General features: G+C 39.1%; 217 protein-coding genes, 1 tRNA gene, 2 other RNA genes and 4 other annotated features (2 of these 224 cut by a window edge). Of the genes, 41 read left to right on the top strand and 179 right to left on the bottom strand.

The features are described from left to right. Positions 1-764, top strand: partial view of a nuclease-related domain-containing protein gene (locus MHB51_RS02110; RefSeq protein ID WP_342558868.1) — the 3' portion only. 163 nt of this gene lie to the left of the window's left edge; only the last 764 of its 927 coding nucleotides appear in the window; its start codon lies off the left edge, out of view; its stop codon occupies positions 762-764. 114 nt (positions 765-878) lie between these two features. Here MHB51_RS02110 and argH read toward each other — a convergent pair whose 3' ends face one another. From argH to MHB51_RS02090, 4 genes are all read right to left on the bottom strand, one after another. Continuing rightward, a complete protein-coding gene (argH, locus tag MHB51_RS02105) occupies positions 879-2252 on the bottom strand; it encodes an argininosuccinate lyase (protein ID WP_342472337.1) in 1374 nt (457 codons plus the stop codon). A gap of 144 nt (positions 2253-2396) precedes the next feature. Further along, complete coding sequence (locus tag MHB51_RS02100) at positions 2397-3590, bottom strand: argininosuccinate synthase (RefSeq protein WP_066162806.1); 1194 nt, start codon at positions 3588-3590, stop codon at positions 2397-2399. A 108-nt stretch (positions 3591-3698) separates the two neighbouring features. Then, the gene (locus MHB51_RS02095; RefSeq protein WP_342558867.1) at positions 3699-4448 is read right to left on the bottom strand and encodes an SDR family NAD(P)-dependent oxidoreductase; all 750 of its coding nucleotides are present in this window, start codon (positions 4446-4448) and stop codon (positions 3699-3701) included. Positions 4449-4548: 100 nt separating this feature from the next. Then, positions 4549-4995 carry an Rrf2 family transcriptional regulator gene (locus MHB51_RS02090; RefSeq protein ID WP_107943099.1) on the bottom strand — a complete coding sequence of 149 codons (447 nt, stop codon included), beginning with the start codon at positions 4993-4995 and terminating at the stop codon, positions 4549-4551. Positions 4996-5186: 191 nt separating this feature from the next. Between MHB51_RS02090 and hmpA the strand changes: the two genes are divergently transcribed. Continuing rightward, positions 5187-6329 carry an NO-inducible flavohemoprotein gene (hmpA, locus tag MHB51_RS02085; protein WP_066162798.1) on the top strand — a complete coding sequence of 381 codons (1143 nt, stop codon included), beginning with the start codon at positions 5187-5189 and terminating at the stop codon, positions 6327-6329. A gap of 235 nt (positions 6330-6564) precedes the next feature. Here the strand turns inward: hmpA and MHB51_RS02080 are convergent, their stop codons facing one another. Then, positions 6565-7506, bottom strand: coding sequence for an MBL fold metallo-hydrolase (locus tag MHB51_RS02080; RefSeq protein ID WP_342558866.1), 942 nt, complete (start codon positions 7504-7506; stop codon positions 6565-6567). A gap of 118 nt (positions 7507-7624) precedes the next feature. After that, positions 7625-7838, top strand: a binding site (T-box leader). 59 nt (positions 7839-7897) lie between these two features. Here MHB51_RS02080 and proC point away from each other — a divergent pair. From proC to MHB51_RS02065, 3 genes are read left to right on the top strand one after another with little or no spacing between them, the layout of a single operon-like run. Beyond that, positions 7898-8704, top strand: coding sequence for a pyrroline-5-carboxylate reductase (proC, locus tag MHB51_RS02075; RefSeq protein WP_066162795.1), 807 nt, complete (start codon positions 7898-7900; stop codon positions 8702-8704). 11 nt (positions 8705-8715) lie between these two features. Then, complete coding sequence (namA, locus tag MHB51_RS02070; RefSeq protein WP_342558865.1) at positions 8716-9729, top strand: NADPH dehydrogenase NamA; 1014 nt, start codon at positions 8716-8718, stop codon at positions 9727-9729. Further along, positions 9723-10610, top strand: a complete 888-nt coding sequence (locus MHB51_RS02065; RefSeq protein ID WP_066162789.1) for a transglutaminase-like domain-containing protein — start codon at positions 9723-9725, stop codon at positions 10608-10610. Before namA ends, MHB51_RS02065 begins: the two co-directional genes overlap by 7 nt. Before the next feature lie 145 nt (positions 10611-10755). Here MHB51_RS02065 and MHB51_RS02060 read toward each other — a convergent pair whose 3' ends face one another. From MHB51_RS02060 to mce, 11 genes are all read right to left on the bottom strand, one after another. Beyond that, the gene (locus tag MHB51_RS02060; protein ID WP_066162786.1) at positions 10756-10986 is read right to left on the bottom strand and encodes an acyl-phosphate glycerol 3-phosphate acyltransferase; all 231 of its coding nucleotides are present in this window, start codon (positions 10984-10986) and stop codon (positions 10756-10758) included. A 23-nt stretch (positions 10987-11009) separates the two neighbouring features. Continuing rightward, on the bottom strand, positions 11010-11942 hold the full coding sequence (gene rnz / locus MHB51_RS02055) for a ribonuclease Z (protein WP_342472333.1): 933 nt from the start codon (positions 11940-11942) through the stop codon (positions 11010-11012). A gap of 28 nt (positions 11943-11970) precedes the next feature. After that, complete coding sequence (locus tag MHB51_RS02050; protein WP_066162780.1) at positions 11971-13239, bottom strand: DNA polymerase IV; 1269 nt, start codon at positions 13237-13239, stop codon at positions 11971-11973. Between the two features lie 175 nt (positions 13240-13414). Next, entirely contained in the window at positions 13415-14368 is a 954-nt protein-coding gene (locus tag MHB51_RS02045; protein ID WP_342472332.1) for a DUF4003 family protein, read from the bottom strand. A 51-nt stretch (positions 14369-14419) separates the two neighbouring features. Next, a complete protein-coding gene (locus tag MHB51_RS02040) occupies positions 14420-14929 on the bottom strand; it encodes a cupin domain-containing protein (protein WP_342472331.1) in 510 nt (169 codons plus the stop codon). A 365-nt stretch (positions 14930-15294) separates the two neighbouring features. Then, positions 15295-15801, bottom strand: coding sequence for a DUF1648 domain-containing protein (locus MHB51_RS02035; RefSeq protein ID WP_342472330.1), 507 nt, complete (start codon positions 15799-15801; stop codon positions 15295-15297). A gap of 182 nt (positions 15802-15983) precedes the next feature. After that, entirely contained in the window at positions 15984-16463 is a 480-nt protein-coding gene (locus MHB51_RS02030; protein WP_066162771.1) for a chemotaxis protein CheW, read from the bottom strand. Between the two features lie 13 nt (positions 16464-16476). Beyond that, on the bottom strand, positions 16477-17589 hold the full coding sequence (locus tag MHB51_RS02025) for a M20/M25/M40 family metallo-hydrolase (RefSeq protein WP_342472329.1): 1113 nt from the start codon (positions 17587-17589) through the stop codon (positions 16477-16479). 69 nt (positions 17590-17658) lie between these two features. After that, complete coding sequence (locus MHB51_RS02020; RefSeq protein WP_342558864.1) at positions 17659-18633, bottom strand: hypothetical protein; 975 nt, start codon at positions 18631-18633, stop codon at positions 17659-17661. A gap of 188 nt (positions 18634-18821) precedes the next feature. Beyond that, on the bottom strand, positions 18822-20381 hold the full coding sequence (locus tag MHB51_RS02015) for an acyl-CoA carboxylase subunit beta (protein WP_201261901.1): 1560 nt from the start codon (positions 20379-20381) through the stop codon (positions 18822-18824). 5 nt (positions 20382-20386) lie between these two features. Beyond that, on the bottom strand, positions 20387-20797 hold the full coding sequence (gene mce / locus MHB51_RS02010; protein ID WP_066162762.1) for a methylmalonyl-CoA epimerase: 411 nt from the start codon (positions 20795-20797) through the stop codon (positions 20387-20389). A 90-nt stretch (positions 20798-20887) separates the two neighbouring features. Between mce and prli42 the strand changes: the two genes are divergently transcribed. Next, positions 20888-20983: a stressosome-associated protein Prli42 gene (gene prli42 / locus MHB51_RS02005; protein WP_153061598.1), complete on the top strand. Its 96-nt coding sequence runs from the start codon at positions 20888-20890 to the stop codon at positions 20981-20983. A 27-nt stretch (positions 20984-21010) separates the two neighbouring features. Here prli42 and MHB51_RS02000 read toward each other — a convergent pair whose 3' ends face one another. From MHB51_RS02000 to MHB51_RS01955, 10 genes are all read right to left on the bottom strand, one after another. Next, the gene (locus tag MHB51_RS02000; RefSeq protein WP_066162760.1) at positions 21011-21970 is read right to left on the bottom strand and encodes an aromatic acid exporter family protein; all 960 of its coding nucleotides are present in this window, start codon (positions 21968-21970) and stop codon (positions 21011-21013) included. Between the two features lie 276 nt (positions 21971-22246). Then, positions 22247-22687 (bottom strand): BrxA/BrxB family bacilliredoxin, encoded by a 441-nt coding sequence (locus MHB51_RS01995; protein ID WP_066164369.1) that lies wholly within the window; start codon positions 22685-22687, stop codon positions 22247-22249. Positions 22688-22769: 82 nt separating this feature from the next. Next, positions 22770-23849, bottom strand: a complete 1080-nt coding sequence (meaB, locus tag MHB51_RS01990) for a methylmalonyl Co-A mutase-associated GTPase MeaB (RefSeq protein ID WP_066162756.1) — start codon at positions 23847-23849, stop codon at positions 22770-22772. Further along, positions 23849-25996, bottom strand: a complete 2148-nt coding sequence (gene scpA / locus MHB51_RS01985) for a methylmalonyl-CoA mutase (RefSeq protein ID WP_107942827.1) — start codon at positions 25994-25996, stop codon at positions 23849-23851. Before scpA ends, meaB begins: the two co-directional genes overlap by 1 nt. After that, positions 25993-27681 carry a methylmalonyl-CoA mutase family protein gene (locus tag MHB51_RS01980; protein WP_342472326.1) on the bottom strand — a complete coding sequence of 563 codons (1689 nt, stop codon included), beginning with the start codon at positions 27679-27681 and terminating at the stop codon, positions 25993-25995. The genes scpA and MHB51_RS01980 overlap by 4 nt, the downstream gene beginning before the upstream one ends. Positions 27682-27800: 119 nt before the next feature. Beyond that, a complete protein-coding gene (locus MHB51_RS01975; protein ID WP_342558863.1) occupies positions 27801-29123 on the bottom strand; it encodes a dihydrolipoamide acetyltransferase family protein in 1323 nt (440 codons plus the stop codon). Positions 29124-29135: 12 nt separating this feature from the next. Continuing rightward, positions 29136-30119, bottom strand: a complete 984-nt coding sequence (locus tag MHB51_RS01970) for an alpha-ketoacid dehydrogenase subunit beta (RefSeq protein ID WP_066162743.1) — start codon at positions 30117-30119, stop codon at positions 29136-29138. Continuing rightward, positions 30119-31117, bottom strand: a complete 999-nt coding sequence (locus MHB51_RS01965) for a thiamine pyrophosphate-dependent dehydrogenase E1 component subunit alpha (RefSeq protein WP_066164366.1) — start codon at positions 31115-31117, stop codon at positions 30119-30121. The genes MHB51_RS01970 and MHB51_RS01965 overlap by 1 nt, the downstream gene beginning before the upstream one ends. Positions 31118-31223: 106 nt before the next feature. Next, on the bottom strand, positions 31224-32645 hold the full coding sequence (gene lpdA, locus MHB51_RS01960) for a dihydrolipoyl dehydrogenase (protein WP_107942830.1): 1422 nt from the start codon (positions 32643-32645) through the stop codon (positions 31224-31226). Between the two features lie 69 nt (positions 32646-32714). Beyond that, entirely contained in the window at positions 32715-33809 is a 1095-nt protein-coding gene (locus tag MHB51_RS01955) for a Glu/Leu/Phe/Val dehydrogenase (RefSeq protein ID WP_066162737.1), read from the bottom strand. Positions 33810-34101: 292 nt separating this feature from the next. On the opposite strand from MHB51_RS01955, the gene MHB51_RS01950 reads away from it, so the two are divergent. After that, positions 34102-34335 carry a DUF2627 domain-containing protein gene (locus tag MHB51_RS01950; RefSeq protein WP_066162735.1) on the top strand — a complete coding sequence of 78 codons (234 nt, stop codon included), beginning with the start codon at positions 34102-34104 and terminating at the stop codon, positions 34333-34335. A 163-nt stretch (positions 34336-34498) separates the two neighbouring features. On the opposite strand, the gene MHB51_RS01945 is transcribed toward MHB51_RS01950, so the two are convergent. The 13 genes from MHB51_RS01945 to nusB form a co-directional block, all read right to left on the bottom strand. Further along, a complete protein-coding gene (locus MHB51_RS01945) occupies positions 34499-35209 on the bottom strand; it encodes a glycerophosphodiester phosphodiesterase family protein (protein WP_066162732.1) in 711 nt (236 codons plus the stop codon). Then, positions 35210-36781 (bottom strand): FapA family protein, encoded by a 1572-nt coding sequence (locus tag MHB51_RS01940; RefSeq protein WP_342558862.1) that lies wholly within the window; start codon positions 36779-36781, stop codon positions 35210-35212. A 479-nt stretch (positions 36782-37260) separates the two neighbouring features. After that, positions 37261-38058 (bottom strand): sporulation transcription factor Spo0A, encoded by a 798-nt coding sequence (spo0A, locus tag MHB51_RS01935; RefSeq protein WP_342558861.1) that lies wholly within the window; start codon positions 38056-38058, stop codon positions 37261-37263. Positions 38059-38374: 316 nt separating this feature from the next. Further along, positions 38375-39301 carry a SpoIVB peptidase S55 domain-containing protein gene (locus tag MHB51_RS01930; protein WP_342558860.1) on the bottom strand — a complete coding sequence of 309 codons (927 nt, stop codon included), beginning with the start codon at positions 39299-39301 and terminating at the stop codon, positions 38375-38377. 277 nt (positions 39302-39578) lie between these two features. Continuing rightward, complete coding sequence (recN, locus tag MHB51_RS01925) at positions 39579-41270, bottom strand: DNA repair protein RecN (protein ID WP_107942833.1); 1692 nt, start codon at positions 41268-41270, stop codon at positions 39579-39581. A 13-nt stretch (positions 41271-41283) separates the two neighbouring features. Continuing rightward, the gene (argR, locus tag MHB51_RS01920) at positions 41284-41733 is read right to left on the bottom strand and encodes a transcriptional regulator ArgR (protein WP_066162719.1); all 450 of its coding nucleotides are present in this window, start codon (positions 41731-41733) and stop codon (positions 41284-41286) included. 169 nt (positions 41734-41902) lie between these two features. Next, a complete protein-coding gene (locus MHB51_RS01915) occupies positions 41903-42727 on the bottom strand; it encodes a TlyA family RNA methyltransferase (protein WP_342558859.1) in 825 nt (274 codons plus the stop codon). Further along, complete coding sequence (gene dxs / locus MHB51_RS01910; protein ID WP_342558858.1) at positions 42724-44625, bottom strand: 1-deoxy-D-xylulose-5-phosphate synthase; 1902 nt, start codon at positions 44623-44625, stop codon at positions 42724-42726. Before dxs ends, MHB51_RS01915 begins: the two co-directional genes overlap by 4 nt. A gap of 341 nt (positions 44626-44966) precedes the next feature. Continuing rightward, entirely contained in the window at positions 44967-45842 is an 876-nt protein-coding gene (locus MHB51_RS01905; RefSeq protein WP_342559455.1) for a polyprenyl synthetase family protein, read from the bottom strand. Positions 45843-45845: 3 nt separating this feature from the next. Continuing rightward, positions 45846-46073 (bottom strand): exodeoxyribonuclease VII small subunit, encoded by a 228-nt coding sequence (xseB, locus tag MHB51_RS01900; RefSeq protein WP_066162712.1) that lies wholly within the window; start codon positions 46071-46073, stop codon positions 45846-45848. After that, positions 46066-47427: an exodeoxyribonuclease VII large subunit gene (xseA, locus tag MHB51_RS01895; protein WP_342558857.1), complete on the bottom strand. Its 1362-nt coding sequence runs from the start codon at positions 47425-47427 to the stop codon at positions 46066-46068. Before xseA ends, xseB begins: the two co-directional genes overlap by 8 nt. Positions 47428-47673: 246 nt before the next feature. Continuing rightward, a complete protein-coding gene (gene folD, locus MHB51_RS01890) occupies positions 47674-48522 on the bottom strand; it encodes a bifunctional methylenetetrahydrofolate dehydrogenase/methenyltetrahydrofolate cyclohydrolase FolD (protein WP_342558856.1) in 849 nt (282 codons plus the stop codon). Between the two features lie 21 nt (positions 48523-48543). Then, positions 48544-48930 (bottom strand): transcription antitermination factor NusB, encoded by a 387-nt coding sequence (gene nusB / locus MHB51_RS01885; protein ID WP_066162702.1) that lies wholly within the window; start codon positions 48928-48930, stop codon positions 48544-48546. A 212-nt stretch (positions 48931-49142) separates the two neighbouring features. Between nusB and MHB51_RS01880 the strand changes: the two genes are divergently transcribed. Next, positions 49143-49766: a hypothetical protein gene (locus MHB51_RS01880; RefSeq protein WP_107942836.1), complete on the top strand. Its 624-nt coding sequence runs from the start codon at positions 49143-49145 to the stop codon at positions 49764-49766. A gap of 317 nt (positions 49767-50083) precedes the next feature. Here the strand turns inward: MHB51_RS01880 and MHB51_RS01875 are convergent, their stop codons facing one another. Beyond that, on the bottom strand, positions 50084-50227 hold the full coding sequence (locus MHB51_RS01875; RefSeq protein ID WP_161485049.1) for a sigma factor: 144 nt from the start codon (positions 50225-50227) through the stop codon (positions 50084-50086). Positions 50228-50358: 131 nt separating this feature from the next. Between MHB51_RS01875 and MHB51_RS01870 the strand changes: the two genes are divergently transcribed. Together MHB51_RS01870 and yhfH are read left to right on the top strand one after the other, a co-directional pair. After that, entirely contained in the window at positions 50359-50655 is a 297-nt protein-coding gene (locus tag MHB51_RS01870; protein WP_066162696.1) for a hypothetical protein, read from the top strand. A gap of 196 nt (positions 50656-50851) precedes the next feature. Next, the gene (gene yhfH, locus MHB51_RS01865) at positions 50852-50977 is read left to right on the top strand and encodes a protein YhfH (protein WP_082798910.1); all 126 of its coding nucleotides are present in this window, start codon (positions 50852-50854) and stop codon (positions 50975-50977) included. Between the two features lie 44 nt (positions 50978-51021). Here the strand turns inward: yhfH and MHB51_RS01860 are convergent, their stop codons facing one another. Genes MHB51_RS01860 through MHB51_RS01850 form a run of 3 tightly spaced genes read right to left on the bottom strand, consistent with a single transcriptional unit; the run spans position 51022 to position 52915 of the window. Continuing rightward, positions 51022-51753 carry an ABC transporter permease gene (locus tag MHB51_RS01860; protein ID WP_066162693.1) on the bottom strand — a complete coding sequence of 244 codons (732 nt, stop codon included), beginning with the start codon at positions 51751-51753 and terminating at the stop codon, positions 51022-51024. Then, positions 51750-52478 (bottom strand): ABC transporter ATP-binding protein, encoded by a 729-nt coding sequence (locus tag MHB51_RS01855; protein ID WP_066164361.1) that lies wholly within the window; start codon positions 52476-52478, stop codon positions 51750-51752. Before MHB51_RS01855 ends, MHB51_RS01860 begins: the two co-directional genes overlap by 4 nt. Then, complete coding sequence (locus tag MHB51_RS01850) at positions 52478-52915, bottom strand: helix-turn-helix domain-containing protein (protein WP_066162690.1); 438 nt, start codon at positions 52913-52915, stop codon at positions 52478-52480. The genes MHB51_RS01855 and MHB51_RS01850 overlap by 1 nt, the downstream gene beginning before the upstream one ends. Positions 52916-53075: 160 nt before the next feature. Between MHB51_RS01850 and MHB51_RS01845 the strand changes: the two genes are divergently transcribed. Both MHB51_RS01845 and MHB51_RS01840 read left to right on the top strand, forming a co-directional pair. Next, positions 53076-53864: an ABC transporter ATP-binding protein gene (locus MHB51_RS01845; RefSeq protein ID WP_066162687.1), complete on the top strand. Its 789-nt coding sequence runs from the start codon at positions 53076-53078 to the stop codon at positions 53862-53864. Next, positions 53861-55498: a hypothetical protein gene (locus MHB51_RS01840; RefSeq protein WP_342558855.1), complete on the top strand. Its 1638-nt coding sequence runs from the start codon at positions 53861-53863 to the stop codon at positions 55496-55498. The genes MHB51_RS01845 and MHB51_RS01840 overlap by 4 nt, the downstream gene beginning before the upstream one ends. Positions 55499-55612: 114 nt before the next feature. On the opposite strand, the gene MHB51_RS01835 is transcribed toward MHB51_RS01840, so the two are convergent. Then, positions 55613-56656: an acyl-CoA dehydrogenase family protein gene (locus MHB51_RS01835; protein ID WP_066162680.1), complete on the bottom strand. Its 1044-nt coding sequence runs from the start codon at positions 56654-56656 to the stop codon at positions 55613-55615. Positions 56657-56675: 19 nt separating this feature from the next. Then, positions 56676-57191 carry a DUF4242 domain-containing protein gene (locus MHB51_RS01830; RefSeq protein WP_066162676.1) on the bottom strand — a complete coding sequence of 172 codons (516 nt, stop codon included), beginning with the start codon at positions 57189-57191 and terminating at the stop codon, positions 56676-56678. 89 nt (positions 57192-57280) lie between these two features. On the opposite strand from MHB51_RS01830, the gene MHB51_RS01825 reads away from it, so the two are divergent. Beyond that, entirely contained in the window at positions 57281-57709 is a 429-nt protein-coding gene (locus MHB51_RS01825) for a helix-turn-helix domain-containing protein (protein WP_066162672.1), read from the top strand. A 62-nt stretch (positions 57710-57771) separates the two neighbouring features. On the opposite strand, the gene MHB51_RS01820 is transcribed toward MHB51_RS01825, so the two are convergent. From MHB51_RS01820 to MHB51_RS01805, 4 genes are all read right to left on the bottom strand, one after another. After that, complete coding sequence (locus MHB51_RS01820) at positions 57772-58539, bottom strand: ABC transporter permease (protein ID WP_066162669.1); 768 nt, start codon at positions 58537-58539, stop codon at positions 57772-57774. A gap of 10 nt (positions 58540-58549) precedes the next feature. Continuing rightward, the gene (locus MHB51_RS01815) at positions 58550-59494 is read right to left on the bottom strand and encodes an ABC transporter substrate-binding protein (RefSeq protein ID WP_066162666.1); all 945 of its coding nucleotides are present in this window, start codon (positions 59492-59494) and stop codon (positions 58550-58552) included. A 393-nt stretch (positions 59495-59887) separates the two neighbouring features. Further along, on the bottom strand, positions 59888-60670 hold the full coding sequence (locus MHB51_RS01810; RefSeq protein WP_107942844.1) for an ABC transporter ATP-binding protein: 783 nt from the start codon (positions 60668-60670) through the stop codon (positions 59888-59890). Between the two features lie 290 nt (positions 60671-60960). Continuing rightward, complete coding sequence (locus MHB51_RS01805) at positions 60961-61539, bottom strand: GNAT family protein (protein ID WP_342558854.1); 579 nt, start codon at positions 61537-61539, stop codon at positions 60961-60963. Positions 61540-61646: 107 nt separating this feature from the next. On the opposite strand from MHB51_RS01805, the gene MHB51_RS01800 reads away from it, so the two are divergent. After that, positions 61647-62690, top strand: coding sequence for an AbrB family transcriptional regulator (locus MHB51_RS01800; RefSeq protein ID WP_342558853.1), 1044 nt, complete (start codon positions 61647-61649; stop codon positions 62688-62690). A 219-nt stretch (positions 62691-62909) separates the two neighbouring features. Here MHB51_RS01800 and MHB51_RS01795 read toward each other — a convergent pair whose 3' ends face one another. The 12 genes from MHB51_RS01795 to MHB51_RS01740 form a co-directional block, all read right to left on the bottom strand. Next, positions 62910-63512 (bottom strand): LysE family transporter, encoded by a 603-nt coding sequence (locus MHB51_RS01795; protein ID WP_107942850.1) that lies wholly within the window; start codon positions 63510-63512, stop codon positions 62910-62912. Positions 63513-63536: 24 nt separating this feature from the next. Continuing rightward, complete coding sequence (locus MHB51_RS01790) at positions 63537-63923, bottom strand: hypothetical protein (RefSeq protein ID WP_066162638.1); 387 nt, start codon at positions 63921-63923, stop codon at positions 63537-63539. A gap of 18 nt (positions 63924-63941) precedes the next feature. Then, positions 63942-64664 carry an AAA family ATPase gene (locus tag MHB51_RS01785; protein WP_342472305.1) on the bottom strand — a complete coding sequence of 241 codons (723 nt, stop codon included), beginning with the start codon at positions 64662-64664 and terminating at the stop codon, positions 63942-63944. 300 nt (positions 64665-64964) lie between these two features. Then, the gene (locus MHB51_RS01780; protein ID WP_107942852.1) at positions 64965-66872 is read right to left on the bottom strand and encodes an ATP-dependent DNA helicase; all 1908 of its coding nucleotides are present in this window, start codon (positions 66870-66872) and stop codon (positions 64965-64967) included. Positions 66873-67017: 145 nt separating this feature from the next. Then, on the bottom strand, positions 67018-68154 hold the full coding sequence (locus tag MHB51_RS01775) for a class I SAM-dependent RNA methyltransferase (protein WP_066162629.1): 1137 nt from the start codon (positions 68152-68154) through the stop codon (positions 67018-67020). Positions 68155-68167: 13 nt separating this feature from the next. Further along, on the bottom strand, positions 68168-69904 hold the full coding sequence (locus MHB51_RS01770; protein WP_066162626.1) for a GGDEF domain-containing phosphodiesterase: 1737 nt from the start codon (positions 69902-69904) through the stop codon (positions 68168-68170). A gap of 450 nt (positions 69905-70354) precedes the next feature. Next, positions 70355-70734, bottom strand: an RNA gene (gene rnpB / locus MHB51_RS01765) — RNase P RNA component class B. Between the two features lie 54 nt (positions 70735-70788). Continuing rightward, the gene (gene gpsB / locus MHB51_RS01760; protein WP_342472303.1) at positions 70789-71082 is read right to left on the bottom strand and encodes a cell division regulator GpsB; all 294 of its coding nucleotides are present in this window, start codon (positions 71080-71082) and stop codon (positions 70789-70791) included. A 383-nt stretch (positions 71083-71465) separates the two neighbouring features. Next, the gene (locus MHB51_RS01755; RefSeq protein ID WP_342558852.1) at positions 71466-72677 is read right to left on the bottom strand and encodes a ribonuclease H-like domain-containing protein; all 1212 of its coding nucleotides are present in this window, start codon (positions 72675-72677) and stop codon (positions 71466-71468) included. Between the two features lie 33 nt (positions 72678-72710). Continuing rightward, positions 72711-74987, bottom strand: coding sequence for a DEAD/DEAH box helicase (locus MHB51_RS01750; RefSeq protein ID WP_342558851.1), 2277 nt, complete (start codon positions 74985-74987; stop codon positions 72711-72713). Beyond that, positions 74959-75345 carry a YppE family protein gene (locus tag MHB51_RS01745; protein WP_066162615.1) on the bottom strand — a complete coding sequence of 129 codons (387 nt, stop codon included), beginning with the start codon at positions 75343-75345 and terminating at the stop codon, positions 74959-74961. Before MHB51_RS01745 ends, MHB51_RS01750 begins: the two co-directional genes overlap by 29 nt. A 365-nt stretch (positions 75346-75710) precedes the next feature. Further along, the gene (locus MHB51_RS01740) at positions 75711-75911 is read right to left on the bottom strand and encodes a hypothetical protein (RefSeq protein ID WP_154098149.1); all 201 of its coding nucleotides are present in this window, start codon (positions 75909-75911) and stop codon (positions 75711-75713) included. A 126-nt stretch (positions 75912-76037) separates the two neighbouring features. Here MHB51_RS01740 and recU point away from each other — a divergent pair, with 126 nt between their 5' ends. Then, complete coding sequence (gene recU / locus MHB51_RS01735; protein WP_066164354.1) at positions 76038-76655, top strand: Holliday junction resolvase RecU; 618 nt, start codon at positions 76038-76040, stop codon at positions 76653-76655. 81 nt (positions 76656-76736) lie between these two features. Further along, positions 76737-79355: a PBP1A family penicillin-binding protein gene (locus MHB51_RS01730; protein ID WP_342558850.1), complete on the top strand. Its 2619-nt coding sequence runs from the start codon at positions 76737-76739 to the stop codon at positions 79353-79355. Positions 79356-79449: 94 nt separating this feature from the next. On the opposite strand, the gene MHB51_RS01725 is transcribed toward MHB51_RS01730, so the two are convergent. The 7 genes from MHB51_RS01725 to MHB51_RS01695 all read right to left on the bottom strand — a co-directional run bounded on the left by MHB51_RS01725 (position 79450) and on the right by MHB51_RS01695 (position 86305). Further along, positions 79450-80424, bottom strand: coding sequence for a BadF/BadG/BcrA/BcrD ATPase family protein (locus MHB51_RS01725; protein ID WP_066162606.1), 975 nt, complete (start codon positions 80422-80424; stop codon positions 79450-79452). A gap of 401 nt (positions 80425-80825) precedes the next feature. Beyond that, positions 80826-81908: a MupG family TIM beta-alpha barrel fold protein gene (locus MHB51_RS01720; protein WP_066162603.1), complete on the bottom strand. Its 1083-nt coding sequence runs from the start codon at positions 81906-81908 to the stop codon at positions 80826-80828. A gap of 21 nt (positions 81909-81929) precedes the next feature. Next, entirely contained in the window at positions 81930-83207 is a 1278-nt protein-coding gene (locus MHB51_RS01715) for a PTS sugar transporter subunit IIC (RefSeq protein WP_107942858.1), read from the bottom strand. 241 nt (positions 83208-83448) lie between these two features. Beyond that, positions 83449-83769, bottom strand: a complete 321-nt coding sequence (locus MHB51_RS01710; protein ID WP_066162595.1) for a PTS lactose/cellobiose transporter subunit IIA — start codon at positions 83767-83769, stop codon at positions 83449-83451. A gap of 12 nt (positions 83770-83781) precedes the next feature. Beyond that, positions 83782-84093: a PTS sugar transporter subunit IIB gene (locus tag MHB51_RS01705; protein WP_066162592.1), complete on the bottom strand. Its 312-nt coding sequence runs from the start codon at positions 84091-84093 to the stop codon at positions 83782-83784. 293 nt (positions 84094-84386) lie between these two features. Then, positions 84387-85565 carry a GNAT family N-acetyltransferase gene (locus MHB51_RS01700; protein ID WP_066162588.1) on the bottom strand — a complete coding sequence of 393 codons (1179 nt, stop codon included), beginning with the start codon at positions 85563-85565 and terminating at the stop codon, positions 84387-84389. A gap of 17 nt (positions 85566-85582) precedes the next feature. Continuing rightward, the gene (locus MHB51_RS01695) at positions 85583-86305 is read right to left on the bottom strand and encodes a GntR family transcriptional regulator (protein ID WP_066162585.1); all 723 of its coding nucleotides are present in this window, start codon (positions 86303-86305) and stop codon (positions 85583-85585) included. Positions 86306-86609: 304 nt separating this feature from the next. Here MHB51_RS01695 and MHB51_RS01690 point away from each other — a divergent pair, with 304 nt between their 5' ends. Then, on the top strand, positions 86610-87140 hold the full coding sequence (locus MHB51_RS01690) for a hypothetical protein (protein WP_342558849.1): 531 nt from the start codon (positions 86610-86612) through the stop codon (positions 87138-87140). Positions 87141-87328: 188 nt separating this feature from the next. Next, entirely contained in the window at positions 87329-88189 is an 861-nt protein-coding gene (locus MHB51_RS01685) for a hypothetical protein (RefSeq protein ID WP_342558848.1), read from the top strand. Between the two features lie 359 nt (positions 88190-88548). On the opposite strand, the gene MHB51_RS01680 is transcribed toward MHB51_RS01685, so the two are convergent. From MHB51_RS01680 to hisS, 19 genes are all read right to left on the bottom strand, one after another. Further along, entirely contained in the window at positions 88549-88893 is a 345-nt protein-coding gene (locus MHB51_RS01680) for a YpoC family protein (protein WP_342472295.1), read from the bottom strand. After that, positions 88890-89549, bottom strand: coding sequence for an endonuclease III (gene nth / locus MHB51_RS01675; RefSeq protein ID WP_107942864.1), 660 nt, complete (start codon positions 89547-89549; stop codon positions 88890-88892). Before nth ends, MHB51_RS01680 begins: the two co-directional genes overlap by 4 nt. A 12-nt stretch (positions 89550-89561) precedes the next feature. After that, on the bottom strand, positions 89562-90269 hold the full coding sequence (locus tag MHB51_RS01670; RefSeq protein WP_342558847.1) for a DnaD domain-containing protein: 708 nt from the start codon (positions 90267-90269) through the stop codon (positions 89562-89564). A 153-nt stretch (positions 90270-90422) separates the two neighbouring features. Further along, entirely contained in the window at positions 90423-91718 is a 1296-nt protein-coding gene (asnS, locus tag MHB51_RS01665; protein WP_066162571.1) for an asparagine--tRNA ligase, read from the bottom strand. A gap of 27 nt (positions 91719-91745) precedes the next feature. Beyond that, positions 91746-92936, bottom strand: coding sequence for a pyridoxal phosphate-dependent aminotransferase (locus MHB51_RS01660; protein WP_066162567.1), 1191 nt, complete (start codon positions 92934-92936; stop codon positions 91746-91748). 15 nt (positions 92937-92951) lie between these two features. After that, on the bottom strand, positions 92952-93434 hold the full coding sequence (locus MHB51_RS01655) for a DUF5590 domain-containing protein (protein ID WP_066162564.1): 483 nt from the start codon (positions 93432-93434) through the stop codon (positions 92952-92954). Between the two features lie 9 nt (positions 93435-93443). Next, complete coding sequence (locus MHB51_RS01650) at positions 93444-93614, bottom strand: YpmA family protein (RefSeq protein WP_066162562.1); 171 nt, start codon at positions 93612-93614, stop codon at positions 93444-93446. 19 nt (positions 93615-93633) lie between these two features. Further along, complete coding sequence (gene dinG, locus MHB51_RS01645) at positions 93634-96417, bottom strand: ATP-dependent DNA helicase DinG (RefSeq protein ID WP_342558846.1); 2784 nt, start codon at positions 96415-96417, stop codon at positions 93634-93636. 187 nt (positions 96418-96604) lie between these two features. After that, the gene (locus tag MHB51_RS01640) at positions 96605-97780 is read right to left on the bottom strand and encodes an amidohydrolase (protein WP_066162556.1); all 1176 of its coding nucleotides are present in this window, start codon (positions 97778-97780) and stop codon (positions 96605-96607) included. Between the two features lie 360 nt (positions 97781-98140). Then, a complete protein-coding gene (locus tag MHB51_RS01635; RefSeq protein WP_066162554.1) occupies positions 98141-98902 on the bottom strand; it encodes a tRNA threonylcarbamoyladenosine dehydratase in 762 nt (253 codons plus the stop codon). Between the two features lie 371 nt (positions 98903-99273). Continuing rightward, entirely contained in the window at positions 99274-99978 is a 705-nt protein-coding gene (locus MHB51_RS01630; RefSeq protein WP_342558845.1) for a glucosamine-6-phosphate deaminase, read from the bottom strand. 14 nt (positions 99979-99992) lie between these two features. Next, positions 99993-101699: a phosphoenolpyruvate--protein phosphotransferase gene (gene ptsP, locus MHB51_RS01625; protein WP_342559454.1), complete on the bottom strand. Its 1707-nt coding sequence runs from the start codon at positions 101697-101699 to the stop codon at positions 99993-99995. Further along, the gene (locus tag MHB51_RS01620) at positions 101699-101962 is read right to left on the bottom strand and encodes an HPr family phosphocarrier protein (RefSeq protein ID WP_153061600.1); all 264 of its coding nucleotides are present in this window, start codon (positions 101960-101962) and stop codon (positions 101699-101701) included. Before MHB51_RS01620 ends, ptsP begins: the two co-directional genes overlap by 1 nt. A 12-nt stretch (positions 101963-101974) precedes the next feature. Then, entirely contained in the window at positions 101975-102691 is a 717-nt protein-coding gene (locus MHB51_RS01615) for a sugar isomerase domain-containing protein (protein ID WP_107942872.1), read from the bottom strand. Positions 102692-102770: 79 nt separating this feature from the next. Beyond that, a complete protein-coding gene (nagA, locus tag MHB51_RS01610) occupies positions 102771-103925 on the bottom strand; it encodes an N-acetylglucosamine-6-phosphate deacetylase (RefSeq protein ID WP_342472290.1) in 1155 nt (384 codons plus the stop codon). 12 nt (positions 103926-103937) lie between these two features. Further along, on the bottom strand, positions 103938-105836 hold the full coding sequence (gene nagE / locus MHB51_RS01605) for an N-acetylglucosamine-specific PTS transporter subunit IIBC (protein WP_342558844.1): 1899 nt from the start codon (positions 105834-105836) through the stop codon (positions 103938-103940). A gap of 124 nt (positions 105837-105960) precedes the next feature. Beyond that, a non-coding RNA gene (gene ssrS / locus MHB51_RS01600) (6S RNA) lies at positions 105961-106154 on the bottom strand. A 340-nt stretch (positions 106155-106494) separates the two neighbouring features. Continuing rightward, on the bottom strand, positions 106495-108270 hold the full coding sequence (gene aspS / locus MHB51_RS01595) for an aspartate--tRNA ligase (RefSeq protein ID WP_342558843.1): 1776 nt from the start codon (positions 108268-108270) through the stop codon (positions 106495-106497). A gap of 17 nt (positions 108271-108287) precedes the next feature. Beyond that, positions 108288-109556, bottom strand: a complete 1269-nt coding sequence (gene hisS, locus MHB51_RS01590) for a histidine--tRNA ligase (RefSeq protein WP_066162531.1) — start codon at positions 109554-109556, stop codon at positions 108288-108290. 83 nt (positions 109557-109639) lie between these two features. Next, positions 109640-109881: a binding site (T-box leader), on the bottom strand. Between the two features lie 206 nt (positions 109882-110087). On the opposite strand from hisS, the gene MHB51_RS01585 reads away from it, so the two are divergent. Next, complete coding sequence (locus MHB51_RS01585; RefSeq protein ID WP_342558842.1) at positions 110088-111641, top strand: N-acetylmuramoyl-L-alanine amidase; 1554 nt, start codon at positions 110088-110090, stop codon at positions 111639-111641. A 297-nt stretch (positions 111642-111938) separates the two neighbouring features. Here the strand turns inward: MHB51_RS01585 and dtd are convergent, their stop codons facing one another. From dtd to MHB51_RS01550, 7 genes are all read right to left on the bottom strand, one after another. Further along, complete coding sequence (gene dtd / locus MHB51_RS01580) at positions 111939-112379, bottom strand: D-aminoacyl-tRNA deacylase (RefSeq protein ID WP_066162525.1); 441 nt, start codon at positions 112377-112379, stop codon at positions 111939-111941. A 21-nt stretch (positions 112380-112400) separates the two neighbouring features. Beyond that, entirely contained in the window at positions 112401-114593 is a 2193-nt protein-coding gene (locus MHB51_RS01575) for a bifunctional (p)ppGpp synthetase/guanosine-3',5'-bis(diphosphate) 3'-pyrophosphohydrolase (RefSeq protein WP_066162522.1), read from the bottom strand. 183 nt (positions 114594-114776) lie between these two features. Continuing rightward, positions 114777-115289, bottom strand: coding sequence for an adenine phosphoribosyltransferase (locus tag MHB51_RS01570; RefSeq protein WP_066162520.1), 513 nt, complete (start codon positions 115287-115289; stop codon positions 114777-114779). A gap of 13 nt (positions 115290-115302) precedes the next feature. Continuing rightward, complete coding sequence (gene recJ, locus MHB51_RS01565; RefSeq protein WP_342558841.1) at positions 115303-117627, bottom strand: single-stranded-DNA-specific exonuclease RecJ; 2325 nt, start codon at positions 117625-117627, stop codon at positions 115303-115305. Between the two features lie 109 nt (positions 117628-117736). After that, positions 117737-118093 carry a lipopolysaccharide assembly protein LapA domain-containing protein gene (locus MHB51_RS01560; protein ID WP_066162512.1) on the bottom strand — a complete coding sequence of 119 codons (357 nt, stop codon included), beginning with the start codon at positions 118091-118093 and terminating at the stop codon, positions 117737-117739. Between the two features lie 145 nt (positions 118094-118238). After that, a complete protein-coding gene (gene secDF / locus MHB51_RS01555) occupies positions 118239-120503 on the bottom strand; it encodes a protein translocase subunit SecDF (RefSeq protein WP_066162509.1) in 2265 nt (754 codons plus the stop codon). Between the two features lie 328 nt (positions 120504-120831). Beyond that, on the bottom strand, positions 120832-121143 hold the full coding sequence (locus MHB51_RS01550; protein WP_066162507.1) for a post-transcriptional regulator: 312 nt from the start codon (positions 121141-121143) through the stop codon (positions 120832-120834). Positions 121144-121473: 330 nt separating this feature from the next. Here MHB51_RS01550 and MHB51_RS01545 point away from each other — a divergent pair, with 330 nt between their 5' ends. Beyond that, entirely contained in the window at positions 121474-122967 is a 1494-nt protein-coding gene (locus tag MHB51_RS01545) for an oligosaccharide flippase family protein (protein ID WP_066162505.1), read from the top strand. On the opposite strand, the gene MHB51_RS01540 is transcribed toward MHB51_RS01545, so the two are convergent. The 8 genes from MHB51_RS01540 to MHB51_RS01505 form a co-directional block, all read right to left on the bottom strand. Further along, complete coding sequence (locus MHB51_RS01540; RefSeq protein WP_066162501.1) at positions 122941-123588, bottom strand: DUF421 domain-containing protein; 648 nt, start codon at positions 123586-123588, stop codon at positions 122941-122943. The two genes, MHB51_RS01545 and MHB51_RS01540, sit on opposite strands and share 27 nt — an antisense overlap. 241 nt (positions 123589-123829) lie before the next feature. Then, entirely contained in the window at positions 123830-124090 is a 261-nt protein-coding gene (gene yajC / locus MHB51_RS01535; protein ID WP_066162498.1) for a preprotein translocase subunit YajC, read from the bottom strand. A 332-nt stretch (positions 124091-124422) separates the two neighbouring features. After that, complete coding sequence (gene tgt, locus MHB51_RS01530) at positions 124423-125568, bottom strand: tRNA guanosine(34) transglycosylase Tgt (RefSeq protein ID WP_066162495.1); 1146 nt, start codon at positions 125566-125568, stop codon at positions 124423-124425. 139 nt (positions 125569-125707) lie between these two features. Beyond that, a complete protein-coding gene (gene queA / locus MHB51_RS01525; RefSeq protein ID WP_066162492.1) occupies positions 125708-126751 on the bottom strand; it encodes a tRNA preQ1(34) S-adenosylmethionine ribosyltransferase-isomerase QueA in 1044 nt (347 codons plus the stop codon). A gap of 16 nt (positions 126752-126767) precedes the next feature. After that, positions 126768-127769, bottom strand: coding sequence for a Holliday junction branch migration DNA helicase RuvB (gene ruvB / locus MHB51_RS01520; protein ID WP_342558840.1), 1002 nt, complete (start codon positions 127767-127769; stop codon positions 126768-126770). A 12-nt stretch (positions 127770-127781) separates the two neighbouring features. After that, positions 127782-128402 carry a Holliday junction branch migration protein RuvA gene (ruvA, locus tag MHB51_RS01515; RefSeq protein ID WP_107942879.1) on the bottom strand — a complete coding sequence of 207 codons (621 nt, stop codon included), beginning with the start codon at positions 128400-128402 and terminating at the stop codon, positions 127782-127784. A gap of 233 nt (positions 128403-128635) precedes the next feature. After that, positions 128636-129463: a phosphotransferase gene (locus tag MHB51_RS01510; protein ID WP_342558839.1), complete on the bottom strand. Its 828-nt coding sequence runs from the start codon at positions 129461-129463 to the stop codon at positions 128636-128638. Position 129464: 1 nt separating this feature from the next. Next, positions 129465-130271, bottom strand: a complete 807-nt coding sequence (locus tag MHB51_RS01505; RefSeq protein WP_342558838.1) for a LysM domain-containing protein — start codon at positions 130269-130271, stop codon at positions 129465-129467. A 235-nt stretch (positions 130272-130506) separates the two neighbouring features. On the opposite strand from MHB51_RS01505, the gene MHB51_RS01500 reads away from it, so the two are divergent. The 3 genes from MHB51_RS01500 (at position 130507) to MHB51_RS01490 (ending at position 132596) form a co-directional block, all read left to right on the top strand. After that, complete coding sequence (locus MHB51_RS01500; protein ID WP_107942882.1) at positions 130507-131034, top strand: transcription repressor NadR; 528 nt, start codon at positions 130507-130509, stop codon at positions 131032-131034. A 157-nt stretch (positions 131035-131191) separates the two neighbouring features. Continuing rightward, positions 131192-131728, top strand: a complete 537-nt coding sequence (locus MHB51_RS01495; protein WP_066162479.1) for a sigma-70 family RNA polymerase sigma factor — start codon at positions 131192-131194, stop codon at positions 131726-131728. A gap of 1 nt (position 131729) precedes the next feature. Beyond that, positions 131730-132596, top strand: a complete 867-nt coding sequence (locus MHB51_RS01490) for a hypothetical protein (RefSeq protein WP_342558837.1) — start codon at positions 131730-131732, stop codon at positions 132594-132596. Between the two features lie 231 nt (positions 132597-132827). On the opposite strand, the gene MHB51_RS01485 is transcribed toward MHB51_RS01490, so the two are convergent. Then, positions 132828-134759 (bottom strand): translation factor GTPase family protein, encoded by a 1932-nt coding sequence (locus tag MHB51_RS01485; protein ID WP_342558836.1) that lies wholly within the window; start codon positions 134757-134759, stop codon positions 132828-132830. Positions 134760-134855: 96 nt separating this feature from the next. On the opposite strand from MHB51_RS01485, the gene MHB51_RS01480 reads away from it, so the two are divergent. The 6 genes from MHB51_RS01480 (at position 134856) to MHB51_RS01455 (ending at position 140824) form a co-directional block, all read left to right on the top strand. Further along, positions 134856-136016: a GGDEF domain-containing protein gene (locus MHB51_RS01480; RefSeq protein ID WP_066162470.1), complete on the top strand. Its 1161-nt coding sequence runs from the start codon at positions 134856-134858 to the stop codon at positions 136014-136016. Positions 136017-136317: 301 nt separating this feature from the next. Further along, on the top strand, positions 136318-136860 hold the full coding sequence (locus MHB51_RS01475; protein ID WP_342558835.1) for a hypothetical protein: 543 nt from the start codon (positions 136318-136320) through the stop codon (positions 136858-136860). Between the two features lie 213 nt (positions 136861-137073). Next, positions 137074-137406, top strand: a complete 333-nt coding sequence (locus MHB51_RS01470) for a hypothetical protein (RefSeq protein WP_342558834.1) — start codon at positions 137074-137076, stop codon at positions 137404-137406. Positions 137407-137637: 231 nt separating this feature from the next. Beyond that, positions 137638-138855 carry a hypothetical protein gene (locus tag MHB51_RS01465; protein WP_342558833.1) on the top strand — a complete coding sequence of 406 codons (1218 nt, stop codon included), beginning with the start codon at positions 137638-137640 and terminating at the stop codon, positions 138853-138855. After that, positions 138852-139733 carry an ABC transporter ATP-binding protein gene (locus tag MHB51_RS01460; protein ID WP_342558832.1) on the top strand — a complete coding sequence of 294 codons (882 nt, stop codon included), beginning with the start codon at positions 138852-138854 and terminating at the stop codon, positions 139731-139733. The genes MHB51_RS01465 and MHB51_RS01460 overlap by 4 nt, the downstream gene beginning before the upstream one ends. After that, positions 139730-140824 (top strand): ABC transporter permease subunit, encoded by a 1095-nt coding sequence (locus MHB51_RS01455; protein ID WP_342558831.1) that lies wholly within the window; start codon positions 139730-139732, stop codon positions 140822-140824. The genes MHB51_RS01460 and MHB51_RS01455 overlap by 4 nt, the downstream gene beginning before the upstream one ends. Before the next feature lie 382 nt (positions 140825-141206). Here the strand turns inward: MHB51_RS01455 and MHB51_RS01450 are convergent, their stop codons facing one another. The 21 genes from MHB51_RS01450 to MHB51_RS01350 form a co-directional block, all read right to left on the bottom strand. After that, positions 141207-141593: a thiol-disulfide oxidoreductase DCC family protein gene (locus MHB51_RS01450; RefSeq protein ID WP_066162455.1), complete on the bottom strand. Its 387-nt coding sequence runs from the start codon at positions 141591-141593 to the stop codon at positions 141207-141209. A gap of 10 nt (positions 141594-141603) precedes the next feature. Continuing rightward, on the bottom strand, positions 141604-142473 hold the full coding sequence (pheA, locus tag MHB51_RS01445) for a prephenate dehydratase (protein ID WP_342558830.1): 870 nt from the start codon (positions 142471-142473) through the stop codon (positions 141604-141606). A 281-nt stretch (positions 142474-142754) separates the two neighbouring features. Further along, positions 142755-143210: an ACT domain-containing protein gene (locus tag MHB51_RS01440; protein WP_342558829.1), complete on the bottom strand. Its 456-nt coding sequence runs from the start codon at positions 143208-143210 to the stop codon at positions 142755-142757. A gap of 17 nt (positions 143211-143227) precedes the next feature. Beyond that, on the bottom strand, positions 143228-144517 hold the full coding sequence (gene obgE / locus MHB51_RS01435; RefSeq protein ID WP_342558828.1) for a GTPase ObgE: 1290 nt from the start codon (positions 144515-144517) through the stop codon (positions 143228-143230). A gap of 5 nt (positions 144518-144522) precedes the next feature. Then, a complete protein-coding gene (locus MHB51_RS01430) occupies positions 144523-145050 on the bottom strand; it encodes a Spo0B domain-containing protein (protein ID WP_066162444.1) in 528 nt (175 codons plus the stop codon). Positions 145051-145228: 178 nt separating this feature from the next. Continuing rightward, a complete protein-coding gene (gene rpmA / locus MHB51_RS01425) occupies positions 145229-145528 on the bottom strand; it encodes a 50S ribosomal protein L27 (protein ID WP_066162440.1) in 300 nt (99 codons plus the stop codon). Between the two features lie 13 nt (positions 145529-145541). Then, entirely contained in the window at positions 145542-145880 is a 339-nt protein-coding gene (locus MHB51_RS01420) for a ribosomal-processing cysteine protease Prp (protein ID WP_066162437.1), read from the bottom strand. A 17-nt stretch (positions 145881-145897) separates the two neighbouring features. Next, positions 145898-146206: a 50S ribosomal protein L21 gene (gene rplU, locus MHB51_RS01415; protein WP_042475035.1), complete on the bottom strand. Its 309-nt coding sequence runs from the start codon at positions 146204-146206 to the stop codon at positions 145898-145900. Between the two features lie 15 nt (positions 146207-146221). Beyond that, positions 146222-146308 (bottom strand) — a sequence feature (ribosomal protein L21 leader region). A 40-nt stretch (positions 146309-146348) separates the two neighbouring features. Then, positions 146349-146912 (bottom strand): site-2 protease family protein, encoded by a 564-nt coding sequence (locus MHB51_RS01410; protein ID WP_342558827.1) that lies wholly within the window; start codon positions 146910-146912, stop codon positions 146349-146351. A gap of 46 nt (positions 146913-146958) precedes the next feature. Then, a complete protein-coding gene (locus MHB51_RS01405; RefSeq protein ID WP_066162432.1) occupies positions 146959-147495 on the bottom strand; it encodes a hypothetical protein in 537 nt (178 codons plus the stop codon). Between the two features lie 311 nt (positions 147496-147806). Beyond that, the gene (gene minD, locus MHB51_RS01400) at positions 147807-148604 is read right to left on the bottom strand and encodes a septum site-determining protein MinD (protein WP_066162428.1); all 798 of its coding nucleotides are present in this window, start codon (positions 148602-148604) and stop codon (positions 147807-147809) included. A 1-nt stretch (position 148605) separates the two neighbouring features. Next, complete coding sequence (locus MHB51_RS01395; RefSeq protein WP_066162426.1) at positions 148606-149274, bottom strand: septum site-determining protein MinC; 669 nt, start codon at positions 149272-149274, stop codon at positions 148606-148608. 187 nt (positions 149275-149461) lie between these two features. After that, positions 149462-149989, bottom strand: coding sequence for a rod shape-determining protein MreD (mreD, locus tag MHB51_RS01390; protein WP_066162423.1), 528 nt, complete (start codon positions 149987-149989; stop codon positions 149462-149464). Continuing rightward, complete coding sequence (gene mreC / locus MHB51_RS01385) at positions 149990-150898, bottom strand: rod shape-determining protein MreC (RefSeq protein WP_342558826.1); 909 nt, start codon at positions 150896-150898, stop codon at positions 149990-149992. 12 nt (positions 150899-150910) lie between these two features. Continuing rightward, positions 150911-151930 (bottom strand): rod shape-determining protein, encoded by a 1020-nt coding sequence (locus MHB51_RS01380; protein ID WP_066162417.1) that lies wholly within the window; start codon positions 151928-151930, stop codon positions 150911-150913. Positions 151931-152454: 524 nt separating this feature from the next. After that, positions 152455-153147 (bottom strand): DNA repair protein RadC, encoded by a 693-nt coding sequence (radC, locus tag MHB51_RS01375; RefSeq protein ID WP_066162414.1) that lies wholly within the window; start codon positions 153145-153147, stop codon positions 152455-152457. Between the two features lie 23 nt (positions 153148-153170). Further along, on the bottom strand, positions 153171-153758 hold the full coding sequence (locus MHB51_RS01370) for a Maf family protein (RefSeq protein ID WP_342558825.1): 588 nt from the start codon (positions 153756-153758) through the stop codon (positions 153171-153173). 98 nt (positions 153759-153856) lie between these two features. Further along, positions 153857-154444, bottom strand: a complete 588-nt coding sequence (locus MHB51_RS01365) for a hypothetical protein (protein ID WP_342558824.1) — start codon at positions 154442-154444, stop codon at positions 153857-153859. Positions 154445-154545: 101 nt separating this feature from the next. Continuing rightward, positions 154546-155781: a folylpolyglutamate synthase/dihydrofolate synthase family protein gene (locus MHB51_RS01360; protein ID WP_342558823.1), complete on the bottom strand. Its 1236-nt coding sequence runs from the start codon at positions 155779-155781 to the stop codon at positions 154546-154548. Further along, positions 155778-157046 (bottom strand): folylpolyglutamate synthase/dihydrofolate synthase family protein, encoded by a 1269-nt coding sequence (locus MHB51_RS01355; RefSeq protein ID WP_066162403.1) that lies wholly within the window; start codon positions 157044-157046, stop codon positions 155778-155780. Before MHB51_RS01355 ends, MHB51_RS01360 begins: the two co-directional genes overlap by 4 nt. A gap of 78 nt (positions 157047-157124) precedes the next feature. Further along, complete coding sequence (locus MHB51_RS01350; protein WP_342558822.1) at positions 157125-159770, bottom strand: valine--tRNA ligase; 2646 nt, start codon at positions 159768-159770, stop codon at positions 157125-157127. A gap of 115 nt (positions 159771-159885) precedes the next feature. Continuing rightward, positions 159886-160152, bottom strand: a binding site (T-box leader). A gap of 422 nt (positions 160153-160574) precedes the next feature. On the opposite strand from MHB51_RS01350, the gene MHB51_RS01345 reads away from it, so the two are divergent. Then, positions 160575-160769, top strand: coding sequence for a hypothetical protein (locus tag MHB51_RS01345; RefSeq protein ID WP_066162397.1), 195 nt, complete (start codon positions 160575-160577; stop codon positions 160767-160769). 247 nt (positions 160770-161016) lie between these two features. On the opposite strand, the gene MHB51_RS01340 is transcribed toward MHB51_RS01345, so the two are convergent. The 11 genes from MHB51_RS01340 to comX form a co-directional block, all read right to left on the bottom strand. Further along, a complete protein-coding gene (locus MHB51_RS01340) occupies positions 161017-161769 on the bottom strand; it encodes a hypothetical protein (RefSeq protein WP_066162394.1) in 753 nt (250 codons plus the stop codon). A gap of 246 nt (positions 161770-162015) precedes the next feature. Beyond that, positions 162016-162816 carry an alpha/beta hydrolase gene (locus MHB51_RS01335; protein WP_066162392.1) on the bottom strand — a complete coding sequence of 267 codons (801 nt, stop codon included), beginning with the start codon at positions 162814-162816 and terminating at the stop codon, positions 162016-162018. A 14-nt stretch (positions 162817-162830) separates the two neighbouring features. Continuing rightward, positions 162831-164120 (bottom strand): glutamate-1-semialdehyde 2,1-aminomutase, encoded by a 1290-nt coding sequence (gene hemL, locus MHB51_RS01330; RefSeq protein ID WP_342558821.1) that lies wholly within the window; start codon positions 164118-164120, stop codon positions 162831-162833. Between the two features lies 1 nt (position 164121). Continuing rightward, a complete protein-coding gene (hemB, locus tag MHB51_RS01325; RefSeq protein ID WP_066162387.1) occupies positions 164122-165102 on the bottom strand; it encodes a porphobilinogen synthase in 981 nt (326 codons plus the stop codon). After that, a complete protein-coding gene (locus MHB51_RS01320) occupies positions 165099-165839 on the bottom strand; it encodes a uroporphyrinogen-III synthase (protein ID WP_342558820.1) in 741 nt (246 codons plus the stop codon). The genes hemB and MHB51_RS01320 overlap by 4 nt, the downstream gene beginning before the upstream one ends. Then, a complete protein-coding gene (gene hemC, locus MHB51_RS01315; protein ID WP_107943102.1) occupies positions 165829-166761 on the bottom strand; it encodes a hydroxymethylbilane synthase in 933 nt (310 codons plus the stop codon). The genes MHB51_RS01320 and hemC overlap by 11 nt, the downstream gene beginning before the upstream one ends. A gap of 20 nt (positions 166762-166781) precedes the next feature. Then, positions 166782-167609, bottom strand: coding sequence for a cytochrome c biogenesis protein CcsA (gene ccsA, locus MHB51_RS01310; RefSeq protein WP_066162381.1), 828 nt, complete (start codon positions 167607-167609; stop codon positions 166782-166784). Positions 167610-167914: 305 nt separating this feature from the next. Then, entirely contained in the window at positions 167915-169255 is a 1341-nt protein-coding gene (hemA, locus tag MHB51_RS01305; protein ID WP_066162378.1) for a glutamyl-tRNA reductase, read from the bottom strand. Positions 169256-169627: 372 nt separating this feature from the next. Then, positions 169628-170245, bottom strand: coding sequence for a response regulator transcription factor (locus tag MHB51_RS01300; protein WP_107942904.1), 618 nt, complete (start codon positions 170243-170245; stop codon positions 169628-169630). Beyond that, positions 170229-172454, bottom strand: coding sequence for an ATP-binding protein (locus MHB51_RS01295; protein WP_342558819.1), 2226 nt, complete (start codon positions 172452-172454; stop codon positions 170229-170231). Before MHB51_RS01295 ends, MHB51_RS01300 begins: the two co-directional genes overlap by 17 nt. Positions 172455-172457: 3 nt before the next feature. Beyond that, on the bottom strand, positions 172458-172616 hold the full coding sequence (gene comX / locus MHB51_RS01290) for a competence pheromone ComX (RefSeq protein ID WP_342558818.1): 159 nt from the start codon (positions 172614-172616) through the stop codon (positions 172458-172460). 799 nt (positions 172617-173415) lie between these two features. Here comX and MHB51_RS01285 point away from each other — a divergent pair. Beyond that, positions 173416-174084, top strand: a complete 669-nt coding sequence (locus MHB51_RS01285; RefSeq protein WP_066162369.1) for an ABC transporter ATP-binding protein — start codon at positions 173416-173418, stop codon at positions 174082-174084. Positions 174085-174154: 70 nt separating this feature from the next. On the opposite strand, the gene MHB51_RS01280 is transcribed toward MHB51_RS01285, so the two are convergent. From MHB51_RS01280 to MHB51_RS01210, 15 genes are all read right to left on the bottom strand, one after another. Then, positions 174155-177115 carry a vWA domain-containing protein gene (locus MHB51_RS01280; protein ID WP_342558817.1) on the bottom strand — a complete coding sequence of 987 codons (2961 nt, stop codon included), beginning with the start codon at positions 177113-177115 and terminating at the stop codon, positions 174155-174157. Between the two features lie 11 nt (positions 177116-177126). Continuing rightward, a complete protein-coding gene (locus MHB51_RS01275; RefSeq protein ID WP_066162365.1) occupies positions 177127-178560 on the bottom strand; it encodes an S-layer homology domain-containing protein in 1434 nt (477 codons plus the stop codon). 242 nt (positions 178561-178802) lie between these two features. After that, positions 178803-180470, bottom strand: a complete 1668-nt coding sequence (locus MHB51_RS01270) for a hypothetical protein (RefSeq protein ID WP_342558816.1) — start codon at positions 180468-180470, stop codon at positions 178803-178805. A 280-nt stretch (positions 180471-180750) separates the two neighbouring features. Further along, on the bottom strand, positions 180751-180924 hold the full coding sequence (locus MHB51_RS01265; protein ID WP_107942908.1) for a YjfB family protein: 174 nt from the start codon (positions 180922-180924) through the stop codon (positions 180751-180753). A gap of 378 nt (positions 180925-181302) precedes the next feature. Next, complete coding sequence (gene yihA, locus MHB51_RS01260; protein WP_107942909.1) at positions 181303-181884, bottom strand: ribosome biogenesis GTP-binding protein YihA/YsxC; 582 nt, start codon at positions 181882-181884, stop codon at positions 181303-181305. Positions 181885-181888: 4 nt separating this feature from the next. Continuing rightward, entirely contained in the window at positions 181889-184207 is a 2319-nt protein-coding gene (lon, locus tag MHB51_RS01255) for an endopeptidase La (RefSeq protein WP_342558815.1), read from the bottom strand. Positions 184208-184426: 219 nt separating this feature from the next. Continuing rightward, complete coding sequence (clpX, locus tag MHB51_RS01250) at positions 184427-185695, bottom strand: ATP-dependent protease ATP-binding subunit ClpX (protein ID WP_066162354.1); 1269 nt, start codon at positions 185693-185695, stop codon at positions 184427-184429. Between the two features lie 297 nt (positions 185696-185992). Next, positions 185993-187279 (bottom strand): trigger factor, encoded by a 1287-nt coding sequence (tig, locus tag MHB51_RS01245; RefSeq protein WP_066162351.1) that lies wholly within the window; start codon positions 187277-187279, stop codon positions 185993-185995. 114 nt (positions 187280-187393) lie between these two features. After that, entirely contained in the window at positions 187394-188374 is a 981-nt protein-coding gene (locus tag MHB51_RS01240) for a hypothetical protein (RefSeq protein WP_342558814.1), read from the bottom strand. Between the two features lie 132 nt (positions 188375-188506). Continuing rightward, the gene (locus MHB51_RS01235; RefSeq protein WP_342558813.1) at positions 188507-189646 is read right to left on the bottom strand and encodes a Ger(x)C family spore germination protein; all 1140 of its coding nucleotides are present in this window, start codon (positions 189644-189646) and stop codon (positions 188507-188509) included. Next, positions 189643-191067, bottom strand: a complete 1425-nt coding sequence (locus MHB51_RS01230; protein WP_342558812.1) for a spore germination protein — start codon at positions 191065-191067, stop codon at positions 189643-189645. Before MHB51_RS01230 ends, MHB51_RS01235 begins: the two co-directional genes overlap by 4 nt. A gap of 1 nt (position 191068) precedes the next feature. Further along, complete coding sequence (locus tag MHB51_RS01225; RefSeq protein ID WP_066162340.1) at positions 191069-192166, bottom strand: endospore germination permease; 1098 nt, start codon at positions 192164-192166, stop codon at positions 191069-191071. Between the two features lie 467 nt (positions 192167-192633). Then, on the bottom strand, positions 192634-193452 hold the full coding sequence (locus MHB51_RS01220) for a sugar nucleotide-binding protein (protein ID WP_342558811.1): 819 nt from the start codon (positions 193450-193452) through the stop codon (positions 192634-192636). Positions 193453-193503: 51 nt separating this feature from the next. Beyond that, entirely contained in the window at positions 193504-195036 is a 1533-nt protein-coding gene (locus MHB51_RS01215) for an aminotransferase class V-fold PLP-dependent enzyme (protein WP_342558810.1), read from the bottom strand. A 1-nt stretch (position 195037) separates the two neighbouring features. Next, positions 195038-195586 carry a glycerol-3-phosphate acyltransferase gene (locus MHB51_RS01210; RefSeq protein WP_342558809.1) on the bottom strand — a complete coding sequence of 183 codons (549 nt, stop codon included), beginning with the start codon at positions 195584-195586 and terminating at the stop codon, positions 195038-195040. Between the two features lie 497 nt (positions 195587-196083). Between MHB51_RS01210 and MHB51_RS01205 the strand changes: the two genes are divergently transcribed. Next, positions 196084-196446, top strand: a complete 363-nt coding sequence (locus tag MHB51_RS01205; protein ID WP_342472247.1) for a CotD family spore coat protein — start codon at positions 196084-196086, stop codon at positions 196444-196446. A 55-nt stretch (positions 196447-196501) separates the two neighbouring features. Here MHB51_RS01205 and MHB51_RS01200 read toward each other — a convergent pair whose 3' ends face one another. The 5 genes from MHB51_RS01200 to MHB51_RS01180 form a co-directional block, all read right to left on the bottom strand. Next, positions 196502-197953: a YdiU family protein gene (locus MHB51_RS01200; RefSeq protein WP_342558808.1), complete on the bottom strand. Its 1452-nt coding sequence runs from the start codon at positions 197951-197953 to the stop codon at positions 196502-196504. Positions 197954-197968: 15 nt separating this feature from the next. Further along, entirely contained in the window at positions 197969-198574 is a 606-nt protein-coding gene (locus tag MHB51_RS01195; RefSeq protein ID WP_342558807.1) for a DUF5052 family protein, read from the bottom strand. 107 nt (positions 198575-198681) lie between these two features. Next, positions 198682-199539, bottom strand: coding sequence for an AraC family transcriptional regulator (locus tag MHB51_RS01190; RefSeq protein WP_342558806.1), 858 nt, complete (start codon positions 199537-199539; stop codon positions 198682-198684). Positions 199540-199557: 18 nt separating this feature from the next. Next, positions 199558-199713 carry a hypothetical protein gene (locus MHB51_RS01185; RefSeq protein WP_342558805.1) on the bottom strand — a complete coding sequence of 52 codons (156 nt, stop codon included), beginning with the start codon at positions 199711-199713 and terminating at the stop codon, positions 199558-199560. Positions 199714-199858: 145 nt separating this feature from the next. Continuing rightward, on the bottom strand, positions 199859-200242 hold the full coding sequence (locus tag MHB51_RS01180; protein ID WP_107942918.1) for a VOC family protein: 384 nt from the start codon (positions 200240-200242) through the stop codon (positions 199859-199861). A gap of 169 nt (positions 200243-200411) precedes the next feature. On the opposite strand from MHB51_RS01180, the gene MHB51_RS01175 reads away from it, so the two are divergent. From MHB51_RS01175 to MHB51_RS01155, 5 genes are all read left to right on the top strand, one after another. Next, positions 200412-201599 carry a polysaccharide deacetylase family protein gene (locus tag MHB51_RS01175; RefSeq protein WP_342558804.1) on the top strand — a complete coding sequence of 396 codons (1188 nt, stop codon included), beginning with the start codon at positions 200412-200414 and terminating at the stop codon, positions 201597-201599. Between the two features lie 413 nt (positions 201600-202012). Next, positions 202013-202195, top strand: a complete 183-nt coding sequence (locus MHB51_RS01170; protein WP_066162314.1) for a hypothetical protein — start codon at positions 202013-202015, stop codon at positions 202193-202195. 199 nt (positions 202196-202394) lie between these two features. Continuing rightward, positions 202395-202661: a translation initiation factor 2 gene (locus tag MHB51_RS01165; RefSeq protein WP_342558803.1), complete on the top strand. Its 267-nt coding sequence runs from the start codon at positions 202395-202397 to the stop codon at positions 202659-202661. Between the two features lie 110 nt (positions 202662-202771). Next, positions 202772-202939: a uroporphyrinogen-III decarboxylase gene (locus tag MHB51_RS01160; protein ID WP_342558802.1), complete on the top strand. Its 168-nt coding sequence runs from the start codon at positions 202772-202774 to the stop codon at positions 202937-202939. Between the two features lie 558 nt (positions 202940-203497). Beyond that, the gene (locus tag MHB51_RS01155; protein WP_201261904.1) at positions 203498-203677 is read left to right on the top strand and encodes a tyrosine-type recombinase/integrase; all 180 of its coding nucleotides are present in this window, start codon (positions 203498-203500) and stop codon (positions 203675-203677) included. A gap of 164 nt (positions 203678-203841) precedes the next feature. Here MHB51_RS01155 and MHB51_RS01150 read toward each other — a convergent pair. The 11 genes from MHB51_RS01150 to MHB51_RS01100 all read right to left on the bottom strand — a co-directional run bounded on the left by MHB51_RS01150 (position 203842) and on the right by MHB51_RS01100 (position 211665). Beyond that, a tRNA-Arg gene (locus tag MHB51_RS01150) sits at positions 203842-203915 on the bottom strand. An 87-nt stretch (positions 203916-204002) separates the two neighbouring features. Beyond that, positions 204003-204509 carry a metallophosphoesterase gene (locus tag MHB51_RS01145; RefSeq protein ID WP_342558801.1) on the bottom strand — a complete coding sequence of 169 codons (507 nt, stop codon included), beginning with the start codon at positions 204507-204509 and terminating at the stop codon, positions 204003-204005. 85 nt (positions 204510-204594) lie between these two features. Further along, positions 204595-205188, bottom strand: coding sequence for an XTP/dITP diphosphatase (locus MHB51_RS01140; protein ID WP_342558800.1), 594 nt, complete (start codon positions 205186-205188; stop codon positions 204595-204597). A 2-nt stretch (positions 205189-205190) separates the two neighbouring features. Further along, complete coding sequence (gene rph / locus MHB51_RS01135; RefSeq protein ID WP_066162302.1) at positions 205191-205949, bottom strand: ribonuclease PH; 759 nt, start codon at positions 205947-205949, stop codon at positions 205191-205193. A 165-nt stretch (positions 205950-206114) separates the two neighbouring features. After that, complete coding sequence (gene racE, locus MHB51_RS01130) at positions 206115-206909, bottom strand: glutamate racemase (protein WP_107942923.1); 795 nt, start codon at positions 206907-206909, stop codon at positions 206115-206117. 16 nt (positions 206910-206925) lie between these two features. Beyond that, entirely contained in the window at positions 206926-207369 is a 444-nt protein-coding gene (locus MHB51_RS01125) for a MarR family transcriptional regulator (RefSeq protein ID WP_066162296.1), read from the bottom strand. 67 nt (positions 207370-207436) lie between these two features. Next, positions 207437-207664 (bottom strand): LuxR C-terminal-related transcriptional regulator, encoded by a 228-nt coding sequence (locus tag MHB51_RS01120; protein ID WP_042474889.1) that lies wholly within the window; start codon positions 207662-207664, stop codon positions 207437-207439. A gap of 69 nt (positions 207665-207733) precedes the next feature. Beyond that, a complete protein-coding gene (locus MHB51_RS01115) occupies positions 207734-208180 on the bottom strand; it encodes a thioesterase family protein (RefSeq protein WP_066162293.1) in 447 nt (148 codons plus the stop codon). Between the two features lie 259 nt (positions 208181-208439). Beyond that, entirely contained in the window at positions 208440-209219 is a 780-nt protein-coding gene (gene sdhB / locus MHB51_RS01110) for a succinate dehydrogenase iron-sulfur subunit (protein ID WP_201261905.1), read from the bottom strand. Beyond that, entirely contained in the window at positions 209219-210976 is a 1758-nt protein-coding gene (gene sdhA / locus MHB51_RS01105; protein WP_066162290.1) for a succinate dehydrogenase flavoprotein subunit, read from the bottom strand. Before sdhA ends, sdhB begins: the two co-directional genes overlap by 1 nt. A gap of 74 nt (positions 210977-211050) precedes the next feature. Further along, positions 211051-211665: a succinate dehydrogenase cytochrome b558 subunit gene (locus tag MHB51_RS01100; protein ID WP_066162288.1), complete on the bottom strand. Its 615-nt coding sequence runs from the start codon at positions 211663-211665 to the stop codon at positions 211051-211053. Between the two features lie 269 nt (positions 211666-211934). Between MHB51_RS01100 and MHB51_RS01095 the strand changes: the two genes are divergently transcribed. Next, the gene (locus MHB51_RS01095) at positions 211935-212351 is read left to right on the top strand and encodes a YslB family protein (RefSeq protein ID WP_066162286.1); all 417 of its coding nucleotides are present in this window, start codon (positions 211935-211937) and stop codon (positions 212349-212351) included. 142 nt (positions 212352-212493) lie between these two features. On the opposite strand, the gene uvrC is transcribed toward MHB51_RS01095, so the two are convergent. The 3 genes from uvrC to MHB51_RS01080 form a co-directional block, all read right to left on the bottom strand. Further along, positions 212494-214287, bottom strand: a complete 1794-nt coding sequence (uvrC, locus tag MHB51_RS01090) for an excinuclease ABC subunit UvrC (RefSeq protein WP_342559453.1) — start codon at positions 214285-214287, stop codon at positions 212494-212496. Positions 214288-214480: 193 nt separating this feature from the next. After that, positions 214481-214795 carry a thioredoxin gene (gene trxA / locus MHB51_RS01085; protein WP_066162279.1) on the bottom strand — a complete coding sequence of 105 codons (315 nt, stop codon included), beginning with the start codon at positions 214793-214795 and terminating at the stop codon, positions 214481-214483. A gap of 98 nt (positions 214796-214893) precedes the next feature. Further along, the gene (locus MHB51_RS01080; RefSeq protein ID WP_342558799.1) at positions 214894-215388 is read right to left on the bottom strand and encodes a GNAT family N-acetyltransferase; all 495 of its coding nucleotides are present in this window, start codon (positions 215386-215388) and stop codon (positions 214894-214896) included. Between the two features lie 181 nt (positions 215389-215569). Between MHB51_RS01080 and MHB51_RS01075 the strand changes: the two genes are divergently transcribed. Together MHB51_RS01075 and MHB51_RS01070 are read left to right on the top strand one after the other, a co-directional pair. Then, the gene (locus MHB51_RS01075; RefSeq protein ID WP_342558798.1) at positions 215570-216088 is read left to right on the top strand and encodes a sigma-70 family RNA polymerase sigma factor; all 519 of its coding nucleotides are present in this window, start codon (positions 215570-215572) and stop codon (positions 216086-216088) included. Continuing rightward, complete coding sequence (locus MHB51_RS01070) at positions 216081-216719, top strand: hypothetical protein (RefSeq protein ID WP_107942929.1); 639 nt, start codon at positions 216081-216083, stop codon at positions 216717-216719. Before MHB51_RS01075 ends, MHB51_RS01070 begins: the two co-directional genes overlap by 8 nt. A 44-nt stretch (positions 216720-216763) precedes the next feature. On the opposite strand, the gene MHB51_RS01065 is transcribed toward MHB51_RS01070, so the two are convergent. From MHB51_RS01065 to zapA, 10 genes are all read right to left on the bottom strand, one after another. Continuing rightward, positions 216764-217741 carry an electron transfer flavoprotein subunit alpha/FixB family protein gene (locus tag MHB51_RS01065; RefSeq protein ID WP_342558797.1) on the bottom strand — a complete coding sequence of 326 codons (978 nt, stop codon included), beginning with the start codon at positions 217739-217741 and terminating at the stop codon, positions 216764-216766. A gap of 35 nt (positions 217742-217776) precedes the next feature. Beyond that, a complete protein-coding gene (locus tag MHB51_RS01060) occupies positions 217777-218550 on the bottom strand; it encodes an electron transfer flavoprotein subunit beta/FixA family protein (protein ID WP_066162265.1) in 774 nt (257 codons plus the stop codon). Positions 218551-218576: 26 nt separating this feature from the next. After that, positions 218577-219350, bottom strand: coding sequence for an enoyl-CoA hydratase (locus tag MHB51_RS01055; protein WP_342558796.1), 774 nt, complete (start codon positions 219348-219350; stop codon positions 218577-218579). Positions 219351-219366: 16 nt separating this feature from the next. Continuing rightward, positions 219367-219948: a TetR/AcrR family transcriptional regulator gene (locus tag MHB51_RS01050; protein ID WP_066162260.1), complete on the bottom strand. Its 582-nt coding sequence runs from the start codon at positions 219946-219948 to the stop codon at positions 219367-219369. A gap of 142 nt (positions 219949-220090) precedes the next feature. Then, the gene (locus tag MHB51_RS01045) at positions 220091-221779 is read right to left on the bottom strand and encodes a long-chain-fatty-acid--CoA ligase (protein ID WP_066162258.1); all 1689 of its coding nucleotides are present in this window, start codon (positions 221777-221779) and stop codon (positions 220091-220093) included. A gap of 640 nt (positions 221780-222419) precedes the next feature. Continuing rightward, positions 222420-222833 carry a DUF350 domain-containing protein gene (locus MHB51_RS01040; protein WP_066162255.1) on the bottom strand — a complete coding sequence of 138 codons (414 nt, stop codon included), beginning with the start codon at positions 222831-222833 and terminating at the stop codon, positions 222420-222422. Positions 222834-222846: 13 nt separating this feature from the next. Continuing rightward, entirely contained in the window at positions 222847-225213 is a 2367-nt protein-coding gene (locus tag MHB51_RS01035) for an endonuclease MutS2 (protein ID WP_342558795.1), read from the bottom strand. Positions 225214-225249: 36 nt separating this feature from the next. Further along, the gene (gene polX, locus MHB51_RS01030; RefSeq protein WP_342558794.1) at positions 225250-226959 is read right to left on the bottom strand and encodes a DNA polymerase/3'-5' exonuclease PolX; all 1710 of its coding nucleotides are present in this window, start codon (positions 226957-226959) and stop codon (positions 225250-225252) included. 107 nt (positions 226960-227066) lie between these two features. Further along, positions 227067-227606 carry a CvpA family protein gene (locus MHB51_RS01025; RefSeq protein ID WP_066162246.1) on the bottom strand — a complete coding sequence of 180 codons (540 nt, stop codon included), beginning with the start codon at positions 227604-227606 and terminating at the stop codon, positions 227067-227069. A 5-nt stretch (positions 227607-227611) separates the two neighbouring features. Then, entirely contained in the window at positions 227612-227872 is a 261-nt protein-coding gene (gene zapA, locus MHB51_RS01020) for a cell division protein ZapA (RefSeq protein WP_066164329.1), read from the bottom strand. Between the two features lie 419 nt (positions 227873-228291). Here zapA and MHB51_RS01015 point away from each other — a divergent pair, with 419 nt between their 5' ends. After that, positions 228292-230686, top strand: partial view of a tetratricopeptide repeat protein gene (locus MHB51_RS01015; protein WP_342558793.1) — the 5' portion only. The gene runs 428 nt beyond the window's last position; the window shows 2395 of its 2823 coding nt (coding positions 1-2395); the start codon lies at positions 228292-228294; the stop codon falls past the right edge of the window.

Raw genomic sequence — 230686 nt, 5'->3', positions numbered from 1 at the left:
GTAATTTATCTTTCTATAGCGCGGTGCAGCATCGCCATGAAATAGATTTTTTAGTGATTTTCCCCTCGTTGATTCTGTGCTTTGAAGTAAAAAATATGGTAGGTCATTTACATTTCGACATGGTCGCTTCTCAGCTACTGCGAACACGTAACGACGGTATCATTGAGCGCTTTCCAAATCCTATAGAACAGCTCACTCGTCATATGCGCGTGCTCTCTTCTTTATTCCCCACTATCCCGATTAACGGCGCTGTCATTATTGCCAATCGTCGCGCTATCATTTCGAGCAAACCTGCTCCCATTCCTATTTTTCATGCTGATTATGTGCATAGCTTTATTGAGAAAAAACTTTTACAGTACAATGAGCCATTGCTTGATTTAGATGAAGTTTATGCGCAGCTTTTGGCTTTACATTACTCTAAAAAAGAGCCGCTTACTTTCACATTAGCTCAACTAAAGCAAGGTGTGTTTTGTAAAAGATGTTCTGCTAAAATGCGCTTTGTGCATGGCAAATTTATTTGTTTGCGCTGCAATATGCAGGATAAGTACGCCCATTTCCAAGCCTTAAATGATTTTCGTTTGCTAATGGATACGAAAATCACGAATCAGCAGTTTTGTCAGTTATGCGACATTCCTTCTAGACATGCGGCAAAGCGGTTATTGCGTTTTTTCCCAATTATAGGGGATGGAAAATCTAGTTACTATGAAATTCCTGAGCAGATTCTTACTATGACACAGTGCGAAGGTCATGATTCGCTCATATGATAGATAAATTCGCTCATAAAACATGTAAATTCGCTCATAAAACAACTCAATTCGCTCGTAAATTTCATAAATTCGCTCATACGACATAAAAAAGCTCACCGAGGTGAGCCATTCTTATGCTAAACATAGCTTTGCTTTTTCTAATTGTATTTTCACTTGCTCGAAGCCTGTGCCACCGAGTGAGTTACGGCGGCGCACTGCTGCCTCTGGTGCAAGCACTGCATAAATGTCTTCTTCAATTAAAGTGCTTTCCTCCTGCATATCTGCTAGTGGCAAGTCGAGCAAATAAATACCACGCTGAATACATGTGAAGACAAGCTTGCCTGTTACTTCATGCGCTTCGCGGAATGGCATGCCTTTAGCAGCTAAATAATCAGCCAGCTCTGTGGCGTTTGAGAAGTCGCTATGCACCGCGCTGTGCAGACGTTCTGTGTTGACAGACATTGTGGCCACCATGCCCTCGAAAATTTTCAATGCACCTAAAACCGTATGCACTGTGTCGAACATACCTTCTTTGTCCTCTTGCATATCCTTGTTGTATGTTAGCGGTGTGCCCTTCAATACTGTTAGTAGTCCCATTAAATTGCCGTAAACGCGGCCTGATTTTCCACGAATAAGCTCCGCCATATCAGGGTTTTTCTTTTGTGGCATAATCGATGAGCCTGTTGAAAAGGCGTCGTCTAGCTCGATAAACTTAAATTCATCCGTTGACCAAAGAATGATTTCCTCTGCGAAACGAGATAAATGTGCCATTAACAGCGATGAATTTGCTAGAAATTCTACGATGAAATCACGGTCACTTACCGCGTCCATTGAGTTAGCGTATACATCTGCAAAGCCAAGCAACTCCGCTGATTTGAGGCGGTCAATTGGGAAGGTTGTGCCTGCCATCGCGCCTGCACCAAGCGGTGAAATATCAATGCGCTTTAATGATTCCGTATAGCGCTGTTTGTCACGCTCTAACATCCAAAAATAGGCCATTAAATGATGGGCAAAGGAAATTGGCTGCGCACGCTGTAAATGGGTATAGCCCGGTGCAATTGTTTCAACATGCTGCTCCGCCTGCTGTAATAGCGTTTTTTGGAAATTCTCAATTAAACCAATGACTTCAGCAACGCGCTTCTTCAAAAACAAATGCATATCTGTTGCAACTTGGTCGTTACGTGAGCGCCCTGTATGTAACTTGCCACCAACAGGGCCGATTAAATCGATCAGCATTTTTTCTAAGTTTAGATGAATATCCTCATTTGCCACCGTGAATTGTAGCTCGCCCGCCTCTGCTTTTACTAGTAGCTGCTGTAAGCCGTCTAAAATAAGCGCGACATCTGCTTGCGGTAAAATGCCTTGAATACCTAGCATTGTTACATGTGCTTTACTACCTTCTATATCTTCCATTACTAACTGTTGGTCAAAGCCAATTGACGCACCAAACTCATCCACCCATGCTTCTGCGGACTTTTGAAAGCGTCCACCCCATAATTTTGTCATAATCAAAACACCTCAATCGAAAAATAGAAGTGGCTGTCCAAAAAGGAGTACCTTTTCGGACAGCGCTAGCTTCTGTATTAAATACTCACTAAAAATCAAATGGAGCACGTCTCAAATTGACTTTTCAATCGGCTCCTTGCGCCATTACTTTTTCAGTACATCTGCTGCTACAACAGTTGGTAGTCCCCATAGTTCGATAAAGCCGACAGCTGAAGCATGGTTGAACATATCCTCTTTTGAGTATGTTGCAAGCTTTTCATTGTATAAAGAGTTTGGCGATTTACGTCCTTCGACAATCGCATGCCCTTTAAATAATTTGACACGCACTGTACCGTTTACATATTGCTGTGTTTCTTTTAGGAATGCTTCTAATGCTGGACGGAGTGGAGAGAACCACAGTCCATCATAAATAAGTTCTGATAGTTTTTTCTCAATAACCGGCTTGAAGTGTGCCATTTCTTTCACTAATGTTAAGTCTTCAAGCTCTTTATGTGCAGTTAATAGCACTTTTGCACCTGGAATTTCATATACTTCACGTGATTTAATACCAACTAGGCGGTTTTCTACGTGGTCGATTCGGCCAACACCGTGCTCACCAGCAATTGCATTTAATGTTTGAATTAAATCCGCAAGCTTCATTTCTTCACCATTTAATGCAACAGGCTTACCAGCAACAAATTCAATTTCAACAACTTCCGCTGTATCCGGTGTGTTTTCGATTGCCTTTGTTAAGCCATATGCTTCTTCTGGTGGCGCTACCCACGGGTCTTCCATTACCCCTGCTTCATTCGCACGTCCCCATAAGTTTTGGTCAATTGAAAATGGTGAATCAAGTGTCGCAGGAATCGGCACATTATGCTTCATTGCGTATTCGATTTCCTCATCACGGCTCCAGCCCCATTCACGCACAGGTGCAAGAACTTGTAAATCAGGATTTAATGCCTTAATAGAAACCTCAAAACGCACTTGGTCATTGCCCTTCCCTGTACAGCCATGTGCTACTGCATCTGCGCCTGTTTGGTTGGCAATTTCTACCAGCTTTTTCGAAATTAATGGGCGTGATAAAGCAGATACTAATGGATATTTTTGCTCGTACCAAGTATGTGCCTGTAATGAAATAAGTGCATATTCCTCTGCAAACTCATCCTTTGCATCTACCATATATGATTCAACCGCACCAACTTGCAATGCTTTATTCTTAATAAATTCTAGGTCTTTGCCTTCGCCGACATCAAGACAAACTGCGATAACATCCCAGCCCTGCTCCTTTAACCATGGAATAGCTACTGATGTATCTAGGCCACCTGAATACGCTAAAACTACTTTTTTATTTGCCATAATTTATTGCCCCCGATAATTTACTCGTATTTTTATGCATTTATATAAAAGTTTATACATGAATATTAACACGTGATAAATATAAAAACAAGTGTATTTTTATAAATTTTATTTTTTATTAAAGAAACGACTTCCGAGCTTTTCTACGAGTGCAGGCGCTATTAAATATAACTTACTTGTTAAACCCATAATACGCGGTAAATCAATGGAGCGTACAGGTCGCTCAATTGCTTTCACAGTGGCAATCGCTACTTCTTCAGGTGTTAGCAAGATGCTGGCGATGGACTTGCGGTAGGAGCCCGTTGCATCTGCCTTTTGCAAAAATGGCGTATCAATTGGACCGGGGAATATTCCTGTTACTTTAATATGATATGGTGCTACCTCTTGACGAAAGCCATCGATAAAGCCTGTTATGGCATGTTTTGTCGCGGCATAGACGCTAGCCTTTCTCGTCGCTACCTTTCCTGCCTGTGAGCTAATAAATAGGAAATGCCCTGAGCCCTGCTCCTTCATTTTTAGCGCAAGCCGTTTTGCAAGAAAAATGGGGGCTTTGACATTGACATCAAGCATTATCTCAATTTGCTCATCTGTTAATGCGGTCGCATTTTCGAATATACCAACACCTGCATTAATGATTGCAACATCAATAGGAGGTAACTGCTCTATTAATGTATCGATTTGTGCAAGGCTACGTAAATCAGCCTGCACAGCTTTCGCACCTAAGTTGCTTAACGTATTCAATGCGATTTTGCTGCGCCCCGTTGCGTATACCTCATAGCCTTTTGTCAGGCAAAGCTTGGTCATTTGCAAGCCGAGACCGCTCGTTGCACCAGTGATTAAAATTGTTTTTTTGCGCATATTTTATCCTCTCTATTGTAAAATGACCGTCTGAAAAGGTTTTATTATTCAGATATTTACTCCTGCCTAAGTTGCAAAGAGACCGCCTCAAAATGAATTTTCAGACGGTCCCCTCAATGCCAAGCAGTTTCAGCATTGCTTCTTTAGAATGTATAAAATCTGCAATATGATATTGGTCTAATACAGCTAAGTATGCCTTCAATGCTTCATTTAGCGCATTTTTCAATTGGCATTCGGCTGAAATCTTACATAAATTGTTTTCTGAGCTGAAACATTCGACAAGATGGAAATCTTCCTCTGTTTTTCTTATTACTGTGCCGATATTAATTTCCTCTGGCGCCATTGCCAAACGAATTCCGCCACCCCGTCCACGAATTGTTTCGATAAAGCCGTGCTGCCCAAGATCGTATGTTACTTTCATTAAATGATTTTTGGAAATTTGATAAGCATCTGCAATTTCTTGTATCGTCGCTAAATGGTCTTGTCCACGTACACCTAAATAAATAAGCACACGTAACGAATAATCTGTATATACGGTTAAGCGCACTTTTTCACCAACTTTCTTCATCATTAGTATATCATTCAGGCGCATTGTTTGCTTGTGAAATACATTGTGTCTAAAAGATGTATTTCAAATACTACATTTGTGTCCGTTTTGTTAAACATGTATTTTATATATTGCTTTAAAGGTTATTAGCCTTTATATTGAGCTTATAACAAGAAAAGGACGTGACTTATATGTTACAACAACAAACAATTGATACGATTAAAGCAACGGTTCCAGCACTTCAAGAATACGGTGTGACAATTACGAAAACGTTCTACAAAAATATGTTCGCAGCAAATCCAGAGCTACTAAATATTTTCAACCATTCAAATCAAGAGCAAGGTCGTCAACAAACAGCCTTAGCAAATACTGTGTTGGCAGCAGCAATGCATATCGATAATTTACAAGCAATTGTACCAACAGTGATTCAAATTGCTCATAAGCACCGAAGTCTAGGTGTTTTACCAGAGCATTATCCAATCGTTGGTAAACATTTATTAGAGGCAATCAAAGAAGTATTAGGTGACGCAGCAACAGATGAAATTATTAATGCATGGGCTCAAGCTTACGGCGTTATCGCAGATATTTTCATCCAAGTGGAAGAGGATTTATTTAAAGAAGCAGAAGAAAATGGTGGCTGGCGTTTATTTAAACCATTTAAAATTGTACGCACAGAAAAGGAAAGCGATTTAGTAACTTCTTTCTATTTAGCACCAGTTGATGGGCAGCCATTACCAGCATATAAAGCGGGTCAATATATTACAGTTCGCATGTCAATTCCTGGCCAAAAATATTTAATGAACCGTCAATATACTGTTTCTGAAGCAAATAATCAAAATGAGTATCGCATTTCTGTAAAGCATGAAAACGATCCAAAAGGAATTGTATCAAACTATTTACACACAGGTTATGAGCAAGGCACAGAGATTGATGTAAGTGCACCAGCCGGCGTATTCACATTAGATAATAGCGAAGCACCAGTATTATTTGTAAGTGGCGGTATCGGTGTAACTCCGCTTAACAGCATGCTACAAACAATTGAAGAACGCGATGTAACATTCCTACAATGTGCACGTAATAAAGAGGTAGCTGCATTCACAGAAACGATTTCTGCAAAAGTAGAAGAAATCGGCGGAACTTACAAAGCACTTTACTCTGATTCAGAGGGCTTTATCACAAAAGAGCAACTTGCAAAATTATTAAAAGACGATAGCAAAGTATATCTATGTGGACCAGCACCATTTATGTCGCATGTTATCAGCATTTTACGTGACTTAAATGTGCCAGAGGAAAACGTAAATTACGAATTCTTCGGCCCTGCAATGGCTGTTTAATTCACTAAAAAAAGAGGGCGTCCAAAAAGCCGTGCATAGCCGGCATTTTGGACGCTGATGATGGTGTTTCGGCAAAATGTTTGCTCCTCTAAAAATAGAGAGCTTTCTTTTTAAAATGCTAGAAACACAGGGTTTATCGGTGTTTCTCCAAAATGAAAGAGAAGAAGCAAAAATCCCCCTTAATATGCGATTTCTAGACAAAACCCCCTTTTTCATATATATCATAAGCCCCTCTTTACGCAGGCATATAAATCTCAACCCCATTTTGCATTTCACTGCGCGCATAGCCTTCTGCGACTAAATAATCAAGTTGCCCTAATGTTTCGGATAAAGTTAAACCGGGTTGTTTAACATATGTTTTTCCAAATAGTGCCTTCGTCAAATCATAGACATTGTTATGCTGCGCCATTAGCTGTAAAACATGCATTGCACGGTCATGCTGCCTTGTAAGACGCTCTGCCACAAGCGGTTTAATCGCTGTGACAGCGTCGCCATGTCCCGTATAAAGCTTTGAAATATCCATTTTCTGCAATCTCTTTAATGATGCATTATATTGTAGCAGTGATTTTGGTCTCTCCCCTTTTAGGTCAACTGGGGGCTCTACTAATGGATTGCTTGATACTTTTTCAAGTAGCAAATCTCCACCAATTGCCTCCCCTGTATGCTCTTCGACAAAAATGAAATGGCTTTGTGCATGCCCTAATGTTTCATAGGCAACCAAGCCTGGATGCCCAGGTACTTCATCTCCATCTTTTAAAAATCGAGTTAGCGGACGAGTACCGAATAGCTCTAATTCCTCTCTTGCATCAAGTATACGGTCAATATCTTCTTGGGGAACATTCTCCTGCTCAAGCTGCTCCCGATAAAATGTCTCTCGATAATGTAAAAAATCAGCTGATTGTCGCATCCAATAATCAACATAACGATGACCTAACACATCCGCCTTTGGAAAAGCATCTACCCACCCCGCATGGTCTGGGTGATGATGCGTTAATACAACTTGCTCAATATCATCCATGCTATAGCCCTGCTCATGGATTCCATGTGCCAACGCTTCATAGGCTGGCTTTGTTTTAGGTCCTGCGTCAAATAGCGTTAATGCATCCCCCTTCACTAAAAATGCATTAACATCGCCAATTGCATACGGTGTTGGTAGTACAATTTTATGTATGTTCATTAATAATTCCTCCAAAAATGAATAGCTATTCATTACATTTTACATCCTTTTGAGTGATTCGTCACGTTAAAAGGTTGACATTCCCATTAGACCTTCATATAATTTGAGTATTCTAAATATTACAGCGTTGACAAAGCCAAGTAAATAAATGAATGGTGTTAAGAGAGTGCTACATCTGGTGCAAGTAGCATCCCCGCTTTATTTATTGAACCTACTTTCGAGCTCGTTATGCAAAACATAACCGTTTGCCTTTACGTTAAAAGGGAGAAGTCGCACATTTCTAATGTGAACTAAGGTGGTACCGCGGAAACGATAGCGTTTTCGTCCTTAATTTTTAAGGACGAAAACGCTTTTTATTTTGATTCAGCAAATTATCAAGGAGGAGATTATGATGAAAAAAATCGTATTTATTGGTGCAGGTTCTATGGCTGAAGCCATTATTAAAGGCTGGATTGATAAAAGTTGCGTGGCAAAAGAGCATTTATTTATTACCAATAAATCCGATCAAGAACGTCTAGAAATACTACAGCAGGCATATGGTGTGCAAATTTTGCCGAATAGAGAGATGCTAAGTGAGATGGATTGTATCGTACTTGCAATGAAGCCAAAAGATGCAAAAGAAGCGATGCTTGCGATTGCCCCATTTTTAAACAAACAGACGGCTGTCATTTCAGTGTTGGCAGGTATTGCGATTGAAACGATTCGAAACTTTTTAGGAGACCGCCCTATCGCACGTACAATGCCTAATACCTCTGCCACGATTGGCATGTCAGCGAGTGGCATCGCTTTTAATGAGCTTGTCGATGAACAGTTGCGTACTACTTGCTTGACGATGCTTCAGGCAATCGGCACAGTTGTTGAGGTCGAGGAAGATCAGTTGCATGCAGTAACAGCCTTTTCAGGTAGCGGCCCTGCTTACATCTACTATTTACTTGAAGCTTTTGAAAAGGTAGCTGCTGAGGTTGGCTTACAGCAGGATGTGGTACGTTCATTAATGGTGCAAACACTTGCAGGCTCTGCCGCAATGTTGCAAACTGGTAATGAGGAGCCAGCAGTGCTTCGACATAAAGTAACAAGCCCTGGTGGCACAACAGAGGCGGGCCTACGCGCACTTGAACAGCATGAGGTGACAGCTGCAATAGCCGCTTGTGTGAAAAGTGCAGAAGCTCGCTCTAGAGAGTTAGCTCAAGGGATTTAGGAGGTATTTTTGTGGTAAAACTTTTTGAAAGTTATACAGTGCAAGACGTAACTTTGAGAAATCGCATCGTGATGGCACCTATGTGTACGTACGAAGCGAATAGCGATGGCGAGGTACAACCATTTCATTTAACACATTACGGTTCACGCGCAGTTGGGGGCGTTGGCTTAATTATTACCGAAGCCACAGCCGTTTTACCTGAAGGGCGCATTTCATCTAATGATTTGGGGATTTGGGATGATTATCATATTGAAGGTCAGAAAAAAATTGTTGAACAGGTACACGCATATGGCGCAAAGGCAGGAGTTCAGCTTGCACATGCTGGCCGCAAATCGACGGTCGACGGACGTATTGTAGCACCTTCAGCACTTGCCTTCAATGAAAATTATCGCACACCAGAAGAAATGACGTTGGCAGATATCAAAGCGGTTGTTCAGGCTTTTGCTGATGCAGCTATTCGTGCGCAGCAGGCTGGCTTTGATATTTTAGAAATTCATGCGGCACACGGCTATTTAGTTAATACGTTTTTATCACCATTGACAAATAAAAGAACAGACGAATATGGTGGTAATGCTGAAAACCGCTACCGTCTACTGCGCAATATTATCGATGCCATTCGTGTAAAATGGGATGGACCATTATTTGTACGTGTATCAGCAAATGAATATACAGAAGGCGGTCTAGTGCCAGAAGATTTCATTCAATTTGCACGCTGGATGGTTACACAAAATGTCAATTTAATTGATGTTTCATCTGGTGCTGTTGTACCTGCGACAATTTCAGCATATCCACTTTATCAAGTGCCTTTTGCTAAAACGATTAAAATTGGTGCGAATGTTGCGGTTGGGGCGGTTGGCCTGATTACAACGGGACAAGAGGCTGAGCAAGTCGTGCAGGATGGAAGTGCTGATTTAATTTTTATTGGACGTGAACTATTGCGTGACCCATACTTCCCGTATCGTGCAGCCCAGCAGCTAGATGTTACATTAGAGCCAACTGTAGCAGTTTATAAACGTGGATGGTGAGAAAAAGCTGGCTATTTGTGGTGTTGTTCATGCTTGTAGGCTGTACCTCCACAACAAAGATAGTAGAAGAGGCTACAATTACGGATGAAGTTATTGCTGATGAGCCATCATTGGATGAGCTTTTGCAGGATAAACATTTCGTGCGCAAAGTGTATGGTGAACTTTTCACTGCGACTTCTCCTGAGGAGTTAGAAAAGGTCTTAGCTGCACAACTCACTCAATTTGATCAAAATATCGGGCTGATTTATAAGGGGCAAAACCTTTCACCTGAGGACGTAGAAAGGCTTCTTCAACAATTGAAAATTAATCATGATATGATTGGCGGCACATTATTTTACTATGAATTTGCGGTCATTCCGATAGAGCAAGGTATATTCCTTGACTTATTTTCACGCTTTACAACGAATAAAATTGAAATGGCAAGCATTTTACCGAAGCGAGATGCTCTACTCGCCTCTTTACAACTTGAAGGTATGTCGGAACGAGAGAAATTAGAAGCGATTCATCGTGCGATTATTGAAGGCATGGATTATAATTTTGAGTATGACGAGCTTGTAACAGACCACTCACCAGCAGGCTTTTTCCTCTATGGTAGTGGCGTTTGTCAAGCCTATGCGTCCGCCATGCATATGTTATTAGTTGAAGCGGGGCTTGAAGCAAAACTAGTTTACGGTGAGCTGAAAAGCGCTATTGCAAATGATACAAGGCATATGTGGAATTTAGTGAAGATTGATGGCAAATGGCGGCATGTTGACGCCACATCTAACGATCGTGGTGCAGAATTTGACAATCAGGTAAGCAAGGTTTACTTCATGCTGACAGATGAGCAACTTCGTGCTACACATGTTTGGAAACAAGAGGATTATCCAAAGGCTGAGTGATTGAAATAAAGAAGGGGCTGTTCAAAAAGATATTTTTCGAACAGCCCTACTTCTGCATTCACTATTTGCCAAAAATTTGTGCTTCTGTTCCATGAGCGCAAAGAGCCGTTTCAAAACGACTTAACAGACAGACTCTTTCACAGCATTATAAAACGCCCGCACGAATTCGTTTAACGATTGAATATGTCGTATAGCCTGCCATTGGTGCAAGCACACAGCCAATAGTAACCCACGTCATTAACGCACCTGTCTCACGCAATGCAGTAAAATTCGTCGCAATAAAAACGACAATACCAAATAACAATATGTAGCTTAAAACATTTGGAAAAATGACAAGCAGACGTAACACTGCTGGATTCATTTTTGGTTGGTTCATCTATTCCACGCCCTTTTCTTATATTATACTAATTCCTTGTTTTTCAATTCGATTTGGGTACCATCATTCGCCATATACGTTGTAGGAAATACTTCACGGGCTTGTTGTAGCAACTTTGCCAAATCATTTGGCAAAAAGCGAGCACTAATATGGTTTAAGATTAAATTTTTAGCCTTAGCTTTTTTAGCAACTGTTGCCGCCTCGACATTCGTTGCGTGTCCATAGTTCGCGGCTAAATGCTTCGTTTCAGCATCGAATGTAGCTTCATGCACGACAATATCCGCCCCTTCTGCTAGGTGAATCGCATTGTCACAAAGCTTTGTATCCCCTAAAATTGTGACAATAAAGCCTTCCTTTGCTGGTGAAGTAACATCCATGCTATAAACTGTTTCTCCACTTGCTAGCACTATATTCTCTCCTTGCTTTAGCTTGCCAAGTAAAGGGCCTTTCGGTACGCCAAGTGTGAGCGCTTTTTCTACTAATAATTCACCAAGTAACGGTTTTTGTTCAATTCGATAGCCGTAACAAGGAATAACATGTGCTAACAGCATCGCACGCACAATAAATTGCTCATCCTCGAAAATAATGCCTTCTGTCACTTCTACATATTTTATAGGATAGCTCAAATGGGTTGTAGTAAGTGCAAGCGTTGTTTCAATCCAATTTTTTAAGCCTACTGGACCGTAGATCGTTAATGCATCTTCGCCACCTAAAAAAGAACGGGAGCTTAATAATCCTGGTAAACCGAAAATATGGTCCCCGTGTAAATGGGTAATAAATATTTTTTCTATTTTACGTGGTTTAATTGTCGTGTGGAGGATTTGATGCTGTGTTGCCTCTCCACAATCAAATAGCCATATTGTCCCTCGTTCTTCAAGTAACTTCATGGCAATCGAACTCGTATTGCGTTCTTTTGAGGGCATACCTGCACCTGTTCCTAAAAAATGCAGTTTCAAATTATTCCCTCCTTTCGTCATATTGGTGTTAATTTGAAGGTCTTTTTGAAGATTTCGGCTCTATCGAATCAAAATCATCCAAAAAATCTTTACTAAAGCTCGTATTTGCTTGATACTTCCCTTGTGCTGGTGCTACCACACCTCGCTTAATTGCTCCTTTACCGAATTTACGCTCAAGCTGCTGCACTAATTCGACAATCGGCTCATCTTTAATTTGCTCCTCATAATCAAATAGGCCGAGCTGCTGTGTGACATGTTGTTGGTCAGCAACATTGGATACTGTCACTCCTAGTAAACGAACAGGAGCTTCATCCCAATGCTTCATAAATAGCGCCCATGCTATTTCGAAAATATCTGCTTCACTGGCAATAGCGTTTTTCACTGACTTACTTCGTGTTTGATTATGCCAATCTGCATCTCGAATATAAATGGTCACGGTTGTTCCTGCAAGCCGCTTCGCTTTTAAGCGCTGCGCCACTTTTGAGCTAAGTTTTTTGATAATTGCTTGTAAAGCTTCATAATTCGTTTCATCACGCGGTAATGTAGTAGAATTGCCGACGCTTTTTGTATCATAAATTGAATCTGGATTAACTTCTCGATTATCCTCTCCATTTGCTCGTGCCTTTAAGCGCTCTCCGTTAACACCGAGTAGCTGCCGAATTTTATACCCCTCCACCTTTGCCAACTGTTCAATTGTTGTAATCCCAATTGTCGCAAGCTTATTCGCTGTTTTTTTACCAACACCGTGCATCGCAATAACAGATAATGGCCAAAGCTTTTCAGAAATATCACGCTTGCGTAAAACGGTAATGCCCATTGGCTTTTTCATATCAGAAGCTGTTTTTGCTAAAAATTTATTTGGCGCAACGCCAAGTGAACAAGGAAGATTCAACTCTGTATATATACGTTGCTGAATTTCTCGGACAATTTCCATCGCATGGCGCTTCATGCATAAGTCGCTAATATCAATATAGCTTTCATCGATTGAAACAGGTTCAACAAGCTCTGTATATTCACGTAATAGCTGGAAAAACTTTTTAGAGGCGTGGCGATAACGCTCAAAATTCGGTGGTAGAATAATAAGTTGCGGGCAAAGTTTTTTCGCCTCATGCACTGTCATCGTCGTTTTCACACCAAAGGCACGCGCCTCATAGGAGCAAGTAATAATAATCCCTCGACGCTCTTTCGGATTTCCCGCAATCGCAATTGGCTTGCCCTTTAAGCTAGGCTCAAAAACTTGTTCAACAGAAGCATAAAAACAGTTCATATCAATATGTACAATAACACGACTTGCCATTCACCACACCTCCTTTTCTCTATTATACGCAAAATGTTGAAATGCGAACAGCTATTCTTAAGGAGGCGTCCAAAAAAATGTGCGAAAGCACTGCTTTCCGGACGTTTCGTAAGTGTTTTAATCTTTCTATTGCATTAAAAGAAGGAGCTGCCTTTTTGGACAGCCCCGTTATCTCCTAATCACCGCTACTGCTTGAACTAACCGCTACTGCAGTTGTTGCTGCCATAATCGCATATTGCATTGAAATAAGCAATTCAATCGAAACAACAGATAATAATTCGTTTGCCTCAAGTGTACGAATTGGTAAATATTGCTGTACTGCAATGGCGAATGCTTGATCTTTGTACCATTTTAAATATTTTTGACTTTTAAACATTTCATAGAGCTCAATCAATTGCTGAAGCTGTTTATCGTTAATTTGTGTCAATGCTAAAAATCCTATTGAAATATAAAGGGCTGGTCGCACCTTAATTTTTGCCTGTTCTAATTGCTGTTTGATTGCAATGATGTAAGGTACGAATTGTTCATTATACTCAATACTTGGCATTGTTAAAATTTGCGACAATGCCTGAAGTTCGTTTCCTTGTGAAAATTTTGCTTCCTTTAGCTCATCATAATAACGGCGCATCGTATTTGTACGCAGCTCAATATCTACATCATCTAGCGCAAATAATACAGCCACTGGCACATCGTCATAAGAAGTTAAGAATTTATGTCTTTTCCGCATTTCACGATAAACTATCTGTGCCCGCTGTGCTTGTTGTTCTTTAAATTCACTTGTTAAAAATAGCGCTGCAATCGTTGTATAAGATGTGTTTGAGAACTTTGCTTTGCGTAAAATCTCCGTATTGCTTAATAATTCATTAATTGCTTCCTTTTTGTCTGGCTCGCCTGCAATATGCATTGCATAAATATACTGCACTAAAAGATTTGTGCGCAATGTGGAAAAGAAGCCTGTTTCTTTTTTTATTGCGCTAACAGCTTCCTCTAATTCGGCGATATTAACTTCTTGTTGTCTCACCGTGTAGTATGATGCCATTAACAAAACAACCGGTTTCCCTACAGACCATCCTGCAAATTTTTCAATTTCTTTGTAATTTTGTTCGAACAGTTGGATTATTTTTTCCATAGCAAGCACCTTCCTTTATCTATATTCTACGTGGAAGTGTGCTTAAAGGATTCATTTTTTCCGCTTTTCCACTGTACCAAATGGGTGGTCAGGTGGAGCATAAATCGAAAACAGCTTTAATGGCTGTCGCCCAATATTAATGACATTATGCCATTTTCCAGCAGGTACAAAAATCGCATCCCCTGCATTTACAGCCCGCTCTACCTCAAAATAATCTCTACGGTCGCCTATTCGAACGAAGCCTTGCCCTTCCTCAATATAGAGCAATTGGTCTGTTGCTGAATGACGCTCCATGCCGATATCCTCGCCAACACGAATATTCATCAACGTCGTTTGCAAATGCTTTCCCGTCCAAATCGCTCTACGAAATGCCTGATTTTGTATTGTGGCATTGCGCAAGTTAACTACATACGGATGCCTACCATAATCTCGCATTGACGTGCTGTCATCATGCGGCCAGTGCCACGGGTTGTTCGGCTGCATAGGATGTTGCGGCATCATTGGATGGTACGGATATTGCTGCATCGGTGTTTGTGCATAATAATAGCCGTTATAATACACTTTTTAGCCTCCTCTAAAATATAAGCTCGCCTTATGCTATGCAAAACTAGATACAAATGTCCCAATTAGGAGGCGTCCAAAAACCATGCATTGCTGCTATTTTGGCAAAATAGCGCTTTCTTTGAAAACGGGAGAAACACGAGGGTTAGTGGTGAGGGCTTCTAAAAGGTCATTTGGAGATACTCCTACTGCGACATAACTACTGTAGGAGCACGCGAATTTAGTAATTATTTAATATGGAAACATGCGCTTACAAAACAAAATCCCCTTTTCAGAAAGCTCTCACTATTGTCACGGGTGAATTCTTTGCTGAAACAATAGAAAAAGCGCCCATCAAGCAACTACACTGTTTGTCGGCGCCTCCCTCATTTGATTTTCATCATTTTAACAATACCGAAAATTATAATGCTAAAAAGTAACACGAGTAGCACAATTAAAGTAGATGAGCCAAGCAATAGCTTTTTTTGTTGAGCAATTATTACAATTTCATATGTAATATACGCAAAAATAAGGCAACATATATTTTTCGTGTAGTTCAATACTTTTTTACTTGCTTTATAAAACTGCTCTACATTTGATTCATTTAGACGCGCGGGATAATTATGCAAATGCGGCTTTTTTTCTAATATTTGTAGCATGAAAAATAAGGCGATGCCTATAATCGGCAAAATAAGCATTTCATATTTGGAGCCCCAACGATCTATTTCACCAACTCCATTAAAATGCATCGGCACTCGTGCAGGCAAAGTTGTCCAATTTAAAGCAATAAATATAATAGCAAATAATAGCGCAGCAATACCTATAATATCTGCAATTTTTTCTGTAGTTGATTTTGGAAGATTAATTTTTGGTCGATAAGGTTCCTTTAACATATTCACACCTCTTTCTCTATTTTGTTCACAGCTTTTATACCGTTTAAAGTATCAAAAAGTTTCAAAATATATTTTAGTGTTTTTTTATGTTGTAAGTTGCGAGTTTTATTAATTTATCTACAATTTCTTTCAATTTACTGCTTAAAAAGCTGACGCATTTGTGCATCAGCTTTTTAAGTAAATTAATTTTCCTGTTCATTTTCTAGCATTTTATGCATATATTCAATAATTTCTCGAATACCATCTAAAGAATTGACTAGAATTTTTGGGTCAACACATGTAATCATGCGGTTTTCTAGATTTGCAACGGCTGTAAAATATTTTGTTTTGGCATAGTTGACTAATCCGATTTGCTGTAATTCGTTATCGCTAAAATCTAAAATTTCCTTCGCATCAGATACGACAAGTCCGTAATTGACGATGTCTGTATTTAGTACAATCATGCGCACTAAATCACCTGTGCTTGGCGTATTATATAAAATTCGTTGAAAATCAATAACTGGTATTAATTCGCCTCGAATTCGTGTAAAGCCAAGTAAGTAGTCGGGCAAATGTGGAATGGGTGTGATTTGCTCAAGCTTTTCAATTGATACTACTTGCTCAACTGGTGCAGCATATTCTTCATTGCCGCAACCAAAAACAACTGATTTACGAAAGTCCATGATTTACCCTCCCCTATTTCACTGTTTGTTTCACAACTTCTACTAATAAGCTCGCTAGCTTTTCTAATTCAGAAATTGGCATGCGCTCATTCGTCGTATGAATTTCCTCATAGCCAACTGCAAAATTTACTGTCGGGATACCAAAACCTGATATAATATTTGCATCGCTACCGCCACCTGACGCAAATAGCTTTGGCTCACCACCAATTGCACGAACTGCAGCTGTAGCTACTTGTACAACTTTATCGCTCTCAGTTACACGGAAGCCCGGATACATCAGCTTTACTTCCACCTCTGCACGACCGCCTAATTCAGCAGCAGTACGCTCAAATATTTCTTTCATATGTGCTGTTTGCGCATTTAATTTTTCTTCTACAATTGAACGCGCCTCAGCTAAAATTAATACTTCATCACACACGATATTTGTTGCCTTTCCACCCTCAAAGCGCCCAATATTTGCTGTTGTTTCAAAATCTAAGCGCCCTAGCTTCATTTGAGCTATTGCTTTTGCAGCAATTGTAATGGCTGAAATACCTTTTTCTGGTGCTACACCAGCATGTGCTGACTTACCAATGATTTTTGCGTTAACCTTTGCCTGGAACGGTGCTGCTGTGACGATTTCGCCCACTTTTCCACTGCTATCTACCGCGAAGCCATATTTTGCAATAATATGCTCAGGGTTCAATTCCTTTGCGCCTACTAAGCCGCTCTCTTCACCTGCTGTAATAATAAATTGAATTGTACCATGTGCGATATTTTCTTCCTTTAAACGGCGCACCATTTCAAATAATGCGGAAATACCCGCCTTATCATCTGCACCTAAAATTGTTGTGCCGTCTGAGTAAATATAGCCATCTTCGCGAACTTCGGGACGGATACCGACACCCGGCACTACCGTGTCCATATGGCATGTAAAATAAATTGGCTCTACATCTGCATTACCTTGCAATGTAGCAATAATATTGCCAGCTCCATGGCCGTTGCGTGTATGTGCATCATCTTGGAATACATCGAAGCCTAGCTCCTGTAATTTCGCCACTAAAACAGGCGCAATCTTCTCCTCATGTTTTGTTTCAGAATCAATTTGTACTAGCTCTAAAAATTCATTTATTAAACGACTTGTCATAGTTGAAAACTCCTTGTTATGTAGGTTGTAATTGAAAATTCACACTAATCTTATTGTACGTTGCTATGTTTAGAAAAACAATGATTCATCATCTTTAGAAAAAATATTTTCGCGTTGCTTGGCAATATCCTTTTCTTTTTCAAGCAAATAGGAAAGTTTATTTTCAAGCATAAGCTGTGTGTTTGCGACGTCATCCTGTACGCGCGATAGCTGCTCAATGGATGTGGCGATTTTTGAATGTATGGACCATGCGGAAAATATATCATCAAAGAAATAATCTGCAAATTTAACAAAGCCATCTACTTCAACCGTAAATGCTTTATGCTGCAAATTCTGTATATCAAGCAGCTCATTATGGAAGCGTTGAAGTGCAATTTGTGCCTTATGAATATAAGCTTCTGAATGGTTTAATTTTTCATGCTTCATCGCTGTCACAATGAGACCACCGCCTAAAAACGTATCCCATGTTGAATAGCTTTTAGCCTTCACTAAACATTCAACTGCGTCCGTTAAAGCACGCATTGCATCTTTACCGGCTGTTTGCGCCTCAATCATTTCCTTTTTCAATTGTTTAGCATATAACTCCTGCTCTAGCAATTCATTTAATTTCTCTGCTTGCTTCGGTGCATGCTGCATAAGCCAGAGCTCTTTTTTCCTCGTCAATTTTTCTATTTGCTGTATAATCGCTTGCTCATCTGCTCCCCTTAATTTATCGCATAAAGCATTTAAGTCATGCTGCAAATCCTCATACATGAGCTGACTTTCAATTAATTTTAATTCCTTTGTCGCTACAACGCCAAACTGCTCCTCAAGCAACTCATCGTATTTTCCTATCCATTTATGGAATAGCTGAACAAAGGAAAATTGATCGAGCTTATTTAATTGCTTTCTAGCCTCGAATAATTGCTGTTCATAGCTTTCAATATCACGCTGTGCTCGGCGAATTTGCTGCTCAATTGCTTGCTTTTGCTTCGTTAACTTTTCAATTGCTAATAAACGCATTTGATAGTCCGTATATTGCTGCTGTAGTTCTTTCCACTCCATTGCCATCCCTCCTAGTTTGATTATAGCACCCAATAAATGTTTGCGGGCGAATTTGCCCCGTTAGTGAGCGAATTTTCAATTTTAACGAGCGAATCTCACTCGTTAATGAGCGAATCGTTACCTTAGAACTATAAAAAGCGTCCAAAATGCCGGCAATTGCACAACATTTTGGACGCTTCTCTCCTGCTTTATAATGGGATATTCCCATGTTTTTTATATGGTCGGTCCTCATGCTTTGTTGATAGCATATCTAATGCTTGAATAAGCTTAATGCGTGTTTCACGAGGGTCAATAACATCATCTACCATACCGCGCGATGCCGCTACATATGGATTCGCAAATTTCTCTTTGTATTCTTCGATTTTTGCTGCACGTGTTGCCTCTGGGTCGCTTGATTTCGCGATTTCGCCTGCATGGATAATATTTGCTGCACCTGCTGCACCCATTACAGCAATTTCTGCATTCGGCCAAGCGAATACGAGGTCTGCTCCTATTGCCTTTGAGTTTAGTGCAACATATGCACCACCATAAGCTTTACGTAAAATTACTGTAATTTTTGGTACTGTTGCCTCTGAGTATGCGTATAAAATTTTCGCCCCATGGCGGATGATGCCCCCATGCTCTTGCTTCACGCCCGGGAAGAAGCCTGATACATCCTCAAATGTAATCACAGGTACGTTATAAGCGTCACAAGTACGAACGAAGCGTGCTAGCTTATCTGACGAGTCGATGTCTAAGCCACCAGCTAAAAACTTCGGCTGGTTACATACTAAACCGACAGATTCGCCTGCGATACGAGCAAAGCCTACTACGACGTTTTTCGCAAATTCCTTTTGCACTTCCATAAAGGAGCCTTCATCGACAACTTGCTCGACCACTTTACGTACATCGTATGATTTCGTTTGGTCAATTGGCACAACGTCCACAAGCTCTGAACGATATTCGTCACCAGCAGTGTAGGGCGCTTTTGGAGCCTTTTCTTTATTATTTTGTGGTAAATAGCTTAATAGCTGTTGAATTTGCTTGATTGCTTCTTCTTCATTCGGTGCGCGGAAATGTGCGTTACCGCTAATCGTATTATGCACCTTTGAGCCACCTAAGCCTTCAGATGAAATTTGCTCACCTGTTACTGTTTCAATTACCTTTGGCCCTGTAATAAACATTTGTGATGTTTTATCGACCATTAAAATAAAGTCTGTAATTGCAGGAGAATAGACAGCTCCCCCTGCGCAAGGCCCCATAATTACAGAGATTTGTGGAATCACACCCGAGTAAATCGAGTTGCGGTAGAAAATATGACCGTAACCGTCTAATGATAATACCCCTTCTTGAATGCGCGCGCCACCGGAATCGTTAATGCCGATAAAAGGTGTGCCGTTTTTAGCTGCTAAGTCCATTACTGCTGCGATTTTTTTCGCGTGCATTTCGCCAAGTGCACCACCGAAAACCGTAAAATCTTGTGCGAATAAATAGACATTGCGTCCGTTAATTTTTCCGAAGCCTGTAACAACGCCATCACCAGGGCCCTCTAAATCAGCCATCCCAAAATCAATTGTGCGGTGCGTAATAAATGGATTAATTTCAACAAATGTCCCTTCATCTAATAATAACTCGATGCGCTCGCGAGCAGTTAATTTCCCCTTTTCATGCTGCTTAGCGATACGAGCATCGCCACCACCTTGTTCAATCACGCTTTTGCGGTCATATAGCTCATGGATTTTGTCAAACATATCAATTGTTGTTGTCATTATTTTTATTCCCCTTTTCCACTTTTGTCACATAATTCGTAAAGTACGCCGAATGAATCTTTCGGATGTAAAAATGCTACCTCTGCGCCACCAGCACCAGGACCCGGCTCCTCTGACAGCAGGCGTACGCCTTTTTCACGTAGCTCTGCCATGCGCTCACGAATATCCGTTACCCCGAACGCAATATGGTGAATGCCTTCCCCGCGCTTTTCTATGAAGTTATGAATTGTGCTTTCTTCACTCATCGGTGCGAGCAACTCTAATTTGACATTACCAGCATCGATAAAAGCAACTTTCACTTTTTGAGAAGCGACCTCTTCTATTTTCAATAAAGTGAGCCCGAGCGTTTCTGTGTAATATGTAATGCGCTCCTCAATATTTTTCACAGCTATCCCGATATGATCTACTTTTTTCATCGAATTATTATCCCCCTACAGTCAATTGTGCTTGAGAAATTTCAAAGATTTGATAAACTAAATACAGACATGCTTAAGGAGCGATTAGAAATGAGCAATAAAAAATTTCAAAAGGTCGTAGTTTACTCAATGGTTGTCATTATGTTAGTTTCAACAATCGCAATGGGTGTAGCGGCTATTATGTAAAAGGGGTTGCTTTTATAGCACCCTCTTTTATTTTTGCAAGCCCGCAAAAGACCGTTTAATCGCTAAATACTTATCCATTTCTTCGATGCATTGATACAGTGCTGCCATCGCCAAAAAGGTTTGATGGTCTGTCGGCAAAGGCATCTGTGCAAACTTTACCTTGACAGCATCTAGCTTTTCAATAAAGTGACTAGCTGTATTTCCCGAATGCACATGCTCACTTAAATCCTCCATAAAAACAGCTACTATTTCCGCCTGTTGTACTATAACAGGCAAAGCAGTAATTTTCGGTAAAATTCGTTCAATTATTTCAAGCTGCTGTTCTCGCATATCAAAATATACATAATATAAATTACTTTTGCGCGTTAAGTGGTTTTCAACATCCTGAAAGGCAAGCGCCTTCGCTTTATTAATAACAGTTGCCGCTTCAATCAGCTCATTGCCATCCCACAATGTATCTCCATTCCTTAAATATTGCGCAATTTCTGAAAATATCTTTTGGTAATATGCCTCAATTTGTAGGCGATATTTGTCTAGCTTCGGTTGAATATCAGGCATATACATATTAACTGCTAATCCTACACCATAGCCGATAAGCATTAAGCTTATTTCATTTTGTAAAAGAGCTAGCGAAAAGTGCCCTACCGAATAAATATGCAAAATGATTACAGCGCTCGATACAAAGCCTGCTGTAATGTGAAATGATACGAGCAAAGGAATAAAAACAATGAACATTAACCCTAGCATAATCGGATGATAACTAATTAGCTCAAAGCATAACCATGCTAGCAACATCCCTAATATACTAGCAACAAATCTTGTATAAACCGCATGAACAGATTTTCTTTTTGTTGGTTGAATACATAAAATCGTTAAAATACCTGCTGCCGTATAAAATTGTAAATCGAAAAAATGTGCGATTGCGATTGCAAGTGCTGCGCCAACAGCCGTTTTTAACGTTCGGTAGCCAATCGAAAACTTTTTCATTGGAATGAAGGCTCCTCTTCTCGCGTGAAAAATACGGAGGGGCTGTCCGAAAAGGGCATTTTGTATTGGAATCGCATTGAAAAAGAGATATTTGCTCTTCTCCTTTACTTAAGAGAAACACCGCTAAACTTTTTGCTTCTCTCGTTTTCAAAGAAAGCTCTCTGCAACCCTTTTGCCAAAACACCATCGTCAGTGTCCAAAATACCGATGATGCACGGCTTTTGGACGTCCCCTCTATTTTTCATTGCTTGTTAATAGTTATCGTGAGCTTTTGACTTACACTTCTTCACAATATTCTTCGAAATTACCTTGCAAGTTTAATACGACAGACATTGGGTCATGTCCTTCGATTTCATAGCGTCCAACTTCCGCTACAACTTGTCCATCTTTTAATAGTACAAAGGATGGTGAGGATGGTAAATGGTCTTCACCAAAATGATAACGAGCCGCCGCAGTTGCCTCTTTATCTTGACCGGCAAACACTGTTACCAAATGGTCGGGACGTTTATCGTAATGAACTGCTTGTGTTGCTGCTGGACGTGCAATACCGCCTGCACAGCCACATACCGAGTTCACCATTACTAATGTCGTACCTGGGCGAGCAAATGCTGCCTCTACCTCTTCAGGTGTACGCAATTGCTCATAGCCCGCAGCTTCCATTTCAGCACGAGCGGTTGTTGTAATTTGTTGCATAAATAAATCATAGTCCATGTTCATAATTGTATTCGCTCCTTTCATACTATCTCATCATAGCAAGACAATTAATGATATGCAAAGAACTGATTTTCATTGTATCCGTTTATTTTTCAAAGAGCTTATTGACACCTTGTGTGACCGTTAATTTCCCCTGTAAAATCGCTTGTTCAAGCATGTTTACTTGCATTTTATTGTCTGCATTTTGATAAAAGGAATCATGCAAATGGTCCATAATCATCGCATGAAACCAATCGCGCGTTTGCTCATGGCGACGTATCGACCAATAATTAGAGGCTTGCACCTTTTCCTGAAATTGCTCAATCATTTGCCATGTTTCCTGAAGACCTGTTTTAGCGTGTGAGGAAACAGTGAGTGCTGTGCTCATCCAGCCTGGTGTGGCAGGCTGTAAAAAATGCAAAATTTGCTTGTATTCTTGCATCGTTTTACGGGCTGGGCGAATATTATCACCATCGCTTTTATGAACAATAATACCATCTGCCAGCTCCATAATACCTTTTTTCATTCCCTGCAATTCATCGCCCGCGCCTGTTAGCACAAGAAGTAAGAAGAAATCAACCATACCGCGCACATACGTCTCACTTTGTCCGACCCCTACTGTTTCAATTAAAATGATGTCATAGCCTGCTGCCTCACAGACAAGCATCGTTTCTCGTGTTTTTTTATGAACACCACCTAATGTACCAGCGCTCGGGGACGGGCGAACGTAGGCGTTTGGCTTACGCACAAGCTCCTCCATTCTCGTTTTATCCCCTAAAATACTGCCTCCTGAAATGGAGGAGCTTGGGTCAATTGCTAAAACAGCTACCTTTTTCCCCATATCGCAAAGCATGGAGCCAAAAGCTTCGATAAAGGAGCTTTTCCCAGCACCGGGGACGCCTGTAATACCGATACGGATGCTCCTTCCTGTATATGGTAGCAGCTCCTGCAATAAATTTTGCGCCTGCTGTTTATGTGTGGCATTCGAACTTTCAATAAGGGTAATCGCTTTTGACAGGGAAATGCGGTTACCTGCCCGCACCTCCTCGGCCAGTGTAACAACATCAAGTGTATCTTGTTGTTTTTTACGGAATTTTCTCGGCGTGCCATAATTCATACCGTCATGACCACCTTTCACACCGTCCATTACAAATAGCGCACTTTGTTGCTCCGAGCGTTTTTCCATTACTCTGCCACTTCCTCGTAGCCTAATTGTTTATAAATTTCCTCAATAATCTTTTGTGCGGAAACAGGAATTACTGTACCTGGACCAAAAATCGCAACCGCACCTGCTTCATATAAAAATTCGTAATCCTGTGCTGGAATAACCCCGCCACAAATAACAATGATATCTTCACGTCCAAGCTTTTTCAGTTCACCTACTAGCTCTGGTACGAGCGTTTTATGACCTGCCGCTAACGAGGATACACCTACGCAATGAACATCGTTTTCCACAGCCATTTGAGCCGTTTCTTCTGGCGTCATAAATAATGGTGAAATATCTACGTCAAAGCCTAAGTCTGCATAGCCCGTTGCGATAACTTTTGCACCACGGTCATGTCCGTCCTGCCCCATTTTTGCAACTAAAATACGCGGGCGGCGTCCTTCGTTTTCAAGGAATTCTTCCGTCATTTGCTTCACTTCATTAATTTGCTCTTCATCTGAGAAGTTGGAAGAGTAAACGCCTGAGATTGAGCGGATAATCGCTTTATGACGACCTGATACCTTCTCAATGGCATCTGAAATTTCACCTAGCGATGCACGCGCACGCGCCGCGTCCACAGCTACTGCTAGCAAGTTTTCCTCACCAGTTTGTGCCGCCTTTGTCAGACGTGCTAAATGCTTTTGAACTTCCTCTTCATTGCGATTAGCTTTCATTTTTTCTAAACGTTCAATTTGCTGCTCGCGCACGACAGCGTTATCAATATCTAAAATATCGATTGGCTCTTCCTCTGCTAAACGATATTTATTTACACCGACAATCGTTTCTGTTTTCGAATCGATTTTCGCTTGACGCTTTGCAGCAGCCTCCTCTACCTTCATTTTTGGTAAGCCTGTGTCGATTGCTTTCGCCATACCTCCAAGCTCTTCAATTTCCTCAATTAAAGCCCATGCTTTTTCTGTCAATTCTTCTGTTAGCTTCTCTACATAGTATGAGCCACCCCATGGGTCAATCACTTTTGTCATACCCGTTTCTTCCTGTAAAAATAGCTGTGTATTACGCGCGATACGTGCCGAAAAATCAGTCGGTAAAGCAATGGCCTCATCTAGTGCATTGGTGTGCAATGATTGTGTATGTCCCATAGCTGCTGCGTTTGCTTCGATTAAAGTACGCGTCACATTGTTGAATGGGTCTTGCTCTGTTAATGACCAGCCAGATGTTTGTGAATGCGTTCTTAATGCTAATGATTTCTCATTTTTCGGATTAAATGTTGACATCATTTGTGCCCAAATTCGACGTGCTGCACGCATTTTTGCAATTTCCATATAATAGTTCATGCCAATCGCCCAGAAGAAGGAGAGGCGCGGGGCAAAGGCGTCAATATCAATTCCTGCCTTTAAGCCTGTGCGCACATATTCCAAGCCATCAGCCAAAGTGTAAGCAAGCTCGATATCATTTGTTGCGCCAGCTTCTTGAATATGGTAGCCCGAAATGGAAATCGAATTGAATTTCGGCATAAATTTCGCCGTGTATTCAAAAATATCAGCGATAATTTTCATTGACATTGCTGGCGGGTAAATATACGTATTACGCACCATATATTCCTTTAAAATATCATTCTGAATCGTCCCCGCAAGCTGCTCCGGCTTAACGCCCTGCTCCTCCGCTGCCACGATATAAAACGCTAATACAGGTAATACCGCTCCGTTCATCGTCATCGATACCGACATTTGGTCTAGTGGAATGCCGTCAAATAAAATTTTGGCGTCCTCTACAGAGTCAATAGCTACACCCGCTTTTCCAACATCACCTGTTACGCGGGGATGGTCAGAATCGTAGCCGCGATGTGTTGCTAAATCGAAGGCAACTGATAGCCCTTTTTGCCCCATCGCTAAATTGCGTCGGTAAAAAGCATTTGATTCTTCCGCTGTTGAGAAACCCGCATATTGACGTACTGTCCATGGACGCGCAACATACATTGTCGGATATGGTCCCCTTGTATTCGGGGCGATGCCTGCTACATCTTGTAAATGCTTAGCGTCTTTAACATCTTTTTTCGTATAAACATTTTTCACTTCGATGCCTTCATTTGTCATAAATGTACTTGTAGCTTGTAGCCCTTCTCCAGCTAGTACATCCTCGATGACAATCCCCTGAAAGTTCGCATTCATCTTTGTACCTCCTTTAAGCTTGCCATCACTGCATTTAGCTTTTCCGTAATGTTTTGACCAGCAAAAATAAAGCCATTTAATCCAGCAGCTAGCCATTCCTGCTCTTGCTCTTTAAATTTACCTGCAACATCTAGTAACTGCTTGTCCTGCTTTACTTGTAATAAAGCGGGCACTAATTGTAATGTATCCTCATCTGTTGCTGCTACAACGATATAGTCATAATCAGCAGTGGCTAGCCAGCGCTTCGCTTCTTCAATTGTCGCAATCGCATCCGACTGTGCCATCGTCACACCCGCAGTTGCTAAAAAGCCTGCGACAAAATCCGCTCGCGCTTTAAAGTTTTTCAATTCACCAAATGTTAAAACCGCCATTTTTGCATTACATTGCGCATAGTTTGCACGTACTTTTTCAAATGGAATCGCTAGTCGCTTTACATGTGCAAATTGCTCATTATCCTCAGTACCGACTTCATCAGCAGGATTAGCATAAATATTTGTCCCAATTAAAGACACCTTACGCGTTTCTATTTGCTGAATACGCGTCTTATACACTTCCTCAATCTGCTTTTCGATTGGATATGCATCTAGCCCTCCAGCTTCTTCAATTTGTAAAAATAGCTGCCACGCTTCTTTCACTAAATCGGCTGTTAATGCTTCAATAAAGTATGAGCCACCTGACGGATCGACCACATTTAAAACATGCGACTCTTCAGCGGCTACAAGAAGTATATTACGCGCTATGCGAATCGATTGCTCCGTTGGCTTTGTTAAAACGTCGTGTGGATGTACTGTGAAGACGTCCACACCGCCGATTATACCAGCAAATGCCTCATTGCCTGCGCGCAGTAAGTTGACGTAAACATCCAGTTTCGAAAAGCTACGAACAGAAGTTTCAGCAATGATTGGGACTGCAACTGCCTCATGACCTACCCCCTTGGAAAACGCTTTCCAAAGCACTTTAAATGCCCGAATTTTTGCAATTTCCATAAAGAACTGCGTGTCAATCGCAAAGCTAACAAAGAACTTCTGTGCAAATGCCTCATAGCTATCTACCTGCTTTGCCAAATGACTTGCCTCGGCAAGTGCAATAGCTAGCTCCTGTACAGCATTCGCTCCTTCATTATGATATTTCACTGTATTGCTATGCATTGTGCGGATATTTGGGAAATTAGGTAATGCAAACGCTTCCTCTGAAATAATAAAGCCTGTTACATTTTGCTTTTTCTCTTCCGCAATTTTTTTGAATACATTTAATAATGGGTCATTGCTGTTTTGTACGATGAACTTAAAAGTATATTCTGTAATAAAATCTGCTAAGCTCGCTAAAATGGCATCATCCCATGAGAAGGATACACGACTATCAATTGTTAGTACTTCATTTCCTCGCGCTAAGCTTTCTTGTAAGTTCGCTAAAAATTGCTCCGGCGTATCCCCATATATTTGTTGGGCAATTTCAAATGTATCAGCGACCTTCATTGTGCGAATTGTAGCAACTTGTTTTTCTAGCTGATCCCCTAATTTTTCAATTAATGTTGCCCCTGTATAAATTGGCTCCAGTGTAATGCCTTCCACTGTTTTAGTGAATAAAGATTCAAACGGCTTGCCCTTCAGCGCCTTTATTGCCTGCTCCTGCCATTGTTCATAGCTAGCTGATGCAAACTGAATATCTTTCATATTTATTGTCATATGATCGCTTATCAGCTTCCCCCTTTATCTTTTACTACTTTATATATTACATGAGAAATACCTGACAAGAAAGAGGAAAAATCAAAGAAAGCCCGCTCTGGCGGGCTTTCTAGCAGATGTCAGTAGACTGACATCGTCTCTTTATTAACATTTTCGAGTATTTCTTTTACTCTATTTAGAAATTTTCCGCAAACAAGTCCATCTAAAACTCGATGGTCTAATGATAAACATAAATTCACCATATCACGAGCAGCGAACATATTTCCATCCATAATCACAGGGCGCTTGACAATTGCTTCCACTTGCAAAATCGCTGCCTGCGGATAATTAATAATCCCCATTGATTGAACTGAGCCGAATGAGCCTGTGTTATTAACTGTAAATGTACCGCCTTGCATATGCTCAGAGCGCAGCTTACCTGTACGCACTAGCTGAGACAATTCGTGAATTTCACGCGCGATTCCTTTAACCGACTTTTCATCGACATTTTTAATAACCGGTACGAATAAAGCATCCTCTGTTGCAACAGCAATTGATAAATTGATATCTTTTTTCTGGATGATTTTATCGCCAGCCCACATTGAATTCATCATCGGGAATTCCTTCAACGCTTGGCTCACTGCTTTCATAAAGAAGGCAAAATACGTTAAATTAAAGCCCTCATTGCGCTTGAACTCATTTTTAATAGAATCACGGTACGCAACTAAATTTGTCACGTCCACCTCCATCATCATCCAAGCGTGTGGTGCTTCGTGCTTACTACGTAGCATATTGTTTGCAATAGCACGACGCACCGCCGTCACAGGAATTTCTACATCGCCAGCAGCGGTTGGAACCGCTGGTGCTGCTGAGGCTTGTACTTGTTGCTGGGCAGGTGCTTGCTCCGCTGATGGTGTTGATGCTACTTCCGTTTGCGCTGGCGCAGTTGGAATTTGACCTGACGCAATAATTGCCTGTAAATCTTTACGTGTAATGCGTCCGCCTACACCGCTGCCTGTCACTAATGATAAATCAATATTATGCTCTGCCGCTAATGTTAACACGGCAGGTGAATAGCGTGCTTTATCACGCGGTGCCTTTTCCTCCTGCTGTGCGGCAGGCTTTGCTTGCGCTTGTGGCTCCTCCTTATGCTGCACACCGGCATTTAAAATAGCCGAGCTAACATTCGATGTTTTTTCTGCTGGTGGGGCAGCCACCTCACCTTCGACCTCAATTGTACAAACAATTGCACCGACAGGTAATGTTTCTCCCTCATTGGCAATTAACTCGCCGACGATACCAGCAAATGAGGATGGAATTTCTGCATTTACTTTGTCAGTATTCACTTCTGCTAATGGATCGTACTTATTCACTTTATCACCAGGCTTTACAAGCCAGCGCTCGATTGTTCCCTCCGTTACACTTTCACCTAACTGAGGCATTACGATATTTTGAATAGCCATTGTTACCCCTCCTTAAAATGCAGCAAGCTCGCGCATTGCTTGCTCAACTTTATCAGGATTAATCATGAAAAACTTCTCCATTGTCGGCGCGTAAGGCATTGCAGGAACGTCTGGTCCCGCAAGGCGCTTAATCGGTGCGTCTAGCTCAAATAAGCAATGCTCCGCAATAATTGCTGATACCTCACTCATAATGCTGCCTTCCATATTATCTTCTGTTACAAGCAATACTTTACCTGTTTTACTTGCCGCTTCAATAATCGCTTCCTTGTCTAATGGATAGACCGTGCGCAAATCTAAAATATGCGCTTCGATACCGTCTGCTGCCAAGCGCTCTGCCGCCTGCAATGCAAAATGAACAGCTAAGCCGTAAGTGATTACTGTGATGTCATCACCTTCGCGCTTCACATCAGCTTTTCCGATAGGTAATGTATAATCATCTGTCGGCACTTCCCCTTTAATTAAACGATAAGCACGCTTATGCTCGAAAAATAGCACAGGATCCTCATCGCGAATCGCAGCCTTTAATAAACCTTTCGCATCGTAAGGAGTAGATGGGATAACGATTTTTAAGCCTGGTGTATTGGCGAACATCGCTTCTACCGACTGAGAATGATAAAGTGCTCCGTGTATGCCGCCACCAAATGGTGCACGCACAACGAGTGGGCATGACCAATCGTTGTTTGAGCGATAACGAATTTTGGCTGCCTCGGAAACAATTTGGTTCACAGCAGGCATAATGAAATCAGCAAATTGCATTTCTGCGATTGGACGCATCCCATACATTGCTGCTCCAATTGCTACACCAGCAATGGCACTTTCTGCTAAAGGTGTATCTAAAACACGGTACTCTCCAAATTGGTTGTAAAGCCCTGTTGTTGCTTTAAATACGCCACCCTTTCGTCCAACGTCTTCCCCTAGAACGAAAACACGCTCATCGCGTTCCATTTCTTCCTTCATTGCTAAATTGATTGCATCAATATAAGAAATAACAGCCATTATTCGCCACCCTCCTCAGCATAAACATATTTCAATGCGTGCTCTGGCTTCGCATACGGTGCCGCCTCCGCGTAATCTGTTGCTTCATTCACAATTACCGCTACTTTGGCGTTTAATTCCTCAAATGTTTCAGTTGTCGCCACACCCATTTCAAGTAAATAGTTTTCAAATAGTAGTAACGGGTCGTTTGCCTTGCCTTCTGCAATATCTTCTGCCGTTCGATATTGGCGATCATCATCATCCGAGGAGTGTGCTGTTAAGCGATATGTCACCGCTTCAATTAAGCTTGGACCTTCCCCACGTCTTGCACGGTCTGCCGCCTCTTTAATAACTTTATAAACTTCAAGCGGATTTTTTCCGTCCACTGTAACACCCGGCATACCATAGCCGATACCGCGATCAGACACTTTGGCACAGCCAAGTTGGCGCTCAACAGGTACTGAAATCGCATATTGGTTATTTTCTACCATAATAATAACTGGTAGCTTATGCACGCCTGCAAAGTTAGCTCCTTCATGGAAGTCACCCTGGTTGGATGAGCCTTCTCCTAGCGTAACGAATGTGATGAAGTCTTTCTCTTGAATTTTCCCTGCAAGCGCTACACCTACCGCGTGCGGCACCTGTGTCGTTACAGGGGAAGAACCTGTTAAAATACGATTTTTCTTTTGGCCGAAATGCCCCGGCATTTGGCGACCGCCAGAGTTTGGGTCTTCCGCCTTAGCAAATGCTGATAGCATTAAATCCTTTGCCGTCATTCCAAAATGTAATACAACGCCCATATCACGATAATACGGCGCAATATAATCTTTTGTATTATCTAAAGCAAATGCTGCTCCAACTTGAGCTGCCTCTTGTCCTTGACAGGAAATAACAAAAGGTATTTTCCCTGCGCGGTTTAATAGCCACATACGCTCATCAATACGTCTTGCCAAAAGCATTGTCTCATACATTTTAAGTACATCTTCATTTGTTAATCCAAGGTCTTCGTGTTTTAACATACGAACATCCCCTTTCGTCGCTTCATTTTCAATATGCTTTTGCAACTAAAAAAGCATTACGATTTATAGCATTATTATATCCTATGATTTTTGCATACATGCTAGTTTAGAAATGAATGGCTTTCCCTTCCACTGCTAATGCAGCTTCACCGATAATTTCACTTAATGATGGATGCGGATGAATCGTTTGTGAGATTTCCCAAGGGCTTGCATCAAGCAATAAAGCAAGCGCAGATTCTGAAATCATATCCGTCACATGTGGACCAATCATATGGACACCTAATAAATCATTTGTTTTGCTATCCGCAATCATTTTTACAAAGCCTTCAGCATCCCCGTGCACAAGTGCTTTGCCAATTGCTTTGAATGGGAATTTTGCCACTTTTACTTCAAAGCCCTGCTCCTTCGCCTGTGCCTCTGTTAAACCAACACTTGACGCTTCAGGGTAAGAGTAAATGCAACGCGCAACATTTGGATAATGGATTGCAGTCGTCTTATGTCTTGCAATATGCTCTACCGCAATGATGCCTTCGTGTGATGCAACATGTGCAAGCTGCATTCCACCAATCACATCGCCAATTGCATAAATATGACTTTCCTTCGTTTGGTAGTTGTCATTTACTTGTATATAAGAGCGCTCTGTTACGATTTCTGTGTTTTCTAAGCCAATTCCTTCACTATTCGCTGTGCGCCCTACACTTACTAGCATTTTTTCTGCGCTGTACGTCTCTGTCTTATCACCTGAAGTTGCTGCAATTGACACTTGCTCACCTACCGATAATGTATCTGTCTGCATGCGGGCATTGACAACGATTTGAACGCCTCGCTTTGTCAGCGCCTTCGTCATTTCTTTGGCTATATCAGCATCCTCTGTTGGTAAAATTCGTTCCCCGTACTCTAAAACAGTTACATCGACACCGAAATCACAAAGCATTGATGCCCATTCGATACCTATTACGCCACCACCGACAATTAATATAGAAGAAGGCAGTGCCTCAAGCTCTAGCGCATGGTCAGAATTTAATATACGCTCTCCGTCAACAGGAATCCCTTCCAACATTGCTGGCTTTGAGCCGGTTGCGATAATCACATTTGTTGGTACGAGCATTTCGTTTTCGCCACCGTCAGCTAGCTCAACAGAAATCGTTCCAGGCATCGGAGAAAATATAGAAGGGCCTAATATGCGACCTGTGCCATAATAAACATCTATTTTTCCTTTTTTCATTAAGCCTTCAATACCCGATTGCAATGTTTTAATAATCGTATTTTTTCGATTTTGTACTTTATCAAATTGTAGCTTTACGCCCTCAACCTCGATACCAAAGGATTCGCTATCCTTTGCCGTACGATAAACTTCAGCGCTTCTTAATAATGCCTTACTTGGGATACAGCCTTTATGTAGGCACGTACCACCCAGCTTTGCCTGCTCAACAATCGCTGTTTTTAAACCGAGCTGTGCTGCACGAATTGCAGCAACATAGCCACCAGTTCCTCCACCTAAAATGACAACATCATACTCCTGTGCCATGAAAACATCCCCCTTTTTACAAAAAAGGAAGCAAAGATTGTCTTTACCTCCTTTTTTCGCCTTTAATGCTTAACGACCATTTAAAATGTTTTTTTCATTGCGTAAAAACTGACTACGAGATTTCGCAACACGCGCAATACGATCTTCTGCAAGTTTATTAGCAGCTAGGTATGTCGGTACATCTTGTTCTTTTGAAATTGTTAATATTTTTGAAATGCTATCATAAATTGTTTCCACACGCTTCATTGCACGCTCACGGTTATAGCCGTACAGTTCATCCGCTACGTTGATTACCCCGCCAGCATTGATTACATAATCAGGTGCGTAAATAATGCCTTTTTCATGTAAAATTTGACCATGTCGTGACTCTTGAAGCTGATTGTTCGCTGAGCCAGCAATCACTTTTGCTTTTAGTTGTGGAATCGTTTCATCATTAATAATAGCACCTAATGCACATGGTGAGAAAATATCTACATCTTGTTTATAAATATCTGCTGGGTCAACTGCGGTTGCACCGAACGCTTCTACAACGCGCTCAACAGCAGCTTTATTAATATCTGTAACAACTAATTTTGCGCCATCTTTATGTAAATACTCACATAGTTTGTACGCCACGTTTCCTAACCCTTGTACCGCAATTGTACGCCCTTCAAGCGCATCAACCCCAAACGCTTCCTTCGCGGCTGCTTTAATCCCTAAGTAGACGCCATATGCAGTGACAGGAGATGGGTTACCTGATGAACCAAATGCAGGTGAAATACCTGTTACATAATTTGTTTCTTCATGAATTAAATCCATGTCAGTTACTGTCGTCCCAACATCTTCCGCTGTAATATAACGACCGTTTAAGCCTTGGATAAAGCGACCTAATGCACGGAACATCTCCTCATTTTTATCTTTAAATGGGTCGCCGATAATAACCGTTTTTCCTCCACCTAAATTTAAGCCTGCTGCTGCATTTTTGTAAGTCATACCACGCGCTAGTCGCAGCGCATCCTCAATTGCATCCTCTTCAGATGCATACGTCCACATACGTGATCCACCGAGTGCTGGTCCTAGCGTCGTATCATGGATTGCAATAATTGCCTTTAAGCCCGACTCCTTGTCTTGACAAAAAACGAGTTGTTCATAATCATACTTTTCCATGTACTTAAAGATTTCCATTGCATATTCCCCTTTCAACTAAAAGAAAGCGTTTACTTTCTCGTATAATGTATTTTTTTCTAATTAGTTCACAAATTCGCCATGAAAAATACATTTATTTTCACTGCTTATTTTTACAATACGTTCAAATTCACTTTTAAGCAACAATTATTATGCAATCCATAATAATTAAGAATTTTCTAACTATTCTAATAGTGCTAGAACATGGCGAAAACAGTACAATTCCGCCTGTTTTCTTGACAATCTCATAGGTGGTTGTACAATTAGAAGGATAGAGTTGGGAGGTAGGAAAATGGCTCGAATGGCTGCATTTATTGTGCTACTAATTCCTGGATTAATGGCAGCTGCTGGAATAAAATTGATGCGCGATACATTATTTGGTGTGTTAATATCTCCAATTCCTTGGATTTGGCTTCAATTTGTTATTGGCGTTGCTTTATTTTTAATAGGCTTCGGCTTTTTTGCAGGCTTCTTACTACACCGTGACCGTAAAAAAGGAAAAGTATCTGAGCGCTGGCAAAAGTAAAATGGAACTTTCATAAATTTAGGGCTAGCTAAAAATTCTTTTTAACTAGCCCTAAATTCTATATATCAATAGTGGTTTTTTCTAGACTATTCATAGGTACAATACCTAGCAATCCTTAAAAGGTGTGACAAAGCGAGTTTTTATTTGCTTTTTCACACCTTATTTAACCCCCTTTTTCACTTACAATATCCGGATAATCCGTAATCCAACCTACAACGACAGGGTGTGGCTGCGTGATAAAAGATTCCTTGCCCGTTATACTATAAAAGCGCATACTTTTGCCTGCATATTCACATGCTTTTAAATAACTGCGCCTATAATACTTTTTATGGGCATGAATGGCATCGATATGCGGTAAGCTATCTAGCTTTCCCCAATCGAATTTTTTCGTTACTAAAAGTGCCGTTTCAATATCAGGTCGATATTTTTTCACCATAATAAGTAATTGCTCATGAAACGATGAAAAATGACTATTTTTAGGAAGTTCAATTGTTTTTAGCAAGGCAATTAGCGCATCATAATTACTCGTTAACGACTCTTTAAGCTCAATATTAAGGGCAACTCTTTCAATAAGTGCCCATTTAATAACATCTTGTAATAATGGCATTCGTTTCGCTGAAAAAATACGTGAAAAACGCTTACCTAAGCGGTAATTTTGTAATTCTGCTAGAGTACAGTCCTGCACAAGACGATTAATACCTGTTAAACGCTTTATATTATTATCGTGAAAAACTATTAATTGCCCATCTTTTGAGCATTGCACATCCAATTCAATCCCATTCGCCCCAAGCTTTAACGCTTTTCGGAATGCCTCCATCGTATTCTCAAGCTCATACGCAGAAGCCCCTCTATGCGCGTAGATTGGCATGCCCATCTATACGTTCAACTCCCCTGATTCCAATAAAAATGTACCATTCGTCATTTTTGTTAAAAGTGAAGATTTTTTACCAATTTGAATATAGGTACCCGGGTATGCTTCTTTCGTAATTTTAATTTCTTCTTTTCCAGCATTGTGTAAATTATTAATATTGACCTTTATTTCATAATCTAAGTTAGATACATATTTCTTTAATGCCGCAATTTTCTGTTTAACTTGCTCTACAACAGCGGCTTGCTGACTGTTTAATGTACTTTGCGTTGATAAAATTCTTTGTAATTGCGTTTCATACTTCGCTATTTCATCTTGCTCATTTTTTAATAACTTCGCTTTTTCCTGAATTATCGCTTGTAGCTCTTTTTTATTAAATGTATTAATAATGAGTTCTGTGCGGCGCTCCAAGTGATTGCCAGAAATAGCGGATATAATAACATCTTTCGCTATCGCTGTGCCACCTATAATTTTTCCCTTACGCTCATCTAATAAAATTGAATTTGCAGTTAAATTTGAGCCTAGTGCATAAAATCCAATATGAATATCACCATTTGCCCTTAAATTCGCTTCGTTCACATGCTTAATATATATATTTCCCGCTGCCTCTATTTCTGTTTCTCCCAAGCCAAAAACACCACCGCGAATATATATATCACCCTCTAATGAACGAATCAGCTTTGCACCAGATAGACCTTCCGATGACTCAATCGAAATATCACCTTTCGCTATAACGGAAAAGCCGCTTTGCACCGTCCCCCGAATTGTTAAGGAGCCTTGGAAGTCTATATTGCCTGTTTCAACACCAACATCATTATTAACTGATAAATGGTGATTAATCGTTAGCTGACCTTGCACCTGACCGAGTGCCCCTGCATATTTAGAGCGCAGAACTGTTTTTCCGTCCTCTTCCACCTCATATGCGGCTTTGCGGTCATAGCGCAAAGAGGCATCTTTCCCAGGTGCTGCTGCTATTACTTCGCCATAAATTGTTTTTCCGTCAATCCCCGGCTGTGCTGGTATCTTTTCACCTAACCAGCTATCCTCATGTATTTCAAAAATAAAGTTCATCTCATAGTAATCGGCTTTTCCATCTTCTCGAATAACTGGTTTGCGCTCAGGTATTTCTAAATATGTAGTTTTCGCATCCTCACCTTTAATTGCTGGTGTACCTTGTGCAATTAAATATGCTTTTGCTGGAACTATTTCATCTATTAGAATCGGTTGAATACCATGAATAATCCTTTTTTCCTGTAAAAGTCTTTCAATTTCTGCTACAAACTGTTCCCTATTTTGACGTAGCGTATCCACTGTCTCATAAATAAAAAGCGAGGCAGACATGTTGTCACGTGCAACCTCAATTTCAATGCTAGGTAACCATATGCCAATTTCAATAGCATTATTATTTTCTGTGCTTAATACATTTTTCAATACAGCAAAATTAGTAAGCTTGACACGTGGTAGCGATCTTAGAATAGTATCAAAGTCCTTTAAAGGAAAACCAGATTTTATCGTTCGAATAAATACCTTGCCATTTTGCTCTGTCATTTCAAAAAAGTCATTCGTAAAAATAGTCACAAAATTCCCCCTTTCCCTCTTATTTAGTATATACAATAAACAGGCATTTGTTTAGTTTGTTTTCCAAAATGCTCAATTCAGTAGAATTTTGTTAATTTTATTGCATTTATTCGCTTTTCACTACAAAATAAACAAATAAAATACTCAAATTACTCTAAATTAATACAAAAAATAGGTTAGGTCTTTAGAACTGTTTTATTCTATCTTTAGTACACATTTAGCCTTTTATTAAAATATTCCGATATTAAAAAGCAATTTTATGAAATATTCTAATTTCATAAAGAATAGCATCTTTTTTGCGAGCATGGCCCCAGTAATTTTCCCACTTGCATATTCAGATAAGAAGTTAAAATAAAGTGCAAAAAAGGTGCGAGAAAAGATAAAACTTTTCCACACCTATTTTAAAATTAATTTGAAATGCTCGACTATTGTTTTGTTAATGACTTACTATTTATTGGTCTAGAATTAGTACGCTACTTTTAACTCGCCACAATTTCAATGCGAATTTTATCAGCAATCATGGCGATAAATTCCGAGTTTGTTGGCTTTGATTTTAGATGGTGAACCGTGTAGCCAAACATTTCGGAAATCGATTCGTAATTGCCTCTGTTCCACGCCACTTCAATCGCATGGCGAATGGCACGCTCTACGCGCGAAGGCGTTGTATTGAATTTTTGTGCGATATCTGGATACAAAATTTTAGTTACAGAGCTGAGGAGCTCAATATCGTAATAAACCATTTGAATGGCTTCACGTAAATATACATAGCCTTTAATATGTGCAGGTACACCAATTTCCTTAATAATTGCAGTAATTGTCGTATCAAGCTGACGCTGGTCTACTTTTTTTGCCTCTTTAGGCTGTAATACACTTGTGCGTTGCTGCTTTGTCGGCTCAGGTATGTGCTTCGCGCATTGCAGGATTTTTTGTTCTAGTTGCTCGAATTCAAAAGGCTTTAGCATAAAGTAGGAAGCACCATAATTAACAGCTTGCTTCATCACATCTTCTTGTCCAAAGGCAGTCAGCATAATTACTTGCATATTAGCTAAACGCTCATCATTATACAGTGTCTCTAGCACAGCTAAGCCATCAAGATGAGGCATAATTATATCGAGCAGCAATACATCTGGTTGCTCCTCTTCTAGCATTTTAATACATACTTTACCATTTTGTGCAGTCGCAATTAATTCGATATTAGGATGATTTGTGAAATATGTTTCCATCGCTTTCAACAAATCTCGATTGTCATCTGCAATTGCTATTTTTACTTTTGACATCCATAAAGCCCCCTTAAATAATTTATTTCCACAGTTTCCCCTATAATTTCACCCCATAGATGATCAATTCGCTAATTTCTACTCGAAAGTTGCTACTATCATGTTGATTGGATTATGGAGCACCGCTTTTGAGTTTTCGACATAACTAATTAAAATCCTTTATTATGTATTAAAAATAAGTATGAGGTTATAGATATTCCTTATGCATTGACAAAAAGCTACTTTTTTCCACAAATTATTCTAGCCATCTTTTTCTATTTTAACCGAAATATTCGTAAAAGACTATACCCAAAGCATAGGTATAGTCTTTTAGTCCTTATTTCGGAGATTTTTTTAGCATTTCACCAATCGACAAAGCTGCTCCTTTTGCAGGATGTTCGACAAACATATGCGTTACCGCTCCTACAAAACGGTCATTTTGAATAATTGGACTGCCGCTCATCCCTTGCAAAATACCACCTGTTTTGCGCAGCAATTTAGGATCTGTCACACGAAACACAATATTCGCTCCATCAATTTTATCAATTGTAATGGTGAAAGCTTCAACTTTTTCTCCCTCAATTGCTGTTAACAATTGTGCCTCACCACGTTTTATTTCCGATTCATGCATAATTTCAATCGGTTGTCGCAAACTTTTTTGTAAACCTTGCTCCCATTCACCAAATACACCGTAGACATTGTTAAATAAAACATTTCCTAAACGCTTCTGTTCTTTGTTGACAATGGAAATTTTATAGCCAGGTTGACCAGGCTCACTTTTTTTCACTTGGGTAATGGAGGCTAAAAAAATGGCACCAGTAGTAAATGGAGGTGGCATTGTAAGAGCACTATCTACAATTTGATGTCCAAGTGCTCCGTATTCATTCGTTGTAGGATCAAGAAATGTGAGTGTTCCAATGCCATCTGTTTCATCTTTTAAAAAGGGCATCATATTGTTTATTTCTTCACTTGATAATTGTAAGACTTTTTCTTTATTGGCACGTTCGATACGTAGCTCTGCTTGCTCCTTAACCTCAGTAAGTTGACCAAGCTGATTGATTTCTTTTCCATCAATCGCGAGCACCTTATCACCTTGTTTAAGCCATTCGCCATTTGGTAAAAGTATATCATGTGATACATAAACAAATGGTAATTTTAACTGAATACCAATTGATTGCCCCATAGGTATTAGCTCTTTTGCTGATACTTGTATAGGTATTAAAATAAAAAAAACAATTAACAAAAGATTACGCAAATGGCACATTTTTATGTCACCTCCTTTCTTATCTTACCGATACTATGTGCGGACTTTTAATTAGTTATGAACGGTAAATATTTGTCGTTTAGGTGATAAAAAAATTGCGCCTCTTATCTATGCCTCTGACTGTGCCTTTTATATAAAATTGGGCTAAAAAATAATAAAAATTCTGCTTTATTTATCCATTCGGGAGAAGCTAATACTTGGGTAAAAAGGAAAAGGTTGTCTGAAAGCAAATGCGCTAGCCTGCTTTCAAACAACCTCTATTCAAACAATTCACTTGTTATTGCATTGCCTGTTTTCTTGCGTCCGCTATTTCTACAAGCTCTTGAGCATGCTGCAATGTTAAATCGGTAATTTCTGCACCGCTCATCATACGACTTACTTCCTCAATGCGTGCACGCTCTTTAATTTCTGTAACCGTAGTAAATGTTCTGTCATGCTCTACTTGCTTTTTAATTAAATAATGCTGATCTGCCATCGCAGCCACTTGCGGTAAATGAGAAATGCAGAGCACCTGTGAATGGATGGAAATCGCTGCGATTTTTTCAGCAATTGCTTGCGCAACACGCCCACTGACACCTGTATCTACCTCATCAAAAATAATGGATGTAATACCATTTGTTGAGGAGAAAATAGTCTTTAATGCAAGCATCATACGTGACAATTCACCACCAGATGCAATTTTCGGTAATGATTTAGGTGGTTCACCAACATTTGTCGCAATGTAAAATGCCACATAATCCTTACCATATGCATCAAATCCTTCAAGGGATTCGAATTTGACAATAAACTCTGCCTTTTCCATATGTAATACACGCAACTGTTCCATAATTGCTTCACTTAGTAATAAAGCTTGCTTTTTACGTATTTCAGTTAATGTGGAGGCTAGCTGTGTAAGTTCTTCCTCCATTTGACTTAAGCGCAATTCATTTTTTTGTATTGTTTCATCGCGATTCATCAATTGCATTAGCTCAGCCGCTATTTTATCATAATATGCTAAAATTTCTTCAACGGTTGTACCATATTTGCGCTTCATTGTTTGATATTGCGCTAAACGTTGCTCAACCTCGTTTAAACGTCCCGCATCAAATTCCAATTCGTCCAGCACATTTTTAATTTGATAGCTTGCATCCTGCAATGCATAAAAGCTCGTTGTCACTGCCTCAGTAGCCTCTTTAAAATGCTCATCTAATGAAACGATATCCTCCAGCGCTGACATCGCATTCCCTATATAATCTAAGCCATGCTGCTCTCCAGAAATCGCCTCATAGGCAATACTTGCACGTTCAAAGATTTTATGGAAGTTCATTAATCGCAAACGTTCCTCCATTAGCGCATCTTCTTCCCCGAGCTTTAATGCAGCTTCCTCTAGCTCATTCATTTGAAATTGATATAAATCAATGCGCTGTGCCATTCTTTGCTCATCTAAACTAAGCTCAGCCACTTCACGCTTTAAGCTACGATAAGCCTCATACTTCTCATTATATGCCGCTAAAAATGACGAAAGCTCTTCATAAGCGAAATGATCCAGTAAGTTGATATGCTGCTTTTCATCCATTAATTCTTGATTTTCATGCTGGCCATGTATATCAATAAGGCTACCACCAATCTCCCGTAACACGTTAGTTGGTACAAGCTTGCCATTGATGCGACAAACGCTTTTGCCATTATCATTAATATCACGACGCAAAATAATTGTGCCGTCCTCATATTCAATTCCGGCTTCGTCTAATTTTGCAAAGACAGGGTGATGGTCATCCATGATATGAAATAAGCCACCTAGCTCCGCTTTTCTAGCACCGTGGCGAATAAATTCATGGGAACCACGCCCACCGGCTAGCAAATGAACAGCATCAATGATAATGGACTTTCCTGCACCCGTTTCACCAGTTAAAACCGTTAACCCATCCGCAAAGCTCACTGTTAAATCATCTATAATCGCAAAGTTTCGAATACTTAGCTCTCTTAACAAGAAAACCCACCTCTTATAGCATGTCTAATAAACGTTCTTTAATCACTTCTCGGTCTGCCTCTGTACGACAAATTAGTAAAATTGTATCATCACCCGAAATAGTTCCTAATAGCTCATCCCAATCTAAATGATCAAGTAAGGAAGCGATTGCATTTGCATTTCCCGGCAATGCTTTAACAACTAGAAAATGTGACGCACCATCAATACTTACAAAAGCATCTGCTAACGCACGACGCAGCTTTTGAATTGGATTAAAGCGCTGATCTGCGGGCAGGCTATATTTATAACGACCATCTTGCATTGGCACTTTTACTAAATGAAGCTCTTTAATATCGCGCGACACAGTTGCCTGAGTGACATTATAACCTGCATTTTTCAAATGCAATACTAAATCATCCTGTGTTTCTATTTCATTATTTGTAATAATGTCACGAATTCGAATATGGCGTTGACCTTTATTCAATTCCCTCACCTCTTATGAATAATTATGTATTTGTATTAATAACACTACCATTTCATTCATAAAAGCACAAGAAAAATAGGCATTGGCAAATCAATTATGCGTGAGCATATTGGCACCCTTACCTATTTTAAATTTTAACCCCTATTAGCAAGATGAAAATGTGGTGCTTTTATTTAACCTTTAATTCGCGATGCGCTTGCTCCACAATTTGCTCAAAATGAACAAATGGAGCAATCGTTTCCCCCTCTTTCGGATTAGCGAGATGGAATAAAAATTCAATATTCCCTTCGCCACCTGTTATTGGTGAATAGGACGCATCCTTCACAACAAAACCGAGTTCCGTTGCTATAATAGCGGTGTTTTGAAGCACCTCTAAATGAATTTTCGGATCACGTACAATGCCCTTTTTACCGACATTTTCTTTCCCAGCCTCAAATTGAGGCTTGACTAATGCCATTACATCACCACCAGGTAATAATACCGTTTTCAGTACAGGCAAAATAAGTGACAAGGAAATAAAGGATACATCTATTGTCGCAAAATCAGGTAATCCTTCGGTTAAATCTTCCGGCTTTGTATAGCGAAAATTGGTTTTTTCCATTACTGTTACACGCTCATCAGAACGGATTTTCCACGCTAATTGGTTTGAACCTACATCTAGAGCATAGCAATGACGTGCGCCGTTTTGCAGCGCACAGTCCGTAAAACCACCTGTGGATGAGCCGATATCCAGCATTAATTTGCCTTCAACTGACATTTCAAATATTTCGAGGGCTTTTTCAAGCTTCAAACCACCTCTACTCACATATTTTAGCTGTGAGCCTTTCACTTGTAGCGGCGCATCAGTAGCAATTTTTTCTCCTGCTTTATCAATGCGTTCCTCGTTTGAATAAACAAGTCCTGCCATAATGGAGCGCTTTGCTTTTTCACGTGTTTCACAAAGCCCACGCTCCACTAATAAAATATCTACACGCTCTTTCGGTTGCTTCGTCATACCGTTTTTAAATCCTCTTGCTGCTTTAATTGAACAAGCTTTTGCAAACGACGAACCGCTTCCTCTGCTGTCACATGTATTTCAGCTAATAATTCATCTACATTGCCATGCTCAATAAATTCATCAGGTATACCGATGCGGTCAATAAATGTATTGTACTGATGCTCAGCAGCAAACTCTAAAACAGCGCTACCGAAGCCACCTTGCAATACAGCTTCCTCAATTGTTAATATTGGCATATTTTCTTGCATTAACTTATGCAAAATCGCCGTATCCAATGGCTTAATAAAACGTGCATTGATAATTTTCACGCTAATTCCTTTTTGCTGCATCGCCTCTGCCGCTTCAAACGCCATTGGGATTGTTGTACCGAATGTTAAAATTGCTACATCCGTTCCTTCGCGTAGCACTTCCCATGTGCCAATTGGAATCGCTACCATTTCCTCATCAAGCACTACACCAATGCCATTACCACGTGGATAACGTAGCGCAATTGGACCATCATTATATTCAAGCGCCGTTTTTACCATATGTTGCCCTTCATTTTCATCCTTCGGCATCATTAGTACGATGTTCGGGATATGACGTAAAAAGGCAATATCAAAGACACCTTGATGCGTTTCACCATCTGCTCCAACTAAACCAGCACGGTCAATGCCTATAAAGACATTTAAGTTTGGCCTTGCAATATCATGCAACACTTGGTCATAGGCGCGCTGTAAAAACGTTGAGTAAATAGCTAAAAACGGCTTCATTTCTTGCGTTGCAAGGCCTGCTGCCATCGTTGCTGCATGCTGTTCAGCAATCCCTACATCAAAGAAGCGTTGCGGGAAATCACGTTGAATACCTTCTAATTTAGAGCCAACAGGCATCGCCGGCGTAATCGTTACAATACGTTCATCTTCCCTCATACATTTGCGCACAGATTCCGCAATTAAGCTACTCCATGCAGGACCTGTTGTAGTAGATTTTACAAAAGCCCCTGTTTCCATTTTATATGGACCTGTTCCATGCCATGTACCAACGGTATCATCTTCTGCCGGCTTATAGCCTTTACCCTTTTTCGTAATAACATGCACTAATACAGGGCCATTTACTTTTTTCGCATAATCTAATGTTTTTTCAAGTGCCTCAAAATCATGCCCATCAATCGGCCCTAAATACTTAAAGCCTAGCTCCTCGAAAAAGACGCCTGACACTACTAAGTATTTTAAGCTATCTTTCACTTTTTCTGCAGTTTGTGCTAGCTTGCCACCGACAACTGGAATTTTATTCATTAAAGTCTCTAGCTCTTCTTTTGCTTTTGAATATTCCTTCGCTGTACGTAATCGACCTAACACATTATGCAGTGCACCAACATTTGGAGCAATCGACATTTCATTATCATTTAAAATAACAATCATATTCGTTTTTTCATGACCGATATGATTCAACGCCTCTAGTGCCATACCACCTGTTAAAGCACCATCACCAATAATTGGAATGACATAGTTATTATCCTTTTTAATATCTCGCGCAGCAGCCATACCCATCGCGGCTGATAAAGATGTTGAACTATGCCCTGTTTCCCACTCATCATGTTCGCTTTCAACACGTTTTGGGAATCCACATAAACCTTTAAATTGGCGTAATGTATCAAACTCTCCAGCACGTCCTGTTAATATTTTATGAACGTAAGCTTGATGCCCCACATCCCATAAAAATTTATCTTTCGGGCTATTAAACGTTTTATGCAACGCAATTGTTAGTTCTACAACACCTAAATTCGGCCCAATATGCCCTCCTGTTACGGAGCATTTTTCTATTAAAAATGAGCGAATATCTGAAGCTAATGCCTCAAGCTGCTGCTGATTTAATTTTTTCAAAAAGGATGGATTAGTTATTTTAGTTAAATCCACCTCATTCACACACCTTTACATTTATATATTCACCGTATTGTGATTTCTCTATTATAACAGCGTCCTCTGTCCATGTCATAAAATATGCTGTTTTTCCTATGAAACAACTCTTCCTGTCATAATACAATAAGCAATTGTTTCCTTGAAAACTAGAAAAACAGCTAGTATCTGTCATGAATGCTAACTAATATTGAAAACATGTTCTCTGTTTCAATATTTCCTCTACATCAATTACTTTTCTTATCTTCATCCCGCCATTTATAGAAGTGGGGAACTTCTATACCTGTCGCCTTGCTACTGATACTAAATAATTTGCTGTATCAAGTTAAAGCTTCATTGTACTATTTATTACGTTTCACAATATAGGTAGCCAAATCTCGCAGTACACGGCTGTCTCCAGATAAACGATTTAATGCGGCAAGCGCCAAAACAAAATGGTCGTTTAATTTTTCCTTTGCTCCTTCTAAAGTAAGCAATGCTGGGTACGTGCTTTTCTCGCTTGCAATATCTTTTCCTGCTGTTTTGCCAAGCTGCTCTGTCGTACCTTCAATATCTAAAATATCATCCTGAATTTGGAATGCTAAGCCAATGTGATGTGCGTACTCTACTAGTGCTGCGCGTTCTTCTGCTGTAGCACCTGATAAAACAGCTCCCGATTCAATGCTAAAGCGCAGTAGTGCACCCGTTTTATTCATATGCACTTGCTCAAGCTCTTGTAAATTTAATTGACGTTTTTCGCCATCCATATCCAACACTTGACCGCCAACCATGCCTTCTGCTCCTGCAGCCGCACTTAGTAAATCGATTAATTCAACTTTCACGTCATTTGCAACTGGCATGCGTGCTAAAATTCCGAAGCTTAAAGTATTCAATGCATCGCCAGCAAGCGTTGCTAATGCTTCCCCATAAACGATATGGTTCGTTGGTTTGCCTCTGCGCATATCATCATCATCCATACACGGTAAATCATCATGAATGAGCGAATATGTATGAATCATTTCAACACATGAGCCGACTGTATAAGCAGGGACAAAATCTGTTTTAAAATAATCGCAAACCGCAGCAACAAATAATGGACGAATTCTTTTTCCACCCGCTTTTAATGAATAAAGCATCGATTCCTTTAATTGTGCAGGTGCAACAATTTCCCCAACTAAATCATACATTCTGTTCTCAATAGCTGGTGTATGCGTTTCAATAAATGTTGTTAATGGCATCAATTAATTCTCTCCATTTCCCGTTTGAAATGGCTGTTTATTGCCATTTTCATCAACGATTGATATTAGCTGTTGTTCTGCATGCTGCAATTTATCATTACAAAACTTGGAATATTCCATACCCTTTTTATATAAATCAATGGCTTCCTCAAGGGGCACTTCGCCTTGCTCTAATTTTCGTACAATTTCCTCCAATTCAGTCATTGCTTGTGCAAATGTTAAATTATCCATCCGTCATTCCCCCTTTTTCTAGTTCGACGTTTGTCACCTTCGCATGCACAATCCCATCTTGGTAATGAATTTCAATCATATCATCAACTGTTAATTGGGCTGCATGCTGAATAAATTGCGCCTCCCGATACGTCACATTAAAGCCTTTTTCCATAATGGCTAAAGGATTTAACGCTGCAAGTGTTCGAATCGCCGCATGCAATTTTGATTTTTCATTACTTAATCTGAGCTGCATTGTGCGACTAAGCTCCACTTTCAGCTGCACTAATTTCTGCTGCTCTATTTGTAGCGCATTTTGTGGTGAAGAAAGCTGCATTTTAGTAAAAACTTTCTCTGCCTCATTGCGTTTTTTCAACATATAAACATGCATTGCTTGCTGTAGCTTCATATCGTTATGTGTCAAACGCTCAATAAAAGGTCGATACAATTTTTCAGGTGTTGCAAGCGGATATGATTGCTGATATTTCTGTAGACGATTTCTTTCAAAACGAAGTTGCGCTGTCACCATATGTTGCAGTCTAGCTACATTCGCTACAATGCGTTCCTTAAGCTCATGTTGGTTCGGTACAGCAAGCTCAGCTGCTGCCGTTGGTGTCGGCGCACGTAAATCTGCTACAAAATCCGCAATCGTTGTGTCTGTTTCATGTCCAACAGCGCTAATAATGGGAATTCGGCTTTCGAAAATAGCCCGCGCTACAATTTCTTCATTAAAAGCCCACAAATCCTCAATCGAGCCACCACCCCGCCCAACAATTAAAATATCACATTGCGCTAGTTTATTTGCCAATCTAATATTGCTGGCAATACTTGCGGCCGCACCAGCACCTTGCACAAGGGTTGGGTAAATACAAATTTCCGCCTGTGGATAACGTCGTCCGAGCGTCGTACAAATATCGCGAATTGCTGCACCAGTTGTTGCTGTCACAACCCCAACCGTTTTTGGGAAGGGCGGTAAAGGCTGTTTAAAATTCGGATTAAACAAGCCCTCTTTTTGCAAGGTATCTTTCAGTTGTTGGAACGCAATAAATAAACCGCCAACACCGTCTGGTTCCATTGTTTGTACATAAAGCTGGTAAACACCCGCTGTTTCATAGACGTTAACATCACCACGAATATAAACCATCATCCCTTCCTCGGGCTTAAAGGCTAGCTTTGTTGCTGCAGCGCGAAACATTGTTGCTTGAATGCGTGCCGCATCGTCTTTCAATGTAAAATAAATATGGCCAGAGCTATGAACTTTCACATTCGATAGTTCCCCCTTTACATATACTTCACGTAAATGGGGGTCTACATCAAATTTTCTTTTAATATATTTAGTCAATGCTTTAACAGTTAAATAAGAAGAGTTGCCCAAACTTACATCTCCCCTTTCTTATTTATTCATTTACCTTGTGTAGTTAATCGCGAAACATGCAAAAAATGGGGCTGTCTAGAAAGGAGCCCGCTTTCTAGCCAGCCAAAGCTTGTAGATTACATATTCGAATAGCAAGGGTTTCCTCTAAAGTTATATAAATTGCTACTATTCGCGGCGCAAAGGAGCTGTCTCAAATGCTGTTAGACAACTCCTTCTCATTCTTCATTGAAGATTTTAAATTTAACTTTACAATGTTTTTGCTGCTGCTTGTACTGTGTTTGCTAAAAGCATCGTAATTGTCATAGGGCCAACACCACCAGGTACTGGTGTAATATGTGAGGCTATACCATCTACTGCAGCAAAATCAACATCGCCGCATAAATGATTGTCCTCATCACGATTAATACCTACATCAATAACAACCGCGCCCTCCTTCACATGCTCTGCAGTAATAAAGTTGGCACGCCCTACTGCAGCGATTAGAATATCAGCCTGCTTTGTGAATGATGCTAAATCTGGTGTTTTAGAATGTGTATACGTAACTGTTGCATCCTTTTGTAGTAACAGTTGCCCCATTGGCTTTCCTACAATATGGCTACGTCCTACGATAACGGCATGCTTACCCGCCACATCGATTCCGCTAAATTCCAATAATTTCATTACTCCATAAGGCGTACATGGTAAATAAGTTTCTTGCCCAAGCATCATTTTTCCTACGCTAACTGGCGCAAAGCCATCAACATCTTTATTAGGAGAAATTGTCGCAATAACTGAATCTTCATTAATGTGCTTTGGTAATGGTAGCTGCACAAGAATGCCATGAATATCATTGCGCTCGTTTAATTGGCGAATATGTTCAAGTAACTCTTGCTCTGAGATTGATTCTGGCAAAGCAATTAGCTCTGAATACATACCGATTGCTTCACAAGATTTTTGTTTATTTGCTACATATGTTTTAGAAGCAGGATTATCTCCAACCAATACAACAGCTAAACCAGGTGCGATACCTTTTGCTTTTAATTCCTCCACTTGTTTTGCTACAGAGCTTCTAATTTCTTGACCAATTTCTTTTCCATTTATAATTGCACTTGACATACTACAGTTCCTCCCAATTCACTATGCTTGTTCTGTAAATTTCGAAAGCACACCATTTACAAATTTGCTTGATTTATCATCGCCAAATACTTTACACAATTCAATCGCTTCATTTAATACAACTCGGTTTGGTGTATCTGGCATAAATAACAATTCATAAACGGCTAAGCGTAATACTGTTCGTTCAATTTTCGGTAGACGATTTAATGTCCAATTTTCTAGTTTGTCGCTAAGCGCTGCATCAATTTTTTCTTTTTGCTCCGCAGTCCCACGCACCAATTGCTCAAAAAAAGCATTGGATGACTGTTCTTCTAGAACATGCCCGATCGCTTCTTCAATTGGCAGCTCCGTACTATCTAACTGAAATAGCACCTGCAATGCTTTTTGACGTGCATCATGTCGCTTCATGATAAAAACTCCTTCATTAATCAATTACATCTCTGCTAACCCACTTGTATCAAGATAACATTCCGTCTTATCATAGCATAATTTCCCTGTCATAGCACAGCTTGTTGTAAATTTTAAAAAATTAAAACGCTTTCATTTTGTCGATTACTTTTCAATGCTGTTAATGTTTGGCTTTATTTGTTAAAATAGTATCGTAACGAAGGAGGAGCAACATGTCATATACAGTTTTTCTTATATTGTTTGCAGTTGTTTTAGGATTGCTAGGTGGGATTTTTAACTTGCCGTTTTGGCTAATTATTGCAGCTATTTTTGGATTAAGTCTTATTCGAATTGGCTATATCTACTATATCGTTCAGCTTTCCCAAAATACGAAAACAATCCATGCATTTTTAGAAAAAAATAAAAAGCAGCTTGTTTATGAGTATGTTTTAGCAATTGGTAACGGCTCTGTCACTGAACAGAGAAGGATAATAGATGCCATATTAAAAAAATACCCATCACAGATGATGCAGGCTACATATAAAATGAATAGAGCACTATTAGAGCGAGATTACACACTTGCCATGCAGGAAATTCAGCCAATCACTGAAAAACCTCTTGGTCAATATTGCATCGCAATGATTTATGCCTTGCAAGGCAAGCACGAGCAAGCATTGCAAATCCCTCTAAAACATCCTTGGCAGAAAGCTCTCGTTGAAACCATTATCGCCCACAATGAGCAAGCGGCGAATTATGAGGACAAAAAGATGCAAGCAATTAGCCTGTCACGTGGGATTCAACGCTATATAAATACATATTTCTTGCGAGATTTGGAACAACAAAACGAAGCGGTCTGAAATTGATTTCAGACTGCTTCTTTTGACGCGTAATCATAGAGGCGAATATTTAATATATTAGCTTCACTATTCTTTTTCGTTTCAAATGCAACAAAACCCTTATTTCCACAATATTTATTTATACCTTTTCATTAAACATATATATTCTAACTTATGTATAGTATGTGGTGAATTTAGGTGCAAGCGAGATGTAAAATGATAAATGAAACACTTCTAGCAGGTATCCTAACAATGCGAATAAATGAAATCGAGCCGTTCATTTTGAACAGCTCGATTTGCTTTTCTTCGATATATAGCCCTTTTAGCATACATTGTGTTTAAAAGATTTCCTGTGTCGCATCTTCAGCATCTTGCTTATTTCTTAAGATGCCATAGCAATAGCGAAAAATTTTCGCATAATATTGTTGGAGAATTTGTTCCTTTGCATCCACTGCTTCGTCTTCGAATACATACGCCCCCACCTTTCTACTTAATAAGACAATTCACTGGAATGAAATGTGACATGATTAGTGAAAACAAGTGCTTTTTTTCTACGTATGACCTCCTCTTTTTACGAATATACTAAATAATAGTAAAAGGAGGATTGTCATTTATGTTATTGCTCTTTTTAATTAACCATTGGATCTTTTTTATTTTAGTAATGATTTTAATGATACTTGGAGGGCTTTTAAGCTTTCTATTCCCTCGCATTCCGTCGCTCATTTTCATTGTGCTTTTTGCTCTAATTAGCTTCGGCTATACACGCTTATACGACGCAGCTTACTTCACAATACCCATCCTTCTTATGACATGTATCTTCACTGCCATTCCTATTGTACTTGTTAAATATACATTATATTTACAGCGCGTTGGGGAACGCTTAGAAGCATCAACTTCAAAATCCGTGTAATTATTTTCAAAAAAATCGATGCTGTTGGGGAATGCTTGTACAAGCTATTTCCTAACAGCTTTTTTCTATGTCACAAAATTGACATAATAAATAACTAAATTTTCTAACTATTCTGTTGACCATTTCACCCTGTTATAATACAATACAAATATAAATAAAATTATATATAACAGTTATCCATAAGGAGGAATATACAATGTTAGAAAACGTAGTAGAATTTTTCAGAAATTTACCGGAGAAAACTTGCGTGCAATGCGGCAACAAAATGGAAGAGCAAAGTGAATGCTACAGCCATAGCTGCGAAAATTGCAGTTCTCTATAAACGAAAAGACCATCAACATTCAAATTGATGGTCTTTTTACATAATTAATCTACTTGCATCTTTCTTTTAAACACTAAAATGGCAACTATTAAAAGCAATATGCCGTAACCTAATACCCAACTCAAATTAGTAGTAATGCCACTTCTCATACCACTTATAATGGCTTTCCCCATATCCACAGCATGTACAAATGGTAATTTATAAGCGACCGTTTTAAAAGTATTTCCTACAAGCTCTAGGCTAAACCATGTGCCTGATAGCCATGCGACTATATTTGTCAATAAACCACCACAAATGCCTGCAACTGCTTTTTCATTGAAAATACTACCGCATAATAAACCAATGCCAATAAATATAATCGAGGTAGGTAGTAGCATTAGCCATGCCATAATAATTTCTATAGATGCGTTCATACCTAGTAATATCGCGACACCGTAGCAAATACTTCCTTGTGCGAGTGCCATTGGAATTAACGGTAGCGTATAGCCAATAATATAATCAACCGCTGTCATCGGTGTTGTAAATAGCCTTGAGAGCATTGAGCTTGCTCTATCATTGGCAATTAATTGCGCTGAAAAGAGCGACATAAAGGACAGGCTGAATACAGCAATCCCCGGTGTTAATTGCTCAATTTGAAATAAATCATTTGGAATATTTTTCCCAATAGCTGTTAGTAGTAATAAAATAACGACAGGCAAGCCAATGCCAAATATTAATGTAAGAGGGTCACGTAAAATTTCCTTTGCTGTGCGCCCTGCGAATGCAAGCGCCCTCATCCAATCACTCCTCCTACAATACGGATAAAGGCATCCTCAAAGCGCTCTGTTGCTGTTTGCTGTATTAATTCCTGTGCTGTCCCAAGCGCTTCTATATGACCATCTTTCATAATGCATATATGGTCTGCTAAAGCTTCTGCCTCTTCCAAATAATGTGTCGTTAAAATCAAGGTCACCTTTCCCTTTAAGTTTTGAATGACCGCCCATAGCTCACGTCTTGCCAAAATATCTAAGCCTAATGTCGGCTCATCGAGAAATAAAATTTCAGGTTCGCTAATTAATGCCATCGCGATGCTTAGCCTACGTTTCCAGCCGCCCGACAATATTTTACTACGCTGCTTTTCAACAGGATGCAGAGAAAATAATGTCAGCATTTCCTCTACTTTGCGTTCCGCTAACGTTTTATGAAAACCATGAACGCCTGCCATAAGCCGCAAATTTTCTCTTACAGATAGATTTGGTGCAATCGCTGTTTCCTGTGGTGAAACGGCGATTAACTCCTTAAGCTTTTGCTTGCCTGTAATAATGCTATTTCCTAACAAAAACGCTTCGCCTTCTGTTGGCTTGATTAAGCAAGATAACATATTAATAAGCGTTGTTTTTCCAGCCCCATTCACGCCGAGCAAGGCAAAAATTTCTCCTTGCTGAATGGTGAATGATAATGGATGAACTGCTGTTTTAGTTCCATATTTTTTACCCAAGCCACGGACATCAATGGCAACAATCATTCGCTTTCCTCTCTTTCCAATTTATTCATTCGAAGCGCCTCGCTGAAAAACTTTTGCGTATAGCTTTCTGGTATAATTGCCAACCCACGTTCCTCATCTCCAACAATCACAAGTGCATCGCCCACCTCTATTTTGAACAAATCTCTCGCCCTTTTCGGAATAACAATTTGTCCTCTTTCTCCGACGACTGCGACGCCAAATAAATGCTTGCCCTTTGGTGCAATCCCTAGCCCAATTTCGTCTTGATGATTCACTAAGTCATCCAGTGTCACATCATATAATTTTGCTAGCTCTATACAACTTGTCATATCAGGAATTGATTCACCCTTTTCCCATTTTGCTACAGCCTGACGTGAAACATTAATTTTTTCTGCTACCTCTTCTTGTGTATATTGATGCTTCTTTCGCAATTGCTTCAAATTCACACTTATCATATTTTTCATCTCCTCTTTTTTATTATTTCCGATTATTACAGCATCGTCTATCAACTAACAGTAACATGAATGTTAATACTAGTTACCTTCGTGTTTTTCTTTATTCACGAAACTTTCTGAACTATTTTCCGTATATAATAGTAGGAAAGGAGTGACAAAAATGGAACCGCAAGAAATTTTATCAATGACCAATTTAACGAAAGGCTATGGCAGTAAAGAAGTTTTAAAGGGGGTAGATTTATATGTCTACCAAGGAGAAATTATCGGTTATATCGGACCGAATGGTGCTGGTAAAAGCACAACAGTAAAGCTGATTTTAGGCATTGAGGAAAATTATGAAGGCGAAATTCGTTTGTTTGGTGAAAATATAAAAAATGGGGCATTGGACTACAAACGGAGAATTGGCTATGTGCCTGAAATTGCTGATGTTTATGATAATTTAACAGGCTACGAATATTTAACATTTATCGGGGAGCTTTACGGATTATCATTAGAGGAGGCTGCTCGTAAATCAGAAGCGTTAATGGAGTTATTCGGTGTTGGCGAAGCATATCATTCCCGTATTTCTTCCTATTCAAAAGGAATGCGGCAAAAGCTATTAATTATTTCAAGCGTTTTACATAATCCAGATATTTTATTTTTAGATGAACCAATTAACGGCTTAGATGCCAATAGCGTAATGATTTTTAAGGAAATTTTAACGCAATTAGCCGCTCAGGGAAAAACAATTTTTTATTCATCGCATATTATGGATGTCGTCGAAAAAATTAGTAGCCGTATTGTGTTGCTACATGATGGCAAAGTGGCTGCTGATGGCACGTTTGAAGAATTGCAAGCAACAAACACTGAAGGTACTTTAGAGCGTATTTTCAACCAATTGACAGGCTTTGACCGCCATCAAGAAATCGGTGAGCAATTCGTAGCCGTTGTTGGCGGAGGTACGCGATGACAGATTTCAAAATGCTCCGATTACTTGATAAATTGCGCTTTCTATTCAATAAAATCGGTGTTGACTATCAGATGATGCGCAAAATTTTACAAATAAAGCTGACGATGGATGAACGCAAAGTGCCCACCTTATTCAATCAATCAGCGAAGAAAAAAGAAAATACGAAAAATAGCTATCTTAAATCATTATGGATTTATACATTAATGGGGCTTATGCTCATTCCGTTTCTCGCTTTCGGTACGCAATTTTTATTTCAAATGAGCATCGCCTATTCAATGATTCTTTTCGTTATTATGACGTCGATGATTTCGGATTTTTCCTCTGTGTTGCTCGATTTGCGTGACCGCAATATTCTCGGTACGAAGCCGATTTCTGCTAGAACAATTAATGCGGCAAAAATCGTTCATATTGTCATTTATTTAAGCTATTTAACGATTGCTTTCATGGCGATTCCACTGATTGTTTCTCTATTTACACAAGGCGTGCTGTTTTTTGCCATTACAGTGGTAGAGCTAGTGTTGAGCAATATTTTAATTGTCGTTTTAACAGCGATTTTGTATATTGCAGTTTTACGATTTTTCGACGGCGAAAAGTTGAAGGATATGATTAATTATGTGCAAATTGGCTTAACACTTGCGATGATGGTCGGCTATCAATTTGTTGTGCGCTCCTTTGAATTTGCCAATTTAAAAATAGTCGTCGAACTAGATTGGTGGAGCGTTTTCCTTATTCCCATGTGGTTTGCTGCCCCATATGAATTGTTCTTAAACGGCACAATCAACTTTTTCACCGTGACAATGAGTATGCTGGCAGTCGCGATGCCACTCTTTTCTTTGTGGCTGTACATTCAATTGATTCCGGCTTTTGAGCGCAATTTACAAAAGCTTTTAGCGACAAGCAAATCGAAAAAGGTAAAAACGAGTCGTATAAAAGCTTTCTTACTCAGTCTACTTTGCCCGACAAATGAGGAAAGAGCCTTTTATCGCTTCGCTTCTTTAATGATGAAAAAGGAGCGCGACTTTAAATTGAAGGTATACCCTTCTCTCGGCTTTTCGATTGTCATCCCATTTATTTTTATTTTTAACACAATGCGCGATGAAACAATGAATTTTGCGACAAGCAATAGCTATTTAACGATTTATTTTTCCATGCTTATCATTCCAACTGCTTTACTTATGCTGCAATTTTCAAGTAACTATAAAGGCGCTTGGGTTTTCAAAGCTGTACCTATAACAAGCTTTGCTGCATATAAAAAAGGGGTGCTGAAAGCCTTTCTCGTGCAATTGTATACACCGCTTTATTTAATGATAAGCATCATTTTTTGCTTTATTTACGGCTTGCGAGTTGTGCCAGATTTACTTGTCGTGTTTGCAGTAAGCTGCCTTTATAGCGTCATTTGCTATATCGCATCAAAGCCGCCAATTCCGTTTTCAGAGCCTTCCACACAATTGAACGAATCACAAAGCTGGAAGATGCTTGGGCTACTATTACCGTTAATTCCATTTGTCATTGTCCATTTTGCTCTTTTGAAAGCAGGCAGCCTGTGGCTATTCATTTATTTAGCGGTGTTGTGTATTAGTAATATTGCCGTTTGGAAAGTGTTTTTAGGAGAAAAGTCACAATTCGCTCATTAGACAGGTAAATTCGCACATTAACGATACGAATCCGCTCATTAAACACCTAAATTCGCTCGTAAAAGAAATGAAGCGTCCCAAATGCCAGCAACGGCACGGCATTTGGGACAGCTCTCATTGTGCTTTCATTTTTTCTAATTGTCGTACTGTCGGTGTTAAATTGGCAAAGAAATAAGCCTCGCGTAATTTGCGAGAAGGAACACTGCCTACAACATAGCCTTGTGCACCGTGATGAATCATATTTGCCTGTACCGCGCTTAATGTGTCATAAACAGTTGTTAAACGAATAGATACTATTTCCTCTAATGTTAAACAATTTTCCGACACAAGCTTTTGTAATTTGGCTGATAGTAACTCCTGCTTACTTTTCACTTGTGCTGCTTGCACCTGTAAAAATTCATTGCAGCCATTTTGTTTTGCCTTTACTTTTTCGATTCCTTCTGCGACTGCTTCCATAACACCTAGCCCTAATGCTACTTGATAAAAAATGAAGGTCGGTCGAATGAGATTACAAAAACTTCTCGCATCCTCCGAAATAACTTGTTGCTGTGGAATAAACACATTGCTAAAGCGGCATGAATATGTTGCACTGCCATTTACACCGATAAAATGCGTTTTTGATTGAAGCTGCAAATTTTCCTGCTTTGTTGATACAAGGAACATGATTTCATGCTCACCAACGGCGGCGATAGCGCCAAATAAATGTTTATCACCTAAATTAGAAACAGCAGGCAAAACACCGTTAACAATATAGCCGCCCTCCACTTGCTGCGCAGATAATTGAAGCTTCTCTAGGCCCGCATAATATTTCATTGGATTAGATAAGGCTGTAGCACCTAATAGCTCGCCAGCTTCTAGCTGTGGCAAAATATTTTTTTGCAAATAAATATTTTTACTATTGCGCACATAAGTTAAGGCAGCTAAATGACACCATACACAAAATGCAGTCGTCATACATACCTTTGCTGTTTCTTGCACAACCGTTAATTCATCCAATAAAATGCTTTCTAGCTTCTTGCCACTTGATTGAAAAAAGCCTTCTTTACCTAATGCCGTGAGATAATCCTCTGCATAAAAAGCTTCCTCATCAATCTTTTTTACAAGAGGCTTTAATAGCTCATCTATTATCTTTTGTAATCGTAGCGTGCTGATGACCATTTTCTCCCCTCCCCTATTGTTAATCTGCTAATTCAGTTAATGACGTAATCGGCGTAGATACAGCCTCACGTGCCCGCTTTACCGCCGCTTCATCCGGTGCATCATAGAAGCATAAGCATTTTGTCATATCCTCACATACGTAAGTACGGGAAAATTTTACATCCGGTACTTCCTCATATTTCACAGAATTTTTCTTTTTACGCTCTAAATACTGCTCCATCGTAATTTCAGCAGGAATTTCCCATTCCACTAAATAATTGACATGCTCATTATTCTTTTTTACATTTTCTAAGTCCTGACCAATTAGGCGTACTTCCTTCACTAAGACGATTTCTACTTGTTGCTTTTCCAATGTTGCCTTTGCTAACGATTCATTTTTTGTTTCGATAATGAAATACGCACGGCTATAATTTTTCGCCACTTGTACTTCAATCACCTGCACTCCTTCTGCCCCATGCACTTGCTCAACAAGCTGTGAAAATTGCTCCTTGTTTGAAATACCTTTCACATTTGCTTCTACTAAAAATAAAGTCATTTTTTATTCCTCCAATTAAGTTATTTTATATTACTAAATTTACTTTTTTAACTTTCCTATGCTAAAATTTGTTACAAGGAGGTAGACAAATGAAAACACGCTATGACTTACCTTGTAACATCGCACAAACATTAAATATTATTGGTGATAGATGGACAATGCTCATTTTACATGAGCTATTAATAGGTGAAACGAATTTTAACGATATTAAAGCAAAGCTTCCCGGCCTATCAGCCAACCTTCTCTCAACAAGATTAAAATCACTTGAAGAAGCTGGGCTCGTAGTCGCTACATTATACTCTGCACACCCTCCGCGCTACGCCTATAGTTTGACGGATAGTGGGAAGGATTTAGAGCATATTTTTAATGCTCTTATTTTATGGGGCTCTGCGCATTTAAAGCCCTGTTATAAAGAAATTGTAGACCCTAAGACGAATTCGCCTGTAGAAATTGGTTATTTTTCAAAAGAAACAGGCCAACGTGTTGAGCATATTCGCGTTCAACCAATCCAATCATAATGAATTGGTGGCGTCCCAAAAGCAGTGCTTCGCCTGCTTTTGAGTCGTTTCGTTTCCAATTATTATTTAATTGCCATTTGCCCACCCCATATGCGTGCAACCCACCCTTCAAATAAACGAATCGCTTGGTCTAATAGCAGACCAAGAAGCCCGATAATAATAATGCTTGCCATCACAACATCAAGACTTAATGCATTTCTTGCATCGACGATTAAAAACCCTAAGCCTGACTGTGCACCAACCATTTCTCCTGCAACAAGGAAAATCCAAGCGCTCCCTAAAGCCATATGCAAGCCGTTAGCAATCATCGGAAAAGCGGCTGGAAAAATAATCTTCCACATGCGCTCGCTATGTGTCATTTCAAAATTAGCTGCCACACGTAAATACATCGCATCTACCTTTTTTACCGCAGACACTGTTGACAGTAAAACAGGGAAAAAAGCGGCGATAAAAATGATGATAATTGCAGGCATATTGCCGATACCAAACCATAGTACAATGAACGGCGACCAAGCAATTGGCGATACAGGTCGTAATACTTGCACAACCGGGTCAAGCACCCGCCATAATGCTGGCAATTGCCCGACAAGTAAACCAAGTAGAATGGCAATTGTCACTGCTAAAAAATAACCGCTAAAAAATCGAAAGAAGCTAATTTCTATATGCGTTATAATCGAGCCGTTTCGAATCATTTCAAAGAGTGCCTCTACTACTAAAAGCGGTGGCGGGAACAATGCCTGGTTATACCCACCCAATGTGCTCACTAACTGCCAAATAAGCAAGAGCAAACCGAAGCCAACTAGCATTGCCTTTATATTTTTTAAAATCATTTCACCCCTCCTACTGCCATAATGATGTATCAACGAAATCCTCATATGCTGGTGGATTTTCTGATAGCTTCATTTCAATCAATGCGTCTCGTAAAATAGCATAAGCTTCTTCTTCAATTGCTAGGTTGTCATAGGAAATCCATTGCAAGGATAAGTCCAATACATTTTGCTCCACATTCATAAATTGTCCGACAACTTCCTGCATATGTGTGTCTTTATGCTGTGCTTGCTCACCTGCCGCTACATAATCTTGAACGAAGCTTTTTGCTGTTTGCTGCTGTGATTGAATGAACTCATTGCGCAACACTAAACCACAATCGATTGAATTTGGCCAAATGTCCTCAGATTGGTAAAGCACCTTTCCTTTTTCAAGAGCCACTGATATAGCACCGAATGGTTCTGCTACAACATAGCCAGCAATTTGACCTTGCGCGAGCGCCGCTGGCATTTCTGCGGGTGGCAGCTCTACTACATTTATATCCTCGTAGGATAATCCTTCTTTTTTCAACATTTCATAAAGCAAAATATTATGCGTTGAAAAACGGTTTGGGATGGCAAAAGATTGCCCTTTTAAATCTTTAGCACTCGCAATGTTTGGAGCTACAACAAGCACATTACCATCACGATGCCCCAAGGCAACTGCCTTTAAATCAATGCCCTTTTCCTTCGCGTTCATCGCAAGCTGAATGAGCACAGAAGCCCCATCAATTTTCCCCGTATTTAAGGCATCCATTAACTCAGGCCATGACCCGAACTTCACAAGCTCTAGCCTGTAATTTGTCTGCTCTGCATCCTGCTGCATATATAACGGTACAGCATGAGTAATCGGTAAATAGCCTATTTTAACTGTTGGCTTTCCCTCGCTTTCTTTAGCTGAAGATTGCTCATTGCTGCCACATGCACTTAGAAGAAGCAAAACAATAGCCCCTACTAAAATATAAATCCCCTTTTTCAAGTAGCTCTCCTCCTATCAATTACGCCTCGGTTAACCCTCGTCCAGATTTTTCAAGCTAATTGGCGGAGGTTAACCTAAAACCGTCACGTCCTATGACAGCGATTAACTGACCTGTATCACACAGGCCCCTCTTCAAAATCTGTGACATTTGCCGGAGGCTTTCGGCCAACACGATGTTGGTAGTTCACTCAATCATTATCGCAAGTTGCGATGTTTTTTAGACTGAATTCCTCTTAGTCAACGAGTGTTTGGACACCCGCTGACATTGGTCTAATACTTGCATTCATTTCGCACCTATACAGGTGGGACACTTCTGTAACTCCTGCCTCGCTATTGGTACAAAAAAATTTAGTCCCTGCGATTACTCGTCGCAAAAAACATTGCTGAAAGAAGTTAAATATTGTATTCGATTTGCTGTTTATTGCTCGTAAATTGAAATTCGTTAAAAATCAGCTCACGATAATGCTGAAAATCTGCATCTGCACGATTTCTAGGCTTAGCACCTTTAATCGATATTTCTTTATAAATCCGACCAGGATTTGCACCCATAATGAATATGCGGTCCGCTAAGTAAATTGCCTCATCAATATCATGTGTGACAAGCATAATTGTCATTTGCTCACGCTGCTGAATTGAAATCAATTCATCCTGTAAATAATAGCGGGTAAATGTATCGAGTGCTGCAAACGGCTCATCCATTAAAATCACCTCTGGCTGAATGGCTAACGCGCGTGCAATCGCAACTCGCTGCTGCATCCCTCCAGATAGCTCATGTGGTAATGCTTTACACTTATCAAGCAGACCTACCATACCTAAATAGTGCACTACCCTTTCAGTCATTTCGTCTTTCGTTAATTTTTCTCCTTCGAGTGCTAATGCTACGTTTTTTTCAACAGAGCGCCACGGTAATAGAGCATAGTTTTGCATTAGCATTATACAGCGCTTACTTGGCTTTTTAATTTCTTCCCCGTCTAATAGAATGGAGCCACTAGACGCTTGCTCAAAACCCCCCACTAAGTTAAGCAATGTACTTTTCCCACATCCACTTTTCCCTAAAATGACGATGATTTCACCTTTATGGACATCAAAGGATATTTGCTCTAAAACCGTTTCTTGTTTTTTCTGGGAAGAAAATCGTTTGGAAACTTGCTGTATTGATACAATCGGTGCTAGCATATGTATTTCACCACCTCTTAATCTTATAATATTACTAGGTTTAATATGTTTTAAGTTATTTTATTATACTCACTTCAAAAAAACAACTCATTTTTCAAAAAAATTTTTATTTACTGCTTAAAAGCGATTTTGGATACGAAAGCAAAGTTCTCCTCGTTTATAAAATGACCTATTTTTTGGATATATTTGTATTCCTTAAAAAAGCGTAGCCTGCGGGGCTACGCTGCATTTTCGCATGAATGTTTACTACTAGATAGCACGTATGAGCACTGTGTTCAAAGCTGTTTGATTTATTTCAATAAAGTTTGTTCAAAATACTGCTTTACTTGTGGCCACTCTTCCTTCGTAATACTGTATAAATGTGTATCGCGCAGCGTTCCATTTTTACGCACCATATGATTGCGTAAAATCCCCTCTTTTTTAGCACCGATACGTTCGATTGCTTGCTGAGAGCGTTTATTTTCATTATCTGTTTTAAGCTGTACACGGTTCATTGCAAGCCGCTCAAAGCAATATGCTAGTAAAATATATTTACAATTCGTATTAATCGCCGTTCCCCAGCATGCAGGCGTTAGCCATGTATAGCCAATTTCTAATCGCTTATGTGTATTATCAAAATCAAATAACGATGTAGCACCGACAATTTTTTCTGTTGCTTGATTAATAATAACAAAGGTAATTACCGTACTCGCCTCACGCTGCTTTATTGCCGTTTCAACGTAATTTTCCACAGCTGTCTTTGTCATAAGATGTAATGATGTATGCGCCCATATTCGCTCATCATGGGCTGCCTCATATATTTCATCAATATGTGCACGCTCAATATGCACTAAACGCACAATTTCATTTTGCAAAGTTTCCATTTTCATCCCTCCGTTTTCTTTATTATACAGAAGTGAAAACAGAATATTAGTAAACAAATCCAATTTTTTTTGCTACGATAGACATAGTGGAAAGATAGAAAGAAGGTTTTTTTATGAGGGAGCATGCACTACCAATACTATATGTAGCCATTATTGCATGCATTGGAGGATGGCTATTCTCACTTTTATCATTGCCAATTCCATGGATGATTGGACCGCTATTTACTGTACTTCTTGCACAGTTTTTCATTCGCAGACCACTTAAATGGCCTGCATTTTTTCGCAACATCGGGCTTGTTATTATTGGCATTACGATTGGTGAAAATTTTTCTTTAACTATTTTACAAACAATGGGAACAATGTTTTGGTATATGTTAGCAATTAATATTATTTTTATTTTACTATGCTTGCTGCTCGCATTTATCACAGCTAAATATACAAATATGTCACTACATACCGCAATTTTAGCAAGCGTCCCCGGTGCACTTGGACAAATTATCGTTTTTTCATCTGAACAAAAGGATGTTGACCTTGCTGCTGTGACTTATTTTCATTTAATTCGTGTACTAGCTGTTGTTAGCGTTATACCATTTTTAGTTTCTGGGCATATTGTGCAACAAAATGTTGCTAGCATCACTTCGCCACTATGGGCTGGAATTATTTTAATTGCAGCAAGCTTTGCTTTCGCGCTCATCGCCAGTAAATTTCATATGCCAACACCTTTCTTTTTAGGCCCTGTCCTTTTTGGTATATTGCTTAATGTTGTGCAAATTGATATCCCAACTATTTCAGCGAACGTTTTGCATCTTGCACAAATTGCAGTTGGTGCACATATTGGTTTACTGTTAACACCTGGTGCACTACGCCTTCCAAAACGCACACTATTATTCGGCTTAATGAATGTTGTTTTACTTATGTTTGTTAGTTTTTTATGCGCAAAACTTGTGATGACCATGCTTAATTATACATTTGCGACAAGTTTTTTAAGCACTGCACCTGGTGGCATGGACCAAATGGCATTAATTGCTACCTCTATCTATGCAGAGGCAGACATTGTCACCGTTTTTCAGCTCGCACGCATGCTATTTTTATCCTTTGTTATTATTCCATTATTGAAGAAATATAGTGTCCGGAGCTGTCCAAAAAGCCGTACATAGCCGGCATTTTGGACAGTCGCGATGATGTTTCACAAAATATTGATTCCTATAAACAGCAAACGCCTCTTTTAAAAATGGGATGAACATTGGCTTTAGCAGTGTTATCCTTCAATAAAAGGGAAGCGATGAAAACATTGATTTCAATGCGGTGGCAAAACAAAATAGACTTTTCGGACAACCCCATTTTCTTGCCAAAATTCCATTTTGAAAAACAACTGATTAAAATAACCCAATTAATAAGTAAACGGCTGTTCCCCAAATAAAAACAGCGGAACATTTATTAAATATGTACATCACCTTGCCTGAGGCATCCACTTTTTTTAGCATTGAGCCAGCGAACATTAAAGCAATAAACCATAGCCATGAGACGATAATACATGTTATAGTGAAAAGCATTTTTTCTGTGCCAATATAATTTAGTGCGCTCGTTCCAATAACGCCAACTGTATCTAAAATAGCATGTGGATTTAATAATGAAACGGATAGGGCAAACAATATTTGTTTTTTTGCTGGCAGTGCCTCTCCTTGTTGTGTGGCTTCAGCCTTCGCTGTCCAGAGCACCCTTCCCATATAAATTAAAAATAAAATACCACCACTAATTAAGCCAAGTCGCAACCATTCAAACTGATAAACGATAACTGATAAACCAAGCACTGCAAGTAAAATGAGCAGTGTATCGCATAGCGCAGCTGTAAAAACCGCCGGTAAAGCTTTAAATTTAGATGGCTGCATCGCCCCTTGTGAAAAAACAAAAACATTTTGTACCCCTAAAGGCAAAATAAGCCCAAAGGCCAAAATAATTCCATGAATAATTGCCTGCATTGATTTTCCCCTATTCTGTTTTATCTATCTAAATAAATTTCCTTGTCTCGATGCGATTTTAGCAGCATAGCCCATTAATTCCTCTTGCAATGCCTTTGCTGTATATTCCATGTTTAACTTTGCTGGCAGCTCTACTACTTCTTGCCCCTTTAATATTTCTGCCAAGCTCCAGTAAGGATACGGGCTATCCTTTGCAGGAACATCCTGTATAGAAAATAAATAATTGTGGCGAAATAAAAGCTTTTTCCATTTCGTTGCTTCTTTATAAACAAGAAAGGCTGTATCTTTTGTAGCTAGTTCAATCATTTTTTGCAGCATTCTTTTCTCACCATGAAAGGTCATGGAATAGCTTGTTATATCCTCGCGCTGTTTCTCATGAATTCTAATCTCATATAAGTAAGATGACGCCATATTGCTCCCTCTTTTCTATTATAAATCCAAAAATAACTCCTCTAATACTTTCTCTTTCGCATCTAAAAAGCGCTTCGTTAAAATATAATGCAACGTCTCCTCATAGCGAACTTTGCTTATTTGTTGGTCAAAATCATATATTGTGGCATTTGGATAGCCTAACAAAATCGGTGAATGCGTTGCAATAATAAATTGTGCATCATGTTCCAGTTCTTTTATAATGCGCATTAAGCTAAGTTGTCTAGTTGGAGAAAGTGCAGCTTCTGGCTCATCCAATAAATAAATCGCCTTATGTCCGAATGCATTTTTAAACAGGGATAAAAAAGATTCACCATGCGATTGCTGATGTAAGGACTTTCCACCATACGCATCGTACTTCCGTCCAGATGGGTCAAACATTAAATCAAGATGACTTGCAAATTGATAAAATGTTTCGGCACGTAGAAAAAAGCCGCGCGCCACCTTTCGCGACCAACTTAATCGTATGTGCTCTCCAAGTGCAGAGTGCGATTCATGCACATCGTACAAATGATTGCGACTACCTCCAGCCGTATGGAAGCCACATTCATAGGCAATCGCCTCCAGCAATGTCGATTTGCCTGAACCATTTTCTCCAACAAAAAACGTAATATTCGTCGGTAAATGAAGCTCCTCTAAATGCTGCAATGCCGCAATATTAAATGGATATTGCTGCTTCTCTATTACCTGCTCCTGCAAATAGCGCACTGTCTTTAAGTACATCGCATCTCCCCCTCATTTTATTGTAACGAATTGCGAAAAAAATAGCAAAATAGCCGTCAGCATGTACACTAGATATAGTAGCTTTTCTACCTTGGGTCTGTGCACTTGATTTTATAAATATCCTCTTTTTTCATAGATTATCTATGAATTTCATAAATTATCGGTGCTCTCTCATAATCGTCTTTAGCCCCTTCACAGTTTTTGGTCTTACTCAAGGCTGTTTAGGGAGGACAAAATCATCGAAAAGGTTGCCAGAAAGCTTGCTAATGCGAGCTTTTCGGGCAACCTCTCTAACTTCTATTATTCAATAATTGGCTCTACTGCTAGAATATCCTCGAAATGTTTTTTCATTTGGCTTTCTTTTTCGTTCACGAGTAAATGAATATCGCCGTAGTCATTCGATGTGCGGATAAGTCGTCCCATTCCTTGCTGTAAGCGTAGTAGCATAAATGGTAGCTCTACCTCTGCGAATGCATCTTTAGCAAAGGCACGTTTTGCATCGAATAACGGGTCATATGGCGGGAATGGTAAGTCGAAAATAATGACGCGTGTCAATGCTTCCTGAGGTAAATCAAGTCCCTCCCACAAATGATAGGAACAAAATGTTCGAACTTTACCCTCTTGGAAATCCCGGACAATTGCAGATAGCTCTCTGTCTCCTTCAAAGGCTATCGTTAAACGAGCCATCACACCAAGCTTCGATTTAAAAGCATTCATTGCCTGCTTTGATTGAAATAAAATGAGCGTTTTCTCGCCGTCACGTAGCAATTCTTCTACTTTTGCTGCCTTGTCATTTTGCGCAAGTTCATGCACATAAATTTTCATAACATCCTCATAATCAAACGGAGATGGTACGCTAAAAGATTGATATTTAGTAATACCTAAGCTTGTAGCAATATAGGAAAAGTCCTTTTTCACTGATAATGTTGCTGACGAAAAGACGATAGGTGTTTTTTTAGAAAAGAGCTTTTCTTCTAATACTTCAGTAATTAAACGAGGCATAATCACGAGCGTTTCTTCACCGTCTGTTTCCTCTAACCAATCGACCGCATCGCCCTGTGCAACAAAAATGCGTAATGCTGCTGCGTAATGCTCGAGAAATTCCTCTGCCATATTAAGCTCATATTCTGGAATCATATAAAGCTCTGACTCAAACACAAATTCTTCTAGTAGCTGCTCTACATCTACTAATAAGCGCTTGCCAATCGCTAATAAACGCTCTGACTTTTCAATGCGCTTTCGATCTTCCTCTGAAGGCACTAAATCATCGCGTAGCTGGTCAAAAAATAGCTCATGATCGTCCTGCAATCTTTCCATCCCATATAATGTGCGCTCACGAACACCATCAACCATTAAACGCTCTAACAAGCCAACGATTGTATTTGCCTGTACTTTATAGGTCATTGCCTTTTGTGCGGCATATTCTAATAAATGTCCTTCATCCAGCACCATCATCGACACCTCAGGTAGTAAAGGAAGCTGTCCTTCGCGCTCACGTGATTCCTTTGTAGCTAAATGCTCCATTAAAAAGTCTTGCGAGCAAATAATTAAATCCGTTGATTTACGATAATATGCTCGGTGCAATGTTTGCCCACAACGATTGCGCACATCACATACTGCACATTGCATCAACGCATTATAGTTGACCATTTGCCATTCATCATCGCTCACCATTGGATAATCACTTCGTTCACCGTACGGCTGTAATGCCACCATTGAGCCGTGTGCATAGACCCCATCTGGAATCGAATCAGCAATTTCTTCAATCCAGTCTGCCTCCAGTTGTCTGTCTGCCTCTTCAAAGCGTTTAATACATAAATATTGATCACGTGATTTTGCAAGGCGCACATCAATATTTAAGCCTAAATGATCACGTAGCTTATGCACATCACCGCCCTCTTTCACAAGCTGGTCGATTAATGTTTCATCAGCACAAGCAATGAGGGCAGGCTTGCCTGTATAACGAGCGTACGAAACCGCCGGCAGTAAATAAGCTATAGTTTTTCCCGTACCAACACCCGCCTCTGCGAATAGTACGTTTTTCTCTTTTAATGCCTGCTCAATTTGGTAAGCCATGAAAATTTGTTCATCCCGACATTCAAAGCCTTTTTCTGGTAGCTCGTCGTATAAAACGTCTCCCATCCAATCGCCAAGCGAATCAAAGAAGGATTTTTCTTTTGATAATTCAAACGGTAATGATTGTCTCATATGAATTCTCCCCTAAATATATAAGTATGTAGACAATGAAGGGGCTGTCAGCAATATTGGATTTTCATCCGATATTCCTACAGCCCAATAGCTTTTTTATCAGATTTCAAAGCATTTCAATATAGATTTAGCTTGGCGTCTACTATTAATCACGCTTTGATTTTTGACCCCAATATTGATAAAGGTCTGTACGAATAAAGCCATTAAATAGCTTGCGTTTTTTCGTTGCTTGACGACCGTAACATTGCTCAAAGTTTTCCATGGAGGACAACATATAAACAGACCAGGTTGGATAATTTTTCATCACTTGTCCGAGTGTTTTTACAACAGCCTCAATTGCTTCCTTATCACCAATACGCTCCCCGTATGGTGGGTTCGAAATTATAACGCCATCTGTTAATCGTGTTGTAAAGTCTGTTGCTTGCATTTGTTTAAATGTTAAAAGCTCACCAAAGCCTGCCTCTAGAGCATTTTCCTGTGCAATGCTTATCATGCGGTGGTCAATATCCGAGCCAATTATTTGTAATGGTTGGTCGTAATTCGCAAGAGCATCAGCCTCATTACGTGCTTCATCCCAGATTTTCGCTTTCATCCAAGCCCAATCCTCTGAAATAAATTCACGGTTATAGCCCGGTGCAATATTTTGCCCAATCATCGCTGCCTCTAAAGGGATTGTTCCTGAGCCACAAAACAAGTCAACAAAAGGTCGATTAGGATTCCACTTTGAAATTTTCACTAATGCAGCTGCTAATGTTTCCTTTAAAGGAGCTTCTCCCTGTACTTGGCGGTAACCTCGCTTGTGAAGCCCTGCGCCTGATGTATCAATTGTTAATGTTGCTACATCCTTTAAAATAGCTACTTCAATTTTATAAGTTGCGCCTGATTCATCTAAAAAGCCTAGACGTTTGTAATGTGATTTCATATGCTCTACAATTGCTTTTTTCACAATCGCTTGGCAATCTGGCACACTAAATAGCTTTGATTTTACTGACTTTCCCGATACAGGAAACGCCGCATCTACAGGTAAATAACGCGCCCAATCAAGCGCCTTTGTAGATTCGAATAGTTGATCAAATGTATGCGCTGGAAATTGACCTACAACAATTTTTACACGATCCGCTACACGCAGCCATAGATTACAACGTGCAATAGCTGTCTCGTCTCCTTCAAAATACACTTTGCCATTATCAACACGTGTTTCGTATCCTAAGTCTTGTACTTCCTGTGCAACGATTGCCTCTAAGCCCATCGCTGCCGTTGCAACTAATTGAAATTTTGTCATGCTTTTACCTTCCTCACTGTATGTGCTCCCAATAGGCTAAAAACTGTAGCAATTCACCTAATGGCATCGGCTTACTATAATGGAAGCCCTGTGCGAAATCACAGTCGATTTCTTGTAATAACTGTACTTGCTGCTTGCTTTCAACGCCCTCTGCTACAACTTGCATATTTAAGCGATGCGCCATTTGAATTATTGCATCCACCACACCTTGTTTTTCCTCTGAGGAGCATATATGCTGCACAAAGCTACGATCTATTTTTAATACATCAAATGGGAAACGTATTAAATAGCTTAATGATGAGTAGCCTGTCCCAAAGTCATCGATAGATAGCGTAAAACCAAGCTGCTTTAATCGGTCGAATTTGCTAATTGCCTCCGAGGAGTTATCCAAAACTGTCCGCTCTGTTACTTCAATTTCAAAATTATGCGCCGAAGTATTGTTTTTTTCTAATATTTTTTGAATTGTTTCTAAGAAATTTTGCTGCTGGAAATGAATGCTTGAAATGTTTAAGGCAATTGGCACATTGGCATACCCATTTGCTCTCAATACATGAAATGCGCTGCACGCCATTTCTATAATCATTTCACTTAGCGGAATAATTAAACCTGTTTCCTCAGAATATGGAATGAATTCGCCTGGTGATACTTGACCGAGCTTATCGTTTGTCCAACGTACTAACGCTTCTACACCAATCACCTGCTTCGTTTTTAAGGAAACCTTTGGCTGGAAATATAGTTGGAAATCATTGTTTTCTATCGCTTTTCGAAGCTCTGTATCCAGCAATGAAACTCGCTTCGTATCAATTTCTAAATCTTCGATAAAAAAGGCAAAATTGCCGGGGCCCGTTTGTCTGGAAAAATACATTGCTTTATCTGCACGATGCACTAATTCATCCGTTGTCGCTCCATCTAACGGATATAAGCTAATGCCAATACTTACGGAAATAAAAATTTCTTGCCCATCTATTATAAAAGGTTGCTCCATTGCATGTAGTACTTGCTGGGCAAATTTCGCAGCTTCCCTTGGATGAACAATATTTGTTAATGTAATTGCAAATTCATCATCGCCATAGCGCGCTAAAATATCTTTATTTTTTAACAGTCTTCGAATGCGCTTAGCTACTGCAATTAGCAACTTATCACCGACCGCATGCCCAAACACTTCATTCACTTGCTTGAATCTGTCTATATCTAAAAAATATATTGCATGTCGCATCGGTGTTGTCGCTGTAGCACTTGTTAACAACAGGGCTTTCATTCGCTCTAAATAAGCAAAACGATTGTTTACCTTTGTTAATAAATCTGTTAATGTGCGTTTCTTCAGCTCGCTTTCAACGCTTTTACGCTCGGATAAATCTGTAAATATCCCACAATAGTTCATAATATTATTATCGCCATCTTTCACAGCGATAATCGTTAGCCACTCTGGGTAAATATCTCCGGTTTTACGGCGATTCCAAATTTCTCCTTGCCACATGCCATCTTTTTCAATTTTTGCCCACATTTTTTTATAAAACGAGGAATCATGCATACCTGATTGTAAAATCGCTGGTGTATTCCCAATCACTTCACTAAGTGAATAGCCTGTTACAAACTCAAACGCAGGATTAACTGCTATAATACATTTTTTCTCGTTCGTAATCATAATACCTTCCTCTACATTTTCAAAAATAACTTTTACTAAGCTAGTTTTGTAAACGGAAGAATGTTCAATATCCATATTGTTGTGAGTAAAATCTTTACTACTCATTGTTATTCCATCCTTAATAATATTTATCTTGATTCAGTAGTGTTTTACTGCAATGTATAATCGCAGGAGCAATTTGCTTTTGCATCAAAAGCGAGGCAACAAATACACAAAATTCTCACCTCTAAAGGCGGTGAGATGAATGTCTATTTTGTTTTCTCTGATTCAGCGGGTTCACAACCACTCACTGAATCAAGATAAATGCCCCCGGGGGATGTCACAGATTTTTGAAGGGAAATTTTTCGAGCCCGCTCGAAAAAAATCTGGACGCAATTACGCCAAGGCGTAATTGATGTCAAAGAAAAGGAGCCGTCCAACAAAAAATTGTGACAGCTCCATCTGCATCGAAAGGTACAACGATAAAACCGAACGCCTCATGATGTAGAGTATTTGAAATATTATGCTGCCGCATAAATTTAGTGCAGCAAAAACTTAAAAAATGCATCAATAGTATTCCGTAAGCCATGTTTTGTTCCTGTGTACTCAAACAGCTAATAGCCTCGTACTGTCAGGTAGTAATCATCTATCTACAGGCATTTGCCTGTCCCTCCATCCGTTCATTTCCTTTTGGAGAGTGCCCCTACCATAATTTGGGTTTCTCACTCGCGGGGTTTACCTCGTTCCACCTTGCATGTTTCCAAGCAAGCTTCGTCACTGTGGCACCTTCAGAAAGTTTCTACCATATCAAAAAGACTTAGGTATTCCTTTCGCCGTCAAGCAAATGCTTGCCTTACCTTATTTTTTCGGTAAGCACGAACACTACGGTCATCTCAGAGCCGTGTGAGCATGGACTTTCCTCTACATCATCTAAGATGCAGCGATTACTCGAATTTCTTGATGTCGAACTATATTATACTTGACACATATCAGAAAAGCAACAATATCATCTATTCAGATAGTTTACTACCGAAAACATGTTTTTCTAAATTAGACAAGCGTTTTAAAATATCAAAGTTTGTATTTGGTGTAGTCGTTTGAACAGTTGGCTGTCTACGCGCACTATTTTCTAACTCCGCTTTTAAACGCTCATTTTCTAAACGCAGCTCATTTAGCTGCTTTTCAAAAACATCATAATCCTCCATAATTTGATCTAAAAATTGGTCCACTTGGTCTATGCTATAGCCCTTCATACTCTTTTTAAATTCTTTTTCTAAAATAATTTTTGAGTTTAATTTTATCATTCGCATCTTCCGCCCTTGAAAACATCCTTTAACCTGTTTTCTAGTGGCGTTCTCCTTCCTAACGATATTGCTTATAAAGTGAAACTTCAATCAGTGGAGGAAAACCTCCACTGATTGTTAGTTGAATCAATTTGGCATTTACGGGCAGTTAATCTCTCACTTATCCTCAACGTCCTTTCACTGAAGGCTTGAAGTGGGTGGTTTTCAGCCCGTTAATGCGGGGTATAAACAGTTATTTTCATTGTCATATGCTAGCAACTTCGCCACACAAAAAAACGAAGCAAACTTTCGAGAAGTCAAACTTCCCACTGCATTCAAATAGAGGCGATAATTCGCCATGTTCATTATAGCATATGAAACGCTATCTATACGAGTATCATCGGCTATTGTTGTTTATTTTGAATACGTTCATAACGTTTTTTCCATTTTACTAATTGCTTTTCTTTTTGCTCAAATGACAGGTCACTATGCTGGATAAGCTTAAACCCTTTTTCCGCATAAAGCAGCGCGATATCATACGCTTTGATTTGATGCTCATGCAACATTGATAACTGCTCATATGCCTGTATTTTTTGACGATTTGAAATGCCTATTATGGATGTTTCAAAAGCTTTAATCGCCTCATGATAACGGCCCTGACGCTTATGCTGAAAAGCTAAATAAAAATGGGCTAATGCAGTCTCGCTCTCGCGGTAATTTTCTGTGACATTCGTTAACACATATTCACTCGCCACTTGCTGCTTTAAATCGCTATACCATTTCCCAACATTTGTATAAGTAACGGCTGATTCCTGCTCGCCAGAAAACAATAGCTTTGTTTGATGAATATACAATGTAATAAGTGATAATAAATCCCATTCATTATGCAGTAACACTTTCATTAAAACTTCAGCCTGCCCACTTTTCACCGCATCAAAATAAATGATAGGTGCTAAATGCCCCGGTATATCCCCTTGTCTTTTAAAGCCAAGCTTTTCCTCCTCGACCTGTACAAGCTTCATCTTCTCTAAATCATTTTTCCATAAACGCTTTGAGCTATGCAATAAATCAATATGTTTTTGCTCTTTTAATGGTGGCAAAGTTTGGCGATTCAATGTCCAACGTGTTTCTAACTGCGGCCAATCGAAGCTTTTTCCATTATAGGAAACGAGCGTGGTACTTCGCTGCCAAAGTTTTGATTCAAATAGCATTGCCACCTCGTTTGCTGGGTCTGCTAACACATATTGTGTGAGTACAAATTCGTCCTCATCCTGCTGTAAAAAGCCGAGCAAAAAAATATGCGTACCAGTGCCTTTTAAACCTGTTGTTTCAGTATCCCAAAATACAATGCGCTCTTTTGTATGTAATGCATAAGGGTGCTCGATATCAGCATTTTCCCATATTTCAAGTGCCGCTACTAACTCCCCTAGCGTATAATGCCCATGCTTATAATCGAAAGGATAGCGAACCTCACGCTTAAACAAGACGCCAAAATCATTATCGACAACCGCTAATCCTGCCTGTTGCCACCGCTCTTTATAAAGCGGTGGTGCAGGCTTCGTAAATTTTGGCTGTTCAACGCGCTCTGTTGTTTTTTTGCCTAGCATTTTTTTCATTTGTAATATTTTATTTTCGTAGGACATTTTTTATCACATCATTTCCGCACATAAAATTCCCAATACTTTTAACACACGCTTCTTGCCATCATTTAAGCTATCCTGTGCCCCAATACAGGACGGACAGCCCGCCTTGCATGGACAACTTTTCACATGCTCTATAGTGCGTTCAAGGAGGGGCAAAATTAAATCATAAACCTTTTCACTTAGCCCTATTCCACCTGGGTAACTATCATAAATAAATAATGTTGGTCGCTCGTTATGCACTGCTTTGACCTGCGGTACGACCGATACGTCACTACGGTCACATTGAATAAAGAGTGAGATAAAGGAATGCATCGCATATGCAACTCCATTTAATGCATCTGTCATCATTTCCTCAGACCAATCTTCAGGTAAATTAAAGGAAATCCATGTTGCATTCGTATGCATTTCCATAGGAGGTAGTGTGATAGGGCCAGAACCAATATTGTCATGTGTACCGAAACGAATTTTTTTAAATATCGTCGGAATAGCAAGTAAACTTACATCGCCGTAGCTTACTGTTACTTCCCCCAAGTCTGCCACTTTATCTTCCTCTAACACCTTCAGTTCCACCGCTAAATTAGCATCTGTAAAATAGTCGACATCCACCTCTGTGACGTACGCCTTTTTCTCCTCCCAATCAAGCTCCTCCACTTGAAACTGTGTACCTTGATGGATGTAGATGGCTTCCTCATGCAATAATGTCATCGCGCTATACGTATCCATTTCACCAATTACGCGCGTTTTTGTCGCTATTGTTTTATCAATAATGACGACATTTTCCTGTGCTGCTGAACGTAAGCTAATATCATGTGCTGGGAAGCGGTCGCTCATCCAATGCCATGCCGTTGTCGTTTGAACGAGTACGCCTTCCTCCGCTAAATAAGCTAATAAATCTTGCACCTCAAATTCACCATATGTATCGTCTGTCGAAAATGGTAGCTCAAATGCCGCGCATTTCAAATGGGACATTAATATTAAAATGTTTTCAGGATTAATATTCGCTTGCTCAGGCTCACTGCCCAATAAATAAGTAGGATGATTAACAACATATTGGTCAAGCGCGGTCGACTGAGCTACGTAAATAATCAATGCTTCATCCTGCCTTCTTCCTGCACGCCCAGCTTGCTGCCATGCACTCGCGATATTACCAGGATAGCCCGTCATAATACATGCCTGTAGCTGCCCGATGTCAACACCGAGCTCCAGTGCATTTGTACTTACGACCATTTGAATTGAACCATCGCGCAAGCCTTTTTCAATTTGGCGACGCTCGCTCGGTAAATAGCCACCTCGGTAACCTTGGATTGAATGGTCAGCAATTTTTTTCGCTGTCAATGACTTTAAATAGGTAACGAGCATTTCTACACGTACCCTTGATTTAGCAAATATAATTGTTTGAATACCTGCTTCAAACAAACGAGTTGATAAATCACGCACTTCTAATACAGCGCTTCGACGCACCCCGAATGTCGGATGAATAATCGGTGGATTATAAAAAATAAATGTTTTTTTACCGACAGGTGCACCCGATTTTTTAATCAGTGCATGCTTTGTATTCGTTAAGTTTTCCGCTAGCTCACGCGGATTGCGAATCGTTGCAGATGTGCATATTATAACAGGATTGCTCCCATAAAAAGCACAAATTCTTTGCAATCTGCGCAGTACGTGTGCTACGTGACTACCAAACACACCCTTATATGTATGCAATTCATCAATAATAATATATTGTAAGTTTTCGAAAAGCGCGACCCACTTCGTATGATGCGGTAAGATGCCCGAATGCAACATATCGGGATTCGTCATAACGATATGCCCTGCCTTCCGAATTTTTTGGCGAATACCAGGTGCTGTATCCCCGTCATACGTATAGCTTAAAATATCCTCCTCCATTAGCTCTATAAGCTCATTCAAATCGGATTTTTGGTCTTGTGCCAAAGCTTTTGTCGGAAATAAATAAATGGCCCTTGCTGATTTATTATGTAAAATCGTTTGCAGTACAGGGAGGTGGTAGCAATATGATTTGCCTGAGGCAGTCGGTGTAATCGCGGTGAAAGACTGCCCTTGCATGGCGAAATCAAAAGCTTCTCGCTGATGTGTATAAAGCTGATTGATTCCTCTTGCATGCAATGCCTTTTTTATGGAAGGATGAAGGTTGTCTGGAAAATCAGCATATTGTGCAGGCTGTGCCTCTAGCGTATGCCAATGCCTTATATTTTGCTTTAGCTCCTCATCATATTGCCATGCCTGTAACAGCTCAGAAATCGTCATCTTTTTGCTGTTCATACGCTTCTCCCTCCTCTAAATAGCGCAAGATTGTAGATAGTGTATAGTGAACCGAATGAATCGATTGCAAAAATCTTTTTTTACTCGTTTCTTTGTAAAAGGATTGTACGGTAAATTGCTCCATTGCCTCTACTACTTGGTCGATTTGTTGATTATGCATATATTTCGGCTGATAGCTTGCCCGCCATTCTTTTGCTAGCTGCTGCCATAATTTTAACTGCTCATGTACTGTATCTGCATACGGTTTTACTTCTGTAAAGAAATCAGGCTTTAAATCAAATTCGCGCATGTGAAAGAAACGATTTTGCGCATCTTCACATTGCGCTATTAAATAGGTTGTTAGTTCGACTAATTGCATTGTACACCTCAAGTTTTACTTTATTACTTATAGTGTACCAAATCTCTTGACTACTTTCATTTTTAAAGGAGTTGTCCAAAAAGCCGTGCAGTAACCGACATTTTGGACAGTCATAATAATGTTTTACAAAATGTGTGCTCATCTAAATAGAAAACGCCTCTTTATAAAAATTGGTGAACATTGGCTTTAGCAGTATTTCTCTTTAGTAAAGGTGCAGCGATGAAAATTACTATTTCAATGCGGCGTCAAATTAAAATAGATTTTTCGGACAGCACTCTCAACATACTAGAAAAGTACACTCATTTTTCAGAAAGAGAAACACCTTCTTTCAAAAGCAACTGGGAGCTAACAAGCGGTGCGCTAGCTTACTTGTTGGCTCCCCCTCCATGGGAACGTGTATTCTTTACTTGCATTCGTTTTTCTGCTAAGCTTACTTTTTGATAGGCTACTGTGATTTTTTGTGAAAATTGAAGAGTGAGCATTGCACGTTGCTGCTCTAATGTGGCATCTAATAATTGCGTTACCTGCTCAATATTTGAAATAAGTGATTGAAGTCTTGTCATCATTTGCCTCCTCTCATTATTATGGATACATTCAAGAGCGGCGAAGAAAATCCTTGTCAATCGCAAAACTAGACAGTATACGCTAAAAATTGTGGGAAACTGCAAAAGGTGCATTTTGAAAGGGTGAAAATAATGATTCGCTATCCAAATGGGAAACCTTATAAAACGAACATAGAAGAAGTACCAAAACCTAAAAAGCAGAAAGCACTTAAAGAGATTAACTTTGGCAATCGTGGTAAAACTTTAGAGGATGATTTAAACGAAACAAATGCTTATTATTTGCAAAGACAGGTCGCAAATATTCATAAGAAACCTGTTCCTATTCAAATCGTCAAAGTAGAGTACCCATCAAGAAGTGCCGCTGTTATTCGCGAGGCGTATTTTCGCACGCCTTCCACAACAGATTATAACGGTGTATGGAATGGTTATTATTTAGATTTTGAAGCAAAGGAGACAGAAAATAAAACAGCCTTTCCTTTAAAAAATATTCACGCACATCAAATAGAGCATATGAAAAATGTTATCGTACAAAAAGGAATTGCCTTTTTCATCATACGTTTTTCATCATTAGACCGCTATTTTATTACACCATTTTCTGTTGTTGAAAACGCATGGCAGCAAATGGAGCGTGGTGGGCGCAAATCGATACCACTTAAACAATTTGAAGAAAAGGCAATTGAAATTAAACCGAGTTATCAGCCTCGTATTGATTATTTGCAGGCGGTACAGCAATTGGTTTCGCATTGATAGGTATTTTTTTCAGTGCCCGATGAATGAAAGCTGCAAAGCTTCATTTTACGGAAAACACTCAAAGTGAGGAGATAGAACGTGACTGAACGTAAACTTACACGCGAAGATATAAAAAAGCAGCGTCAACAACAAAAGAAAAAAAAGCAAACGCCATTTAAAGTTTGGCTAAAGCGCATCATTTTAACAATTGTTTTCATTGGAGTGCTTGGCTTTTTAGGAGGAGCTGGACTATTTGCATATTATGCAAGTAGTGCACCCGAGTTAGATGAAGAACTATTAAAATATCCTGTTTCATCGGAATTTTACGATATTAATGGAGAATTATTTGCAACGATTGGGCAAGAAAGTCGGAAATATGTACAATTTGAGGATATTCCTGATGATATGGTTGCTGCTATTTTAGCAACGGAGGATGTTCGCTTCTTTGACCATTTTGGTATCGATTTATGGCGGCTTGGAGGAGCAGTCATTGCAAACTTTAGAGATGGCTTTGGCTCACAAGGTGGTAGTACTATCACACAGCAGGTTGTCAAAAACTCCTTCTTGTATAATGACAAGAAGTTAAAGCGTAAAGCACAGGAGGCTTGGCTCGCTATACAGTTGGAGCGCCAATACTCTAAAGAAGAAATTTTTGAAATGTACTTTAATAAAATTTTAATGTCTGGTCGAGTTTATGGCTTCGGGCAAGCATCGGAATATTTTTATGGCAAACCATTAAATGAATTAACATTAGACCAAATGGCTACGCTTGCTGGTATGCCGCAAAGCCCAAATAACTATAATCCATTTAAAAATCCAGACCTTTCTGAAAAGCGACGCAATATTGTACTAAGCTTAATGGTACAACACAAAAAAATTACAGAGGCACAAGCAACTGAAGCAAAAAAAATAACGGTTGCAGAGAGCGTCCTACCTGAAGATGAACGTAAGCCTGCAACAGTGACAAACTACCCTGCATTTTTGGATGTTGTCTTATCGGAGCTAGAGCGCAATGGCGACAACGATGCATTAGCAGAAGGCATAAAGGTTTATACGACACTTGACCCAAATGCACAAAAAATTGTTGAATCTGTCATGAACAACGACGCTAATTTTATGACAGAAAAAATTCAATCAGGTGTTGCAGTCGTTGATACAAAAACAGGTGAAATTCGTGCCATTGGTGGTGGGCGTCATTATGGGGCTGAGCGAGGCTTTAATTTCGCCTATGATTTAGTAACACGTGCTCCCGGCTCAACAATGAAGCCAATAATTGATTATGCACCTGCTATTGAATATTTAAAATGGTCAACTGGTGAAACATTGGTCGATGAGCCTATGAAATACTCTGGTACGAACCAAACAATTACCAACTGGGATAATAAATATTTAGGAACAATGACGGCTCGCCAAGCGCTTTATACATCACGTAACATACCTGCCGTTAAAACTTTACAAGCAGTTGGAACAGACAAAGCGAAAAATTTCGTCTCACGTTTAGGCATTGATGTTGACTATGTTGTTGAATCCGATGCTATCGGAGGTGGGCGTATTAATATCTCACCTATCTCAATGGCAGGCGCTTATGCCGCATTTGGTAATAACGGTGTATATACTGCACCGCACTCCATCACAAAAATTGTTTATCGAGATGGCTCCTCTTCAAGAGAATATAAATCAGAAGAAGTCATTGCAATGAGTGATTATACAGCCTATATGGTAACAGATATGCTGCGCGATGTTGTCGGTAACAAGCCTAACGCATCAGGTACTGCTGCCAATGTATCAGGTCTTGATCTTGCTGGTAAAACAGGAACAACTAACTATTCAGCAGATGAATTTGCAAAATATAATTTGCCAAGCTCTGCTGTGCCAGATTCATGGTTTGCTGGCTATACAACAAATTATTCGATTGCTATTTGGAGCGGCTACGAGCAACGCTCTGACGCAATTACAACTTGGGATGAACGACGTTTACCCCAAACTTTATTTAAGTCCATCATGTCACAGCTGTCATCATCTATTGAAACAGCTCGCTTTAAACAGCCAAACTCAGTTGTATCCGCAACGGTTGAAGTCGGTACTTCACCATTAAAGTTAGCGAGTGAATTTACACCTGATAATTTACGTATGACAGAGCTATTTGTTAAAGGTACAGAGCCAAAAGAAGTATCAGATGCCTTTGAACAACTTGAATTAGACCCTCCGTTTAATTTACAGGCTAGCTACAACGAATTGGCCAATATAATTGATTTAACTTGGGAGCATCAAGCACCTGGTGCACTGGAAGAGGATTTCGATCCAAATGCTGTACCAATTTCCTTTGAAGTAACAATGTCAATTGATGGCGCAGAGCCTACTGTCATTTCTTCATCATCAGCAAATTATGTAGCAATCCCATCAGTAGTCATTGGGCATAATTATGCATTTACTGTAACAGCTATTTCCGATGAAGTACGCAGTGAGTCAGCTTCCGTTTCACTTTATATTGAAGGCTTACCAGATGAGCCTGAGGAAGATGATTGGCAGGATTGGAACAATGGCGAAATTGATGAACCGACAGAGCCTGAGGAACCAACCAATCCTGAAACAGGCACAGATAATAATGGGAACAGCAACAATAATGGAAATGGAAACGGGCAAGTCACTCCTCCGACAAACCCAACAGAGCCAACGGACCCCGGTACAGATGACGAGGAAGTTCAAAACGGTGAATAAAGAAAAAGCTGTAAGGAAGATAGGTAGATGCCTATACTTCCTACAGCTTTTTTCTATGAAGCTTTGAAATAGCTTACTGACAATTAAACGCTTTCTAAAACTTTCCCCAATATTTATTAAAAATTTGTGTGAACTCTTTATCTAGCTGAATCCCCTTCTGTTTGAACGCCCCTACTACAGCACCACCAATTGGCTCTAGGGCAGGTTTTTTAAATTCAAAAATTACTAATTCATTGTCTATGAGCTCATTCATAATATTAATAAAATAGTCTGGGTTCGTGAAAACGCCCCCTGCTAGTACTACTGGTATGGACTGTTTGCTCCAAGTCATTTTATTAAAACAGGCTTTAATTGCCTCATAAAAATCTATACAAACCCCATTCAAAATGCGTATCGCAACCATGTCTCCTCTCATGCCTTCTTGCATCACATATTTACTCAATGGTGCAATATTCGTTCGGGGGTGCTCAGCATTATAGATGCAGGCAATTAGCTTCTCCACATCTTCTACGCAAAAATGCCTCAGTATCTGTTCTGTCAAAGAGGTTTTCTGTATACGCCCATCATAGCTTTGAAATACTGCTTCCAAGGCTTTCTTACCTATGTAATAGCCACTGCCCTTATCATCAAATAAATAGCCCCAGCCACCCACTCGATGCAACTGTGCATTTTCATCATACCCCATCGTAATTGCACCTGTACCTGCAATTTGTACAATCCCTGGCTGTCCAAATGTGCCTGCATATAGAGCGACTAGTGCATCATTTTCGATTGTAATTAAAGCTGTTTGTTGCACATATTGACGAATAATTTTTTCTACGATAGACTCCGCATGTAACTCCTTTACACCAGCTATTCCAACGAAGCAACTGCTCACATTCTGAAATATTTGTGCATTTTGCTTTCGCAATTGCTGCATTAATTCATGCAATGTTAATTCAAAAAACTTGGCACTCATAGCAGTTGGATTGCTACGTGTTGTAATTACCTTTGCATAAATCTGCCCCATCTTATCACAAATAACCGCAGATGTTTTTGTACCGCCTCCATCGATTGCTAAAACATACATCACTTTACCCTTCCTTCATATGAAAAGAGGAACTAGCCCTAAAGGCAGCCTCGGTTCGCAAGTACAAGCAAATTTGATTTTTCCTTATACACTTTAATCCAGTGAAAAAGTCGCTGATTTCTTTATTTATTCCATTCCCCCAAAATTCCTTGCTTATTTTAAAGAGTTATTCTTTTGATGAAATATCATTGAAACGGGCTGTTCGAAAAGGTGGCTACTTCTTACGCTGCAATGAAAATACAGTTTACACTTATTTACCTTCATTGAGGGAAAAATCCGCTAAACGCAAAGTTCCCCCTTTTTCCAAAGAACTCTTTTGTTATTTTAATGAGTGAGCTCTTTGACCAACAGCGTCCAAAATGCCGGTTATGCACGACTTTTTGGACGCCCCTCCTGATTTTTTACTTAGTAAAACTGAATGATGCCCAAGGTTTTATTTGTTTTAATAAAAAGCGCTCCTCTTCTCTTACACGTGCTACTATATTGCTTGAACCTTCATTTACTATATTTTGCAATACGATTTGTAGCTCACCTTTATAGCGGACATCAAGATTATTATCAATGGTAATATCACCTAAAGCTAAAGGCTCCGTATTGTGCTTTGGAAAATCCTCTGCCTTGTATTTTACACGAGATTGTGTACTGCGTATGACATAATCCGAAACATCACCGCGATTAAAATGAGGCTCCTCTAATACAATTTTCTCCTCCAAAGCAGTTGTTTCAGGTAATATTTCCACCTGCAATTCTAGCTTGTAGCGATTTAATTGCCCTAATGCACGTAACTCTTCCTCCGATGCATACATATTACCAATAATACAATCATCGATAAGACCTGTATTCCACATATCTTTTGCTTGAACGGTAATTGGTAAAAATCTATGTTCTTCTAAGGTTGGTAGCCCATATTCAGTTTGCTCCCACGGACCGAATTTGCCATGCTGCGATGAAATCATTGCGGCTGTGCGAATGTGATTGTCTTTAAATTGCTGTGACACCTTCAAAAAATGCTGACGTGATAAGCCTGTATAACGTCTCGGATAGAAGTTATGGCAGCCAATAATATTTTCTTTATTTGGCTGATAGGACAAAATATTATCTGCATACTTTGTCCCGTTACTCATATTTAATTCTATTTTTAGATTGCTAGTGTCTAGCGACATAAATGCCTCTTCTTGTCCTGAAAAGCCCATATCTAGTCGCAGGGCAGCTATATGATACTGTTCTTTTAAATAAGCAATATCCCTGTACGTTAAGCCTAACTCTTCAAATACATTCGGTGCAATATCGGCTGAAATATCGAAGCCTAGGCCTTTTGCAAAAGCATTAATTTGCTGAAGTTTTTTGCGTTCTTGCTCATTATTTAAAGACATCAAGCAAGTAAATATTCGATCAAAACCATTGTCATGAGCTAACTGTACATATTGCTGCATTTCCTCCAGCGTGCTATGACCCGGATATAGTGAAATACCTAGCCTTCTCAATCTTCATACCCCCACTATTAATTATTGTGATGAATTTTGTTGCTCAACTTGCTTCGCTGCTGCACGATTTGCCGCTAGTAAAAACGGTGTATAGATAAGAACAGCTACGGCAATTAACACAATGCTTAGAATTGCACCTGAAGGTGATTGTGTAACTAACCAGCCATTAATAATTGGTGGTGTCGTCCATGGTGCTGCAACTGTTGCTGCTGGTACTAACCCCCATTTAGTTGCAAAATAAGCAATTGATACGTTAACCATCGGCGTTAAGATGAACGGGAAGAATAAAATTGGATTTAAAACGATTGGTAATCCGAATAGTAGTGGCTCGTTAATATTGAACAAACCTGGTGCAGCGGATAATTTACCGACCGTGCTGTATTGCTTATTTTTACGTGAAACGATGAAAATTGCGATAATTAAAGCGATTGTTGTACCTGAGCCGCCCATATTAACGAATGCATCGAAGAATGGTTTGTTAATAATATACGGCGCTACTTGACCTGCTTCAAGCGCTTCTACGTTTTTGGCAATTGCATCTAAATTAATTGTTTGCATGAATGGGTCAATGATGTTTGCTCCATGAATACCGAATGTCCAAACAAATGCTGGTACGAATGCTAAAATAAGTGCCGCCACCCACGTATTCGTTAGACCCATAAACGGCTCTTGAACTAATGTATAGAACTGACCAATAACGTCTGGAGCATCGAACAAGATTGAAATTAATGTACGGATTAACGCTAAAAGACCTACAGTAATAATCGCTGGAAATAATGAAGCAAATGATTTTGCTACGGCATCTGGCACACCAGCCGGCATTTTAATTAATAATCTTGGATTGCCAGATAAACGAGAAAACATTTCTGCGGATACAAGACTTAAAATAATTGCTAAGAAGATACCGCCTGTTCCAGTTGTTAAACCCGTTAAACCACCATCTCCATAAGTTGCGAATGTCATATAACTTGCAAGACCAATCGCCCCACCTGCTAACGCATCTTTACTATAGCTTTTCGTCAAATTGTAAGCGATTGTAAACGAAATTAGCAGCGACACAATGGCAAATGTAGCACCCCATACATTACCACCCCACTGTGTCCAAATTCCCTCTCCAAAAACTGAATTCATAAAATCTTTGTATGCCTCAATTGGTAAATTATTTACTAAAACAGCTAATGACCCAACAATCATTAATGGCATAATCGCAATGAAGCCATCTCGAATTGCTACTAGATGCCGTTGATTTCCTATTCTTGATGCGACAGGAACAAATTTCTCCTCTAAAAATTTGAACATTTTTATACACTCCCCTTTTGTGTTTATCAATTACGCCTTGGCTAACTTTAGTCCGGTTTTTTTAAGTTAATCCGGTACAAAAAACATGTGCTCCTGCGGTTACTCGGCGCAATAACCATTGCTGAAAGACGTTAAATAACATCACTTTCCCCTTTTTACAGCAACTACAAGAAAATTCACGAAAAACGAAACGATGAAATATTCCCCTTATTTCATAAAGAGATAATAATTTTCCGCAGAACTACTCCCCCTTTATCCGTTCATGTATTTCTACTAATTCTTGCGCTAAATCACGAAATGTAATGGCATTCATTAAATGATCCTGAGCATGAATTAATAATAATGAAACCTCTACATTTTGACCTTGCGCCTCTTGCTGTAATAACCCTGTTTGTGCATGATGCGCTTCAATAATAGCTTCATTTGCTAGCATCATTTTGTCTTTTGCTGCATCAAAGTCTCCTGTTTTTGCAAATTGAATTGCCTCCATACACTCACTTTTGGCATTGCCGCTATGCAAAATTAATCCCATAACAGCTTGTAATAAAGCCTCTTGTTCCATCTTCTACACCTCTTATCCAATTAAAGTAAGTGCATGTTTTAAAACATTCGCACCATTCATCATGCCGTAATCCGTCATTTTGATTACATCAATTGGAATATTTTTATCCTTATATTTAGCTTCGAATGCCCCTTTTAAATAACGAACTTGTGGTCCTAGTAAAAGCACATCTATCGACTTTTCACCTAATACTTTATCAACCTCCCCTTCTGCAATTGCAAAAATGTCCACCTCTAAATTTTGGCTTTTTGCTGCTTCCTGCATTTTCGAAACTAGTAAACTAGTACTCATTCCTGCAACACAAACTAACATAATATTTTTCATAGTAATTCTCCCTCTCTAAAATAAGTATTTTTTATTTATTTCATCATTGAAATCGTTTTCTTAAAAGAAGAATATCATCAATTGGTATATACCACAATAGCGTTTTTTGAATTTTCTATCTTCTAAAAATAATAAAAGAAACTGGACTATATGCAATTTATAGCTGTAACCTAACATCCCTTATACTGGTATAGTCCAGAAAAAAACTGAAAATTTTTTTGTTAAACACATGCTTTATTTAATTGTTAGCTTGAAAATTACACTTAGGGAAGTGTGCCATTATAATTCAGCGATTAAAAATACTCATAGAATACAGGTTTTCCTGCTGGCAATGCCTGCTGCCAACTCCCAATAATTTCTTGTTTCAAGGAACGCTGTGCATACATTACTGCATCTTGAACAGATAAATACCCAACCATCATCGCCGAAAATAAATTAATAGGCAATGCAAGAATTTCATTATCATCAATAGAATCTTCCTCTAGAGCTGTGATTTTCCTCTCACTACTAATTTCAAATAACTGCTCATTCCATGGGCAAAACGAATCTTCCAAACGAACATATAAGCTTCTTGTAATAATTCCCCATTTATATTGCTGCATAAAGGACTGCACATCAACGATTCGTACCATCACATCTTGCACAACTTCACGTTCAAATTGAGGCTCTGGAAAGTAATAGCCGAAAGAAGCATGATTCGCTGTTACCCCTTTTATTTCAGTGATGCTTGCAGCATGTGCCGTCACGTAACGCCAAATGGCTTGCTCTGCTAAAATATCCTTGGCAATGAAATCATGAATGAAAAATGTTGTGTTTACTATTTCATAACGAATATACGCAGCCACCTTATTATCCTTGTAATACAATGCAAAATGGCTATTTTGTTGCCTTTTAGCTAAGCGATTCCACCATGCATCATCCCTTAACATAACTCCATTTGTTACAGAAGCTCTTTCATTATAAAATGCTTTCACCTGCTGAAATAATTCTTCATCAAGCCATTCAAAGCTCGTGCGCTTTATTACGTCTAATTGCTTTCCTAAAGCAGGAAACTTATCGGATGGAATCACATAATTTAACTTTTCGAAAAAAAGCTCCCAACCAAAATAGCGATAAAAAGATACTGAAAAAGGCGCTAAAACAGAAATCGTTTGCCCATTAGCTTTCATTTGATTTAATGATTCAATCATAAGCTTTTTTACAATGCCTTGTTGGCGATATTCAGGGTAGGAGGCAACAAAGGCAATCCCACCCATTTTATAGTTTTTGTTGTAAATTGTTATGTTAAGTGGTAAAACAAGCACTTGACCAACAACTTTATTACCATCATATGCCCCTAAAGTTGTACTATGCTGAACCCAATAATGAAAATCTTCCTTACGCGCTTCTGTATATTTATTAGGAAAACAATAATCTCTTAAACGGTGAATTTGCCAATAGTCATTTTCTTGTACTTTTTGAATGTGTACCACTTTTTCACCCCTATTATTTATCTTGAAATTTGGCTAATAAATTTATAACGATCTGCTCGATAAACACTGCGTACAAGCTCAAAAGGTGTATCATTTGTTAAATAGCTCGTGCGCTTTATAATAAGAACAGGTGCAGCTTGATTTATTTGCAAAAATTTACTATCCTCTTTTGATACGATTGCGGCTTCCATTTGTTGAATCGCATTGCCGATTCTTTGTTGGAAAGCGGTTTCAATTAATGTGTACAAAGAGCCTTCTAATTTACTTGCATCTAGCGTAGGATAAATTTTTACTGGAATGTACGTCCGTTCGATTGCCATAGGTATTCCGTCTGCATTGCGAATACGTATAACGAAAAACACTTCCTCTCCCAGCTCTAGCTGCAAATCTTTTGCTACTTCAACTGATGGGATAATTTTTTCGAAACGTACTACCTTGCTACTCGGAACCATATTTCTTGCTCGCATATCCTCCGTAAAGCTAGTTAGCCCTTGTAGAGGCTGCTCTAATTTCGGATTTGCTACAAAAGTGCCCCTACCTTTTTCGCGGTAAAGTAGACCGTCATTTACTAAGTTTGTAATGGATTGCCTAACTGTCATTCTACTCACATCAAATTGTACCGAAAGCTCTCTTTCAGATGGGATGGCATCACCAATTTTATATTCCTCTGCAAGTATTCGTTGTTTAATAATCTCCTCGATTTGTATATAAATCGGTATATATGAATTTTTATCTAACAATTTTCTCCCCCCTAACTTTGTTTGTATAACACAAATCCATTTTACAGGTATAGTGGTATAGACTAATTATAAATGAAAATATTCAAAATATAAAGCTGTGAATCTAAATCGAGTTTTCAAACATATTCTACTTAAGCTTTTCCTTTAATAGGTTGTAATGGTTTATCATTGTAAATAAATTAATAATAGGATATAATAAATAAAGAATATTCTATTTAATGAATTCTTTAATTAAAGAAGCATTGGAAGGGAAAATTGGTAAATTATTTATTTTTTTAATTTAAAATAATTGGAGGCTATTGTTATGAAAATAAAAAAGCGATTAAGTACTATAGCGCTTGCGACAACATTCTTAATTACCTCTATAACTCTAGTTAATGCTCAAGAAATCACAAACAAGGAAGAAATATTAACTAATTATAATTACGATGATATAAAAAGCTTTCCATCGAAAATAACTTTTGATTTAACAAACCCAAATGAAGTTTCAACATATGCCCTTGGGACAGTAGCTTTTGGTCAAGGTGGTACATTTTTGAACCAAGATGGAATGACATGGTATGGATCACATTATACATCTGTTACAAACGGAAAATTAATATTCTCATTTAGTGTTATTGGTGAGTTATTAAAAAAGCCAAAAGGAAGTACATCCCTAATATTGCTAGATCAAGATAGTGATACAATTTATGCGGAAAATGATGGAATCGTTTTAGTACAAACATTTGGAAATACCGGAGTAGTTGGAGATACAATGAGAGCGAAAAGTTATCATTCTGTAAATTTAGGATGGGCCATAAGCGATAATAATACTGTGGAAGAAGTAGAACTTTAGAATATTAAATAAGTGCATGGGACCAACTTGAAATGATTTCTTAAGTGGTCCCTATACCGTTACGAAAATATATTCCGAAAGGACTGTAAATTTATTAACTTTAAAAAAATAATCTTCCTATTTGTTATTATAGTTATTATGTTTGTATTATTCTTTTTCCGTTTAACTAATGCGAGGGAGGGGCTTCTATGAGCGACTTAAATACACATCATGAAAAGTCAAGTCAACATACTGTAAAAAAAACAACTGAAAGTCGAACAACTGAAATTCACCTAAATCCTGAATATATTATTGACAGGGATTTAAATTCATTTCAAACAGATGAAAAAGGAACTTTAGAAGGATTTATTTGGTATAAATATTCAACAACAAAAGAAAATCAACTTGCTGTTTATGCCTTTTTAGAAAATGATGCTACACCTGTAAATATAGAAATAAATGAGTCTACTGCTCCCTATCATATAATTAATATACCGAAAGAAGGAGGTAAAAAGGTACCGTTCACTATAACAAATCTACCACAAGGTGAACATATGCTCTATATAATAGGGGAAAAAGTGCTTAATCACAGCGTGCAGGACCCTATGGAAATATATGATACACAGAGAACTGTCGCTAGAAACTTTCTTTCTGTAAAAGTGAATAATGAGCATTCAGAAACAGCTACAATTTCAAGCTCTTATATGACAGCGCAAAAAATAGAGGATTTAAAAAATGAAACTTCTGTCATCATGCAAATGTATGAAAATTCTAACTTAATAAAGGAAGCTGAATTGCTAAATCGTAAGGATGAGTATTTTTTAACGATAGAAAATCAATATGATTTCGAATTAAAGGCACATTTAAAGCTGATTTCCGAATATGAAGCTTTTGAATTGCAGCAAATAATTGTTGCACCAAGCTCGAAAGTAGTAATCCCCCTTAACTTTCAAGCCTATCATTTAATGAATAGCGCTCGGCTCATAATGGTTGCCGCACCTTCAGAGCCATTGCATACTGACTATTCGTTGCGAATTGTTAAAACAACAAAACGAATGAGAGCGTCCTAAAAGCAGTGCATGACCTGCTTTTAGGACGCTTTTAATGATGTTTCATCAAAGAAATAACTAAATAAATAGAGGAGAAAATGTTAGGCTTATCGGCTTGCTTTCAAATTTAAAATAAAGTGAACCTTCAATCAGTGGGGGTTTTCGTACATCCCCCACTGATTGGTAGTTTCACCAGTCGGGTTTTTACAGGCTGTTTGATCCCCCACTTCAACATCTTGGTTTTACCTGCTGTTTTGAAGTGGGGGTCTTACAGCCTGTTAATACGGGATAAATGTAAAGCGAATTTTTCACTACACTGAAGAGAAGCTCGATTTTTGATATAATCCCTCGATGAAGTGAAAATCACATTGATTGCCCTCCTAAATTTGCAGTCGCAATCTTGCACAACGCTTTTTTGTTTCCTTATAAAGCTCGTCTAACTGACGGTAGCTTGCATATTGGGCTGGGTTAGCTCTAATAAAAGCTAAGCGCTCCCCTCCGTTTAACGGCAGTAGCTCATAGCTTGCTTGCGTGTCGTAGCCCTCCACCTCTGAAGCAATCATTAAAAATTGCAAAAAGTGCTCAATCCCCTGATGCATAAAGGGCTCTGCTTGCCCATTTCTCGCTTCATGGGCAGCGTGTATTTGTTCACGCAGCTCGTTCCAATTCACATACCACTCGTCAACAGCCTGCTGTGAAATTAGTTGTTTATTGACAGCAATCATTGTTTAACAAGCCCTTTCTTTAGACGCTTTTGCCCTTCCCTGCAATCATCTAATAAAGGGCATGTGTGGCAGCTAGGGTTTTGTGCCTTGCAATGATAGCGCCCAAAGAAAATCATTTGATGATGTGCTTTTGACCATCTTTCAATCGGCGTTTTCTTCATAATTGTTTGCTCTACTTCAAGCACATTATCTTTCCAGCGACAAAGACCTAGACGCTTTGTAATCCGCTCGACATGTGTATCGACTGCCATTGCCGGTATATCAAAGGCTACCGATAATACAACATTCGCAGTTTTGCGCCCGACACCCGGTAATGTGACAAGCTCCTCGCGACTAGCAGGCACTTCACCACCATATTCTGTAAGTAGACGCTGACATAATAATTGAATGTTTTTAGCTTTATTACGATACAGTCCAATGGAGCGTATATCATTTTGCAATTCCTCAATAGATACAGCTAAATAGTCTTCTGGTGTTTTATATTTTTGAAATAAATCCTTTGTCACTTTATTAACAAGCACATCTGTACACTGTGCGGATAATAGTGTCGCAATTGTTAGCTCAAAAGGATTGTCATGCACGAGCTCACAATGCGCATCTGGAAACATTTTATCCATCTCGTCTAAAAAATGCATCCACTGCTTTTTCGTTAGCATCTCGCCGCCCCCTTATTCATTCTCTTCAAGCCAATTATAAAATGCTCGCTTCGGTTTTTTTTCAGCCTGCGCTTGTGGCTGGGTAATCGTGCGTTTACGGAATTGCTCCGCATGCTGCTCCACTTGCTTCACTGTCGTAAAATTTTTCTTTTTCCATTCGAATAAAATACGGTCAATATAGCGCAGCGAAAGCTTTCCTGCCAATACAGCTTCCTTCAATGCAGCCCGTATTAACTCAGGGGAGTGCTTATCCACATCTAGCCATGCATTAATGTTTTCAAGCTCCATCGGCGATAACAGACGACCAAATTCCTGCTCAAACACCGAAAAAATAGCCCCTTCCTCTTTTTTCTGCTGCTCGTTACTTGTAGTAATTGTTTTTGCTTCTAATAGTGTGATGATACGTTTCCACAATGGATACAAAGAATATTTTTCATAAATCTTCCCATCTGAATCAACATCATGTGTAATTTCGATAAAACCTTTTTGCAAAAATCGCTGTATTTTAATTGAAATTTCATTTGCAGCAAAGAAGGTTCTTGCCATCAAATCATCTGGTGTTGGAAAGTCATTACCTTCTTCGTAAAATGCTAGCAAATGGAGAAGCAACATAGCATCATCATCACGAATATGAAGCTCTTTATAATGTTGAAAAAATAGCTGTGGGATTGTGATATTTTTTTGTCCTACCCAAATGCGAAGTTGCTCATTGCTTGTCATAATTGGTATGAATCCTTTCCTAGCTTATTCATAAGAGAAGGCTGTCGAGAAAGTAAAGTTTACTTTCAAGCAGCCCAAAATCAAATTTTACTTATTCATTTATGAAGATGCGTCCAACAAGCATGCCAAGCACTGCTTTTCAGACGGACCTTATTAAGGATATAAACGGTTTAATAAACGTGGGAATGGAATTGTCTCACGAATATGCTCTGTTCCCGAAATCCAAGCAACTGTACGCTCTAAGCCTAAGCCAAAGCCTGAGTGCGGTACTGCACCGTATTTACATAATTCTAAATACCAAGCGTATGCAGCCATATCTAAGTCATGCTCTTCAAGGCGAGATTTTAATAATTCATAATCATAAATACGCTCAGAACCACCGATAATTTCACCGTAGCCCTCTGGTGCAATTAAGTCTGCGCAAAGCACGACATCGTCACGCTCTGGGTGTGGCTGCATATAGAATGGCTTAATGCCCGTCGGATAGCATGTAATAAATACAGGCTTATCGTAATGGTTAGCAATTGCTGTTTCGTGCGGTGCACCGAAATCATCGCCCCACTCAATATCATCAAAGCCTTGCTCATGTAAAAATTTAATTGCATCATCGTATGAAATACGCGGGAATGGTGCTTTAATAGTTTCAAGCTTCGATGTATCACGACCTAAGCGCTCTAAATCAAGCTTACAATTTGCCAATACAGATTGGACGATATGCTCAACATACTGCTCCTGAACCTCCAAGCTTTCGTCATGCTCAACGAATGCCATCTCCGGCTCAATCATCCAAAACTCAATTAAATGACGACGCGTTTTTGATTTTTCAGCTCGGAATGTCGGACCGAATGAAAATACGCGTCCTAATGCCATTGCTGCAGCCTCCATATAGAGCTGACCTGATTGTGAAAGATAGGCATCTTCATCAAAATATTTCGTAGCGAATAGTTCGGATGTTCCTTCTGGTGCAGAGCCAGTTAAAATAGGTGGGTCCATTTTCGTAAAACCGTTATTATTGAAAAACTCATAAGTCGAACGAATTACTTCGTTACGAATATTCATAATCGCATGTTGTCTGCGTGAACGTAGCCATAAATGACGATTATCCATTAAAAATTCTGTACCATGCTCTTTTGGCGTAATTGGGAAATCAACTGCCTCATGAAGTACTTCAATGCCCGTTACATTCATTTCACAGCCAAACGTTGAACGCTCATCGGCCTTCACTTCACCGATAATGTACATAGATGTTTCTTGCGTTAAGCCTTTTGCCTTTGCGAACAGCTCCTCGCCAACTTCTTCCTTTACGACAACACCTTGAACGAAGCCTGTGCCATCACGTAATTGTAAAAAGGCAATTTTGCCGCTTGAACGCTTATTTGCAAGCCATGCGCCTAATTTAACTGTCTCCCCGATATGCTGTGGCATATCTTTAATCATAATTTTCTTCATAATATCCTCCAACTACAAAAGCAATGCTTATTGCCATTTTGATTTTACAAATTTGTCTATACGACGAACCGCCTCTTCTAATAATTCATAAGAAAGGGCATAGGATAAACGAATTGTCGTATTTGTACCGAAGCCTGAGCCCGGTATTACAGCTACATTTGCCTCTGTTAATAGACTTTCCGCAAATGCATCGACATTATCATAACCTGTTTTCTCCATTGCTTCGGCTACATCTGGTAGTAAGTAAAAAGCTCCTTCTGGCTTTAATAATTTAAAGCCCGGAATCGCCGCAATTTGCGGATAAATTTTTTCCAAGCGCGATGCAAATGCTTGTCGCATTTCTTCTACAGCGTCTTGTGGACCATTGTAAGCTTCGATTGCTGCATATTGGGCAGTCGTCGTAGCATTTGAAGTAGAGTGAGATGCTAAGTCTGTCATCGCATTAATAATTTCTGCATCACCCGCTGCATAGCCGATGCGCCAGCCTGTCATCGAATGCGATTTTGCTAAGCCATTAATAACAATTGTGCGCGCTTTAATCGCTGGTGAAATTTGTGCGATTGAAAAATGCTTATTTCCATTGTATAAAAGCTTTTCATAAATTTCATCTGAGACGATTAAAATATCATGCTTTTCAGCGACTTCTGCTAATGCCTCTAGCTCTTCTCGGCTATACACCATTCCCGAAGGATTAGATGGCGAGTTAATAATAACAGCTTTCGTTTTTTCTGTGATGGCAGCAGCCAATTGCTGTGCTGTTATTTTATATTGCTGCTCGCTTGTTCCCTCGATGTATACTGGTACCCCACCTGCTAGCTTCACTTGCTCGGGATAGGATACCCAGTACGGGATTGGAATGATGACCTCATCACCTTCATTTAAAATAACTTGGAACAATGTGTAAAGCACATGCTTCGCCCCAACACCGACAATAATTTCGTTTGCCTTATAAGTGAGCGCATTATCGCGCTGTAGCTTCGCAATTATTGCTTGCTTTAATGCTGGTAAGCCACCTGCTGGCGTATATTTTGTTAAACCTTGCTGCATTGATTTCGCTGCTGCATCTAAAATATTTTGTGGCGTATTAAAATCAGGCTCACCTGCGCCTAATCCAATAACATCAATACCTTGTTCCTTCAATTCCTTCGCCTTTGCAGTAATTGCAAGAGTCGAGGATGGCGTTAAAGTTTTTACACGGTTTGCTAACAGTTGTTTCAAATGAAATCTACTCCTCTACAAGTTCAAAATACGTTTCCACCATTGACCGTCTTCAAACAAAATATACACATAATTGAGTTGGTCTGTATTGTTCAAATATGTAATTTCCCACACAGCACCTTGCTCTTCAAAGCCTAATTTTGTATGAAGTATCTTTTTTACTGTCGCCTCATCATGCAACACTGCCAGCGCTTGTTCTTTCGTAATTCCGTCCTGCAAAAACACTTCCTGAATCGCATCTTCTTCTAAAGTGATTGGAACAAAAATTGCTTTTTCCTTACCATATTCGTCTACCCCGAACACAGTAATATACGGCTTATTCCCATTATAGGCATAAGATTCCGAAACAATCGCGAGCGATTTTGTGACGAGCGCTAATTGCTCAGCCTGCTTCTCCATTTTATTAAATGGCGCATTGGCTTTCCAGAGTACTAAAATGGAGATAACAAGTGACAAAGAGACGAGAAAGACTGTACTAAAAATTATCCACTTTTTCATTGAATCACCTTAAGTGCGATAAATTGTGAAAACTGCTTTCTCTTGATCTTCAGGGTCGAGCGCTAAACCAAACATTAAATTTTGCTCTTTTAATGTTCGATTTAGCGTGTCGACAATTTTATATAGATCAGATTGGTAGTTTATTTTCACAACTGATAATACTTCGACTTTACTTTCCATTATTGTCAACCTGCTTTCTTTACTCATGTCTGTTATTATACCAATTTCCAAGCGCTTGTACCATATGTTCGAGAGATAGTTTTTGAATAGAAATCGGTGGCAATGCTGAAAGAAATTCCTTCCCATATGATTTAGCGTCAATTCGACGGTCTAAAATAATAAATGCACCACTATCCTGTGAGGACCTGATTAAACGCCCAAAGCCCTGCTTAAATCGTAACACCGCCTCAGGTAAAGCTAGCTGTGTAAAAGCATTATGCCCTTTCGCTTGCAGCATTTGAGATTTCGCTTTAAAGGCTGGCTCATTTGGGGCGGAAAATGGTAGGCGTACAACGATGACCGCAGCTAGCCCATCCCCCGGCACATCGACCCCTTCCCAAAAACTATTTGTACCAAATAAAACGGAATGACTAAACTTTTGGAATGATTTTAATAAACGCATGCGACTCCCCGCAGTAATCCCTTGCGCAAATAGCATATAATCATCTAACAATTTGCTTTCTTGAATTAACAGTACTGTTTTTCGCAGCATATCCTGAGAAGTAAACAGCACGAAGCAGCGTCCCTCAGTTGTGCGCACAATCCTCGTTATCGCATAAGCCATTTCCTCAATATATTCATGCTGTGACACAGTTTGAATATCTGGCATATCTGTGACGATAAAGCAGCGTGCCCCTTGATAATAGCTTGAGGCTGCTTGTAATTGATGAATCGGGACATCTTGCGCAATGCCAAGCTGGTCTGCTATAAAGCGCTCATTATTTGGCACTGTTAAAGTACCTGATGTCCAAATAATTGCTGCTCGTTCTCGGATAGATGCAAATAATTGCTCGATGCTAGATGTAACATGGAGCGGCTTCTTCAATAATTGAATGCTGCCCGGTATGCTGCGTCGGTCCAACTCAAACCATGCAAAATAATCCGCCTGCCTCATGACAAATAACTCGTCCCATTCTGCGACCTTGATTTTAAATTCGTGTATCCAATATTGCCATTCGTCTAAAATATATTGCTCTGTGCGCGTAATCTCCTCACGATGCTCGTAAAACATCTGTAAAATATGCTCCGCACTATCAATCCAATTTTGCATTAAATTTGATACTTGTGCACAGTGCTGTACATCGATGGAGAGCTCTGACAGCATTACGCTTTGCTTCATCTCCTGTCGGTGAGCTTGGCGTATTATGCGCTGTAGCTGTGAGGTAAAGGCTTGCATCACATCATCAAACATGACAACTAAGCGATGAAAGCTTTGCTCTGCCTGCTTGAATAGTCGTTTTGGTACACGCCCTGTTATTAAAGCGACTTGCTGCAGTTTATCAAAAAGCTGCCCTTCCCCTGGCAAACCAATTTGTCCAAATATATATTTCCATGCAGTATAGGAGAAGATTTTCTCATCCTGCTGCACGGCTGCTTGAATAAATTGGTGGGCTTCATCAATAATCCATCCGCCAATCGTATCGAATAATTGCTCTTGGCGCACTAAATCAGCTAAAAGCATCGCATGATTTGTCATAATAATATCCGCATGTCTGCTTTGTTCAATTGCGTAGCTGTAAAAATCAAATTGCTGCGCCGTCGTCCACTGTAATTTGCGGATTTTTTCTAAAAAGAGCTGTCCGCCACCTGACATATTCAACTCGCTTAAATCACCTGTTTCGGTTTTTGCTAACCATGTAATGACTTGTGCAATCGCCAAAGCCTCATCATATGATTCATCATCTACTTTTAAAATTTGAGCAAAGCGTCCAATATCAATATAATTTTGCATCCCTTTTAATAAAGCGATATGCACACGCTCACCAGTTATTTGCTCTAGCTTAACAAGCTCCTCGTATACTAATTGCTCTAGCAAATTAGATGTATATGTGCTAATGCCTATTTTTCTTCCACTTTGCTTTGCATAGTAAAAAGACGGCAACAAATAGGATAAGGTTTTGCCGATGCCTGTAGATGCTTCAATTATTGTTTCTTGTTGGTCTTGTAAGCTATGCCAAACAATATCCATCATTTGAAATTGTTGTGGTCGCTCCTCGAAGGATGGAAGTGCTTTTTGAAGTAAGGCAAGCTTCTCTTTACGTGTTTTTGGATATTCATTTTCTGCTGCTGTTTTTTGTTTATTCATAGGCGGTCGCTTAATAGCTAGCTCGTAAGCATAAAGATAACCTTCCTCTGCCATCACTTTGCTACGCTTTATATGAAGTGCTGCAAATAATAGATGTGAAATATCAGATTTCAACCGAAACGAGCGTTTATGTAGCTGTTCAATTGTTGTTTGCGGCAATGATAATAGCTCGTTCCAGCAAGCTTTTAGCAATTTTGCCGTTGCCTTCGCATCATCATCAGCACGATGCGCTTGCTTTAGTGGAATATTTAACTCCTGAGCTAAGTCACCTAATTTATAGCTTAATGCAGTCGGAAAAACGATTTTAGAAAGCTCTACAGTGTCCAGCTTTTTCCCCCGCCACGTTGGGAAGCCAGCCCGACTTAGCTCTGCCTGTAAAAATGCTAAATCGAAATCCGTATTGTGGGCCACAAAGATAGCATCCTGTAATAAATCATAAATCGTTTGGCCGTACGCTTCAAATGCCCCCGCCTTCGCTACATCCGCATCTGTAATATTAGTTAAGTCTTGAATAAATAAAGGAATTGGCTGCTGTGGATTTATAAAAGTTGTAAATGTCTTTTCAATATGCCACTCCTTCATAATAACAATGGCAATTTGAATAATGCGATCACCATTTATATACGAATGACCTGTCGTTTCCAAATCCACTATTGCATATTTTTGACTTTCCATCATTATCAACTCACTGTTCATTTCGAATAGACAAATTTTATCATAGAAAGGCTTGTTGGTCATGTGACTGCTCTACCGAAAGAGCGAAATATGGTCTTTCACTAGAATTATTTTGTTTTATGAGCGAGTTATTCTTTTGACCTATTCCATAAAAAAGTGAAGCCAAAGTTGGCTTCACTTTTTCAGTAATTTATGACTGCTGTAAATAAGATAATGTTGCATGCCCAAGCGTGTTAGCAGCAATTAATAACGCTCTTTCATCAATATCGAATTTGGGATGATGGTGGGGGTAAGCGATTTCCCATTCTGGATTTTTCGCTCCTGTGAAATAAAATGTACCAGGCACTTTTTCTAAATAATAAGCAAAGTCTTCTGCGCCCATTGCTAAATCAGCTACGACAAGCTCCTCTACTTTCGGCACTTTTGTTACTTCTTCCATAAAGCGACGCGTCGTTTCCGCATCGTTTATAACAGGAGCGTAGCCTCGACTATAGTTATACGTGTAATCAGCCCCGTAAAGTAAACAAGCTGATTTCAATACTTCTTCAAGCTCTTTTTCAATTTGGTCGCGTACGTTGGCATCAAATGTTCGAACAGTTCCTTTTAAAACAGCCGAGTCTGCGATTACATTGAATGGATTTACAGCTTCAAAATGACATACAGACACGACGGCTGGTCGAACAGGATTAACACGTCGACCGACTACTTGCTGTGCTGACACAACGAACTGCGAGCCAATCATTACAGCATCCTTCGTATCATGAGGGGATGCACCGTGCCCTCCCTTTCCATGAATAGTAATTTCAAATCCATCCGCAGCAGCCATCAAAGGTCCTTCCTTTACTGAAATAGTCCCTAAAGGAACGCCAGCAGATAAATGTGTGCCATAAATAACATCTACACCATCTAAACAGCCATCCTCAATCATTGGCAACGCCCCACCCGGAGTCACCTCTTCACCAAATTGATGAATAAAGACAATTGTCCCTGCAATATGCTCACGCATTTTATTTAACGCTTTCGCTAAAACCATTAAGGTTGCGGTATGTCCATCATGGCCACATGCGTGCATTTTCCCATCGATTTTGGACTTATAGGAAAATGTATTTTGTTCCTGAATAGCCAAAGCATCGAAATCCGCGCGTAGTGCTACAGTTTTCCCGGGTTTTGTACCATGTAATTTTGCCACGACACCCCGCCCACCAACAAATTCTCTTACGTCATGTCCTAATGCACGATGATACTCAGCTATATATTTTGGTGTTTCTACTTCCTCATGAGATAGCTCTGGATTTTCATGTAAATATCTACGAATTTCGACCATTTCCTCAAAATACTGTTCTAAAAGCTCATATAAATCATTCATTTTTCTTCCCTCCAAAACTATTTTTCTGACTATTTTTAATAGTAGCAAAATATTAATAGCAAGTCACGAGGGTAATTAATAATTATAGACATTTAAGCAATTATGTCACAGCTAACTATATTCCGATTCCTCCGAGTTAACTTGAAATCACCAACGGTTAATTGACCCGCATCATGCAAACCTTTCTTTGATAACCGTCGGAGGTTTTATGCGGGTCATTCAGTCATCATCTTACTATGCAATCTTCATAGGCTGAGTTTCTCTTCAGCAACGGGTTAAAAGAAGTTAAAAAACAGTAAATGGTTGTCAGAAAAACATGCGAGTGCAGCATTTTCTGACAACCATTTAATTTTATAACTATTAATCATTCACACGAGCAATATGAATATCCTTAACAATTGTATTGACAACCCAGCTCGCTGCGATTAAACCTGCTACAGATGGTACGAAAGCATTGGAAGCCGGTGGCATTTTCGCTTTGCGGATTGTAGCATCAGGCTTACCTACATGCTGTACAACGTCCTCACGCACAACGACAGGGGATTCGTCTGAAAAGACGACCATAACGCCTTTTTTAATGCCCTCTTTGCGTAGCTTCGTACGAATAATCTTTGCTAGAGGATCTGTATGCGTTTTTGAAATATCCGCGATTTGGAAACGTGTAGGGTCCATTTTATTAGCTGCACCCATGCTTGAAATAATCGGAATATTACGTTTTAGGCATTCCTTCATTAAATGAATTTTATACATAACTGTATCACTTGCATCAATTACATAGTCGATGCCCTGTGCAAAAAATTGCTCATATGTTTCTTCAGTATAAAACATATGCATATCGATAACTTCACATTCAGGGTTTATATCTGCAATGCGCTCCTTCATCACTGCTGATTTGGATTTACCGACGGTTGATAAATAAGCAACTAATTGACGATTAACATTTGTAATATCCACATTGTCCTTATCCACTAAAATAATACGTCCGATACCACTACGTGCGCACGCTTCGGCTGCAAAGGAACCTACGCCACCTACCCCTAAAATAGCAACTGTCGTATTTTTTAAAAGCGCTAATCCTTCACTTCCTATTGCAAGCTCATTGCGCGAAAATTGATGTAACATAAATTCTCTCTCCATCTTTCAAAATTATTTTGCATGGCTACCAAAAAGATTTACACAAGTGCATTTTTTACATTTTTATAGAGCGTTTCTCACGCTGATAAAGCCACCTTTTATTGAATTACTAGTACTTTGATAAAAATGTATACAAACTGGTCAAAAATCTAGATTCCTTCCATTCATCCAAAAAATTAATTATACTTTTTTATTTTAAATTTTAGCGGAAAGACTTTCAAGCCCGTGTTTTAACCTTTCAAAAATCACTTGCACTTTTCTACCTCAAAAATAGCAATGGCTGTCTGAAAAATGGCATGTTAGCCTACTTTTCAGACAGCCTCTTTATTATACTTGAAAAATATATACAAAAATCGCAATTAGGCAAGTGAAATATTTAAGTCTGTTAATACTAATACATTCGCATGTTGCTGTAATGCTGTAACTGGTGAATCTACAGTTTGTGCGTCTTGGAATAAAGATTCCAAAGCTGCTCGCTTTTTCTCTCCAACAGCAATTAGTAGTACTTCTTTTGATTGCAAAATATTAGCAATTCCCATCGTAATTGCTTTTACAGGTACTTCATCAATCGAATTGAAATAGCGGGCATTTGCCTGACGTGTTGATTCAGTTAATGTAACAGCATGCGTTTTTTTAGAAAATGATGTGCCAGGCTCATTGAAGCCGATATGTCCATTTTCCCCTACTCCTAAAAGCTGAACATCAATTGGGTGCTGTTCAAGTAAATCATTGTACTGCTGTACTTCTCGCTCTATATCCTCCGCTAAACCATTAGGAAGATAGCTTTTCTTAAATGGCTTTTGCTCAAAAAGCTCCTTTTGCATGTATGTAAAGTAACTTTCTGGATGCGTGTCAGGCAAGCCAATATATTCATCTAAATTAAAGCTCGTACAATTTGAAAAGTCTACATCGCTTTGACGTAAATTTTTATAGAGGGGTTGCATCGTTCCACCAGTAGCTAAACCAAATGTCTTTGCACCATCCTTTACTTTTTGCTGTAAAAATTGTGCGGCAAAGTCATAAAGCTCATCGATATTTTCAAAAGATTTCAATTGTATTGCCATAAATATTTTCCCCCTTAATGATTGTACACTCGATTAGCCCAGTCTTTGATTTGCTCAGCTGATTCGCATGCCAAAAGTTTATCTGCTTGCTGTTGTAAAGCTTGTTTATTTAACTTCAATAAATTTTCCCGCGCAGGTAATACGGCGCTTGCACTCATCGATAATTCATCCAATCCTAATGCTAAAAGTACAGGTAATGCAAGTGGTTCGCCAGCCATTTCACCGCACATTCCGGTCCAAATACCATGCTTACGAGCACTTGAAGCCACTTGCGCAATTAAGCGAATAATTGCTGGATGGAATGGCTCATATAAATAAGCAATCGACTCATTCATGCGGTCGGCTGCAAATGTATACTGAATTAAATCGTTTGTACCGATTGAGAAGAAATCAACCTCACGTGCTAAAACATCTGCAAAAATTGCTGCTGACGGCACTTCAATCATAATGCCTATTTCATATTCACCGATAGTTACACCTTCATTTACTAAAGCATCATGCTGTATTTGTAAAATACTTTTCGCCTGACGTAGCTCCTGAATTGTTGCAATCATTGGGAACATAATTTTCAAATTACCGTATTTGCTTGCGCGTAATAATGCGCGAAGCTGTGTAACGAATATGTCTTCATTTGCTAAAGAAAGCCGAATAGCACGCTGACCTAAAAAAGGATTTTCCTCTTTCGGTAACTGCCAATATTCTAAATGCTTGTCACCACCTATATCAAGTGTACGCACAACGACTGGCTTATTATTCATTTTTTCAAGTACTGCTTTATAGAGTTCAAACTGTTGCTCCTCTGTAGGTAATGAAGTGCTATCCATATATAAAAACTCTGTACGGAATAAACCGACACCGTCAGCACCTACTTTTAAAACGGCTTCTACATCTTGAACGCTACCAATATTCGCTGCGAGCTCAACATGCACACCGTCTTCTGTCACGCTTTCTTTATTCGCGAATTGCTGTAACTGTATTTCTCGCTGTGCTTGCACTGCCATACGCTGCTCCGCTGCTTGTCGAATGCCTTCTGATGGATTGATTGTTAATTGTCCAGATACACCGTCCAACAACACAAGCTCACCATGTGCAATTGTTTCCGCTTCCTTTACACCTACAACAGCTGGAATTTGCAATGTTCTTGCTAGAATCGCTGTATGTGATGTACGTCCACCTATTGTCGTAATAAAGCCCTTCACAAATTGCTTATTTAATTGCGCTGTTACAGATGGCGATAAATCGTAAGCAATTAATACAACTTCCTCGTCAATTTGAGATACATCAGGCAGCACTTTACCAAGTAAAGAGGCTAAAATACGGCGCGCTACATCCTCAATATCTGCTGCACGCTGACGCATATATTCATTATCCATTTGGCTGAATAAATCGATAAATTGCTGTGCTATTTTTTGCAAAGCTTTTTCTGCTTGCACATGCTGGTCGATTTCCCCTTCAATGGCCGCATGGAAATCAGGGTCTTGTAACACAAGTAAGTGGGCAGAAAAAATTTCTGCCTCCTCCTCACCGACCATCAAAATCGCATAATCACGAATTTTCTCAAGCTGCGTTTTTGCATTCGCAACCGCTAGATGAAAGCGTTGCTTTTCCGCAGATGGCTCAATCGTGTCTCGCTCGGTAATCAATAAGTCAGGCTCTGCTAAGCGATACGCTTTTGCAACAGCTACGCCCTCCGAAACCGCAATGCCTTGCAATTGTCTCATCATTGACCAATTCCTTGTGTTTTGATTACTTCCTCCACCTTTGCAAGTGCTGCAGCCGCATCATCGCCTTCAGCTCTTACCGTAATAGCACCGCCAGATGGAATAGCAAGCGCCATAACACCCATAATTGATTTTAAATTGGCTTCACGACCATTGTAAGCAATTGTTACATTTGATTGAAATGGAGCAACTCCTTGCACTAATAATGTACATGGGCGAGCGTGTAATCCTTCTGCTGCTGTAATTGTGAAAGTTTTTTCCATGATAAATTCCTCCTAATTGAATGTAATTCTGTTTTCAAACTGCCTGCAGTATTTATCGTTTTGAGAAGTAGACTGGTTAATATTATTACTAACAAACACAGGTGCTTCTTGCTGTACTGCTAATAGCTGTTCAATAACCATACTAACGAATGCGTTGAGCAATGCTGCACCAACAACTGTAGAGCTTGCTCCATATTGATAGTCACCGCTTTGTAAAACCCCATCTCCAATAGGCACTGACGTATTAAAAACGGCGTCCACAATTTGCTCTAAACGCATGCCACTACTATGTGTGCTTTCCTGTTCAGTATAGCATAATGATTGCAAAGAAATAACAAATGCCCCTCGTTCCTTCGCTTCAAATGCCATTTCAATTGGTGCGGCATTGCGACCTGAAGTCGAAATAATAATGACTATATCTTCTGGTCGAATATCAAACAAATGGCGATGTGCGAGCACAACCCCTTCTTTTCGCTCATTACGCGAAGATGTAGTAGGTCCTGCAGCAAGCATTAATGGTTCAATATAAATCGCTTTAACTGGCACGAGTCCACCAGCACGATAAAATAGTTCCTCAGCTAGCAGGAAGGAATGCCCTGCACCGAATAGCTGTATAATACCACCTTTTCCAATCTTCTTAGCCGTCATTTCGGCAACTTCTTTTAATTGTTCTTCTTGTTGCCCCACCTTATTCAGCAATTGCTGAATATTTTTAAAATATTGATGCATTTACTCACCTCGCAATCCTAAGTAATTATTTATTATTTTACTGTGTTTTATCGTTAAAATAAAACTTTTTTAAAGAAGTTTAATGTCTGTCTGTTGATGCAGAGTAAACGATTTGACCATTAACAATCGTATATTGTACTTGGAAATTTTCATCGATAATTACTAAATCCGCATCTTTTCCAACCTCAATATAGCCTTTTTGTGATAAACCTAGCTGTTTTGCGGCGTTGAATGAAGACATTTGAGCAAGTTCCTGCCAAGATGCACCGGTTGCCTGCTGCATATTCCGAAGTGCATCATTCATTTTCAAAACGCTACCGGCAAGTGCACCGTTTGCTAAATGAGCTCCCGATTTTGTCACATGGACTTCCTGCCCGCCTAAATCATATTCTCCATAAGCCAACCCTTTTGCCCGCATCGCATCTGTAATTAAAATGATTTTTTCTGAACCTTTCAAACGGTATGCTAAATCAACCATTTCTGGATGTATATGAATAAAGTCAACAATCATTTCGACATATACATCCTTTTCTAATAAAACAGTCCCTACAACGCCTGGCTCTCTATGATGCATTGCCCTCATTTGATTATACAAATGCGTTCCTTGTGTGACGCCCTGTGCAATAGCTTCTTTTGTTTCCCTTGCTGTAGCATTAGAGTGACCAATTGAAACGACAACCCCTAACTGCTGTGCATAGTTGACAAGCTCCATTCCTTGTTCTGGCGCAATAGTCATTTGTTTAATTGCGTTGCCACTTAATTCATGCCAACGTCGATATTTCTCAATTGAAGGCAATTGTATATACTCAATTGGCTGTGCACCTGCGCAATGAGGCGATATAAAGGGACCCTCTAAATGAATGCCTAATAAATTGGCTTCCCCCATTCCTTGCTGGAATCTCGCTACATTTTGCAATGCTGCTTCAATTATCGCTTCACTTTGCGTCATCGTCGTCGCTAAAAAGCTTGTTGTTCCCTCTGCTACAAGTGCAGTAGCAAATTGATGGAGCGACGTAATTGTCGCATCCATCGTATCAACACCATTCGCCCCATGAATATGCATATCAATAAAGCCAGGTAAGCAATAATATCCTGTACAATCTATTCCTATAGCATTTTCATTCGTTTTTGTTATAGCCGCAATTTGTGTTCCTTCAATTTTCACACTACAATGCTCTGTTAAACAATCATGATTCACAACTGTAACATTTTCTAAAATGAGTGGCTTCGTCATAACTATCAGTCCTTAATTAATTTCAATATGAATTGCTTCTCCACTTTGTAGTTTGCCGCTTTCTTTCACTTTAATTTCCTTACCTTGTAAATTAGTAAATACGACAGGAGTGACAATTGATGGTGCTGCTGCGCTGACTAAAGGTAAATCAACTTTCAATAGCGGGTCACCTTTTTTCACCGTTTGACCTTGCTTAACGAATGTTTCAAAGCCTTCGCCATTTAATTTTACAGTGTCTAAACCTACATGAATTAAAATTTCTGTACCGTCTGCCGTTAGTAAGCCAATCGCATGCTGCGTTGGGAATATCATTGCAACCTCACCGTCTACCGGTGAAACGAATATGCCATCAGCAGGGTTTACCGCAAAGCCTGGTCCCATCATACCTGTTCCGAATACTTGGTCGGGCACGGCTGTTAATGGTAATAGCTCACCTGTTGCAGGCATCGCTACATCCATTACGGCATTTACTGCTGGCTTTTGCTGCTCTTCATTTGGCATAATAGCTTCATTTTTTAATGGTGGATGCCCTTGCTTTAATCTCGTTTTCATCGCATCACCTAAAAACTCAACGGATGGTCCGATTACAACTTGTGCTGCTGTTTTGCTCATGCGCATAACGCCTCTTGCTCCGTAGCGTTTTAATAAGGCTTCATCAATTGCTGTCGCATCCTTTAATGACATACGTAAACGTGTTGCACAATAATCAACTTCACTTATATTCGCTGGACCGCCAAGCCCTTCAATCATATAAAAAGCTTTTGTATCTAACACTTCATCTGCTGAACCTACAAGCTCTGCCTCTTCCTCATCATCCTCACGCCCAGGTGTTTTTAAATCCAATATTTTAATTAAGAAGTAGAATACAATGAAGTAAATTGCACCGAATACTAAGCCTATTAAAATAATTAATGCTGGCCTCGTCGCTATACCAAAATTTAGTAAATAGTCACTTAAACCCGCCGAGAAGCCAAAGCCGTGTAATACACCCAGTGCTTCTGTAATATATAATGATACACCCGTTAATACAGCATGCACAAAGTATAATACTGGTGATAAGAACATAAAAGTAAATTCAATTGGCTCTGTTACCCCAGTTAAAAATGCGGTTAAAGCGATGGATAGGAACATCCCACCTACCGCAGCACGCTTTTCCTTTTTCGCGGCAAAATACATTGCTAAACATGCCGCTGGCAAACCGAACATCATAATCGGGAAAAAGCCTGCTAAAAACGTTCCCGCTGTTGGGTCTCCAGCTAAGAAACGGTTAATATCACCTTTCACAACATTCCCAGCTGCATTCGTAAATGAGCCGAAATCGAACCAAACAATCGTATTCATAACGTGGTGAAGACCGACTGGAATTAATAAACGGTTAAAGAAGCCGTATAAGCCTACACCTAAACCACCTGCACCTAAAATCCATCCTGCCCCACTATCAATTACGGATTGAATAGGTGGCCAAATGACACCGAAAACAAATACTAATACGGTCATTGTAATCGATGTAATAATCGGTACGAAGCGCCTACCACCAAAGAAGGATAACCATTCTGGAAATTTCACGTTATAAAACTTATTATATAATAACCCTGCAATAATACCTGAAATAATACCGCCAAACACACTCATATTAATCGCTTCATCGTATGCTTTTAAGCCACTAGTTAATACTAGATAGGCGATTGCACCTGCAAGCGCAGCTCCTCCGCTCGTATCAAAGGCTAACCCCATCGCAATCCCGATAGCAAATATAAGTGGTAGATTGCCTAAAATACCGTCACCAGCTGCTGCAATAATAGGTAAATTCAGCATATCCTCTTGCCCAAAACGAACGAGCAATGCTGCTGCTGGTAAGGTGGCAATTGGAAACATTAATGATTTACCAATCTTCTGTAAAAAAGCTAACATTGAATAATCCCCCTTTAATCTTTGGACTAGTTGTCTATACAAGTATACATAAAATGAAAACGCTTTTCTAGATTATTTTAAAAGAAGTTATAAATTTCGAAAAAGATAACTAGACATAGAAAGAACGAATCCCGAATATGCCGTTATATTGTTAAAGTTTTGAACCCGCTCTCTAGCAGGTGGGTGCCCGCTTCACTACATTAAACGTCCCGCTACGGTAGGGGGCATGTTTGCCGTAAGTGAAATAAAGGCTCCCATTCATTTAATGTTCGGTCAAAACATAGATTAACAACTAAAAAACAAACACTTCAAGATTCGTATTAACCATATTGTAGCACGAATAATCTGAATATTCAAGTTAATGGTATATTGCTTTTCACCTAATTTTGCTTTCTCTCTTTTAAAAGCTGTAAAAAAATGGGTCTGTCCAAAAAGCCGTGCATAGCCGGCATTTTGGACAGTAGCGACAACATTTTACAAAAGTGTTGACTCATATAAATAGAGAAAGTTTCTTTTGAAAGTGTGACGAACACTAGCTTTAGCAGTGTTAACCTTCAGTAAAAGAGAAGAGATGAAAACTTTTATTTCAATGCGTCTTCAAAACAGAATGTACTTTTCAGACAGCCTCGGCTTTTTTATAGGTTAAGAGTGTTCTATTTTATTCTTTTTCTTTGCGAGCTGTTACTGCTAAATGTAGCTCTGTTAGTTGTGCATCAGCCACTTGTGCAGGTGCGTCTGTTAATAAGCAGCTTGCAGATGCCGTTTTTGGGAAGGCTATCGTGTCGCGTAAGTTCGTGCGACCAGCTAATAGCATCACTAAACGGTCAAGACCAAATGCTAAGCCACCATGTGGAGGTACTCCATATTCAAAGGCTTCTAATAAGAAACCAAACTGCTCATGCGCTTCCTCTTGTGTAAAACCAAGTAATGCAAACATTTTTTCTTGGAGTTCCCGCTCATAAATACGCAATGAACCACCACCTAGCTCATAGCCATTTAATACTATGTCATAGGCTTGTGCACGAACCGCTTGAGGATTCGTTTCCATTAAAGCGATATCTTCATCAAATGGACGTGTGAATGGGTGATGTGCTGCATAATAACGCCCTTCCTCTTCATCATATTCGAATAATGGCCAATCAACAACCCATAAAAAGGCGAATGTTGACTCATCGATTAAATTTAGCTCCTTGCCTAATTTTAATCGCAATGCACCAAGCGCATCGGCTACAACTGAAGCTTTATCGGCTACAAATAATAATAAGTCACCCGCCTCCGCTTTCGTCGCCTCTATAATCGCTGTTGCTGCAGCTCCTTCAAAGAACTTCGCAATTGGTCCGTTCAAGCCTTCTGTCGTTACTTTTAACCATGCAAGACCTTTCGCGCCGTAACGCCCAGCAAATTCACCTAATGCATCAATATCTTTGCGTGAATAGTTATCAGCGGCACCTTTTACATTAATTGCTTTTACTTCTCCGCCAGCCTTCACTGCATTAGCAAATACGCCGAAAGCAGAATCTTTTACAATCTCTGATAATTGCTGTAGCTCTAGACCGAAGCGAACATCCGGCTTATCTGAGCCGTAACGTGCCATTGCCTCCTGATAGCTCATACGCTGGAACGGTGCTTCCACTTCAATTCCTTTTACATCACGCATTACTTGCTGAATTAAGCGCTCGTTCATGGCAATAATTTCATCCATCGTCATGAAGGATGTTTCAATATCGACTTGCGTAAATTCTGGTTGACGGTCCGCACGTAAATCTTCATCACGGAAGCAACGCGCAATTTGGAAGTACTTCTCAAACCCCGACACCATTAATAATTGTTTAAATAATTGTGGCGACTGTGGTAACGCATAAAATTCACCTTCGTGCACGCGAGAAGGAACTAAATAGTCACGTGCGCCTTCTGGTGTAGATTTTGTTAAAATCGGCGTTTCTACTTCTAAAAAGCCTTCATTTTGTAAAAAGTTACGAATTGTACGCGTTACATCTGAGCGCATTTTAAATGTATCGAACATTACAGGTCGGCGTAAATCTAAATAGCGATATTTTAAGCGTAAGTCCTCTGAAATTTCCGTTTTATCATCAATTGCAAAAGGAGGTGTTTTTGCTTCATTAATAATTGTTAAGGAAGAAGCAATCACTTCAATTTTACCTGTTTTAATATTTTGATTAATTTGTCCCTCCTGGCGAAGTACAACTTTTCCTGTTACCTCAATCACAAATTCGCTACGAATCTTTTCTGCAATTGCAAGTGCTTCGGGAGCCTCATCGCCAAATACAACTTGGACAATCCCTGTGCGGTCACGCATATCAACGAAAATCAACCCACCTAGGTCGCGTCTTTTTTGTACCCACCCTTTTAATACTATTTCTTGACCGTGGTGCTGCTCATATACCTCACCACAAGCATGTGTTCTTTGTGCCATTATTTATTCCTCCAACATTATTTTTGCTCTAAAAGATAGTTCACTAAATCATGGAATGCAACTTTTTGCTGGTCGCCTGTTTCCATCGTTTTGACATTCACCGCTGCCTCCGCAAGCTCCATCTCTCCTAAAACAAGCACATACTTTGCACCTAAACGGTCTGCTGCCTTCATTTGTGCCTTCATCTTGCGATCAATGTAATCCATATCTGCCGAGATACCTTTTGCGCGGAAAGAGCTAATTAATTCTGCTGCCTTGACCTTTGCCTCAGCATCAATAGCAACAACAAATACATCTAGCTTATTATTCACGTTTAGCTCAATACCCTCTGCTTCAAGCGCTAATAATAAACGCTCAATCGAAAGTGCAAAGCCAATGCCTGGCATATCTGGTCCACCGATATCCTCCACTAAACCGTTATAGCGCCCGCCACCGCAAAGTGTTGTAATAGCACCAAAGCCAGATGCTGTCGACATAATTTCAAATGCTGTGTGATTATAATAATCAAGCCCGCGCACTAAATTTGGATCAATTTCATACGCAATTCCTAGCGTATCTAAATACATTTTCACTTTGGCAAAATAGACTGCTGAATCTTCTGTTAAATAATCTGTTAATGCTGGTGCTGATACCATTAACGGATGCCCTGCGTCAACTTTACAATCTAAAATGCGAAGCGGATTTTTTTCTAAGCGTTTTTGACAGTCTGAGCAAAACTCTCCAATGCTTGGCTCGAAGTGTCCAATTAATGCCGCGCGGTGTGCATCGCGCGTTTCTTTATCACCTAGCGAGTTCAAAACAAGCTTTAAATCCTTTAGGCCAAGTGTGCTATAGACGTCCATCGCTAATGCAATAACCTCTGCATCAATTGCTGGGTCTGCTGAACCGATTGCCTCTACACCAAATTGTACGAATTGACGATAGCGCCCTGCTTGCTGACGTTCATAGCGGAACATCGGCCCCATATAGGATAGTTTCACGGGTTGGTCTGGCTGTCCAAACATTTTATGCTCAACATAGGCACGTACTGCCGAAGCCGTCCCTTCAGGTCGAAGTGTTAAAGAGCGCCCTCCACGATCATCAAATGTATACATTTCTTTTTGTACAATATCTGTCGTATCACCGACACCGCGTTGGAATAACTCCGTTGACTCAAACATTGGTGTGCGAATTTCGTTATACCGATAAACACGACATAATTCGCGAATTTTTTCTTCAATTAGCTGCCATTTTTCCGATTGTTCTGGCAAAATATCTTGCGTTCCTCTAGGTACTTTAAAGCTCATGATAAGCTCCCCTTTCCTCTTACTTCTTGCACGCTGTTTTACTTGAATCAAAATAAAAAAAGCCCTCGTCCCCTGCATATTTTGCAAGGGACGAAAGCTGATTCATCAGTTCCGCGGTTCCACCCTAGTTGGCATAATTAGATTACACCCTCTCGAAATTCGGATAACGGCCGATTCCGTTTTTCCCTACTATGCATAAGCATTTCGAGAAAAAGCCTCTCAAGTGTTATTCGCAATGAACGTACTGTAGGAAAAATTGCAGCCGATGTTTTTCCTTCTCTGTGTCAGCCCTAGTTATTGCTACTTGCTTGGTCGATGGCGATTTGTTTTTGAATTTATACTTTATCATAATGATGTATACAGGTCTTGTCAACTATTTTCAAAAAAACTATAGATTTTCATATCGTAATGCTTTTACAATATTAATAATGTGGTGCTCACCACTAGTTATATGACCAATATATATGTTAAAACTGGATGCATACGATTATCAATTCAGACAGGATAAACAATTTTGAAAGGAGTAAAATAATGAAAAAAACATTTAGCATATGGACGATTTGTGCCATGCTCATTTTAACGATGCTGCCCACGCTGCACAGCGCAAAAGCAGCGCAAGACGATTACATAGTGAATGCTGAAATTTTATATTTACGCGAAGGTCCCGGCCTTTCCTATCCTATTTTAGAAACACTAAAAGAGGGTCAGTTACTTTCTTCCACTCGACAGCAAGGTGATTGGATGCATGTAATAATCAATAATAAAGAAGGCTGGGTAGCTAAGTGGCTCATCAAACAAACAACAGCGACTGAACAGGACAAGTCAGAGCAGCAAATTGTTATTTCACAAGTGGACAAGCTGAATGTACGCGCAGAGCCCTCCTTATCCTCAACAGTGCTAACCCAGCTTCCCTTAGGTGCTGAGACACAGCTACTTCAACAGCAGGAGGAATGGGTACAAATCCAATATGGAAATGTTATCGGCTGGGTTTCCACATTGTATATTACGGTCAATGAAAAACAGCTAGCTACCGTAGCGGAGGAACAACAAGAAGAAACATCTATCGAAACATTAGAAAATGACCCAAATACATTTACAATTGTAGTGGATACAGTCAATGTCCGAAAAAAAGCTAGCACAACATCCAAAATATTAGGTGTGGCAACAAAAGACCAGCAATACAAAGTATTAAGTAGAAAAAATAATTGGGTGGAAATCCAATACTCAAAGAAAAAATCAGGTTGGATTTATAGTTTTTATGGGACATTTACTGTCCAGCAAGATGCGCCTACTGATCCGCTAAAACCTGTTACAGAAAATGTCACAATTATTTATAATGGAACTAACTTACGAGAGCAAGCCTCCACCTCTTCAGCTGTTGTTCAGCGTGCAGACGCGGGACAACAATATAGCATTATCGCTAAGGAAGGGGAATGGTATAAAATTGCGGTTGGTGAAAAAGAGGCCTATGTGGCCAATTGGGTAGTCTCTGCCTCTCAAAGTGAAGCAATTACTACTGCAAGTCAAAAAAATCGCAAAAACGGAACATTGCAGGGGCTGACAATCGTCATCGACCCTGGACATGGCGGCAACGATCCCGGAACGACAGGCGTTCGTGGCACATATGAAAAAGGATTAACATTGCAAACGGCTGAGCTGCTAAAATCAAAATTACGAGCAGCAGGGGCAAATGTTGAACTCACTCGTGAGGCAGATGTTTTCGTTGATTTACGTAAACGTATAGCTGTTGGTCATCAAGCAAATGCCGATGCCTTTATTAGCCTTCACTACGATGCAAATGAAATAAGCTCTGTTACAGGCTTTACTACCTATTATTACGGCGACACGAATAAAGAGCTTGCCGAGGCTATTCAGCAAGGACTTGAAGGGACGGTTAACTTGCGCAGTCGTGGTGCACAATTTGGCAACTTCCTCGTGCTACGAGAAAATCGTCAAAATGCGATATTAATTGAGCTTGGCTATTTAAGCAATGCTGCTGAAGAAGCGGTTATTACAACTGACTATTACCGTGAGCAAGCAACGCTCGGTATTTACCAAGGCTTATTAAATTATTTCAATCAATAAAAAACGGGGCTGTCCGAAAAGTACATTTTGTTTTGCCACCGCATTGAAATCAATGTTTTCATCGCTTCACTTTTACTGAAAGCTAACACTGCTAAAGCCAATGTTCATCCCATTTTTAAAAGAGGTGCTTTCTGTTTAGATGAATCAACATTTTGTGAAACATCATTGCTACTGTCCAAAATGCCGGCTATGCACGGCTTTTTGGACAGCCTAGTTTTTTGCATTTTTATGAAGGTATTTATGATTTAGAAAAAATCCATGCTCTTTTAAAAGTTACTTTTTAGAAAGTCCCTTTCCTCACTTCGACTCCACAATAATCGTCACAGGTCCATCATTAATTAAGGAAACATCCATCATTGCCCCAAAAATACCTGTTTCTACTTGTAGACCATATGTGCCTAGCTCTTTGTTAAATGCTTGCCAGAGCGTTTGCGCAAAATCAGGACGTGCCGCATCTGTAAAGCTTGGACGGCGTCCCCTTTTCACGTCGGCATACAAGGTAAATTGTGAAATGGATAAAATAGCTCCACCAACTTCTAAAATCGAATGGTTCATTTTGCCGTTTTCATCTTCATAAAGACGTAATTCTGCCACTTTTTTCGCTACGTATTGAACATCTTCTAGCGTATCTGCATGTGTAATACCGACTAGTAAGACATAGCCTTTATCAATTGCTCCCGTTATCGTACCATTCACTGTAACGGAAGCATTTTTCGCTCGTTGGAGCACGACTTTCATAGGATTACCTCTTTTACTACTTTAGTTAATAACACGTTGCACCGAATAAACATCAGGTAATTGCTTAATTTTTTCGACTACTTTAGTTAATTCTCCGATATTTGTAATCGCAATTGTTAGCTGCAAGGTTGCCATTTTTTCTCTATCCGCGCGTCCAGCAACTGCTAAAATATTCGTTTTAGATTCGCTCACCACTTGCATAACATCATTTAAAATACCATGACGGTCATATGCTGAAATTTCAATATCAACAGGATATTGTTTGCGCTCTGTTGCTGTTCCTACTTCCCATTCAACAGCGATTAAACGCTCTTTGTCGTCATCTTGAATATTTGGACAGTCTGCTCTATGCACAGAAACACCGCGCCCTTTCGTAATGAAGCCGACAATCTCATCGCCCGGGACAGGTGTACAGCAGCGTGATAGACGAATAAGTAAATTATCAATGCCTTTTACAGCGACACCCGATTCTGTTGTGCGCTTTGGCTTAGGCTTTTGCATTTCCTTCACAATTTTTTCGAGCGCTTCCTCTTGCTCACGCTCTTTGCGCATTTTTTCCGCTAGGCGATTTACTACTTGCTGTGCGGTTATTCCTCCTACACCGATAGCCGCATACAAGTCTTCCTCATGCGTATAGTTGAATTTTTCAATTACGCGCTTAATGTTTTCCTGAGTTAAAACCTCTTTAGCCTCAAATTCTTGCGCCTTAATTTCTTTTTCAATTAGCTCTTTCCCTTTGATTACGCTATCTTCACGCAGATTTTTCTTAAAATATTGTTTAATTTTGTTTTTCGCCTGCGAACTTTGAGCAATTTTAATCCAGTCACGGCTAGGTCCAAATGATTGCTTAGATGTCAGCACCTCAATAATATCCCCCGTTTTTAGCGGTGTATCGAGTGGAACCATCTTGCCATTGACTTTAGCCCCAATTGTTTTATTGCCGACTTCTGAGTGCACACGGTAAGCAAAATCTATAGGCACAGAGCCCGCTGGCAATTCAATTACATCGCCCTTTGGTGTAAAGACATAAACCATATCCGAAAATAAATCAAATTTTAATGATTCCATAAACTCCTCAGCGTTGGATGATTCATTTTGGAATTCTAAAATTTCACGGAACCAGCTCAGTTTTTGGTCGATGCTTTCCTTGCTGCGTTCCACTGCCTTCCCTTCTTTATAGGCCCAGTGCGCCGCAATCCCGTATTCAGCAATTTTATGCATATCTTTCGTACGAATTTGCACTTCTAAAGGGTCACCATATGGCCCGATAACAGTCGTATGCAAGGATTGATATAGGTTTTGCTTTGGCATTGCAATATAGTCTTTAAAGCGACCTGGCATCGGCTTCCAAAGTGTATGAACAATGCCAAGCACCGCATAACAGTCTTTAATGCTATCTACCATAATACGAACAGCCAATAAATCATAAATCTCATTAAATTGCTTTTTTTGCATTGCCATTTTACGATAAATGCTGTAAATATGCTTTGGTCGTCCATAAATATCCGCATCGATTTCTATCTCATCAAGCTGTGATTTAATTTCATCCATTACATTATCCAAATATGCTTCGCGCTCATCGCGCTTCCTCTTCATTAAGCTAACGATGCGATAATACTGCTGTGGGTTCAAATAGCGTAACGCCGTATCCTCTAACTCCCACTTCACTGTCGAAATTCCTAAACGATGAGCGAGAGGTGCAAAAATTTCAAGCGTTTCATTTGAAATACGTCGTTGCTTTTCTGAAGGTAAATGCTTTAATGTGCGCATATTATGTAGGCGGTCTGCTAGTTTAATTAAAATAACGCGAATATCCTGTGCCATCGCGACAAACATTTTACGATGATTTTCAGCCTGCTGCTCTTCCTTCGACATATATTTAATTTTTCCTAGCTTTGTTACACCATCTACAAGCATTGCTACTTCCTCATTAAATTCACGCACTATATCCTCACGAGTCAATGCAGTATCTTCTACGACATCGTGCAAAAAGCCTGCCGCTACCGTCGCCGGGTCCATTTGTAGCTCAGCTAATATTCCTGCTACTTGTACAGGGTGAATAATGTATGGTTCACCTGAGCTACGAAACTGCTCTTTATGCGCTTCCTTCGCAACCTCATACGCCTTCTTTACAAAGTCAACGTGTTCATTATTCATATATGATTTAACGAGCTCGAAAACATCTTCGGGCGCTAAAATTTGTTCTTTCGCCATTGCATATCCACCTTGTCCCTATATTTTCACGATTCATGTATAAACTCAATTTTATAAAAAATATGTATATGTTGTAAAGACACGTTATCATTTAGTTGTCGTAAAAGTGGTTAAATGTTTCAAAAAACAACAATGACTGTGTGAAAAGTGACGCATTCGCCTATCTTTCACACAGCCTTATTCTTAATATTGAATTAATGTTTTAATTGGGTAGTTACCGATTTTGTCGCGTCCATTCAAGTCAGACAGCTCAATTAAAAATGCGCATCCGACTACAATTCCACCTAGTTCTTTGACTAAGCGAATTGTCGCCTCTATCGTTCCACCGGTTGCTAATAAATCATCACAAATCATTACTTTTTGTCCTGGTTTAATCGCATCGCGGTGCATTGTTAACGTATCTTTGCCATATTCTAAGCCATAATCAACGCTCACTACTTCACGTGGTAATTTACCTGGCTTACGAACAGGGGCAAAGCCGATTTCTAGCGCATAGGCTACTGGGCAGCCAATAATAAAGCCGCGCGCTTCTGGACCTACAATAATTTCTGCGCCGAGCTCTTTCGCATATGTAACAATTTGATCTGTTGCATATTTGTAGGCTTGACCGTTGTCCATAATTGTTGTAATATCTTTAAAACTAATTCCTTCCTTCGGCCAATTCTCTACCGTTGTTACGTATTGCTTTAAATCCATTTATTACTCCTCCTTAGGAATCCACTTGCATCATTTGCTTATCTAACCACTGCTTCAGCTCACTATAAGTAGCGTATAGTAGCTTTTGCTCTAACTGTATTTGTGCTGAACGTACCTTGTATGACGGAGCCTCTTCTAACGCCTGTTTTGGCGCATTTTCTACAACTGTCGTCAGACTACCCTCTATTGTAACAAATCCTAGCTCAAAAAACACCTTTGTCATAAAATTAATTACATCCACATTTAACCCAATATGCTGCGCTAGTGGCTCGATATGCTGCTGCAAAGAAAAGCTTGGGCGTTTCTTTAAAAAGCTATAATACCAGCTAAAATGCTGACGTGTCGGCATGCCGCTAAAATAATGTGAGGTAGCTGTATAAAAATGAGCATAGATGCGCTGTGGCTGCACCCTTTGCAGCATTTTTGTAAAATGCACTTCACTAGGAGGTAAATCAAGCACCGCAACATAGCGCTTATCACTCTTTTCTACTTGCTCTGCAAGCGTTACAGGCAATTGTAGCTGCTGTTCAAAATGCGGCACAAGCTGCTCGTCGAAAACAACAAATAACGTATCTTCTTTCGGAATGGTTGACACCCAACTCGCCGCCTGCTTTTTACCACGCAAATCAAATAATTGCCATTCATTTGATTGCACATCCTGTACCATAAACTGCGGCTTTTTACGATTTTGCCATTCATTAATTTGCAAATCACCGACAAAGGATAGTGCAACACCGTAGGATATATCATTAAATAAATAGCCTTTATTAAAACCAATGGCATCGATTGTACAATAACCATCGTCTAGTTCTAATTTTAAATGATTTTCATTCGCTCCAATTTTCCGCATAGCACTTACTTTCACTTGTTCAAGTGCAAAAACAGGCTTCGCAAAATCGACACCGAAAGGACCTAGCTGCTGAATTTCCTCAATCGCCTCAACAGTCACTTCACTTAATTCAACAGGAACATCTATCGTTAGCTGAGGTATGAGTTGCTCAGCAGTTAAACAGCTTTGTGCCTGCTTATTTAAGCGCTCCTGCAATTGTCCAACATGTTCTATAGCTAGCGTCATCCCTGCTGCCATCGGATGTCCACCAAAATGCGGCAATATATCTCTATTTTTCGCGAGCTCATTGAACAAATGGAAGCCTTCAATACTGCGCGCTGAGCCTTTTGCCACTCCATTTGCTGCATCAAGTGATAAAACTATTGTCGGGCGGTAATATTTTTCTACGAGCCTAGAGGCAACAATTCCAACAACACCAGGATTCCAACCTTCATGTGCAACGACTAAAACATGGGCATTTTTTAATTCATCATCAGCCTCAATCATTGCTTCCGCTTGCTCCGTAATCATTGCAACAATATTTTTACGCTCAGCATTTTTAGCATTCAGTAGCTCGGCTAATTCCTTTGCCGTTGAACTATCCTCGCTCATTATAAAATGCACTCCCGGCATTGCATCGCCTAAGCGACCAATGGCATTTAAACGAGGGCCGAAGTAAAAGCCAATTGTTTCCTCATTAATTTCCGACTGCGTCGCGCTTGCTACTTTACAAAAAGCTTGCACCCATGGACTTTGAGACTGGCGTAAATATTTGATACCCTGCTGTACAATATAACGGTTTTCATCTACCAGAGGCACTAAATCCGCAATCGTCCCTATCGCAACAAGCTCATATAAATGCGTTGGTATCTCACCGTATAATGCATGTGCTATTTTAAATGCCACTCCAGCACCTGCAAGCTCTCCAAAAGGATAATGCCCTTCTGGTACACGTGGATGAATAATAATATCTGCTGGCGGTAGCTCCTCCCCTGCCTCGTGGTGGTCGGTAACAATTACATCCATCCCAAGCTCCTTGGCAAGACGTATCGGTCCTATCCCACTAATGCCATTATCCACCGTAATAATTAATTGAACCCCTTGTTCATATGCATCGCGAAATAATTGCTCGTGCGGACCATAGCCATGCGTAAAGCGGTTGGGGATAACAAAATCCACATTTGCCCCTAAGTCTAATAAAGTATGGAGCATAATGGCTGTGCTCGTAATGCCGTCCGCATCATAATCTCCGTAAATTAACACTTTTTCTCCTGCTTCAAGAGCTTGCTCAATCCGCTTCACTGCTTTGTCCATATTATGTAATAAAAACGGGTCATGTAGTGCTTGTTCATCCATTGTTAATATTTTTTGTGCCTGCTCAACCGTTTGACAGCCCCGTGCTACTAAAATTTTGGCTGCGATTGGCGAAAGCTTTAATTGTTGCTGCAAATGTTGCACACTTTGCTCATTAGGGTGCTGGATAATCCATTTTTTATTCATACTTATCATGTCATTCACTTCCTTTAACGATATTATTATAACAGTATTCAAGAAAAAAAGGCTGTTTAGAAAGCAGGCTAGCGCACCACTTTTCAAACAGCCTTTCCTTTTACATTTATCACTTTTCCTCTTGCAAGCTTTCTTGTGTGTTATTTAGCAACTTCGTTTGCTGTACGACTAATTGTTCGTTTTTAGTAGTTAACTCCTGCTCTAATTGCCCGATTTTTTCATCTCTTTGCTGTAAATCTTTCGCTAAATGCTTAATTTGACGATTCATACGAAATAAATTAAAGGCAATAAAAGATATTGAACTAACCGCACCAATAAAAGCTGAGCCTAAAATAACTAATATAAGTGGCCAATGGGCCTCACCGAAAATATAATTCACTGGTACTTGGTCTACGTTTACAACAGCAAATATTGCGATAATAATAGCAAAAACTAAGCCGATTAATAATGTCCATTGTGTTTTCATCAATAAACGCCTCCCTATTTTTTATGTCTAGCTATATTTTATCGTGTAATTGAGCTTGAGTAAATCAAAGAAAAAGAGAAACGAAAATGGAGCAATCATTGCATATGCAAAATGAGGCTACCTAGTTAGGCAGCCTCATTTTAATTTAAACAACCGGTTCGTCTGTACCCCATTGTTTTTTCTCTTTTTTCACGACACCGCCACCAGTTTTCGACATTTCACGTACTTTTAATGAATACCAAATTTGTGCAGCGATACAAATGGACGAATACATACCTGTAACAAGACCAATTAATAGCGCGATTGAGAAGTTTTGAATAGATGGTGCACCTAAGAAAATAAGGGCAACAACTACGATAATAACCGTTAATACTGTATTCACAGAGCGTCCCATCGTTTGACGCAATGATTTATTTACAATATTCGCAAGTTCTTCTTTTGTAGTAATTTTCTCCTGATGATTAACGTTTTCACGAATACGGTCAAACGTAACAATCGTATCGTTAATCGAATAACCAACGATTGTTAATACTGCAGCGACGAATGTAATTTCAACTTCTAATCGCAATAAACTGAAAATCGCCACAATAAAGAATACGTCATGCAATAATGAAATGATTGTGCCGACACCCATACGCCATTCAAAGCGAATGGCTACATAAATAATAATACCAATCGCTGAAATAACTAGTGCCTTAATCGCGTTTTTCACCAGTTCCTTCCCTACCGTTGAAGAAACGGCACTCACGCTAGGCTCATGATTAAAGTCTGCCTTTACCTGTGCCTTTAAATCTAAAATTTCCTGCTGAGAAAATTCATCTTTATAACGTGCAACAGCGATGTTCTTCTCTTCACCAGAAATAATTACGTCTTCACTTGTGAAGCCCATTCCCTCTAAATAGTCTATCATTTCCTCTTGTACAAGCTCACGGTCTGCTAAAATTTCCACACGTGTACCACTTGAAAAATCAATACCTAAATTTAAGCGGAAAATGCCGATGATGACTACTCCCACAACTAAAATAATCAAGGAGAAAGCATAGAATTTACGGCGATGACCTACAAAATCTAAACGATCGAATTTCGTCGTTAAATCAAGCGCCTTTAAACCTTCCTCTAATTTATGTTGCTTCGATTTTGCAATACCATACCAAACAGGATTATCGAAATAACCGCTGTTGACAAGTAAACCAAGTAGCATACGCGAGCCCCAAACAGCCGTTACGAAGCTTAGTAAAATTGTAATAATTAATGTTGTCGCAAAACCTTTTACAGAGCTTGTACCAAAATAGAATAATACAATCGCCACAAGCAATGTTGTTAATTGCGCATCGACAATAGCCGATAAAGATTGCTTTGAACCAAGCTTAAACGCTTCTTTTGCACTATGACCTACACGCAATTCCTCACGAATGCGCTCGGCTGTTAAAATATTCGCATCGACTGCCATACCGATTCCTAATACGACCGCTGCAATACCCGGTAATGTCAGTACCGCATTAATGCCGTTGAAAACAACAAGAACTAAGTACGTAAACACTGTTAATGTAATTATGGCAATAATTCCTGGTAGGCGGTAGTATAGTAGCATGAATACAAAAATAATCAGTACCCCTATAACGCCAGCAAATACAGTGCTCGTTAGTGCTTGCTCACCGAATTGCGCACCAACTGAAGTCGAATAAATTTCAGTTAATTTAACAGGCAAAGAACCTGAATTCAATACAGAGGCAAGAGACTTTGTTTCCTCTACTGTGAAACTTCCCTGAATCATTACATTTGTTGTATTTAACACTTGACTTACTGAGGCAGCAGAAGCAAATTTCGGCTCCTCTTTACCAGCTTCAGCAGCATAAGAGTCCACACCTTCTTCAAAATCTAACCATACGACAAGTAGGTTTTTCCCAGGTCCCATGTCTAAAACATGCTGTGTTGCCTCGGCAAATTTTGTCGCGTCCTTTAATGTTAATGTAACAATCGGTTGATTTCGGTCATCAAAAGTGGCATTTGCCCCGCCCTCTTTTAAATCCGTTCCATCAAGCAATAGATTGTCGTCTACGTCACGGAATGTTAAATTCGCCGTGCTTGATAGTAGCTCGCGAGCCGATGATTGGTCGTCTAAACCTGCTAGCTGCACACGAATACGATTTTCTCCCTCAATTGCAATGGAAGGCTCACTTACACCAAATGCGTTTACACGTCGGTTTAATGCCGCGTTTGTATCCGCTAAAACACTTGGCGTCACCTTCGAACCGTCTAATGTTTCAACCTCGTATAATACTTCAAAACCACCTTGTAAATCCAAGCCGAGTTTTACTTTGTCTAAAACTCCTTGAACCGTCGTACCCATACCTGTAAATAGTAATAGAACAATCAGCGTAAAGGTAATAATACGGTTTACTAATTTCATTGTAAATCCTCCTCTAACTTGACGCACGAATTTGTGCATGAGAAAAAGCGCTTATGCGCTATATCTCCGTTCACTTATGTAGCGGCCCACTTAAGCGGCCAACAAAACCCATTCTAAAAAACGAATACACACAATATGCTTATTATGAAACACGATTAGCTAGCTGTCAAATATTGAATAGAGGATTTTCCCCTTTATTCACAGGCACAGCAAACCTCTATTTAAAAACAAAGCATCAAATTGAATGCGCTCAAAAATGAATTGAGTAGCAGATTGCCTAGCTAGCATTCTTTTGCAGCAAAAATAAAGAAGTAATAGAAGTGTTATTTTATTCTATTTTTGTATTCACATTTTCCACATTAAATAGCACAGCAGCTAGCTCACTTTGTAAATCTAGTGCTTGGTGGGACACAAAACGATGATAATTTAATACTTCTGACGGCGTTAAATCAAAAACGGTTGCAACAACTTCAGAAATTGATAGGCTTTCAATCTCTTTTTTACGCCATTTTCGGTCAACACAATAATTCCAAAGCTCTTCCTCTGACAGCGCTTGATATTGAAGAAAATGAAACTCTTCTACTTTACTTTGTAATACAACGTACACATGGTCAAAAAGCTGTTTATAACGAATCGCCATAATCTCCTCACCCCTGTTATCAATTTCGCCTCGGCTAACTCTCGTCCAGATTATTTCGAGCTCGGTGGTGGAAGTTAACCTAAAACCGTCACATCGCGTAATAACGGTTAACTACCTGCATCGCGCAGGCCTTTTTTCAAAATCTGTGACATCCCCCAACAGGCTGTTGGTCACCCAGTCGTTGCGCGTGTGATGGCGCTCTTAGACTGAGTTCCTCTCTATTAGCGGCTGGCTGGACACTAGCTAATAGAAGTTAAAGTTGTAATCACTACTGCTCATGCATACAAATAGTGTATATCAAAAAAGATAAGATGAGAAGGGATTGGCGCAGTGGCATCATTTATAAAAGGTACGATGTTTTTAATATTTGTCATTTTTCTTTCAAAATGCTTAGGCTTCATTTATCGAATGCAATTTATGCGTATTGCTGGAGAAGAAGCTGTCGGTATTTATATGACCGCTTATCCGACATTTATTTTTTTTATTGCGATTGCTCAGCTCGGCTTGCCAATTGCTGTCGCTAAACTGACGGCGGAGCTTCGTGCAAAAAAGCGCACTGAAGATGTACAAGCTGTTATGGCAAAGGCCATTTTTATTTCTACGATTGCCATTTTATTATTATTACCACCTCTTTATTTATCACTGCCATGGCTCGCACGCACATTATTACAAAACGAAGCAATCGCCCTTACTTTAAAGGTGTCGCTAATTACTGTTCCCATCGTCGTTTATGCAAGTTTAATTAAAGCATACTTGCAAGGTTTAGCCAAAATCACACCAACTGCTTGGGCTCAGCTATTAGAGCAAGTTTTGCGCATAGCGCTCGTCATGTTACTATTGCCGTATTTCGTCACGGCTGACGCAAGTATTACCGCTGCTGGTGCAATGTTTATTACATTGCTTGGAGAAATTTTTTCATTATTATTTTTAGCATTCCACTATACTAAGCAAAAATACAACACAAAGGCTACAAGCTATCCTGCCGCACCGCTATTTCGCATTGCTTTGCCTTCAGCAGGAAGTAAAATGTTCGGCACATTTACATGGTTTTTGGAGCCGATTATTTTTTTAAAGGCTTTAACCGTTTCTGGACTTGCCGCATCCGCAGCAACAACTTTGTACGGAGTTATTTCAGGTGTGCATATTCCATTATTGCTATTTCCTTCATTCATCCCTAATGCTTTAGCAATTGTACTAATTCCAGCTGTTAGCGATGCGATGGCTCGCAATAATACAAAAGTATTATCCGAGCGGGTTGAAGTATCGCTGCGGCTCTCATCCATTATTGGCTGCTTTGCCGCCACTTACTTTTTTATTTACGGAGATGAGCTTGCGATGAAGCTGTTTCATTTAGAGGAAAATCGCGGTTTTATGAAAATATTAGCACCCATTTTTTATTTTTATTATGTGCAAAGCCCACTTCATTCTATTTTACAAGCTGTTGACGAGGCGCGTGCAGCCATGATGAACTCGGTCTATGGTGGCTTGGCAAAGCTCTTTATTTTATTTGCCCTTGCCTCGCAGCCATTTATTCAGGAAAAAGGAGCAATCATTGCGATTGGCTTTGGTGTACTTATTACATCATTTTTACATATCGCAACATTGCGACAGCATCCACGAATCGGTGTAGGCTTTCAAATTTTTGTCGTACCTTATGTGACTTTTATCATCGTATGCCTTGTGCAATCATTCGTTCATTTCACAGGTCATTTTTGGATTGATAATGCTATCACATTAGTATTTATTACGTTATTACTTATTATCACAAATCAAATTCGCTGGCAGGATTTACGCTATTTACGAGCTATTTTTTCGAGACTTTAGCTGTACATGTAATTTACCATCTTCATAGCAGGCATAAAAAACACGCTTGACCGAGTAGATTCCTTGTGCACGCAACTCATCTTCTAGCCATTCTTCTGTTTTACCAATTAAACGTAGATGCTTTCCATCTAAATAACCATCGACAATAATGGGTAAAACAAAAGCGGGACCATCTTTCATATAAATTGACAGCTTACCTGACTGCTCTAAAAATGCAAAGGAAATCGATTGTACGGAGCTAATGCCCTGTTCACGCATTTGCTGAAATAAATCATCTAAATTATAGCGTTGCTTGACCATCGCGTTTTCTAAAATAACACCATCTCTTACAACAATTGTAGGGTCTCCGTCAATCACATCGCGCAAACGTTTATTTTTTAAAATAAAAATAGCATTAATATATTGAATTGCAAAAAGCAATAGTATTGGTAAAACCGATTTTAGAAAGGGTTTTTCGACATCTTCTAATGCTAAAGCAGCTACTTCAGCAATTAAGACGTAAACGGCAACATCTAAAATGCTTAACTCACCTAGTTCACGCTTGCCCATTACTCGAAAGACGAACAGTACAAGAAAATATAGAAAAAACGTCCGCGCTATAATTAATAAGTACTCTTCCATACGTAGCCCCTCTTTTTGTTCATTGTGAGCAAGATGAGGGTTTTTCATACAAAATGTTTTTGTAAAATGAAAGCAGTTAGTTCACTTTTGATATACCTCAAATACGTATATACTTTTCAAATACCCATTTTCTAGTTCAAAAGCTTTGATTCGCCCGCAAAATATTGATATTCGCTTAATCAAACAAAAAGAGATTAGGCAGAAGTAGCATTCATCTACTTTCCTAATCTCTTTTACACACTTAGTCTACTAGAACACGACCAATTGCTTGTCTTTCAAATTTCACACGTACATTATCCGCAATGAGTAAATATACTGCTGTATCTTCAATCGCGTCTACTTCACCATGTAAGCCGCCAATCGTTACTACACGGTCACCGCGTTTAATATTGTTTTGCATTTCCGCCGTCGCTTTTTGTCTTTTTTGTGCTGGACGGATTAAAATAAACCACATTGCAACGAACATAATAATAATTGGTGCAAAAGAATATAGTGTTTCCATTAGGCTTATCCCCCTTTCAAAATCTCACTTCTTAAGTATATTATACATTACTATAAAAAAGCGATTAGAAAACGCTTTTTTTCTTAAATTTTCAACTATTTTTCTAGCTAAATCAATTATGCCTTAGCGTAATTGCGTGGGGATTTTGAATTGTGCAAGCATCCCTGATACCTGCTGGATGCGATATTCTTAGACTGAGTTCCTATGATTCAGCGAGTGTTTCGACAACCATTGAAATTGGTCTTATACTCACATTCATCTCGCCACCAATATAGATGTGAGATTTTTGTACCTGCCGCTACGCTTTCGGTACAAAACATTGCTGGAAGATGTTAAAAGTTTTTAGCATCCGGCAAATTATAGCCATATTTTTCAAAAAATTCTTCTTTAAAGTCACCTAAGCGGTCTTCGCGAATGGCTTGGCGAACATCTTCCATTAATTTAATTAAAAAGCGTAAATTATGATATGAAGTTAAACGTAAGCCAAATGTCTCCTCTGTACGCAATAAATGACGCACATAAGCACGTGTATAATTTTTACATGTATAGCAATCACAATTTTCATCAATCGGGCGGAAGTCACGAGCGAATTTGGCATTTTTAATGACCATGCGACCTTCTGATGTCATTAATGTACCATTACGCGCAATTCTTGTTGGCAATACACAGTCAAACATATCAATACCACGAATCGCTCCATCAATGAGCGAATCTGGTGAGCCAACCCCCATTAAATAGCGAGGTTTATTTTCAGGCATTAAGGGTGCGGTAAAGTCTAGTACGCGGTTCATCACTTCTTTAGGCTCCCCTACCGACAAACCACCGATTGCATAGCCTGGGAAATCTAGCTCTACTAAAGCTTCCGCTGAGCGACGACGCAATTCCTCATATTCACCACCTTGGATGATGCCGAATAAACCTTGCTCCTCAGGACGCTGATGTGCCTCCTTACAGCGTTTTGCCCAACGCGTAGTACGGTCTACAGATTTTAGCATATAATCATATGTTGCTGGATATGGTGGACACTCATCGAAAGCCATCATAATATCTGAACCTAAATCATTTTGAATTTCCATCGCTTTTTCAGGGCTTAAAAAAAGCTTATCCCCATTCAAATGATTACGGAAATAAACGCCTTCCTCTTCAATTTTACGGAATTTGCTTAAAGAGAATACTTGGAAGCCACCTGAATCTGTTAATATTGGGCGATCCCAGTTCATAAATTTATGAAGTCCACCTGCTTCTTTTACAATATCATGACCTGGTCGAAGCCATAAATGATAAGTGTTAGATAAAATAATGCCTGCATTCATTTCTTTTAACTCTTCCGGCGACATTGCTTTTACAGTCGCTTGTGTCCCAACTGGCATAAATGTAGGCGTTTCAAATGAGCCATGTGGTGTATGCACGATACCTAAGCGCGCTCCTGTTTGCTTACATGTTTTAATTAATTCATAGCGTATAGCTGGTTGTGTCATGAACAAAATCCCTCTCATTTCTAAAGGTATAAACAGTACCTCGAATTCATCTATGCGAAAAGTATTACGCACAACAAATTATTGTAACGTGCTATTAAGTAAATAGCAATTTTACAAAACGCTAAGCTCTTCCTTACTACTATGGTTTCACTTTTGGTCGAATAAACATTGCATCACCGAAGCTAAAGAAGCGGTAATTTTCTTCTACCGCCTCTTTATATGCATGTAAAATACTATCTTTACTTGCTAAAGCACTAACAAGCATAACAAGTGTAGATTTCGGTAAATGAAAATTCGTAATAAGCCCGTCCACTGCTTTAAATTCATAGCCTGGATAAATGAAAATGGACGTCCAGCCTTGCTCAGCGATAATTTTCCCATTATTTTTAGAAGCGACAGTTTCTAAAGTACGTGTAGAGGTTGTGCCTACTGCAATGATATTTCCGCCATTTGCTTTTGTGCGATTAATGATGCTGGCTGTTTGCTCTGATATACTGTAGAACTCTGCATGCATATCGTGGTCTTCAATCGATTCCACACTTACTGGTCTAAATGTCCCCAAGCCTACATGCAATGTAACGAAGGCAATTTCTACTCCTTTCGCACGTATTGCCTCTAACAATTGCTCTGTAAAATGCAGTCCTGCTGTCGGAGCAGCTGCCGAACCACGCTCCTTTGCGTAGACTGTTTGATAGCGCTCTTGATTATCAAGCTTTTCACGAATATATGGCGGCAAAGGCATTTCACCTAAACGCTCCAAAATTTCGTAAAAAATGCCTTCATATTGGAATTGAAATAGGCGTCCACCGTGCTCTAGCTCGGCAACACATTCCGCGTGCAATAAACCTTCACCAAATGTAATGACAGTACCAATTTTCACACGCTTGGCAGGCTTTACTAACGTCTCCCATTCATCCTCATTTGTTTGCTTTAATAATAGTATTTCAATATTAGCACCCGTATCTTCTTTTACACCAATTAAACGAGCAGGTAATACACGGGTATCATTTAACACAAGGCAATCACCTGCTTGGAGCTCTTCTAAAATATGAGCAAATTGGTGATGCTCAAGCTCTTTTGAATGGGGGTTAACAACTAACAGACGACTCGCTGTACGGTCTAATAATGGCGTTTGGGCGATTAATTGCTCTGGTAAATAAAAATCAAAATCTTCTACTTTCATAAAAACGTCCCTTTACTTAAGATTGTTGTGGCGTTATGCCAAAATGCTCGTATGCTAATGCTGTGGCAATACGCCCTCTAGGTGTGCGCTGCACGAAGCCGATTTGCAATAAATATGGTTCATAAACGTCCTCTATTGTCACACGCTCCTCACCAATCGATGCCGCTAGTGTATCTAAGCCGACTGGACCTCCGCGAAAGCGCTCTAGCATCGCCATTAATAATTTATGGTCGATATGATCTAAGCCAAGTGGGTCTACTTGCAGTAGCTCAAGTGCTTGCTGTGCAAGTACTAATGAAATTTGTCCGTTCCCTATAACCTGTGCATAATCGCGCACACGTTTTAATAGGCGATTGGCGATACGCGGTGTACCTCTTGAGCGACGAGCTATTTCATATGCTGCTGTTTCATCCATCTCTACCCCAAACAATTGCCCGCTTCGTATCACAATTTTTGCTAATGATTCCTCATCATAAAACTCTAGGCGCAGTAGCACCCCAAAGCGGTCTCGCAACGGTGCGGATAATGCTCCAGCCCGCGTTGTTGCACCTACTAACGTAAATGGTGGCAATTCTAGACGAATAGAGCGGGCTTCTGGCCCTTTGCCTACAACGATATCCAAACAAAAATCCTCCATTGCAGGATAGAGTACTTCCTCAATTGCGCGTGGCAGACGATGAATTTCATCTATAAATAATACATCTCCAGGCTCTAAGCTGCTAACAATAGCCGCTAAATCCCCCGGTCGTTCAATAGCTGGTCCACTCGTCATACGGACTTGTACACCCATTTCATTCGCTATAACAGTTGCTAACGTCGTTTTGCCTAGCCCTGGAGGACCATATAGAAGCACATGGTCTAAGCATTCCTGACGCTGCTTCGCTGCTTCTATGAAAATTTTCAAGTTATCCTTTACTTGATGTTGCCCAATATATTGCGCAAGCAACTGTGGACGTAAAGAATACTCGAGTTGTTCCTCTGCCGCATTCGCTTCGCTCGAAATCACTCGATCTGACATGCCCTCTTCCTCCTATTTTAATTTCAATAGCAGCTTTAACGCTTGCTTCATATAAGCATCCGTCGTCGTTAATGTTTCATCTGCTTCAAGCTGCGGTTGTACCTTAGCTAACTCACGTTCCGCATAACCGAGCGCTGTTAAAGCTAATAATGCCTCTTCTAACTCATGCTTATACGGATTGACGCCAAATAACGGTAGCTCCTCCTCTGCACTTGGCAGCTCGACTTGCTCTAATAATGCACCCAGCTTGCCCTTTAAATCTAAAATCATTTGGCGTGCTGTTTTTTTGCCAACCCCCGGGAATTTGATTAAAAAAGACTCGTCCTCCATTTCAATCGCTTGAATAACTTGCGCTGGATTCCCAGTCGCTAAAATCGCTAGCGCACCTTTTGGTCCGATTCCTGATACTTGAATTAATTTCCGAAAGAGCTCACGCTGATCTAAGCTCGTAAATCCATAAAGGAGCTGTGCATCCTCACGTACATGCATATGTAAAAAAATCTGTTGTTCTACTGTCGTTTTTTGAAAGGCATATGGATTTGGTGTAAATAATCGCCAGCCTATTCCTTGCTGCTCTACGACGATATATTCAGGTGTAATACGCGTCACCTGACCTTTTAAATAATCGTACATCTTTCATCCCTCACAATCATGCATTCATTATAGCACAAAGTGAGCTAGAGAGAGAGGCGTCCAAAAAGCGTGCGGAGCACTGCTTTTCGGACGTTTTGTTCGGGTTTTATTAAAATAACAGTTATTTTAAAAAATTGATAGCTTATTTTAATATAGTTGGAAACATTGAATTCAGCTACTTTTAAATGAACTGTCTCAAAGCCCCCACAGCCTTTTTAGACGCCCCACACATTTTATGAATGGTACTCAATTTGTTTGATTAGCCTCGGCCAATGCTGTAATGCTTTTCTAGTAAAGGGAATTAAATAATCTAGAAAAGGCTCGCGCTCCTTCTCTTCTAATTGTAAAATATACAGCCATTCACGCAGCAATTCATTTGGATAATATATATGTGATAGTTGCGGCATACAAATTGCTGTATAAGGATGCTCTTGTAGAAGCAACGATAAATCATAGTCGACATTCGGTAATGCACGATGTAGCCATAAAACCATTTCATCAATAGGCGAGCCTAACACAGCTAAATCAAAATCAATTAATACAATTCCTTTATCTGTTTTCAAAAAATTATGGTGCACAACATCCCCATGTAGCAAAGTTGCCCCTTCTGTTTGTAAAGGCACTGCAGACATATTACTTAAGCCTTTATATGCCGTGTGGGCAATGCTGTTGTAATCTTTATCTAAATAATACGAAAGCTCTTTTTCATTCATTAAAAATCGTTCAAATCTTGTTCGCCATTTGCGTTGTAGCTGCTGACGCGGGAGAGGTTCAAGCTGCCAATTAATATCATTTTTTGTTTCATGAAGAGCTTGCAAGCAGTCGACTGCCGCTAACCGCTCTTCCTTCTGGTCAAAGCGTGCGCTACGGCCTTCATGCCATTTTTGAATGACAACCCCGTCATTGGTATTAACAACCGGAATATGATATGGAAAAGCAATTGCTGTTAATTTATGATGAATATTTTTTACTTTTTTTTCGATTAAGCTATCCTCATATTTTTTGACAAAGAATGTGCCGGATGCCGTTTGCCATTTCCAGCAATTGTGCTTAATATACATATTAATAATGCCATGGTGGACAAGGCATTGGCTGACATGGTAAAGGCATCATTTGTGGTTGCTGTGTACATGGGCAAGGCTGGTTCATTTGTTCATAAAAGTTTTCATTGCGCATTTCTTGTTCCATCATCGGGGAAGCTTGCTGTTCCATTTCAGCAGCAAGTTGTTGCTGCGGCATATTCGGGAATGACTGCATCTGCGGATACATCATCATGTCATATGGCGTAGGCATCGGACAGCAGCACATCATCGGCATTGGTGGCATGCACATTGGTGGAAATGGCATCTGTTGTGGCATCATTTGTGGATGCATTTGTGGATGCATTTGTTGCGGTGGCATCATCGGTTGCTGAACTTCTGGCATCGGCATCATCGGCGGTTGAGCTTGTGGTGGTGGCATGATAGGTTGTTGCATTTCTGGCATTGGCATCATCGGTTGTTGTAGCTGCGGCGGCATTGATTGCATTTGTGTCATATCTATATGCCACGGCATATATAAATTAAACTCTGGCCATACAGGCTGTTGTGGCTGCCACTGTATCGGCGGCATCATTGGCTGTTCAATTTTTGGTGGTGCTGGTGTTGGTAACGGCATATTTTGTCGCGGACTCTCCACCCTTTCCTTTATCTGCTCTTTCGGCTTTTCCTTTACGTGATGACCGTCTGGTAAGTAAATTTCCATTCCCGGTACGATGTAATCTGGATTTGCTAAATGAGCATTTAAGCGTTTTAGCTCCTCAAAGCCGATACTATATTGTTTGGCAATTTTCCATAGTGTATCGCCTTTTTGGACAATATGAACTCGCATGGGCATCCTCCTTTTCTCGCTTTATCATATGTGGAAATAAAAAAATGGACACAAATCTTTTAGGCACATCTAGATGCTCTCGTGTTACACTATGTTAGGACAAATTGTTTATATACATCTATTACACCTCGGTTTTTCAAGCCGACAAAAAAACAAGTACTGTTTTACACGCGTACATTGTCAGTTCCTCTATTAAATTTCGCTGAAGAATGATTAAATTATTGGAGGTGATTGCATGAAAAAAATGTTAGGTGAAGAACGTCGCTATGAGCTGTTATCATTATTAAAGGTAGCTGGGAAACCAATTACTGGTACGGATTTAGCAAAGCATGCGAATGTATCACGTCAAGTGATTGTTAATGATATGAATTTATTAAAAGCACGCAATGAGCCAATTATTGCGACGAGCCAAGGTTATTTATATATGCCTTTAGAAAAAGCAGCACATATTGAACGAAAAATTGTTTGTACGCATAGCGCCGAAAATGCATTAGATGAAATGTACACAATAGTCGATTGTGGCGTGACGATTAACAATGTGATTGTTGAGCATGCTGTATATGGTGAAATTACCGCCTCCATCATGGTATCTAATCGCCCTGAAGTAGATGCCTTCGTTAAGCGTGTTAAGGATACAAAAGCTAATTATTTATCCATTTTAACAGATGGAACACATATGCATATGATTAGCGCACCTGCTGAAGACTTACTGAATTTAGCAGAAGAACGATTGCGTGACAAAGGCTATTTAGTTGAAAACTAGGTGCTATCCTTTGTTTAAAACCAATGCTACATCTAACTAAATATGGTAAAATTAGCTTAAAGTAAAGATTGTAGCAATTTGCTGCAATCTTTTTTCATTCTTTTGAAACGTAATAGGATTTTAGGTCGTCTTAGGGGCAAGGAAAGGATGTGAGGGGATGATAGAGGTAGAGCAAATTATATTAGAAACTACGCCAGAAGTTTGGCTTGATGCTTTGATGGATACATACGGGCTTGCCTTAACAAAGCTTGCCTATAGCTATGTGCAAGATTGGGGCAAAGCACAGGAAATCGTACAGGATGTATTTCTTACTTGTTATGAACAATACGATAAAAAACACGCTATTCAATCATACAAAGCATGGATTTACCGCATTACAATTAATCGCGCAAAGGACTATTACCGCACTGCTTGGTTTAAGCGCATTATTGTGAAAGATAGCGGCTACGATCAACAGCTACCAGCCCAGCCGCCTCCGGAAAGTTTTTTAATCCAACAAGAAACAAATGAAGCATTAGCTCATGCTGTACTCACCTTACCTATCAAATATCGAGAAGTCATTTTGCTTTATTACTATGAGGAACTATCCATCCATGAGGTCGCAACCATTTTGCGCTGCAATGAAAATACTGTAAAGACCAGATTAAGGCGTGCTAGAGGAAATTTAAAAACTTTATTAGAAGGAAGGGATTAAGGTGGAAAAAAGATTAAAAAATTTGCGCAATACAATGGAACAAAATGTTTTTCAAAATGCACAGTTTACCCAAAAAGAACGAATTGCAATTCAAGCGAAAACACAACAAAAAAAGCAAGGAAGTTGGATGCCACGAATCGCCTTTTCACTCTCCGTACTTATTTTAATAATACTTAGCACCACTTTTTCACAAGACGAACACACAGCCAACTATCGTATTACCGAAAACGATTTGGATGGACAGTTCTTCCAAAGTGAACGGGCTGGAGAACATCATTCTACTTTTTATTTTTACGATGGTGAAATGGGAGTCATTCCTCAAAATCCACTCATTTTAGACCCAGAGGAAGTCGATGAATCTATTCGTGCAGAAGAGCGATTAAATAAAAAGATTTATCCAAATATATCTGTCAAAACAGAGGGCACTTCGTATTTTGTTTATAGCAATAACGAGCTTATTGTAACATTCGAAAAAATTGCCCCGCGAATCGTGGTCGACAAGAATGGAAATCGTTATAGTACTAGTCTTTATTTAAGCAAGGAATACGAACTACAATTTGTAAATCAGTCGTCCATCGACTTATCTAATCTGGAACTAGCAATCAATGATGAAAGCTACACAATACCAAAAAACAAGCTTTCTCATGGCAATTCCCTTTCATTCAACATTCCTCGTAATCATAATACATTCCATAAAACAATTGCATTGGATGTCACATTTGATTACAAAGATAGCGAGGGGAATAAGCAGCATGGAAAAATTGCTCAGCCATTCTCATTAGATAACTCTTACAGCGATTACTACACGCTTGTCATTAATGGAGATTCCTATGATGCATTAACACTTACATTACAAGCTGCCGAGTAAAAAAGCTGGCTAGAGAATAGCGTCTTAGTCCATTTTCTAGCCAGTCATTTTCTCTCATTCTAGATTTATCCCGTATTAACAGGCTGTAAGACCCCCACTTCAAAACAACAGATAAAATCAAGATGTTTAAGTGGGGGATCCAACAGCCTGTAAAAACCCGATTGGTGAAACTACCAATCAGTGGGGGATGAAGAAAACCCCCACTGATTGAAGGTTCACTTTATTCCACGTTCATTTCAAACAATGCATTGCAGCTTTCGCTTTATCCCATGGAATAATTTCACCTTTGCCCTTTTTGCAAAAAATACTAGATGACGTATAAAGTGGATCTGCATTTTTATCATAGTTTTTTTGCGCGATGACTTCCTCGCGATTATGGCAGACATCATAGCCAGCAAATTGCAAGCTTAGCACGCCCCTGCCATTTGTATAGGCTGCAAATGTCGTGCTATAGTTCATAAATGTAGCAACAGGTACTTTCCCTATTAATGTAACGCTGGTTTCTGTCATAGTGGGTGCTTCAAAAGTGCCATGCGCTTGTTGTACATCGTGCATCATACGCCCTAAAAAATCATTGGCTGCCTTCATCTTAAAATAATAATAAGGCTCTAATAACACATTTTCAGCCTGTTCTAATCCTTGACGGAGTGCGCGCAAAGTTGCCTCTCGAAAATCGCCGCCTGACGTATATTCAACATGAGCGCGCCCTGTCTGCAGTGTGAACTTAATATCCGTTAACGCAGCGCCTGTCAATAAGCCGTTATGTGCTCTTTCAAATAAATGCTGTTCCACTAAGCGAACATGTCCCACTGATAAATCGTCTGCATGACAAACACTGTGAAACAAAATACCTGTACCACGCGCTACTGGCTCCATAAGTAAATGCACTTCCGCATAATGCTTTAGCGGTTCAAAATGCCCATATCCTGTTACAGTTGTAGCAATCGTTTCTTTATAAATGATTTGCGGATTAGCGAATGTAATCGCAAGATGTAAGCGCTCCCTCGCAATCTCAGTTAGTACCTCTAGCTGAATCACCCCCATGACATGAACATGGATTTCCTGTAATTCCTCCTGCCAAATTGCACGCAATGAAGGCTCTTCCTCATTTAATAAACGGAACTGCTGCCACACTTCCTTCATATGCAAATCACCATGATAGACAACCTTGGCCTGTAATGTTGGCACTAATTTCAATGTGCTTTCATTTGGTATACCCCCAATAACACTACCAATCGCCACTTGGTTTAAGCCCTTTACTGCAAATATTTCACCCGCCTCCACAACTGTCGTTGTTTCAAACTTCGCTCCATTATAATAGCGGATTTCCGTTACTTTTTCTGTTGTATCACCAAATGTAAACGCATCGCGTACTTGTAAGCGTCCCTGCAATGCCTTCATAAAAGTAAGTCGCTGTCCAGTAGAGTCATGCCGTATTTTAAATACTTCAGCCTGAAATGGCGCTGTAGTATCAAAGCACGCTATTGTGAGCTTAGCAAGCTGCTGAAAAAATGGTAATACCCCTTCATCCTTTAGTGCCGCTCCTGCCATGCAAACGAAAAGCTTACGCGCTGCAATTTGCTTTTGCAGTTGTGTCATAACAATCGTATTTTCTAGCTTGCCCTCTAAAAACAATTCGAGCATTTGTTCATCACGCTCAGCTAGCCATTCCTTAACGCTCTCCTCACTCGTATCATTTTCTATAAATAAAATTTCCTCTGACAGCTCTTGATGAAGCGCTGCAAGTACTTGCTCCTTATTTGCACCCTCACGATCGATTTTATTTATAAATAAAAATGTTGGCACATTATATTTTTGCAGTAACTGCCATACGGTTTCGGTATGCCCCTGAATTCCCTCCACTGCACTCACAATAACAATCGCATAATCCATTACGCGAATCGCGCGCTCCATTTCAGGAGAAAAGTCAACATGCCCCGGCGTATCAATTAATGTATATGTATCACCTTCATATTGAAAGCGCCCTTGCTCTGCAAAAATTGTAATTCCGCGTGCCCTTTCTAATGCATGAAAATCTAAATGAGCATTTTTATTATCAACACGCCCCTTTTCTTTAATGCCTTCCATATGATAAAGTAGCTGCTCGGAAAAAGTCGTTTTCCCTGCATCTACATGGGCTAAAATTCCAATTGTTTTAAACATCACTTCACCTTTTTTCACTATAATTCCAATCGACTTTAAACATTATTTTGTGTATAATAATAACAATTTCTTTGATGTAGTTAGGGGTACAGATATATGTCACTTTTATTACTTGATATAAAGACGGTTATTCTTTTGCTTGTTATTGGACATTACTGTGTTATCATGCTTATTTCAGCATACAGCTACCAGTATAATAACCGTACTATTTGGACATTTGTAATAGGAAAGCTCCTACAAATTATTGCATATACTATTATACTATTTCGCGAAATATTGCCATTTGTCGTATCCATTTTCTTAAGTAATACACTGTTGCTTATCGGTACAATGATTGAATGTATTGCACTACTGTTGTTGCTAAAATGTCTCACAGATATGGCGAGAAAAGCTATCGTTATTGTATCATTATTTGGTTTACTTAGCTTTTATGCAGCTATTTTGTTTTATAATTTTGACAATGTGCGCATTGCTATTATATCTATAACCATTACTGTACTGATTGGATTCCCAATCCGAGCATTTTATCTTACTTGTAAAGCATCGATTTTGAAACGCATCATGCTTATTTTATATAGTGCCATTGCACTGTCACTTGTCTTGCGTACATATAATGCACTATTTGTTTCAACCGACGTAACGCTTTTTGCAGAAAATGAATATCAAACACTTGCCTTCTTGACGAGATTTATCGAAATGCTCGTCGGTAGCATTGGTTTTATTTTACTCGTAAAAGAGCAAACAGATATTGAATTGACACGTATGGCTATGATGGATGAGTTAACAAATATTTATAATAGACACGCCTTTATTCAGCGCGCAGATGCTCTGATTGCCTCAGCGCTAAAGAAAAAAAGCATGGTTTCCTTTATTATTTTTGATGTTGACCGCTTTAAGGGGATTAATGATACATACGGACATGATACTGGGGATTATGTACTGAGAGAGATTGCCAAAGTAATTGCAAATGCACTTCCGAAAGAGGCTATTTTTGGGCGCTATGGCGGAGATGAGTTTGTCATTTTAATACCAAACTGCCAAATCGACAGAGCAACTAAGCTAGCAGAAGCATTGCGGACTACCATTTCCCAATATTCATTTCAGCATATTTCAACACAATGTACATTAAGCTTAGGCTCCGCTACAACAGAAGTTCAGACAGCCATCTCCTTAGATGCATTTTATACAAACGCTGATAAAGCTTTATATCATGCAAAGGAAAATGGTCGTAATCAAGTTTATGCTGTAACCTTTTAATATAGTAAATAGACAGAAAAGCGATTGCGTAAATGGATTTCTTTTTACGTAATCGCTTTAATTATTTCTTAGACTTTTTCAGTGCCCTCTTGCTAACAGCTTCCTCTATTATTGTTCTACCTTACCTTGCCAAGCATAATAAGCAATACCTTTGAATTCCTCATCATAGGTTACTCTAAATAGATATTGGACTAGTTTATTAGGTTTTCAGCAGTTCCTTAATTTCTTCTTAGAGATTTGTCTTTTTTACTATCTTTTATTATAATTACATGAATACTGGAAATTGATGGAGGTATTTGAAATGATAAAACTATTAAACTTACTTTGTTGTTTACTATTTCTTGTTGGTTGTCAAAATAATCAAGTGGAAAAAGAAAAGGTGAAGATGGAGGTGGAGGTGGAACCAACATTTTACGAGCGTAATGTGAAACCGAGAGGTATCTATATCAACGATGCTAAAAATGATATGAGAATTGATTTACCGTTGTTATCATATTGTTGGAATCCGGATTTGACAAAATGTTTATCTGAATTAAACGAGGCACCAAAACAGGATATTTTTGATGGTTATCGTACAATTCGAAATCAGCCTAAGGAACAGATACAGGTAGAAATTATCACCTTACCAGAGGATATCAGTAATCCAGACGAAAAACTTCCTTTTGCAACAACAATTGAATTGTTTCAAGTAGAAGCTGACCAATTTATACCAACAGAATTAATTGATAATAAATTTGTATTGCCTAGTGAGGAAGGTATCTACACATACGTGCTTAAATTAACTTATGAGAAAGAATATAAAGGAATTGCCTTTTATGCTTGGCAAACTAGGGTTGGAGAATAATAAGCTAGTGTATAACTAATAATAGAGGTATCTAATTTTAATATATTATCATCATGTCGAATTTACAAATAAAATGTTGTCGAAAGAAAAATATATAATTAAATTACAAAATATAGTACAATAAATCCAAGGAATATATTCCAAAACTTATGCATAATGGAAAATTTTATATTTAACTTTAAATTCGAGATAATATAGTTATGGAGGGAAAATATGAAAAAAATAATAATTGGAGCTCTATCAATTGGATTTCTTTTTGGAGGAGTTTCACATTCACCAGTCCAAGCAAATACTTTAAATGATAATTCCTCTTTAATAGAAGTTATGAGTATCTCAAGAAATGTTACTCACGACGTGCTTTATTCAAAAGGGGCAACTATTCCTGGAACCTATTATTATAATTCCTTGGGATGGACTGGTACCTTAACACTTCAATATGTGGTACCGCGTGTACAGGATGACTATTTGGTAGCTGTTTATTCAGGAACTGTTCACTGCCTATCAGGGAATTGTCCAGCACCTGCCGCCCTTAATAGCGCTGAGTAGTTACCTTGAACAATGAAATATGCGTGTTACTAATCAAAATGAACATCTTTCTTTAGGTTACCTACTATTCTGAATGATTTTTTAATGAGTAACTTATCTAAGCCAAAGGAGCTTTGGAAGAAGTAGGATTATATCTACATTCTCCAAAGCTCCTTTAATTCTGTTCAATTATATTTATTCACAAAAAGGGGGATGGGTATGCTCCATTTTTTTCGACTGGAATGGACAAAAATGAAAAGGTCAAGAATAAGTTATTTTTTGACCTTGCTTTTAGCGATTGTGATTACTACTTATTTTTTTTATATTGATAAAAAATCGACATCATTAGAAGAAATAGAAATGTATGTTTCTGAAAATGTTCTTTTTTTTGAAGAATATGTAGATTCGATGGAAGAGGATATAGATAACTTAAGTCCAATGGAAAAAGAAGTATTAGATAATTTAAAACGTCAATATAAAGGATTTCAGATTATGCAGAAAGGATTAATAGAGCGTAACTGGAATCTATATTGGCAAGGGAGTCTACTAAATTTTTCTAAATCTGAAGAAATAGCCTTAAAAAATTTAGAAATATATAAAAACAGCTATCTTTATCCAACACCTTTTACTGTCCTAGTACATATGGATAAAATGCGCTGGATGGAGGAAAAGTCGGTTCAGCCCCTTGCGTCAGGCTTAGAAAATCAAGGCACTACGCTATATGACCAAGATTTCTCTGAGCCACTTGTACAACAACTAGCTCAAAGTCTATCATCTTTTCATTCCTCCACTGGCACATATTTTCTGTTTCATCTGTTCCAATATGGCTTTAGCTTGGTTGGACTCATCTTTTTACTCTTTTTATTCTCGGATATTTTGACGAAAGAAGGCTTTGGACGCAATGGACCAATTCATTTACTCCGCACTATGCCGATTCGCCGCTCTTCATTTTGGTTGTCGAAAGCGTTTACAGTTATGGTTGGCTCCCTTCTTATCGTTAGCTTAACAGCAATTATCGGTGTCGGTCTTGGTACACTTTTTAATCGACTTGGAGATTGGCAATACCCTATTTTAATTTATGGTCCAGAACGAACGTATTCCTTTTTGTCAATTGCTCAGTTTTTAAGCAAGGCGGGGGGATTATTTGTACTTGTTTTAGCATTTGGCTTTGGCTTGCTATTTTTATTTTCTGTTTTGACAAATCGCGCTATTTTAGCGATTGGGCTAACGATTATTGTGTTAGTGCTTGGTCAAGCATTAACAGAGCAAACATTTTTATTAAGTTGGACGCAATGGATTCCTTTCCATTACCTTACTGTATATCCGATTTTAAATGGGGAATATACGATTATTCATAACAATACATTGTTCACCTATCAACAAGGCTTATTATCATTAGCAATAAGCACATTAATCGTACTTATTGTTACATTTTGCAGTATAAAGCTACGTAAAGGGGTTATGTCATGATTATTAATGTACAAGGGCTGAAGAAAAGCTATAAAAAGCAACTGGTGTTAAAAAATATTACGTTCCAAGTGGAAGAACCACAAATCATTGCACTTATTGGACCAAACGGCTCTGGTAAAACAACAATGATGAATTGTTTAATGAATTTACTGCCATTTCAAGAGGGGGATATTACTATTCTCGGAAAGAAGCATACAGACCCTAGCCTATTTTATGAGGTATCTTATTTACAGGATAATCGTGTATTATACGGAGATTTAACAGGTGCTGATCATTTGAATTTTATTTGCCATGCACAAAAATTACCTGCTCGAAAAGCAAAAGAAATAGCTGCATATGTCGGTATGGATAAATATGCAAAAAAAAGAGTGCGTAGCTATTCACTTGGTATGAAACAGCATCTATTGTTAGCAATGGCCATTTTAAATGAGCCTAAATTAATTTTACTTGATGAACCAATTAACGGACTTGACCCGACAAGCGCCATCCATATGCGTCATATTCTAATGGATTTGCATGCAAAGGGTTCAACAATCATTATTTCCTCTCATAATCTTGAGGAAATTGATAAAATGACAAATACGATTTATTTCATGAAAGATGGCGAAATTTTAGAGGAATCTTTAGAAAAATTAAATATCGCACACTATTCAATTTATGTTTCCAATAGCGAAAAGGCACGTGACATTTTTACGACAAACAAGCTCCCTGTCACAATGGAGGCGGACCACTTTATATTTAGTGAGGCGGACCTAGCATTACAGCAAGTCATTGATACACTTAATGAGAATGATGTGAAAATACGCCATATTGAAAATAAAAAGATTGGGGCTGAAAAACGCTATATGGAGCTATTTGAAAGCGAGCTGAGAAAATGAGACTATTTATTTTTGAAGTAAAGAAAATTCTCTTTAGTCGCCGTTTCCTCTATACTTTTGCCATTTTACTATTTGTAGGAGTAGGCTTGTTTTTCCGAAATTTCGCCATGCAAGATTTAGCATTAGAAGAAGAAGTAAAACGTGTCACTGCTTATACACAAGAAGCGCAAAGCCTATTACGTGTGCTGCAAAAGTCACCTGAAAGTGGGCAGACAGATGAACAAATACAGCACTTAGCAAAGGCGTTAAATTTATTATACGAATGGGCTCCTCTAGTAAAATCAACTGATTGGGAAAAGCGTTTACAAATAGAAAACGACTTTTTACAAACGCTTACCTTGTATAAGGAAGCAGGTGGTGATTTTTCTATTCAAAATAGCGCTATTGAACCGACGATTCTTTTCAATGAACAGCTGTTATCACAAGGGATTGAGCCAACATTTGAAAACTATAGTACGAATTTGCCAAACTATATAAAGCAAGTGGCGACGCTTTATATTAATATAGGAGCAATTGTTTTACTGCTATTAGTAGTAGGTGATTTATTAACGCTGGAATTTGAGCAGGGTAGTATTCGTTTACTTTATACCCAGCCCATTCGTAAAACAGCTATTTTGCACGCAAAATGGGCAACAACTGTTGTCACTTATTTACTTTTAACGCTAGGATTATTCGGTATAACATGGGGCGTAGGCTATCTATTCGGTCAAGTAGGCTCGTTTGCCTATCCAATTTTCGTTGAGGTAGATGGCATAATATCTTTTATTACGATTCGCGACTATATAATATGGGGATTGCTTAGCACAACAATTGTGATTTTGTTGGCTATCTCTATACTTTTCTTGCTAAGCTTATTTATTAAAAATTCGATTGTCACATTACTTATAACAATTAGTATATTATTAATCGGCTTTTTCACCATGCAAATAGGTGTTGTCAATTGGCTTAATCCATTTTTATACGTTTTCGCGGGTTTGTCCATTCAACAAGTTGGCGCAAGCTGGTATCAATGTATTCCAATTACATTACTATTAGCGATAATTATTTATATTCTTGCCCTACTACGTATTCAGCGGATGCGTGAAGTTTAAACTTGATTCAGCAAATTACTTTTGTACAGAAAGCATAGCGACAATTCTTATTTGCACCGGTAACAAGGCGACAGGTACAGAAGTCCCCCACTTCTATAAATGCAAAAAAGCATTTCAAGTTAAAGGGAGTCCAAATCCTCTGTCTCGAAAGAAGAGCTCAGTATAGGAGCGCAATGATTGAGTGACCAACATCGTGTTGGCCCAAGCTTCGGATGTCACAGATTTTGATGGAGGTCTGCGTAATGCAGGTCAGTTAACCGTTGTCACAGGACGTGACGGTTTTAAGTTAACTTTTGAAAAAATCTGGACGCAATTATGCCGAGGTGTAATTGATTAGGAAAGCGTCCAAAAAGCTGCGGTTAAACAGCCGTTTGGACGCTTTTCATGATAAAAATCGTTGGCGAATATCCTGTGAGGGTAATTCGCATAGTTCTTTTTTTCCAAACCATTTATAACGATTTTTTGCGAGTTTATCGTATGCGAAATTGCGAACACCAGTAGGTACTGCAATAAATACATAAGCAAAACGCCAAAACCCTTGCAGTCGCCGCGCAATTTTCAGTGCAGCGGTTGACTGTAAGAAATAGCGTCCATTTTCTATAAGCACGATGCTATCAGCTTTCGGCACTTGATAGCGTTCTAATAGCTCCCTCCCTACCTCACTTTGCAATGAGGCAAACTGAAAATAGCCCTTTGGATCACGCTTAATAATAAATTGTACACTTGCATCACAAAAATGACATTCTCCGTCAAATAAGACAATCGCCATTTCCTTCACCTCATTCTGGTGTTGTGTAACTATAATATGTACCGAGCGATTTCACTGTACAGCCCAATGCATGCAATTCCTCAACTGCCCCCCTCATCATCGTTTCTTCCTCATCTGCCAATACATCTACGATAAAGAAATAATCACCCAAGCCTGTTTTCAATGGGCGTGATTCGATTTTACTTAAGTTCAGCTTGCGCCATGCAAATACGGATAATACTTGATGAAGTGCCCCTGATACATCTGTTGGCAATGTAATCATAAACGTTGTCTTTAATATTTCATTTTCAGCTTGTGGTAGGCGTATATTTTCCCTTGCTAAAACAAAGAAGCGCGTATGGTTAAAATGGAAATCATGAATATTGTTTTCAACAATCGTCAGCCCATATTTTTCAGCAGCAGCGCTATTTGCAATTGCCGCAATGCATCGTTCTGGTGAATCCGCTACAAGCTTTGCCGCCGCAGCAGTTGACGAATATTGATGCAACGGCACACCGCTAAAGCGGTAAAATAAATATTTATGGCATTGTGCTAATGCATGTGGATGCGAATAAACTGCTTCAATGTTTTGCCAATTCTTCATTTGCTCTGGATGTACCATTAAGTGCTGCTGAATTTTTGATGTAATTTCTCCTACAACGAAAAGATTCGCTTCATGGAATAAATAATCAATCGTTAAAGGGACAGAGCCTTCTAATGCATTTTCTAATGGCACTACTGCTAAGTCCACCCTTCCTTCAGCAACTGCCTCGATACATTCCGGAATCGAGGCTTGTGGCATTAGCCAATCATTTGGGAATAAGCCCTTTGTCGCTAAATATGTAAATGATGCTTCTGGACCTAAATATGCGATGCGCTTTTCCCAATTTTGTGTTGACATTTTATGTCCTCCCTTTATTTCTAAATTTTCAGTCTTTTATGAAGTGAAAAGTAAGCTTTATACCTATTTTAAATTTTAAGCGTCTTGATTAGCCTTTATTTTACAGAGAACACTTAAAAGAAAATTTTGCATTCCGGCTCTTCTACAAAAAATAGCACTGCTAAACCTAGTGTTTATGTCATTTTCAAAGAATCCCTTTTCTATTTTATCGAGATACTTTTTAATGTAACATCATTGATAGTGTTCCGAAAGCAGGCAATGCACTGCTTTCGGAACATCCCCTACAATGCGCCTGAGCTAATAACCTCTGCTGATTCAATAAAATCAAGACGCTTTAAAATTTGAATCAATTCATTTAAGTCCACATTCATATTCGTTACATCAAGCGATAAGGTAACATTTGCTCTCCCTTGAATGGGTATCGTTTGATGAATCGTTAATACATTGCAATATGCCTCTGAAATCGTTTCAAGTAATTTTGCTAGCGAGCCTTTACGGTCTTGCAACTGTAAAAATAATGTTAAAATACGTTCTTGAACGATGGAGTGAAAAGGAAAAACAGCATCGCGATATTTATAAAATGCACTGCGTGATAAATCCACTTCCTTGACGGCGTCCCAAATAGAGGCGACAGCACCCTTTTGTAATAAGGCCTTTGCCTCTAATGTTTTTTGCATTGCATCCGTCAAAACATCCTCACGCACTAAATAATAGCGTTGATTTGCTACGTTTTTCATATTTCTACCCCCGCGCATCAATCTACAAATTCAAATTCAAATTCCATTAAGCGAACTGTATCGCCATTTTCTGCTCCACGCTCACGTAGGGCATCATCAATCCCCATTGCACGTAATTGACGAGCGAAGCGTCTTACACCATCTTCACGGCTAAAGTCTGTCATTTTAAATAATCGTTCAATTGAATAACCTGATAAGACAAATGCACCGTCATCATCCCGTGTAATTTCAAAATCTTCATTTTGTTTTTCATATTTATAAAGCACTGTTGCATCGGATTCTTCAGCACTAATTTCATGCAGTTCAAATTGTGGTGTTACTTCAAGTAAGTCAGCAATTTCAAAGAGTACGGCTTTCAAGCCTTGACGTGATACAGCTGATACAGGGAATACTTTCACACTGTCCCCCACCTTTTCAAGGAAGTTTTGTAAATTTCCCTCTGCTTCAGGCATGTCCATTTTATTTGCAACAACAATTTGTGGGCGCTCTGTTAAGCGTAAATCATACTGCTTTAGCTCCTCATTAATTGTTACATAATCCTCGTATGGATCGCGACCTTCCATCCCGCTCATATCAACTACATGAACGATAACGCGTGTGCGTTCTATATGACGTAAAAATTGCATTCCTAGACCAATGCCTTGATGTGCACCTTCAATTAATCCTGGTAAATCGGCCATTGCAAACGAGCGACCATCTTCCGTTTCTACCATCCCTAAATTTGGTACAATTGTTGTAAAGTGATATGCACCAATTTTTGGCTTTGCAGCAGATACAACGGATAATAAAGTTGATTTCCCAACAGATGGAAACCCTACTAAGCCAACATCAGCCAATACTTTTAATTCTAAAATAACTTCTAGCTCTTGCCCAGGCTCCCCTTTTTCAGCGAGTTCAGGGGCAGGATTTGCTGGTGTCGCAAAACGGCAGTTGCCTCGACCACCACGACCAGCCTTCGCAATAATTGCTTTTTGACCGTCTTCTACTAAGTCCGCAATGACAGCCTGCGTTTCTGCATTAATAACAACAGTCCCGGGCGGCACTTTAATAGTTAAATCCTCTGACTTACGTCCATGCATCCCTTTGCTCATTCCATGCTCGCCACGCTCTGCCTTGAAATGACGTTTGTAGCGGAAATCCATTAATGTACGTAACCCCTCATCAACTTGGAACACGACATTTCCACCATGACCACCATCTCCACCAGCTGGACCACCATTTGGCACATATTTTTCGCGACGGAAAGCAACCATACCATCTCCGCCGTCTCCACCTTTTACATAAATTTTCACGTGATCGACAAACATTGTTTTCACTCCAGTCCTGCGCTTAATACATAGTGTAACGAATGGTTTGTCACTTCTATCATATCAATGCACATATGTTCGGTTTCTTTTATTATCGGCATCTCAGACCAATTACCAGTTAAATGGAAAATCAACTGAAATTGTGATGCATCTGACTTTGTTGTAATTTGAAGCTGATGCTCAGCATATGCATCAAGCCCATCATAAATATGGATGACTGTGTTTTCCAAGTATTGCGCTAGCTTTTCATCAAGCTGTGGTTGATTTACTGCTTGCTGCACATCGCTATGGAGCTTTAAATCAATTGCTGGAAAGCGCCATGTGAATGTTTGAAGCCATTCTAAAGTTTGTGGTAGCTGCAATTTATTCATATTCGATAGCTTTTTACTATTGTCTGAAATATTTTTAATAATTTGCTTCGCTTCCTCAATACGCTGTAAATCTAAATTCATTAAAATTAAATTCAGTTGATTTAAAAAATCATGATTGGCAAAACGCAATACCTCATTTACCGTTAACAGCTTTGTCGTCATGTTCTACACTCCAATCAGTTATCGTTATTAGTATAGCAAGTTTTGCAGTTTTTTTCCCTTAAAACTACATAGAAAAGTTCCAGTGTATCAATACTTAAGAAAATTCCAGTCATCCATTGATAGAAAAAAGGCTGACACGTAAATGATAGCTTTACGCGTCAGCCCTTCGTTATAACCATTATGCTTCTTGAGCTACTGGGTATACAGATACTTTTTTCTTGTCGCGACCTAAGCGTTCGAATTTAACAACGCCGTCAACTTTAGCGAACAAAGTATCATCTCCACCACGGCCTACGTTTGTACCTGGGTAGATTTTCGTACCGCGTTGACGGTAAAGAATCGAACCACCAGTTACGAATTGACCATCAGCACGTTTAGCGCCAAGGCGTTTTGATTCAGAGTCACGTCCGTTTTTCGTAGAACCTACACCTTTTTTAGATGCGAAAAATTGTAAGTCTAATGTTAATAATAAGTTCATTGCGATGCACCTCCTAGACCATTTTATATTTCAATTCAATAAAGTCTGAATAACTAGCTGTCATCGTGTAAAATTGTGTCACCATAGTATTCAGTATCATTTGAAGCTTATCGTCTGTTTCACGTTCTAAGTCATTTGGGATTGTTACCTTTAAGTAGCCTCCCTCATCTCCCTGCTCGATTTCAGGTGTGATTCCTGTAAGCTGTGGTATCGCATTGACAGCACCAAAGGCGATGGCAGATGCTCCCGCACATACTAAATCACGTCCATAAACGTCAGAAAGTGCATGACCTGATATTTCAAATCCATACGATTTGCGATTTTCATCACTATAAATAGTTACCGTGATCACGTGAGTTCACCTCGAAATTAAGCGTTGATTGCTTCAACAACTAATTTTGTGTATGGTTGACGGTGACCTTGCTTACGACGGTAGTTTTTCTTCGCTTTCATTTTGAAAACAGTAATTTTTTTAGCGCGACCTTCTTTTACAACCTTTGCTGTAACAGTTGCACCTTCAACAGTTGGAGCACCAACTTTAACTGTTTCTCCACCTACGAATAAAACTTTATCGAAAGTTACGATTTCGTCAGCAGCCACACCTAGCTTTTCAACATAGATTTCTTGACCTGCTTCAACTTTGATTTGTTTACCACCAGTTTCAATAATTGCGTACATTAAAATGCACCTCCTCTTTAGACTAAGACTCGCCTGTTACTATCAAGGTGTTAGCTAAACTAGCTACTCTTAGGCACCTTGCCAGTGCGGTTGTAGCGGGTGCTACAAACAATAACATTAAAATACTACCATAAGAAAAAACTTACGTCAACCTATTCAAAACAATTTTCTCATAAGCAATGCGGTATTTTCGGTACTTCCATTCCCCTACTAAATTAATCCATAATAAAATACTTAGCAATAGAACAGGAATAGATTTTGGTAGCATGATAAATGCTAATATTGCAATTATAGTAAAAAAGCACAGCGAAAGCGATAAAAAAAGCTCATATATTTTTGCTTTTGGAAATAGGGTGAGCAGCAAATAACATATGATTTTCCCACCATCGAGCGGTAAAAAGGGCAATAAATTTAAACAGAGTAAATAAAATTGCACTTTAAAAAAGGGAGCAGCAAGCAGCGGCGGTAACAGCATACAGCTTGCCATCCCAATAAGTGTTGCACAAGGTCCACCGAGCGCGATGATAAGCCTTTGTAAATACGTGCCTTCCTGCCGCAGCTTAATTTCTCCACCATAGGGCATAATCACACAGCTTTTTAACTGTAAATTGACAGCCTTCGCTGCTAATAAATGCCCCATTTCATGTACAATTAAAGAGCATAAAATAATACTATAAAGTGCGATATTACCAGTAAAGACCATCATCAACAGAACAAGCAACAATAAAGGGTGTATCGTTATTCGCAACATGCTACATCTGCTCATTTAGCCAAGCTAATGTTTTTTCCAAATCTAGCACCTGATTGTCCTTCTCTATGCGAATATATAAATCGCCTGCTTGTTTTGTCGCAACAAGCTCATTGACAGCAATCGTTGTATAGGGCAGCAATGAAAAATTATCAATAAAGCCATATGTCACAGTTGTATTGTCCTCGTAAAAAATTGAAATAGTTTGTCCTGTTTCTTTCGTATAGCCGGTAAAGACAACGATGCCATTTTGCAATGCAAAAAGACTTACCGTCTCCTCATACGTCATTAAATAGCCTTTATTACTTGGCTGAATTGCTGTAAAGTTTAGCATTTCTCTCATTTCAGGGTAATCAGCTACTTCAACCTTTTCCCCTTCGAAAATCGAAATACTGCGTAGTGTATTGCGCATAAATGTTAAATCATCTTGACTATAAACAACGCGTTTAATAAAGCTCGTCGTTTTCGTTTCTGGCAATTGCGTCGTTCCCCACACAATAACACATAATATAAAGGCAATGCCCCACTGCCATCTTTTCATGCCACCATCCTATTCGTTTTTAACAGTATATGCCGAAGCAAAGAAAAAAGAGCGTACCTGAAAAGTGATTTTGAGACACGCCATATACGACAAAGATAATAGTATTAGCGCAGAAGCTTATATCGAAAGCAAAACGATAAATAACCTACTTTTTTATTCATTTGAAATGCAAAGAAACATCAACTAGACTCAATGTTTACAACTTTAAAACAGGCTATCCAACTTTTCAAACAGTCGCAATTTTAATAAAACACAAACGAAAGCGTTCAACAAGCAGGCAACTGCACTGCTTGTTGAACGCCCTACCTACCCTATTTTGTAAACAATGACTTGATTTTAGCGAACATGCCCTTTGGCTCTGGTTCGATTGACATTAATGGCACAGACTCACCTAAAATACGACGTGCAATATTGCGATAGCCTAAGGAGGCTTTATTATCTGGATTCATCACGATTGGCTCACCTTTGTTTGACGAGCTAATCACGTCCTCACTATCTATAATAATTCCTAATAAATCAATAGATAAATGCGTTGTCACCTCGGTAATGTCCATCGTATCACCAGAGGCCATTAAATGATGACGAACGCGGTTAATAATTAATTTCGGCGCCTCAATCTCTTCTTGCTCCAATAAGCCGATAATTCGATCCGCATCGCGCACAGCGGAAATTTCAGGTGTCGTCACGACAATTGCGCGGTCCGCTCCAGCTACCGCATTGCGATAGCCTTGCTCGATACCTGCTGGACAATCGATTAACACATAATCAAAGTCACTTTTTAATTCGTTAACTAAGCTCTTCATTTGCTCAGGTGTCACAGCGTTTTTATCTGTTGTTTGAGCTGCAGGTAGTAAAAAAAGTTTATCATCGACTCGTTTATCCTTTACAAGTGCCTGATGCACTTTACAGCGACCTTCCACGACATCAACTAAATCATAAATAATACGATTTTCTAAACCTAACACAACATCTAAATTACGCAGACCAATATCTGTATCTACTAAGCATACTTTTTTTCCTTGAAGAGCCAATGCAGTACCGAGGTTGGCGCTTGTAGTTGTTTTACCTACGCCACCTTTTCCCGAAGTGATTACTATTGCTTCTCCCACATTAGCTTCCCCCTTTAAATGTTGTAAAAGATGGACGGATTTCCTTTACTTTTTGAATACGGTCATAAGAAATTGTACCACTTTCATTAATATACGCACATAGCTGATCGGTATTTTCTTTGACAATTTGCTGCTCATTCGACATCACTTCAACGCAATCTGCTATGAGCACATGTGTCGGTTCAAAATGAGAGGCGCTAATTACAGCCTCCTCATTACCTTCTACACCCGCATGTGCAATACCTTTTAGTTTACCAAGAACATAAATATTGCCTCCAGCTTCAATGCGCCCGTTTGGATTGACATCTCCTAGCACGATAATATCACCTGTTGCTCTTAGCACTTGACCTGAACGTACAATCCCAACATATGTATCGCACTTTTTTTGTAGCATTTTTTGATTGCTTTCTTCGATTGTTAATACATCGCTCTGTACTTTTGAAACAATTAAGTTTCCCTGCTGCTGGACAATTGAAATAAGCTCTTTTTTTTGTGCAGCTGTGCAATAACGGGTTCCTAAATGCAGCTGCACGTCTAACTTCCCTTCAATTCCACCTTCAGAAGCTTTCTGTGCTAGCTCTTCTAAAAGCTCTGCATAGGCACATTGATCATCAAGCCGAAGTATTAAACCGTCCTTCGTTCCTTTAATATGGACGAGCTGTTTTTTCATGATAATATGCCACCCCACACTCCATTATCAATTATGCCTTGTCCATCTCTTTGACGCTTACACAAGAAAGCATTTCAAGTCTAAGCTTAGACCGATATGCTATCGGACACGGCGTTCTAAATTGAGTTTCTCTTTCATCAGCTGAAATTTATTTTCCTGCTAAATTTGCCCTTCCCCCACAGGAGGTTTAAGCCCCATTGCGTGCACGCTGTAATACCCGCTTGTTGATTAAATATTTAAACACCCAGCCGAGCAGCGCTAGAAATAATAGGTTAGCCAAAATTGTCGGTATTAAGCGGCTATTAAAAAATGTTTGTAATGTCATTGGCGTGAAATTTATTAAAAAGAAAAATTCGTATAGAACGACTTCCATTGATGCAACAAGCATGACTGCCAAAATTGTTGTAATGGCTAAATGCTGATGAATATATTTCACACTCCAGCCGGCAATAAAGCATAGCAACGGGTATAAAAATGTGTACAATCCAATAATATCAATGTAAAACACATCGTACAATAGCCCAAAAAACAGACCATAATACACTGCGCGTTTGCGATTATAATAAATCGCAATAAAAATTAAATACAATATTAAAAAGCGCGGCACCAAAAAAACGAGTTGTTCACCTATAACAATCGGCGAGAACTTCGCAAATAATGGCTCTAATAAAAACAATAATACTGCAACTGTTGGGATGAGTAAACGGATAAACATTTATTCCTCTCCCTCTTCCTCTGGCGGGTCTGTCAAATTAACATTTGTGCCACTTCCATCTGAGCCATCAACAGAAGTCACTTCACGCTTCGCAATAATAACATTTTCAAGCATAGCAAAATCCGACGATGGCTTAACAAATGCCATCTTCGTTAGTCCAAAGTCTTCTGTCGTTACTTCTGTTACTTCGCCAATTAAAATACCTTTTGGGAAAATACCACCTAAACCTGAAGTAACAACATGCTTTCCAACTTCAATTTCCTTATTGGAATCGATGCGCTTTAAAATTAATTCGTTACGCTCCCCGTCATATCCTTCAATTAAACCTGCAATATCTTCTTTCTCACCTTGTACAAGTGCTGAAACTCGGTAATTGGCATTGTTTGTGTAGAGTAATTCGACTTCCGATGTAAATGGCGTTACCGCGATAATTTTGCCGATTAATCCTTGCGCTGTCATAACGGCCATATTTTTTTCAATTCCATGAACTTGACCTTTGTTTAAAATAAGTTTCTCTTCCCATTGATCAGGATTTCGTGCAATTACAGTTGCATGAATCGGCTGATATTCTCGCAAGCTTTCTTCCTTGTCAATTATCTCACGAAGCTTTTTATTTTCTGATTTTAATCCGTCGACTTCGGATTGTAAAACGACAAAATCTTCTAGTCGACTTTTTAAACGTTTGTTTTCATCATACGTATTTAGCAAGGCTTCGATGTTACCATAAATACCTGTTATGTAACTTGCTGGCTTTGCAACAAGTGATTGTGCAAAGCCGACAGTATCTTTAATAATTTGCTCTGGTAATGTTGCATTATGACGGTTGCTTAACGAGAAGCCAATCAATGCCACTAGAAAAACTGTGCTAACTAATAACACGATAATTTTTTTATTTGAAAAATGTGGCATTGTTTCATCACCTTATCCTTTTAATTGCTGTGCGCGAATTAAGTCGATATTGTCTAACGCCTTTCCTGTTCCAATCGCTACACAATCTAATGGATCCTCCGCAATAAAGACAGGCATATTTGTTTCAGAGCTAATAACTTTATCTAAGTTTTGTAATAAAGCGCCACCACCAGTTAAAACGATGCCTCGCTCCATTACGTCAGCAGATAATTCAGGCGGTGTTTGCTCTAACGTGCGCTTCACCCCATCGATAATTGCTGTCACTGATTCACGTAAAGACTCTGAAATCTCTTGTGCAGTAATTTCAATTGTTTTTGGTAAACCTGTCACAAGATCGCGTCCTCGAATATCCATCATTGCATTATTGTCATCTGCACGCGCACTACCAATTTCCATTTTAATTGCTTCTGCTGTACGCTCACCAATTGTTAAATTATATGTTTTACGAATATAAGCAATGATTGCTTGGTCCATTGCATCGCCACCAATACGAACAGATTCGCTCGTTACAACACCTCCTAGTGAAATAACGGCTACTTCAGTTGTACCGCCACCGATATCTACTACCATCGAACCAGTTGGGTCCCATACTGGCAAATTCGCACCGATTGCTGCTGCAAACGGCTCCTCAATTGTAAATGCATCCTTCGCCCCTGCTTGGCGCGATGCATCAATTACTGCACGCTGCTCTACTGACGTAATACCGAATGGTACGCAAATCATTACATTCGGCTTTTTCCAGTTTGAACCTGAATTTTTTAAAGCTTCCTTCAAATAATATTGAATCATCGCTGTTGTAATATCAAAATCTGCGATGACGCCATCTTTCATTGGACGAATCGCCACAATTGAGCCTGGTGTACGTCCAATCATATTTTTCGCGTCATTTCCTACAGCGACGATATCGCCTGTTTTGATATTTTTCGCCACTACTGAAGGCTCGCGTAAAACAATTCCTTTTCCTTTAACAAAAACTAGTGTATTTGCTGTGCCGAGATCAATCCCGACATCCTTATTTCCAATTCCAAACAATGTCTGTACTTCCTTTCTTAATAAACCGTGTTTTTTATTTTTTGTAAATAAGCTGCTTAATATATAGCAATATTATTTACAGCATGTTGCCTATCTAAACGATACGCTTAATTATAGCGGATAAAAGCTAAAAATTATAGTGTGATATATTGCAAAATCCGATAAATAACGATTTCTTTTACCCACTTTTCTATTGTATTCTTTCTACTGACATGAAACAAATGAAAAATCGCCCACTATTTTTACAGTTTCATTGCAGAAATATGACGAAAAAGCGTGAGAAAGGTTCGTTCATCCACGAAATTTCCCCACGCTTCTTAATTTTATCTTAATAAAATGGACTTCTTGTTCAATTACACCTTGACGTAACTGCATCGAGGCTTTGAATAGTGCTTGCACAATTTATTCCTTTCAAAATCCCTAACATCTACTGAAAGCTAAATTTCAATCAACAATGTTTTCTGCGACGAGTAATCGCAGGAGCACATGTTTTCTGCGACAAGGACAGTGACAATTTATTGTGACTACATAAGCCCCTTCTCTTTCATACTAATATATTGATGATTTCCAATAATTACATGATCGAGTAGCTCAATGCCAATAATTATCCCAGCCTCCTGCAAGCGCTGTGTAACATCAATATCTTCTGGACTTGGCGTGGCATTACCTGACGGATGGTTATGCGCACAAATTATGGAAGCCGCAGAGCGCTTTATTGCTTCACGAAACAGCTCTCTCGGGTGAACTATGCTAGCATTAAGCGAGCCAATAAAAATCGTTTGCTTATGGATAATTTGGTTTTTAGTGTTTAAAAAGAGGGCGACGAAATTTTCTTGAGTTAAAGATTCCATTTCAGGCATTAAATATGCGGCTGCATCTTCAGGGGAACGTATCGTGTAACGGGAGTCAATTTCTTTTTGCGCGAGCCTTCTACCAAGCTCAATAGCTGCGAGAAGCTGGACAGCTTTAGCTTCACCAATTCCTTTAATCGAGGTTATTTCTTCAAATGTAGCATGCTTTAATGCGTGGAGCTTTTCAAAATCCATCAGTACTCGATTAGCGAGGGCGAGTACTGATGCTTCTTTTGTACCTGTGCGCAACAAAATAGCTAGTAATTCTTGATTGGATAAACTTTGCGCACCTTGGCGTATTAAGCGTTCTCTTGGACGATCTGCTTCATGAACATCACGTATTTTCAATGCTTGAAACATTGTCATGATACGGCTTCACAACCTTCCCATTAAATTGTTAGTAGGCGTAGATGAATGAGTTGCTCAAATACTGAAGCTAGCGGGAATCCTACTACGTTATTATAATCTCCTTCAATTCGCTCGACAAAAAGAGCACCAGGTGTTTGAATACCATAGCCTCCCGCCTTATCAAACGGGTCACCAGAATCAACATATGCTTCAATTAGCTTAGCTGACAGCTTTTTAAAAATTACGATTGTTTCTTCAACGAAAACCGTTTCTTCTCCATCTGGTTGAATAATTACTACAGCCGTTAATACACGATGACGATTATTTGATAGTGCTTGCAAATGCTGGACAGCTTCAGCGCGGCCTTTTGGCTTATGTAGTAAACGATTTTGAAAAACAACGATTGTATCAGCACCAATAACCGTTTTCCCATGACACTTCGCCGCGACATCACGTGTTTTTAAACGAGCGACCTCCTGTACATACTGCTCAACTGATTGCGCTTGCACGCTCGTTTCCTCTACATTGCTCGTAATTACCTCAAACGGAATGTGAAGCTGTGCTAGTAGCTCCTTACGTCTTGGTGATGCTGAAGCAAGTACAAATTTTGTTTGTGTTGTAATATTCATTTCAATCTCCTCCTACTTTTTCTATCATAGCGGAGAAAAGTATTTTTGAACAATTACAGCAAATGTCCAAATTTAATATTTGCTACTCAATTGACTGCTCAAAATTCAATTTTCAAGCAATCATTTTCACCATAATAATGCGTAAAAATATGTAAACGCATCACATTTATATCATTGGAAAGGCTTGTTACTGCTGCGAGTATCTCCCCCCAGTCAGCCGGAACCTCTCCCTCTTTTTGCTCTTGTCCAAAATAATTTTTTAGATACTTTTCATCCATTAGAATTTCAGGTAATCTTTGCATTGTTGGCTCGCTACACGCAGCAACAATTGACAATTGCTTAAAGAAGGCAGATGGCGCCAGTGTCGCAACCTCTTTATTTGTTGATAATGCTGACCAAATGAAAAACTGATTGTCCATTTCAATAATTGCCGCTTTATTCAAAAGGGGATTTGCCGCAATAAACTGCTCCGCGCCTTCCTTGCTTGAAAAAAGGCCATGCTGGCTCGCATAAAAAGAAGCATTTACCTCTTCAACAACTTCCTGCTGCACAGGTAAAACGTCTTCCTTCTCCTCACTTACCTTTTCATTACTCACAAAATTTAATATCATTACAAAAAGAGCAACTCCAATAAGCCCTGAAGCGATACCTAATAACGCAGCTCGAATCCATTCATTTTTTCGCATGCTTTTCACCACCTTATTAGTACCGTAGCAAATTTGCCATGAAAAAAGACGAGACTTTTGTCAGTCTCGCCAAAAAAGTTTTCCCTATTTTTCTACAAATTTCATAATGAGCAAACCTCTCTTAGTTCGCTTAATAAATATAAGGAGCCCGTCACGATTTTTGTCGAATGACCACGCTTTAAATAATGAGCGACTTCCTCCAGTGTCATTATAGTACCACCAACAGTTGATGGTATTTCTAACATATGCTGTGCTTTCATTGCACGTAGGTTCATAAAATCAACAAAAATAAATTTACTTGCAATAGGCTCTAATAGCTGTATTGCCTTAACAACGTCTTTATCTGCTAACATACCAATAATAATTTCCACTTGTTCATTTGGAAACTGCTGCTGAATTGTCTGTACAAGTGCTGCAATGCTTGCGGGGTTATGGGCACCATCAAAATAGACATTTTCTGAAACTTGCTCAAAACGTCCTGCCACTTGCGCATTGTACACTCCCTGTTGGATGGCAGCCGTATCTAACTTTAACGACAGTGCGGAAGCTACTTCTAAAAAGGCCGTAATCGCAACTGCCATATTCTCTCCTTGATGCATGCCAAGCAGCCTTCGCTCTAGATGATTGATTTCGATTTGACGTACTAAATGTCGATAAGTTGTTCCATCTACTTCAAACCCTTCACCAAGAATAGAAAGTGACGAATTTTGCTGCTTTGCCTCGGCTTTTACAACTTCATAAGCCTCCTTTGGCAAACGACCAATTACAGTAGGCTTATTTTGCTTTATAATGCCCGCTTTATGTCCTGCAATTTGCGCAAGAGTCGTTCCTAAAAAATTCGTATGCTCTAGTGCGATGCTCGGAATTACTGAGACGATAGGTATAGCAACATTCGTGCTATCCTCTCTCCCCCCCATGCCAGCTTCAAGTAATACTAAATCTACTTGTTCGTTTTGAAAATGCAGCAAGGCCGCACATGTTAAAAGCTCAAAGTCAGTTAGTAAATGATGTAGCTTCGCCTCAGCCATTTGCTGAAACACCGCATCCATTTGCCTGCGAGAAATTGGCTGCCCATCTATTGAAATTTGATCATGTACATCAACAATGCATGGCGACATAAATTTACCAACTGTCAAACCATAAGCCCGTGCAATGTGCTCAACAAATGTTAATGTTGAGCCTTTGCCATTTGTTCCAGCAAAATGTACCACTTGTAGTGACTGCTCAGGCTGTCCAAGCTGCTGTAATGCTTGCAATATACGCGTAAGCCCTGGCTTAATTACATCATCACTCGGCAATTGCCAGCGTCTTTTATAATCATCGAGTTTTGGAATCATCGCATACCTCGCTCCTTCAGAAAAGTTCGCACCTCACCTATGAAATACAAGGAGCCTGTCACAATTAGTACTTCATCCTGTGCCAACTGCGGTAGCTTTTCAGTTAAAAAATGCGCCCAATCTTCCACAACTTGCTTATTGAAATGCTCACTTTGGGCAGCTAGCACTTGAGCTGAAGCTGCGCGTGGCATCGGAATGGTTGTGAAATAAAGAGCCGTTGCAATTCGTTCCATCATCTGGATACTAACACTGTGGTCTTTATCCTGCAATGCGGCATATAGGAAATGATATTTTTTTGTTGGCTCCACTTGCTGTAATGTTTGAATTAATGCAGCAGTGCCCTCTGAATTATGCGCTCCATCTAAAATTAACTGCTGCCCAAATCGTTCAAAACGCCCTTGCCATTTAGCACGCTGTAATGCTGTGCGCACAGCGTCCTCTTGCAAATGACCTAGTATAAGCTGACTCGCCTTTATGGCAAGTGCTGCATTATTTTGCTGATGTGCCCCCTCCATCGCAGGCTGAATATGTCTGATGATACTATCTTCTTTATAATGGAAGATTCCATTTTGTAAACGCTCAATATGAAAAGCCTCATGCAAAAGATACAGTGGCGCTCCCTGTTGCAATGCTGTTTGTCGAATCACTTTTAGCGCCTCTTGATTTTCTACGCCTACAACAACGGGCTTGCCCTTTTTTATAATACCAGCCTTTTCCGCTGCAATGAGCGCATATGTATCCCCTAACATATCTGTATGTTCCAGTGAGATTGTCGTAATCACACTCACTTCAGGTGTAATCACATTTGTTGCATCCAGTCGCCCACCAATTCCTGTTTCAAGCAGTGCAATATCTATTTTTTCATGTGCAAAATGCTGCAAGGCAATCAATGTCACAATTTCAAAAAAACTCGGGAATTGCCCATTTAGATGGTCTTGGACTGCTTGCACGACTGCATTCGCATAGTGTAAAAACTGCTTATCCGAAATTTCCTGCTGGTTAATTGTAATGCGCTCGTTTGCACGCTCTAAATGTGGCGAAGTAAAAGCGCCTACTTTGAGTCCATGCGCCATTAAAATTTCCCTCGTGGCATTTAATGTAGAGCCTTTGCCATTTGAGCCTGCAAAATGAATAAACTTCGTTTTGCGCTCTGGATGCCCGAGTGCTGACAAAATCTTTTGTGCTGATTCTAGCGGTGCCCCTTTATAGCTGCTTGCCTTTAATTGAAAAATAAAATCCGTACATTGCTGCATCGTTTGAAACATCGCCTACACTCCATCTATCAAATTTATTCCATATTTCTAGAAAAAGGGCGACCAATACTAACTAGTCGCCCATTCATTTTACATATTTTTCAGTTCTGCTAAACGCTTTTCAACTGTTGCATGCTTTTCTTCGTAGTCTGCTAATTTTTCACGCTCCACTTGCACAAGTGCTTCTGGAGCCTTCGATACAAATTTCTCGTTCGATAGCTTACCAGTCACAAGCTTCACTTCTTTCGACCACTTCTCTAGCTCTTTTTCTAAGCGTGCAATTTCTTCTTCTACATTGATTAAACCAGCTAGCGGTAAAAATACTTCTGCCCCTGTCACTACAGCGGACATTGTTTGCGCCGGTATTTCCACATTTTGACCAATAACAAGTGGGTCAGGGTTACAGAATTTTTCAATATATGCTTTATTCGCTTCAAGCACCTCTGCTGTTGCAGTATCTTTCGCTGATACATAAAGTGCTACTTTCTTACTCATTGGTGTATTTACCTCAGCACGGATATTACGTACCGAACGTATAATATCCATGAGCAGCTTCATGCTTTGCTCATCTTGCTCGAAGTTAAATGCTTTGTTAACAGTTGGCCATGCTGCTACTGTAATCGAATCACCTTCATGTGGTAGATGCTGCCAAATCTCTTCAGTAATAAATGGCATGAAAGGATGTAATAGACGCATTGTTTGGTCTAATACATGCGCTAATACGGAGCGAGTTGTCTTTTTCGCTGCCTCATCCTCTCCGTAAAGTGGTAACTTCGCCATTTCAATATACCAAGAACAGAAATCATCCCAAATAAAATTGTACAATTCGCGACCTACTTCACCAAATTCATACTTATTTGATAATGTCGTTACATGTTCAATTGTGTTATTTAAGCGAGATAAAATCCATTTATCCGCCACTGATAAATTGCCAGTTAAGTCAATTTCATCATATGTTAAGCCTTCCATATTCATTAATGCAAAGCGGGAAGCATTCCATATTTTATTAGCAAAATTCCAAGTTGCCTCTACTTTTTCTGTTGAATAACGCAAATCTTGCCCCGGTGATGACCCTGTTGCTAAGAAATAACGCAAGGAATCTGCACCGTACTTGTCAATCACATCCATCGGGTCAACCCCGTTGCCAAGTGATTTTGACATTTTTCGCCCTTCTTCATCACGTACTAGACCATGAATGAGTACATCTTTGAACGGACGCTCACCTGTAAATTCAAGACCTTGGAAAATCATGCGGGAAACCCAGAAGAAAATAATATCATAGCCCGTTACGAGTGTTCCTGTTGGGTAATAACGTTTAAATTCTTCATTAGTCGTATCTGGCCAGCCCATTGTTGAAAATGGCCATAAAGCTGATGAGAACCAAGTATCTAATACATCTTCATCCTGTGTCCAATTTTCACTATCTGCTGGTGCTTCTTTCCCAACATAAATTTCACCTGTTTCGTTATGATACCATGCTGGAATTTGGTGACCCCACCACAATTGGCGAGAAATACACCAGTCACGAATATTTTCCATCCAACGTGAATACGTATTTTCAAAGCGTGCTGGCACAAAATTTACTTTTCCTGCCTCATCTTTTTGTAGCTCTAATGATGCATCAGCAAGCGGCTGCATTTTAACGAACCATTGTGCAGATAAATAAGGCTCTACAACTGCACCTGAACGTTCAGAGTGGCCTACAGAGTGCATATGCTCCTCAATTTTGAAGAGTACGCCAGCATCCTGCAAATCAGCTACAATTTGTTTTCGGCATTCAAAACGGTCCATACCTTGGTATTTCCCAGCTAGCTCATTCATTGTGCCGTCTTCATGCATTACTAAAATACGCTCTAGATTATGGCGATTTCCTACTTCAAAATCATTCGGATCATGCGCAGGTGTCATTTTTACAACGCCTGTTCCAAAATCTTTATCTACGTAATCATCTGCTACGATTGGTATTTCACGTCCTACAATTGGTAAAATAACTGTTTTGCCAATTAAATGCTGGTAGCGCTCATCATCTGGATGCACTGCTACACCTGAGTCACCTAGCATCGTTTCTGGGCGAGTTGTCGCAACTTCTACATGCCCTGAACCGTCCGCTAATGGATATTTCATATGGTAAAATGCGCCTTGCACATCTTTATAGATTACTTCAATATCCGATAACGCTGTTTTTGCCGCTGGGTCCCAGTTAATAATGCGCTCACCACGATAAATTAAGCCTTTGTCATATAATTGAACGAATACTTCCTTTACAGCATCAGACAAACCTTCATCTAATGTGAAGCGCTCACGTGAATAATCTAGTGCTAAGCCTAATTTAGCCCATTGCTCACGAATATGACCTGCATACTCTTCTTTCCATTCCCAAGTTTTTTCTAGGAATTTTTCACGCCCTAAGTCATAGCGTGTCACGCCTTGTTCACGTAATTTTTGCTCTACCTTTGCTTGTGTCGCAATTCCAGCATGGTCCATACCCGGCAACCAAAGCGCATCATAGCCCTGCATGCGCTTCATACGAATAACAATATCTTGTAAAGTCGTATCCCATGCATGCCCTAAATGCAGTTTTCCTGTTACGTTCGGTGGTGGAATAACAATGGAGTAAGGCTCTTTCCCACTCTCTGGCTGGGCCTCGAAAAATTTTCCTTTGAGCCACCATTCATAGCGACCTGCTTCAATCGCATTTGGCTCATACTTTGTTGACATCGTTAACTGTTCAGTCATGCTGCATTCCTCCTAATAATGAAAATCAATGACACTTTGGGATTTTGATTTAGCAAATGTTCGTCCACCTGCATGAGTTTTGCTAAATCAAAATAAAAAACACTCCTTTCGTCTGTAAAAGGACGAAGGAGTGCATGTATTTTGTTCGCGGTACCACCTTTAATTCCAATCAAAAAACGATTGGCTCTCAATTCAGATAACGGTGTTTAACCGGCTTTTGCTAAGGTATTGCCCATGCTCCTAATTTTGAATTAAGAGAAAATACGTTCACAAAAACTGCTCCTAGGCTACATTCAAATGATGGTATTGTAGGAGCTTTTCAGCTACCGCTCCCTCTCTAAACAAACGCTGTCATTTTACTCTTCCTATTCATTGCATCAAATATTTAACTTGAACATATTGTATATAATTTAAAGTGAAATTTCAAGCAACAATTTCTTCAGTACGAAAAGCATGTCGTCAGCAATATAAAGTGAAACTCCAATCAGTGGATGCTTTTCCCCACTGATTGTTAGTTGAACCAATCGGGCTTTTACGGGCAGTTGATTTCCCGCTTATCCTTTAGTCAATTTTCACTCAAGTCTTGAAGTGGGTGTCTTACTGCCCGTTAATGCGGGGTAAAGTGAAACTTCAATCAGTGGATGCTTTTCTCCACTGATTGTTAGTTGAACCAATCGGGCTTTTACGGGCAGTTAATCTCCCGCTTATCCTTTAATCAATTTTCACTCAAGTCTTGAAGTGGGTGTCTTACTGCCCGTTAATGCGGGGTAAAGAACGACAAATATAAAGTGAAAGGGTGATTATATGCGTAGGAAAAACTACAATCCTTATTTATTGCCTCCGTGGCTGCGCAAAACACGTTTTTATTGCAGAACGATTATTTTGCCAATCGTCGTCTTTCAAGGTGTGCGCGTTTTTATTGTTCCGACAACAGGCGATTTAATCTTACTTCTCGTCTTAGGGCTGCTTGCCTACTTATTATTGACTGATATTATTTGAATCTAACGTCCAAAAAGCGTTCATAGCACTGCTTTTTGGACGCTTCGTTTGTGTTTTAATTAAGTGAAACTTCAATCAGTGGGTGCTTTGTTAGTTGAACCAATCGGGCTTTTACGGGCAGTTGACCTCCCGCTTATCCTTAAGCCGATTTCACTTAAGTCTTAAAGTGGGAGGCTTACTGCCTGTTAATGCGAGGTAAAGCATTGACCGGTTTGTAGCGTATTTTAAAATGAATAAGTAAAATACCTTAATCTTTTTGGACAGACAGCACGCTGTAAGTTTCGGTTAGCTCCGCAAAAAAATCATCATGTAATGCTGAATTCTCCGTTTGCTGGGCTACGGGCTGCTGTCCGAGCTCATCATCGTGCGCTATAAATAGATGACTAGTAGAGTCAAGATGCAGCTCTAACTCAGGCTCGGCAGTAGCTTCTAGTTGAGTATCCAACGAATTTTCCGTTTCTTTATAAACGGGTATAGCCGTTTCCTCCACTTGTATCTCATGCGCCGCCACTTCCTCTTGCGCACTAGTTACCGATGCCACTACAGGTTGCGGAGTGTCTTCAATTTGTGGGGCGGCCTCTTGCATCGCTACTTGTACAGTCGTCTCATTTTGCTCCGCAAAATTACATGTAACTTGCCAAACAAGCTGGCAACTTGCTTGATCATGGACGGCTTTCAAATCTTGCACCTTTAGTTCAACAGGTCCCGTTACTTTATCTGCTGGCAAGTCAACTTCGAGCGGCAAGGCATATTCAAAATAACCTGTTGATTGTTCGATATCTATATGTTCGATATATGTTCCATGTACTTGTGAAACAGTTTGTGCAGGATTAAAAGCAACAGAGGCTGTCACATGATAAATACCTGTTAGCCGAATCGATTGTCCATCATCACTTTGCTCCCATTGTGGTGTAACACGCGCTGTCACAACATCTTCAACAGCACCAAGCCCGACTGGAAATGTGAATTGCTCTGCCATATCCCAAGTAATTGTTTTCATCGCTCTCCCTCCTCTATCGTTTACTGTATGTTTTCATGGAAGGAAAAATGAATCATTTATACAAAGTAAAATAGGCTTTTTAGCATTTCGTAAAGCCCTATGATATGCTGTTTTCAAAAAATATAAATAAGTTGACAGTTTATTATGATTGCCGCTGGAAAAACCTTTTAGCGTATATTTATTATTAAAAGCGAAACTGCCCAGAAAATGCGGAATTTTCTGGGCAGTTTTTTATTTGTTGTTCATTTAAGGTGTTGTTAAAAAACTAGCGATTGCTTTGTTCACCGCAGTTGGATTATCCTGATTCGCATTATGTCCAGCCTTTTCAATCATCAGCAATGTACAGTTAGCATCACTATCGGCCCAAGGAGCTACAATTTTACGAATATTACCCGAACGGTCATCTTCTCCACAAAGTAACAATACAGGTTTTGGAAAGCGATATGCTTCATCTTCACGTAAACAAGTCATAAGGGACATCATCACATCAATGAAATCCTTCTTTTTCATTTGCGCAAGGCAATTTCTTACGTATGCTTTGACAGCCTCATCGTTCCCGCAAGCCTCTGCACTTTGTCGGATAAGTGTCTGCCACGGATAACAGTAAAAGATGGGCTTACTTAGTTTTAACATTAACTTTTCCGATAAGGTTAGTTTGCCAGTATTCCGCGTACAGTCAATCAAAATAAGCTTTGATACAAGGTTTGGCTTTCTAAACAAAATCTCCTGGGCTAGATTCCCACCCATCGACTGCCCAATCAATATAGCATTCGCAATTTGATATTTTTCACAAAGCTTTAAGAAATCGTCAATCATATCTTCAAAGCTAAATGTTTGATTGTGCTGTAGCTTCGACAAACCATGGCCGCGTGCATCCCATAGTAGCACATTGTAAGATTCACCGAAAATCGGTAGCTGCGATGCAAACATTCGATGGTCACAGCCTGCACCATGTAAAAAAATAACATAATCCGCTGAACTACTTGACTTGTGCCAATAGTGAATGTCACAGCCCTTATTATGAAAAGTTTGATGTTGTAAATCCATCGTAACATCTCCAGTTATTTTGCTAATTTCTCAAATACTTTATGGAAGGCATCCACGGTTTTCTCAATATGCTCCTCCGTGTGTGCTGTTGAGATAAACATACCTTCAAATTGCGATGGTGGTAGGAAAATGCCTTCCTCCGCCATGAGCTTGAAGTATTCCGCAAATAATTCTAAATCTGAAGTTTTTGCTGTTTCAAAATTGATTACTTCCTCGTTTGTGAAGAAGAAGCCAATCATTGAACCAGCACGATTTACTGTATGCGGAATATTGTATTTTGTAGCAGCAGCGCGGAAACCTTCTTCTAATTGGTCGCCTAGCTTGCGGAAGTATTCGTATGAATCTTTATTTAAACGCACTAATGTTTCATAGCCTGCTGTCATAGCTAGCGGGTTTCCTGATAATGTACCCGCTTGATAAATTGGACCTGCTGGCGCAATTTTCTCCATAATTTCACGCTTCCCACCGAATGCCCCTACAGGCAAGCCGCCACCAATTACTTTACCTAAACAAGTTAAATCGGGCGTGATGCCATAATAGCTTTGTGCACAGCCGTAGTCTACACGGAAGCCCGTCATTACTTCATCAAAAATTAATAATGCCCCATATGCTGTCGTTAGCTCGCGCAAGCCTTCTAAAAAGCCTGGTTGTGGTGGTACAACACCCATATTGCCAGCAACAGGCTCTAAAATAACTGCTGCTAAATCATTGCCGTATTTTTCAAAAACTAATTTTGCTGACTCTAAATCGTTGTATGCTACTGTTAATGTATTTTTAGCAATATCTGCTGGTACACCAGGACTATCAGGTAAGCCTAATGTTGCAACACCAGAGCCTGCCTTAATTAATAAAGAATCACCATGTCCATGGTAAGAGCCTTCAAATTTTAAAATTTTATCGCGCCCTGTATAGCCACGCGCCAAACGTAGCGCTGACATCGTCGCCTCTGTGCCTGATGAAACGAAACGAATCATCTCAATTGCTGGCAAACGCTCCATCACAAGTTCAGCTAATTTATTTTCAGATAATGTTGGTGCACCAAATGAAGCACCTTTTGTAGCCTGCTCGCTAATTGCTACGACAACCTCAGGATGAGTATGACCTAAAATCAATGGTCCCCATGACAAAACATAATCGATATATTCATTGCCATCAATATCACGAATTATCGCACCATGACCTGATTCCATAAAAATCGGGCTCATATTTACTGATTTAAACGCACGAACGGGGCTATTTACACCGCCTGGCATTAAATTAATCGCTTCATTAAATGCTTGCTTTGATTTTTCATATGAACGCATATTACTTCTCCTCCAACCATTGTGCTACGTCTTTCGCATGATACGTAATAATTAAATCCGCTCCCGCTCGCTTCATGCCAAGTAATGTCTCCATTACAACCGCTCGCTCATCAATCCAGCCATTAATTGCTGCCGCCTTCACCATCGCATATTCCCCCGATACGTTATACGCAACCACTGGTAATACGAAGTTATTTTTAACATCTCGAATAATGTCCATATAAGCAAGAGCTGGTTTGACAATTAAGAAGTCTGCGCCCTCCTCCACATCTGAAGATGCCTCGCGTATTGCCTCTAAGCGATTAGACGGGTCCATTTGGTATGTTTTACGGTCACCAAATTTTGGTGCACCGTCAGCCGCCTCACGGAAAGGACCGTAATAACCCGATGCATATTTCACCGCATAAGACATAATTGGAATGTGGGCAAAGCCTGCTTCATCTAAGCCCGCGCGTATTGCTGCGACAAATCCATCCATCATATTCGATGGGGCAATAATGTCCGCACCTGCCTGCGCTTGTGAAATCGCTGTTTGTGCTAATAAATTTAATGAAGGGTCATTTAAAATTTGGTCACCCTCTACAACACCACAATGACCGTGGTCTGTATATTCACATAAACAAGTATCCGCTATAACAATTAGCTCTGGATGGCGCTCCTTCGAAAAGCGAGTCGCCTGTTGAATGATGCCATGATTATGGTATGCACCTGTTCCAACTGCATCTTTTTCGGCAGGTAAACCGAATAAAATAACCGCTGGGATTCCCAGTTTCACTACTTCATCTAACTCTGCTCCTAGATTGTCTAAAGATAATTGGAAAACACCCGGCATTGATGTCACTTCATTTTTAATATTTTGTCCCTCTGCTACGAAGATAGGATAAATTAAATCTTCCTTATGCAAATATGTTTCCTTCACCATTGCACGCATTCCTGCATTTTGGCGTAAACGACGATGTCTTTGGAAATGGTATTGTGTCACTTTTCATATCCTCCTATTAACTGCTCTATTACTGCTTGCATCGTATAGCTTCGGGGCTGTATCGCAACCTGTGCTCCATGCTCTTCTAATGCCGCTGTCGTTACATGACCAATGGAAGCCACTGTAACATGATGCCAATCAACTACGGGTACGACATTCTGCGCATATACTTGCACAGCAGAAGGACTCGCAAAAACAACAATCGGCTCCTCTGCCTGCAACAAGCTTTCTTCAAGCGCTTGAACATATGTAGTGAGCGGAACAGTTTCATAAACCGTCCATTCATCGCATTGCAGCGCATCACGAATCGTATTTTTCGCTAAACTTCCCCTTAAAAAGAGGCAGCGATTATTTTCAGCGATTTGTGGAAATTCTTGTACAAACACATCTGCACTAAATATTGTCGGCACAAAATCGACGGTAAAACCATGTTGCTCAAGCTCCGCCTTTGTTTTTACCCCTACCGCGGCTATACGGCATGAAACGTCTATAGGGTTACGTTCAAGTTTTTGGATAAAGCTAGTCACTGCATTTTGGCTCGTGAAAATTAACCAATCGTATAGCGCTAATTTTTGCAGCCATCCAGCATCCTCAGGTGTTATACACTCCTGTACAGCTAGGAGTGGAAAATACTTAATTTCCCCTCCATGGCGTTCTACAAGCTCCGTAATTGTTTGGACTTTTTGTGTTCCAGTTACATAAATTGTTTTCCCTGCAAGCGGTGCATTACTTTGCATCTTGCTCAGCCTTCACACGTTGGATTAGCTCGAATGCTCCTTGCTTCGTTAATAATGCAGCCACTTCTTTCCCTACTGCCACCGCATCTGTTCCTGTTATTGTTTCCTGATATGTAACAGAAGCATCAGGAGCTGCAACGAAACCAGTCAAAGTGATATTCTCACCTTCAACAGTCGCATAACCAGCGATTGGTACTTGACAGCCACCATCCATTTCAGCAAGGAATGTACGCTCTGCATGAGCAGTGCGCCAAGTTGCTTCGTCTGTCAGCTTTGCCAGTGCCGCAAGTAGCTCCGTATCATCCGCACGACATTCGATGCCAAGCGAGCCTTGTGCAATGGCTGGTAAGCAAATATCTACAGGTAAATACTCTGTTACTACATCATCGCTCCAGCCAAGGCGTTTTAAACCTGCTGCTGCTAAAATAATGGCATCATAATCCTCTGTTTCAAGCTTTGCTAAACGCGTATCGACATTGCCACGAATCCATTTAATTTCAAGGTCTGGTCTTACTTGTAAAAGCTGTGCACTACGGCGTAGCGAGCTCGTTCCAACGATAGCTCCCTGTGGTAAATCAGCAAATTTGACATGCCCTTTCGAGATGAAAGCATCACGTGCGTCTTCGCGCGCAGGAATACAGCCAATGACTAAGCCCTCAGGTAACACTGCTGGCATATCCTTCATCGAATGGACCGCAAAATCGATTTCTTTATCATAAAGCGCTTGTTCAATTTCCTTTACAAACAAGCCCTTTCCTCCAACTTTCGAAAGCTGAACATCTAAAATGCGGTCACCTTTCGTTACGATTTCCTTCACTTCAAACTCAAATGGTGCCCCTGAAGCACGTAATTCGTTAATAAACCAATTTGTTTGCGTTAATGCAAGCTTACTTTTACGTGACCCAACAATAATTTTTCTCACTAAAAATCTACCTCTTTCATTTAATACCATAAATGGAATGTTGATAATTTACTTCCTAAAAAGAAATTAATAACGACAAGCAAAAATATAAAAATTTGTGCCCATGCATACGTCGTACTCATCATTTTCTTACTTCGATGTAACAATAAAATAATAAGATATATAGTAGCAATTAAAAAGGAACCTAAAATTTTCGTGTCAATAAGTGTAAATTCATCAATTGATAAAAATGCCCATTCTAATCCTAACACTAAGCTTACGAATAACAAAGGAATACCTGCGAGCATCGAGTAGCTCATCCAGTTCGTTGTTTGCTTTAGGTTTGGTAGCCTCGACCATAAAGGATTGAACTTTTTTTCCTTTAAAATGCGATAAAGCACTAAATGCAGCACAGAAAAAACAAAGGATAATGAGAATGCCGCATAAGACGCAATGGCAAAGCTAATATGAATAATGAGCACTTCTGAAATGAGTGAATTTCTCACAGGCTCCACTACATCATTTGGTGCTAATAAATGAATTGTGACGAATACAAAGCCTAGCAGATTCATAAAAAAAACTGGCATATCTACCCGCACGATACAATGCAAAATAATGGATAGCGACGTTAGCAACCATGCATAAAAATAAACGCCTTCAAATAAAGACAATACAGGGAAACGTTTCATCTCAAAAATAAACCAAATAAAATATATTGTTTGTAATACCCAAACAATGGATACAAACCAAAATGCTATGCGGCGTGCCTGAACACGTCGGTATAAATAATCAATAAAATAAAAGACGAGACCAATCGCATACAGGATGACAATTGCTTCATATATTCTCGTCATTATCATTTCAGACATGAGTATCCCTTCTTTTATCATCAAAATTCCAATTTTATCAAGCTTCCAATAGCATAATAACACATTTTTAGAGCATAAGAAAAGCTGTCGTGAAAGGCAGGTGCCAACCTGCTTTCTCGACAGCCCCCTATCTATTATTTTACCATACAGATATGAAAACGCTTCTATTTTGTTTTCCCTCATTATCACGATAAATGAGCGATTAGTATTTGTTAAAATAAAACACTGCTCGATTCGTTTTTGCACAGAAAACTTATTTCAATTTTTATCATTTTCATCGCAAAAGTTCTCTTATTTATTGATGACTATGATTCAAATGCTAGCTTTGGTTGGACTTGCACTTTGCTCCCATTCATATGTGTAACAACTTCATTTTGCACATCATCTTCAATACCAAAAATCTCTTGGAATAATTGTAATTGCTCATTAGCTTTTGAAGAATTCGCCATTTCCTTCGCCTGTAAAATCGGCTCCTTCAATAGCTGGTTAATAATTGATTTTGTGTGCTTGCTTAAAATTTTACGCTCACGCTCTGTTAAGTCTGGCATTTTATTTTCAATGCTAAGCATCGTTTCCTCTTGAATGCGACTAGCCTTTTTACGCAATGCAGAGATAACAGGCACTACACCTAATGTTGCTAACCATGTTTTAAATTCGACTATCTCATAATCAATCATTTGTGTAATTTGTTCAGCAGCCTTCTCACGCTCGGCTAAATTAGCTTCCACAATCCCTTGCAAATCATCGATATCATATAAAAAGACATTCGGTAAATCTGCTATGCGTGGATCTAAATCACGCGGAACTGCAATATCAACCATAAATAACGGCTGCCCTTTGCGCATGCGTGCCACATATTGCATTAGCTCATAATCAATGACATAATTTGTCGAACCTGTAGAGCTTATTAAAATATCCGCATCAAGTAGCGTGCATTGCAACTCTTGCATTGATTTTGCTGTCCCATCAAACTTACTAGCTAAATCCTGTGCTTTTTCAAATGTACGGTTCACGACCGTTACTTTACCTACACCATTACCATATAAGTTTTGAATGGCTAGCTCTCCCATTTTTCCAGCACCTAAAATCGCTACATGTGTTTTCTTTAATGAGCCAAAAATTTTCTTTGCTAGCTCCACTGCTGCATACGATACAGATACCGCATTTTCACCAATAGCTGTTTCATTATGCGCACGTTTTGCAAATGTCACTGCCTGCTTAAATAATTGGTTAAATACCGTACCTGTTGCACCAAGGTCCTGCCCTTGTAAAAAGCTATTTCTCACTTGCCCTAAAATTTGCGTTTCACCAAGAATCATCGAATCAATACCAGCGGTTACTTTAAATAAATGCTGGATTGCCTGCTGTTCTTCATGAATGAATAAATGCCCTTCAAACTCTTCAATTGAAATATTGAACCATTCTGCTAAAAAACGTTTAATATAATAACGTCCTGTATGCAATTGATCTACAACCGCATATATTTCTGTACGGTTACATGTCGATACAATTACATTTTCCAAAATGCTCTTTTGCTGTTGTAGCGCCTCCATCGCATTCGGTATTTCGCTTTCAATAAAGGATAGCTTTTCTCGAATTTCTACTGGCGCTGTTTTATAATTCAAGCCTACAATTAAAGTATGCATGAACCCCCACACCTCACACATTCTAATTCATAATTCATAATTCATATTGTAACACAAAAACGCCTATTTTCACGACCTGTTTTGTGAACATGCTATGAACGTAATTACTATTTTAGAATCATTCTAAAATAAGTTTAACAAATTTCATATACATTTTCAATAAGCTTGCTTTAACGTGAGCACTATATTGATTGCAACGTACATATAAAAAGAGGCTGGGACAAAAAGAAAAAATGTTAGACCACAATCTAGTTGGTCTAACATTTTTTCGATTTAAGATGGAATATTTAACTCCATAAAGCTGAAAAATTGTTATCTATTTTCTTCATTTTTCGAAATAATAAAGTTATGTCCCAGCCTCAAGTTTTTTCTTTACTCTAGAAGCCTCTGCTCCTTTACAATTTCCAGCACCGATTCACGAGATGTTGCGCCTAAAACTTGAAATAGCTGCGTCCAATAGCGCTCAATCGTACGTACAGATATATGCAATTTTGCCGCCATTTCTTTATTTGTCAAACCTTCCTGTAGCCACGAAACAAGCATTTTTTCCTTTGCGGTCAACTGAATTTCTTCCTTGCTATTAAAATCAATGTAATCGAGGAAATCCATTGGTATCATAATAAGTCCTTGGGTCGCTGCACGAATCGTTTGAATTACTTGAAAGCGCGTCGCCATTTTCGAGACTACCCCATCCACCTTCTTTTCAACGATAAGTGAATAATAATTTGTCGGGTCGTTTCCTGTATATAAAATGACTCGTGCAGTCGTTTGCTCCCTAATCATTTGTGCTAAAGAAATGCCATCGTATTCACCTAAATTCACATCGAGTAAATAAACATCATAGTGATTTGTGGATAACTGATTTATCACGTTACTAGCCTGTAGTTCCGTGTCAATTTGGATGTCATCAGCCGATTCCATTAATCGCTTTGACCCTTCTAGCACAATGGGATGGTCATCTACAATAAGCACCTTAATCATCTTCTTCATGCCCTTCTATAATAATGTGAATAAATACACCTTCATTTATGTTTGTCACTATGCGACATTTTCCATTAAACGCCTCTACTCTTTCACGGATGCCTCTTATACCTAAAGAGTCTGTCTGTAGCATCTGTTCGAGTGTACAGCCAATGCCGTCATCCTCATAAATTAATTCAAAGCCTTCATCTACCTCCTGTAAAGAAAGCGTTACCTTTTCTGCCTCAGAATGCTTCAGTGCATTATTCAGTAGCTCCTGCACAATCCGATAAATGACTAAAGGTAGCTGTTCATTCTGTAAATAAACACGCTCAAAGGTTGTAGATAATTTAAAATTTGCTTTATTGCTCACTTGCTGCGCAAGCTGACTCAATGCTACTGTCAATCCCAGTTTATCTAATACAGGCGGCTTTAATGTCTCGCAATATGAGCGTAAATCCTGTACATTATTTTGCATTTGTTGATACAGCCCTTGGACTGATATAGCTGCATCATTTTCCAGCAATAAACTCATTTCACGTGTAAGATGTGTTAAATTTTGTAATACCGTATCATGTAATTCCTGTGCAACATAATATTTTTCCTGCTCCACTTTTAACCATACTAGCTTCTTCAACCATACAGGCTCCTGTTCCGCTGTTTGTTGTACATTTCTCAATTCCTGTAATAATTCTTCGATTTTTTTCAGGCTTTCAATTGTACTTTCCGTATATTTCAACAATAATTTTAGCCATAAAAGCTCCTCATCCTTTAAGCGAATCACGTTACGATGCTCGATAAGTAGCAACCTTTTTATATGCGGCTCCTGATGAATAAGCGCCACATATTCATTCGAGAGCTTAATAACTTCTCCTACTTGTAGCTGCTGGATTTGTTCACTCTCTATTGTGTAGCAAACAGGCATTTTACGTTCTTTTTCGTCAAAAGCAACAATTTCGATGTTTTCTATTTCCAAATGCTTGATAGCCTCCTGCTTTAAAATCGCAAGAAGCTCCTCCACTTTATATGCTTCACTCATTTGATTAATCGCTCGTGAAAGCTGTCGTATCGTATTGCCCTTTGGCGTAAATAAAATATTACGATATTTCACATCCGCCTTTTCCTTTATGTAGAAAAATAGAAGAATAGAAATAAATAAGAAAAAGACAATTTCCCAGCTAGACTCTTTTTCCAATAAGAAATATAAGCCTATATAAAGCCATACAGTTAAAATCGCCGTGGCCATTAAATAATAGTTTGTCCGCGTAATATAATAATGAATATCAAATAATCTCTCGGTCACACGTAAAAACATAAAGCAAAACGGAATCAATAGTACAAATAATATGCTATATTCCGCCTGTAAAATCGGACGCTGCCAAAGCACCTCTGGCAACACGAACAGCAATAAAAATGGTGAAAACGGCAAAATTACGCTTAAAATTAATAAGCGTAATTGAACGGTACGTTCTTTATAATAGCTGTATAGCAATATCGATAGTGGAAATGAAAAAAGTAGGAATGATGTTGCAAGTAAAATTAGAGAAATAATGCTCCTCATGCTTGGATACAATATTTCAATGCTACATAGTATAAGCGAAACTATCGGTAGTATATATAGGGCTTCAATCCGTTTTATAAATGACCATTTAATATGTAAATAATTATAATAACTTTTTAAAAACTGCAATAGTGTAAGCGGCGTAAGGATAATACTCCCGGAATTCACAATATTCCCTATAAAATTTGCCTTACTTGAAGCCACACTACTTAAATATGTTAACGCTACCATTAACATAAATATAACTAACCATTTAATACTTTCAATCTTTCGATGACCTTTATATAAATAAAGAGTGGCTCCCAATGAAATAATGAAGTAACCAATAGGCAATACTACATGTAAATAAAACTGTTCTAACAAATCTCTGTGCAGAACTTCTATTTTCTTTATCGTACCATCCTGCTTTTCTATTGTTAGTTCATTAGCAGCCCTAATAGATCCAACAAGTAGAACCATGGGACTATCATCTACTTGTATACCATCAACATCCAATACTATATCTCCAACTTCAATGTTATGCTCTGATGCCCATTTTTTATAATATGGTAACTCAACAATCCATTGATCATTTTGTTGCTGAAGTGTTATTTTAATTAATGGGGCTTGGTAAGCAACGATAGATAAATATATACCTAGCCCCATATAAATTAGTGATAGTAAATACCATTTTTTCATTTATTAACGCCAATACTCACTATTAGCATGTACCTCCTCCGCAAACGCTTCTACAATCGCTTCTTGCTCTTGTGCCGTAACGCCAACTAGAGATACTTTTTCTTCATGTAATAGCTTTGCAATGTCCATATTGTCACGTAAAAATTGAATCATTTTCATCATATTAAATCAGCCTCATTTCATCATTTTTTAGTAAGTTTTTTTCAACATTTGTTATAGCGTCTTCAGTCAATGTTTGGTGCAATATTAGCATCTAGTAAATAAATAATGAATATTTGCCGTGGCGTAAATCGTTGTTAATTTGCTGTAAAATACTAATTGTTCATCAACACTAGCTTCTAAAGTTACTATTTCTTCAAAATGACATTTAAGCTGGTTATCCCTCTTTTGTACTAAACCACCTCCCATCAATCCATTTCGCCTCGGCGTAGTTGCGTCTAGAATTTTCAAAATCCGTGACATTCGCCGGAGGCTTTAACTTCTTTCAGCGGGTGTTTAGACACCCGCTGAAAGAAATTAAAATAGTTTTAAAATACTCTCTATTATTTATTTTAGCGAAATTAAAAATAAAGTGTAGATATATTTTTTATTTTTCGACAATTTGGCGGTAAAATGGCGGATACCGACAAAAAAATGGCGGTATATTGACGGTGCAAAGGGAAAATATCCGTGCTATGCTATAGCAACCTAGGGATACCGCATGCACTATAGCAAAAAATAAAGGGGTTGTCCGAAAAGTCCACTTTGCTTTGCCACCGCATTGAAATCAATGTTTTCATCGCTTTCCTTTTGCTGAGGGATAACGCTGCTAAAGCCAATGTTCATCCCATTTTTAAAAGAGGCGTTTGCTGTTTATATGAATCAACATTTTGTGAAATATCATCGCTACTGTCCAAAATGCTAAAATAATATACTTAAAAATATTCCATAATTCATTATTATAACAATCGAGGTGAATATCATGATTAAAATTCACAATCTTAGCAAATCCTTCACTAATTCATCAGGCCAAATTGATATTTTACATAATATTTCCTTAACGATTCAAAAAGGGCAATGGCATACAATCATCGGTCCTTCAGGCACAGGGAAATCAACATTTTTAAGCTGTATTGCTGGTCTACTACCCCCTACTACCGGAGATGTACTATACAATGATATTCATATTTATCAATTAAGTGAGAAGGCAAGAAGGAATTATCGCAGTAAACACGTCGGCTTTGTTTTTCAAAACTTTAAGCTTTTACCGAATTATTCTGTATTGGATAATGTCATGCTACCGCTTATTTTTGATGAGCCGAAAAAAATCTTATATCCAAAAGCTGAGCTTATATTAGAGCAAGTCGGTATTCACTCCAAACTATTTGAGCGATTTCCTGCAGAGTTATCTAATGGCGAGAAACAGAGAATAGCAATTGCAAGAGCGTTAATTAACAATCCTGATGTGCTTATTTGTGACGAGCCTGCGAATAATTTAGATAATGATGCGACTAACTCACTACTAAGGCTATTAGCACAATTCCAAGCAAATGGACAAACGATTATAAACGTCACACATGATGAAGCAGCATCCAAGTATGCCGATTATGTGTACAAATTAAAAAATAAGCAATTGGTAGCCGATTTTTAAGGAAATAAAAAAGCGAGCATATAGGACCGTCTCAAAATCACTTTTCAGGCGGTCCCTTGCTCGTTTTTTATTATAGTTTTACTTCTTTATCTGCAATTAAGTTGCCGTTTTGGTCGAATGCGCGGAAGATTACTTCGTTGTATAAGTCGAAACGGTTAAATTTGCGAACTGCTTGGCTTGCTTTGAAAATATTTTGACCACGATCGATTAAATCATAGTTGACATCTCCGTTCACAGAGCTAAAGCGTACTTGTACAGATGCTACATTTGTACAATTTTCATTGATTTCGGCTGTCATAATTACCGTTGAACGTGTAATATCGACTGTCGCTGCATTAAATAGACCCGCACTCGTATCACAGCTTGCGTCAGAAACGAAAGTTTGACATAAAATTGCATCGACAACTGCCTGATATGCGCTATGCAAACGCTCGATATCCGTTACATGATAACTTTGACCACCTGTTTCAGAGGCAATTTTTTTCAAAATAGCTGTATTGACGTCTTTCGCTGGTCCAACAGCAATTGTATGAATTTGCACCTTTGCTTTTTTCGCACTATCGATGATTCTTTCCACTTGTGCATTCGGCGCTTTACCATCCGTAATTAATACCATCGATTTTGATACATTATTGTCTGTTGAATAATTGTCAAGCGCTGTTTGTACAGCTTTTGCAATATTAGTTCCACGTGAAGTCATTTTATCGTATGAAATAAACCCTTCCATATTGGCTAAATTCGTCGCGGTTCCTTTAACAACAGAGCCTGGATTTGAAGCAAATGGAACGACGATATTATTATTCGAGCCAATTTGACGAATAAGCTGCTTTGTTTTTTCTGCTGTGAAATTATTCGGGTCTTGCTTGCGCATTGAGCCTGATTGGTCAACAACAAACGCGACTTCCGTTACAAGCGTACATTTATTTTGTGTAAACTTAAAGTTTGTGAAGATTTTTTCTTTTACTGGTACACCAATTAATTCTTTAAACATATCGCGATAACGCGGGTCAATATTGGACGAAATAAGCGCTGCTGTTGCAGTCGATGAACCATATATAATTGAATCGAAATAGGCGACAGCCGAGCCAGCATAGCCTGTCCCACTATTATAGTCTGTTGTGTTGGTATTGAATGAGACTACTTTGCGCTGCCCATTAAACTCGATTTCTGCTGTTCCTTTATAATCCGTAATAACACGTCCACCGGGTGCTACTAAGTTCACAATGACTTTCGTATAGCGTTCCATTCCTTCTGGACGCTCAACAATTGCTTGGCTTTCTTTTAAGCTGTCCACCTTCGCGTTATAACCGCTTAAATTCCCAACAGTATCTTTATAATTTTTCGATAAATAATCTTGGTCTGCACGGCTTAAAGAGTCAAAAATTGCTTTGACAGCCTTTACACTATCGTAATGAGCCATCGTTAAATCATTCGTATTGCGCGGGAAGTATGTTAATAAATGAACGATTAATGCATGGATTTTTGATTCAAATTGACTTGTGAAGCTCTCATCCATTACGTCCTGTAAATTATAAACAGCTCGTCCTTCGCTATTAATTGTGTAGAAAACATTCACTTTATCATACTCATTAATCATACGTTCTAAAATTTGTTCGAAGAGCCAAACAGAAATAAGCTGATTATCCATACGAAGCTCCGCATTCTCATATTGAATGGCATTATCTCTTACACGACCGTTGACAATTTGCCCTGTAGAACTCGTATAATTTTCCCACTTCACCCCGTCAAACGTTAGTTCATCAGGGTCATAGTCACGAACTTCGATAATGCCATTTGGTGTAAATGGAATTGCTTGGATTGTATTACCATCAGCTCTACCAACAGGTAATGCTGGTAATGGCTTAGGACCTGGCACAACATTGCCACCACCATTTGGCTGGTCTGGGTCATACACCTCATATGAAATGCGTACCTCAGCACGTGGTACATAGCGTAGCTCTACTTCAATTTGTTGGTTACGATAGCTGGCAAATTTCGTCTCATTATTGTTCACAAGCTCAAACGTAATGATATCCTTTTCAGACTTTGTTAATTTAGGTGCAATAATATAAGCATTTAGCTCGCCACCATCTGTGAAAATCGTCGTTGTGCTGCTGCCTGCATTGTTCTCTGGCTGTGAACCAGTTGTTGGGGGTGCTTCAACAATACGTGCGCCTACTTTAGATGTTACTTTGAATTGCAGCGTTGTGTCATAAGGAATGTCATTCCCATAGCTGTCTTTTAGTAAAATTGAAATGGCTGCTGCATCTAGACCGTTCGCTGTTAGTTCCTCAGTAGAAACATTAATGCTTTGAACAGCTTTAAATGCGCTTGGATTGTTTGAATTTCCATTATCCGTCTTAGGTGGTGGAGTTAATTCTACCGTACCATTAGAGCTGACGAAGTTTAATGGTAATGTCACCTTGCTATTATCTTTACCAGATGGGGCTGCATGCAAGCCCTCAATAGCTATTCCCCCACTTTTTACTGTGCGATATAAAAATGTAACAAGGTCGCCGCGCGTAATTGCTTTTGTTGCAGCATAGTCATCAAATGTTTTTTTCCCTGTTAAACCTGTTGTAATTTCATGTGTATACAAATATTGCACTGCTTGGACTTCCGACAAATCCAGACTATTCATTGCCGCATAAAGACGAGCAAACTGTCCTCGTGTTGCGTTTGCAGTACGACGTCCCGCATTATTTGCACCGTAAATAGGCAAGTTTAAATCCGCGTAATATGTGTAAATCATGTCATTTGTATAGCTAAAATGATAGTTTTTATCAAGCTGTGCAACCATCATTAGCATTTGCTGCTCGCTGACAGTTGCATTCGGCTGAAACTTATTGCCTGAAAGTTGCACTAAGCCTTGCTCAACAGCCCATTGTGCTGCCGTATATTTTTCGCTATTTTTGTCAACATCTGAAATCGATACTGCTGCGGCATTTGCCGGTGCTGTAAGTGGAAGCCATGTTGCCAAAACTAGCACTGAACAAAGTATAATCATCCATGTTTTTTTCATAGTATCCATGTAGCCTCCCCTTAGTCAAAGAATAAAATATCGTCGCGGAAATTTTGTTTTAAATCATTTTCTAAATATTCAAGGAAACGCATCATAATTAATGAAGCTTGTGCACGTGTTAAGTTTTGCTTCGGATTGAAATTGCCCGTTACAGAGTCACCTGTCATTAAGCCGAGCTCTGATACAACATAAACCGCATCACGTGCGTAACCTGTTATTTTAGCATCGTCGCGATAATTTGTTTTAAAGCCAGGGTCAGGAGCTTTCCCCTCTAAGCCGAGTGCACGCACTAAAATGGCAGCAGCTTGCTGGCGCGTTAAATAGCCATTAGGGTCAAATTTAGATGGCGTTATTCCCGTCACAACTCCTTTGTTGACAGCAGATGCTAAATAGCCGTAATCTTTTGTCGTACGTTTCACATCATTAAAAATACTAGGAGGTGTTTTTTTCCCGCTTGTACTTTCTTCAAGTACACGTAAATCAATAGCCTTGCCAATCGCCACCGTAAAATCATAGCGCTGCATAGGCGTATTTGGTGAGAAGAAATTCGATTGGTCATCTAAAATACCTAAAGAATATAACTTCTCGATAGCATCCTTTGCTTGATGGCTTGATAAATCCCTAAATTTTGGAACAATTAACCGCTCGACACGTGGCATCATTTTTAAATTAAGCGATACCGTTCCAGATCTCTTAGGTAACTTGTAATCATATTCAGAAATAATATCCGCTGTGCTATTTACAACATACCCGCCGTAAAAGCTAGATAAAGTAGAGGCATTTTCCTCATAGTTTAATGTTCTAGACTTAGATGAGGATACGCGGTTTTTCACTGTACCAACTGCCCCGTCCTCAAAAATCATTTCATACTCAGTAATTTGTGTTTCTGTCGCTCCCCAGAAATTTTCATAGCCTTCATTGCGGCTATCGATATGCACTATCATTTCGCTCGTATTTCTACCCTGTTTTACAGAATACGTTTTACGTGCAACCGCATTCCCCGAAAAATAGTCAGATGCTGGGCGCTTATCTGTTACTGCACTTTTGGAAAATTGATAATCTGTTAATGTGTACGTCTTATTGCCAATCGTAATTTTCTCCGTATATTTTGTCACTTCGCCTGTTGCAGTGCTTTGTCCAATTTGATCATAATTCGTTACATCAAAAACATATGTAAATTGGCGTGATAACTGCTCACCATTTGCCCCTGTCAATGTTAACTTATATGTTTCTGTTACCTTGTCTTTTCCTTCTTTAACTGTAACAGAGACATTTTTATTAGAACCCGTTAATTTGATAGGTTGTCCAGTTAAGAAAATATATTCTTCATATGTATTTTCATTTTTAACCCCACCGTTAAGATCAATCGTATTTGCATGAGCCTTTCCTGAATAAAGAACAACTGTAAATAGCAGTAAGGAGACGATTGTGACTAACCATTGACGCTGTTTCATACTCTACACTCCTTTATTAAATAGTAGAGAGGGGGATGTCTAAAAGGGATCTAACATGTCATTTTTTAGATGCCTTCTACTTCTTTACTTTGGATAATAACCATTTATAAAATGGTTATTATCTCTAACTTTAAGGCATATTCTTTCAGCTTTAAAGTGAACAAGTAAATCGGCATTTTTGATTGTGTTAGAGAGACCTTAATCTTTCTCGACAACCCCTTCACTATTTTCATTTTTCAATCTTACTCATTCACTAAAATAACATGTGCATCGAAGCTAGCATTCGTAAATAATACGACACGATCTGATGCTTTTAGCTCTGAAGCTTTAATCACTTTACCATTTTTAATAATCATCGCCTGATCGAGCATGACATTTGTTAAAGAGCCGTTATCAATCCATTCACCATTCAGCCATTGACTAACATCTTTAACATTCATTAAGCGTGTTTCGTTTCCATTGCTCGTCAATGTACGGAAATCTTGAATGCGACCTGTTAACACAAGCTCTGATTTTTTCTGGGATGGAGTAAGTACATGCAATGCTTGGATATGACCATCCTTTACATAGTAATAGCCATATGCCCCTTCATGTTCAATTAAATCCATATTTGGCACAATTGAAATAACACCATTGCGCACATTTGTTACCATGTGTGAACTGTTGCTATAAGCGAATGTAGTAGTCGACTTCGGCACCCAGTAATTATTTTCAAGTAGCTCTAAGCCATCAATCTCCACTAAATAATTATCCATATCAACAAATACTAGCTCACCGAAGTATAGACCATGCTGCGCTAAATTTGGTGATGTAAAGCTATCATTCGTAATATTGACAACATGTGCAAATCGGCTATTTGTCGTACCATCTGTAACTACATATGCAGAACCATATGCAGCTAAAGTCGATGGCTCCACTAAGCGACCGTTGCGAATTAAAATAGAGCCTTCATGGAAATATAGTTGACCTGCATAACCAAGTCGCAAGAAATTTAAAGATGTATTTACCGCTGTTAATGGCTCATAGTAAGTGCGCTCATTATTTTGTAAAACCACTATTTTTTTTACGACCTCTTTGCCAAACTGCTTCGTTGTAACATAATAAAGCTCACTATTTTGATAGTTTCTTAACTGATTTTTTGCAATCTTTTCATTACCAACATAAATCGATGTATTATTATCAAATGTGAAAGTATTCATTGCTGTTTTTTCTGAAGTGCCAAATAGCCAATTGGTGAAGGCATGCGCGTTTTGTGCGACAAATGTATTCGCAGAAGTATTAACTGTTTGTAGCTTTGCTTTATAAACATTCGCTACTTGCACACCTGTTACGATAATTTCCATTTCAGAAATAATTGAAGTAGATGGGCTTGAAAACTTCACTTTTACGCGGTCCCCCTCATACAACGCACTTAAATCATATGTGGAGGAGCCCTTTATAAATTTTGTATTTTTGTTCACATAATAATCCTGCTCTTTTGCACCGTCCATTTTAATCGTTACAAACAAGCCATTCGGGTCAATCTTTGTCACTGTTCCATACGTTTGCTTGCTATTTGGTGCAATTGTGCCTTGCTCAACAGCCGAAGTTCCACGCATTTCTGTTACTCTTCGCAAATTTACCTTGACGGTTACTTCCATGCCTGATTTAAAGCCATCAATCGTCGTCATTGTATTGTTAATATAAAGTTTAGCACTATTATCCATATTAAATGTGCTACGATTGCCTCGACTATTCTCCAGCGTAACACCGCTCAATGTTTTTGTAACAGTCCCATCTTTCCCAACCGCTTCATTATATGATGCAGAAATAAATGTATATGTTGTCGCTGCTTCTGCTTGCGGAGCTGGTATTATGAGACTTAATAAAACCGCAAGCATTACGAGCATTTTTGTTCCTTTTTTTAACAATGCGCTTCCTCCTCTTTATTGCAAATTCCTATGTAATGTCCATTTCATTTCATTTCTTTCAGCTACTGTTTTGACCATAGAAACTCAGTCTGAGAACATCGCATACTAAGATAACGACTAAGTGACCAACATCGTGTTGGCCTAAAGCCTCTGGCGGATGTCACAGATTTTGGCATGATGCAAGTTAACTGTTGTCACAGGACGTGACAGTTTTAGGTTAACCTCCACCAAATAGCTTGAAAAAATCTGGACTAAAGTTAGAATTGATTGGACGATTTCCTTATACAGAAACATCAATTGCATGCCCTAAGCTCGGGTGCGGTGCATCGATTACCTCTAATAGTTGCTCGGTGCTTTGCTCTTGAAACTCCATCGCCTGCTTCGTTACAGCGATTGAAACTTGTTGCATTAATTGGGCTTGTTTCATATTCATTGCTAATGCTGCGATATCCATTGTATCAACCTCCTTTCCATGAAAAACATATGTCACTAACACTAAAATTTGATTGTTTTCTTCAAAGATAAACCGTCTAGTTTACACTATCATATATATTTAAAGAAATAACCATTCACGAACTCTTCTAAAAAGATAGGGACACACGACCTGTTTTCTGTTGTTATTTTCATTGCAGAAATAGTTATCCTCTTCTCTATTTCATCGGCTATAATCATGAATTTTCTAGTATTTTCTTTCATTTTAACATAAATTAAGCTCTCAATCAGTGGGCATTTTTATATACAGGGAACGTATTTCTTAATTACGCCTCGCTAATCTAAATTGACATAACGAAAGCTGGGCTACCCGAAAAATTCGGGCAGCCCAGTCGTTTTATCATATATATGCTTCAATTTCTCCCCATGCCTGCTCAAAGCCTAATCCTGTTTCAGAGGAGAAGACAATCAGTTTGTCTGCTGGGTCCATATCAAGTGTTTCTTTAACAATTTTTTTATGTTTATCCCATTTACCTTTTGGGATTTTATCTGCCTTTGTTGCAATAACGATACATGGAATATTGTAATGCTTTAAAAAATCATACATCATCTGGTCATCTCCAGTTGGTGAGTGACGCAAATCGACAATTAGCACAACCGCTTTTAATAATTCTCGTCCGGTAAAGTATTTTTCAATCATTTTTCCCCAAGCAGCTCGCTCTGATTTTGAAACTTTTGCATAGCCGTAACCTGGTACATCGACAAAAAATAATTGCTCCTCGATTTTATAAAAGTTTAATGTTTGCGTTTTTCCTGGCTTGGATGAAATACGCGCCATCGCCTTGCGTCCAATCATTCGATTAATAAATGAAGATTTTCCGACGTTTGAGCGACCTGCTAAAGCAAATTCTGGCAGTCCATCTTCTGGGTATTGCTCTGGTCTAACGGCACTAATGACCATTTCGACATTATGGACTTTCATGTGATTAAAAACCTCCGTCAAGTGCCAATGCAAGCACTTCCTCTGCTTGTGACACGAGTTTAAATGTAAGTTGCTCGCGAATCGTTTCTGGAATGTCATCAATATCACGCTCGTTATCCTTTGGTAAAATAACGGTTGTTAACCCTGCGCGATGGGCGCTTAACGACTTCTCCTTTAAACCACCTATAGGCAATACACGTCCACGCAACGTAATTTCTCCCGTCATACCGACTTCCCGCTTAATTGGCTTATTCGTGATTGCGGAGACAATTGCGGTTGCAATTGTAATACCAGCGGATGGCCCATCCTTTGGAACAGCTCCTTCAGGAACATGAATGTGTAAATCGTGCTGCTCAAAATAATCCGTATCAACACCAAGCTGTTCTGTTAAAGAACGAACAAACGTTAAAGCGGTTTGTGCAGACTCCTTCATTACATCTCCCAATTTACCTGTCAGTTGGATTTTACCCTTTCCTGGTGTTAAAGAAACTTCAATTTGCAACGTATCTCCGCCAACAGATGTATAAGCTAGACCTGTCGCTACGCCTATTTGATTTTCCTCTTCAGCCTGCCCATAACGATAGCGATGCTTACCAAGTAAATCCATTAATGTTTTAGCATTTAGTGTCACTCGTTTTTTCTCACCAGAAACAATAATTTTGGCAACTTTACGGCAAATCGTGGCAATTTGTCGCTCTAAACCGCGCACACCTGCTTCACGTGTATAATAGCGAATAACATCGACAATCGCTTCTTCCTTTAAAATGAGTTGGGCTTTCTTCAAGCCATGCTCTTTCATTTGCTTCGGCGCTAAATGATTCATAGCGATTTTCGTCTTTTCCAATTCCGTGTAGCCCGCAATTGAAATAACTTCCATTCGGTCAAGTAACGGTGCAGGAATCGTACTTAAATCATTGGCAGTTGCCACAAATAAGACATTTGATAGGTCATATGTTTCTTCAATGTAATGGTCGCTGAATGTATTATTTTGCTCTGGGTCAAGCACTTCTAACATCGCAGCAGAAGGGTCGCCTCTAAAATCATTCGACATTTTATCAATTTCATCCAATAGAAAGACTGGATTAATTGTTCCCGCTTTTTTCATTCCTTGAATAATACGTCCCGGCATAGCTCCGACATACGTTCGACGGTGTCCACGGATTTCGGATTCGTCTCGCACACCACCAAGTGAAATGCGGACAAAATTACGATCCAAGCTCTCTGCAATTGAACGTGCCAAACTTGTTTTACCAACACCCGGAGGACCAGCTAAGCATAAAATCGGACCGCGTAAAGTATTCGTTAGCTGACGTACAGATAAATATTCTAAAATACGTTCCTTCACTTTCTCTAATCCATCATGGTCGCGATTTAAAATTTCTTCTGCATGGACGATATCTAAACGGTCCGCCGTTTTTTCACTCCACGGAATCGATACTAGCCATTCTACATAGTTTCGAATAACGCCACTTTCAGCACTAGCCGCTGGCAATTTTTCATAGCGGTCAAGCTCTTTTAACGCTACTTTCCTTGTTGATTCTGGCATCCCAATAGCATCGATGCGCTTGCGCAAGTCAGTGATTTCTCCCATCTTGCCATCACGGTCACCGAGCTCTGTTTGAATCGCCTTCATCTGCTCACGCAAATAATATTCTTTTTGTGTGCGTTCCATCGCTTGTTTTACTTTTGTATTAATTTTCTTTTCTAAATCTAAAATTTCTTGCTCATCATGTAAACGAATAATTAAATTATCCAAGCGTTTTTTGACATTAAAAATAGCTAGGATTTCTTGCTTTTCTTGCACTTTTAACGGTAAATGTGACGCGATAACATCCGCTAACCGCCCCGGCTCTGTAATGTCTATAACAGAATCAATCGTTTCCTCTGTAATTTTCTTTGACACTTTTGCGTATTTTTCAAAATAAACTAATAAAGTACGCATTAAAGCCTCTGTTTCAGGGTCTTTATATGTTGAATCTTCCGATAGCTCTAAATCTACAGTTGTAAATTTAAAATCTTCTTTATATCGCTTTACTTGCGCGCGGCTAACACCTTCCACCAAAATACGCAACGTACCGTTTGGCAATTTTAACATTTGCTTCACTGTTGCTAGCGTGCCGATTTTAAATAAATCTTCCTTTTCAGGCGCTTCTACACGCATATCCTTTTGTGCCGCTAAAAAAATATAGCTTTCATTCAACATCGCATGCTCTAATGCTGCAACTGAACGATCCCGCCCTACATCGATATGTAGCACCATTGAAGGATAAACAAGTAAGCCTCTTAATGGTAATAATGGTATATTTTCTTTCATTTTATTCATGCGGGATTCACCTCCATCTATATCAATCCGTAACAACCCGCTTTTTATAGTATGTGTTTAATTCAACATCTTTATTTGTTATCGGACATGAATCATTTTTATGTACAATCAATTATGAAGAAAAGCTAGCTAATAGCTGTTGACAATATAGAGAAAAGCTGACTACCTACTGGTGCTGATGCACGTTCGATGTCAGCTTCGATTGTTCGCTGTACTATTTTAAGCAGACGTTTTTTCGTTATCTCTTTTCAATTCAGTACCATCTGCAAGTAGCAATTTAGGCTCTGCTTTATCGATAATTGTTTCAGCAGTAATCACACATTTTACAATGTCATCACGTGATGGTAGCTCAAACATTACATCTAGCATTGTTGCTTCAATAATAGAACGTAAGCCGCGTGCGCCTGTTTTACGCTCAATCGCTAATTTAGCAATTTCCTCTAACGCCTTTTCTTCAAACTCAAGCTCTACATTGTCAAGTTCAAGCATTTTTTGGTATTGTTTCGCTAATGCATTTTTCGGCTCTGTTAAAATTTGTACAAGTGCATCTACATTTAGCTGCTCTAAGCTTGCTAATACAGGTAAACGCCCGATAAATTCTGGGATTAAACCAAATTTCAACAAGTCCTCTGGAATAAGCTGAGCTAATAATGAACCTTGCTCCTCTTCCACTTTATTTGGATTTGAGCCGAAACCAATTACTTTTTCACCTTGACGGCGTTTAATAATTTGTTCAATACCATCAAATGCGCCACCTACGATGAAGAGGATGTTTGATGTGTCAATTTGTAAAAATTCCTGATGTGGATGCTTACGACCACCTTGAGGAGGAACGCTTGCTACAGTACCTTCTAAAATTTTTAGCAATGCTTGTTGCACACCTTCACCAGATACGTCACGCGTAATTGACGGATTTTCTGATTTACGTGCCACTTTATCGATTTCGTCAATATAAATAATTCCTTTTTCAGCACGCTCGATATCATAATCAGCCGCTTGAATAAGCTTTAATAATATATTCTCTACGTCTTCTCCGACATAGCCTGCCTCTGTTAAAGAAGTTGCGTCCGCAATCGCAAATGGTACGTTTAAAATACGTGCTAATGTTTGTGCTAATAATGTTTTACCACTACCAGTTGGCCCAATTAACACAATATTTGATTTCGACAATTCCACATCGTCGATTTTAGCATTTGAGTTAATGCGTTTATAATGATTGTAAACCGCTACAGCTAATGCTTTTTTAGCGCGCTCCTGTCCAATCACATATTCATCCAAAATCCCTAAAATATCTTTCGGTTTTGGAATATCTTTGAAGTCGATTTCATCTTCTACTCCAAGCTCTTCTACAACAATTTCAGAGCACAGTTCGATACATTCATCACAAATATATACACCTGGTCCTGCTACCAGCTTACGAACTTGTTCTTGTGGTTTTCCACAGAAAGAGCATTTTAAATTGCCGTTTTCATCATTAAATTTGAACAATTTGTTTCACCCCTATTCAAGCTTCAATCTTACAAGATTATTTGTCCTTTATCAAATATATTGACTGCTTTCATATGTATATGTGATAAAACAAGGTACAAAACAACGCACCTTGTTTTATCTATAATTATTTGGCAAGTAATTTCATCTTCATTTAGGAAAAGATAGCCATCCCTATAAGGTGGAGATGAATACTTTTTGTCATTTTATTTAGTGCGCTAAATGAAGATGGAGCCTCTCAAAATTTTGAGCGTACGCACAAAATTTTGAATGGCGCCAATCACAATGTATAGTAGATTAAGAAATTTTCGCGCTTTCAACTAGCAATTCAACTGTTTTTTGAGTGCGAATATCGTTTTCTAAAACAGACGTGCCACCTAATGCAGCCGTAATTTGGTCAACTGTCATACCAAATTGTGCAGACATTTTTTCTAATTCTGCTTTAATATCTTCCTCAGATACTTCGATTTTTTCAGCAGCTGCGATAGCTTCTAATGTTAATGACACACGTACGCGGCTTTCAGCATCAGCAGTCATCTGCTCGCGTAATGCAGCTTCATTTTGACCTGAGAATTGGTAGTAAAGCTCAAGGTTCATACCTTGCATTTGAAGGCGTTGTTCAAATTCTTGTACCATGCGGTCAACTTCTGAATTAATCATTGCTTGTGGGATATCGATTTCAGCGTTTTCAGCTGCTTTTTCAACTAATTCATCACGCAATGCCGCTTCAGAATCTGCTTCTTTTTGTGCTGCAGTTGTTTCTTTGATTTTTGCGCGTAAAGCTTCAACGCTCTCAACCTCTGAATCTAATTCTTTTGCAAACTCATCGTCTAATTCAGGTAATACTTTTGTTTTTACTTCCTTCACAGTTACTTTGAAAGTAGCTTCCTTACCAGCTAGTTCAGCAGCGTGATATTCCTCTGGGAAAGTAACAACAACATCTTTTTCTTCTCCAGCTTTCACACCTACTAATTGCTCTTCAAAGCCTGGAATGAATGAGCCTGAACCAATTTCTAATGGGTAGTCAGAACCTTTACCACCTTCAAAAGCTTCGTCACCTACAAAGCCTTCAAAATCGATAACTGCTGTGTCACCTTCGACAATTGCTTCGTCTTCTTTAATTTCAAGCTCTGCTTTTTTTGCTAATTCTGCTTCGATTTGAGCTTCTACTTCTTCATCTGTTACTTCTATTGGAAGCTTCGTTACTTCAAGACCTTTGTAGTCTCCTAGTTTCGGCTCTGGTTTAACCGTCACTGTTGCTGTGAATGTGAAGTCTTCACCTTTAGCAAAGTTTTCAGTTCCGTCGATTTCAGGGAAATCAACTGGCTCAATACCAGCTTCATCAATTGCATTAGCATATGCATCTGGAATGATAATTTCTAAAGCATCTTGGTAAAGTGCTTCAACACCAAAGCGTTTTTCAAACATTGGGCGAGGCATTTTCCCTTTACGGAAACCTGGCACGTTAATTTGCTTTACAACTTTTGCGAATGCTTCATCTAATGCTTTGTTTACTTTTTCAGCTGGTACCTCGATTGTTAATAAACCTTGGTTACCTTCTTGTTTTTCCCATTTAACTGACATATATATAACCTCCAAAATTAAATTGCTCTGTTTACAAACATATTTGTTTTATACAGTTTCTACAACCATTTTAGTATATCACAGATGTGTAATGTTTCAACTTTTTTCATACGTTTATAGTAATTCTGAATATGTTTCAAGTTGTTGCAAAAATTCAACAATTTCATCATCCGTCTCTTGTACTTTGCCAAATAACATATGCACATAGTCAACATAGCTCTCCGCCACATCCTCGGAGTCATAATCAAGCCATTCAAAAGGATATGTGACAATCGCATGCTTTGCAAGTAGTTGTTGTACCATCTCTAAAGTCGTTGGATCTTGCTCCAACATCATTCCTATATATGCCGCAACTTTTCGGAACTCAGGCATTTCTGTAGGCAATGCCAACTGAGCTGGATTCACAGTGCGCTGATAATGGAACTTTTTCATAACGATAGGTACATTCACTTGTTGCTCTACTAGCAAAACGAGTGTAAGACTTCGTATAAACGGATGTATTTCTTCGTTCTGAATAATCGTAATAAGCGGCTGAATAATTGGACGAATATTCGTGTCTGTTAGCTGATAAATCGCTTGAAGTTGCTCGGACTCTGAAAGCTGTAAAAAGTGCGCTATCGAAAACTCTTCAAGCGCTTGCTCCTCGGGCTCATCTTGAAGAAACTGATTACTTGCGATTTCTGCATTTAGCTTTTTCAGACGTTGAAATTTATCAATTTGATTTTCTGGAATAGTCCCTTCCTCAAGCAATGTTTCAATCAATTTTTCCACTTGTTTAAATTCACGCAGCTGCATAGAAATCGTTAAATAGAGCTCCATCGCTTCAAAATACATTGTTGGACCAATAGCTAAAAGCTCTTCACACACTTTCTTTGCCTGGTTATACGCACGTATTTCATATAATGAATATGCATAAACACTTAAAGCAATCTCATCGCCCTCTATATAACGCAATGCTTCTGCAAATGCTTCACAAGCTAAATTGTATTGATAGCTTTCCGCATAAGTATGGGCTTGTTCCAATAATCGTTCACCTAGACCGGGAAACAGTATTACATTATTCGCTTGGCGCAATTGTCGCTTCTTTTTTTTCAAACTACTCACTCCCGTTACGGTCAACTTTAGCTTATTTACTTCATCATTTTACATGTGAATAGCGTATCGGACAACAAGAAGCCTTGAAGGGCGTCCGAAAAAAGCGTGCTAACGCACGCTTTTCGAACCCAATTAATGCCTTACCGTTCTTTCTGTTCTTATTTTTTCGATACTGACATCTAACTCTCGAATTGAATCCTCTGTTAGCTGAATTTGCCCATTTTTATTTAGACGCTGCCATGCTTTCAGCTTTTTGCGATAAGCCTGCTCAGACAGGCGAAACACATCCATTTCTTGCTCTATCCCTTTTAAATAAGTACGCTTCACCTCTTTTTTAATTTGCTCTATTATCCCTTTTTTTAATTTTTCCTCTCCCTTTTGCCCGTCTTCTCCACTTGTTGTTACTTCCACTTCAATTGCTATATCGAACCGTAGTTGTCCATCCTCCTCAACAGGTGTAATTTTCTGCTTTACATTGTCTACAATAACTGTGGTGAACTCTTTTTTTTGATTGCTGTCATTTTCCAACGTAATTTGCGCCCGCGATGTATCTTCAGACATCCAGCGCAAGCCTTCTGCATCCCCATCAAATAAAGAGCCTTTTAAATTCGATTTAGTGATGACACTAATCCCTTTTATTTCAAGAACAGGGTCTACTCCTTTTGGAGTCTCCCAACGATTACTGGAAACAATAAAAGGAATATTCACCTCATGACCCGGCTCATCTAGATGAATAAGTAGAGTGCGTAAGCTTACTGGGTCAACAAAGGATTCCTGATAAAAGGTATTCATCGGATCTGCCGTTCTCGAAAAAGTCATTCCTTTGTTTAAAATTGGTGTAACAAGTAGTAGCTCATCTAGCGGCTCGTCGCTCGTGTATACCCACATCGTATAACGTGTCTCTCGGTAACGTACAAATGAATCAATAGCTTGTACTAACTCTTCACTTTCTAAAAGTTCCTTAGAAAAAATAACAAAAGTTAAATGTCCCCATAAAATCCGTTGATCAACGGCGCGATATAAATTTACTGCTGCCTCATCAATTGTTTTTCCCGTCGCACGACCAACCTCTGTCTGTATGGCATTAGTACTTGGTTGGTCTGATCTAGCAATACTTGATAAATCCAATAATTGCGCATAAATTTCGAATTCCCCATCCTTATAATCAACACCTATGCCATGAATATAAAGCATGCGCTCTGGTTCATTATTATCCCAACAGGCGGTTAGAAATAGGCTACATATGATAAAAAAATAAATGCTTTTTTTCATTTCGAGCCACCTTTCGTCTTATCCTTTACATGTAATGATTTAGGACGCATCGCTTTCTTTTGTGGAACCTCGCGAATTAAAGATTTTTTTACCGTTTGCCAGTTCAAATCTGACGCTATGTTTAAATATGGAACACCGAATAGGCGAATACCTGCTAAATAAGCAATTAACGCATATAAACATACAAAAAAGCCAAACAAGCCACATACCGCTGTGACTAAAATAAAGCCAACACGAAGTAAATTTACCGCTGTTACAAGTGATTGATTTACAAGTGTAAATGTAGCAATTGTAGAAATTGCGATTACAACAATCATGGCAGGGCTTGTCACACCCGCACGTATCGCTGCATCGCCAATAATTAAACCGCCAACTACACTAATCGTTCCGCCAAGAACGCTAGGTAAGCGCATTCCTGCCTCGCGGAAGAGCTCAAACATTAACAACATCAATAACATTTCCAGTGATGAGGGTAACGGTAAACCTCGATTGGCTTGTACGACTGTTGCAAGCAATTGAAAAGGTAGCTGCTCTTGATGGAAAGTAGTCAGCGCTAGCCAAAATGCTGGCAATAATAAACCGAATAAAATACCAAATAAACGTAAAAGACGCTCAAATGAACTAAAGATTACCGGATATTCGTTATCCTCACTTGTTTTTAATAACATCAGCAAGTTAATCGGAAATACAACTGCATATGAAGCACCGTCGACTAAAATTAAAAAGCGCCCACTTACAAGTGACTGTACAGCAAAATCACCTCTTGCAGTATTTGTTGTACGTGGTATTAATCCCCCGCTTTTACTAATACGTTCCATTAATAAATCCGCACTTATAATGATGTCTGTATCAATCTCTTGAATTTGCTTGCGAATACTATGCAATATTTGGTCATTCGCAATATCGTTCATATAAAGAAGGGCAACAGTTGTTTTTGAGCGTCTTCCCACAATATATTTTTCAACAGACAGCGAATTTGTCGGCAAACGCTTACGAATAATAGCGATATTCACGCTAATATCCTCAATAAAGTTATCGCGAGGCCCTTTAACGAGTACTTCTAAATTTGTTTCTTCTGGATTTCGATTTGGCTTTTTAGCAATATTGCTGGAGAACAGCAGTTGCTCCTGCTCAAAATAAATAACAACAAAGCCTGTAAAAACAAGTGTTACTACCTCTTCCAATGACTCTACACGCTGCAAATTAGGCACGTATAGCTGATCTTCAATCGATTCGTCCTGCTGCTGACGAACCATTTTTACTCGTGGTATAATGACCTCATTTAATAAATGTGAATCAACCATTGCATCACACGTAATTATACTGACTGTCGATGTGTGGAATTGATATGTTTGAAATTGTACATCTGCCGTTTGATTAAATAATTCGCGTAGCTCCTCATTCGTTATTTTTTGTTGCATATCATTGCTCCACCTTCTTTCTTGCTGTTTTTTTCGTTTTCTTTAAAGAAATTAATATTAGAATAATTCCCCATATAAAGAAAAATATAAAGGTAGTTATCAAAAAGTACTCACCCTTTATTTTCAAAAATGTGCGGTCATTGAACAAAAATAATGGTAAACTGACAGCGCTAAAAGCTGGCACTATAATTTTTAATATACGCTTTCTTTGGCCTTCTAAACGTAGTAAATGAATTGTAATAAATATGATAAAGCCGATGCGCATAAAAGCACCTGTTAGCCATTGGTAGATGGAGAAGAAATCAACGTGCTCAACAAAACGCCCAATAGAGGCAAGTCGCCACTCCTCATACGCAGGATAATATTGATTTTTAGCTTCCGTAGGTCCAAACTCTGCAATAGCCCCAACAAGTGGTCCAAGCGTTAAACCAAGTAAAATCAGCCAAATAATTGAAAAATGATGCCATTTCATGCGATTTTTTAGTTGATTTTGAATAAGCAAAATAAAAAAGATTTCAACAAAGCCTGACGCAGGGTATAATCCCGCATATAAAACTTGTGATACCCCGTGCTCCAAAAAGGGAAGTAGTAGCTCATAATCTTTTATTTTTATGTTAACGAATGCGACAAAAAAGCCTAAAAATATAACACCTGTCAGCACAATTACATTCACAATTACAATTCCTTGTACCCCCGTCGTTGCTAAAAAAACACACAACGCAATATAGATGACAGTTAATAGTAAATCAGGTGTTTCAGGTAAAAAGGTTACCTTCACCCACTGCATTGTTTCACGTAATGTAAATGCAGCTATTATCAATAAAAACACAACAAATGTATAGGTAATTACTCTTTCCCATACTTTCCCTACTTTTTCAACTAACCAATCTCGAAAGGGCATACCACCAATTTGTTTGTGTAAATAAATAATCATCAACAGCCATGGGAGTAAGACAGTCACAGACCAAAAGACAGACATCCATGCATCCCGTCCTGCCCTGTTAATTAATGGTGGAAGAATTGTTACATGATTTTTCAATCCAATAACTGTCATCATTAAGAGTATGATATGCAATACGCTAATTTTTTTTCGATTCATATTTCATCACTCATTTTATTTAAATTTCACAATAAGTGAGCTTACTTTTCTTCATACCACTTTATTGCTATACATAGCTTTTCCATTGTTTCCATGTTTCATAAGTTAAAATTGCAAATTATCTATTATGGTGAGCATCTTATTTTATAAGAAGTATTTCTGAATTTAATTTTGATAAAATAAAGGAGAATTGTATGCGAGTCAGTCAAAAGAAGAACGAGTGCATTTAAACAGGCGAAATAAAAAAAGGCGTCTAAAATGTGATTTTGAGACGACCCTTTGCTATGAGGATAGTGACAATTAATTGTGACTACTGCAGGAGAAAATCTTTTATGTGTCAAAGGCGAAACGGTAGATATACCAAATTTTAGTCAATATTAATTAATAAAAGTTAAGGAATATCTTTTTAGATAGCCTAGTTTATTAATTATTCACTTTTTCAATAGGGCAGCGTATTTATTTAAAACTTATTGTGCTAAATAAGCAATAATTTCTTTATTCGTCATTTTCATAGATTTTGGTATATCGTCACGATTTGATAGCAGACCAAAATAATGAGTAGTTTCAACATTTTGATAAAGATTATATTGAATATTTATATTTTCATTTGTAAGTTTGTGAATCAATTCTTCATAGAATTCACTTTCTTCCATCATATCTACTGCACATAAATGGAAAATTCCCTTTAATTCATTTTCAAAGATGAAACGCATTTGACGGGCTAATTGTATATCTAATAAAAAATTACATTGTAAATTACTATAAGCCTGTATCGGCATAGCTGATTCAATTTTCGATTTCACATCATTAAAGCGGGGCGAATTCTTTCCCCAAATCCCAGGAATTCTAATTATATTGGCACGATTTCCAAGTGATTCTACTAACATCTTCTCACATCTTATTTTATATTGACCGTAATCTGATTTTGAAATAGGTTCATCATTTTCATTATGATGTTTTGATAAATCGCCATCGAAAACATTTGTAGTCGAGAAATAATAAAGTAAACTTTTTGTACTTGTTAATTCTTTAGCGAGAAGACTATGGAAATTAAATTGCTCTTCAAATTCGCCCCTTAAACTGGAAACAATAATATCTGGCTTAGTTAATTGAAGTATTTCACGTATCACTTCCCCATCCTGCACATTTAATTGAAATTGCTTGTCAAATGCAAGCTCCGTCGCTGTTGAAAAATAAGTACCATATACATCGAAATCATTTAAACATTCCTTCGCTATCGCTTTTCCAACTAAACCACTTGCCCCGAGGATTAATATTTTCTTCAAGATACAGCCCCCTTTTTAAAATACAGCAGTAATAAACGTCACACTTTTTCTTTAATCAAGTAATTGATACTTTGTGTAAATAGTCGTTAATAAGGTAAAGGCTTCTTCAAAATAAGGTTGAATAATGCTTAGCTGTACTAAATCTCTAGCTTGCAAATAACTACTTTCATCATGCAAGTAAATACCGTTCAGCTTTAAATCATGGCCAAAACGGCGCAATTCATACGGCAATGCAAATGTTGCAATCATCGGATAAGCATTTGTTTTATACGCATATTTTTTATAGCATAGCCACCCTTCTAGCATTTTCATGCGCTGTGTCAACAGCTCATAGCGTTCAGGATAGTAGCGCAATGCAGCTAACGAGCTATGAAGAAGTGCTGCCGGCAATGTAAACGGTATTTGCCAATTGGCATAGTATGCTAAATTGATATAGAGCGGTGCCTGACTAGGCTGCGGTTGATGATTCGAAAAAACAAAGGATAATCCACTAAGTGCTCCAATTGCCTTACCGCTAACAGCCGTTGCCAAATAAAATGGCGCAAGCGAGAATGGGAATGCACCAAATGAGCTAATACAATCAGCGCAGACGACCACATCATAGCGTGCAGCAATCTTAGCTAGCTGGTCACCATTACACATCCCAGTCGACGTTTCGCCATGTGCATAGAGCAGCCATTTATACTCCCCTTGCGCAAGCCTTTCTTCAATGCGTGCTAAATCAAATGGCTCATGCCAAGCGAAGGTTAGCACATCAAACAGCATTTCCTGTTGCTTTGCCTGTTTTGCTAAACGCTCACCAAACTCACCATTTGTTATAATGAATCCTTTACTCTCTGAAAAATCAGACTTTAATTGTGCTAGCATTACTTCATTCGCCAATGTCCCTGTGCCAACAAATGGCGTTACATACTGTGTATGTGCCAATGCTAATAAACGCTGCTGCAGCTCTTGAAACAGCAATTGAAAGGCAAAGGAACGATGCGATAAATCCGTATAGGAAAGCGGCTCTTGCTGGTATACGGGACCCGGATAAAAAGTCAAAGCATGTCGCCTTAAACGCTGACGTAAAGATGCGCTATTTTCTCTCGTTAATACCATTGGTAAAAATAACGCTTCATTTGTTCCCACAGCCTCAGCAAATTGGTGAAAGCCCATTTGTTTATATAGTTTCTCTTCCCTAGTTGTACCGGATATGACACAAGCTGTATATCGACGCTCAAATAAATAATTTGCTAATGCCTGCGCAAGACGAAAAAACACGCGCCCATTACGAAACTGCGTTTTGATTGCTAACAGTCGGACTTCACATAACTTATCGCAAATTTCATCTGGTAAATATTGTTCTACATCGCCTATTTTACTATCTAACGAGAAGGGGCGTTTATCACGCAGTGCTAGCATACCAATTAACTGTTGCTCTTTATAGACGACAAGATATGTATTATCTGCATGAAATTTATCTACTAGGCGACGTGTTGCATTCGGTTCGTGCTGCGGGATTTCCTCCACGAATGTTGCATAATTTAATGCTGCTATTTGGTCAAATTCTTTTTCAGTTGTCGCTATTTTACACCAGTACATACTAAATCAGCCTTTCTTTTATGTTTTGTCGATGCTGCCATAAAACAATTATAATACTGCAAATAAGCGTTGCAGGTAACACTCCTGTAAAAATAACAATCATACTATATAAAATCAACGCAATACAGAAGCCAAATGTTGCGCTTTTTAAAAAATAAGCCGACGCTATAAAACTAAAAACGAATATAGGAAAATAGGAAAAATTTAGTGCAACAAGAGCACCGACAATCGTAGCAACTCCCTTTCCTCCTTTAAAACGAAGCCAAAAGGGATAGAGATGCCCAAGCAATGTACAAAACACTGCCCATGTAATGACCGTTTCTTCAAATTGAGCATAACGTCCAATTAATACAACAATGACACCTTTTAAACCATCGCCTACTGCTGTCACGACAAAAGCCTTTTTGCCAAAAACCCTTCCTGCATTACGTGCACCTAAATTTCCGCTGGACTGTCGCTGCAACGAATAGCCATACCATTTCCCTACAAACCACGCAGTCATTATTGCACCTAATAAATAGCTGCCTAATAAATAATAAACAATCATCATCGACTTTTCACTACTTTGGATAATTGCACTCTACTTCTGTCAATATTGCCCATTTCCCTCACATGCTCCGCCCCATTTCTCTCTTTAATCAATTACGTCTTGGCTAACTCTAGTTTGGTTTCAGCTTTAGGCCCATCCGATTATCGTTACGCACCTTAGACTGTGTTCCTCTGTGACAATCCCCCCTCCGATCATTTCGTTACTTGCAGAGGTCTTTTATACCTATCGCTTTGCTTTCAATACAAAATCCTGCGGTTACTCGTCGCAAAAAACATGTGCTCCTGCGGTTACTCGTCGCAAAAAACATTGCTGAAAGAAGTTAAACCTCCTTCCCTTAAACGATGGAATTTTCTTATATTTTACATTAATTCATTACCATGTGGAATCAGACTACTTCTATTTTTTCTACTTCACAATAGGCATAACTATAGAACTGTGTCATCCTTTCTCATATGTTAAATATGACTTACTATTTCAGCGAAAAAGGAGGACTCAAAATGGTTAATAGATTTGGGGGCAATCCCCCTAATAGAGGTGGCTACTGGGACAACATGGTTGGCGGTGCATTTGGAGGCAATCAGATGGCAGGAAGAGATGCGCAATTTTTACCAACACAAGTAGGACCAACACAATTCAGTCAACCAATCGTTTCACCAACGCGTCAATTTGTACAAACAAATGTGACAAATACAGTTGTACCGCATGTTCACCCTTCCCACTTAACAGTTGTAAATCGCCAAATGATTAATAATCAACACTACTTCCCACATACACAATCCGTCATGAATGAATGCTTTGAAACGACAACAATGTGTGGTCAGCCATTTAATCCATGCAATCATAGACGTGGCAGACGTTAATAAATAAAAAACGAGAATTGTGTGGGTGCCAGGCACTCACACAATTCTCACACAATTAAGTTCCGCAAAATGTTCTGTAGGTGCAGCTTGTAGCAGGGGGTAATGCTGCATACTTTTCTTGCTCAGTGGTATAAGCAAAAGGCTGTGTCAATACTTCTAACAATTGCTGCAAAGGTAGCAAATTCCCTTCGTTAGCAGCGTCTAATGCCTCTTCCACACGGTGATTGCGCGGGATTATAGCTGGATTATGCTGTCGCATTGTAAGCTGGACAAGCTCAGCTGATTGCGGTTGTCGCTGTAACCGCTCTTGCCATTTATTTTGCCACTGTTTGAATGTCTCAAGTTGGAACAGCGCATTGTTTTCAAATTGTCCTAAAGTTAAAATGCGAAAAGTATTTGTATAATCAGCTTCATTCACTTCCATCCATTGCAGTAGCTCGTCAATTAACGCAAGGTCTTGTGTTTCCTCTGTTATAAGCCCAAGCTTTAAGCGCATTCCCGCTAACCAGTTCGCTTCATACAATTGAGGAAAGCGTTGAAGTGTCTGCTCAGCAATTTTAATTGCTTGTGCCGAATCAGGGTCCATTAACAATAGCAAGGATTCCGCAAATCGAGCTAAATTCCAAAGTGCCATATTCGGTTGGTTTTGATATGCATAACGACCATTTGCATCAATGGAGCTAAACACTGTTGAAGGTTTATATTGGTCCATAAACGCACACGGTCCATAATCAATCGTCTCACCGCTAATTGTCATATTATCCGTGTTCATCACGCCATGGATAAAGCCTACTAATTGCCATTTTGCAATCAATTCAGCCTGTTTTTCAATAACAGCTTCAAGCAATTTCGAATATCGCTGCTCCTCATTTTGTAGCTCAGGGTAATGGCGCTGTATAGCATAATCTGCTAAAGCCTGGAACTCCTCCTTCGTGCCCCATCTTGCCGCATATTGAAATGTACCTACGCGCAAATGGCTGCTGGCAACGCGTGTTAGTATAGCTCCTTGCAACGCCTGCTCTCGCATAATCATTTCACCCGTCGTAACAACCGCTAAGCTGCGCGTTGTCGGAATGCCGAGCGCATGCATTGCCTCACTAATAATATATTCACGCAACATCGGCCCTAGCGCCGCACGCCCATCTCCACCGCGCGAAAAAGGCGTGCGCCCAGCACCCTTTAATTGAATATCAACGCGCTCATTGTCTGGTGTTATATGCTCTCCTAAAAGTATAGCTCGTCCATCACCAAGCATATTAAAATGACCAAACTGATGACCCGCATACGCTTGTGCTAAAGGCAAGCTGCCAACAGGCTCCTTATTTCCAGCGAACTCTAGAATTGCTTCTTCACTTTGCAATGACAGTCCATTTAAACCAAGCTTTGAGGCAAGTTGCTCATTGAGAATGACAAGCTTTGGCTTCTGAACAGGATTCAACGCCATCGATGCAAAAAAAGTATGGGGTAGCTGTGCATAGCTGTTATCAAAACACCAGCCACTATTCATAAAATGCCTCCTATCTTATTGTAATAATGCTAAATCGTAAATTGTATAATCACAACGATAAATGAATAAATAACGATCATCAATCAATAAGCCTGTTGCCTTATCAATTTCCGTTGCAAAATAGCTTACATCCTCCCCAACAAATGTTGCAAGTGGTTGCCCTGCTTGTGAACGAATTAATACAATCTTATCCTTCCCTATCGTTGAATTTTTCATATCATTCACCATGCGATTAATAAACGGTACAGAACGATCAAAATTATCAATATCTACAGTTTGTGCATATTCCTCAAAAATATTTGTTAAACCGTCCTCATAAGCTATTAAGCTACTTCCAACATGCAGCATTTGCTTGCCACCAATCGTAATATCAAGCACTGACGATTTTTCAACCGTATTACCTTCAGTATCCTTCATCGCAAATTTCTCATCCGCCTTGATACTAACACTTTTCCCCTTGATTTGATCAATAATTTGACTGCTTTCATCATATGTCTGAATCGTAATTTCTCTTCCTATAAATTGCTCCTTTATATTGCCAAAACCCCATTGTAAAAGGTTACAACCCGCTAATGTAAGTATTGAAACACCTAATACGAATACTAAAATAAATTTTTTCATATGTATAACTCTCCCTTGCTTTCTTTACTATTTTTACGGTTCATCTTGTAAATAGTTTCATTTTAAAAACCCCTAAACCGAGAAACAGGGCTTAGGGGAGTACAAAATTATTTAACTGGAATCCAAATTTCAGATACTAAATCTTCTTTAAATGGGTCTTCATCAGAATACACTTCTAGTTCCGCTGTTCCAGCAGGCTCATATGGATTCGAAGGAAACCATTCAGAATAAATTTTCTTCCAAGCATTTTGCATCGCCTCAGGCATTGGACCAACTACTTCAAACACAACCCATTTTGCTGCTGGAATTTCTAATGTCGCTAAATGCTTCGGTGTCTTGCCGTTAGCAGCAGTAGCAATCCAATAATCAATCATATTACCTGCATCTTTTTGTGGTAAGCAAACACCTAGCACACCTTTAATTTCGCCATTGTTCAGTCTAAATAACTCCGTGTCAGTGCCGTTTTCATTTACTTCATTCCAAAATACCGGAATTCCTTGCAAATTCTCGCCATTTGAACAATTATATGTTCTTTTAATTCCTACAACTTGAAACGCTTCTTTTTCAATAATTTTGTACTTCATCGGTTCTGCTCCTTTCAAACTCACCTGGATAACGAGGCGGTTATATGCTTGTAGTACGCATTGTTTTTTTCTTGCATCACTCGGCGTCACACCGTGTAACTTGCGGAACGCCTTTGTAAATGCTTCAGGAGAATCATAGCCATATTTGTAGGCAAGGTCGATTATTTTTTGTTCTGTCATCAACACTTCCTGTGCTGCCAACGTTAATCTGCGCTTTCTTATATAATCAGCAATTGTCATATCTGTTAATAACGAGAATGTTCGTTGAAAATGATAAACTGAACAATTAGCTTCACGTGCGATTTGCTCTATCGTTATATTTTCTAACAAATGCTCCTCCATATAATGAATCGCCTTTTGAATCGACTCTATCCAACTCATTACGCCCTCACTCCTTGCTTAAAGCATACATCTACCTGTGCTGCCTCGTCCTGTCATTTTATGCCCACAGTGGACAGGTTTGAAAGTTGAAAAATCCTCTTGGTGCGGATTTTCCGTTCTTAACGATGGTTTATTTTTGAGACTTTCCATTAAATACGTTTTAATTCCTTGCATCTTATCAAATGGACCCTCTGATTTATTTAACTAAATATTCAATTTGCATATACCAATACTACACCTTAGAACTCAACCTTCGTTAAATCTCCTTTATAATGTGTAGTTATTATGTATGCATACTCCTGTCCATTATAAGGGTGCTTTATTCCATAGATGTACATATTTCAATATAATGTCCGTCTGGGTCTGCAACGTAAGCAACAGTTTGCCCCCATGGCTTTACTACTGGCTCCTTCACCACTTTTACCCCCTGTGTACGAAGCGTTTCAATTGTTGCCTGTACATCCTCCACCACAAAACCAATTTCAAATGTTTGCGAGGCTGTCAATGCTTCTGGCACTTCCAGTCCTATTTCCTCATTAACTGACTGACGTGTATTAAACGATAACGTTGTTTGTCCCGTATCAAATTCAACATACGTTCCTTGTTGCATTTTGACAGACAACCCTAAAATATTTTGATAAAAATGCATTGTTTTCTCTAAATCATTTACATACAGAATGATATACTTCATTGCTAATTTCATTTTTTCCCCACCCCTTAAAAATTTCAACTATTATTATAACATTCTGAAAGTATCGTTTCCATCTCACTTGAGAAATAGCAAATTGGAATGAGCTGTTATTTTTGGTATTGACTAATATTTTTTAAACACTAATAATTAGACAGAGAAATAGAAGGAGCTATGATAGTTCATGTTAAAAAAAGTAAGCTATTTTATCCTATTTTTTATATTGCTATTTGCAATCAATTTAAGCGAAGGAGAAGCAAGCGAAGTCAATTATATTACGATAAAAGAGGACGATGTACCTGTTTTTAACAATATAACGAGCAGGGCGTCTGTCGGCTTTTTGAAAATACATCAAACTTATAAAGTAAATAGCGAAGAGAAAAACTATTGGAAAATAAACTTCGGAAATGGAGTCGGCTATGTAGCTAAAAATCATGCAACAGCGACTTCAAAAAAGGAAAAAGTATCAAAGGAATATAAATCGAAGAAAATTATTATTATAAATGAAAACACGACTGTTTATGAAAAAGCCTCACCTAAAGCGAAGTCAATTGCTGTCATTGCAAAAAATCAACGCTATCCAATCGTCTCGAATCATTATTTTAATTGGTATAAAGTGAAAATCGGTGGAAAAATCGGTTATATTCATAAAGAAAATACAGAAAAGGATAAGGGCATCCCCGTCCTCATGTACCATCATTTACTGCCTGATGCCCTAAACAAAAAGTTTCGTGATATATCTGCAGTAACTTCTGTTGAAAATTTTGAAGCACAAATGAAATGGCTATCCGACAACGGCTATCAAACCATTTTATTACAGGATTTAGAGCAATTTTTAAATAAAGAAATAAATTTACCTGGGAAAGTCGTAGCGATTACATTTGATGATGGATTAAAATCCAATTATCTATATGGGCACCCTATTTTAAAGAAGTATAATTTCCAAGCTACTGAGTTTTTAATTACAAGCAGAATTCATCTTGACAAAACACCAGACTTCACCCCTGATGCCATTCAAACTTTAAGCATAACCGAAGTCGAGGCAATGAAGGACATATTCGACCTTCAAAGTCACACACATAATTTACATGCGGCGGAAAACGGAAAAAGCCATGTCCTGCTCAAAAGCTATGAAGAAGTAAAAAATGATTTCCAAATGAATATCGATATGATTGATTCACAATATATGGCCTACCCATTCGGTCAGCACAAAAGGCAAACAATTAAAATTTTGAAAGAACTCGATATGAAAATGGCCTTTACAATCAAAAAAGGAAAGGTCAAAATCGGTGATAACCCTTATAAATTAAAACGGCTAGCTGTCAATTACGACCATACACTAGAGGAATTCATTGAATTAGTGGAAAACTAGCCTACTAACGAAAAACTGCGTGAAAACCTCCAAATTTGAGGGCTTCACGCAGTTTTTCGTTGACAGTGCAAATTATATTAATCAAAATAAAAAGCCGCATTACTGCGACCGATTTCGACTTACTATATATTCATTTTTTAAAATTAAAGGCGCAGATTCCTTTGGAATCTTTTGCGCCCTAAAAAATGATGGCTAACCAACCATCATTTTTATTATTGCCAATAAGAATAAATTTATTCAAAAAAGATGGTTGTCATGTATAGAGGTTAATGCACTAACAACATACTGCTGCCAGCATAATCGGCATTGTGCTTAATGCTCAGTTAATGCAAAGTATTAACAATCATAAATTAAAATACCTCCCATATTTTTAGCATATAATCAAATATCAATAAAAAAGGAGGTGTAGCTATATGTTTAAACTTGGTAATTTTTTGATTGTATCAGGCATATTACTTATACTTTTATCTGCAATAGGAAGTTTCTTAAGTTTTTTACCTGAAATAATAAATGGTTACTATTTATCAAGTGCTGGTGCAACTTTCACTGTTGCAGGAATAACCATTAATAAAAGATATCCACTTAATAGAAGGTAATCAGATAGAAAACAGCTAATTAATTACCTAGCTGAAACCCAAGTGCTGTCAACATTTCTATACCTCAATTACTGCACATTTTTGTACATATTAGATTCAGCCAACAATAAAATTCATATCGTCACCCTTCTTTCCTTAAACACATAGGATACATTTAAGGCAATTTATCACTATGAAAGTAAAGGGGATATTGATAAGAATGGTTAAAAATAATCCACAACAACCTTCAGATATAACAGATATTCAGATAGCTAGACTTGCATATATCGGCGCTTCAATTGCAACATTGGGCGACGCCCTTTCTGCTGTTGCAGCAGGTTTAGCATTAAATGCTTTAGAAAAATCAAGTAACCAAAATCCTCAAAATCAAAATAGTGACCAATCTAAAGAAGTAGAGGACTTACAAAAACAGATAGACTATTTAATAAATGAATTAAAACAAGTAAAAAAAATGATGCGATATTGACCAATTAATTGGTCAATTTTGTTATTTTCTGACCTGTCATACCGCGGATTTTGATTCAAGAATAAATACTTAATAATTTCTCATACTAACTTTAATAACCGAGTGAGGATGTGATTGATTTGGTAAAAACAAAGTTCGCAGCTCTTGAACCTGAGCAACTTAATGAAATAAAACATCTGGAAGAAAAATTAGAAGTAACATTAATTGCTTATGACCTCTATGAAACTGAAGGGCAAACACAGCAAGGAAATGATTTCGGCGTCATTAACCCATCGTAAAGCTTGCCTTTTAGTAATGTTTGAGTTCTTTGGATTCAAACATTTTTTCTTTTTAAAGCAATTTTCATTGTGCTTGGTCAAACCCCACATAAACAATTACATTTGGTATATAAGTTCTCATACTCTGCTCGTAGTTCAGCGACATTATACAATCTCTCACCTGCCTTTAAACTTGTTAAATGAACCGTGCATTAAAATTAATTAATGAAGCAATGAAATATTAGCAGTAACCGAAGTTGAGTTACCCTTGGCTAAAGGAATAGAATTCAATATAAAAGGGCGTTCTTTCGCAGACTATTTCGAGGAATGGGTAAAAACGTAAAATCTCAATATGGTTGATAGTGTGAATCGTGTACTAGCATATTACCTATGCAAAAGCTAAATACGCACATAAGGGCATGTGTAAGGGACACAAAATAATAATTGATAAACAATAGTTTAAAAATTAATTCTGGCACAGCCTGTAACACCACACGATTTACTATTTTATCATCCGAACAGTGCAGGGCTGCATAGAACGAATAAAGTGCTCACAGGCATTTTAAATAGGCTAGAAAGATGCATGGCTTACGATATACACATGCGAGTGTACTACTTTATAAAGGAGCAAATATTCACTCTGTATCAAAACGGCTCGGACACGCTGATATTCAAACAACATTAAATCATTATTCTCACGTATTAAAAGAAATGGAACAACGTGACGAATTAATCGCGGTGAATGTCTATGTACAATAAGCTTTTAAGGTTGTTTACCTTGTATACATTTTGTATACCTAAATTCAAAACTCTACCGTTTTCTATCGTATTCCAAGAAAAGTAAAAGACGTTAGAAACATTGATATATCAATATTTCTAACGTCTTTATTCTCACACTCTCACATGTGATCTTTGCTAAAAAACGTCCCCAGTAGGATTCGAACCTACGACCGCGAGCTTAGAAGGCCCGTGCTCTATCCAGCTGAGCTATGGAGACAATTGCTTTAATAACATACATAACTGGTATTAAAGACAATATTTATTATATGAATAAAGCATCATAAAGTCAATATAATTTTTAAAATTATTGCTGTTCAAATTGTACTGTTTCGAATAATTCACCTTGGCGGGTAAAACATTCTATGATGTACTTTGTGTGTTCCTTTCTCAGAACGACATAGCTTTGCTCGCGGCGCCCTCTCGGCATTAATAAGCTGCCCGGGTTGATGTAGAGAATGCCATCAATCATCTCGGCACCAAGCAAATGGGAATGTCCGAAGCAACAAATCGTCGCACCAAGCTCTTTCGCACGATATGTTAAGTTTAATAATGACGATTTGACTTGGAATAGATGACCATGTGTGACGAAAATTTTTACATCCCCATGTGATACTACTTGCTCATCAGGAAAGCGAGTGTCCGTATGGTCACAATTGCCACGCACCCGAATCATCCCTGCCAAATGAGGGTGCTCATATGAAAGTTCGCTATCTCCACAGTGGATTAGTACATCAATATCTTCATGTTGGTTGCGTACATGACGAATTACCTCTGCATCCCCATGCGTGTCGCTCATTACTAGTATTTTCATATTTATTGCCCCCTCTTTATTGCAATAAAGTGCTTCTTCAGCTCGTGAGGTTTGTGTATATTCCCCTCGGATTATTAATATAAGATTAAATTAACGTTGGAAGTGCGTCTGCTAATTTGCGAATGGCGTTGCCACGATGTGAAATGGCGCCTTTTTCCTCTGGTGAAAGCTCTGCCATTGAGCGCTGTAAATGAGGCACGTAAAAAATTGGGTCATAGCCGAATCCGTTTGTACCGCGCTTCTCTTGTAAAATATAGCCCTCGCATGTGCCAAATACTGTATATGTTTCTAATTTAGGCCCTGCAACTGCCAATGCGCAGTAAAAACGTGCTGTCCGTTGTTCCTCAGGCACACCTTGAAGCTTTTCTAACACTTTAACAATATTCGCCTCATCATCGTGATCTCCTGCATAACGCGCTGAATAGACGCCTGGTTCTCCGTTTAATACATCAATTGCTAAACCGCTGTCATCTGCGATTACAAGCATTTGAAGTGACTCAGCTAAAGCCTCCGCCTTTAATATTGCATTTTCTTCAAATGTTGTGCCAGTTTCTTCGATTTCCATGTGTGGCGCAACATCAAACATTGTGACTACCTCATAGCCGAGCGGTGTAAATAACGCTTCAAAATCTTTTGCTTTGCCTTTATTTTTTGTTGCAATTACTACTTGCTTTGTCATCGTTATTGCGCTTCCTTTCTGTTATCAATCAATGTAGCGATAGGACCGAGTGCTTGCTTTTGCTGTAGGATAAGCTCCTTAATACCCATCTCACCTAATGCTAATAATTCATTCAATTCAGCACGGGAGAATGTTGCTTCCTCACCTGTACCTTGCACTTCCACGAAGCGTCCTGCACCTGTCATAACGATATTCATATCGACCATTGCGGCGACGTCCTCGACATAGTTTAAGTCTACTACAGCGCCAATCTCCTCAACAATTCCAACACTTGTTGCAGCTAAATAATCGATGATTGGGAACGTTTCAAACGGTTTTTCTTCTGCAAATTTGGCAATCGCTTGTGCCATCGCCACAAAAGCACCTGTGATGGATGCTGTACGTGTGCCGCCATCCGCCTGAATTACATCACAATCAATCCATATTGTTTTTTCACCTAATGCTTGTAAATCGACGACAGCACGCAATGCACGCCCAATTAGGCGCTGTATTTCCATTGTGCGACCATTTACCTTACCACGCGCTGATTCACGCTGTGTACGCTGCGCTGTGGCTCTGGGCAGCATTGAATATTCTGCTGTAATCCAGCCCTTCCCCTGCCCTCTTAAAAAGCCCGGTACTTTGTCTTCTATTGTCGCTGTACAAATGACTTTTGTATTCCCTACAGTAATTAGTACAGAGCCTTCTGGATGTATTAAATAATTTGTATCAATATGGACTTGGCGTAGCTCATCTACCGCCCTTTCATCATATCTAATCATGAAAATCCTCCTTTTCTTACGCGCACTAATCTTACCATATATTATGTAGTCAAAAAAAGTAGTAAGTGGTACGAAATATTATACTAACATGAAAAAGAAAAAGCCGCAGGAAAGAAACCGTCTAAAATGATTTTTTAGACAATTACTTCCTAACAGCTTAACTTATTAAAATGTAATGCGCTCGATTGATAAGTTTTCCTTCTCTAGCCAGCGTTCAGCTATCGAGCGGAAAATAGGCACAGACCCTGACGCAAAAAAAACATGCCGTGGCGTCATTTCATTTGTGCGCAATTGATGATGATAAGATAAAGTTTCCCACACATGACAAGCAGTTTCTTCCGCTGAAGAAACAACATGTATGCCCGCTCCTATAGCGGCTTCAATTTGCTTTTGAATGATAGGGTAATGTGTACAGCCTAAAATGACTGTGTCAAAGCTTGAGTCTTTAATTGGCTTCAGACCATCCGCCACTAAATTAAAAGAAAATTGGCCTTCATATTCCCCACTTTCCACAAGTGGAACAAATGTCGGGCAAGCGAGCGGAAGCACCTTCACCTTTGTTGATAGCGAGTATAGTGCTTTTTCATATGCAGCGCTTTTTATTGTACCTTCTGTAGCGAGTACAACAACCTCATTACGCTTTGTTTTTTTGATTGCAGCACGTGCACCTGCGTTGATTACGCCGATAACAGGTATCGACATTTTTCTTTGCAAGCTCTCCAAAGATACCGCCGACGCTGTATTACAAGCAACAACAAGCATTTTAATGTTCATTTTTTCTAAAGCTTTCGCCATTTGCCACGTAAATTGGCGTACTTCTTGCTCTGTCCGTGGTCCATATGGGCATCTAGCAGTATCACCAATATAGTATATGATTTCATTCGGAAGCAGTTTCATGATAGCTTTAGCTACCGTTAATCCACCGACACCCGAATCAATTACACCTATAGGGGCATCCATATAAACCGCCTCAATCCTATTTCATTTGTACATGTAATTTCTTTAAAAGTCGTACTAAATCAGTTGCTTCTTCGACATCAAAATCATCCATAATATTTCGTAAATAGTGTCGTCGTTGCTCGATTACTTCTTGAATGATACGCTCTCCCTCAGGCAGTAAATGAATGCGTACAACACGTCGATCCTGTTCATCACGAACACGCTGTACAAGTTTTGTTTTTTCCATTCTATCCACTAAATCTGTCGTCGTACTAAAAGCTAAATACATTTTGGTTGATAAGTCACCAATTGTCATATCGCCTGCTTCTTGCAACCATTGTAGCGCTACAAATTGCGGAGGTGTTATTGTATAGTTACTTAAAATTTCACGACCTTTTTGTTTAACTAAGTGTGAAATAAATCGCAGTTCTTTTTCTATGGTAGCTATAGAATCAGCACTATGTTTTTCGTTATTTTGCATTTTCTAAGATCACTCCTAACAACAATTCATAGCTCTATTTTGAGGTTTTTTTTAAAAAATAGCAAGCTTACGTTCCATTTAACTTTAATTCTTGTAGTCGTAATAATTCGATTAATGCTTGAGTTCTACTTGAAACACCTAATTTTTGTATTGTATTGGAAATATGATTGCGAACAGTTTTTTCGCTAATGCCAAGTTTTTCCGAAATTTCCTTTGTTGAGTAGTCTTCGATTAGTAATTGGAATATTTCACGCTCTCGTTTCGTTAATAACAAGCGCGATTGTGAGTTCCCCATATTATACACCCTCCTATCCTGTTCTTTGTAAAATATGTGAATAGGAGCATTACGGTGAGGGCGATTTCACTACTTCGCAAGCATTAGTTGTTTTGTCTGCTCTGACCAGCCTTGCGCTTTCCCTGTTTCACGATTTATTTGCACAATTGTGCCTCGTCCCGTAAAAACAGGGAAATTTTTTTCATTTTTTGCAAGATAGTGAATATCAACAGAGCTAGAGCCGATTTTTGCTGCTTTTACGAAAATTTGCAAGCGTTCATCAAAAAACACTTGTTGCAAAAAATCGCATTGCAAATCTGCAACGACAGGAATAGTTTCACTGTTTGGTGATGTCCAATCCGTCATTAAACCAAGCGATTTTAAAAATTCGATACGTGCCATTTCAAAATAAGTAAACGGTACTGTATTATTTAGGTGCCCGTACATATCGGTTTCACTAAAACGTACTTTCACCTCAATCGAGAATTGAAATTCTGCCATCCACTGTTCTGTATTTTCAATATATGCTGCGCGCATAAAAAATCCCCCTTAACCCTTATAATGAATACTCATTCATTATAACATATAGAGATTGGAGAATTCACGTATTGACTTAGCCTACGTTTATAGAATTGATTGGCGATTCAGTTAGAAACAGCGTCAGCTTCGCATCTATTGACTTCAGTTACTACTAAAATTCACCAGTGGAACTTCATAGTGAAAATAAGTATCGCTTCTAATTTTTTGCAACGAAAAAAGCCATCTGAAAGCATATATACTTTCAGATGGCTTTTAATTAGTCTACCATATGGTCAGAACCGAAGAAGTTTCTGAACATTTGAACAGTCGCAGCACGGTTAAGAGCAGCGATTGAAGTTGTTAAAGGAATACCTTTTGGACATGCAGCTACACAGTTTTGTGAGTTACCGCAGTTAGCTAAACCACCGTCGCCCATAATTGCAGCTAAACGTTCGTCTTTATTCATCGCACCTGTTGGGTGTGTGTTGAATAAACGAACTTGTGATAATGGAGCTGGTCCGATAAACGAAGCTTTTTCAGATACGTTCGGACATGCTTCCATACATACACCACATGTCATACATTTAGATAATTCGTAAGCCCATTGACGTTTGCGCTCTGGCATACGTGGACCTTCACCTAAATCATAAGTACCATCAATTGGCACCCATGCTTTTACCTTTTTCAAGGCGTTGAACATACGACTACGGTCTACTTGCAAGTCGCGAACAACTGGGAAAGTTTTCATTGGCTCTAAACGAATTGGTTGTGCTAATTTATCTACTAATGCCGAGCAAGATTGCTGTGGACGACCGTTAATCACCATCGAACATGCACCACAAACTTCCTCTAAACAGTTCATATCCCAAGTAACAGGCGTTGTTTGTTTACCATCAGCCGTTACAGGATATTTTTGAATATGCATCAGAGCAGAGATAACGTTCATACCGGGACGGTAAGGCACGTTAAATTTTTCTTCACGTGTTGGACCATTTTCCGTATCTTGACGAACAATAATCAGTTCAACCGTTTTACCAGTGTTTACTGCTTCCATCATTAATTATCCCCTTTCGAAGAATAGTCACGTTTACGTGGCGGAATTAATGAAACATCAACTTCTTGGTAAGTAATAATAGGCTCACCCGTTGCTGAATCAAATTTCGCCATTGTTGTTTTCAAGAAGTTTTCATCGTCACGGTTCGGGAAATCAGGTTTATAGTGTGCACCACGAGATTCATTACGCAGTAACGCACCTTTTGTCATAACTTTTGCAAGGTAAAGCATATTCTTTAACTGACGAGTAAAGTGAGCACCTTGGTTTGACCACTTTTGCGTGTCATAAATATTGATATTTTCCCAACGCTCTTGAAGTTCAGTTAATTTCTCGTAAGTTTTCTCTAGGCGGTCGTTATGACGTACCACTGTCATGTTATCAGTCATCCACTCGCCAAGCTCTTTATGCAATAAGTAGGCATTTTCTGTGCCATCCATTTTCAGGATTGCTTCCCACTTCTCAGTCTCTTCTTTCACATGTGCTTCAAAAATAGTTTCCGGTAAATCCTCTGCATGCTTCTTAAGACCTTTTACATAGTCAACAGCATTTGGTCCTGCAACCATACCACCGTAAATAGCTGATAATAATGAGTTTGCTCCTAAACGGTTTGCACCATGTTGTGAGAAATCACACTCACCAGCAGCAAATAATCCAGGAATTTCTGTCATTTGATTGTAGTCAACCCATAAACCACCCATTGAGTAGTGAACTGCTGGGAAGATTTTCATTGGTAATTTGCGTGGGTCATCCCCAACGAATTTTTCATAAATTTCAATGATACCACCAAGTTTTACATCAAGCTCATGTGGATCTTTATGAGAAAGGTCTAAATACACCATGTTTTCGCCGTTAATACCAAGTTTTTGGTTTACGCAAACATCAAAAATTTCACGTGTTGCAATATCACGTGGTACTAGGTTACCGTATGCTGGATATTTTTCTTCTAAGAAATACCAAGGCTTACCATCTTTATAAGTCCAAACTCGTCCACCTTCACCACGTGCTGATTCAGACATTAGGCGGTTCTTATCATCGCCAGGAATTGCCGTTGGGTGGATTTGAATGAATTCACCATTTGCATAAGATGCACCTTGTTGATATACGATAGAAGCAGCAGAGCCTGTGTTAATTACAGAGTTTGTTGTTTTACCGAAGATAATACCAGGACCACCAGTTGCCATAATGACAGCATCACCACGGAATGCGCGGATTTCTTCTTTTACTAAATCTTGTGCTACGATACCGCGGCATACACCATCATCATCAAGTACAGCACCAAGGAATTCCCAATGTTCATATTTTGTTACCAAACCAGCAACTTCGTGTGCACGAACCTGCTCGTCTAGTGCATATAATAATTGTTGACCAGTCGTTGCACCAGCGAACGCTGTGCGGTGCATTAATGTACCTCCGAAACGACGGAAATCAAGTAAACCTTCTGGCGTACGGTTGAACATTACACCCATACGGTCCATTAAGTGAATAATACCAGGTGCTGCGTCACACATAGCTTTTACTGGTGGTTGGTTTGCTAAGAAGTCGCCACCATATACTGTATCGTCAAAGTGAATCCAAGGAGAGTCCCCTTCACCTTTTGTATTTACTGCACCATTAATTCCGCCCTGCGCACAAACAGAGTGTGAGCGTTTAACTGGAACTAATGAGAATAATTCAACTTCAGTGCCTGCTTCAGCAGCCTTAATCGTTGCCATCAAGCCAGCTAAACCGCCACCAACAACGATGATTTTGCTTTTTGCCATGATTTCTTCTCACTCCTCTTTCTTTAGCTAAAACTTCTCTTTCCCCGCTCATTTCAAATAAGCGATTGTTTCGATTAAACGAATGCTAAAATAGCTGCTACACCAACGATGCTTAGAATAGCGAAAATAACCATCGTTACGTAAGTTGCAATTTGTTGTGATTTTGGAGATTGAGTAATACCCCAGCTCACTAAAAATGCCCAGATGCCGTTTGCTAAGTGGAATGTTGCTGATAAAATTCCCACTATGTAGAAACCAAGCATCCATGGCGATGCAACGATTTCCGCCATCATATCGTAGTTTACTTCAGCACCAAGCGCTTTTTGAATACGCGTTTGGAAAATATGCCATGCGATGAATACAACTAGGAAAATACCCGTCATACGTTGAAGACGGAATGCCCAGTTACGAAACGTACTGAAGCGTGACGTATTATTCGTTGCTGTGAATGCAATATACACTCCGTAGAAAGCATGGAACATTAATGGAATATAAATGATTACCCATTCCATTACTAGCAATAGTGCATGTGGAACTAACTCCATCATTCCAGTTGCGCTATTGTAAGTATCTTCACCACCAACTGCAGTGAAGTTCAAAGATAAGTGGAACACCAAAAACAGACCTACTGGAATAATACCTAATAGAGAATGTAAGCGGCGCCATAAAAACTCACGATCTTTTGACAAGACTGTTACCCCCCTTAGTACTTAAAATACGCAAGTCAGGTCGTCACGAAATTGTAAACGTTGTCCATTGACTGCGCATTTCATCATGGTACAATATTATGACATGTTCATTGTACTCTCAACCTACTAGAGCGTCAAGGTAGCTTGCAATAATTCCTTTCTCTCTTTAAGTATTTTTTTTGCTGGTTTATGCATTTTTTTGTTGCGTATTGTCATTTTTTTGCACAATTCAAATGAATAGAAGAAAATTTAGAAAGAGGTTTTTATCAATGGAAACCGGTAATACAAAGATGATCCCTACATTCGGCTATGAAATTATACGTGATTATGTACTGTCCTCTATATTAGGAAAGCATGAAGAAGATGTGCTTTATTGGTCAGGCAAAGAAATAGCTCGAAAGTTTCCACTTTTTTCAATGGAAGAAGCAGCCACTTTTTTCAAGGAGGCCGGCTGGGGAACATTAACACTAGAAAAAGAAACGAAAGATAGCCGTACATATATTTTGACAGGCGATGCCGATATTTTAAGATTCGATAGCCGCTGCTTCCGCCTTGAAGCAGGTTTTTTAGCGCAGCAGCTACAACATCAAATTGGCTTTTTAACAGAATGCTATGATGAAAAAAATAGCAAAAAGCAACTTGTTCAGTTTCAATTAAAATCAGACTTAAAGGAAGTAATTAAGTAAAGAGCGTCCAAAAAGCCGTGCATAGCCGGCATTTTGGACGCTCTCTTTGTAATAGAGGAGTTACAATGAAATAATAAAAATCTCGCTTTTATTTGCGATTCCAACATCTTCTCAATTCCTTAATAGTTAAAAGCACTCCCTACTACTCGCTCTTCTTCTTTGCTTCCTCTTGAAAATACGTATAAATTTTTTCCGCTAGCGCCTGTGGAATGCGCTGTGCTGCCAGCTCCTCAACAGTTGCTTCGCGAATTTTCTTTACTGAGCCAAATGCCTTTAATAGCTGTTGCTTGCGCTTCGGTCCAATACCTTCAATATTATCAAGTACTGATTTAATGGCATTTGTGCCATGCTGCTGACGTAAAAATGTAATAGCAAAGCGGTGTACTTCATCCTGAATGCGCTGTAGCAAATAGAAGCTATCACTTGTCCGCTTTAACACAATTGGCATTGGTGGATCACCAAATAAAAGCTGTGATGTGTTGTGTTTTTCATCCTTCGCGAGCCCTGCGATTGGAATATACAAGCCAAGCTCATCCTCAATCACTTCACGCGCAACCTCCATCTGCCCTTTACCACCATCGATAACGATTAAATCAGGCAGCGGCAAATTTTCCTTTAACACGCGCGTATAGCGACGACGAATAACTTCCTGCATCGCACCATAATCGTCATGGCTTGCTGTTTCTCTTAGCTTATATTTACGATATTCTTTCTTGGCAGGCTTGCCATCAATGAAAACAACCATTGCAGAAACAGCATCAGCTCCATGCATATGGCTATTATCAAACGCTTCAATACGCAATGGCGAAGCAATACCCATCGCCTCACCTAGCGCCTCACAAGCGCCGACAGTACGTACTTCCTGTCTTTCGATTAGCTGGAATTTTTCATGTATACCAATCTCAGCATTTTTCATCGCCATATCCACTAGCTCTTTTTTGGCTCCGCGCTTTGGAATTACCACGCGGACTTCAAGTAAGCTTTCGAGCAATTTTTCATCAATTGTAGAAGGAATAAATATTTCCTTCGGCTTTAAATGCTTCGTTTCCTCATAAAAGCGACCGACAAATGTTAAAAATTCCTCTTCTGGGTCACGATAAATTGGAAAAATAGAAACATCGCGCTCGATTAATTTTCCTTGTCGCACAAACAGTACTTGCACACACATCCAGCCTTTTTCCACTGCATAGCCAAATACATCTCGATTTGATAAATCTTTCGTTATAATTTTTTGCTTTTGCATAATCGCCTCGATATGCGTAATTTGGTCGCGGAATTCCTTTGCTCTTTCAAATTGTAGCTGTTCTGCCGCTTCATACATTTGACGCTCTAAACTTTGCTTCACTTCGCCATAATCACCATTTAAAAATTTAGCAATTTCCTCTGCCATTTCACGATAAATTTGCGGTTCAATTTCCTTTACGCAGGGTGCTAAACATTGGCCCAAATGGTAATATAAGCATACTTGGGCTGGCAGTTGCGCACATTTTCTTAGCGGATAAATGCGGTCTAAAAGTTTGCGCGTTTCATTCGCCGCATAAGCGTTCGGATATGGACCGAAATATTTTGCCCTATCTTTGCTAATTTTACGCGTCGTTAAAATGCGCGGGTATTTTTCATTTGTAATTTTAATATACGGATACGTTTTATCATCTGTCAGCATAATATTATATTTTGGATCGTATTGCTTGATTAAGTTTAACTCTAGCATTAAGGCTTCTAAGTCAGAAGCTGTAACGATATATTCAAAATCCTCAATTTCACTGACTAGGCGCTGTGTTTTACCATCATGTGTCCCCGAAAAATAAGAGCGGACACGGTTTTTTAATATTTTTGCCTTACCTACATAAATCACGGTTCCCTGTCGGTCCTTCATTAAGTAGCAGCCTGGCTCATCTGGTAAAATAGCTAGTTTGTTTTGAATAATCTCATTCATCATTTATCACCTATACTTTGTCATATAGCGTTATCATCACGAAGGGGGCGCCCGAAAATTCTTTTTTGGACGCCCCCTTTGCGACGAGGATAGTGTGTTACTATCGGCAGGAAACAATAGTTTTCAGCAAATATTTAACATATAAGCTATAGGTGTCCGAAAAGATAATACTTTTCGGACACCCTTTTTCTCATTATTTGTTTGAATCGATAAAGTCGATTAAAGCTTCTTTCGGTTGGAAACCAGCTGTTTTCGCTTTTAATTCGCCATCTACAAATAATAGTAATGACGGAATCGACATAATTTGGTACTCTGCTGCTGTCACTTGGTTGTTATCAACATCTACTTTGACAATTTTCACATCGTTACCGATTTCTGCATCCAATTCCTCTAGAACAGGTGCAATCATTTTACATGGGCCACACCATGTTGCCCAAAAATCTACAAGAACAACGCCATTAGCGATTTCTTGTGCAAAGTTTTGATCTGTTGCTTGTATAATTGCCATTTTAAATAGCCTCCTTCACTAACATCTGCCTGTAGTATAGCATGTTTAAAATACCAATAACAGTGAATTGCTCATATTAGTTTTGTCCTTTTATTTGCTTAGTAAATACTGTATTGATATTGAACCAATGTCACTTCTTCATTGCAATACAGCTCACTACCTATGCGACTGATTTCTTTAAAGCCAAGTTTCTGCAACATGTTTTGTGAGCGAAGATTTGTCGCATGTGTTTCCCCTTTGAATATTGTAATATTCAAATTATCAGCGCCATAATCTATAAGCTGTTTAACCACTTTCGTGCCTAGCCCGATCCCCCAAAGACTCCTATCCCCAATCGCTACTCCAATTTCCGCTTGCTGGTCATGTATTTCAGCTAAATCTGCGTAGCCAATAAGTATTCCTTTATATTCAATTCCAAGGCGAATAAACGACGGGCTATTTATATGTAAGCAGCGCTCCCACCATGCAGCGAGATCAGCCTCTTGGCGCTCTATTTCCCAGCCATTTGCCGCACAAAACTCTGGGTCTTTGCTCCATATTAATACATAGGGGAAATCAGCCTGTTGCAGAAATCTAAGTGTAATAGTATCCATTAACATAATCACCTACTTTCAAAGTAATATGACTAGTAAAAACTTAAGAAAATTTACAAAAACCGAATGTTTCCAGTTCAGTTTTATAGTAAGCACTTAAATTTCAATAGCACAAAATAAAAAATATCCAAACTTTCTTGTATTAAGAATCGTTTAACATATAAAGAAAGAGGTGCGATACTTGTTAGCTATTCACAATTTAAAAGAAATAATGAATCTCTATACAGAATCCTTAATACGATTAGCATATTACTACGTAAAAGATCGCCAAGTAGCCGAAGATATTGTACAGGAAGTATTTATTAAAATATATCATCATCCAGATAAATATGAAGAACGTGGACAATTACAAGCTTATTTATATAAGATGACAGCAAATAAAAGCAAGGATTACTTAAGAAGTTGGTCTTATAAAAAAGTACAACTGCAAAATAAAATTTTCCCCTCGACTAGTAAAATGGAGCCAGATGAATTAGTAAGAAAAGATGAAGAAGCTATAGTAGCAGAGGCAATCCTTGAATTACCATTAAAACAAAGAGAGGTACTCATTTATTTTTATTTTAATGAAATGAATATTAAAGATATAGCAAGTATTTTGTTTATTCCAGAAAGTACGGTAAAAACGCGATTAAGAAGGGGCAAAGAGCTATTAAAGAATAAATTGAAGGATATTCAATGGGAGGTGCTTTTAAATGAATAACTATACACCTACTGAAATAAAAGACTTACAAGCCATTAAACAACGTGTGATGCATAATGTTTTACAAGAGATAGAAAGAGGTCCACAAAAGCCCATATATAAATGGAGATTTATTATGCTAAGTGCCATTTTAACAATCAGCTCTATTCTATTTATCGTCAATCAGATGTTTATAATTGATAAACATGCCACAAAAGTCGACCTCACTGAACCCATATTTTATGAGGAGCAAGGCTTATTTTATTTACATGGTATCACGTTAGGCGATTCTCCATCAAAACTAATGGAAACTTTAGGTGAAAATTATACTACTGAATTTTTTGAGGATGGCAATAATGCTGATCTTATATTAGATTATGAAGGCGATGCAAGATTTTATTTTGTACAGGGGAAATTAAAATCTCTCATCCTTATGGGGGTAGATGAAAGGCGTTTTGATGAAGTATTTACTCATTATAATGGAACAAAATTTACGAATAATGATACTCGTTTCATTTATTCAAGTGAAACGTCCCATATAATAAAAGCCGAATATACGCCCTATGGATTATATGTATATTTAATGTATGCAGGTCCAGATTTTGCAGAAGTACAAGAATTTTTAAAACGTCAAAACAATTCAAATCAATAAAATGCAAATAGCTGTAGGGGAAGTGTTCCCCTACAGCTTCTTTATTAGGCGTTCGCCTTCAACGCTTTAAATTCTTCAATTAACATCGGTACAACTTCGAATAAATCGCCAACGATACCGTAGTCTGCTACTTTGAAAATATTTGCTTCTGGGTCTTTATTGATTGCTACAATTACTTTCGAGTTTGACATACCAGCTAAATGTTGGATTGCGCCCGAAATACCTGCAGCAATGTAAAGGTCTGGTGTTACGACTTTACCTGTTTGACCGATTTGTAAAGAGTAATCACAGTATTCTGCATCACATGCACCACGTGAAGCCCCTACTGCGCCACCTAATAAATTAGCAAGCTCTCTTAATGGCTCGAAGCCCTCTTCAGACTTCACACCACGACCACCAGCAACAACTACTTTCGCCTCTGATAAATCAACACCCTCTGCTGATTTGCGTACAACTTCTTTAATAATTGTACGTAAATTTGTAATTTCAACAGCTAATGAGGATACATTACCTGAGCGGCCTGCGTCTTTAGCAAGCGGTGCGATATTGTTTGGACGAATCGTTACGAACACGATGCCCTCTTTTACTTTTACTTTTTCAAATGCTTTTCCAGAGTAAATTGGGCGGATAAATAGTGCGCTATCGCCAGCACCTTCGATTTCCGTTACGTCTGATACAAGACCCGATTGCAATTTAGAGGCGATTTTTGGCGATAAATCTTTCCCTAATGCCGTATGACCGAAAACGATTGCCTCTGGGCTTTCTTCACCTACAACAGCCATAAATGCTTGGCTATAGCCGTCTGATGTATATGATTTTAAGTGTGGATGTTCAACTGTTACAACGCGGTCTGCACCATATGCTACTAACTCATTTGCTACATCCGCTACTGCATCCCCAATTAATACACCAACGATTTCCCCACCGTCAGCGATTTGCTTTGCTGCCGCAATTGCCTCGAACGATACGTTACGTAGGCTTCCTTCACGAACTTCCCCTAATACTAACACTTTTTTTGACATGCTATTCCCTCCGTTACCTTTGTTATGACCGAAAATTAGACAACTTTCGCTTCTGTGTGTAGTAAGTTTACAAGCTCTTTAACTTGCGCTTGTAATTCGCCTTCTAAAATGCGTCCTGCCGCTTTTTGTGGCGGTAAGTAGATTTCTACTGTTTCCACTTTTACTTCTACATCATCTTCATCGATATCTAAGTCATCAAGCTCAAGCTCTTCTAATGGCTTTTTCTTTGCTTTCATAATACCTGGTAAAGATGGGTAGCGTGGCTCATTTAGACCTTGTTGAGCTGTTACTAATAAAGGTAATGAAGTTTCTAATACTTCTGAGTCCCCTTCGATATCACGCACGATTTTCACGTTTGTGCCATCGATTTCTAAGCTTGTAATTGTCGTTACATAGTTGATGCCTAAAAGGTCGGCTAAGCGGGGTCCTACTTGACCAGAGCCGCCATCAATCGCAACATTCCCTGCCAAAATTAAATCTGCCTCTTTATCTTTTAAATATTCTGCTAGAATATAAGCTGATGTATATTGATCTAACTCGTCTAAATCATCTTCTGTATTGATTAATACCGCTTCATCTGCCCCCATCGCTAATGCTGTGCGCAGCTGCTTCTCGGCATCTTCTCCACCAATTGTTATTACTGTTACTTTCCCGCCTAATGCATCGCGTTTTTGAATCGCTTCTTCAATTGCGTATTCATCATACGGATTAATGATAAACTCAGCGCCATCCTCTTGGATTTCGCCACCTGCTACAACGATTTTTTCCTCTGTGTCGAACGTGCGTTTTACTAATACATAAATATTCATTTTACAGACCTCCGAAAGCTTATTTATTATTTACCTTTAAAAACTGGTTGACGTTTTTCAATAAATGCTTGTATTCCTTCTTTTGCATCCTCTGATACGAAAACTGTACCAAAGCTTTCTGCCTCAGCTGCTGCACCTTCGTAGAACGATGCCGTTTTAGCATATTGCAGCATAGCAATTGCCGCCTTAAGCGCAACAGGGCTTTTCTTTGCAATTTTCTTCGCAATTTCAAGTGTTTTTGGTAATAATTCTTCATCCGTAAATGCTTGATTTGCTAATCCCCACTGGACAGCCTCTGTTCCAGTGATTGGCTCAGATGTAAACAGCATTTCTGCCGCCTTTGCAAACCCGACATAACGTGGCAAGCGCTGTGTCCCAGCAAAGCCTGGAATTAAGCCAAGCTGTAGCTCTGGTAGCCCCAGCTTTGCTCCTTCTGTCACGAAGCGTAAATGACAGCCCATCGCAAGCTCTAACCCACCGCCTAATGCTGCGCCATGAATTGCCGCAATAACTGGTTTCGGGAATGTTTCCAAGCGTTCAAAAACATTTTGACCATGCTCAGCTAATTTAGCAAATTCTGCACCTGATGATACTTCTGTAAACTCTTTAATATCTGCACCCGCAGAGAAAAAGCGACCTTCACCGTGCAGCACGATAACACGTACATTGTCATCTTGCTCTACCTTATCGAGTAATTCATTCACTTCGGCAATCATTCCTCGTGATAAGGCATTAGCGGGTGGGCGCTGAATCGTTACAATCGCTACCCCTTCGTCTATTGTCCAATTGAGATATTCCATTCTCCCATACACCCCTTTAAGCTTTTAAGCCATGCAGTAGTAATTGCTGCACTTTTGGCGCTTGTTCAAGTAAATTATAGCGATAGTCGTTCATTACCCAAGTTGTTGTAATTTCATCTATTGTACCGAATACCATTTGACGTGCTACTCGCACATCCATTGCAGAATTAAATTCGCCTGATACCATGCCCTCGATTAGAATTTCATCGAGGAGCTTTAGATACTCCTTTAAAATCGCGTTGATTTTTAAGCGGATTTCCTTGTTGGATTGACGCAATTCTAATTGTGTTACTGTAGCTAGATGATGATCACTTGCCAATACTGAAAAATGGCTTTCAATCATTCGGCATAATTTCTCCGAAGAGGTTTCACCACTTTTTAAAATTTCTTGCAAATTTTCAACGAATACGACCATCTTTTCTTGAAAGACAGAAATTAAAATGTCCTCTTTATTTTTAAAATAAAGATAAATTGTTCCGTCCGCCACGCCAGCTTGTTTGGCAATTTTAGAAACTTGTGCCTGATGGTAGCCATTTTCAGCAATTGCAATAACAGCAGCATCAATAATTTGTTTATATTTTGGCTTATTGCGCTTCATGTTTATCACCACCAGTAAAAAATCAATTATGCTTTGAATTCATCTGCTGATTATCCAAAACAAAAACATGAATGACTATTCATTCATGTTTTTATATTATTATTTATTGTACTATGTGTCAAGTAGCTAATCCAACATTTTCTTATGCTTCTTTCACAGCTAGCTTTTGCTTTTCTTCGTCAATTAATGAGCGGCGTAAAATTTTTCCGACTGCTGTTTTTGGCAGTTCTTTACGGAATTCATAATGACGGGGTACTTTAAAGGCAGCTAAACTTTTACGGCAGTATTCGTCCAATTGCTCCTCGCTTACTGAATAGCCCTCTTTTAATACAACATATGCCTTTACTGTTTCACCACGATATGGGTCAGGAATACCTGCCACTACACATTCCTGTATTGCTTCATGCTCATATAATACTTCCTCTATTTCACGTGGATAAATATTAAAGCCACCTGCGATAATCATATCTTTTTTACGGTCAACCACATAGAAATAACCGTTTTCATCCATATAGCCTAAATCACCTGTTAAAAACCAACCATCATAAAATGACATTGCTGTTTCCTCAGGGCGATTCCAGTAGCCCTTCATCACTTGCGGACCCTTTACCGCAATTTCGCCAATCTCCCCTGGTGGTAATGGTTCATAATCGCCTCCGCGCAAAATAATTGCATCTGTGTTGGGCCATGGTACTCCAATTGAGCCAACAACTCGCTCATGCCATATGAAGTTGGCATGCGTTACTGGAGATGTTTCTGTTAAGCCATAGCCTTCAACAAGCTTTCCACCAGTAATTTTTTCAAATTTCTCTTGCACATCAACAGGCAATGGAGCGGAGCCACTTAAACATGCTTTAATTGAAGAAAGATCATAATTTTCGATATTCGGCTGGTTCAATAAGCCAATATACATCGTAGGTGCACCTGGGAACAGTGTTGGCTTTTGCTTATCAATCGTTTTTAGCGCTTGCTCAGCATCAAATTTCGGTAATAGCACCATTTTGCTCTTCATCATAACCGCTAAAATTAATACAGTCGTCATACCGTATACATGGAAAAATGGCAATATACCTAAAATGACTTCGTTTCCTTCATCGCTTTGATACATCCATGCATCACACATTTTCGTATTAGCAATTAAGTTTTTATGTGTTAGCATAACTCCTTTTGGTGACCCCGTTGTTCCCCCTGTATATTGCAATAAAGCAATATCTTGTTCAAAATCAAAGTCGAGAGCAATAGGCTGTGGTGAGCTGGATTGCATGATATGTGTAAAGAGATGGTTCGTACCACTGTGCTCTACCTTTACACTAAAGCCATACTGCTTTTTTTGAATAAAAGGATAAACTAAATTTTTCGGGAATGGTAAATAATCTTTAATACCGGTTACAATGACATTTTCTAAAGCGGTTTCTTTTATAATCTTCATCGCTCGCGGATATAAAATATCCATTACTAAAAGTACTTTAGCACCGGAATCAGCCATTTGATATTGAAGCTCACGTTCGGTATAAAGCGGATTTGTTTGAACAACAATACCACCTGCATACATCGTACCATAATAAGCGATAACAGCTTGTGGACAGTTTGGCAACATTACCGCAACACGGTCATCTTTCTCCACCCCTAGAGAACGTAAATAGTTGGCAAACTTCAAAGCTGATTCATAAAGCTCCTTATATGTTAATTCCTTTCCCATGAAATGCACCGCTATTTTATCAGGATACTCGTTGTAAGCTTCCGTTAAAAATTGCTGTACTGGCATTGCTGGTAATTCGATTTCATGCGGAATTTCCTCGGGATACTTCTTTAACCACACCTTCTCTGTCATGACACTCTCCCCTTCACCTAGTATATTATTCATATTCTATTAACAATCATTATAGTGAAAAATGAATGCGTTTACAAATGGTTTTTTGTTATTCTTTTCAAATTTCGCTCGAATATGCAATTTATTTCTTCCTATATCTTATGTAGCTAGAGGGATTTTAATATCTTTAAGGGAAAAATTATAGCGAATGCTTAATTAAACGTTGATTTCCGTTACGGTTGAAGCCTCCGCTTTTCCCACTGGAGTAGTGCCACCTCCATTTCAATCAGCGAATAGATAGCCTTTCAATAATAATTAAATAACCTTACATTAGAAAAATGAATATCGTTTTATAACAAGAAGTAAAAAAGTCAACTCACACCACACATTCTTTGTGGCAAATTGACTTTTTGTCCTTTTCGAAAAAGGCCTTCTTAATTCGCTGAACCTCGTGTTTCTTTTATTGTTCAAAAGTTCCCTTGCCACCCAGCTAAATGAACACTTTTGAAAAACAGCATCGCAAGCGTCCAAAACGCCAGCAAATGCACGGCTTTTGGACGCCCTTTCCCTATCTCGTCAACATATAATAAATGCCTACCGCAATAAATGCGACACAGACAACCATTAGCACCTTTGCTAATTTCTCCATTTCACAACACTCCTACGCAATACTTGCCCCGATAACAAATGATAGGCCAACCGAAATTGTACAGGAAATAAAGCCGACAGAACGATTGTCCTTAGCAATTTCCTCATCCACTTTAATGAGTGGTGTTAAAAATTCAAATAAAAAATAGGCGAAAATAAGTAATATAAAGCCATATAAGCCCCAACCGAGCATCTCAATTAACGTTGTATGACGCTCAATAGAGTAGCGGAAAATATTACAAATCCCCAGAATTTTCCCACCTGTTGCAAGCGCTACTGCCACATTGCCCTTTTTTATTTCTTCCCAGTTCTTATACTTCGTTACAACTTCAAATAACACCATTGATACGACTAGACAAAGTACAACAACGCTAAAATAACCCGCTGTTTCTACTAAAGGATGTTGCCAAAATGCTGATGCTAACATAAGCTGTCCCCCTCTATTTCAATTCTACAACTGTCACACCGAATCCGCCTTCTCCTGCTTCGCCGTAGCGGAATGATTTCACACGCTTATGCCCCTTTAAATAGCTTTGAATACCTTGGCGCAATGCCCCTGTCCCTTTTCCATGAATAATGGAAACACGCGGATAATTAGCAAGCAATGCGTCATCTAAATATTTTTCTGTACGAATAAGCGCGTCCTCATAGCGCTCACCACGCAAATCTAATTCTAGCTTTACGAGGCTACCGCGGTTTTTAACATTAGCCATTTGGCGCGTTTGTGATTCTTTTTCGGGTTTAACATATTCTAAATCTGATTCAGGTAGCTTCATTTTTAAAATACCAATTTGAACAACCCACTCATCATTCGACGCTTTTTCCAATAAAACAGCCTTTTGACCATAGCTTATAACCTTTACTTCGTCACCAACAGCTAAATTTTGAGCCCGCTTGCGCTCGGCTGCTACTTTTTGTAGTACTTTATTATCCTGCGGAGCTGTGTCCTCTAAGCGTTTTTTCGCGTCAATTAACTCATGCTCTTTGACAGCACTAGCTGCATTTCTTTTCATTTCGCGAAGCTCTTCAATGATGACCTCTGCTTCACGCTTTGCCTCATCAACAATTTTACGAGCCTTTTCTTTCGCTTTCTTTTCTAGACTTTCTCTTTTCTCATCATATGTGCGAATGCGCTCCGTTAGCTGCTCATGTAAATAACTTGCCTCTTCCAATAAACCATGTGCTTCCTCGGCTTCACGCTCTGAGCGAACACGGCTTTCTTCTAAAGAAGCAATCATCGATTCCACCTCATGGCGGTCTGTTCCTGTAAACGATTTAGCACGGTCGATTATTGCCTTTTTCAAGCCAAGTCTTGTAGAAATTTCAAAAGCATTTGAACGGCCCGGTACGCCAATTAATAATCGATACGTAGGACTTAATGTTTCAACATCAAATTCTACACTCGCATTTACTACACTTGGACGGTTATAGCCATATGCCTTTAATTCTGGATAATGAGTTGTTGCCATTACGCGTGCGCCATAATCTACGACTTCGTCTAAAATGGCAATCGCAAGTGCTGCCCCCTCTTGTGGGTCAGTACCAGCACCAAGCTCATCAAAAAGCACTAGTGATTTATCATCAAATTTACTTAATATATCAACAATATTCACCATATGTGAGGAAAATGTCGAGAGTGATTGCTCAATCGACTGTTCATCTCCAATATCAGCGAAAATCTGCTCAAAAATTGCGAGCTCTGAGCCATCAAGCGCTGGTACAGGTAAACCTGATTGCGCCATTAACGTACATAAACCAACCGTTTTTAATGTGACGGTTTTACCGCCTGTATTTGGACCCGTAATGACAATCGCCGTTACATCACGACCAAATTCAATCGTATTTGCTACGGCCTCATCAATCGGCAATAGTGGGTGTCTTGCACGCACTAAGCGAATATAGCCATCCGCATTCACTTTTGGCATTGTACACTTATTCGCTTGACCATATTTCCCCTTTGCCAAAATAACATCCATCTCTCCAAGCAGCTGTACAAGGACAAATAAATCATGCCCCACCTCTTCAACTTTAGCAGTTAAAGCAAGTAAAATTCGCTCAACCTCTGCCTGTTCCTTCACTTTTAAACGCTGTACCTCGTTATTTGCTTGGACAACAGCATCTGGCTCAATAAATAATGTTTGTCCAGACGAGGATTGGTCATGGACGATTCCACCGTAATGTGAGCGATACTCCTGCTTCACAGGAATAACAAAACGATCGTTTCGAATGGTAATAATAGAATCAGATAGCATCTTTGCTGCATTTGCACCACGCGTTAAGCTTTCTAGTTTTTGGCGCACCTTCGCTTCCTCTGCACGCAAAGACTGACGAATCGTACGCAATGTTACACTCGCAGAATCAAGCACCGCACCATTTTCATCAATACAATCATTAATTTCATGCTGCAAAGCCGTTAACACTGGCATTTGTTCCTTGCGCTCCACGAAATGCGCAATCGCTATCTCTTCTTCTGCTTCAATGTCTTCTATAAAGTTACGCAAAATGCGACTTGCTCGAATCGTACTAGCAATTTCCATTAACTCCATCGGTGAGAGCATACCGCCAATTTGTGCACGTTTAGCATGTGGACGAACATCAAAAATGCCCCCCATCGGCACATTGCCTTTTACGCGTAAAATCGATAGTCCCTCATCCATTTCCTCCAACAGTGCGACTACTGCTTCAAAATCCGTTTCAGGTACTAGCTCCTGAATCGCAGACTTCCCAATTGAGGATGTACAATACTGCGCTACCTGCTGTCGTATTTTATCAAATTCTAGTGTTTTCAATGCTCGTTGTTCGATCATGAAAAACACCCCCTGTTTCTCAATTAAATTTTTACCTTATTTATGACGGTGAATAAATGCTTCAAATTGTTCGATTGACCATGTATTAACGATTAATTCCTTTTTGAGCCATGCCTTTTGTGCATATTGAACGCCGATTTCCATAAAGCGTAAATGCTCGATTGCATGGGCATCTGTATTAATAGCAATCGGTACATTTTTCTCCGTCGCTAGCTGTAAATGCTCAATACATAAATCTAAACGGTATGGGTTAGCATTTAATTCAAGTATTTTACCGTGCTCTGCAGCCCAATCTATTAGCTGAGGAATATTAGGATTATAACCGCCACGCTGTCCTACGATACGACCTGTTGGATGTGCAATCATATGGACATATGGATTTGTAATTGCAGTATAAAGTCTCTCCATAATTTTACTTTGCGACTGTGTAAAGCTTGAATGAATGGAAGCAATGACAAAATCCAACTCACGCAACACATCATCCGAGAAATCCAATGTCGCATCTGGCAATATATCCATCTCAGTCCCTTTAAATAAACGGAAATTTGAGTGCTCAGCATTAAATTGCTCAATTTCGGTCTTTTGTTTTGTTAAACGCTCTGGTGTAAGACCATTCGCCACCTTTAAATATTGTGAATGATCTGTAACAACCGCATATTGATAGCCCTTTTCGACTAAAGCCTGTCCCATTTCTGTAACGGAATGTGCACCGTCAGACCATGTCGTATGCAAGTGTAAATCCGCTACAATATGCGGTAATTGTACTAATTGCTCTAGCTCCTCTAAGCGCTCCAATTCCTTGCCATTTTCACGTACAGCAGGTGGAATAAAAGGTAAATTAAAGTGTGCAAAAAATTCCTGCTCTGAGCTAAATGTTTCGATTGTGCCATCGGACTGCTCCACCCCATACTCACTAATCTTTTTCCCTTGCGATTTTGCAAGTTGACGCATGCGTACATTATGGTCCTTAGAGCCTGTAAAATGATGCAAGGCTGTTGCATATTCCTTCATACTCACAAGCCTAAAGTCGACACTAACGGGCTCGTCACGGTCCAATATAACAGAAACCTTCGTTTCTCCTGCCGCAACAACTTCTAAAATAACGAGCTGAGCTAAAATAGCCTCTCGCACCGCTACAGGTGATGATGTTGCAACAATGAAGTCAACATCCTTACTTGTTTCATTCGTACGTCTATAGCTACCAGCAACTGAAAATCGTTCCACCTCGGCAATGTTTTCTAGCAATTCATTTATTTCAAGTACGACAGGTTCAAGCTGCCAAATTGGCAATCTTTCTGCGCGAGAGCCAAAATTCTCAAGTTCTTTTTTTATTTTTTCCTCCGTTTTCGCTCCAAAGCCCGCTAATGCTTGCACCTGTCCTGCTTCACATGCCTGTAGCAATGACTGGGCATCAGTAATGCCTAACTCTTGATATAGCTTCGCTAGCTTCTTCCCCCCTAAGCCCGGCACTTTCATTAGAGGAATTAACCCTTTTGGTACTGCCTGCTCTAGCTCCTGCAAAACAGTAGACCGGCCATTTTCCAGTAAATCCTCGATAACAGCCGCTGTTCCTTTGCCAATCCCTTTAATTGCTGTAATATCGTCTATTTCACTCAAGCTGCGCTCATCCGTTTCTAGCGCAGCTGCTGCTTTGCGAAATGCCGATACCTTAAACGGATTTTCTCCCTGCAGCTCTAAATATAATGCTATTTTTTCAAGCGTACGAATAATTATTTTTTTGTTCATGCTTCTCTCTCCTTAAGAAAAGCCTCCCTCATTTGTCGAGAGAGGCTCCACCCTTAGCAAGTGTTATTTCACCTTTTGTCATTATCAATTGAACGAATATCAACATATCATTGTGTGTAAATATACCACCAGTTTTGGAACATTTGCGTTACTACTGGTGTATGCTCAAGAATTAATCCAGTTAAAATCGATTTATTCAGCACATTTTGGATTACTTCCAATGGCAATAATGCAAAAACATAAAGCGCAATAAAAATAATGAAATAAAATTCGATGAAGCCTAATATTGCACCTAATAAACGATTGATTGGACCGAGTATTGGCAAATACGTTAAAAAATCAAACATTGAACCGATAATTTGTAAAATTAATTTCACGATAAAGAAAATAAGTGCAAAAGCAATAACGCGATAAAACGTACGATCCACATCTAATGTATCTAGCACTAATGTCATCGTCGCATCTTCTGTGAAGCCCGGATATGGAACCCATAGCACAAATTTTTGCGCTAGTGGTTTATAATAAATATAGGCTACAATAAGCGCAATTAAAAAGCTTCCTAAATGAATGATTTGAACGATAAATCCACGCTTCGCACCAATAATACAACTTAGTAATAATACGATTAATAAAATAATATCTAGCATTTACTTCAACCCTTTAACCTTTTCACTTCTTCTTCAAGCGCCTCGACTTGCGCTTTCAGTTGTAATAATTCATGTACAGAATTAACCGCTGTAAGTACTGCTAGTCTGGTGCTATCTAATGTTGGATTATGTGCACTTATTTGACGCATTTTATCGTCTACAATGGAAGCAACTAATCGCATATGCCCCGTCGATTCCGTACCAACCATTTTATATGTACGACCATAAATTTCAACTGAAATTCGATTTTTTTCTTGTTCAGCCAAAGTAATTCCTCCCAAAAGCATAGGCAACGCCAGCAGGTAGCCAATAATGAATCTCGCTTCATACAGTATCGTTTGAAGCATTAATTTAGATGGCATAATGCAATTCCTGTTCGATTTTCTGCAATTTTCATACTACATATCATACCATTTTTACATTGTATAATACAACAATAGACTGACAGAAATGCAGTTGTGTCAATATTTTAGAGGTTTTGTTGTGCTTTGGAATCACGCCAAATGATATATTTAACTTAGCTCAGCTATATTCCCTGCTACGAGTAACCGCGGGAGAATATGTTTTAGCTGCGTGGATAGTGACAATTTATCGCGACTGGAAAAAATATAAAATTTTGTTGAATGATGATATTATAACTAATAAATCTACCATTATATATTTCATTAAGGAGAGTTTAATAACAATGACTAAAAAAACAGAACAGCTTGAACTCGCTCATCTCTATTACGAAAACGGCGAGCTTATTGAAGCAGTAAAGCATTTTCGCAAAATCGGTATCAATAAATTAAACGATGATGACAAAATCCTCGTGGCAAAACTATTATACAAGCTTCAGGAGCCAAAAGAAGCTTACAAAATTATAAACGGCCTTATTGAACAAAGCAGCGTTTCAATGGCATACATATATAAAGCTTATTTCCACACAATGGCCGAGGAGCTTGAAGTAGCAGCTACAATTACCGAAAAAGCGATTGCACAATTTCTAGATGGTGAGCATAAACAGCTTATTTTTCTTTATGTCTATCGAGCACTGCTTCTTATAAAGCTAAATAACCACAAGGAGGCAAGAAATACCCTTGCAACTGCTCTTACAATTGATGCAAATGACATCAATATCGAGGAGGAGCTAATCGATGCAATTCATTTTCTTTATGAGGAGTTTGAATTCACATCTGAGGTGATTGAGCTACTTACACTCGTTATTGAAAAAGCTAAATCAGCATACGCCCATTCGAAGCGTGCAAATATACTGTTTGAAATTGACAAGAACGAGGATGCGCTTCTTGATTTAGATGAAGCGATTCGTTTAAGCCCTGAAACTAGCTTATATTGGTATAATCGTGGATTAGCGAAAAGTGCGCTACAAAATTATGAGGATGCGATAACTGATTTCAATGAAACGATTAAGCGCGAGGATGACCATTCGCAATTCTCCACTTATTATGAACTTGCCCGCGCTTATGTGGATATGCAGGATTATAAAGAGGCTGCAAATATTTTGCAATACTTAGTCGAGGACTGGAATCGTGCCCTCCCCCATTATTATTTAGAGCTTGGTCTTTCATTTGAAGAGCTAGGCGAACTCGAAAAGGCAATTATTAGCTTAGAAAAAGGCAGAGAGCTCTTACTGCAATTTGAAGCAGAGCAAGATAAAGGCCTTTCCGCTTTTCTTGAACGTGCAAACTATAATTATTCTGCGTATACGAAGCTGCGCGACTCTATTCGCAACCACTTTGACTTTCATTTACCATTAGCGCGCCTTTATCGTTATGTCGGTTTATGGTCGTATGCTGAGGACATGTTAAAAAAAGCGATTTTAATCAATGCTGAATCATCAGAACCATACTTTGAATGGGCACGACTTTATCAGGCCCAAAACAATGAAGAGGAAGCTTTACGCATTTTAGTTACTCTAAACGAAAAATTCCCTGCATATCCAATCGCAATCTATTGGTTAGCTGATTATTACTATCGTTTACAACGATACGAAGAAGCAATTAATATCAATAGTAATTTATTGGATATTGAAGATGATGATACTGTAAACTTTATTCAACGCGGAAAAATTCTTGATGAGCTACAGCGTTTTGAGGAAGCTGTTGAAGCATACAGTCAGGCAATTGCGCTCAATGACGAAAGTGAGGCAAGAATGAAGCGCGCATTTGCCTATTATAAAATAGAATGCTACGAAGAAGCTCTTACAGATTTACAGGAAGCATTAAGCTTAAATAAAGATTTAGACGAGGACGCCGAATATTATATTTTATTAGGGCAAATCTACGCTGCACAAGGTAATTGGAAGGCGGCGATTATGTTTTCAACTGCAATTCGTCTAAATCCAAACAGAATTTGGCTCTATATAAGGTTAGCTGAAATATATACTACCTATAATGAGCTTGAGGAAGCAGAAAAAATTCTCAGAAAGGCATTTGAAATTGGACATAATACAGAAGAGCCATATTATGGACTTGCACGATTTTATCGTGAACAAGAACGCTATGACGAGGTGAAGGAAATTTTACTTAAGCTTCATGAGTCGTTTTCTTCATCCCCTACCTCTCTCTTTTGGCTGACAGAAGCATACCATCACTTAAGTAATTTGGAGGAAGCACTCCAAGTTAGCAACGAATTAATTGTACTTGAGAATGATGATGACTTAAATTTTATCCAAAGAGGGGCCATTTTTGTCGACGCAAATGAATATGAGGCAGCAATTGAAGCCTATACAGCCGCAATACAGTTAAAGGAATCAGCAAACGTATATATGAAACGTAGCTATGCAAGTTTTTGTATAGGCAATTATGATGAGGCATTGGAAGATATAAACAGGGCAAATGAGCTTGATGCAGAATTAAAGGAAGAGGATTATTATCATATTGCCCTTGGGCATATCTTTTTTGAAACAGAATTATGGGAACATGCGAGTGCTGCTTTTGCTTCAGCACAACAAATTAGCCCACATGAAATTTGGCTCTACGAGAAGCGTGCGAGCTGTTTAATGAAGCTTGAAGAATATGAAACAGCAATCACTGTATGTACAAGCGGTTTAGATATTGACGCGAAAAACCCCCAACTCT

Source organism: Metasolibacillus sp. FSL K6-0083 (genome assembly GCF_038630865.1).
Taxonomy (GTDB): Bacteria; Bacillota; Bacilli; order Bacillales_A; family Planococcaceae; genus Metasolibacillus; species Metasolibacillus fluoroglycofenilyticus.
Note: the sequence above shows the minus strand (reverse complement) of the source record. Positions and strands in the feature narration are given on the sequence as shown.

Bases quoted from the DNA above. Each gene is read 5' to 3' on its own strand.
- MHB51_RS01035 (WP_342558795.1), bottom strand. From the start codon at position 225,213: ATGATCGAACAACGAGCATTGAAAACACTAGAATTTGATAAAATACGA.
- MHB51_RS01905 (WP_342559455.1), bottom strand. From the start codon at position 45,842: ATGCCATTAACAACATTTATTGAAACGCATACACCAGCTATTGAGAAC.
- MHB51_RS01140 (WP_342558800.1), bottom strand. From the start codon at position 205,188: ATGACAAAGCAAGTAGTAATTGCAACAAAAAATAAAGGCAAAGCAAAA.
- MHB51_RS01115 (WP_066162293.1), bottom strand. From the start codon at position 208,180: ATGCGCGCAGCATATATTGAAAATACAGAACAGTGGATGGCAGAATTT.
- secDF (WP_066162509.1), bottom strand. From the start codon at position 120,503: ATGAAATTAGTAAACCGTATTATTACCTTTACGCTGATTGTTCTATTA.
- MHB51_RS01340 (WP_066162394.1), bottom strand. From the start codon at position 161,769: ATGAAAACAATTACTTGGGATATGGCAGAGCAATTCACATTTCCAGTC.
- MHB51_RS02015 (WP_201261901.1), bottom strand. From the start codon at position 20,381: ATGACAACAACAATTGATATGTTTGACAAAATCCATGAGCTATATGAC.
- MHB51_RS01630 (WP_342558845.1), bottom strand. From the start codon at position 99,978: ATGGCAATACAATTGAAATCTTTTGAAAATATCGATGAGCTTTATGAC.
- MHB51_RS01475 (WP_342558835.1), top strand. From the start codon at position 136,318: ATGATAAAACTATTAAACTTACTTTGTTGTTTACTATTTCTTGTTGGT.
- MHB51_RS01455 (WP_342558831.1), top strand. From the start codon at position 139,730: ATGAGACTATTTATTTTTGAAGTAAAGAAAATTCTCTTTAGTCGCCGT.
- argH (WP_342472337.1), bottom strand. From the start codon at position 2,252: ATGACAAAATTATGGGGTGGACGCTTTCAAAAGTCCGCAGAAGCATGG.
- MHB51_RS01120 (WP_042474889.1), bottom strand. From the start codon at position 207,664: ATGGGGAACTCACAATCGCGCTTGTTATTAACGAAACGAGAGCGTGAA.
- hemA (WP_066162378.1), bottom strand. From the start codon at position 169,255: ATGCATACTTTAATTGTAGGCTTGAATTATAAAACAGCGCCAGTAGAA.
- MHB51_RS01485 (WP_342558836.1), bottom strand. From the start codon at position 134,759: ATGTTTAAAACAATTGGAATTTTAGCCCATGTAGATGCAGGGAAAACG.
- MHB51_RS01285 (WP_066162369.1), top strand. From the start codon at position 173,416: ATGATTAAAATTCACAATCTTAGCAAATCCTTCACTAATTCATCAGGC.
- scpA (WP_107942827.1), bottom strand. From the start codon at position 25,996: ATGAATGCGAACTTTCAGGGGATTGTCATCGAGGATGTACTAGCTGGA.
- MHB51_RS01430 (WP_066162444.1), bottom strand. From the start codon at position 145,050: ATGACGACAAAGCTGTTAACGGTAAATGAGGTATTGCGTTTTGCCAAT.
- MHB51_RS01845 (WP_066162687.1), top strand. From the start codon at position 53,076: ATGGAACCGCAAGAAATTTTATCAATGACCAATTTAACGAAAGGCTAT.
- hemL (WP_342558821.1), bottom strand. From the start codon at position 164,120: ATGCGTTCATATGAAAAATCAAAGCAAGCATTTAATGAAGCGATTAAT.
- MHB51_RS01225 (WP_066162340.1), bottom strand. From the start codon at position 192,166: ATGAATCGAAAAAAAATTAGCGTATTGCATATCATACTCTTAATGATG.
- MHB51_RS01790 (WP_066162638.1), bottom strand. From the start codon at position 63,923: ATGGCGTCATCTTACTTATATGAGATTAGAATTCATGAGAAACAGCGC.
- MHB51_RS01185 (WP_342558805.1), bottom strand. From the start codon at position 199,713: ATGCAAGGAATTAAAACGTATTTAATGGAAAGTCTCAAAAATAAACCA.
- folD (WP_342558856.1), bottom strand. From the start codon at position 48,522: ATGTCAAGTGCAATTATAAATGGAAAAGAAATTGGTCAAGAAATTAGA.
- MHB51_RS01335 (WP_066162392.1), bottom strand. From the start codon at position 162,816: ATGGATTTACAACATCAAACTTTTCATAATAAGGGCTGTGACATTCAC.
- MHB51_RS01320 (WP_342558820.1), bottom strand. From the start codon at position 165,839: ATGCAAAGTAATGCACCGCTTGCAGGGAAAACAATTTATGTAACTGGA.
- MHB51_RS01825 (WP_066162672.1), top strand. From the start codon at position 57,281: ATGAAAACACGCTATGACTTACCTTGTAACATCGCACAAACATTAAAT.
- MHB51_RS01155 (WP_201261904.1), top strand. From the start codon at position 203,498: ATGCATGGCTTACGATATACACATGCGAGTGTACTACTTTATAAAGGA.
- MHB51_RS01805 (WP_342558854.1), bottom strand. From the start codon at position 61,539: ATGAAAATGGAAACTTTGCAAAATGAAATTGTGCGTTTAGTGCATATT.
- tig (WP_066162351.1), bottom strand. From the start codon at position 187,279: ATGTCAGTTAAATGGGAAAAACAAGAAGGTAACCAAGGTTTATTAACA.
- MHB51_RS01500 (WP_107942882.1), top strand. From the start codon at position 130,507: ATGAAAAAAATGTTAGGTGAAGAACGTCGCTATGAGCTGTTATCATTA.
- MHB51_RS01585 (WP_342558842.1), top strand. From the start codon at position 110,088: ATGAAAAAAACATTTAGCATATGGACGATTTGTGCCATGCTCATTTTA.
- lon (WP_342558815.1), bottom strand. From the start codon at position 184,207: ATGAATAAAATGAAAGAAAATATACCATTATTACCATTAAGAGGCTTA.
- proC (WP_066162795.1), top strand. From the start codon at position 7,898: ATGAAAAAAATCGTATTTATTGGTGCAGGTTCTATGGCTGAAGCCATT.
- MHB51_RS01395 (WP_066162426.1), bottom strand. From the start codon at position 149,274: ATGAAAAAACAGCTCGTCCATATTAAAGGAACGAAGGACGGTTTAATA.
- MHB51_RS01505 (WP_342558838.1), bottom strand. From the start codon at position 130,271: ATGCGAGTTCATATTGTCCAAAAAGGCGATACACTATGGAAAATTGCC.
- MHB51_RS01950 (WP_066162735.1), top strand. From the start codon at position 34,102: ATGGCTCGAATGGCTGCATTTATTGTGCTACTAATTCCTGGATTAATG.
- xseB (WP_066162712.1), bottom strand. From the start codon at position 46,073: ATGGATAATTTAACATTTGCACAAGCAATGACTGAATTGGAGGAAATT.
- MHB51_RS01495 (WP_066162479.1), top strand. From the start codon at position 131,192: ATGATAGAGGTAGAGCAAATTATATTAGAAACTACGCCAGAAGTTTGG.
- MHB51_RS02050 (WP_066162780.1), bottom strand. From the start codon at position 13,239: ATGGCAAGTCGTGTTATTGTACATATTGATATGAACTGTTTTTATGCT.
- asnS (WP_066162571.1), bottom strand. From the start codon at position 91,718: ATGAAGAAAATTATGATTAAAGATATGCCACAGCATATCGGGGAGACA.
- MHB51_RS01345 (WP_066162397.1), top strand. From the start codon at position 160,575: ATGCGTAGGAAAAACTACAATCCTTATTTATTGCCTCCGTGGCTGCGC.
- MHB51_RS01755 (WP_342558852.1), bottom strand. From the start codon at position 72,677: ATGAAAAAAATGCTAGGCAAAAAAACAACAGAGCGCGTTGAACAGCCA.
- MHB51_RS01800 (WP_342558853.1), top strand. From the start codon at position 61,647: ATGAGGGAGCATGCACTACCAATACTATATGTAGCCATTATTGCATGC.
- MHB51_RS01980 (WP_342472326.1), bottom strand. From the start codon at position 27,681: ATGACAATAAATATGAAAGATATTCAGTTTGCATCAGCTAGCTATGAA.
- MHB51_RS01775 (WP_066162629.1), bottom strand. From the start codon at position 68,154: ATGACAAAATTTCAATTAGTTGCAACGGCAGCGATGGGCTTAGAGGCA.
- MHB51_RS01065 (WP_342558797.1), bottom strand. From the start codon at position 217,741: ATGTCAAAAAAAGTGTTAGTATTAGGGGAAGTTCGTGAAGGAAGCCTA.
- rpmA (WP_066162440.1), bottom strand. From the start codon at position 145,528: ATGAACTTATTATTAACATTAGACTTACAATTTTTCGCATCTAAAAAA.
- MHB51_RS01125 (WP_066162296.1), bottom strand. From the start codon at position 207,369: ATGCAAAATAACGAAAAACATAGTGCTGATTCTATAGCTACCATAGAA.
- MHB51_RS01830 (WP_066162676.1), bottom strand. From the start codon at position 57,191: ATGACTTTATTTTTAGTAGAAGCAAATGTGAAAGGTATTTCAAACAAG.
- uvrC (WP_342559453.1), bottom strand. From the start codon at position 214,287: ATGAATGAGATTATTCAAAACAAACTAGCTATTTTACCAGATGAGCCA.
- MHB51_RS01915 (WP_342558859.1), bottom strand. From the start codon at position 42,727: ATGACGAAGCAACCGAAAGAGCGTGTAGATATTTTATTAGTGGAGCGT.
- MHB51_RS01840 (WP_342558855.1), top strand. From the start codon at position 53,861: ATGACAGATTTCAAAATGCTCCGATTACTTGATAAATTGCGCTTTCTA.
- radC (WP_066162414.1), bottom strand. From the start codon at position 153,147: ATGACAATGTTTCAAGCATTGAAAATACGTGATGTTCATGAAGCAGAT.
- MHB51_RS02095 (WP_342558867.1), bottom strand. From the start codon at position 4,448: ATGCGCAAAAAAACAATTTTAATCACTGGTGCAACGAGCGGTCTCGGC.
- MHB51_RS01080 (WP_342558799.1), bottom strand. From the start codon at position 215,388: ATGGATACTATTACACTTAGATTTCTGCAACAGGCTGATTTCCCCTAT.
- MHB51_RS01195 (WP_342558807.1), bottom strand. From the start codon at position 198,574: ATGAAAAAATTTATTTTAGTATTCGTATTAGGTGTTTCAATACTTACA.
- MHB51_RS01795 (WP_107942850.1), bottom strand. From the start codon at position 63,512: ATGCAGGCAATTATTCATGGAATTATTTTGGCCTTTGGGCTTATTTTG.
- MHB51_RS01670 (WP_342558847.1), bottom strand. From the start codon at position 90,269: ATGACAAGCAATGAGCAACTTCGCATTTGGGTAGGACAAAAAAATATC.
- tgt (WP_066162495.1), bottom strand. From the start codon at position 125,568: ATGACACAACCAGCTATACGCTATGAATTAATTAAAACATGTAAGCAA.
- hisS (WP_066162531.1), bottom strand. From the start codon at position 109,556: ATGAGCTTTAAAGTACCTAGAGGAACGCAAGATATTTTGCCAGAACAA.
- MHB51_RS02065 (WP_066162789.1), top strand. From the start codon at position 9,723: ATGGTGAGAAAAAGCTGGCTATTTGTGGTGTTGTTCATGCTTGTAGGC.
- MHB51_RS02045 (WP_342472332.1), bottom strand. From the start codon at position 14,368: ATGGAAAAAATAATCCAACTGTTCGAACAAAATTACAAAGAAATTGAA.
- MHB51_RS02060 (WP_066162786.1), bottom strand. From the start codon at position 10,986: ATGAACCAACCAAAAATGAATCCAGCAGTGTTACGTCTGCTTGTCATT.
- spo0A (WP_342558861.1), bottom strand. From the start codon at position 38,058: ATGTCAAAAGTAAAAATAGCAATTGCAGATGACAATCGAGATTTGTTG.
- MHB51_RS01635 (WP_066162554.1), bottom strand. From the start codon at position 98,902: ATGTTACATCAATTTTCGCGCAATGAGCTTGCAATAGGAAGTGAAGGA.
- MHB51_RS02080 (WP_342558866.1), bottom strand. From the start codon at position 7,506: ATGAACATACATAAAATTGTACTACCAACACCGTATGCAATTGGCGAT.
- MHB51_RS01060 (WP_066162265.1), bottom strand. From the start codon at position 218,550: ATGAATATTTATGTATTAGTAAAACGCACGTTCGACACAGAGGAAAAA.
- MHB51_RS01295 (WP_342558819.1), bottom strand. From the start codon at position 172,454: ATGAAAAAATGGTATTTACTATCACTAATTTATATGGGGCTAGGTATA.
- MHB51_RS01650 (WP_066162562.1), bottom strand. From the start codon at position 93,614: ATGGAAAGTAAAGTCGAAGTATTATCAGTTGTGAAAATAAACTACCAA.
- MHB51_RS01275 (WP_066162365.1), bottom strand. From the start codon at position 178,560: ATGAAACAGCGTCAATGGTTAGTCACAATCGTCTCCTTACTGCTATTT.
- MHB51_RS01235 (WP_342558813.1), bottom strand. From the start codon at position 189,646: ATGAAAAAAAGCATTTATTTTTTTATCATATGTAGCCTATTTCTAACC.
- MHB51_RS01300 (WP_107942904.1), bottom strand. From the start codon at position 170,245: ATGAAGAAGATGATTAAGGTGCTTATTGTAGATGACCATCCCATTGTG.
- queA (WP_066162492.1), bottom strand. From the start codon at position 126,751: ATGAAAGTAGAAGATTTTGATTTTTATTTACCAGAGCAATTAATCGCC.
- MHB51_RS01785 (WP_342472305.1), bottom strand. From the start codon at position 64,664: ATGTACTTAAAGACAGTGCGCTATTTGCAGGAGCAGGTAATAGAGAAG.
- sdhA (WP_066162290.1), bottom strand. From the start codon at position 210,976: ATGGCAAAAAGCAAAATCATCGTTGTTGGTGGCGGTTTAGCTGGCTTG.
- MHB51_RS01055 (WP_342558796.1), bottom strand. From the start codon at position 219,350: ATGGAATATCTCAATTGGACAATAGACGAAGGGGTAGCGATTGTAACG.
- yihA (WP_107942909.1), bottom strand. From the start codon at position 181,884: ATGAAAGTCCATAATGTCGAAATGGTCATTAGTGCCGTTAGACCAGAG.
- nagA (WP_342472290.1), bottom strand. From the start codon at position 103,925: ATGACGAAGCCACTCATTTTAGAAAATGTTACAGTTGTGAATCATGAT.
- MHB51_RS01470 (WP_342558834.1), top strand. From the start codon at position 137,074: ATGAAAAAAATAATAATTGGAGCTCTATCAATTGGATTTCTTTTTGGA.
- MHB51_RS01230 (WP_342558812.1), bottom strand. From the start codon at position 191,067: ATGCAACAAAAAATAACGAATGAGGAGCTACGCGAATTATTTAATCAA.
- MHB51_RS02035 (WP_342472330.1), bottom strand. From the start codon at position 15,801: ATGTTAAAGGAACCTTATCGACCAAAAATTAATCTTCCAAAATCAACT.
- MHB51_RS01570 (WP_066162520.1), bottom strand. From the start codon at position 115,289: ATGGATTTAAAGCAATACGTAACAACGGTAGAGAATTGGCCGAAGGAA.
- MHB51_RS01370 (WP_342558825.1), bottom strand. From the start codon at position 153,758: ATGAATATTACAACACAAACAAAATTTGTACTTGCTTCAGCATCACCA.
- MHB51_RS01190 (WP_342558806.1), bottom strand. From the start codon at position 199,539: ATGAGTTGGATAGAGTCGATTCAAAAGGCGATTCATTATATGGAGGAG.
- MHB51_RS01045 (WP_066162258.1), bottom strand. From the start codon at position 221,779: ATGACAGAGAAGGTGTGGTTAAAGAAGTATCCCGAGGAAATTCCGCAT.
- MHB51_RS01690 (WP_342558849.1), top strand. From the start codon at position 86,610: ATGAAAATAAAAAAGCGATTAAGTACTATAGCGCTTGCGACAACATTC.
- MHB51_RS01170 (WP_066162314.1), top strand. From the start codon at position 202,013: ATGTTTAAACTTGGTAATTTTTTGATTGTATCAGGCATATTACTTATA.
- polX (WP_342558794.1), bottom strand. From the start codon at position 226,959: ATGAACAAAAAAATAATTATTCGTACGCTTGAAAAAATAGCATTATAT.
- meaB (WP_066162756.1), bottom strand. From the start codon at position 23,849: ATGGAAAAACGCTCGGAGCAACAAAGTGCGCTATTTGTAATGGACGGT.
- MHB51_RS01165 (WP_342558803.1), top strand. From the start codon at position 202,395: ATGGTTAAAAATAATCCACAACAACCTTCAGATATAACAGATATTCAG.
- MHB51_RS01740 (WP_154098149.1), bottom strand. From the start codon at position 75,911: ATGATGACAAGACTTCAATCACTTATTTCAAATATTGAGCAGGTAACG.
- racE (WP_107942923.1), bottom strand. From the start codon at position 206,909: ATGGATGCCCCTATAGGTGTAATTGATTCGGGTGTCGGTGGATTAACG.
- MHB51_RS01850 (WP_066162690.1), bottom strand. From the start codon at position 52,915: ATGATAAGTGTGAATTTGAAGCAATTGCGAAAGAAGCATCAATATACA.
- nth (WP_107942864.1), bottom strand. From the start codon at position 89,549: ATGCTAACGAAAAAGCAGTGGATGCATTTTTTAGACGAGATGGATAAA.
- MHB51_RS01995 (WP_066164369.1), bottom strand. From the start codon at position 22,687: ATGAACATGGACTATGATTTATTTATGCAACAAATTACAACAACCGCT.
- ruvA (WP_107942879.1), bottom strand. From the start codon at position 128,402: ATGTACGATTATTTAAAAGGTCAGGTGACGCGTATTACACCTGAATAT.
- yajC (WP_066162498.1), bottom strand. From the start codon at position 124,090: ATGGAAACACTATATTCTTTTGCACCAATTATTATTATGTTCGTTGCA.
- MHB51_RS01745 (WP_066162615.1), bottom strand. From the start codon at position 75,345: ATGCAATTAGTCGAACTAACAACCTATTTAATAGCGCAATGTGAAGAT.
- pheA (WP_342558830.1), bottom strand. From the start codon at position 142,473: ATGTCAACACAAAATTGGGAAAAGCGCATCGCATATTTAGGTCCAGAA.
- MHB51_RS01440 (WP_342558829.1), bottom strand. From the start codon at position 143,210: ATGAAAAACGTAGCAAATCAACGCTATTATTTAGTGCGTGAGGATGTT.
- MHB51_RS01945 (WP_066162732.1), bottom strand. From the start codon at position 35,209: ATGGGCATGCCAATCTACGCGCATAGAGGGGCTTCTGCGTATGAGCTT.
- MHB51_RS01955 (WP_066162737.1), bottom strand. From the start codon at position 33,809: ATGGAAATCTTTAAGTACATGGAAAAGTATGATTATGAACAACTCGTT.
- MHB51_RS01705 (WP_066162592.1), bottom strand. From the start codon at position 84,093: ATGAAAAATATTATGTTAGTTTGTGTTGCAGGAATGAGTACTAGTTTA.
- MHB51_RS01975 (WP_342558863.1), bottom strand. From the start codon at position 29,123: ATGGCTATTCAAAATATCGTAATGCCTCAGTTAGGTGAAAGTGTAACG.
- trxA (WP_066162279.1), bottom strand. From the start codon at position 214,795: ATGGCAATTATACAAGCAACAGATCAAAACTTTGCACAAGAAATCGCT.
- MHB51_RS01405 (WP_066162432.1), bottom strand. From the start codon at position 147,495: ATGAAAAGATGGCAGTGGGGCATTGCCTTTATATTATGTGTTATTGTG.
- MHB51_RS02000 (WP_066162760.1), bottom strand. From the start codon at position 21,970: ATGAAAAAGTTTTCGATTGGCTACCGAACGTTAAAAACGGCTGTTGGC.
- dtd (WP_066162525.1), bottom strand. From the start codon at position 112,379: ATGAAAGTCGTGCTCCAACGAGCGAAAAATGCTTCCGTTACAGTGAAT.
- MHB51_RS01175 (WP_342558804.1), top strand. From the start codon at position 200,412: ATGTTAAAAAAAGTAAGCTATTTTATCCTATTTTTTATATTGCTATTT.
- MHB51_RS01750 (WP_342558851.1), bottom strand. From the start codon at position 74,987: ATGAACAGCAAAAAGATGACGATTTCTGAGCTGTTACAGGCATGGCAA.
- MHB51_RS01095 (WP_066162286.1), top strand. From the start codon at position 211,935: ATGGAAACCGGTAATACAAAGATGATCCCTACATTCGGCTATGAAATT.
- MHB51_RS01575 (WP_066162522.1), bottom strand. From the start codon at position 114,593: ATGGCGAAAGAACAAATTTTAGCGCCCGAAGATGTTTTCGAGCTCGTT.
- mreD (WP_066162423.1), bottom strand. From the start codon at position 149,989: ATGTTTATCCGTTTACTCATCCCAACAGTTGCAGTATTATTGTTTTTA.
- MHB51_RS01820 (WP_066162669.1), bottom strand. From the start codon at position 58,539: ATGATTTTAAAAAATATAAAGGCAATGCTAGTTGGCTTCGGTTTGCTC.
- MHB51_RS01410 (WP_342558827.1), bottom strand. From the start codon at position 146,912: ATGATGGTCTTTACTGGTAATATCGCACTTTATAGTATTATTTTATGC.
- prli42 (WP_153061598.1), top strand. From the start codon at position 20,888: ATGAGCAATAAAAAATTTCAAAAGGTCGTAGTTTACTCAATGGTTGTC.
- MHB51_RS01835 (WP_066162680.1), bottom strand. From the start codon at position 56,656: ATGGTCATCAGCACGCTACGATTACAAAAGATAATAGATGAGCTATTA.
- rph (WP_066162302.1), bottom strand. From the start codon at position 205,949: ATGATTAGATATGATGAAAGGGCGGTAGATGAGCTACGCCAAGTCCAT.
- obgE (WP_342558828.1), bottom strand. From the start codon at position 144,517: ATGTTTGTCGATCACGTGAAAATTTATGTAAAAGGTGGAGACGGCGGA.
- MHB51_RS01780 (WP_107942852.1), bottom strand. From the start codon at position 66,872: ATGAGACAATCATTACCGTTTGAATTATCAAAAGAAAAATCCTTCTTT.
- MHB51_RS01355 (WP_066162403.1), bottom strand. From the start codon at position 157,046: ATGTTTCAAACGATGCAGCAATGTACGGATTTTATTTTTCAATTAAAG.
- MHB51_RS01040 (WP_066162255.1), bottom strand. From the start codon at position 222,833: ATGTTAGCATCAGCATTTTGGCAACATCCTTTAGTAGAAACAGCGGGT.
- MHB51_RS01210 (WP_342558809.1), bottom strand. From the start codon at position 195,586: ATGATGATTGTTTATTATTTATTAGGCAGCTATTTATTAGGTGCAATA.
- MHB51_RS01870 (WP_066162696.1), top strand. From the start codon at position 50,359: ATGTTATTGCTCTTTTTAATTAACCATTGGATCTTTTTTATTTTAGTA.
- MHB51_RS01810 (WP_107942844.1), bottom strand. From the start codon at position 60,670: ATGCTAGCACCGATTGTATCAATACAGCAAGTTTCCAAACGATTTTCT.
- MHB51_RS01350 (WP_342558822.1), bottom strand. From the start codon at position 159,770: ATGACTGAACAGTTAACGATGTCAACAAAGTATGAGCCAAATGCGATT.
- MHB51_RS02100 (WP_066162806.1), bottom strand. From the start codon at position 3,590: ATGGCAAATAAAAAAGTAGTTTTAGCGTATTCAGGTGGCCTAGATACA.
- dinG (WP_342558846.1), bottom strand. From the start codon at position 96,417: ATGATGGAAAGTCAAAAATATGCAATAGTGGATTTGGAAACGACAGGT.
- MHB51_RS02020 (WP_342558864.1), bottom strand. From the start codon at position 18,633: ATGGAGTGGAAAGAACTACAGCAGCAATATACGGACTATCAAATGCGT.
- MHB51_RS01465 (WP_342558833.1), top strand. From the start codon at position 137,638: ATGAAAAGGTCAAGAATAAGTTATTTTTTGACCTTGCTTTTAGCGATT.
- MHB51_RS01970 (WP_066162743.1), bottom strand. From the start codon at position 30,119: ATGGCTGTTATTTCTTATATTGATGCAATCAATTTAGCAATGAAGGAA.
- MHB51_RS02030 (WP_066162771.1), bottom strand. From the start codon at position 16,463: ATGGACTTTCGTAAATCAGTTGTTTTTGGTTGCGGCAATGAAGAATAT.
- MHB51_RS01880 (WP_107942836.1), top strand. From the start codon at position 49,143: ATGTCATATACAGTTTTTCTTATATTGTTTGCAGTTGTTTTAGGATTG.
- nusB (WP_066162702.1), bottom strand. From the start codon at position 48,930: ATGAAGCGACATGATGCACGTCAAAAAGCATTGCAGGTGCTATTTCAG.
- hmpA (WP_066162798.1), top strand. From the start codon at position 5,187: ATGTTACAACAACAAACAATTGATACGATTAAAGCAACGGTTCCAGCA.
- MHB51_RS01450 (WP_066162455.1), bottom strand. From the start codon at position 141,593: ATGGCGATTGTCTTATTTGACGGAGAATGTCATTTTTGTGATGCAAGT.
- mce (WP_066162762.1), bottom strand. From the start codon at position 20,797: ATGAAAAAAGTAGATCATATCGGGATAGCTGTGAAAAATATTGAGGAG.
- MHB51_RS01460 (WP_342558832.1), top strand. From the start codon at position 138,852: ATGATTATTAATGTACAAGGGCTGAAGAAAAGCTATAAAAAGCAACTG.
- MHB51_RS01965 (WP_066164366.1), bottom strand. From the start codon at position 31,117: ATGTTAAAACACGAAGACCTTGGATTAACAAATGAAGATGTACTTAAA.
- mreC (WP_342558826.1), bottom strand. From the start codon at position 150,898: ATGCCACATTTTTCAAATAAAAAAATTATCGTGTTATTAGTTAGCACA.
- MHB51_RS02025 (WP_342472329.1), bottom strand. From the start codon at position 17,589: ATGACAAGTCGTTTAATAAATGAATTTTTAGAGCTAGTACAAATTGAT.
- MHB51_RS01180 (WP_107942918.1), bottom strand. From the start codon at position 200,242: ATGAAATTAGCAATGAAGTATATCATTCTGTATGTAAATGATTTAGAG.
- MHB51_RS01050 (WP_066162260.1), bottom strand. From the start codon at position 219,948: ATGAAGCGCAATAAGCCAAAATATAAACAAATTATTGATGCTGCTGTT.
- nagE (WP_342558844.1), bottom strand. From the start codon at position 105,836: ATGTTAGCTTTTTTACAGAAGATTGGTAAATCATTAATGTTTCCAATT.
- MHB51_RS01360 (WP_342558823.1), bottom strand. From the start codon at position 155,781: ATGATTCCAAAACTCGATGATTATAAAAGACGCTGGCAATTGCCGAGT.
- recJ (WP_342558841.1), bottom strand. From the start codon at position 117,627: ATGATAAGTATGAATAAAAAATGGATTATCCAGCACCCTAATGAGCAA.
- MHB51_RS01215 (WP_342558810.1), bottom strand. From the start codon at position 195,036: ATGTACTGGTGTAAAATAGCGACAACTGAAAAAGAATTTGACCAAATA.
- MHB51_RS01930 (WP_342558860.1), bottom strand. From the start codon at position 39,301: ATGTGCCATTTGCGTAATCTTTTGTTAATTGTTTTTTTTATTTTAATA.
- MHB51_RS01070 (WP_107942929.1), top strand. From the start codon at position 216,081: ATGAATAACTATACACCTACTGAAATAAAAGACTTACAAGCCATTAAA.
- comX (WP_342558818.1), bottom strand. From the start codon at position 172,616: ATGATGAAAATGATTCAATTTTTACGTGACAATATGGACATTGCAAAG.
- yhfH (WP_082798910.1), top strand. From the start codon at position 50,852: ATGTTAGAAAACGTAGTAGAATTTTTCAGAAATTTACCGGAGAAAACT.
- MHB51_RS01620 (WP_153061600.1), bottom strand. From the start codon at position 101,962: ATGGAAAAAACTTTCACAATTACAGCAGCAGAAGGATTACACGCTCGC.
- MHB51_RS01205 (WP_342472247.1), top strand. From the start codon at position 196,084: ATGGTTAATAGATTTGGGGGCAATCCCCCTAATAGAGGTGGCTACTGG.
- MHB51_RS01200 (WP_342558808.1), bottom strand. From the start codon at position 197,953: ATGAATAGTGGCTGGTGTTTTGATAACAGCTATGCACAGCTACCCCAT.
- MHB51_RS01860 (WP_066162693.1), bottom strand. From the start codon at position 51,753: ATGAGGGCGCTTGCATTCGCAGGGCGCACAGCAAAGGAAATTTTACGT.
- MHB51_RS01685 (WP_342558848.1), top strand. From the start codon at position 87,329: ATGAGCGACTTAAATACACATCATGAAAAGTCAAGTCAACATACTGTA.
- MHB51_RS01025 (WP_066162246.1), bottom strand. From the start codon at position 227,606: ATGCTAGATATTATTTTATTAATCGTATTATTACTAAGTTGTATTATT.
- rplU (WP_042475035.1), bottom strand. From the start codon at position 146,206: ATGTACGCAATTATTGAAACTGGTGGTAAACAAATCAAAGTTGAAGCA.
- aspS (WP_342558843.1), bottom strand. From the start codon at position 108,270: ATGGCACAAAGAACACATGCTTGTGGTGAGGTATATGAGCAGCACCAC.
- MHB51_RS01725 (WP_066162606.1), bottom strand. From the start codon at position 80,424: ATGTATGTTTTAGCAATCGATGGAGGCGGTACAAAAACATCTGCGGTT.
- MHB51_RS01715 (WP_107942858.1), bottom strand. From the start codon at position 83,207: ATGTTCAAATTTTTAGAGGAGAAATTTGTTCCTGTCGCATCAAGAATA.
- MHB51_RS01655 (WP_066162564.1), bottom strand. From the start codon at position 93,434: ATGAAAAAGTGGATAATTTTTAGTACAGTCTTTCTCGTCTCTTTGTCA.
- MHB51_RS01710 (WP_066162595.1), bottom strand. From the start codon at position 83,769: ATGGAACAAGAGGCTTTATTACAAGCTGTTATGGGATTAATTTTGCAT.
- MHB51_RS01510 (WP_342558839.1), bottom strand. From the start codon at position 129,463: ATGTATATTAAGCACAATTGCTGGAAATGGCAAACGGCATCCGGCACA.
- MHB51_RS01770 (WP_066162626.1), bottom strand. From the start codon at position 69,904: ATGAGTAGTAAAGATTTTACTCACAACAATATGGATATTGAACATTCT.
- sdhB (WP_201261905.1), bottom strand. From the start codon at position 209,219: ATGATGGAAGCAGTAAACACTGGTAAAACGGTTGAACTGATTATTGTT.
- MHB51_RS01365 (WP_342558824.1), bottom strand. From the start codon at position 154,444: ATGCGAAAAAATGAATGGATTCGAGCTGCGTTATTAGGTATCGCTTCA.
- MHB51_RS01480 (WP_066162470.1), top strand. From the start codon at position 134,856: ATGTCACTTTTATTACTTGATATAAAGACGGTTATTCTTTTGCTTGTT.
- MHB51_RS01280 (WP_342558817.1), bottom strand. From the start codon at position 177,115: ATGGATACTATGAAAAAAACATGGATGATTATACTTTGTTCAGTGCTA.
- ptsP (WP_342559454.1), bottom strand. From the start codon at position 101,699: ATGAGACAATTGCAAGGCATTGCGGTTTCGGAGGGCGTAGCTGTTGCA.
- MHB51_RS01560 (WP_066162512.1), bottom strand. From the start codon at position 118,093: ATGAAAACACAATGGACATTATTAATCGGCTTAGTTTTTGCTATTATT.
- MHB51_RS01540 (WP_066162501.1), bottom strand. From the start codon at position 123,588: ATGGAAGAGTACTTATTAATTATAGCGCGGACGTTTTTTCTATATTTT.
- MHB51_RS01145 (WP_342558801.1), bottom strand. From the start codon at position 204,509: ATGAAAATACTAGTAATGAGCGACACGCATGGGGATGCAGAGGTAATT.
- lpdA (WP_107942830.1), bottom strand. From the start codon at position 32,645: ATGGCACAGGAGTATGATGTTGTCATTTTAGGTGGAGGAACTGGTGGC.
- MHB51_RS01550 (WP_066162507.1), bottom strand. From the start codon at position 121,143: ATGGCGATTCGTTATAAACAGCTTTTTGACCATGTGTACGTTGTATTA.
- ccsA (WP_066162381.1), bottom strand. From the start codon at position 167,609: ATGTCTGAAATGATAATGACGAGAATATATGAAGCAATTGTCATCCTG.
- ruvB (WP_342558840.1), bottom strand. From the start codon at position 127,769: ATGTCAGATCGAGTGATTTCGAGCGAAGCGAATGCGGCAGAGGAACAA.
- MHB51_RS01615 (WP_107942872.1), bottom strand. From the start codon at position 102,691: ATGCATCAATATTTTAAAAATATTCAGCAATTGCTGAATAAGGTGGGG.
- MHB51_RS01640 (WP_066162556.1), bottom strand. From the start codon at position 97,780: ATGAATGATTTATATGAGCTTTTAGAACAGTATTTTGAGGAAATGGTC.
- MHB51_RS01680 (WP_342472295.1), bottom strand. From the start codon at position 88,893: ATGATTGCTGTCAATAAACAACTAATTTCACAGCAGGCTGTTGACGAG.
- gpsB (WP_342472303.1), bottom strand. From the start codon at position 71,082: ATGATAAAATTAAACTCAAAAATTATTTTAGAAAAAGAATTTAAAAAG.
- MHB51_RS01265 (WP_107942908.1), bottom strand. From the start codon at position 180,924: ATGGATATCGCAGCATTAGCAATGAATATGAAACAAGCCCAATTAATG.